Source organism: Williamsia muralis, assembly GCF_051487485.1.
Classification (GTDB): domain Bacteria; phylum Actinomycetota; class Actinomycetes; order Mycobacteriales; family Mycobacteriaceae; genus Williamsia; species Williamsia muralis_B.
On sequence record NZ_JAHVCV010000005.1, the window covers coordinates 1 to 229795 of the forward strand.

General features: G+C 65.1%; 222 protein-coding genes, 5 tRNA genes, 1 other RNA gene, 3 pseudogenes and 1 riboswitch (1 of these 232 cut by a window edge). Of the genes and pseudogenes, 141 read left to right on the forward strand and 90 right to left on the reverse strand.

The window, feature by feature from the left end:
* The 6 genes and pseudogenes from KXR83_RS14210 to KXR83_RS14235 all read left to right on the forward strand — a co-directional run.
* Positions 1-237, forward strand: a pseudogene (locus KXR83_RS14210) (cytochrome ubiquinol oxidase subunit I); the annotation flags it as partial.
* Positions 238-239: 2 nt separating this feature from the next.
* Positions 240-1496 (forward strand): phosphoserine phosphatase SerB, encoded by a 1257-nt coding sequence (gene serB, locus KXR83_RS14215; protein ID WP_437425382.1) that lies wholly within the window; start codon positions 240-242, stop codon positions 1494-1496.
* The gene (locus tag KXR83_RS14220) at positions 1496-2230 is read left to right on the forward strand and encodes an aminoacyl-tRNA hydrolase (RefSeq protein WP_437425383.1); all 735 of its coding nucleotides are present in this window, start codon (positions 1496-1498) and stop codon (positions 2228-2230) included. The genes serB and KXR83_RS14220 overlap by 1 nt, the downstream gene beginning before the upstream one ends.
* A gap of 33 nt (positions 2231-2263) precedes the next feature.
* Positions 2264-2707, forward strand: a complete 444-nt coding sequence (locus tag KXR83_RS14225; RefSeq protein WP_437425384.1) for a cupin domain-containing protein — start codon at positions 2264-2266, stop codon at positions 2705-2707.
* Between the two features lie 90 nt (positions 2708-2797).
* The gene (locus tag KXR83_RS14230) at positions 2798-3628 is read left to right on the forward strand and encodes an ABC transporter ATP-binding protein (protein WP_062801142.1); all 831 of its coding nucleotides are present in this window, start codon (positions 2798-2800) and stop codon (positions 3626-3628) included.
* Positions 3625-4434, forward strand: coding sequence for an NUDIX hydrolase (locus KXR83_RS14235; protein WP_437425385.1), 810 nt, complete (start codon positions 3625-3627; stop codon positions 4432-4434). Before KXR83_RS14230 ends, KXR83_RS14235 begins: the two co-directional genes overlap by 4 nt.
* A gap of 4 nt (positions 4435-4438) precedes the next feature.
* On the opposite strand, the gene ligD is transcribed toward KXR83_RS14235, so the two are convergent.
* Positions 4439-5404, reverse strand: coding sequence for a non-homologous end-joining DNA ligase (ligD, locus tag KXR83_RS14240; protein WP_437425386.1), 966 nt, complete (start codon positions 5402-5404; stop codon positions 4439-4441).
* Between the two features lie 46 nt (positions 5405-5450).
* On the opposite strand from ligD, the gene KXR83_RS14245 reads away from it, so the two are divergent.
* The 4 genes from KXR83_RS14245 (at position 5451) to KXR83_RS14260 (ending at position 8035) form a co-directional block, all read left to right on the forward strand.
* Positions 5451-6239 (forward strand): enoyl-CoA hydratase/isomerase family protein, encoded by a 789-nt coding sequence (locus KXR83_RS14245; RefSeq protein ID WP_437425387.1) that lies wholly within the window; start codon positions 5451-5453, stop codon positions 6237-6239.
* A gap of 29 nt (positions 6240-6268) precedes the next feature.
* The gene (locus tag KXR83_RS14250) at positions 6269-7234 is read left to right on the forward strand and encodes a class I SAM-dependent methyltransferase (protein ID WP_437425388.1); all 966 of its coding nucleotides are present in this window, start codon (positions 6269-6271) and stop codon (positions 7232-7234) included.
* Positions 7235-7307: 73 nt separating this feature from the next.
* Positions 7308-7631 carry an ArsR/SmtB family transcription factor gene (locus tag KXR83_RS14255; RefSeq protein WP_437425389.1) on the forward strand — a complete coding sequence of 108 codons (324 nt, stop codon included), beginning with the start codon at positions 7308-7310 and terminating at the stop codon, positions 7629-7631.
* Positions 7628-8035: an SRPBCC family protein gene (locus KXR83_RS14260; RefSeq protein ID WP_437425390.1), complete on the forward strand. Its 408-nt coding sequence runs from the start codon at positions 7628-7630 to the stop codon at positions 8033-8035. Before KXR83_RS14255 ends, KXR83_RS14260 begins: the two co-directional genes overlap by 4 nt.
* Before the next feature lie 7 nt (positions 8036-8042).
* On the opposite strand, the pseudogene KXR83_RS14265 reads toward KXR83_RS14260, so the two are convergent.
* Positions 8043-8726 (reverse strand): annotated as a pseudogene (locus KXR83_RS14265) (HNH endonuclease family protein); the annotation flags it as partial.
* A 63-nt stretch (positions 8727-8789) separates the two neighbouring features.
* Between KXR83_RS14265 and KXR83_RS14270 the strand changes: the two are divergent.
* On the forward strand, positions 8790-9980 hold the full coding sequence (locus KXR83_RS14270; RefSeq protein ID WP_437425391.1) for a THUMP-like domain-containing protein: 1191 nt from the start codon (positions 8790-8792) through the stop codon (positions 9978-9980).
* Positions 9981-10002: 22 nt separating this feature from the next.
* Here KXR83_RS14270 and KXR83_RS14275 read toward each other — a convergent pair whose 3' ends face one another.
* A complete protein-coding gene (locus KXR83_RS14275; RefSeq protein WP_437425392.1) occupies positions 10003-11304 on the reverse strand; it encodes an outer membrane protein assembly factor BamB family protein in 1302 nt (433 codons plus the stop codon).
* A gap of 93 nt (positions 11305-11397) precedes the next feature.
* On the opposite strand from KXR83_RS14275, the gene KXR83_RS14280 reads away from it, so the two are divergent.
* Positions 11398-12144, forward strand: a complete 747-nt coding sequence (locus tag KXR83_RS14280) for an acyltransferase (protein WP_437425393.1) — start codon at positions 11398-11400, stop codon at positions 12142-12144.
* A 68-nt stretch (positions 12145-12212) separates the two neighbouring features.
* Here the strand turns inward: KXR83_RS14280 and KXR83_RS14285 are convergent, their stop codons facing one another.
* The 3 genes from KXR83_RS14285 to KXR83_RS14295 are packed head-to-tail and all read right to left on the reverse strand — an operon-like array spanning position 12213 to position 15870.
* The gene (locus KXR83_RS14285) at positions 12213-13484 is read right to left on the reverse strand and encodes a glycosyltransferase family 4 protein (protein WP_437425394.1); all 1272 of its coding nucleotides are present in this window, start codon (positions 13482-13484) and stop codon (positions 12213-12215) included.
* On the reverse strand, positions 13481-15001 hold the full coding sequence (locus tag KXR83_RS14290) for a 1,4-alpha-glucan branching protein domain-containing protein (RefSeq protein ID WP_437425834.1): 1521 nt from the start codon (positions 14999-15001) through the stop codon (positions 13481-13483). Before KXR83_RS14290 ends, KXR83_RS14285 begins: the two co-directional genes overlap by 4 nt.
* 47 nt (positions 15002-15048) lie before the next feature.
* Positions 15049-15870: a class I SAM-dependent methyltransferase gene (locus KXR83_RS14295; RefSeq protein WP_437425395.1), complete on the reverse strand. Its 822-nt coding sequence runs from the start codon at positions 15868-15870 to the stop codon at positions 15049-15051.
* Positions 15871-16083: 213 nt separating this feature from the next.
* Between KXR83_RS14295 and KXR83_RS14300 the strand changes: the two genes are divergently transcribed.
* The 7 genes from KXR83_RS14300 (at position 16084) to KXR83_RS14330 (ending at position 23160) form a co-directional block, all read left to right on the forward strand.
* Entirely contained in the window at positions 16084-16869 is a 786-nt protein-coding gene (locus KXR83_RS14300; RefSeq protein ID WP_023963866.1) for an electron transfer flavoprotein subunit beta/FixA family protein, read from the forward strand.
* Between the two features lie 51 nt (positions 16870-16920).
* On the forward strand, positions 16921-17877 hold the full coding sequence (locus KXR83_RS14305) for an electron transfer flavoprotein subunit alpha/FixB family protein (protein ID WP_437425396.1): 957 nt from the start codon (positions 16921-16923) through the stop codon (positions 17875-17877).
* Positions 17878-18009: 132 nt separating this feature from the next.
* Positions 18010-18825: a GNAT family N-acetyltransferase gene (locus KXR83_RS14310; RefSeq protein ID WP_437425397.1), complete on the forward strand. Its 816-nt coding sequence runs from the start codon at positions 18010-18012 to the stop codon at positions 18823-18825.
* Between the two features lie 127 nt (positions 18826-18952).
* Positions 18953-19699, forward strand: coding sequence for a lysophospholipid acyltransferase family protein (locus KXR83_RS14315; protein WP_437425398.1), 747 nt, complete (start codon positions 18953-18955; stop codon positions 19697-19699).
* Positions 19700-19784: 85 nt separating this feature from the next.
* Positions 19785-21002 (forward strand): cysteine desulfurase family protein, encoded by a 1218-nt coding sequence (locus KXR83_RS14320; RefSeq protein ID WP_437425399.1) that lies wholly within the window; start codon positions 19785-19787, stop codon positions 21000-21002.
* Positions 21002-22150 (forward strand): tRNA 2-thiouridine(34) synthase MnmA, encoded by a 1149-nt coding sequence (gene mnmA / locus KXR83_RS14325; protein WP_437425400.1) that lies wholly within the window; start codon positions 21002-21004, stop codon positions 22148-22150. The genes KXR83_RS14320 and mnmA overlap by 1 nt, the downstream gene beginning before the upstream one ends.
* Complete coding sequence (locus tag KXR83_RS14330; protein ID WP_437425401.1) at positions 22147-23160, forward strand: vitamin-B12 independent methionine synthase; 1014 nt, start codon at positions 22147-22149, stop codon at positions 23158-23160. The genes mnmA and KXR83_RS14330 overlap by 4 nt, the downstream gene beginning before the upstream one ends.
* A 231-nt stretch (positions 23161-23391) precedes the next feature.
* Here the strand turns inward: KXR83_RS14330 and KXR83_RS14335 are convergent, their stop codons facing one another.
* Positions 23392-23796: an MmcQ/YjbR family DNA-binding protein gene (locus tag KXR83_RS14335; protein WP_437425402.1), complete on the reverse strand. Its 405-nt coding sequence runs from the start codon at positions 23794-23796 to the stop codon at positions 23392-23394.
* A gap of 44 nt (positions 23797-23840) precedes the next feature.
* A riboswitch (cobalamin riboswitch) is annotated at positions 23841-24055 on the forward strand.
* Positions 24056-24179: 124 nt separating this feature from the next.
* Between KXR83_RS14335 and KXR83_RS14340 the strand changes: the two genes are divergently transcribed.
* The 4 genes from KXR83_RS14340 to ligA all read left to right on the forward strand — a co-directional run bounded on the left by KXR83_RS14340 (position 24180) and on the right by ligA (position 29317).
* Positions 24180-25217: a FecCD family ABC transporter permease gene (locus KXR83_RS14340; RefSeq protein WP_437425403.1), complete on the forward strand. Its 1038-nt coding sequence runs from the start codon at positions 24180-24182 to the stop codon at positions 25215-25217.
* Positions 25217-26077 carry an ABC transporter ATP-binding protein gene (locus tag KXR83_RS14345; protein ID WP_437425404.1) on the forward strand — a complete coding sequence of 287 codons (861 nt, stop codon included), beginning with the start codon at positions 25217-25219 and terminating at the stop codon, positions 26075-26077. The genes KXR83_RS14340 and KXR83_RS14345 overlap by 1 nt, the downstream gene beginning before the upstream one ends.
* Positions 26078-27082: an ABC transporter substrate-binding protein gene (locus KXR83_RS14350; RefSeq protein ID WP_437425405.1), complete on the forward strand. Its 1005-nt coding sequence runs from the start codon at positions 26078-26080 to the stop codon at positions 27080-27082.
* A gap of 93 nt (positions 27083-27175) precedes the next feature.
* On the forward strand, positions 27176-29317 hold the full coding sequence (gene ligA / locus KXR83_RS14355; protein WP_437425406.1) for an NAD-dependent DNA ligase LigA: 2142 nt from the start codon (positions 27176-27178) through the stop codon (positions 29315-29317).
* A gap of 18 nt (positions 29318-29335) precedes the next feature.
* Here ligA and KXR83_RS14360 read toward each other — a convergent pair whose 3' ends face one another.
* Entirely contained in the window at positions 29336-30001 is a 666-nt protein-coding gene (locus KXR83_RS14360) for an amino acid-binding protein (protein ID WP_437425407.1), read from the reverse strand.
* Positions 30002-30068: 67 nt separating this feature from the next.
* The gene (locus KXR83_RS14365; RefSeq protein WP_437425408.1) at positions 30069-30410 is read right to left on the reverse strand and encodes a YbjQ family protein; all 342 of its coding nucleotides are present in this window, start codon (positions 30408-30410) and stop codon (positions 30069-30071) included.
* Positions 30411-30519: 109 nt separating this feature from the next.
* On the opposite strand from KXR83_RS14365, the gene KXR83_RS14370 reads away from it, so the two are divergent.
* From KXR83_RS14370 to gatA, 3 genes are all read left to right on the forward strand, one after another.
* Positions 30520-31086, forward strand: coding sequence for an antibiotic biosynthesis monooxygenase (locus KXR83_RS14370; RefSeq protein ID WP_437425409.1), 567 nt, complete (start codon positions 30520-30522; stop codon positions 31084-31086).
* Between the two features lie 107 nt (positions 31087-31193).
* Entirely contained in the window at positions 31194-31493 is a 300-nt protein-coding gene (gene gatC, locus KXR83_RS14375) for an Asp-tRNA(Asn)/Glu-tRNA(Gln) amidotransferase subunit GatC (RefSeq protein WP_030172075.1), read from the forward strand.
* Positions 31490-32983, forward strand: a complete 1494-nt coding sequence (gene gatA, locus KXR83_RS14380) for an Asp-tRNA(Asn)/Glu-tRNA(Gln) amidotransferase subunit GatA (protein ID WP_437425410.1) — start codon at positions 31490-31492, stop codon at positions 32981-32983. Before gatC ends, gatA begins: the two co-directional genes overlap by 4 nt.
* A 67-nt stretch (positions 32984-33050) precedes the next feature.
* On the opposite strand, the gene KXR83_RS14385 is transcribed toward gatA, so the two are convergent.
* Together KXR83_RS14385 and KXR83_RS14390 are read right to left on the reverse strand one after the other, a co-directional pair.
* Entirely contained in the window at positions 33051-34253 is a 1203-nt protein-coding gene (locus KXR83_RS14385) for an alpha/beta-hydrolase family protein (protein ID WP_437425411.1), read from the reverse strand.
* Positions 34250-34864, reverse strand: a complete 615-nt coding sequence (locus KXR83_RS14390) for a hypothetical protein (RefSeq protein ID WP_437425412.1) — start codon at positions 34862-34864, stop codon at positions 34250-34252. The genes KXR83_RS14385 and KXR83_RS14390 overlap by 4 nt, the downstream gene beginning before the upstream one ends.
* A 166-nt stretch (positions 34865-35030) precedes the next feature.
* On the opposite strand from KXR83_RS14390, the gene KXR83_RS14395 reads away from it, so the two are divergent.
* From KXR83_RS14395 to gatB, 4 genes are all read left to right on the forward strand, one after another.
* Complete coding sequence (locus KXR83_RS14395; RefSeq protein ID WP_062801107.1) at positions 35031-36308, forward strand: sensor histidine kinase; 1278 nt, start codon at positions 35031-35033, stop codon at positions 36306-36308.
* A gap of 9 nt (positions 36309-36317) precedes the next feature.
* Positions 36318-36971, forward strand: a complete 654-nt coding sequence (locus KXR83_RS14400) for a response regulator (RefSeq protein WP_062801105.1) — start codon at positions 36318-36320, stop codon at positions 36969-36971.
* A 113-nt stretch (positions 36972-37084) separates the two neighbouring features.
* The gene (locus KXR83_RS14405) at positions 37085-38119 is read left to right on the forward strand and encodes an ATP-dependent 6-phosphofructokinase (RefSeq protein WP_023963826.1); all 1035 of its coding nucleotides are present in this window, start codon (positions 37085-37087) and stop codon (positions 38117-38119) included.
* Between the two features lie 102 nt (positions 38120-38221).
* Positions 38222-39712, forward strand: a complete 1491-nt coding sequence (gene gatB, locus KXR83_RS14410) for an Asp-tRNA(Asn)/Glu-tRNA(Gln) amidotransferase subunit GatB (RefSeq protein ID WP_437425413.1) — start codon at positions 38222-38224, stop codon at positions 39710-39712.
* Positions 39713-39716: 4 nt separating this feature from the next.
* On the opposite strand, the gene KXR83_RS14415 is transcribed toward gatB, so the two are convergent.
* On the reverse strand, positions 39717-40853 hold the full coding sequence (locus KXR83_RS14415) for a PQQ-dependent sugar dehydrogenase (protein ID WP_437425835.1): 1137 nt from the start codon (positions 40851-40853) through the stop codon (positions 39717-39719).
* A gap of 82 nt (positions 40854-40935) precedes the next feature.
* On the opposite strand from KXR83_RS14415, the gene KXR83_RS14420 reads away from it, so the two are divergent.
* Positions 40936-42000, forward strand: coding sequence for a DoxX family protein (locus KXR83_RS14420; protein WP_437425414.1), 1065 nt, complete (start codon positions 40936-40938; stop codon positions 41998-42000).
* Between the two features lie 107 nt (positions 42001-42107).
* On the opposite strand, the gene ilvD is transcribed toward KXR83_RS14420, so the two are convergent.
* Positions 42108-43955 (reverse strand): dihydroxy-acid dehydratase, encoded by a 1848-nt coding sequence (gene ilvD / locus KXR83_RS14425; RefSeq protein ID WP_437425415.1) that lies wholly within the window; start codon positions 43953-43955, stop codon positions 42108-42110.
* Between the two features lie 189 nt (positions 43956-44144).
* The gene (locus KXR83_RS14430) at positions 44145-44669 is read right to left on the reverse strand and encodes a PH domain-containing protein (protein WP_437425416.1); all 525 of its coding nucleotides are present in this window, start codon (positions 44667-44669) and stop codon (positions 44145-44147) included.
* Between the two features lie 325 nt (positions 44670-44994).
* On the opposite strand from KXR83_RS14430, the gene KXR83_RS14435 reads away from it, so the two are divergent.
* The 3 genes from KXR83_RS14435 to ilvC all read left to right on the forward strand — a co-directional run bounded on the left by KXR83_RS14435 (position 44995) and on the right by ilvC (position 48661).
* On the forward strand, positions 44995-47016 hold the full coding sequence (locus KXR83_RS14435) for an acetolactate synthase large subunit (RefSeq protein WP_437425417.1): 2022 nt from the start codon (positions 44995-44997) through the stop codon (positions 47014-47016).
* Complete coding sequence (ilvN, locus tag KXR83_RS14440) at positions 47013-47516, forward strand: acetolactate synthase small subunit (protein ID WP_023963810.1); 504 nt, start codon at positions 47013-47015, stop codon at positions 47514-47516. Before KXR83_RS14435 ends, ilvN begins: the two co-directional genes overlap by 4 nt.
* 107 nt (positions 47517-47623) lie before the next feature.
* The gene (gene ilvC, locus KXR83_RS14445; protein WP_437425836.1) at positions 47624-48661 is read left to right on the forward strand and encodes a ketol-acid reductoisomerase; all 1038 of its coding nucleotides are present in this window, start codon (positions 47624-47626) and stop codon (positions 48659-48661) included.
* A 77-nt stretch (positions 48662-48738) separates the two neighbouring features.
* Here the strand turns inward: ilvC and KXR83_RS14450 are convergent, their stop codons facing one another.
* Positions 48739-49401: a S1 family peptidase gene (locus KXR83_RS14450; protein ID WP_030172037.1), complete on the reverse strand. Its 663-nt coding sequence runs from the start codon at positions 49399-49401 to the stop codon at positions 48739-48741.
* 257 nt (positions 49402-49658) lie between these two features.
* Between KXR83_RS14450 and serA the strand changes: the two genes are divergently transcribed.
* Together serA and KXR83_RS14460 are read left to right on the forward strand one after the other, a co-directional pair.
* Complete coding sequence (gene serA / locus KXR83_RS14455; RefSeq protein ID WP_437425418.1) at positions 49659-51254, forward strand: phosphoglycerate dehydrogenase; 1596 nt, start codon at positions 49659-49661, stop codon at positions 51252-51254.
* A complete protein-coding gene (locus tag KXR83_RS14460) occupies positions 51251-52264 on the forward strand; it encodes a 3-isopropylmalate dehydrogenase (protein ID WP_437425419.1) in 1014 nt (337 codons plus the stop codon). Before serA ends, KXR83_RS14460 begins: the two co-directional genes overlap by 4 nt.
* A gap of 28 nt (positions 52265-52292) precedes the next feature.
* On the opposite strand, the gene KXR83_RS14465 is transcribed toward KXR83_RS14460, so the two are convergent.
* A complete protein-coding gene (locus KXR83_RS14465) occupies positions 52293-53534 on the reverse strand; it encodes an MFS transporter (protein WP_437425420.1) in 1242 nt (413 codons plus the stop codon).
* A 120-nt stretch (positions 53535-53654) separates the two neighbouring features.
* Here KXR83_RS14465 and KXR83_RS14470 point away from each other — a divergent pair, with 120 nt between their 5' ends.
* The 5 genes from KXR83_RS14470 to KXR83_RS14490 all read left to right on the forward strand — a co-directional run bounded on the left by KXR83_RS14470 (position 53655) and on the right by KXR83_RS14490 (position 57054).
* Complete coding sequence (locus tag KXR83_RS14470) at positions 53655-54431, forward strand: fumarylacetoacetate hydrolase family protein (protein WP_437425421.1); 777 nt, start codon at positions 53655-53657, stop codon at positions 54429-54431.
* A gap of 1 nt (position 54432) precedes the next feature.
* Positions 54433-55260, forward strand: a complete 828-nt coding sequence (locus KXR83_RS14475; RefSeq protein WP_437425422.1) for an alpha/beta fold hydrolase — start codon at positions 54433-54435, stop codon at positions 55258-55260.
* 48 nt (positions 55261-55308) lie between these two features.
* The gene (gene gltX, locus KXR83_RS14480; protein WP_437425423.1) at positions 55309-56781 is read left to right on the forward strand and encodes a glutamate--tRNA ligase; all 1473 of its coding nucleotides are present in this window, start codon (positions 55309-55311) and stop codon (positions 56779-56781) included.
* 101 nt (positions 56782-56882) lie between these two features.
* A tRNA-Gln gene (locus tag KXR83_RS14485) sits at positions 56883-56954 on the forward strand.
* Between the two features lie 27 nt (positions 56955-56981).
* Positions 56982-57054, forward strand: a tRNA-Glu gene (locus tag KXR83_RS14490).
* A 99-nt stretch (positions 57055-57153) separates the two neighbouring features.
* Here KXR83_RS14490 and KXR83_RS14495 read toward each other — a convergent pair.
* Together KXR83_RS14495 and KXR83_RS14500 are read right to left on the reverse strand one after the other, a co-directional pair.
* Entirely contained in the window at positions 57154-58185 is a 1032-nt protein-coding gene (locus tag KXR83_RS14495; RefSeq protein WP_437425424.1) for an N-acetylmuramoyl-L-alanine amidase, read from the reverse strand.
* Between the two features lie 38 nt (positions 58186-58223).
* On the reverse strand, positions 58224-58454 hold the full coding sequence (locus KXR83_RS14500; protein ID WP_030172015.1) for a hypothetical protein: 231 nt from the start codon (positions 58452-58454) through the stop codon (positions 58224-58226).
* 143 nt (positions 58455-58597) lie between these two features.
* On the opposite strand from KXR83_RS14500, the gene KXR83_RS14505 reads away from it, so the two are divergent.
* Entirely contained in the window at positions 58598-58822 is a 225-nt protein-coding gene (locus tag KXR83_RS14505) for a hypothetical protein (protein ID WP_437425425.1), read from the forward strand.
* A gap of 28 nt (positions 58823-58850) precedes the next feature.
* On the opposite strand, the gene KXR83_RS14510 is transcribed toward KXR83_RS14505, so the two are convergent.
* A complete protein-coding gene (locus KXR83_RS14510) occupies positions 58851-59357 on the reverse strand; it encodes a pyridoxamine 5'-phosphate oxidase family protein (RefSeq protein WP_023963788.1) in 507 nt (168 codons plus the stop codon).
* An 89-nt stretch (positions 59358-59446) separates the two neighbouring features.
* Entirely contained in the window at positions 59447-60166 is a 720-nt protein-coding gene (locus KXR83_RS14515) for an IclR family transcriptional regulator (protein WP_437425426.1), read from the reverse strand.
* An 86-nt stretch (positions 60167-60252) separates the two neighbouring features.
* Between KXR83_RS14515 and leuC the strand changes: the two genes are divergently transcribed.
* From leuC to KXR83_RS14530, 3 genes are all read left to right on the forward strand, one after another.
* A complete protein-coding gene (leuC, locus tag KXR83_RS14520) occupies positions 60253-61674 on the forward strand; it encodes a 3-isopropylmalate dehydratase large subunit (protein WP_437425837.1) in 1422 nt (473 codons plus the stop codon).
* A 30-nt stretch (positions 61675-61704) separates the two neighbouring features.
* Positions 61705-62313 carry a 3-isopropylmalate dehydratase small subunit gene (gene leuD / locus KXR83_RS14525; RefSeq protein ID WP_437425427.1) on the forward strand — a complete coding sequence of 203 codons (609 nt, stop codon included), beginning with the start codon at positions 61705-61707 and terminating at the stop codon, positions 62311-62313.
* Between the two features lie 147 nt (positions 62314-62460).
* Positions 62461-63078, forward strand: coding sequence for an HU family DNA-binding protein (locus KXR83_RS14530; RefSeq protein ID WP_415668961.1), 618 nt, complete (start codon positions 62461-62463; stop codon positions 63076-63078).
* Between the two features lie 110 nt (positions 63079-63188).
* Here the strand turns inward: KXR83_RS14530 and KXR83_RS14535 are convergent, their stop codons facing one another.
* From KXR83_RS14535 to cofC, 3 genes are all read right to left on the reverse strand, one after another.
* Positions 63189-64112, reverse strand: coding sequence for an NUDIX hydrolase (locus tag KXR83_RS14535; RefSeq protein ID WP_437425428.1), 924 nt, complete (start codon positions 64110-64112; stop codon positions 63189-63191).
* Entirely contained in the window at positions 64109-66265 is a 2157-nt protein-coding gene (locus KXR83_RS14540) for an RNA degradosome polyphosphate kinase (protein ID WP_437425838.1), read from the reverse strand. The genes KXR83_RS14535 and KXR83_RS14540 overlap by 4 nt, the downstream gene beginning before the upstream one ends.
* A gap of 91 nt (positions 66266-66356) precedes the next feature.
* Entirely contained in the window at positions 66357-67031 is a 675-nt protein-coding gene (gene cofC / locus KXR83_RS14545) for a 2-phospho-L-lactate guanylyltransferase (RefSeq protein WP_437425429.1), read from the reverse strand.
* Between the two features lie 156 nt (positions 67032-67187).
* Between cofC and KXR83_RS14550 the strand changes: the two genes are divergently transcribed.
* On the forward strand, positions 67188-68183 hold the full coding sequence (locus tag KXR83_RS14550) for an NAD(P)H-dependent glycerol-3-phosphate dehydrogenase (RefSeq protein ID WP_437425430.1): 996 nt from the start codon (positions 67188-67190) through the stop codon (positions 68181-68183).
* 10 nt (positions 68184-68193) lie between these two features.
* Here KXR83_RS14550 and KXR83_RS14555 read toward each other — a convergent pair whose 3' ends face one another.
* Both KXR83_RS14555 and KXR83_RS14560 read right to left on the reverse strand, forming a co-directional pair.
* Positions 68194-68730 carry a DUF3515 domain-containing protein gene (locus tag KXR83_RS14555; RefSeq protein WP_437425431.1) on the reverse strand — a complete coding sequence of 179 codons (537 nt, stop codon included), beginning with the start codon at positions 68728-68730 and terminating at the stop codon, positions 68194-68196.
* Positions 68727-69035: an Lrp/AsnC ligand binding domain-containing protein gene (locus KXR83_RS14560; RefSeq protein WP_437425432.1), complete on the reverse strand. Its 309-nt coding sequence runs from the start codon at positions 69033-69035 to the stop codon at positions 68727-68729. Before KXR83_RS14560 ends, KXR83_RS14555 begins: the two co-directional genes overlap by 4 nt.
* A gap of 70 nt (positions 69036-69105) precedes the next feature.
* On the opposite strand from KXR83_RS14560, the gene KXR83_RS14565 reads away from it, so the two are divergent.
* From KXR83_RS14565 to KXR83_RS14575, 3 genes are read left to right on the forward strand one after another with little or no spacing between them, the layout of a single operon-like run.
* Complete coding sequence (locus tag KXR83_RS14565) at positions 69106-70071, forward strand: thiamine-phosphate kinase (RefSeq protein WP_437425839.1); 966 nt, start codon at positions 69106-69108, stop codon at positions 70069-70071.
* A 42-nt stretch (positions 70072-70113) separates the two neighbouring features.
* Positions 70114-70635 carry a gamma carbonic anhydrase family protein gene (locus KXR83_RS14570; protein ID WP_437425433.1) on the forward strand — a complete coding sequence of 174 codons (522 nt, stop codon included), beginning with the start codon at positions 70114-70116 and terminating at the stop codon, positions 70633-70635.
* Positions 70636-70667: 32 nt separating this feature from the next.
* Positions 70668-71348 (forward strand): uracil-DNA glycosylase, encoded by a 681-nt coding sequence (locus KXR83_RS14575; protein WP_437425434.1) that lies wholly within the window; start codon positions 70668-70670, stop codon positions 71346-71348.
* Positions 71349-71360: 12 nt separating this feature from the next.
* On the opposite strand, the gene KXR83_RS14580 is transcribed toward KXR83_RS14575, so the two are convergent.
* Both KXR83_RS14580 and rpmB read right to left on the reverse strand, forming a co-directional pair.
* A complete protein-coding gene (locus tag KXR83_RS14580; RefSeq protein WP_437425435.1) occupies positions 71361-72182 on the reverse strand; it encodes an enoyl-CoA hydratase/isomerase family protein in 822 nt (273 codons plus the stop codon).
* Positions 72183-72186: 4 nt separating this feature from the next.
* Positions 72187-72378 (reverse strand): 50S ribosomal protein L28, encoded by a 192-nt coding sequence (rpmB, locus tag KXR83_RS14585; RefSeq protein WP_023954059.1) that lies wholly within the window; start codon positions 72376-72378, stop codon positions 72187-72189.
* 237 nt (positions 72379-72615) lie between these two features.
* On the opposite strand from rpmB, the gene KXR83_RS14590 reads away from it, so the two are divergent.
* The 16 genes from KXR83_RS14590 (at position 72616) to holA (ending at position 89623) form a co-directional block, all read left to right on the forward strand.
* Positions 72616-74268 carry a DAK2 domain-containing protein gene (locus KXR83_RS14590; RefSeq protein ID WP_437425840.1) on the forward strand — a complete coding sequence of 551 codons (1653 nt, stop codon included), beginning with the start codon at positions 72616-72618 and terminating at the stop codon, positions 74266-74268.
* Between the two features lie 13 nt (positions 74269-74281).
* On the forward strand, positions 74282-76585 hold the full coding sequence (gene recG, locus KXR83_RS14595) for an ATP-dependent DNA helicase RecG (RefSeq protein WP_437425436.1): 2304 nt from the start codon (positions 74282-74284) through the stop codon (positions 76583-76585).
* 49 nt (positions 76586-76634) lie between these two features.
* Positions 76635-77276, forward strand: a complete 642-nt coding sequence (locus KXR83_RS14600) for an HNH endonuclease family protein (RefSeq protein ID WP_437425841.1) — start codon at positions 76635-76637, stop codon at positions 77274-77276.
* Between the two features lie 107 nt (positions 77277-77383).
* The gene (locus KXR83_RS14605; RefSeq protein WP_437425437.1) at positions 77384-78274 is read left to right on the forward strand and encodes a ribokinase; all 891 of its coding nucleotides are present in this window, start codon (positions 77384-77386) and stop codon (positions 78272-78274) included.
* A 74-nt stretch (positions 78275-78348) separates the two neighbouring features.
* Positions 78349-79158 carry a crotonase/enoyl-CoA hydratase family protein gene (locus KXR83_RS14610; protein WP_437425438.1) on the forward strand — a complete coding sequence of 270 codons (810 nt, stop codon included), beginning with the start codon at positions 78349-78351 and terminating at the stop codon, positions 79156-79158.
* The gene (locus KXR83_RS14615; protein WP_437425439.1) at positions 79155-80450 is read left to right on the forward strand and encodes a glutamate-5-semialdehyde dehydrogenase; all 1296 of its coding nucleotides are present in this window, start codon (positions 79155-79157) and stop codon (positions 80448-80450) included. Before KXR83_RS14610 ends, KXR83_RS14615 begins: the two co-directional genes overlap by 4 nt.
* Positions 80451-80501: 51 nt before the next feature.
* Positions 80502-81383: an AAA family ATPase gene (locus KXR83_RS14620; RefSeq protein WP_437425440.1), complete on the forward strand. Its 882-nt coding sequence runs from the start codon at positions 80502-80504 to the stop codon at positions 81381-81383.
* An 8-nt stretch (positions 81384-81391) separates the two neighbouring features.
* The gene (locus KXR83_RS14625) at positions 81392-82786 is read left to right on the forward strand and encodes a vWA domain-containing protein (protein ID WP_437425441.1); all 1395 of its coding nucleotides are present in this window, start codon (positions 81392-81394) and stop codon (positions 82784-82786) included.
* A gap of 39 nt (positions 82787-82825) precedes the next feature.
* The gene (gene nadD / locus KXR83_RS14630) at positions 82826-83482 is read left to right on the forward strand and encodes a nicotinate-nucleotide adenylyltransferase (protein WP_437425442.1); all 657 of its coding nucleotides are present in this window, start codon (positions 82826-82828) and stop codon (positions 83480-83482) included.
* Positions 83479-83886: a ribosome silencing factor gene (gene rsfS, locus KXR83_RS14635; RefSeq protein ID WP_437425443.1), complete on the forward strand. Its 408-nt coding sequence runs from the start codon at positions 83479-83481 to the stop codon at positions 83884-83886. The genes nadD and rsfS overlap by 4 nt, the downstream gene beginning before the upstream one ends.
* Positions 83887-83926: 40 nt before the next feature.
* Entirely contained in the window at positions 83927-84595 is a 669-nt protein-coding gene (locus tag KXR83_RS14640; RefSeq protein ID WP_437425444.1) for a histidine phosphatase family protein, read from the forward strand.
* Between the two features lie 7 nt (positions 84596-84602).
* Positions 84603-85364, forward strand: coding sequence for a diglucosylglycerate octanoyltransferase (gene octT / locus KXR83_RS14645; protein ID WP_437425445.1), 762 nt, complete (start codon positions 84603-84605; stop codon positions 85362-85364).
* The gene (locus KXR83_RS14650) at positions 85361-86209 is read left to right on the forward strand and encodes a DegV family protein (RefSeq protein WP_023954026.1); all 849 of its coding nucleotides are present in this window, start codon (positions 85361-85363) and stop codon (positions 86207-86209) included. Before octT ends, KXR83_RS14650 begins: the two co-directional genes overlap by 4 nt.
* A 91-nt stretch (positions 86210-86300) precedes the next feature.
* On the forward strand, positions 86301-87224 hold the full coding sequence (locus KXR83_RS14655; protein ID WP_437425446.1) for a helix-hairpin-helix domain-containing protein: 924 nt from the start codon (positions 86301-86303) through the stop codon (positions 87222-87224).
* Positions 87221-88630 (forward strand): ComEC/Rec2 family competence protein, encoded by a 1410-nt coding sequence (locus tag KXR83_RS14660; RefSeq protein WP_437425447.1) that lies wholly within the window; start codon positions 87221-87223, stop codon positions 88628-88630. Before KXR83_RS14655 ends, KXR83_RS14660 begins: the two co-directional genes overlap by 4 nt.
* A gap of 30 nt (positions 88631-88660) precedes the next feature.
* On the forward strand, positions 88661-89623 hold the full coding sequence (gene holA / locus KXR83_RS14665; RefSeq protein WP_437425448.1) for a DNA polymerase III subunit delta: 963 nt from the start codon (positions 88661-88663) through the stop codon (positions 89621-89623).
* Between the two features lie 159 nt (positions 89624-89782).
* Here holA and rpsT read toward each other — a convergent pair whose 3' ends face one another.
* Entirely contained in the window at positions 89783-90043 is a 261-nt protein-coding gene (gene rpsT, locus KXR83_RS14670) for a 30S ribosomal protein S20 (protein ID WP_437425449.1), read from the reverse strand.
* Positions 90044-90200: 157 nt separating this feature from the next.
* Between rpsT and KXR83_RS14675 the strand changes: the two genes are divergently transcribed.
* The 4 genes from KXR83_RS14675 to KXR83_RS14690 all read left to right on the forward strand — a co-directional run bounded on the left by KXR83_RS14675 (position 90201) and on the right by KXR83_RS14690 (position 94412).
* On the forward strand, positions 90201-92048 hold the full coding sequence (locus tag KXR83_RS14675; RefSeq protein ID WP_437425450.1) for a circularly permuted type 2 ATP-grasp protein: 1848 nt from the start codon (positions 90201-90203) through the stop codon (positions 92046-92048).
* On the forward strand, positions 92048-93028 hold the full coding sequence (locus KXR83_RS14680) for an alpha-E domain-containing protein (RefSeq protein ID WP_437425842.1): 981 nt from the start codon (positions 92048-92050) through the stop codon (positions 93026-93028). The genes KXR83_RS14675 and KXR83_RS14680 overlap by 1 nt, the downstream gene beginning before the upstream one ends.
* Positions 93025-93873 (forward strand): transglutaminase family protein, encoded by an 849-nt coding sequence (locus tag KXR83_RS14685; protein ID WP_030171934.1) that lies wholly within the window; start codon positions 93025-93027, stop codon positions 93871-93873. Before KXR83_RS14680 ends, KXR83_RS14685 begins: the two co-directional genes overlap by 4 nt.
* 68 nt (positions 93874-93941) lie before the next feature.
* Complete coding sequence (locus tag KXR83_RS14690; protein ID WP_437425451.1) at positions 93942-94412, forward strand: OsmC family protein; 471 nt, start codon at positions 93942-93944, stop codon at positions 94410-94412.
* 21 nt (positions 94413-94433) lie between these two features.
* Here KXR83_RS14690 and KXR83_RS14695 read toward each other — a convergent pair whose 3' ends face one another.
* A complete protein-coding gene (locus tag KXR83_RS14695) occupies positions 94434-94940 on the reverse strand; it encodes a type II toxin-antitoxin system PemK/MazF family toxin (RefSeq protein ID WP_437425843.1) in 507 nt (168 codons plus the stop codon).
* Positions 94941-94965: 25 nt separating this feature from the next.
* Positions 94966-95607 (reverse strand): alpha/beta hydrolase family protein, encoded by a 642-nt coding sequence (locus KXR83_RS14700; RefSeq protein ID WP_437425452.1) that lies wholly within the window; start codon positions 95605-95607, stop codon positions 94966-94968.
* 79 nt (positions 95608-95686) lie between these two features.
* Between KXR83_RS14700 and lepA the strand changes: the two genes are divergently transcribed.
* A complete protein-coding gene (gene lepA / locus KXR83_RS14705) occupies positions 95687-97549 on the forward strand; it encodes a translation elongation factor 4 (protein ID WP_033335880.1) in 1863 nt (620 codons plus the stop codon).
* 49 nt (positions 97550-97598) lie between these two features.
* On the forward strand, positions 97599-99626 hold the full coding sequence (locus tag KXR83_RS14710) for a M3 family metallopeptidase (protein WP_437425453.1): 2028 nt from the start codon (positions 97599-97601) through the stop codon (positions 99624-99626).
* Here KXR83_RS14710 and KXR83_RS14715 read toward each other — a convergent pair.
* Positions 99615-100220 (reverse strand): TetR/AcrR family transcriptional regulator C-terminal ligand-binding domain-containing protein, encoded by a 606-nt coding sequence (locus KXR83_RS14715; RefSeq protein ID WP_437425454.1) that lies wholly within the window; start codon positions 100218-100220, stop codon positions 99615-99617. The genes KXR83_RS14710 and KXR83_RS14715 overlap by 12 nt on opposite strands.
* Before the next feature lie 89 nt (positions 100221-100309).
* Between KXR83_RS14715 and KXR83_RS14720 the strand changes: the two genes are divergently transcribed.
* On the forward strand, positions 100310-101344 hold the full coding sequence (locus KXR83_RS14720) for an aldo/keto reductase (protein WP_437425455.1): 1035 nt from the start codon (positions 100310-100312) through the stop codon (positions 101342-101344).
* 81 nt (positions 101345-101425) lie between these two features.
* Here KXR83_RS14720 and KXR83_RS14725 read toward each other — a convergent pair whose 3' ends face one another.
* On the reverse strand, positions 101426-103438 hold the full coding sequence (locus KXR83_RS14725; RefSeq protein WP_437425456.1) for a glycoside hydrolase family 15 protein: 2013 nt from the start codon (positions 103436-103438) through the stop codon (positions 101426-101428).
* 147 nt (positions 103439-103585) lie between these two features.
* Between KXR83_RS14725 and KXR83_RS14730 the strand changes: the two genes are divergently transcribed.
* The 6 genes from KXR83_RS14730 to KXR83_RS14755 all read left to right on the forward strand — a co-directional run bounded on the left by KXR83_RS14730 (position 103586) and on the right by KXR83_RS14755 (position 107969).
* Complete coding sequence (locus KXR83_RS14730; RefSeq protein WP_197037973.1) at positions 103586-103786, forward strand: hypothetical protein; 201 nt, start codon at positions 103586-103588, stop codon at positions 103784-103786.
* Between the two features lie 143 nt (positions 103787-103929).
* A complete protein-coding gene (locus tag KXR83_RS14735) occupies positions 103930-104019 on the forward strand; it encodes an Ms4533A family Cys-rich leader peptide (RefSeq protein ID WP_317615613.1) in 90 nt (29 codons plus the stop codon).
* Between the two features lie 146 nt (positions 104020-104165).
* Entirely contained in the window at positions 104166-105233 is a 1068-nt protein-coding gene (locus KXR83_RS14740; protein WP_437425457.1) for a sulfate ABC transporter substrate-binding protein, read from the forward strand.
* On the forward strand, positions 105230-106078 hold the full coding sequence (gene cysT, locus KXR83_RS14745) for a sulfate ABC transporter permease subunit CysT (protein ID WP_437425458.1): 849 nt from the start codon (positions 105230-105232) through the stop codon (positions 106076-106078). The genes KXR83_RS14740 and cysT overlap by 4 nt, the downstream gene beginning before the upstream one ends.
* The gene (cysW, locus tag KXR83_RS14750) at positions 106078-106974 is read left to right on the forward strand and encodes a sulfate ABC transporter permease subunit CysW (RefSeq protein ID WP_437425459.1); all 897 of its coding nucleotides are present in this window, start codon (positions 106078-106080) and stop codon (positions 106972-106974) included. Before cysT ends, cysW begins: the two co-directional genes overlap by 1 nt.
* On the forward strand, positions 106971-107969 hold the full coding sequence (locus KXR83_RS14755) for a sulfate/molybdate ABC transporter ATP-binding protein (protein WP_062799742.1): 999 nt from the start codon (positions 106971-106973) through the stop codon (positions 107967-107969). The genes cysW and KXR83_RS14755 overlap by 4 nt, the downstream gene beginning before the upstream one ends.
* A gap of 79 nt (positions 107970-108048) precedes the next feature.
* On the opposite strand, the gene KXR83_RS14760 is transcribed toward KXR83_RS14755, so the two are convergent.
* Positions 108049-108888, reverse strand: coding sequence for an alpha/beta fold hydrolase (locus tag KXR83_RS14760; protein ID WP_437425460.1), 840 nt, complete (start codon positions 108886-108888; stop codon positions 108049-108051).
* 68 nt (positions 108889-108956) lie between these two features.
* Between KXR83_RS14760 and KXR83_RS14765 the strand changes: the two genes are divergently transcribed.
* Positions 108957-109559 carry a TetR/AcrR family transcriptional regulator gene (locus KXR83_RS14765; RefSeq protein ID WP_437425461.1) on the forward strand — a complete coding sequence of 201 codons (603 nt, stop codon included), beginning with the start codon at positions 108957-108959 and terminating at the stop codon, positions 109557-109559.
* On the opposite strand, the gene KXR83_RS14770 is transcribed toward KXR83_RS14765, so the two are convergent.
* From KXR83_RS14770 to KXR83_RS14795, 6 genes are all read right to left on the reverse strand, one after another.
* On the reverse strand, positions 109552-110295 hold the full coding sequence (locus KXR83_RS14770) for a sirohydrochlorin chelatase (protein WP_437425462.1): 744 nt from the start codon (positions 110293-110295) through the stop codon (positions 109552-109554). The genes KXR83_RS14765 and KXR83_RS14770 overlap by 8 nt on opposite strands.
* Positions 110292-111587 (reverse strand): sulfate adenylyltransferase subunit 1, encoded by a 1296-nt coding sequence (locus KXR83_RS14775; RefSeq protein WP_437425463.1) that lies wholly within the window; start codon positions 111585-111587, stop codon positions 110292-110294. Before KXR83_RS14775 ends, KXR83_RS14770 begins: the two co-directional genes overlap by 4 nt.
* Positions 111587-112525 carry a sulfate adenylyltransferase subunit CysD gene (gene cysD, locus KXR83_RS14780; protein ID WP_437425464.1) on the reverse strand — a complete coding sequence of 313 codons (939 nt, stop codon included), beginning with the start codon at positions 112523-112525 and terminating at the stop codon, positions 111587-111589. The genes KXR83_RS14775 and cysD overlap by 1 nt, the downstream gene beginning before the upstream one ends.
* Positions 112522-113253, reverse strand: coding sequence for a phosphoadenylyl-sulfate reductase (locus KXR83_RS14785; protein WP_437425465.1), 732 nt, complete (start codon positions 113251-113253; stop codon positions 112522-112524). Before KXR83_RS14785 ends, cysD begins: the two co-directional genes overlap by 4 nt.
* Positions 113250-114950, reverse strand: a complete 1701-nt coding sequence (locus KXR83_RS14790; RefSeq protein ID WP_437425466.1) for a nitrite/sulfite reductase — start codon at positions 114948-114950, stop codon at positions 113250-113252. Before KXR83_RS14790 ends, KXR83_RS14785 begins: the two co-directional genes overlap by 4 nt.
* Positions 114951-115307: 357 nt before the next feature.
* The gene (locus tag KXR83_RS14795; protein WP_437425467.1) at positions 115308-115859 is read right to left on the reverse strand and encodes an ion channel; all 552 of its coding nucleotides are present in this window, start codon (positions 115857-115859) and stop codon (positions 115308-115310) included.
* Positions 115860-115927: 68 nt separating this feature from the next.
* Between KXR83_RS14795 and hemW the strand changes: the two genes are divergently transcribed.
* A complete protein-coding gene (gene hemW / locus KXR83_RS14800; protein ID WP_437425468.1) occupies positions 115928-117100 on the forward strand; it encodes a radical SAM family heme chaperone HemW in 1173 nt (390 codons plus the stop codon).
* Here the strand turns inward: hemW and KXR83_RS14805 are convergent.
* A complete protein-coding gene (locus tag KXR83_RS14805) occupies positions 117012-117437 on the reverse strand; it encodes a type II toxin-antitoxin system VapB family antitoxin (RefSeq protein ID WP_437425469.1) in 426 nt (141 codons plus the stop codon). The genes hemW and KXR83_RS14805 overlap by 89 nt on opposite strands.
* Positions 117438-117529: 92 nt before the next feature.
* On the opposite strand from KXR83_RS14805, the gene hrcA reads away from it, so the two are divergent.
* From hrcA to KXR83_RS14880, 15 genes are all read left to right on the forward strand, one after another.
* Entirely contained in the window at positions 117530-118564 is a 1035-nt protein-coding gene (hrcA, locus tag KXR83_RS14810) for a heat-inducible transcriptional repressor HrcA (protein WP_030171876.1), read from the forward strand.
* A gap of 92 nt (positions 118565-118656) precedes the next feature.
* Positions 118657-119814 carry a molecular chaperone DnaJ gene (dnaJ, locus tag KXR83_RS14815; protein WP_023953972.1) on the forward strand — a complete coding sequence of 386 codons (1158 nt, stop codon included), beginning with the start codon at positions 118657-118659 and terminating at the stop codon, positions 119812-119814.
* Positions 119815-119840: 26 nt separating this feature from the next.
* On the forward strand, positions 119841-120608 hold the full coding sequence (locus KXR83_RS14820; protein ID WP_437425470.1) for a 16S rRNA (uracil(1498)-N(3))-methyltransferase: 768 nt from the start codon (positions 119841-119843) through the stop codon (positions 120606-120608).
* The gene (locus KXR83_RS14825) at positions 120599-121375 is read left to right on the forward strand and encodes an alpha/beta hydrolase family protein (protein ID WP_437425471.1); all 777 of its coding nucleotides are present in this window, start codon (positions 120599-120601) and stop codon (positions 121373-121375) included. Before KXR83_RS14820 ends, KXR83_RS14825 begins: the two co-directional genes overlap by 10 nt.
* 175 nt (positions 121376-121550) lie before the next feature.
* Positions 121551-122552: a PhoH family protein gene (locus KXR83_RS14830; protein ID WP_099384646.1), complete on the forward strand. Its 1002-nt coding sequence runs from the start codon at positions 121551-121553 to the stop codon at positions 122550-122552.
* A gap of 34 nt (positions 122553-122586) precedes the next feature.
* Positions 122587-123141 carry an rRNA maturation RNase YbeY gene (ybeY, locus tag KXR83_RS14835; RefSeq protein ID WP_031331071.1) on the forward strand — a complete coding sequence of 185 codons (555 nt, stop codon included), beginning with the start codon at positions 122587-122589 and terminating at the stop codon, positions 123139-123141.
* A gap of 6 nt (positions 123142-123147) precedes the next feature.
* Positions 123148-124548, forward strand: coding sequence for a hemolysin family protein (locus KXR83_RS14840; RefSeq protein WP_437425472.1), 1401 nt, complete (start codon positions 123148-123150; stop codon positions 124546-124548).
* Positions 124545-124901, forward strand: a complete 357-nt coding sequence (locus KXR83_RS14845; protein WP_437425473.1) for a cytidine deaminase — start codon at positions 124545-124547, stop codon at positions 124899-124901. The genes KXR83_RS14840 and KXR83_RS14845 overlap by 4 nt, the downstream gene beginning before the upstream one ends.
* The gene (gene era / locus KXR83_RS14850) at positions 124898-125824 is read left to right on the forward strand and encodes a GTPase Era (protein WP_437425474.1); all 927 of its coding nucleotides are present in this window, start codon (positions 124898-124900) and stop codon (positions 125822-125824) included. Before KXR83_RS14845 ends, era begins: the two co-directional genes overlap by 4 nt.
* 36 nt (positions 125825-125860) lie before the next feature.
* Positions 125861-127195: a YhgE/Pip domain-containing protein gene (locus tag KXR83_RS14855; protein ID WP_437425475.1), complete on the forward strand. Its 1335-nt coding sequence runs from the start codon at positions 125861-125863 to the stop codon at positions 127193-127195.
* Between the two features lie 199 nt (positions 127196-127394).
* Positions 127395-128285 (forward strand): cyclopropane mycolic acid synthase family methyltransferase, encoded by an 891-nt coding sequence (locus KXR83_RS14860; RefSeq protein WP_437425476.1) that lies wholly within the window; start codon positions 127395-127397, stop codon positions 128283-128285.
* On the forward strand, positions 128282-129325 hold the full coding sequence (locus KXR83_RS14865; RefSeq protein WP_437425477.1) for a fused (3R)-hydroxyacyl-ACP dehydratase subunits HadA/HadB: 1044 nt from the start codon (positions 128282-128284) through the stop codon (positions 129323-129325). Before KXR83_RS14860 ends, KXR83_RS14865 begins: the two co-directional genes overlap by 4 nt.
* 76 nt (positions 129326-129401) lie before the next feature.
* Positions 129402-130229, forward strand: coding sequence for a DNA repair protein RecO (gene recO, locus KXR83_RS14870; RefSeq protein WP_437425478.1), 828 nt, complete (start codon positions 129402-129404; stop codon positions 130227-130229).
* A gap of 31 nt (positions 130230-130260) precedes the next feature.
* The gene (locus KXR83_RS14875; RefSeq protein ID WP_437425844.1) at positions 130261-131034 is read left to right on the forward strand and encodes an isoprenyl transferase; all 774 of its coding nucleotides are present in this window, start codon (positions 130261-130263) and stop codon (positions 131032-131034) included.
* The gene (locus tag KXR83_RS14880; RefSeq protein ID WP_437425479.1) at positions 131027-131431 is read left to right on the forward strand and encodes a hypothetical protein; all 405 of its coding nucleotides are present in this window, start codon (positions 131027-131029) and stop codon (positions 131429-131431) included. Before KXR83_RS14875 ends, KXR83_RS14880 begins: the two co-directional genes overlap by 8 nt.
* Before the next feature lie 30 nt (positions 131432-131461).
* Here KXR83_RS14880 and KXR83_RS14885 read toward each other — a convergent pair whose 3' ends face one another.
* Entirely contained in the window at positions 131462-131875 is a 414-nt protein-coding gene (locus KXR83_RS14885; RefSeq protein ID WP_437425480.1) for a Fur family transcriptional regulator, read from the reverse strand.
* Positions 131872-132222, reverse strand: coding sequence for an ArsR/SmtB family transcription factor (locus KXR83_RS14890; protein WP_437425845.1), 351 nt, complete (start codon positions 132220-132222; stop codon positions 131872-131874). The genes KXR83_RS14885 and KXR83_RS14890 overlap by 4 nt, the downstream gene beginning before the upstream one ends.
* Positions 132223-132438: 216 nt before the next feature.
* On the opposite strand from KXR83_RS14890, the gene KXR83_RS14895 reads away from it, so the two are divergent.
* The 5 genes from KXR83_RS14895 (at position 132439) to dnaG (ending at position 138351) form a co-directional block, all read left to right on the forward strand.
* On the forward strand, positions 132439-133827 hold the full coding sequence (locus tag KXR83_RS14895; RefSeq protein ID WP_062799713.1) for a glycine--tRNA ligase: 1389 nt from the start codon (positions 132439-132441) through the stop codon (positions 133825-133827).
* 61 nt (positions 133828-133888) lie between these two features.
* Positions 133889-134389, forward strand: coding sequence for a hypothetical protein (locus KXR83_RS14900; protein ID WP_437425481.1), 501 nt, complete (start codon positions 133889-133891; stop codon positions 134387-134389).
* A gap of 142 nt (positions 134390-134531) precedes the next feature.
* Positions 134532-135002 (forward strand): cold-shock protein, encoded by a 471-nt coding sequence (locus tag KXR83_RS14905; RefSeq protein WP_437425482.1) that lies wholly within the window; start codon positions 134532-134534, stop codon positions 135000-135002.
* Positions 134995-136299: a deoxyguanosinetriphosphate triphosphohydrolase gene (locus KXR83_RS14910; RefSeq protein WP_437425483.1), complete on the forward strand. Its 1305-nt coding sequence runs from the start codon at positions 134995-134997 to the stop codon at positions 136297-136299. The genes KXR83_RS14905 and KXR83_RS14910 overlap by 8 nt, the downstream gene beginning before the upstream one ends.
* Positions 136300-136407: 108 nt before the next feature.
* Complete coding sequence (dnaG, locus tag KXR83_RS14915; RefSeq protein ID WP_437425484.1) at positions 136408-138351, forward strand: DNA primase; 1944 nt, start codon at positions 136408-136410, stop codon at positions 138349-138351.
* A gap of 8 nt (positions 138352-138359) precedes the next feature.
* Here the strand turns inward: dnaG and KXR83_RS14920 are convergent, their stop codons facing one another.
* Positions 138360-138605, reverse strand: a complete 246-nt coding sequence (locus tag KXR83_RS14920) for a hypothetical protein (RefSeq protein WP_023953933.1) — start codon at positions 138603-138605, stop codon at positions 138360-138362.
* 186 nt (positions 138606-138791) lie between these two features.
* Here KXR83_RS14920 and KXR83_RS14925 point away from each other — a divergent pair.
* The 3 genes from KXR83_RS14925 to KXR83_RS14935 all read left to right on the forward strand — a co-directional run bounded on the left by KXR83_RS14925 (position 138792) and on the right by KXR83_RS14935 (position 139427).
* Positions 138792-138864 (forward strand) — tRNA-Asn (locus KXR83_RS14925).
* A 151-nt stretch (positions 138865-139015) separates the two neighbouring features.
* Positions 139016-139092, forward strand: a tRNA-Ile gene (locus tag KXR83_RS14930).
* 200 nt (positions 139093-139292) lie between these two features.
* Complete coding sequence (locus KXR83_RS14935) at positions 139293-139427, forward strand: hypothetical protein (RefSeq protein WP_437425485.1); 135 nt, start codon at positions 139293-139295, stop codon at positions 139425-139427.
* A gap of 284 nt (positions 139428-139711) precedes the next feature.
* Here KXR83_RS14935 and KXR83_RS14940 read toward each other — a convergent pair whose 3' ends face one another.
* The 3 genes from KXR83_RS14940 to KXR83_RS14950 form a co-directional block, all read right to left on the reverse strand.
* Positions 139712-139921 (reverse strand): hypothetical protein, encoded by a 210-nt coding sequence (locus KXR83_RS14940; protein WP_437425486.1) that lies wholly within the window; start codon positions 139919-139921, stop codon positions 139712-139714.
* A 65-nt stretch (positions 139922-139986) separates the two neighbouring features.
* Entirely contained in the window at positions 139987-140199 is a 213-nt protein-coding gene (locus KXR83_RS14945; RefSeq protein WP_437425487.1) for a hypothetical protein, read from the reverse strand.
* 78 nt (positions 140200-140277) lie between these two features.
* Positions 140278-141156 (reverse strand): alpha/beta fold hydrolase, encoded by an 879-nt coding sequence (locus KXR83_RS14950; RefSeq protein WP_437425488.1) that lies wholly within the window; start codon positions 141154-141156, stop codon positions 140278-140280.
* A gap of 131 nt (positions 141157-141287) precedes the next feature.
* On the opposite strand from KXR83_RS14950, the gene KXR83_RS14955 reads away from it, so the two are divergent.
* A complete protein-coding gene (locus KXR83_RS14955) occupies positions 141288-143261 on the forward strand; it encodes an AfsR/SARP family transcriptional regulator (protein ID WP_437425489.1) in 1974 nt (657 codons plus the stop codon).
* 23 nt (positions 143262-143284) lie between these two features.
* On the opposite strand, the gene KXR83_RS14960 is transcribed toward KXR83_RS14955, so the two are convergent.
* The 4 genes from KXR83_RS14960 to KXR83_RS14975 all read right to left on the reverse strand — a co-directional run bounded on the left by KXR83_RS14960 (position 143285) and on the right by KXR83_RS14975 (position 149355).
* Positions 143285-144430, reverse strand: coding sequence for an FAD-dependent oxidoreductase (locus KXR83_RS14960; protein ID WP_437425490.1), 1146 nt, complete (start codon positions 144428-144430; stop codon positions 143285-143287).
* 159 nt (positions 144431-144589) lie between these two features.
* Positions 144590-147418: a BTAD domain-containing putative transcriptional regulator gene (locus KXR83_RS14965; RefSeq protein ID WP_437425491.1), complete on the reverse strand. Its 2829-nt coding sequence runs from the start codon at positions 147416-147418 to the stop codon at positions 144590-144592.
* Between the two features lie 85 nt (positions 147419-147503).
* On the reverse strand, positions 147504-148187 hold the full coding sequence (locus KXR83_RS14970) for a GntR family transcriptional regulator (protein ID WP_437425492.1): 684 nt from the start codon (positions 148185-148187) through the stop codon (positions 147504-147506).
* A 28-nt stretch (positions 148188-148215) separates the two neighbouring features.
* Positions 148216-149355, reverse strand: coding sequence for an acyl-CoA dehydrogenase family protein (locus tag KXR83_RS14975; protein WP_437425493.1), 1140 nt, complete (start codon positions 149353-149355; stop codon positions 148216-148218).
* A 142-nt stretch (positions 149356-149497) separates the two neighbouring features.
* Between KXR83_RS14975 and KXR83_RS14980 the strand changes: the two genes are divergently transcribed.
* On the forward strand, positions 149498-150337 hold the full coding sequence (locus KXR83_RS14980) for a hypothetical protein (RefSeq protein WP_437425494.1): 840 nt from the start codon (positions 149498-149500) through the stop codon (positions 150335-150337).
* 6 nt (positions 150338-150343) lie between these two features.
* Here the strand turns inward: KXR83_RS14980 and KXR83_RS14985 are convergent, their stop codons facing one another.
* Positions 150344-151624: a TetR/AcrR family transcriptional regulator gene (locus KXR83_RS14985; protein WP_437425495.1), complete on the reverse strand. Its 1281-nt coding sequence runs from the start codon at positions 151622-151624 to the stop codon at positions 150344-150346.
* 173 nt (positions 151625-151797) lie between these two features.
* Here KXR83_RS14985 and KXR83_RS14990 point away from each other — a divergent pair, with 173 nt between their 5' ends.
* The 5 genes from KXR83_RS14990 to KXR83_RS15010 all read left to right on the forward strand — a co-directional run bounded on the left by KXR83_RS14990 (position 151798) and on the right by KXR83_RS15010 (position 157308).
* Positions 151798-152619, forward strand: a complete 822-nt coding sequence (locus KXR83_RS14990; protein WP_437425496.1) for an enoyl-CoA hydratase-related protein — start codon at positions 151798-151800, stop codon at positions 152617-152619.
* Positions 152620-152674: 55 nt separating this feature from the next.
* Positions 152675-154279, forward strand: a complete 1605-nt coding sequence (gene fadD5, locus KXR83_RS14995; protein ID WP_437425497.1) for a fatty-acid--CoA ligase FadD5 — start codon at positions 152675-152677, stop codon at positions 154277-154279.
* Between the two features lie 261 nt (positions 154280-154540).
* Positions 154541-155677, forward strand: a complete 1137-nt coding sequence (locus tag KXR83_RS15000) for an NDMA-dependent alcohol dehydrogenase (RefSeq protein ID WP_062799661.1) — start codon at positions 154541-154543, stop codon at positions 155675-155677.
* Between the two features lie 184 nt (positions 155678-155861).
* Positions 155862-156668 carry a serine hydrolase domain-containing protein gene (locus KXR83_RS15005; RefSeq protein WP_437425498.1) on the forward strand — a complete coding sequence of 269 codons (807 nt, stop codon included), beginning with the start codon at positions 155862-155864 and terminating at the stop codon, positions 156666-156668.
* Between the two features lie 121 nt (positions 156669-156789).
* Positions 156790-157308, forward strand: coding sequence for a DUF3145 domain-containing protein (locus KXR83_RS15010; RefSeq protein ID WP_023953903.1), 519 nt, complete (start codon positions 156790-156792; stop codon positions 157306-157308).
* Positions 157309-157512: 204 nt separating this feature from the next.
* Here KXR83_RS15010 and KXR83_RS15015 read toward each other — a convergent pair whose 3' ends face one another.
* The 6 genes from KXR83_RS15015 to aceE all read right to left on the reverse strand — a co-directional run bounded on the left by KXR83_RS15015 (position 157513) and on the right by aceE (position 165961).
* Positions 157513-158964, reverse strand: a complete 1452-nt coding sequence (locus tag KXR83_RS15015; protein WP_437425499.1) for an acyl-CoA carboxylase subunit beta — start codon at positions 158962-158964, stop codon at positions 157513-157515.
* A 60-nt stretch (positions 158965-159024) separates the two neighbouring features.
* On the reverse strand, positions 159025-160290 hold the full coding sequence (locus KXR83_RS15020; protein WP_099384248.1) for a KasA/KasB family beta-ketoacyl-ACP synthase: 1266 nt from the start codon (positions 160288-160290) through the stop codon (positions 159025-159027).
* Positions 160291-160296: 6 nt separating this feature from the next.
* Positions 160297-160605 (reverse strand): meromycolate extension acyl carrier protein AcpM, encoded by a 309-nt coding sequence (gene acpM / locus KXR83_RS15025; protein ID WP_062799656.1) that lies wholly within the window; start codon positions 160603-160605, stop codon positions 160297-160299.
* A gap of 131 nt (positions 160606-160736) precedes the next feature.
* Positions 160737-161645: an ACP S-malonyltransferase gene (locus tag KXR83_RS15030; RefSeq protein WP_437425500.1), complete on the reverse strand. Its 909-nt coding sequence runs from the start codon at positions 161643-161645 to the stop codon at positions 160737-160739.
* 169 nt (positions 161646-161814) lie between these two features.
* Positions 161815-163107 (reverse strand): PucR family transcriptional regulator, encoded by a 1293-nt coding sequence (locus tag KXR83_RS15035; RefSeq protein WP_437425501.1) that lies wholly within the window; start codon positions 163105-163107, stop codon positions 161815-161817.
* A gap of 82 nt (positions 163108-163189) precedes the next feature.
* A complete protein-coding gene (gene aceE, locus KXR83_RS15040) occupies positions 163190-165961 on the reverse strand; it encodes a pyruvate dehydrogenase (acetyl-transferring), homodimeric type (protein ID WP_437425502.1) in 2772 nt (923 codons plus the stop codon).
* 197 nt (positions 165962-166158) lie between these two features.
* On the opposite strand from aceE, the gene KXR83_RS15045 reads away from it, so the two are divergent.
* From KXR83_RS15045 to KXR83_RS15075, 7 genes are all read left to right on the forward strand, one after another.
* A complete protein-coding gene (locus KXR83_RS15045) occupies positions 166159-166692 on the forward strand; it encodes a hypothetical protein (protein ID WP_437425503.1) in 534 nt (177 codons plus the stop codon).
* Between the two features lie 109 nt (positions 166693-166801).
* Positions 166802-167224, forward strand: a complete 423-nt coding sequence (locus tag KXR83_RS15050; protein WP_023953889.1) for a DUF3052 domain-containing protein — start codon at positions 166802-166804, stop codon at positions 167222-167224.
* Positions 167221-167703, forward strand: a complete 483-nt coding sequence (locus KXR83_RS15055) for a peroxiredoxin (protein WP_116914833.1) — start codon at positions 167221-167223, stop codon at positions 167701-167703. The genes KXR83_RS15050 and KXR83_RS15055 overlap by 4 nt, the downstream gene beginning before the upstream one ends.
* A gap of 94 nt (positions 167704-167797) precedes the next feature.
* A tRNA-Val gene (locus KXR83_RS15060) sits at positions 167798-167872 on the forward strand.
* 25 nt (positions 167873-167897) lie between these two features.
* The gene (locus tag KXR83_RS15065; protein WP_437425846.1) at positions 167898-168272 is read left to right on the forward strand and encodes a GIY-YIG nuclease family protein; all 375 of its coding nucleotides are present in this window, start codon (positions 167898-167900) and stop codon (positions 168270-168272) included.
* Between the two features lie 323 nt (positions 168273-168595).
* Entirely contained in the window at positions 168596-169816 is a 1221-nt protein-coding gene (locus tag KXR83_RS15070; protein WP_437425504.1) for a hypothetical protein, read from the forward strand.
* Between the two features lie 427 nt (positions 169817-170243).
* Positions 170244-170444 (forward strand): hypothetical protein, encoded by a 201-nt coding sequence (locus KXR83_RS15075; RefSeq protein ID WP_437425505.1) that lies wholly within the window; start codon positions 170244-170246, stop codon positions 170442-170444.
* Between the two features lie 428 nt (positions 170445-170872).
* Here the strand turns inward: KXR83_RS15075 and KXR83_RS15080 are convergent, their stop codons facing one another.
* From KXR83_RS15080 to KXR83_RS15100, 5 genes are read right to left on the reverse strand one after another with little or no spacing between them, the layout of a single operon-like run.
* A complete protein-coding gene (locus KXR83_RS15080; RefSeq protein WP_437425506.1) occupies positions 170873-171856 on the reverse strand; it encodes an ornithine cyclodeaminase family protein in 984 nt (327 codons plus the stop codon).
* A gap of 23 nt (positions 171857-171879) precedes the next feature.
* The gene (locus tag KXR83_RS15085; protein ID WP_437425507.1) at positions 171880-172806 is read right to left on the reverse strand and encodes an ABC transporter permease; all 927 of its coding nucleotides are present in this window, start codon (positions 172804-172806) and stop codon (positions 171880-171882) included.
* The gene (locus KXR83_RS15090; RefSeq protein ID WP_437425508.1) at positions 172803-173945 is read right to left on the reverse strand and encodes an ABC transporter permease; all 1143 of its coding nucleotides are present in this window, start codon (positions 173943-173945) and stop codon (positions 172803-172805) included. Before KXR83_RS15090 ends, KXR83_RS15085 begins: the two co-directional genes overlap by 4 nt.
* Positions 173942-175462, reverse strand: coding sequence for an ABC transporter ATP-binding protein (locus KXR83_RS15095; protein WP_437425509.1), 1521 nt, complete (start codon positions 175460-175462; stop codon positions 173942-173944). Before KXR83_RS15095 ends, KXR83_RS15090 begins: the two co-directional genes overlap by 4 nt.
* Positions 175463-175475: 13 nt before the next feature.
* Complete coding sequence (locus KXR83_RS15100; protein WP_437425510.1) at positions 175476-176471, reverse strand: BMP family protein; 996 nt, start codon at positions 176469-176471, stop codon at positions 175476-175478.
* 169 nt (positions 176472-176640) lie between these two features.
* Between KXR83_RS15100 and KXR83_RS15105 the strand changes: the two genes are divergently transcribed.
* Positions 176641-177378: a GntR family transcriptional regulator gene (locus tag KXR83_RS15105; RefSeq protein WP_437425511.1), complete on the forward strand. Its 738-nt coding sequence runs from the start codon at positions 176641-176643 to the stop codon at positions 177376-177378.
* 48 nt (positions 177379-177426) lie between these two features.
* Here KXR83_RS15105 and KXR83_RS15110 read toward each other — a convergent pair whose 3' ends face one another.
* Positions 177427-177906, reverse strand: a complete 480-nt coding sequence (locus tag KXR83_RS15110) for a nucleoside deaminase (protein WP_437425512.1) — start codon at positions 177904-177906, stop codon at positions 177427-177429.
* 579 nt (positions 177907-178485) lie between these two features.
* On the opposite strand from KXR83_RS15110, the gene KXR83_RS15115 reads away from it, so the two are divergent.
* Complete coding sequence (locus tag KXR83_RS15115) at positions 178486-178653, forward strand: hypothetical protein (RefSeq protein WP_157366799.1); 168 nt, start codon at positions 178486-178488, stop codon at positions 178651-178653.
* Between the two features lie 32 nt (positions 178654-178685).
* On the opposite strand, the gene KXR83_RS15120 is transcribed toward KXR83_RS15115, so the two are convergent.
* The 4 genes from KXR83_RS15120 to KXR83_RS15135 form a co-directional block, all read right to left on the reverse strand.
* Positions 178686-178919 (reverse strand): three-helix bundle dimerization domain-containing protein, encoded by a 234-nt coding sequence (locus KXR83_RS15120; RefSeq protein ID WP_023953870.1) that lies wholly within the window; start codon positions 178917-178919, stop codon positions 178686-178688.
* Positions 178920-179021: 102 nt separating this feature from the next.
* Positions 179022-179279, reverse strand: coding sequence for a hypothetical protein (locus tag KXR83_RS15125; protein ID WP_437425513.1), 258 nt, complete (start codon positions 179277-179279; stop codon positions 179022-179024).
* Between the two features lie 152 nt (positions 179280-179431).
* On the reverse strand, positions 179432-180124 hold the full coding sequence (locus KXR83_RS15130; RefSeq protein ID WP_437425514.1) for a response regulator: 693 nt from the start codon (positions 180122-180124) through the stop codon (positions 179432-179434).
* Positions 180121-181683 (reverse strand): sensor histidine kinase, encoded by a 1563-nt coding sequence (locus KXR83_RS15135; protein ID WP_437425515.1) that lies wholly within the window; start codon positions 181681-181683, stop codon positions 180121-180123. The genes KXR83_RS15130 and KXR83_RS15135 overlap by 4 nt, the downstream gene beginning before the upstream one ends.
* A 111-nt stretch (positions 181684-181794) precedes the next feature.
* On the opposite strand from KXR83_RS15135, the gene KXR83_RS15140 reads away from it, so the two are divergent.
* From KXR83_RS15140 to KXR83_RS15155, 4 genes are all read left to right on the forward strand, one after another.
* Positions 181795-183204, forward strand: a complete 1410-nt coding sequence (locus KXR83_RS15140; protein WP_437425516.1) for a cation:dicarboxylate symporter family transporter — start codon at positions 181795-181797, stop codon at positions 183202-183204.
* A 154-nt stretch (positions 183205-183358) separates the two neighbouring features.
* Positions 183359-184177: a potassium channel family protein gene (locus KXR83_RS15145; RefSeq protein ID WP_437425517.1), complete on the forward strand. Its 819-nt coding sequence runs from the start codon at positions 183359-183361 to the stop codon at positions 184175-184177.
* Between the two features lie 153 nt (positions 184178-184330).
* Complete coding sequence (locus KXR83_RS15150) at positions 184331-185848, forward strand: catalase (RefSeq protein ID WP_437425518.1); 1518 nt, start codon at positions 184331-184333, stop codon at positions 185846-185848.
* 3 nt (positions 185849-185851) lie between these two features.
* Positions 185852-186574: an HAD family hydrolase gene (locus tag KXR83_RS15155; RefSeq protein WP_023953857.1), complete on the forward strand. Its 723-nt coding sequence runs from the start codon at positions 185852-185854 to the stop codon at positions 186572-186574.
* On the opposite strand, the gene KXR83_RS15160 is transcribed toward KXR83_RS15155, so the two are convergent.
* A complete protein-coding gene (locus KXR83_RS15160; RefSeq protein WP_437425519.1) occupies positions 186571-187536 on the reverse strand; it encodes a helix-turn-helix transcriptional regulator in 966 nt (321 codons plus the stop codon). The two genes, KXR83_RS15155 and KXR83_RS15160, sit on opposite strands and share 4 nt — an antisense overlap.
* Positions 187537-187635: 99 nt before the next feature.
* Here KXR83_RS15160 and KXR83_RS15165 point away from each other — a divergent pair, with 99 nt between their 5' ends.
* A complete protein-coding gene (locus KXR83_RS15165) occupies positions 187636-188619 on the forward strand; it encodes an ABC transporter ATP-binding protein (protein ID WP_437425520.1) in 984 nt (327 codons plus the stop codon).
* 44 nt (positions 188620-188663) lie between these two features.
* Complete coding sequence (locus KXR83_RS15170; protein WP_437425521.1) at positions 188664-189431, forward strand: ABC transporter permease; 768 nt, start codon at positions 188664-188666, stop codon at positions 189429-189431.
* An 80-nt stretch (positions 189432-189511) separates the two neighbouring features.
* Here KXR83_RS15170 and KXR83_RS15175 read toward each other — a convergent pair whose 3' ends face one another.
* The 4 genes from KXR83_RS15175 to KXR83_RS15190 all read right to left on the reverse strand — a co-directional run bounded on the left by KXR83_RS15175 (position 189512) and on the right by KXR83_RS15190 (position 193085).
* Positions 189512-190768, reverse strand: coding sequence for a vWA domain-containing protein (locus KXR83_RS15175; RefSeq protein ID WP_437425522.1), 1257 nt, complete (start codon positions 190766-190768; stop codon positions 189512-189514).
* A gap of 66 nt (positions 190769-190834) precedes the next feature.
* Complete coding sequence (locus KXR83_RS15180) at positions 190835-191287, reverse strand: DUF4262 domain-containing protein (protein WP_437425523.1); 453 nt, start codon at positions 191285-191287, stop codon at positions 190835-190837.
* A 77-nt stretch (positions 191288-191364) separates the two neighbouring features.
* Positions 191365-192534, reverse strand: coding sequence for a zinc-dependent alcohol dehydrogenase (locus KXR83_RS15185; protein ID WP_437425524.1), 1170 nt, complete (start codon positions 192532-192534; stop codon positions 191365-191367).
* A gap of 11 nt (positions 192535-192545) precedes the next feature.
* Complete coding sequence (locus KXR83_RS15190; RefSeq protein ID WP_437425525.1) at positions 192546-193085, reverse strand: hypothetical protein; 540 nt, start codon at positions 193083-193085, stop codon at positions 192546-192548.
* Positions 193086-193205: 120 nt separating this feature from the next.
* On the opposite strand from KXR83_RS15190, the gene KXR83_RS15195 reads away from it, so the two are divergent.
* Together KXR83_RS15195 and KXR83_RS15200 are read left to right on the forward strand one after the other, a co-directional pair.
* On the forward strand, positions 193206-194063 hold the full coding sequence (locus KXR83_RS15195) for an SDR family NAD(P)-dependent oxidoreductase (protein ID WP_437425526.1): 858 nt from the start codon (positions 193206-193208) through the stop codon (positions 194061-194063).
* A 9-nt stretch (positions 194064-194072) separates the two neighbouring features.
* On the forward strand, positions 194073-194540 hold the full coding sequence (locus tag KXR83_RS15200) for a MerR family transcriptional regulator (RefSeq protein WP_437425527.1): 468 nt from the start codon (positions 194073-194075) through the stop codon (positions 194538-194540).
* Positions 194541-194562: 22 nt separating this feature from the next.
* Here the strand turns inward: KXR83_RS15200 and KXR83_RS15205 are convergent, their stop codons facing one another.
* Both KXR83_RS15205 and KXR83_RS15210 read right to left on the reverse strand, forming a co-directional pair.
* Positions 194563-195405 carry a spermidine synthase gene (locus KXR83_RS15205; RefSeq protein WP_437425528.1) on the reverse strand — a complete coding sequence of 281 codons (843 nt, stop codon included), beginning with the start codon at positions 195403-195405 and terminating at the stop codon, positions 194563-194565.
* A gap of 6 nt (positions 195406-195411) precedes the next feature.
* A complete protein-coding gene (locus tag KXR83_RS15210) occupies positions 195412-196773 on the reverse strand; it encodes a sulfite reductase subunit alpha (RefSeq protein ID WP_437425529.1) in 1362 nt (453 codons plus the stop codon).
* Between the two features lie 150 nt (positions 196774-196923).
* Here KXR83_RS15210 and KXR83_RS15215 point away from each other — a divergent pair, with 150 nt between their 5' ends.
* Positions 196924-197847 carry a cobalamin biosynthesis protein gene (locus KXR83_RS15215; RefSeq protein WP_437425530.1) on the forward strand — a complete coding sequence of 308 codons (924 nt, stop codon included), beginning with the start codon at positions 196924-196926 and terminating at the stop codon, positions 197845-197847.
* Here KXR83_RS15215 and KXR83_RS15220 read toward each other — a convergent pair.
* Positions 197794-198699 carry an SURF1 family cytochrome oxidase biogenesis protein gene (locus KXR83_RS15220; RefSeq protein WP_437425531.1) on the reverse strand — a complete coding sequence of 302 codons (906 nt, stop codon included), beginning with the start codon at positions 198697-198699 and terminating at the stop codon, positions 197794-197796. The two genes, KXR83_RS15215 and KXR83_RS15220, sit on opposite strands and share 54 nt — an antisense overlap.
* Before the next feature lie 187 nt (positions 198700-198886).
* Between KXR83_RS15220 and KXR83_RS15225 the strand changes: the two genes are divergently transcribed.
* Entirely contained in the window at positions 198887-199930 is a 1044-nt protein-coding gene (locus KXR83_RS15225; RefSeq protein ID WP_437425532.1) for a zinc-binding metallopeptidase family protein, read from the forward strand.
* 17 nt (positions 199931-199947) lie between these two features.
* Here the strand turns inward: KXR83_RS15225 and KXR83_RS15230 are convergent, their stop codons facing one another.
* Both KXR83_RS15230 and KXR83_RS15235 read right to left on the reverse strand, forming a co-directional pair.
* Positions 199948-200412, reverse strand: coding sequence for a low molecular weight protein-tyrosine-phosphatase (locus KXR83_RS15230; RefSeq protein WP_437425533.1), 465 nt, complete (start codon positions 200410-200412; stop codon positions 199948-199950).
* Entirely contained in the window at positions 200405-201109 is a 705-nt protein-coding gene (locus KXR83_RS15235; protein ID WP_437425534.1) for an HAD-IA family hydrolase, read from the reverse strand. Before KXR83_RS15235 ends, KXR83_RS15230 begins: the two co-directional genes overlap by 8 nt.
* 30 nt (positions 201110-201139) lie before the next feature.
* Here KXR83_RS15235 and cobC point away from each other — a divergent pair, with 30 nt between their 5' ends.
* The 4 genes from cobC to KXR83_RS15255 all read left to right on the forward strand — a co-directional run bounded on the left by cobC (position 201140) and on the right by KXR83_RS15255 (position 205363).
* A complete protein-coding gene (gene cobC / locus KXR83_RS15240; RefSeq protein WP_437425535.1) occupies positions 201140-202210 on the forward strand; it encodes an Rv2231c family pyridoxal phosphate-dependent protein CobC in 1071 nt (356 codons plus the stop codon).
* On the forward strand, positions 202207-203337 hold the full coding sequence (locus KXR83_RS15245) for a Nif3-like dinuclear metal center hexameric protein (RefSeq protein WP_437425536.1): 1131 nt from the start codon (positions 202207-202209) through the stop codon (positions 203335-203337). Before cobC ends, KXR83_RS15245 begins: the two co-directional genes overlap by 4 nt.
* Positions 203338-203416: 79 nt before the next feature.
* Positions 203417-204163 (forward strand): zinc ribbon domain-containing protein, encoded by a 747-nt coding sequence (locus KXR83_RS15250; RefSeq protein ID WP_062799600.1) that lies wholly within the window; start codon positions 203417-203419, stop codon positions 204161-204163.
* A 72-nt stretch (positions 204164-204235) separates the two neighbouring features.
* Positions 204236-205363, forward strand: coding sequence for a bifunctional RNase H/acid phosphatase (locus KXR83_RS15255; RefSeq protein WP_437425537.1), 1128 nt, complete (start codon positions 204236-204238; stop codon positions 205361-205363).
* Between the two features lies 1 nt (position 205364).
* On the opposite strand, the gene KXR83_RS15260 is transcribed toward KXR83_RS15255, so the two are convergent.
* Entirely contained in the window at positions 205365-206678 is a 1314-nt protein-coding gene (locus KXR83_RS15260) for an NAD(P)/FAD-dependent oxidoreductase (protein WP_437425538.1), read from the reverse strand.
* Positions 206679-206811: 133 nt separating this feature from the next.
* Between KXR83_RS15260 and KXR83_RS15265 the strand changes: the two genes are divergently transcribed.
* Entirely contained in the window at positions 206812-207696 is an 885-nt protein-coding gene (locus tag KXR83_RS15265; protein WP_437425539.1) for a LysR family transcriptional regulator, read from the forward strand.
* A 157-nt stretch (positions 207697-207853) separates the two neighbouring features.
* On the opposite strand, the gene KXR83_RS15270 is transcribed toward KXR83_RS15265, so the two are convergent.
* The gene (locus tag KXR83_RS15270; RefSeq protein ID WP_437425540.1) at positions 207854-209101 is read right to left on the reverse strand and encodes an SLC13 family permease; all 1248 of its coding nucleotides are present in this window, start codon (positions 209099-209101) and stop codon (positions 207854-207856) included.
* Positions 209102-209172: 71 nt separating this feature from the next.
* On the opposite strand from KXR83_RS15270, the gene rnpB reads away from it, so the two are divergent.
* Both rnpB and KXR83_RS15280 read left to right on the forward strand, forming a co-directional pair.
* Positions 209173-209584, forward strand: an RNA gene (rnpB, locus tag KXR83_RS15275) — RNase P RNA component class A.
* A gap of 63 nt (positions 209585-209647) precedes the next feature.
* Complete coding sequence (locus KXR83_RS15280) at positions 209648-211060, forward strand: RNB domain-containing ribonuclease (RefSeq protein WP_437425541.1); 1413 nt, start codon at positions 209648-209650, stop codon at positions 211058-211060.
* A 15-nt stretch (positions 211061-211075) separates the two neighbouring features.
* Here KXR83_RS15280 and KXR83_RS15285 read toward each other — a convergent pair whose 3' ends face one another.
* The 3 genes from KXR83_RS15285 to panB all read right to left on the reverse strand — a co-directional run bounded on the left by KXR83_RS15285 (position 211076) and on the right by panB (position 214515).
* The gene (locus KXR83_RS15285) at positions 211076-212599 is read right to left on the reverse strand and encodes a CYTH and CHAD domain-containing protein (protein WP_437425542.1); all 1524 of its coding nucleotides are present in this window, start codon (positions 212597-212599) and stop codon (positions 211076-211078) included.
* Positions 212596-213582, reverse strand: coding sequence for a prolyl aminopeptidase (gene pip / locus KXR83_RS15290; protein ID WP_437425543.1), 987 nt, complete (start codon positions 213580-213582; stop codon positions 212596-212598). The genes KXR83_RS15285 and pip overlap by 4 nt, the downstream gene beginning before the upstream one ends.
* A gap of 63 nt (positions 213583-213645) precedes the next feature.
* On the reverse strand, positions 213646-214515 hold the full coding sequence (gene panB / locus KXR83_RS15295) for a 3-methyl-2-oxobutanoate hydroxymethyltransferase (protein ID WP_437425544.1): 870 nt from the start codon (positions 214513-214515) through the stop codon (positions 213646-213648).
* Positions 214516-214818: 303 nt separating this feature from the next.
* Here panB and KXR83_RS15300 point away from each other — a divergent pair, with 303 nt between their 5' ends.
* The 4 genes from KXR83_RS15300 (at position 214819) to KXR83_RS15315 (ending at position 221832) form a co-directional block, all read left to right on the forward strand.
* Entirely contained in the window at positions 214819-216342 is a 1524-nt protein-coding gene (locus KXR83_RS15300; RefSeq protein ID WP_437425847.1) for an alpha/beta hydrolase, read from the forward strand.
* An 85-nt stretch (positions 216343-216427) separates the two neighbouring features.
* Complete coding sequence (gene glnA, locus KXR83_RS15305; protein WP_023953813.1) at positions 216428-217771, forward strand: type I glutamate--ammonia ligase; 1344 nt, start codon at positions 216428-216430, stop codon at positions 217769-217771.
* Between the two features lie 30 nt (positions 217772-217801).
* A complete protein-coding gene (locus KXR83_RS15310) occupies positions 217802-220852 on the forward strand; it encodes a bifunctional [glutamine synthetase] adenylyltransferase/[glutamine synthetase]-adenylyl-L-tyrosine phosphorylase (protein ID WP_437425545.1) in 3051 nt (1016 codons plus the stop codon).
* A complete protein-coding gene (locus KXR83_RS15315; RefSeq protein ID WP_437425546.1) occupies positions 220849-221832 on the forward strand; it encodes an endonuclease/exonuclease/phosphatase family protein in 984 nt (327 codons plus the stop codon). The genes KXR83_RS15310 and KXR83_RS15315 overlap by 4 nt, the downstream gene beginning before the upstream one ends.
* Positions 221833-221881: 49 nt before the next feature.
* Here the strand turns inward: KXR83_RS15315 and KXR83_RS15320 are convergent, their stop codons facing one another.
* From KXR83_RS15320 to glnA (KXR83_RS15330), 3 genes and pseudogenes are all read right to left on the reverse strand, one after another.
* Positions 221882-222472: an FKBP-type peptidyl-prolyl cis-trans isomerase gene (locus KXR83_RS15320; protein WP_437425547.1), complete on the reverse strand. Its 591-nt coding sequence runs from the start codon at positions 222470-222472 to the stop codon at positions 221882-221884.
* A 118-nt stretch (positions 222473-222590) separates the two neighbouring features.
* Positions 222591-223253 (reverse strand): annotated as a pseudogene (locus tag KXR83_RS15325) (NADPH-dependent F420 reductase); the annotation flags it as partial.
* A gap of 172 nt (positions 223254-223425) precedes the next feature.
* Positions 223426-224859, reverse strand: a complete 1434-nt coding sequence (gene glnA, locus KXR83_RS15330) for a type I glutamate--ammonia ligase (protein ID WP_023953803.1) — start codon at positions 224857-224859, stop codon at positions 223426-223428.
* A gap of 261 nt (positions 224860-225120) precedes the next feature.
* On the opposite strand from glnA (KXR83_RS15330), the gene KXR83_RS15335 reads away from it, so the two are divergent.
* The gene (locus KXR83_RS15335) at positions 225121-225588 is read left to right on the forward strand and encodes an RDD family protein (protein WP_437425548.1); all 468 of its coding nucleotides are present in this window, start codon (positions 225121-225123) and stop codon (positions 225586-225588) included.
* 160 nt (positions 225589-225748) lie between these two features.
* Here KXR83_RS15335 and KXR83_RS15340 read toward each other — a convergent pair whose 3' ends face one another.
* From KXR83_RS15340 to sucB, 5 genes are all read right to left on the reverse strand, one after another.
* The gene (locus tag KXR83_RS15340) at positions 225749-226489 is read right to left on the reverse strand and encodes a DUF4191 domain-containing protein (RefSeq protein ID WP_062799583.1); all 741 of its coding nucleotides are present in this window, start codon (positions 226487-226489) and stop codon (positions 225749-225751) included.
* 86 nt (positions 226490-226575) lie between these two features.
* Positions 226576-227628, reverse strand: a complete 1053-nt coding sequence (gene lipA / locus KXR83_RS15345; protein ID WP_437425549.1) for a lipoyl synthase — start codon at positions 227626-227628, stop codon at positions 226576-226578.
* Positions 227625-228368 (reverse strand): lipoyl(octanoyl) transferase LipB, encoded by a 744-nt coding sequence (gene lipB / locus KXR83_RS15350; RefSeq protein WP_437425550.1) that lies wholly within the window; start codon positions 228366-228368, stop codon positions 227625-227627. Before lipB ends, lipA begins: the two co-directional genes overlap by 4 nt.
* A gap of 7 nt (positions 228369-228375) precedes the next feature.
* Positions 228376-229287 carry a TIGR01777 family oxidoreductase gene (locus KXR83_RS15355; RefSeq protein ID WP_437425551.1) on the reverse strand — a complete coding sequence of 304 codons (912 nt, stop codon included), beginning with the start codon at positions 229285-229287 and terminating at the stop codon, positions 228376-228378.
* A gap of 3 nt (positions 229288-229290) precedes the next feature.
* Positions 229291-229795, reverse strand: the 3' portion of a protein-coding gene (gene sucB, locus KXR83_RS15360) for a 2-oxoglutarate dehydrogenase, E2 component, dihydrolipoamide succinyltransferase (RefSeq protein WP_437425552.1). Its footprint extends 1250 nt past the window's final position; 505 of the gene's 1755 nt are visible here — the last part of the coding sequence; the start codon falls outside the window, past its right edge — the gene reads right to left on this strand; it ends in the stop codon at positions 229291-229293.

Genomic DNA, 229795 nt, shown 5'->3' on the forward strand with positions numbered 1-229795 from the left:
GGCTTTGGTAACTCGCTGGAGTGGGCGACCAGTTGCCCGCCGCCGCGGCACAACTTCACCGAGCTGCCGCGGATCCGTTCGGAGCGTCCGGCGTTCGAGTTGCATTACCCGCACATGGTCGACCGGATGCGCGAAGAAGCACACGTCGGCCACGCCAGTGAAAAAGCGGAACAGACCAAGCGTGATCCTTTGACGGTCGGTGGCACCGAGTCATCCACCGAACCCAACTCGTTCTGACGGTGGGAAACAACATCAGCCAAAGCTCGGAAGAAGCAAGACCGATCGGCACCTCGGTGCTGATCACGGTCACCGGCCACGACAAACCAGGCGTCACGTCGGTATTGTTCGGAGCCCTGTCCACCCGCAACGTCAGCGTGCTGGACGTCGAGCAGGTGGTGATCCGCGGTCGCCTCACCCTCGGCGTGCTGGTGAGCTGCATCGGCGACAGCGAAGAGTTGCAAGAGGTCATCGAGCAGGCCATGGATTCCCTCGGAATCGATGTCACGGTCGAGGTGGGAGCAGCCAACGGCGACCGCAGGCTGTCCACGCACGCTGTGGTGATCCTCGGCAGCCCGGTCAGCGCCAAGGGGTTCAGCGCGCTCGCTGGTGAACTCGCCCGCCAGGGCGGCAACATCGACTCGATTCGCGGAATCGCCGATTACCCGGTCACCGGACTCGAACTACTCATCAGCGTCGACAAGGACAGCGTCGCCGCCGATGCCGCACTGCGCCAGGGACTTGCCGCCGTGGCCAGCAAGTACGGCATCGATGTGGCCGTCGAGCGAGGCGGCCTGGCCCGGCGGGCCAAGCGCCTCATCGTGTTCGACGTCGACTCCACCCTGATCCAGGGTGAGGTCATCGAGATGCTCGCCGCTCGGGCAGGCCGCGAACAAGAGGTCGCCGCAGTCACCGAGGCCGCCATGAGAGGTGAGCTCGACTTCGCGGAGTCTCTCCACCAGCGCGTGGCCGCACTCGCCGGCCTCGACGTATCGGTGCTCGACGAAGTGGCGATGGAACTGCAGCTCACGCCCGGTGCCCGGACAACCATCCGCACCCTCCACCGCATGGGTTACCACTGCGGCGTGGTGTCGGGTGGCTTCCGGCAGGTCATCGAACCGCTGGCCCATGAGCTCGAACTCGACTTCGTGAAGGCGAACACGCTGGAGATCTCCGAGGGCAAGCTCACCGGCCGCGTGAAGGGCGAAATCGTCGACCGGGCCGGGAAGGCGAAGGCCTTGCGTGCGTTTGCCGACAGCGTCGGTGTTCCGATGGAGCAGACCATCGCAGTCGGTGACGGGGCCAACGACATCGACATGCTGACAGTTGCCGGCCTCGGGATCGCCTTCAACGCGAAACCGGCGTTGCAGGAAGTCGCCGACGCCGCGCTGTCGCACCCGTTCCTGGACGCCGTCCTCTTCATCCTCGGTGTCACACGCGACGAGATCGAGGCCGCTGACGCCGTCGACGGTGTGTTGCGCCGGGTGCCGCTGAACTGATGGTCGCGCCCGACGCCGACAACACCTTTGGGCAGCGGTACCGGCGACTGACCGAGTACGTCGGTGGCGGTTCGGATCCGGTCGATCCGGGGCAGGTGCTGGCGATGCCGATGGTGCTGCACATCCCCAAGACCGAACCTCCGCCCAGGACCGAGCTACTCAACGCTGCGGCTTCCGCGGTCGCGGCATTGTGCCTCGATCCGCGCTCGGGCGGCGACGGCCCGTGGTCGGAACCGATGGACGCCTGGTGCGACGCGCGGATCCGTAAGATCGCACGCCGCGCACGTGGATCGCATTGGACTGCGGCACAAGAAGTCCCGGGGGTCACCGCACGATGCGGTTCGGCCGAGGCCCGGGCCATCGTCCCCGGTCCGGTCGGCGACATCGACCGGCGGATCGGACGCCTCCAGATCGGGGGCACCGACGTACCCGGCGACGATGCCGACGTGGGCACCGGACCGGTGTTGTGGGTCAATCCGACTCTCGAGATGACGGTCGGAAAGCTCGCCGCACAGGTCGGGCACGCTGCGATGCTGGTCGTCCGATTGATGTCCCTGGTGGACGCGGAGCGATGGTGGTCCGACGGATGCCCGGTACGGGTGCGCACCGCGTCGCCGACCGACTGGACGCGGCTGATCGACGCCGACCTCACCGGCCATGCGGTTGCGGTGCGCGATGCCGGATTCACCGAGATCGCGCCGGGCTCGGTGACCGTGATCGCCGAAATAGGGTAGGACGGCCCGGGCTCTGCCGATTAGTCTGGCGCCATGACCGAGCTCCCCGACTGGGCCGCCCAACTGCACCTGGAACCGCATCCTGAAGGCGGGTTCTACCGGCAGACCTGGGTGAGCGATCTGACCATCCCGAAAGATGTTCTGCCGCAGGAATATCCGGCTGAACGAGCGGCTGGTACGGCAATCTTGTTCCTGCTGTTGCCGGGACAGCAGTCCGCGTGGCACACCGTACGCAGCGCTGAGATCTGGCTGTATCACCGTGGGGCTCCGGTGGCGCTCGGTCTCGGTGGTGACGGACCTGAGCCTGCAAGGGAACGAACCGTGCTGGTCGGCGCCGACATCACCGCCGGTCATCGCCCGCAGTACATCGTCGCGCCCGGCGAATGGCAGCGCGCGCAGCCGCATGGAGACGAACCGTCGCTGGTCAGTTGTATTGTCGTGCCCGGCTTCGACTTTGCCGACTTCACCATGCACTGACCTCGGGGACCACAAACCCGGTCGGCAAAGTGCCGGACGTATTCGGCCCGCCTGCGTCGCCTTCGCGTCCCGGTGCGGCACGATAGGGGGGTGCGTGAAACGGATCCGGACCTGCTGATCGACTTCGAGGACGTCGCTTTGCGACGCTCCGGCAACACCTTGGTGGGGCCGATCACCTGGAAGGTGGAACTCGACGAACGATGGGTGATCCTCGGTCCCAACGGCGCTGGAAAGACCTCGCTGATGCGCATGGCCGCCGCCCAGACCCATCCGAGCAGTGGGAGCGCCTTCTTGCTGGGTGAGCAGGTCGGTCGCACCGAGATGAGAGAGCTCACCACTCGTATCGGCGTCACGTCAGCGTTGCTCGGCGAACGCATCCCCGATGACGAAAGGGTGAGTGACCTCGTCATCTCCGCCGGCTACTCGGTGCTCGGCCGGTGGAAAGAGGAGTACGACCAAGTCGACCGCGAACAGGCCCTGGAAACCCTCGAATCGATGGGTGCCGAACACCTGGCCGACCGCACCTTCGGCACGTTGTCCGAGGGCGAACGCAAACGGGTTCTGGTCGCGCGTGCCCTGATGATCAATCCCGAGCTGCTCCTTCTCGATGAACCGGCCGCGGGACTCGACCTGGGCGGCCGCGAAGAATTGGTTGCGCGACTCGAGGTCCTTGCCGCCGACCCCGACGCCCCGGCGATCGTTCTGGTGACACACCACGTAGAAGAGATCCCGAACGGGTTCACCCACGCGATGCTCCTGAAGGAGGGTGCGGTGGTCTCCCAGGGCCTGATCGAAGATGTGGTCACGTCGGAGAACCTGTCGAGCGCCTTCAGCCAGTCGATCGTGCTGACCAACACCGGCGGTCGTTTCTTCGCTCGGCGGGCACGTCGCGCGGGCGGCCATCGGCGGCGTGCCGAATGATCTTCGGGCAGGTTTCCGATCCCGAGTCCGTCCCTCTGCGCGATGCGGCAACGGTGGTCCTTGTCCGCGGCGGGGTGGATGGGCGGCCCATCGAGGTCTTCCTGATGCGGCGGGTGAAGCAGATGGCGTTTGCCGGGGGGATGACCGTATTCCCGGGTGGTGGGGTGGACCGCCGCGACGCCGAGGCTGATCTCGCGTGGATCGGGCCCGACGAGCATTGGTGGGCGGAGCGTTTCAACACCGATGCAGCCACTGCGCAGGCTCTGGTGTGCGCGGCCGTTCGTGAGCTGTTCGAGGAATGCGGTGTGCTGCTCGCCGCACGCCCGGATGGCACGTTCCCCGACACCTCTGCCCTCACCGCCGAGAGGGCGGCTCTCGTCGACAAATCGTTGTCGTTCGCCCAGTTCCTGCGTGAGCACGACCTGTCGTTGCGCGCGGACCTGTTGCGTCCGCTCGCGCACTGGATCACGCCGATCGGGGAGAGCCGTCGCTACGACACCAGGTTCTTCCTCGCTGCTCTGCCCGAAGGCCAACAGGCAGACGGTGAGACCACCGAGGCCGCGGAGACGGCGTGGGCGACGCCTCGTGCGGCGCTCGAGGCCTGGGACGACGGGAAACACTTCCTGTTGCCGCCCACCTGGACTCAACTCAAGGAGATCAGCGCCTACGACAGTCTTGCCGACCTCCTCGCGGCCGAACGCGAGATCGTGTCGATCCTCCCTGAGGTCGTGTCGACCGGCGAGCGGATGCGTGTCCGGTTCGACGGGGAGTCCGACTACCGCCGCTACCGGACGGATCTGGCCTGACGGGTCACTCGGGCTCGGGCGGCGGTGCGGCACCCTCACGCTCGTCGCGGTCGGCCCATTCGAGGAGTGTGTCCAGCCGGTAGGCGTGATCGTCGATCTCCGAATGCAGGTCACCGAGTTCGGCGAACCGAGCCGGAACGGTTGCGATCGTGAAGTCTTTCGGCTCCACATCGTCGATCTCGTCCCAGCGGATCGGGGTCGACACCGTTCCCTCCGGGTTGCCGCGAACCGAGTAGGCGCTCGCGATGGTGTGGTCGCGGGTGTTCTGGTTGTAGTCGACGAACACCGCGGCGGGGTCGCGGTCCTTGCGCCACCAGGTGGTGGTCACGTCGTCAGGGGCGCGGCGTTCCACCTCCCGGGCAAAGGCATGCGCCGCGCGGCGGACGTCGGCGAAACCCCACTCGGGCTCGATCCGAACGTAGATGTGCAGGCCCGAGCCGCCGGATGTCTTCGGATAGCCCGTCATGCCCAACTCATCGAGTACCTCATGGGCGACGTGTGCACTGCGGCGCACCCGGTCGAACGGGCAGTCGGGCATCGGGTCGAGGTCGATGCGCCACTCGTCGGGCTTCTCGGTGTCGAAACGACGCGAGTTCCACGGATGGAACTCGACGGTCGACATCTGCACCGCCCAGATGACACTGCCCAGTTCGGTGACACAGACCTCGTCGGCCGTCCGGCCGAATCTGGGGAAGTAGATGTTCACCGTCTCGAGCCATGGCGGCGCTCCGGACGGAATGCGCTTCTGGTGCACCTTCTGTCCGGCAACCCCCTTGGGATACCGGTGCAACATGCACGGCCTGTCGAGCAGGGCGCGGACGATTCCGTCACCGACGGCGAGGTAATAGTTGACCAGATCCAGCTTGGTCTCGCCCCGGGCAGGGAAGTACACCCGTTCGGGACTCGATACGCGCACGACGCGGTCGCCCACGGAGATCTCGATCGGCTCGCCGTGCGAGCTAGCTGCCATCCCCCGACAGTAGGGGATGGACCGGACACCCGGTAGCCTCCGATACATGCCTGAGTTCGTCACATTGCAGACGTCCGACGAGTTCCCCGGGGTCGGCACGATTCTTCTCAACCGCCCTCCGATGAATGCTCTGAGTCGGCAGGTGCAGAGTGAATTGGCCGAGGCCGCCCGCGAAGCCACCCGCCGTGACGACATCAAATCGGTTGTTGTCTATGGCGGACCGAAAGTGCTTGCCGCAGGGGCCGACATCAAAGAGATGAACGACATGACCTACGCCGAGATGCGTAAGGTCGCCGGCCAGTTGCAGGACGGTCTGAGTTCCATCGCCGCCATCCCCAAGCCGACCGTTGCGGCCATCACGGGGTACGCCCTCGGCGGCGGGCTGGAAGTTGCGCTCGGTGCCGATCGCCGGATCGCCGGTGACAATGCGAAGCTTGGCGTTCCGGAGATCCTTCTGGGCGTCATCCCGGGTGGTGGGGGCACCCAGCGCTTGGCACGGCTGATCGGGCCCGCCAAGGCCAAGGACATGGTGTTCACGGGCCGATTCGTCGGCGCCGCCGAGGCTCTGCAGATCGGACTCGTCGATGAGGTCGTCGCTCCGGACGAGGTCTACAACGCGGCGCTTCGGTGGGCGTCGAAGTTCTCCGGTGCGGCCAGCGTGGCGCTTGCCGCGGCCAAGGCGGCCATCGACCAGGGTCTCGACGTCGACCTGCGCACCGGCCTCAAGATCGAGGAGCATCTCTTCGCCGCGTTGTTCTCCACCGACGACCGGGCGATCGGCATGGCGTCGTTCGTCGAGAACGGCCCGGGCAAAGCAGAGTTCACGGGTAAATGAGTATCGATCCGAAAGCAGTTGTGGAACCAATGACTTCGCCTACCAGTGATCCCGCTCCCAACCCGCATGCCACAGCGGACGAGGTCGAGGCCGCACTCGCAGACACCAAGCTCGCGCAGGTTCTCTACCACGACTGGGAAGCCGAGACCTACGACGACAAGTGGTCGATCAGCTACGACGAGCGCTGCATCGACTACGCCAGGGGTCGCTTCGACGCCGTTGCGGCCGACGAGCCGTTGCCGTATGGGCACGCGCTCGAATTGGGTTGTGGCACGGGGTTTTTCCTGCTCAATCTCATGCAGGGTGGGATTGCGACCAAAGGTTCGGTGACCGACTTGTCGCCGGGCATGGTGAAGGTGGCGTTGCGCAACGCGGCGAACCTGGGTCTGGACGTCGATGGCCGGGTGGCCGACGCGGAGACGATTCCCTACGACGACAACACCTTCGACCTCGTGGTGGGTCATGCGGTGCTCCATCACATCCCCGATGTCGAGAAGTCGCTGCGTGAGGTGCTGCGAGTACTCAAGCCCGGGGGACGGTTCATCTTCGCCGGCGAACCGTCGACCATCGGTGACTTCTACGCACGGTGGCTCTCGCGTGCCACGTGGGCAGCGACGACAAAGGTCACCAAACTGGGGCCGCTACAGGACTGGCGCCGACCGCAGGCCGAACTCGACGAGTCGTCGCGCGCTGCGGCGCTCGAGGCCGTAGTCGACATCCACACCTTTGATCCCAGCGACCTCGAGCGGATGTCCACATCTGCCGGAGCTGTGAACGTGAAGACAGCAACCGAAGAGTTTGCCGCCGCCATGCTGGGCTGGCCGGTTCGGACCTTCGAGGCCGCCGTTCCGCCGGAGAAGCTCGGCTGGGGCTGGGCGCGGTTCGCGTTCGGCGGCTGGAAGCGGCTCACCTGGGTGGACGAGAACATCTTGCGAAAAGTGGTGCCGCCCAAGTTTTTCTACAACGTGATCATCACGGGCACCAAACCGGAGTAGTCCAACACCCGTGAGGACTCGGCCGACCGGAAGTGTCGGAGATTATTGACATGTCGGTAATCTCCGACATATTGTGGTTGTCGTGACCACAACAGATGACGTCTTCGCGGCGCTGGCGAGTCCGGTGCGCCGCAGGCTTCTGGAGATACTCGCCGAGCAGCCACAGTCCGCAGGTGCGCTCAGCGATCAGTTCGCGCTGAGCCGGCCTGCGGTGGCCGAGCACCTGAAGGTGTTGCGAGAAGCCGGACTTGTTGCCGACAAGGCTTCCGGCCGACGGCGCATCTACGAGTTGACGCCGGAGCCCCTGGCCGATCTCGGTGAGTGGTTGCATCCCTTCGAGAAGTACTGGCGGGGACGTCTGTCGTCCCTTGCCGACATTGCAAAGGATGTGGAATGACCGAAACGACCGCTGCCTCGATCAAGCTCGATCAGTTCGTGCAGGCCGAACCTCGCAAGGTGTGGCGCACGCTCACCGAACCAGAACTCCTGGAGAAGTGGTGGGTGCCCGGTGACATCTCGGCCGAGGTGGGTCACGAGTTCACCCTGGAGATGCCCGGGTTCGGTCGTCAGCCGTGCAAAATCCTTCGCTCAGAGCCGTTTTCGCTACTGAGCTACAGCTTCACCCCGCAGTGGACCCTGACATGGACGCTGGTGCCGGAGGGCAGAGGAACACGCCTACTCCTCGAGCATTCCGGTTTTGATCTGAACGACGCCAGGATGGCCGCCGCTTTCGATCGGATGGGGCCCGGATGGCAGGGCAGCATCCTGCCGCGACTCGCCGAGACGGCCCAAGCCCTCTAGCGGGTCAGCAGGTGGCCATGATCTGGGCCATGGCTTGCTTCTCGGCCTCGGTGACCCACAGGCTGTAGCGCGCCTTGACGTCGATCTGCCGGGACACGTAGGTGCAACGGTAGGACTTGTTGGGTGGAAGCCAGGTGGCCGCGTCTCCTGCGCCCTTGCTCTGGTTGGTCGGCCCGTCGGTGGCTTGCAGATTGGCCGGGTCGTTGGCGAAGTTGGTCCGTTTGGCGCGGTCCCATTGCGCTGCTCCCTTCTGCCAGGCGTCAGACAGCGCCACCACGTGGTCGATTTGTACTGCGGGAGAGGTCTTCTCGCCTCGGACGAAGTCGATGCGACGGCCGGTGTAGGGGTCATCGAGGACGCCGGTGAGGATGACACATTCGCGTGTACCGGGCTTCACCGTGACAACCGTCAGGTCGCGACGCAGGATGTCGTTGCGGGTGTCACATCCGTTGTGGCCCTGCGCGACATTCACGTCGTCGGTCCAGGCCTGCCCGAATTGCTCGCGGCTGTAGCCGGTCTTGGGTGCTCGGCCCTTGACCGTCAGCGAGTCGAGCTGCGCAAGCGCGGGGCTCTGGGCCGTCGGCGCGTCGGGTTGGGCAGGGCGGGCCGCGGTCTGACTACCGGGTGGGGCGGGCGCGTCCTGGATCTGACAGGAGGCGACTGCCAGCACACTCAGCAACGTGAGCGCCAGGTGGCGGCCCTGTTCGGGTCGGTTCACGTTCTCCTCGGTTTCGGCACGGATACTGTTATACCCGTGGGCTACGACTTCTCGACCGACGATGTGGCGTTCCTCCGTTCCGAAACCGGACGTGAGGCACTGAGGTTGGCGGATTCGCTTGCTCTGCAGCCACATTCGTTGATGACCGACATCGGACGTCTGACCGCTGCCTATCCCGGACGGCAGGCGGCGCTGGTGGAGACGGTCTCCTGTCGCCGTCGGGCAGCCGGGAAACTGCGTGACCCGCATCGCTGGCTGCTGACCTCCGACGCCCTTCAACAGGCCACGGCCTACCCGGTCGCCGATCACCGGGCAGCTGAACTCGCTGCCCGATATCCCGGTGCCACCGTCCACGACGTCACCTGTTCGATAGGCGCTGATCTCGCGTCGCTGACGCAGGCCGACGGGTTGGGCGGCGTGATCGGCAGCGACATCGACCAGACCAGGCTCGCGATGGCGGCGCACAACGTGCCCCAGGCCGCGCTGGCCCGCGCCGATGCACTCACGCCGACGAGTGCTGCCGACGTCTATGCGGCCGACCCCGCCCGCCGCAGCGGGGGCCGCCGGAGCTTCCGGATCGAGGACACCGCGCCGCCGCTCCTGGAACTGCTGACCGTCTACGCCGGCCGTTCACTGGTGGTCAAGTGCGCGCCCGGGCTCGACTACCGACTCTTGCGCGATCGTTACGGATTCGCAGGTGAAGTACAGATCATCTCGCTGAACGGCGCGGTGCGCGAAGCGTGCCTGTGGAACGACCCTCGCCCTGACGTCAAGCGCCGGGCAACCGTGATCCGCACGGACGGCACAGGTTTCGAGATCACCGACGCAGCCGACGACGATGCAGGCGTCGATGACGCAGGGGAGTGGATCATGGATCCGGACGGCGCCGTCGTCCGGGCCGGTTTGGTTCGCCACTTCGCAAAAGCCCACCGGCTGTGGCAACTCGACCCCCAGATCGCCTATCTCAGCGGCGATCACCTGCCGACGGGTGAACGCGGATGGCGGGTGATGGAACAGTTCAACTTCTCCGAGAAACACCTCAAGCGACGGCTGGCCGAGTTGGGCTGTGGCACCCTCGAAATCCTGGTCCGCGGTGTCGACATCGACCCCGACCGGCTGCGTAAGAGACTGAAGCTCAAGGGTTCTGCGGCCCACGCTGTGGTGATCACCAGGATCGGGCGGCGCGGGGTGATGTTCATCTGCGAAGAAGGGATGCGGCAACGCTGATGACCACCACGATGTGTGCGGTCTATTTGTCCTTCGGTGCGTCGTAGAAGTAGACCTCACCGAGGTTGGTCGCAGTCGCGACCTGGCCGGTGTTCGACACCGCCACACCCGTGGTGAAACCGACCGACCCGGGGATCGCAAACTTCCGCACCGTGGCGCCGTCGGCGGAATCGACTTCCATCAATGTCAGTTCGTCCGCGTTGTTCTCGCGCACGACCGTCCAAGCGGTCCCAGAGGTGGTGAGTGCCGACAGCCCCACCGATTGCACATCGGTGCGTTGCCACACTCGTTCGGCCTTGTCGCCCAGGTCTCGGTAGGCGCGCACCGGTGCGTTGAGCAGTCCGGTCGGGATGATCAGGCCATCGGGTGAGACGGTCATGGTCCCGAAACCGTAGTTGTCCACGAAGTAGTCCCATTTGGGCGTTCCGGTGAGGGCGTCGAGAGCGTAGATGCTGCCGAGGCGATTGAACACGTAGAGCGTGCGACCGTCCGCCGACAGCGTCGGCGTCCCGATGACGCCGCCGGGGATCTCCGCCTTCCACGACTCGCGAATCGAACGGGTGCCGTTCTCCTCGGAGTAGTCGTAGCCGCGGACCCCGGATGCGATGACACCCTCGGGCCAGTAGTTGAGATACAAACGCTCGCGATCGGAATCGACTGCGGGAGGCGCCTGAACGGGGCAACGGGGACCACCCGAGACGCAGTCGCCGAGCCCGTACAGCGGCTGTGCCGGATCGGCATCAGGACGCAACGCAACCCCGGGTGCGGCAAGTTTGCCGGTCTGCGAGTCGAACAGCAGGATCTGGCCGAGATGGCTCACCATCAGCACCAGCCCCGGCGCAGCGAACTTTGCCGAGAGCGGCACGCCGACGACGCCGAAACGCCACCGGAAATCTCCCGCTCCGTTGAGCCCGTAGAACATGCCGGCGTCACCGATGTAGATGTTCTCGTACTGGTCGAACAGCATCGAGTTGAGTTCGATGCCCGGTCCGTAGTACTTGCAGAAGTTTTTCCGTCCGGCACGCTGGTCGAACAGGAATGTGTTGCAGCCTCCGGGGGTGGCGGCCGTGACGCCTACGTTGGATCGGCCGGAGATCGTCAGGGGTGAGGAGATGGGCCCACCGACCGGCCGCGACCACGAGAGCTCGAGTTCGCCGGTCTTGGGGTACACGAAGTTCGAGTTGTGGGCGTTGCCCCCATAGCTGGACCAGCCTGCGCTGGCCACCGAACGCACGTCGTCGACACCGTCAGAGCACGAACTGAGCAGAACGGCCAGCAACATCACCAGGGCCGCGGCGGCTCGTGCGGTGGTCCGGCGCCCCATCGTGCTCCTCTTCGTTGCTTCGGCAGATCGGGCCTGAGCCTATCGCGAGTGACCCGCAGGATCGGGTATCGGCGTCCATTAGTGTTCGTATCCATGACGAGCATGTGGAACGCACCGCTGCATCGCCGGTGGCGTGCTGGGATGCGGCGGGAACCGGAGCAGGCCCGTTTCCTCACCCGGGAATCGCTGCGGTGGGTGCTGGAACATCGGGCGTACACGCCTTGGTACCTGGTGCGGTATGTGCGGCTCCTCCGGTTCAAACTCGCCAATCCACACGTGATCCTGCGCGGGATGGTGTTCCTCGGGAAGAACGTCGAGATCCACGCAACCCCTGAACTGTCTCGGCTCGAGATCGGCCGGTGGGTACACATCGGAGACGGCAACTCGATCAGGTGCCACGAGGGTTCGCTGCGCATCGGCGACAAGGTGGTCTTCGGTGAGAACAACGTCGTCAACACCTATCTGGACATCGAGATCGGCGCATCGACACTGGTCGCGGACTGGTGTTACATCTGCGACTTCGACCACCGGATGGACGACATCACCGTTGCCATCAAAGACCAGGGGATCGTCAAGGGGCCTGTACGGATCGGCCCGGACACCTGGATCGCGGCCAAGGTGTCGGTGCTCCGCAACACCCTGGTCGGCAGGGGTTGTGTGCTCGGATCTCACGCGGTGGTGAAGGGGACGATCCCGGACTACTCCATCGCGGTCGGTGCACCTGCACGAGTGGTGAAGAACCGGATGGACGACTGGGCGAGCAATGCTGCCGAGCGGGCCGAACTCGAGCGTGCGCTCGCCGACATCGAACGCAAGAAGGCTGCCGCCCAGAAGGATTGAACCCAGAAGGATTGAACCCAGGAGGATTGAACCCAGCGGATTGACCAGCGGTGGCTCACATCGACGGACTAGATCGGCCCCGCCGGGTCCCGCTCCGGCAGTGGCCTGTCCACGATGGTCGGCCGCCCCAGTGGACGCCGAGGGCGCCGTGTGGCCTTCTCGTAGACCGCCGCCGTGCGCGCCGCCACCTGGTCCCACGCGAATCCCTGTGACACCCGAACGCGTGCGGCAATGGCGCGCTGTTGAGCGGCCACGGGGTCGGCGAGAGCTGCGCGGATCGCAGCCGTGAGACCGCCGACGTCGGCCGGGGCGAAACTGAGCCCGGTGACCCGGTCGGTGACGGCCTCGCCGAGACCGCCGGCGGTCGAGGTGACCAGCGGGGCGCCGGTGGCCGCCGCCTCCAAGGCCACGATGCCGAACGGTTCGTATCTGCTGGGAAGCACCATCACGTCGCAGTCCTTCATCAGTTCGGCCAGTCCCGCCTTGTCGACGGCACCGACGAAACGGACCGCCCGCGACACCTTGTGGTCGCGGGCGACGTCCCGTAGCCACGACAACTGCGTGCCGTCACCGGCGACCGTCAGCACCGCTCCCCGGTGGGTGCGCCGAATGCGTGAGAGGGCCGCGATGGCGTCCTGGACACCTTTCTCGTATTCCAGGCGCCCCGCGAACAGCAGGCGCGGGGGGCCGTCGTGCGCGACGCGGCGCGCAAATGGCCACGCATCGATGTCGATGCCGTTGTGGATGGTGTGGATCTCGGCCAGTTCTGGGCCGAACAACCGTTGCACCTCGTCCCGCATCGACGCCGAACAGGTGATCACGGCGTCGGACTCGGCTGCCAGCCACCACTCCACCGAGTGGACCTGCTTGTTCACCCGTCCGCTGACCCATCCGCTGTGCCGGCCCGCCTCGGTGGCGTGGAAGGTACTCACCAACGGCACGTCGAAGTGTTCGGCCAGAGCTATCGCCGGATGGGCGACGAGCCAGTCGTGGGCGTGCACGACGTCGGGGACCCATGTGCCTTTGCCGTCAACACTTTTCGGATGCCCGAGCTCGAGACCGGCGCGGATCAGCGTGTGGCCGAGCGCCAGGACCCACGCCATCATGTCCTCACCGAACACAAAATGCGGGGGATCTTCGGCCGCAGCGATCACGCGAACCCCGTCGCACACCGTGTCGGTCCCCGGGTGTGTGTCTCCGTCACTGCCCGTGGGTTGTCGCGACAACACCACCACGTCGTGTCCCGCTCGGGCGAGCTCGGTTGCCAGGTGGTGGACGTGCCTGCCGAGGCCGCCGACCACCACCGGTGGATACTCCCAGGAGACGACCAGGATCTTCATGTGATCGCGTCGGCCGGCAAACGGCGGGCGTCGAGTCCGGGGAATACGTTGTCGGCGAGATTCCAACGCGCCGAGAGGGTTTCGGCCCATTGTTCGCGACCCCGGTCGGCGGCGTCGCAGATCTCCCTGGCAGCGTGCGCGTGGGTGTACAGGCGCCGGCGCGCATAGTCGGCTGCGGTGTTCTTCGACACCATGAAGGGCCAGTCGGACGACAGCATCATCAAGGTCTCGCGCAGGATTTGATCGCTGACCCGGTCACGTCCGGGGGATTGATCGTCCATGCGTTTGTCGACGGTGGCCAGGGCTGCGGTGACGACCTCAGCGTTGATCCGGACCAGATCGTCGACCTGCGGCCCGTTCCACACCCGCCAGTCTTTGCCTGAGCCCCAAGAGGTCTCGGGAAGGTCGACCGGATCGCCGACGAAGCCTGCGGCTTTGGCGCTCTGCAGGCTGCCCACACGGACGCCGGCGCGCGGGAGTGCACGCAACACTGCATCGAGCCACTGGGGGCCTTCATGCCACCAGTGGCCGAACAGTTCGGTGTCGAAGGCGGCGACAACCAGTGCCGGCCTTCCGATCCGGTCGGTCTCGGCGATCAACCGGGCTCGGACGTGGGTGACGAAGTCGTCGACGTGACGCTGCACAACTGCATGGGTGCGCTCCGGTTCGTACGGCTTCTTGTCGCCGGCGGCGACGGAGCGGCCGGTCACCCGCGATGCCTTGAGTCCGAAACGGTGGTCGTAACTGTGGAAGTCGCGGTAGGCACTGTGCCCGGGGTATCCCGAACGCGGTGACCACACCCGGTACGACACCGGTAGATCGCGGCCGAACGCGATCACATCGCTGCCGCTGACCGGGCGTCCGAGTGCCGTGTCCCCGTGCAGCGCAGGGCCGTCGACCATGAAGTGCTCGACGCCGGCTTCGTCGTAACCCTCTTCCATGCCGGGTGCGTAGGCGCACTCGGGTGCCCAGATCCCGCGCGGACGCACGCCGAAGCGTTGGCCCGCATCCGCCAGTCCCTCCCAGAGGGAGAACGCCCGGAGGCGCGGATCGAGCAGGGGGCCGAAGTGATGTGCCAGCGGACCGCCGAGCAACTCGACGATTCCTGCATCCACCAGCGACCGGATGAGCGGGGAACCGCCGTGGCGCCAATGGCTTTCGAAGTCATCGAGGGCTTCTGCCGCACTGCGGTATTCGCGGGCGCCGAGGTTGTTGATGTCCGAGGGTCCGCCGCCTGGGCTCTCGGCGACCGCGGCCTCACCCGCCCGCAGCTGCCAATCGGCGAGCCATTGATACATCGAATCCAGGCAATGCGGATCATCGAGCTGCGCCGCCAGCACCGGCGTCATCCCGAGACTCAGTTGGTCTGTGTATCCATCTGCTGCGAGTCCCCTCAGGACTGCGAACACACGTTGATAGGAGCCGGCCCACGACTGGTACAGCCACTCCTCGCCGACGGGCCATCGGCCGTGATTGGCGAGCCATGGGAGATGCGAGTGCAGGACCAGGGCGAACATGCCGGGGACGGCATCCGCGACCCCATCGTCGCGAAGACCCGCTCCCGTCACGGCTTCACCGCGACGAACAGCAGGTCGAGGCTGTTGTCGAGGTCGGTTCCGGAGATGTCGAAGTCGGCGGTGCTCACCCCCGCCACGTCAGCGGTCAAGTCGCTGGGCCAGGCCTGACCGGACAGCGCCCGATCGATCTGGGCGTTGATGAACGAGCCACCCCATCTGGTGTCGAGTTCGCGCAGTCCCCGGCCATGACGGACGCCCAGTTGCTCGGTGACGGAGAAGCCCGCTGCGCTGAGCAGTTCGTGGAGTTCGGCGGGATCGAGTTCCCGGGTGTGGAACGGGTTGAGTGGGGTGTCGCGGCCGGGGGAGAAGGTGATCCGGTTGGGCGTGGACATGAGCAACTCACCGCCGGGCCGGAGCACCCTCAGGCACTCGGCCACGAACGCGGGCTGATCCCACAGGTGTTCGATCACCTGGAAGTTGACAACGCTGTCCATGGAGGCGTCGGCAAGCGGCAGGTCGATCAGGTTGGCCTGATGAATGGTGAGGTGCGGGTAGCGGGCCCGGGTGTGCTCGACGGCGGACTGGTCGTAGTCGACGCACGTCACCGATCGGGCGACGGCGGAGAGCAGGTCGGCGCCATAACCCTCGCCTGATCCGGCTTCCAGGACATCGCGTCCGCGACAACGGTCGGCGATGTACTCATAGGCCACCTCGTGGCGGCGGAACCAGTAGTTCTCCTCGGGAATTCCGGGAACTGTCCGCTCCCCGGTGAGGGATAAACCCTGCTCGGGGGCTGTTGCGCCGTCCTCGGCGCCGATCGGGGCAGGCGATCCGACGGCGTTGTTGGATCCATGCGTGGGGCTGACCATCCAGCAGAGCCTAGTGGGCCGTGTGTGGAGCCGGAGGCGGACCTCGCGGTGACCCTCGCGATGCGCGGTTCGGCAAGGCAGTGTGACCGACTTCATTCCCCTGCAATCGGGTGTTCGACCTGCCCGAAGTGCGCGCTAAGGTGGTAAAGAAACAGGAGTACTTACCGACGGGTAAGTTGTCCAGAACCCTACGCAGGAGGTCGACGAAGACCCATGACAAACATTGTCGTTCTGATCAAGCAGGTCCCTGACACCTACTCCGAGCGCAAGCTCAGCGATGGTGATTACACCCTCGATCGCGAAGCCGCCGACGCCGTACTCGACGAGATCAACGAGAAGGCCGTCGAAGAGGCTCTGAAGATCAAAGAAGCGGACGGCGGTGAAGTCACCGTGCTGACGGTCGGACCGGATCGCGCGACCGACGCCATCCGCAAGGCACTGTCGATGGGGGCCGACAAGGCCATCCACGTCAAGGATGACCAGATGCACGGTAGCGACGCCATCCAGACCGCTTGGGTCATCGCCCGCGCGCTGGGCACCGTCGAGGGCGTCGAACTCGTCATCGCGGGCAACGAGGCCACCGACGGTCGCGTCGGCGCCGTGCCGGCCATCATCGCCGAGTACCTCGAGCTCCCGCACCTCACGCACATGCGCAAGCTCACCATCGAGGGCGACAAGATCACCGGCGAGCGCGAGACGGACGAGGGCATCTTCCATCTCGAGTCCACCCTGCCTGCCATCGTGAGCGTCGGCGAGAAGATCAACGAGCCTCGCTTCCCGTCCTTCAAGGGCATCATGGCGGCGAAAAAGAAAGAGGTTCAGGTTCTTTCGCTTGCCGACATCGGCGTCGAAGCCGAAGAGGTCGGACTGGCGAATGCCGGATCGACGGTCACCAGCGCGACCCCCAAGCCGCCGAAGAGCGCGGGCGAAAAGGTCGTCGATGAGGGTGACGGCGGCACGAAGGTCGCCGAGTTCCTGGTCGGTCAGAAGATCATCTGATCCCCGCCGATCACATCCCCCGACATCGACCACACCGCAAGGAGTTAACAAATGGCTGAAGTACTCGTCCTCGCCGAGTTTGACGCGGAAGGTGCCCTGAAGAAGGTCACTTCCGAACTCATCACCGCTGCCCGCGCACTGGGCACCCCGTCTGTTGTCGTCGCGGCCAAGCCCGGAACAACCGACGCCATCGCCGACGAGCTCAAGGAGTTCGGCGCCGAGAAGATCTACGTCGCCGAGTCCGACGACGTCGACGGCTACCTGATCACGCCGAAGGTCGACATCCTCGGCACCTTGGTGGAGCAAGTCTCCCCGGCGGGTGTACTCGTGACCGCCAACTTCGACGGCAAAGAGATCGCCGGACGCCTTGCCGCACGGCTCGGCTCGGGCGTTCACGCCGACGTGGTCGAGGTCAAAGAAGGCGGAGTGGGCGTCTACTCCATCTTCGGCGGCGCCTTCTCCGCTGAGGCACAGGCCGGCGGCGACGTCCCGGTGTACTCGGTGCGTCCCGGCGCGGTCGAGGCAGCCCCGCAGGCCGGCGCCGGTGAACGCGTCGACGTCGAGGTGCCCGAGGTTCCCGAGAACGCGGTCAAGATCACCAAGGTCGAGCCGAACGTCGGCGGTGACCGTCCGGAACTGACCGAGGCCACCATCGTCGTGTCGGGTGGACGCGGCGTCGGCAGTGCCGAGAAGTTCTCTGTCGTCGAGGAACTCGCCGATTCGCTCGGTGCCGCTGTCGGTGCCTCGCGTGCGGCTGTCGACTCCGGTTACTACCCCGGCCAGTTCCAGGTGGGCCAGACCGGTAAGACCGTGTCGCCGCAACTGTATGTCGCTCTGGGTATCTCAGGCGCCATCCAGCACCGTGCGGGTATGCAGACCTCCAAGACCATCGTGGCGGTCAACAAGGACGAAGAAGCTCCCATCTTCGAGATCGCCGACTACGGCATCGTCGGTGACCTCTTCAACGTGGCACCGCAGCTCACCGAAGCGGTCAAGAAGCGGAAGTAACACCGCTCGCAGCTGAACCACAGATGACCCCCTGGCACCCTGCCGGGGGGTCATCTGCTGTTCATGCACGTTGCACCGACACGACACGCCGCCGATTCCGACCGGTCCGACGCGCTCGATACACCTGTGCCCATGAGGACACCCGCAGTCATCAGCACGACCGCACTCGTCTCCGGGCGCGACTACAGCCTGTATCTGAGTACCGACCCTTCCGACATCGACGTCATCTCGCGTCTGCGATACCAGGTCTTCGCGAACGAGCCGGGTTTCGGCGGCGCGATGGCCGGAGTCACCGACGGACGCGATTGCGACCCCTTCGACGAGTTCTGTGACCACCTCATGGTGCGCCACAACATGACCGGTGTCGTGGTCGGCTGTTATCGCCTCCTGCCGCCGCCGGGTGCCATCGCCGCCAGAGGCCCTTACACCGCTACGGAATTCGACGTCCACGAACTGGATTCGATTGCGCCGCAAACGGTCGAGATGGGCCGGGCGTGTGTTGCCCTCGAACACCGGTCCGGATCGGTTCTGGCTCTCATGTGGGCGGGCATCCTGAGGTATCTGGATCTCAGTGGCTACCGGTATCTCATGGGTGCGACCTCGGTGCCGATCTGCAAGGACAGCGACCGCGACCGGCCCGGCGCACAGGTTCGCGGTATCCGGGACTTCGTGCGCGACCGGCACCGTGGTCCCTGGGAGGTGTACCCGCACAGGCCGGTGGTGCTCGACGGCCTGCGGCTCGACGACATCGCACCGCCCGAACGCCTGACGTTCCCACCGCTGCTCAGTGGATATCTCAGGATGGGGGCCTGGGTGTGCGGAGAACCGGCCTACGACCCCGACTTCGGGGTGGCCGACTTCTTCACGTTGATCGATCGCGAACGCGCTAACACCCGGTACCTGGACCGTCTCCGCCAGGCTGCCGAGCGGGTGCCCGATGACAGATGACCCGGTGGTCACAAACGCGCCCGCTCGGCACAGCTGGTTTCCGGCGAGTGCCTGTGACAGCAGTTGCCTGTCCACCTCGAGCTGCGAAGCGGGGCGGGTACGCAGGAGCTGGCGCGTCATCGCACTGATGACGACCGTGGCGTTCGCGGTCACCCTCGGGGTCCTGGTGCCTCTGCTGCCGCGGTCGGCGCGTGCCGGGTACGTGCGGTGGATGGCCGTCGTGTTGCTGGCTTCGATCGGCATCCGGGTACGCGTCCGGCACAGCGAATTGTCTGCGGGGGACACGCGGGTCTTAGGCGCAGGCTTGATCGTCGCCAACCACATCTCGTTCCTGGACATCCTCGCGATCGCGACCGTCAGCCCTGCCCGCTTCGTGGCCAAGGCAGAACTGACCCGATGGCCGGTGATCGGAACGCTCACCCGTCGCCTGGGTGTGATCCCGATCCGCCGCGAGTCGTTGCGCGACCTTCCGTCCGTCATCTCGGACGCCGTCGACGGACTCCGAGCGGGGGACAGCGTCGGGTTGTTTCCCGAGGGGACGACGCGATGCGGTCGCGGCGGCGGTCGTTTCCGTCCCGCGATCTTCCAGGCCGCGGTCGAAACAGGGGTCCCGGTCCAGCCACTGGTGGTGAGCTTTCACACACCGGACGGCGCGATCAGCCCGGTCGCGGCCTTCATCGGGACCGACAACATCGCCGACACGATGGGTCGGGTCCTGCGGGCCAAAGGGCTGACCGTGCACGTCCGCCTCTGCGAACCCCAACTGCCGGGATCGGACCGGCGTGAGCTCGCCGACCGCTGCGAGCGAATCGTGTTCGGAGAGCCTTCGTTGATCGGTCTCTCGTCGGGCATCCCCGCCGCGATGGTGAGCTGACCACCGGACGGTCCCGGTGGTCGGGGCGCTGCCCGGACGCCGGTGGAATAGAACCAGCTCTGCGAGCGGTTATCCTGGATTGGTTATGTTCTCCTCCGACCGGGCCCCGATCTACCTCGATCACGCAGCGGCAACCTCGATGGTGCCTGCAGCAGTCGTGGCGATGAGTCAGATCCTGGGCACCGCGGGCAACGCATCGTCGCTGCACGCGTCGGGACGGCGCGCCCGCCGGCACCTGGAGGAATCAAGGGAATCCATCGCGGCATCACTGGGTGGGCGACCGTCCGAGGTGGTTTTCACCGGGGGCGGAACCGAAAGCGACAACCTCGCGGTCAAGGGCATCTTCTGGGCGCGCAACAAGTCGGGTTCGCCGGCCGCCGGCCGCCGCCGCATCATTGCGTCCTCCATCGAACACCACGCCGTTCTCGACCCGGTGCTCTGGCTTGCCGACACTGCGGGAGCCGAGGTCACCTGGCTGCCCGTCGATCATCAGGGTCTTGTGGACCCGGCAGATCTGCGCGCCGCGCTCACCGCGCACGCAGAGGACACAGCACTGGTCAGTGTGATGTGGGCGAACAACGAGGTCGGCACCATCGAGCCGATCGCGGAGCTTGCCGCGATCTGCCGGGAGTACGGCGTTCCCATGCATTCCGATGCCGTGCAGGCGGCCGGACACCTTCCCCTCGACTTCGCCGCCAGCGGCCTCTCGGCGATGAGCATCGCCGGACACAAGTTCGGTGGGCCCCACGGGATCGGCGCGCTGTTGCTGGGCCGCGATGTGGACTGCGTACCGCTGCTTCACGGTGGTGGCCACGAACGGGATGTTCGCTCGGGCACCCCGGACGTAGCGGCCGCGGTGGGAATGGCTGTAGCGCTTGAACAATCGGTGCGAGAGCTACCGGCCACCGTCCCGGCAGTGACGAGCCTGCGCGAACATCTGTTCGCGGTGCTGACCGAGAACACCGACGACTGTGTGGTCAACGGACCCACCGGCTCGGCACGGCTTCCGGGCAACGTGCACGTGTCTTTTCCTGGCTGCGAGGGTGATTCGCTGTTGATGTTGCTCGACGCCAACGGCATCGAGTGTTCCACCGGCTCTGCCTGCACCGCAGGCGTGGCCCAGGCATCTCATGTGCTGACCGCGATGGGCGTATCCACTGCTCGGGCCCGCAGTTCGCTGCGGTTCTCGCTGGCGCCCTCGACAACCCGCGATGACATCGACGCCGTAGGCGCTGTCATCGGTGAAGTGGTCTCCCGCGCCCGCGCCGCCGGGATGGCCACGGCAATGGCAGGAGAGCGCTGATGCGAGTACTCGCAGCGATGAGTGGCGGTGTCGACTCGGCGGTGGCTGCCGCACGGGCGGTGGCCGCCGGACACGATGTGGTCGGGGTGCACCTGGCCCTGTCCACGGCGCCGGGTGCGCTGCGGACCGGGTCCCGCGGTTGCTGTTCGCGTGAGGATGCGTCTGATGCCCGGCGGGCCGCGGATGTTCTCGGAATCCCTTTCTACGTCTGGGATTTCGCTGATCGGTTCAAAGATGACGTCATCGACGAGTTCGTTGCGGCATATGCGGCCGGGCAGACCCCCAATCCTTGCCTGACGTGCAACGAGAAGATCAAGTTCTCGGCACTGGCCGAACGCGCTATTGCCCTGGGCTTCGACGCGGTTGCCACCGGCCACTACGCACGGCTCGAAGGCGGCCGGTTGCGTCGGGCGGTCGACCACGACAAAGACCAGTCGTACGTGCTCGCCGTGCTGACTCCGGCGCAGCTGTCGCGGGCGATGTTCCCGGTGGGCGACACACCCAAGGACCAGATCCGGGAAGAAGCCGCCGCTAGGGGCCTGTCCGTTGCCAACAAGCCTGATTCACACGACATCTGCTTCATCCCCACCGGTGACACCCGGGCGTTCCTCGGTGCCACGATCGGTGTCCGGCCCGGCAAGGTCGTCGACGCCGACTCCGGTGCCGAACTGGCCCAGCACGAAGGCGTCCACGGGTTCACCATCGGACAGCGCAAGGGGCTCGGTATCGATGCACCGGCTGTCGACGGCAAACCGCGATACGTGACCGAGATCGATCCCGACTCCGGAACCGTGACGGTGGGTTCCTCCGAGCATCTCCAGGTGTGGACGATCATCGCCCGCAAGGCCATCTGGACATCCGGAAACACTCCCACCGAACCGTTCGAGTGCATGGTCCAGGTCCGGGCCCACGGGGGCTTGGCGCCGGCCGTTGCCGAGGCCATCGAGCTGGAGCCTTCAGACGGTGTCGACGGGCAGGGCCCGGGTATCCGCATCACCCTGCGCAGCCCCCTCACCGGGGTGGCCCGCGGGCAGGCGGCAGTGCTGTACGAGCCGGATTCGGTGTCGGGTGACCTGGTCCTGGGCAGTGGACGAATCGCTGTCACCGGTTCGGTCCCGTCGGATCTCGTCAGCAGCGCCACCACGTGACCGTCCTGCCGGCCGGCACCGGAACCGGTGTCGGATCGATGCCGGGTACCGATCCGATCGAATCCGCGGGCATCAGCCTGGGCGAGTGCGAGTTGGCGTTTCTCCCCGAACTGCCGCAGCGCGGGCTCGGGGCCGACATGATCGGGCGGTCGGCTGCCCTGCTGGTTGACATGCCGATGGACACCGTGGCCTCCGGTTACCGCCTGTCCGCGCGCAAATCCGGATTGACCCGCCGCGCGCGTGACTTCTTGAACGCCGACCTCGACGCCTTCGAAGAGGCCTGGGAGCGGGCCGGGATGGCCGCGACCGACCGGTTCGTCAAACTGCAGGCGTGCGGCCCGTTCACGTTGGCCGCGTCGGTGGAACTGCGCAACGGTCACAAGATCCTGCACGATGTCGGGGCGTGGTCGGATCTCGTTGATTCGATGGCCGAGGGCCTGCGAGTGCATGCCGACGAGGTCCGTCGCCGCACCGGAGCTCACGTGATCGTCCAGATCGACGAGCCGATGATCGGGCGGGTGATCGAGGGCTCGGTGGAGCCGCTCACCCGTTTCGACACCATCAGGCCCGTACCCGTCGCTGTGCTCGCCGAGAAGTACGACGGCTTCATCGATGTCGTCGGCAGGCCGGTGGTGATGCACGACTGCTCGGCAAACTTTTCCTGGGAGCTGTTGGAGCGCACCAAATTTGCTGCAGTGAGTGTGGATCTCGCGCAGATCCGCACGGCGGATCTCGACGGCATCGGGCAGCTGCTCGACGAGGGTCGGGACGTCATCCTGGGCGCCGTGCCCACAGCTGCCCCCGCAACCGAACTCGCCGCGGAACAGGTGGCCGCGTCGTGCGCCGCTCTGACCGACCGAATCGGGCTCTCCCGGAAGGTCCTGGCGGAACAGGTGGTTATCAGTCCCGCGTGCGGTCTGGCCGGTGCCGATGCCGCCTGGGCGAAGACTGCGCTTTCGCTGTGCACCACAGCGGCGGCCGGCTTGCTCGCCGACCCGACCGCGGTATAGCGACCCGGCCCGGTCGATCGGGAACATTCATAGCCTGTGCAGCCTCTGATGAGGTATGGACAACTTCGCCTGCCGCGCACGGATATGCGCGAGACCGACGCGGTTTCGGACCGCGATGAAGGGCGGCACTTTCATCTCGCCGCTCCCGTGCCATGGCCGTGACGATGCGGGCCCTCAGCCCGCCGAGGACGGTGATGAGTTCGGCCCCGGCGCAGCAACCGAGCGATGACGTCAGGACAGTTCGTCGGGACGCTCGCCGGCGTCGAGCCGGGCGATCAGCTTCTTGGTCGCGACAGAGCGGTAGCTGGCATCGAGTAGTTCGGCCACCTCCGTCCAATCCGGCCGTGCCGACAGGTCGATCCCCATCCATCCGTACGGTCCCACGTACGCCGGGTAGAAGAATCGCGAGTCCTGTTCCAGTGCAACGCGTTCGGTCTGCTCGACCTTGAACAGCAGCGACTGCTCGAACTGTGGTCCGCCTTTGACCCCACCGCCGTACATGCCGAACATCTTTCCGCCACGGAACGTCGGGCGACCGTGTGCGATCTTCTCCGTCGCATCCGGGAACGCGAGTGCAATGGTGCGCAGTCGAATCAGGACGGGGTCGTCCTCGGAGTACATGATCGGGTGGGGCATGGCGACAGTCTAGAACCGGTGTCTGTTCGGGTGCCGGTGAAATGTTAGGTTGACCGGGCGTTGGTTTCCGCCGGTCAGTGATCGGCGGATCGTAAGAGGGAATCCGGTGAAGATCCGGAACTGCCCCGCAGCGGTGAGTGGAAACGAACGCGGTCACCAGCACTGGGTGTATGCCTGGGAAGCGACCGCCGGTAGGAGACACCGAACATTCGGTGCCATGTCCACGAGTCCGAAGACCTGCCAACGCGACCGCGCCGCCGGCGTGGTCGCCCGTCGACTCCGAGGGACACGGTTGACGCGGTGATGGTGTGCTCGCGCGCGCCTTCATTCGCTGACGCATGCGTACAGGTCGGCCGGCATCCGGTACAGCGGAAAGTGCGGCGATGCGCCCTCATTCGGTGACTGCGTTGGTGGTCGGGTTGTGTTTCGCGCTGGTCGCTGTGTCGGTGGTGGCGCTCATGTTCGGTACCGTTCACGTTCCGTGGCGTGACACCACCTCGTTCCTCTGGGCCGAGTTGGTCGGAGGCGCAATACCCGCGGACGACGTGCCCAATTACCGGATTGTGGTCGATTCCAGAATGCCGCGACTGATCGTGGCAATGTTTGTCGGCGCCGGACTCAGTGCTGTGGGTCTGCTCGTACAGGCGATGGTGCGCAACGCATTGGCAGACCCGTACGTCCTCGGGATCTCCTCGGGAGCATCCGTGGGCGCGACCGCGGTTGTCCTGTTCGGCACTTTCGGTGCGCTGGGTATCTACGCGCTGAGTACCGCCGCGTTCCTGGGCGCTCTCGGTGCCACCGCCCTCGTCTATCTGATGGCGAGATCCGCAGCCGGATTGGTGCCTTTGCGGCTCGTGCTGACGGGAACCGCGCTCGGATATGGTTTCTCGGCGGTCACCACCGTGCTGATCTTCATGGCACCGCAAGGCGACGGTGCGCGCAGCGTGATGTTCTGGCTCCTGGGGAGCCTGTCGGGCGTCAGCTGGCGCATGGTGCCACTGGTGGTGGTCGTCGCCGCGGTGGGGATGGTGTCCATCGCCCTGTGTGCGCGACGCCTGAACGCGTTGTCGATGGGCGACGAGGTCAGTGCCGCACTGGGACTCAACGCATCGCGGTTCAGGATCCTCCTGTTCGTCATCGCGGCCGCGATGACGGGTTGTTTCGTGTCGGTGTGTGGCGCGGTCGGATTCGTCGGTCTGGTCGTCCCACACGTGGCGCGACTGCTCGTCGGCGCCGATCACCGGCGACTCATCGTCGTGACGCCCTTGCTCGGCGCCGTCTTCCTCGTTTCTGCAGATCTGTTGTCACGCACGGTGGTTCCGCCACAGGAATTGCCGCTGGGGGCGATCACCGCGGCAGTCGGGGTACCGGTGTTCGTGTTCTTGATGAGACGCCGTGATGCATCGATGGTGCAGATCTGATGCGCGTGCAGTTCGATCACGTGGATGTCGAGATCGGCGGCCGCCTGGTGGTGGGCGACATGAACGTGACCGTCGAGGCGGGCCAGTTCGTCGGGATCGTCGGGCCCAACGGCAGCGGCAAATCCACGACGCTGCGCTGTCTGTATCGGGCCTTGAAACCGTCCGATGGTCGTATCGTGGTGGGTGAGCGCGACATTCGTGCCATCAGCATGCGCGAAAATGCCCGTCAAGTGGCCGCGTTGACCCAGGACAACACCTTGCACTTCGACTTCACAGCGCGCGAGGTGGTCGCCACCGGGCGATTGCCACACAGCGGGATCGTCGCCCGCGACCGTGCCGCCGAAGACGAGGCCATCGGGGAGGCGATGGACAAGGCCGATGCCGGCGACCTGCGCTCACGATTGTTCTCCTCTCTGTCCGGCGGCGAGAAACAGCGCGTCCTGATCGCTCGTGCTCTGGCCCAGGAACCACAGGTGCTCGTGCTCGACGAACCGACCAATCACCTCGACGTGCAACATCAACACGGCGTGCTCGGCGCGGCAAAAAGGCTGGGCATCACGGTGATAGCGGCATTGCACGACCTCAACCTGGCCGCGCAGTACTGCGACCGTGTCCTCGTGCTCGTCGACGGCGCGGTGGTGTGTGCCGGAACCCCTCATGAGGTCTTCACCGAAACCGTGATCAACCGGTGGTTCTCGATCGGCTGCCACATCGTCGCCCATCCCCGCCTAGGCGTTCCCCAGATCATCTTTGACGGTCTCCGCAGACCGGTCTCTGACGGTCTCAACGGGGCCGTCTCCGACGGGCACAAACCGGTGCCGAACCACGCACCCCATGCACTTCACCACGAGGAGAGCTGAATGTACCGAAATCGTTGTGCCCTTGCGATGATCGTGATGGCGGTGGCAGTCAGCGCGTGCGGCGCCGACGTGGAGCAGAAGGCCCCGTCCGGCGGGCCCACGGTGACGGTGACGAATTGCGGTGCGCCACTGACGGTATCGGGGACGCCCACCCGCGTGGTGACCAATGACACCGGCATCACCGAGATGATGTTCTCGCTCGGACTGGCCGACCGGCTCGTCGGGTACACCACCTATCCCGGCAAAGAACGTGACGTGCAGACCTCGCCTTGGAAGGCGGATTTTGAATCGACCCCCGAACTCGGCAAGGCATTCACCCGGGAGATCGTGCAGGCGGCCGACCCCGATTTCGTCTTCGCCGGATGGAATTACGGCTTCCGGGAGTCGACCGGTCTGACACCTGACTGGATCGAACAGATCGGCGCCGTCCCGTACCAACTCACCGAGGCATGTCGTCAGCCCGGAACAACGCGCCGGGGGATCATGGCGCCGTTCGATGCCCTGTATGCCGATCTGGAGAATCTCGGTGACATCTTCGGGGTCCGCGAGCGTGCGGACAACTTGGTGCAGGAGTACCGGAACCTGGTGCGCGGTGTGAACGCGGCTGTGCCTCGAGAGGGTGACCCGGCCAGGATCTTCCTCTTCGACAGTGCCGCCCCCGAACCCTTCACCTCGGGCAGAACCGCTGCACCTCAACAGATCATCACCGAGGCCGGTGGCCGCAACATCTTCGATGACCTGAACGACTCGTGGACCACCACCTCGTGGGAGGCTGCCGCCCAGCGTGATCCCGAGGTCATCATCGTCGTCGACTACGGGGCGGGACCGGCCGACTCCGTGGCCGCGAAGATCCGTCAGCTCGAATCGCACCCGTTGATGTCGGGCTCGGCCGCGGTCCGCGAGGGACACATCATGGCGCTGCCCTACGCCGCCCTGGTGGAGGGCCCCAGGAATCCGCAGGCTGTGGTCACGGTCGGGAACTACCTGCGATCCATCGGCCGCTAGAGCCCTGCGGGGTCTCCACCGCACGGTCCGTGCCGATGGATCGAACCCCGCGAGTCCGGTTTCGGTGTCAGCCCCCTGGACTATCTTCGAGGGGTGGCCAACAGTGCAGACATCAGTGAGCAGACGCCCGCGGAGCCGACTCCTTCTGCGGCCAGAGAGCGGTGGTCGCAGTTGGCCGAGGAGGTGCGTGACCACCAATTCCGCTACTACGTGAAAGATGCTCCCGTCATCACCGACGGTGAGTTCGACACGCTGTTGCGCCGCCTGCAGGCCCTCGAAGACCAGTACCCGGAGTTGGCTGTCGCCGATTCGCCCACCAAGTTGGTCGGCGGCGGTTTCGCCACCGAGTTCAAGGCCGTCGACCATCTCGAGCGAATGATGTCGCTGGACAATGTGTTCGACGCCGAGGAGATGCGCAGCTGGGTGTCGCGTGTGGAGGCTGACGCCGGTTCGGGCCTGGATTATCTGTGTGAGCTGAAGATCGACGGCGTCGCCCTTGCACTGGTCTACGAAAAGGGTGTCCTCGTTCGCGGCACCACACGCGGCGACGGGCGCACCGGCGAGGACGTCACTCTCAACGCAAAGACCATCAACGACGTACCGCACCGGCTCACCCCGTCCGACGACTACCCGATACCCGACCTGCTCGAGGTGCGCGGCGAGGTGTTCTTCCGAGTAGCGGACTTCGAGGCACTCAACGCGTCTCTCGTGGAGGCGGGCAAGGCGCCGTTCGCCAACCCACGCAACTCCGCAGCCGGGTCACTCCGCCAGAAGAACCCGCAGATCACCGCCAGACGACGACTGGGCATGATCTGTCACGGGCTCGGCCGGATGGACGGAACGCCGCCCAAGACACTCCACGACGCCTATCTGGCGTTGGGCGCCTGGGGCCTGCCGGTCTCCGAGCACACCACCAAACTCACCGGCGCCGACGCCATCCTGGAGAAGATCGCCTACTGGGGTGAACACCGCCACGACGTCGAACACGAGATCGACGGGATCGTCGTCAAGGTGGACGACATCTCGCTCCAGCGTCGGCTGGGGTCCACCTCGCGCGCGCCGCGGTGGGCCATCGCGTACAAATACGCCCCCGAAGAGGCGACCACAAAACTGCTGGACATCTTGGTCAATGTCGGACGTACCGGTCGGGTCACTCCTTTCGCATCGATGAAGCCCGTTCTGGTGGCTGGTTCGACGGTCGGCATGGCAACGCTCCACAACGCGTCCGAGGTCAAGCGCAAGGGCGTTCTGATCGGCGACACCGTCACCATCCGGAAGGCCGGAGACGTCATCCCCGAAGTGCTCGGACCTGTGGTCGACCTGCGAGACGGCACCGAACGTGAGTTCGTGATGCCCACGCACTGTCCCGAATGCGGCACTGAATTGGCGCCGCAGAAGGAGGGCGACGCCGACATCCGCTGTCCCAACAGCAGATCGTGCCCGGCCCAGCTGCGAGAGCGGCTGTTCCACATCGCCGGTCGCGGATCATTCGACATCGAGGCCCTCGGATACGAGGCTGCCACCGCGCTTCTGAGCTCCGGGGTGCTCGACAACGAGGGTGATCTGTTCAGTCTGACCGAGGACGATCTCCGCAAGACCACTTTGTTCACCACCAAATCGGGAGATCTCTCTGCGAACGGTAAGCGGTTGCTCGCGAACCTTTCTGCGGCCAAGAAGGTACCGCTGTGGCGGGTATTGGTCGGGTTGTCGATCCGGCACGTCGGCCCGAGCGCCGCACGCGCATTGGCCACCGAGTTCGGCAGCCTGGAGGCCATCGAATCGGCAACAGCCGAACAGCTCGCGAGCGTGGAGGGTATGGGGAACACGTTGGCGCAGAGCGTCGCTGACTGGTTCACGGTCGATTGGCATCGTGAGATCGTCCGCAAATGGCGTGAGGCGGGTGTGCAGCTCGAGGACGAGCGAGACGCTTCCATCCCGCGCACGCTGGAAGGCCTGAGCATCGTGGTCACCGGCTCGCTGCAGGACTTCTCCCGCGACGGCGCCAAAGAGGCCATCCTGGTGCGCGGGGGCAAGGCGTCAGGGTCGGTGTCGAAGAAGACGGCCTATGTCGTCGTCGGGGATTCGCCCGGTACCAAGGCGGACAAGGCCGAACAGCTCGGCGTACCCATTCTCGATGAAGACGGGTTCAAAAAGCTTCTCGCAGAAGGGCCTCCGCCGGCGAAGACCGACGAATCACCTGCCGACGTGGACGAAGGTGACGCGCCGCAGGAGTGATGATGCGGCCGACCCGGGTCACGGTTGTTTGAGGACCGTCGTCACGATCTTCGCGAGGTAACCGATCCGGGCAATCTCGGACGGACGGAAGTCCGGGCCACCGGGTCGACCGAGGAGTAACGCCTTGCCCGGTGAACCGATGGGCGCGGCGGCCAACCGAGTGTCCATGTCGCGCCAGGACTGCGGCACCCACGGCGATTCGGGATCCAGCTCGGCCTCATGGTTGATCGGCAGCCAACTCGCATCGGTGAGTTGGGTTTCCGGGGCACCAGAGCTCCCGAAGAGCTGAATCGCCCCGTTGGCGCCTGAGGTGATGATGGTGGCCCACGCAACCCGCAGAACCCGGGGCGCCGCTTCGACCAGGACCTGCAGCCGATCGCGGCCGGCGGCCGCGATCTCGTTGACCAACTCTAGTTCTCGGTGGGTCTCGAGGACGCCGGTGTACGGGCGGATCGAATCCACCCGCACACCATCAACCTTTTCCGCGGCAGTGATCAGGGTGTCGGGCAGCGAGCTGCGCGGAACCTCGACGACGATGTCATCGACTGCGTACCCTTCGCCGCGTTCGACAACGTCGAGCGACAGGATGTCGGCACCGATCGAACCCAGGGAAACGGCCAGGAGGCCCAAGGATCCGGGTCGGTCCTGGAGGTAGACGCGCAGCAGATAGGACACGGTCGACATTCTCCCACCGCCACGTCGGCCCTGCCGTGTGGCCCGCTCTCAGTGGCCGGTGCTCAGTGGCCGGTGCTCAGGCCGGAGGAGTGGTTCCGGGGAGCGATTCGACGCCTACTGCCGTGCCGTACGCGCACACCTCGATACCGGTTCCACCGAACTCGGTGGTCTCGAACCGGAACGCCACCACGGCGTTCGCGCCGCGTTGCTGCGCCTCGGTGGCCAAGCGCTGCAGCGCTTCCTGGCGACAATCGTGGAGTAGCTGTGTGACTCCCTTGAGTTCACCACCCGCCATCGCCTTGAAGCCGGCACCGAGGTTCGATCCGATGTTGCGTGACCGGACGGTCAGTCCGAAGCACTCGCCGAAGGTGTAGGTGATTCGGTAGCCGGGGATGTCGTTTGTTGTGACGATGATCATGAACGAGACGATACGTCGGCGACCCATCATCCGCCTGCCGGATATTCGCCTGATCACGACGCAGGCCCAGAGTTCGGGGCGGTTGCCGGTCGGGCTCGATAATGAGCGAATGGCAATCGACGATGCGCGCGATGATTCCGACGTGACCACGTCCGTGGCACGCCGGATCGAGCCTGATCGAGAACACGACTTCATCGCCTGGACCGACGCCGGAATCGCACTGGCCCGGACGTTCCCGGGCTTCCTCGGCGGAGGATGGTTGCGCTCCTCGAAGGTGCCCGGCGAGTACTACGTCATGTACCGGTTCGAGAACCACGCACAGGTCGACGATTGGGTGTCGTCGCCGGTGCGCAAGGCCTGGCTCTCGCGTGGGGAGGGGATCGCGGTGGAGTACGCCACCCATCGCCTGTCCGGCATCGAAGGATGGTTCGAGCCGCAGTCCACGCTGACGCAGGCGGTACGCGTGATGGGCGCTCCGCCACCACGCTGGAAGCAGGCGATCACCATCTGGCTCGGCTTCTTTCCGCTCAGTCTGGCGATCAACATCGGCATCATCGCCCACCTGGGGGACACGCCGCTGGTGATGAAGACGCTGATCGCCACAGTGGTGAGCACACCGCTGATGGTGTACCTGCTGCTGCCGTGGATCACCGCGCGACTCAAACGCTGGTTGTAGGGCTCGCGGCACCTGAGGCGATCGGGGGACCGGCGCCGACTAGTCTGGACCGGGGTTCGGGCCGACATCATCGTGGGCCGCCCTCGAACAGAAAGGGTGCATCTCTCGTGTCTGCCATCTCGCGTGATGAGGTTGCGCATCTCGCCCGGTTGTCGCGGCTGGCGCTGACCGACGACGAACTCGACCACTACGCCGGTCAGCTCGATTCGATTCTGTCCCACGTCGCCAACATCTCTGAAGTCGCCGCGGCCGACATCCCCGGCACCGCACATCCGGCAGACATCGCCAACGTCTTACGGCCCGACACCATCGTGCCCAGCCTCACCACCGAGGAAGCCCTCTCGGGTGCACCCGCGGTCGAGCAGGGACGGTTCGCAGTGCCGCAGATCCTTGGAGAAGAACAGTGACCGCACCCACCCGCCAGTCCGGCGAGATCACCGGCCTGTCCGCCGCCCAACTGGCGGAGAAGATCCATGCCGGTGAACTGTCTGCCGTGGAGGTCACCAGCGCGCACCTCGACCGGATCGCCGAGGTCGACGGCGAGCTGAACGCCTTCCTGCACGTCAATTCCGACGAAGCACTGCAGGCGTCCGCGGCCGTCGACAAGTCCATTGCTGCGGGCGAGTCCCCGGCATCGCCGCTTGCCGGTGTCCCGCTGGCCCTCAAGGACGTGTTCACCACCACCGACGCGCCCACCACCTGTGGTTCGAAGATCCTCGAGGGCTGGGTGCCTCCGTACGACGCCACCGTCACCTCACGGCTGCGCGCTGCGGGCATCCCGATCCTCGGCAAGACCAACATGGACGAGTTCGCGATGGGATCGTCCACCGAGAACTCGGCATACGGGGTCACCCGAAACCCTTGGGACACAACAAAAATCCCCGGCGGGTCGGGTGGCGGAAGTGCGGCGGCCCTGGCCTCGTTCCAGGCGCCGCTCGCCATCGGCACCGACACCGGCGGTTCTGTGCGTCAGCCGGCGTCGGTCACCGGGACCGTGGGCGTGAAACCGACATACGGCACCGTCTCGCGGTACGGACTGGTGGCATGTGCCTCGTCGCTCGATCAGGGCGGCCCATGTGCGCGCACCGTGCTGGACACCGCGCTCCTGCACCAGGTGATCGCCGGGCACGACCCGCGGGATTCGACGTCGATCGACCAGCCGGTTGGCGACATGGTCGCCGCCGCGAAAGCTGGTGCTTCGCAGGATCTTTCAGGTGTCAAGGTTGGTATCGTCGCCGAATTGCAGGGTGACGGTTACCAGGCCGGCGTGCTGTCCTCGTTCAATGCGGCCGTGGAGTCATTGCGTGAGCGTGGCGCCGAAGTGGTCGAGGTGTCGTGCCCGCACTTCACGTACGCACTCGGTGCCTACTACCTGATCCTGCCGTCCGAGGTGTCGAGCAACCTCGCACGCTTTGATGCGATGCGTTACGGATTGCGGGTCGGCGACGACGGCAGCCACAGCGCCGAACAGGTGATGGCGATGACCCGTGCGGCCGGCTTCGGTCCAGAGGTCAAGCGCCGCATCATGATCGGGACCTATGCGTTGTCGTCTGGATACTACGACGCGTATTACGGTCAGGCACAGAAGGTTCGCACGCTCATCGCCCGCGACTTCGCCAAGGCGTACGAGACCGTGGACGTTCTGGTGTCGCCGACCACTCCGACAACAGCGTTCGCGATCGGTGAGAAGGTCGACGACCCACTGGCCATGTATCTCTTCGACCTGTGCACCCTTCCGGTGAACCTGGCCGGGAACTGCGCCATGTCGGTGCCGTCGGGGTTGTCCGAGGACGATGGACTCCCGGTGGGACTGCAGATCATGGCTCCGTCGATGGCCGACGAGAGGCTGTACCGCGTCGGCGCCGCGTACGAGGCGGCCCGGGGCCCGATCGTCTGACCCCACACCCCGATGATGTGCCCTTCTGGCGACGAAAACCCCAGGTGGGGTGCGCCATAAGGCCACATCATCGGGGGCAGAGGGGGATCACGTGACCCTGTTCGGTTCCGTACTGATGACCGTGACCGGCAGGGAACGACAGTGCCCCGATCAGATCCGCACTGGCCTGGACGAACCCGGCCAACGGTAGCCACGGTGGTGTCGGCAAGTCGTGGGTGATGCCGGACGCCAGCTCCGGCGGCTGCCAGATCAACTGCGGGGACCAGCGCACCACGGGATCCGATCCGTTCGCCAACACGGTGGTCGACGGCGCCGACAGTGACGCCGTGCCCGCCGGGGCGCCCGCGAGCACCGTGTGGCACAGCGCGCCGGGACGATTGTCCTGTGCCCATTGCCGTGCCGCGTCGGCGCCGACCGCACCCAGACTCTGGCCGTAGAGGTAGATGTGCGGGCGGTTGGGCGAGGCCGACCGGTTGACGGCATCGATGAGCGCGGCCGTGACCGCGACAGCACTGTCACGGGCCGGTGCGGAACTGGACAGAAAAGCCTGCCAAGACGGAATGTCGCTGTACTGCAGGGCAATGACTCCCACATCTCCGGCCATCCTCGACTCGATCCCGACCAGAGCGTCCGGGTCCACCCACCCCGATCCGGTGGGTACTGCGACCACCACCGCACTGCGGTGCATCCCACCCGCTGCCTGCCAGCGTTTCACCAAATCCTGAGCGCGGTTGGTGACGTCGCGGGTGTCGAGTTCTCCGTAGACCCGTAGCGATGTGGACTGGGCGCCGACAGCGGTGAACTTGTGCGCCACAGACTCGCCTGACCCCGCAGCACCGGCAGGTGAAGGGGCGACCGACAGTGCGATGGCGGCTGCGAGCACCGCGCCGATGATGCGACTACGGGAAGGCAGGGCAACACCCACGGCCACCAACCCGGAAGGCGCGGCGGCCACGGCCACCCATCCGAGGTCGGGGGTCTCTGTGCCCAGAGCCCATCGCAACTCGAGTTGCCACCAGATCATCTGTACGAACATCCCGACGATGACCAGGCCCCCGGCGACGGCAGTGGCCTTCCTCGCGCGCGCAGCCGGCCACGGGACGAAGCGGGACGCCAGCATGCCGATGAGGGCACCGATGCCGGCGAACGCCGCGAGCAGCACGCCCTGGATCAGTGCTTCGCGGGGCAGCGAGCCAGGGGCCAAAGCGATTGCCGCGCCTGCTGTGGTGCCGGCCGTCACCAACGGGTGTGGCCACGTGCGTGCCTTCATGCCAGACCCACCAGAGATGCGAGCGACTCGCCACCGCGGACGAAGGTGGATGCAACGATCGCCGGGAAAGACTCCCGCGCGACCGGGGCGCCCGAGTGCTGACGCCAGGTGTTGAAGCTCAACCCCACCCGGGCGAGATCGGCGGCCCAGTCGCAGGCGGGATCGTCGCAGACCTCATGCATACGCTCGGCGAGCATGGTGTCGAGTGCAACCCGGGCCCAACCGGTCAGCGGAGCACCGTTCTTGTCGGCGAGACGCAACAGGTCGTATCCGAAATCGTGTGTCTTGCACAGCGGTTCGAACCGGTCGGGCAACGGGATGGGTGATGAGCAGGCACCCGCGGGATCGATCGGCATGCCGTCGACCACTTCGGGCCGATAGCCCATCTCGGCCTCGAAATCCGAGGGCAGTACAGCAATCGCATCGGCGGGCCTCGGCCCTGTCAATGCCACAATCGCCGCGCCGGCCGGGGTACGGATGTCGGCGGCCTCGGCGGGCGACATCCCCGGGGCGGAGGTGGCTGCGGCGGCGGTTGCCGGCCACAGACCCAACGCCACCACGAAGCAGATCACCAAGCTGGACAGGAAGATTCGGTTGTGTACGGCTCGCATGGATTGAACGTAGGAATCGGGAGCACCCGAGTGCATCGGTCGTCGGACGCGTTGTCCGGTGGCTACAACGAGGTGCACCGGGGGTGCGCGTGCTACCTGCGGGTCGGCGCAGATCTCACTCTCAGGTATGGGGTCGGACGAGGAACGGGTGGCTAATGTCGAACCAATGAAACTGTGGACTGCTGCCGCCGACTATGTGGTCGACGAGGCCAAGAAACTACCGATCACCGCCGACCCGGCGGTCATCGGATTCTTGAGTCGCAAGGTCAACATCTTCTTCACGCTCGTCGCGCTCATCATGTACGCCATCGCGTGGCCGACTCTTGCGGTGACGCACGACGTGCAGCCTGCGCTGATGCCCGTCGTCGCCGCGTTCGCGGCCCTCCCGATCATGCTGGGTTGGGCCAATCCCACACTGGGCTGGGCGATCTCGGTGGTGTCCTCACAGGTCATCGGGCTGACCATCGATCGGCTCGACACCTGGAACTACTCCATCCAGGTGGTGCACTTCATCGAACTGGTGGTGCTCACGGTTCTCGCCTACCTCAAGGCGCCGCTACGCCTTCTGCCGGTGATCTGGCTGGTGTCGGCATTGGTGATGTTCTCGGTTGCACCGAGTGAGGCCGAGGTCGGCTGGGTGATCGGACTGGCTGTCGCCGGCATCATGTGCGTGCTGATCCGCATCATCGTGCGATCCCGTGCTCAACTCGCCCAGCAGACCAAACTGAAGGACACCGAGAAGTCGAAGAATGCGGTGCTCTCGGAACGGACCCGCATCGCCCGCGACCTCCACGACGTTGTGGCTCACCGGATGTCGGTGGTGGTGGTGCAATCACAGACCGCGAAATACCGGATCGAAGGTGTCGGCGACGCGGCTGCGGCCGAGTTCGATGCCATCGCCAACGTCGCACGTGAGGCCCTAGACGAGGTACGCACCATGCTGGGTGTGCTTCGTCTCGAAGATGATTCGGCCGCCGATGCACTGGCACGCAACCCGAACCCAGGGTTGGCGCAGATCGACGGGCTGATCTCCGCGACGAGGGGCGCGGGGATCGACGTCACGTATTACCCGGCCGTCGGCGCGGACGAGGTGGGTGACGCGTGTGCGTTGGTGGCGTACCGGATCGTGCAGGAATCGCTGGCGAACGCCACCCGTTACGCGGCGGGGTCGCAGGTGCGTGTCGATGTGACGGTCAAGGGAACCGAACTCGCGGTGACCATTGCCAACACCGCTCCGACGGAACAACCCATCGGGCTCGATTCCGAAGGGGGACTGGGCATTCCGGGAATGATCGAGCGGGCCAAGGCTGTCGGTGGTGTGCTGTCCGCAGCACCGCAACCCGACGGTGGGTTTGTTGTGCAGGCACGCCTGCCGATCCGGGCGCCGGGTGTGGTCGACGATTCAGGACAGTCGGGTCTGCAAGCCGGGATGGTGGAAAAGTAGGCTGTCGACGTGTCGATCACGGTCTTCATTGCGGACGATCAAGCAATGGTTCGACAGGGCTTCGGTGCCCTGCTCGCCGCTCAGTCCGACATCTCGGTGGTCGGGGATGCGCCGGACGGCAAGGCAGCGGTGACGGCGGTCCGTCAGCTCCACCCGGACGTGGTGCTGATGGATGTGCGCATGCCCGTCCTCGACGGCCTCGCAGCAGCTGAACAACTGCTCTCCGGACCGGCCAAGGTGTCCAGCAAGATCCTGATGCTCACCACCTTCGACATCGACGACTACGTTTATCAGGCCCTGCGGATCGGCGCCTCGGGCTTCATGCTCAAAGATGCTCCGGCCGAAGAGCTTGTGCGTGCGGTCCGCGTGGTGGCAGCCGGTGACGCATTGCTCGCGCCGTCGGTGACCCGCCGGCTGATCGCCGAGGTGACCAGCAGGCAACGTCCTCGCCGCGCCCCGTCGAGCGAACTCTCGGGGTTGACCCCTCGCGAACGCGAGGTGCTCGAGCAGGTGGCCGAGGGCAAATCGAACGCCGAGATCGCGACCCATCTCTTTGTGGCCGAGCAGACGGTCAAGACCCATGTCAGCAATTTGCTGTCGAAGTTGCAGCTGCGCGACCGCGCGCAAGCGGTCGTCTATGCCTACGAAAACGGCGTGCGCTGAGCCAGGGCTTGCATTCGGTTGCACAATTGAACGTGAGTGGCGCCCGCAGAGCGCGTGCTGTCCGAGCAGAGATGACAGTCTGAGCATTGATGAAGAGGGAGCGGGAACACCAGATGCGCATTGGAGTGCTAACCGGTGGCGGTGACTGCCCAGGATTGAACGCGGTGATCCGGGCCGTGGTCCGGACCAGCGAGGTCCGATACGGGTCGGCGGTGGTCGGATTCCTCGACGGCTGGCGGGGATTGCTCGAGGACCGGCGGATCCATCTCGCCGCCGACGACCGGAACGATCGGCTGCTGGCGAAGGGCGGCACCATGCTGGGTACTGCCCGCACACATCCTGACAAGCTGCGTGCCGGCCTCGACCAGATCCGGCAGACATTGGACGACAACGGCATCGACGTCCTGATCCCGATCGGTGGCGAGGGCACATTGACCGCCGCATCCTGGCTGTCCGATGAAGGCGTCCCGGTGGTCGGGGTGCCCAAGACCATCGACAACGACATCAATTGCACCGACGTGACGTTCGGGTTCGACACCGCGCTGACCGTCGCGACCGACGCCATCGATCGTCTGCACAGCACCGCCGAGTCGCATCAGCGCGTGATGCTGGTGGAGGTCATGGGCCGCCACGCCGGCTGGATCGCGCTGCATTCGGGCATCGCGTCCGGTGCACACATGATCCTCATCCCCGAGCAACCGTTTGATGTCGAAGAAGTGTGCCGTCTGGTCAAACGCCGCTTCCAGCGCGGTGACTCGCACTTCATCTGCGTGGTAGCAGAGGGGGCGAAACCGGCCGAGGGCAGTAACTTCTCGGTGCTCAAGGGTGGGCTCGACGAGTTCGGACACGAGCGGTTCACCGGGGTCGCTCAACAGCTCGCCGTCGAGATCGAGCGCCGGATCAACAAGGAAGTACGGACGACCGTGCTCGGTCACGTGCAGCGCGGTGGCAAACCGACTCCCTACGACCGGGTGCTGGCCACCCGATTCGGGGTCAACGCCGCCGACGCCGCGCACAACGGGGACTACGGGATGATGGTCAGCCTCCAGGGGCCGAACATCGGATTGGTTCCCATCGGCGAGGCAACCAAAGAGCTCAAACTCGTTCCCCAGAACCGTTACGAAGACGCCGCGGCCTTCTTCGGCTGACTCCCCACCCCGATGATGTGCCCTTACGGCGAGTAAAAGCCCAGGTGAGCGCCGCCAAAAGGGCACATCATCGGGGGTGTGGGGGCCAGTTAAACTCGGTGCATGACCGAACTGCTCGACTACGACGATGTCATTTCCGAATTCGACCCCGTGATGGGCATGGAGGTGCATGTCGAGCTGGGCACCAACACCAAGATGTTCTGTGGCTGCCCGACCACCTTCGGCGCCGAACCGAACACCCAGGTGTGCCCAGTCTGCATCGGCCTGCCCGGCTCCCTGCCGGTGGCGAACGAGAAGGCCATCGAGTCGGCGATCCGTATAGGCCTGGCCCTCAATTGCTCGATCCGTCCGTCGAGCACCTTCGCCCGGAAGAACTACTTCTACCCGGATCAGCCGAAGAACTACCAGATCTCGCAATACGACGACCCCATCGCCTACGACGGCTACCTCGACGTCGCGCTCGACGACGGCACCACCTGGCGCGTCGAGATCGAACGGGCACACATGGAGGAGGACACCGGCAAGTCTCTGCACGTCGGATCCACCGGTCGTATCCACGGCGCGAGCCACTCGCTCCTCGACTACAACCGCGCGGGCGTGCCACTGATCGAGATCGTGTCCAAGCCGATCGAAGGAGCGGGGGAGCGGGCACCGGAGGTCGCCCGCGCATATGTCACCGCACTGCGTGATCTGCTGAAGTCGCTCGGTGTCTCCGACGTCCGTATGGACCAGGGCTCCATGCGCTGCGATGCCAACCTGTCGTTGATGCCCAAGGGCGTCACCGAGTTCGGTACACGCACCGAGACGAAGAACGTCAACTCACTCAAGAGTGTCGAGGTCGCGGTCCGGTACGAGATGCGGCGCCAGGGTGCGCTGCTCAAGTCCGGGGTCGACATCATCCAGGAGACCCGGCACTTCCAGGAGACCGACGGATCCACCTCGGCCGGTCGCCGTAAAGAAACCGCAGAAGACTACCGCTACTTCCCCGAACCGGATCTGCCTCCGGTGCAACCCGATTCGGCTTGGATCGAGGAACTTCGCGAGACCATCCCGGAACTGCCATGGCTGCGGCGCGCACGGATCCAGCAGGAGTGGGGTCTGTCCGACGAGGTGATGCGTGACCTGGTGAACCTCGGTGCCGTGGACCTGATCATCGCGACAGTGGAGTCCGGCGCGTCGGTGGACGCCGCGCGCGGCTGGTGGGTCTCGTTCCTGGCCCAGCAAGCGAATTCCCGGAGTACCGAGCTGGCGGATCTGCCGATCACCCCGAACCAGGTTGCGGCAGTTGTCGCTCTCGTCGACGAGGGCAAACTCACCAACAAGCTCGCGCAGCAGGTCGTGACGGCAGTGCTCGACGGTGAGGGCGAACCCGAACAGATCATCGCCGACCGGGGCCTGGAGGTCGTGCGCGACGACTCGGCACTGCAGAAGGCCGTCGACGAGGCGTTGATCAACAACCCCGACATCGCGGAGAAGATCCGCAGCGGCAAGGTGGCCGCCGCAGGAAAGATCGTCGGCGATGTCATGAAGGCCACACGGGGACAGGCAGATCCGGCCCGGGTCAAGGAACTGGTACTGGCCGCCTGCCAGTAGCGGTTCAGATGTTGGTGTCGGCGGGGCCCTGCGGCATCGGGATGATGATCACCCGATCGTCTGTGGGGCCGGCCGTACCGGTCTGCTTGTTCACCGTCGCGACCTGAAAGAGGCCACCGGGTACAGCCGTGAGGCGTCCGAGCGACCCGTATCGCTTCTCCAGGACGGTGACAGGCTCAGGTGTGGTGGGCTTCTCCTCGGTGGGTGCCGCCAGGGCCTGAAGTCGTTGAGTTTTGGTCTGCGACACCATGATCATGCCGTTGACCGCAGCACAGCCCGCGGTTTCGGGTTTGTCGGGCCAGGTCCACAACGTGCGTGCCACACCGGTGGCGCTGATCAGCTGGAGGCGGTCCTCGGCGGGGGCGCGGTCGGTGAGGTACAGCGCACCGGTGGCGACGTCGGGGCACAGAGCCGGGTTCGATCCCAGTCCCGACGTCAGTACCCGGGGTGGGGTGGTGCTACCCGAGGCCAGGTCCGTGACCGACAGAATCTTGCCCGCCAGCGATGACGGGTCAGACGCCGACTGGGGATCGCCAGCGTCGCCGGTGGCCACCAGCAATTCGGTCGGACTCTTGAAATGAATGGTTCCCATGTTCCCGACCGGGCCCTTGGGGATGCCGACGAGAATCGGCTTGGGCACGTCATTCGGGGCCAAGCGGACAACCCGGTTGTCGGTGGGGGTGGTGATGTACGCGTAGAGCAATTGATCCTGCGCGAAATCCGGGGAGAAGGCGAAGTCCAGCAGGCCTCCGTCGCCGGAGGCATCGACCTCGAACGAGGCCACGTCCTGAGTCGGCCCGCCGCGCTTGGTGCGCACGATCTTTCCCGTGGTGCGTTGCGCTACCACGGTCGCCGTCGCGTCGGCATTTCCAGGAAGCACGCCACTGGTGGTGTCGAGACATGTGGCGATGACGGTGGGGTCGGGGTCTGGGCACGGACCCGTCGGAGCACCCGGATCGGTCGGTGGCGGACTGCTCGGTGTCTGTTCCTGCTGCTGCATCGGCGGGTTGGGGTTGGTGGAGAACTGGCCGGCGTCGCGGTTGCGGTCCTGCTCGGCGAAGCCGTCGGCACATCCGGTCACCACGGTGGCTGCCGCCACCAGCATGATCACGATCCGTGCGATCGCAGACCCGTGGTGCATTGTCATGGCGTCCACCCTACTGATCGGGCGCGCCCGGCCCGGCGAACACTTGGGTTGCGCGGTGAGCCTCTAAGGTCGAACTGTGACCGAACGAGATCCTGACGGCCAGGGGTCGAGCCCCTACGACGAGCCCACCGAACAGATCGGAGTGCCGCAGAATGCGGCGCGCGACCCGCAGGCGACCCGGCCGGAGGGCGATACCGGCGCCTATGGCTACGCGCCCTACCGCTCACCTCGCTCCGGCGAAGGCGGTCAGTTCGCCCAGGACGAGGCGGAACTGGAAGAAACCGAGCAGATCCCGACCATGCGCAAGCAGCCTGCCGGCGCCACGCCGGCAGGTGCCCAGGCGGTCGATGACGATCTGTCCCGCCAGGACACCGATGTGGTGGCCAGGCCCGCTGCAGCGGCGCCCTCCACCGCGACAACCCGGATTCCGACAGCGGGTGTGGACCGGGACGACTTCCATCGTCAGCACGGTCCGCAGCCGCGATACGACGACGATGACGACTTCGCGACCCGCGGCCCGGCTGAGCCCGAACCCGTCGGTCCGGTGGTCACCGAGGCGCCCGTTCGGCGAGGGACCACCGATCTGGGATTGCTGATCCTGCGGGTGGGTGTCGGCCTGATCGCGATGGCCCATGGCAGCCAGAAACTGTTCGGGTGGTGGAACGGCCCCCGGCTCAGCGGCTTCGAGGACTACCTCGTCAACTCGGCCAACACCAACATCGGGTTCAACCCGGATGCCGCCAAGTGGCTTGCCGTGCTGGGCGCGCTATCGGAGACCATCGGCGGGTTGATGCTGGTGCTCGGACTGCTGACCCCCATCGCGGGCGCGGCGGTCCTGGGCGTCATGGTTGTCGCCGCGCTGTTCAAGTCGACCCTCGCGGGCGGCGTGTGGTTCTTCGCGGTCGACCCCGACTTCACCAACAAGGGCATCGAGTACGAACTGTTCCTCGGTCTGGCGGCCGCGGTGATCATCTTGACCGGGCCGGGCCGTATCTCTCTCGACTTCAACCGGGGCTGGGCCACCCGGCCGTTCATCGGGTCGGTCGCCTGGCTTGTTGTCGGCATCGCCGCACCGGTGGCGATCTGGTTCCTGTTCAACGGAACCAACCCGTTCGAATCGCCGGGTAACCCCGCCCAGTAGTCAGGCCCTCCTCAACTTCGCCAACTTCGTCGCCGTGGCGGGCCGCCGGGGGAGTATGTCCCTCAGCGGCCTCGCAACGGGCCGATCTCAGGGCCGATCGAGACCGGTCAATCGACCTGGCGGACCGCGCCCTTGTCGGCTGACGTGGCGAGCTTGGCGTAGGCGCGCAGCGCGGTGGTCACCTTACGATCGCGGGCTTGCCTCGGCTGCCACGGGCGTTCGGATGCGTCCATCTTCGCTCGACGATCGGCAAGGACCTCGTCGTCGACGAGCACTTCCAGCTTGCGGGTCTTCACGTCGATAAGCACCTGGTCGCCGTCCTCGATGAGTCCGATGACACCGCCCGCGGCGGCTTCCGGCGAGATGTGGCCGACCGACAGCCCCGAGGACCCACCCGAGAAACGTCCGTCGGTGATGAGCGCGCATTTCTTGCCCATGCCCGTGCCCTTCATGAAGGCGGTGGGGTGCAGCATCTCCTGCATGCCGGGCCCACCAGCAGGACCCTCGTACCGCACCACCAGCACTTCGCCGGCCTGGATCGTCTTGCTCAGGATGACCTGGACGGCTTCGTCCTGGGACTCGACCACGCGAGCCGGGCCCTGGAAGTGCCACAGGTCCTCGTCGATGCCGGCCGTCTTGAGCACCGCGCCGTCCTCGGCGAGATTGCCGCGCAGCACGCACAACCCACCTTCGACCGTGTAGGCGTGCTCGATGTCGCGGATGCATCCGCCGGCAGCATCGGTGTCGAGAGAGCTCCATCGATTGGCAGTCGAGAACGGTGTGGTGGTGCGAACGCCACCGGGGGCCGCGTGGAACAGCTCGAAGGCTTCGTCGGTTGCCTTGCCGCCGCGGATATCCCAGTCGTCAAGGAAGGTAGCCATGGTCGGCGAATGAACCGTGCTGGTGGTGTCGTCGAGCAGTCCTGCCCGCCGGAGCTCGCCCAGGATGGCGGCGATTCCGCCGGCCCTGTGCACGTCTTCCATGTGGTAGTCCGAGTTGGGCGACACCTTCGACAAGCAGGGCACGCGGCGGCTGATCTCATCGATGACCGTGAGGTCGAAGTCGCGGACCTCGCCTTCCTGGGCGGCAGCCAATACGTGTAGAACGGTGTTCGTCGAGCCGCCCATGGCCACGTCGAGCGCCATGGCATTGCGGAATGCACTGGGAGTGGCGATGTTCCGGGGGAGCACCGACTCGTCATCGTCTCGGTAGTACCGCAGTGCCGCCTCGACGATCACCTGTCCGGCCCTGCTGAACAGACTGCGGCGCGCTTCGTGGGTCGCGAGGGTGGAACCGTTGCCCGGCAGGGCCAGTCCCAGCGCCTCGGTGAGGCAGTTCATGGAGTTGGCCGTGAACATGCCCGAGCACGAACCGCAGGTCGGGCACGCGGCGAGTTCGACCTCCCGGAGCGCGGCATCGTCGACGGCGTCGTTGGCCGAGGCCGAGATCGACGTGATCAGGTCTGACGAGGGATGCACCGTGTCTCCGACGACAACGGCCTTGCCGGCCTCCATCGGGCCGCCCGAGACGAAGACGGTGGGGATGTCGAGCCGCATGGCCGCATTCAGCATTCCCGGGGTGATCTTGTCGCAGTTGGAGATACACACCAGCGCGTCGGCAGTGTGGGCGTTGACCATGTACTCCACCGAATCGGCGATGATCTCCCGGCTGGGCAGCGAGTAGAGCATGCCGTCGTGGCCCATCGCGATACCGTCGTCGACAGCGATGGTGTGGAACTCCCTCGGCACGCCTCCCGCAGCACGAACAGCTTCTGCGACGATCTCGCCCACGTCCTTGAGGTGCACATGGCCGGGTACGAACTGGGTATACGAATTGGCAATGGCCACAATCGGTTTGCCGAAATCGTCGTCGGTCATCCCGGTGGCGCGCCAGAGCGAGCGGGCGCCCGACGCATTACGTCCGACGGTGGTGGTGCGTGACCTCAAATTCGGCATGGCTGCTGATTCCTCGATTGCTCGACCAGATCCGGCCGGGCTGCGGCACGGAATAGTTGCGCGGTCAACCGTACTCCCGTGCGCGCGGCCGCTTTTGCGCGGCCGTACGGAGTCAGCAGTGCTCAGTGCGGGTTTCGGCCGGGGCGGATCATCTCGAGGCGGATTGGACCGGCGGGAGACCTTCAGGGCTCAGGTGGTCGTACCCTCGCCAGGTTTGGTGCCGGAGTCCCCATCGTTGTCGGAGATGATGTCATCGGTGGACGAGGCCGGCTCGGGTTTGGGCTCCTCGACCTCGGCTATCCGTTCCTGCTCGGGGCTGTCGATCGCGTAGGGATCGGGTATGCGTCCGCGGCTGGCCGCCGACAGGCGGGGTAGGTCACGGAAGGTGATGGCGGGCAGCACGAGTTTGGATTTGTCGGTCCGGACCGCACGCACGGCGCCCCACTTGGGGAATTGCAGCCCGGCGATCTGGTCCCACGTTGCCGACCGGCGACCCCGCAGGCTCACGGCGGTGACCCCCTCCTCGGTGACGATGGTGCGCAGCCGATGGATCCACAAGGCCAGCAGGATCGGGACCACCAGGGTCCAGCCGAGATAGCGCAACGATGCGCCCGCCAGGGCCAGCGACGTCACCGCCATCATGAACGCAGCAAAGTAGGCGACCGGAGTGATGCGGAACACCGCGGGCAGCTCGATTGATTCGGTCTCGGACACCGAGACATTGTGGCATCCCCGAAGACGCAGACGGAATCGGCGATGAACACAGCCCTGCGGCCTGGGCATTGACCTGATCCCACGATGTGGGATCGGATCTCAAGGAGTTTGACTCACTGCATCTGCAGTTCTAGCCTGGCTAACTGTGATGCAAAAACAGATTCTCGTACTCGGCCGGCGCGTCATCGCCTGACCGGGTATCTCCCACGAGTACTCACAAAGCATCGACGCGCCACCCTCGCACAGCAACGGCTGTCGGGGGTTTTTTGTTGTCCACCGACGCATGCGGCCCAGGGCCGTGGTGTCCGAACAGAGGGAAGGTGCAGTGAGCGCACCAGCAGCACGCACCCAGCCGGGGTCCCACCCCGGTGGTCAGACAACGCAGCAGGCCAAGGGGCCCGTCGCCCCGCGGCGTACGCCAGGGAATGGTTCGCCGGTAGCCCCGTCCGCAACCGGTCCCCGTCGAACGGTGGCACCGGAGCGGGTCAGTGGTGCCAAGGCAGTAGTGCGCGCCCTCGAGGAACTCGGCGTCGATGCGGTCTTCGGCATTCCCGGCGGAGCGGTCCTCCCGGTCTACGACCCCCTGTTCGACTCCAAGCAGGTCCGCCACATCCTGGTCCGCCACGAGCAGGGGGCCGGCCACGCCGCCACCGGTTACGCGCAGGCCACCGGACGCGTCGGGGTGTGCATGGCGACCTCTGGTCCCGGTGCCACCAACCTGGTCACGCCCCTGGCCGACGCGCAGATGGACTCTGTGCCCATCGTCGCGATCACCGGGCAGGTCGGCCGCGCGCTGATCGGTACCGACGCCTTCCAGGAAGCCGACATCTCCGGCATCACCATGCCGATCACGAAGCACAACTTCTTGGTCAACAGTGGTGCGGAGATCGCGAAGGTGATGGCCGAAGCGTTCCACATCGCCGAAAGTGGCCGTCCCGGAGCGGTTCTCGTCGACATCCCCAAAGATGTGCTGCAGGCCCAGACCACGTTCTCGTGGCCGCCGCAGCTCGATCTGCCCGGCTACCGTCCTGTCACCAAGCCTCACGGCAAACAGGTCCGGGAAGCCGCCAGGCTGATCGCGTCGTCGCGTTCACCCGTGCTCTACGTCGGTGGCGGGGTCATCAAATCCGACTCCTCCGCTGAGTTGCTCGAGCTGGCCGAACTGACCGGTATTCCCGTGGTCACCACCCTCATGGCCCGCGGCGCGTTCCCCGACAGCCACAAGCTGCACCTCGGAATGCCCGGAATGCACGGAACGGTTGCCGCGGTCGCGGCTCTTCAGCGCAGCGACCTGCTGATCACCCTCGGCGCTCGCTTCGACGACCGTGTCACCGGCGCGCTCGATTCGTTCGCTCCCGATGCCAAGGTCATCCACGCCGACATCGATCCTGCCGAGATCGGCAAGAACCGGCATGCGGACGTGCCGATCGTCGGGGATTGCCGTGCGGTGATCACCGAGCTGACCGAGGCGATCCGTGACGAGCGGGCGACCACCGCGGCTGCGCCGGACCTCAGCACATGGTGGAGCTACCTCGACGGGATCCGCCGTACCTACCCGTTGAGCTATGACCGCCCGGCCGACGGCTCGATGTCGCCGGAGTTCGTGATCTCGGCGATCGGCAAGACCGCCGGCCCGGACGCGATCTACTGCGCGGGCGTCGGACAGCACCAGATGTGGGCCGCACAGTTCATCTCGTATGAGAAGCCGCGTACATGGCTGAACTCGGGCGGGCTGGGCACCATGGGTTACGCCGTGCCGGCTGCCATGGGCGCCAAGCTCGGTATGCCCGACACCGAGGTGTGGGCCATCGACGGCGACGGCTGTTTCCAGATGACCAATCAGGAACTGGCCACCTGCGCCATCGAGGGCATCCCCATCAAGGTCGCCGTCATCAACAACGGCAATCTGGGCATGGTCCGGCAGTGGCAGACCCTCTTCTACGACGAGCGGTACTCCAACACCAACCTCTCGACTCACCATTCCGAGTCGTCGGTGCGGATCCCGGATTTCCTGAAGCTCGCCGAAGCGCTCGGCTGTGTCGGATTGCGTTGTGAGCGCGAGGAAGACGTCGATGCCGTGCTCGCCGAGGCGCGTGCGATCAACGATCGTCCGGTGGTCATCGACTTCGTCGTCGGTGCCGACGCCCAGGTGTGGCCCATGGTCGCCGCGGGAACCGGCAACGACGAGATCATGGCGGCCCGCGGAATCCGGCCCTTGTTCGACGACGACGAGGCCGCATCCACCGAACCCGCCGAGATCCACCGGACGATGGCCGGCGGAGACATCGCCGGCGTCGAATCGGTGCAGACCACCCGGATCAGTGACGAGAAAGACGAGACGAAATGACGACGCATCACACCCTCAGCGTGCTCGTCGAGGACCGTCCAGGTGTCCTGGCCCGTGTCTCGGCACTGTTCTCGCGCCGCGGGTTCAACATCGAGTCCCTCGCCGTGGGAGCCACCGAACTCAAGGGTGTCTCGCGGATGACCATCATGGTCGCGGTGGAGGATTTCCCTCTCGAGCAGGTCACCAAGCAGCTCAACAAGCTGATCAACGTGATCAAGATCGTCGAGCAGGACCCGGACACCTCCGTGGCCCGCGAGCTCATGATGATCAAGGTGCGCTCGGATGCGTCGGCGCGCGGAGAGGTGATCGAAGTGGTCAACCTGTTCCGGGCGAAGGTCATCGACGTGTCGCCGGAATCGATCACCGTCGAGGCGACCGGTACTCCCGACAAGCTCGAGGCACTGCTGAAAATGCTTGATCCGTACGGCATTCGCGAGATCGCCCAGTCGGGCATCGTTGCGCTCGGTCGAGGTCCGAAGAGTATGTCGGCGGCCCGCTGAGGCGTTCGCCGGAATGCGCTCGGCTCGTCTCTAGGGCCCGAGTTCGTCACCACACCAGAAGTTCGAGTCGAATAAAGAACTAGTCCCTGGCCAATGAGGGCCGGGAGATTCACCGAAGAAGGGAAAACCAAGTGGCAGTCGAGATGTTCTACGACGACGATGCCGACCTGTCGATCATCCAGGGCCGCAAAGTTGCGGTCATCGGATACGGCAGTCAGGGACACGCACACTCGCTGAGCCTGCGTGATTCGGGTGTCGAGGTCGTGATCGGCCTGCGCGAGGGCAGCGCTTCGCGCGCCAAGGCCGAGGAGCAGGGCCTCAAGGTCCTGACCGCGTCCGAGGCCGCCGCCTGGGCCGACGTCATCATGGTGCTCGCCCCCGACACCTCACAGGCGAAGATCTTCAAAGATGAGATCGAGCCCAACCTCAACGACGGCGACGCGCTGTTCTTCGGCCACGGCCTCAACATCCACTTCGACCTGATCGAGCCGGCTGACAACATCACCGTCGGCATGGTCGCCCCCAAGGGTCCGGGACACCTCGTGCGTCGTCAGTACGTCGACGGCAAGGGTGTGCCGTGCCTCATCGCGGTCGATCAGGATCCCAAGGGTAACGGCGAGGCCCTGGCCCTGAGCTACGCCGCTGCGATCGGTGGAGCCCGCGCGGGCGTCATCAAGACCACGTTCAAAGAAGAGACCGAAACCGACCTCTTCGGCGAGCAGGCCGTGCTCTGCGGCGGCACCGAGGAACTGGTCAAGATCGGTTTCGAGGTCATGGTCGAAGCCGGCTACGCGCCCGAGATGGCGTACTTCGAGGTGCTGCACGAGCTCAAGCTCATCGTCGACCTCATGTACGAAGGCGGCATCGCCCGCATGAACTACTCGGTCTCCGACACCGCCGAGTTCGGTGGCTACGTCTCCGGTCCCCGCGTCATCGACTCGGGCACCAAAGAGCGTATGCAGGGCATCCTCAAGGACATCCAGGACGGCACCTTCGTCAAGCGCCTGGTCGCCAACGTCGAAGGCGGCAACAAAGAGCTCGAAGGCCTGCGCAAGCAGAACGCCGAACACCCCATCGAGGTCACCGGCCAGAAGCTGCGCGACCTGATGAGCTGGGTTGATCGTCCGATCACCGAAACTGCCTGATACGCAGTAGTTTCACAACAAGCCCCGGTCCATATTGGACCGGGGCTTGTTTGTTGTTGTGGTCGGGCCTCGTGGTTTCAGAAGACCTTGAAGCCCTCGACGCCCCGCTTGGGCATGTCATCGAGGAGCGCCTTGATGTTGGTGCCGGTCTCCGGCCCGATGCATCCGACGAAGTAGTAGGCGTTGACCATGCCGATGAGCCTGTCGCCGACTACGACGGGACTTCCCGAGTCGCCTTCAACAACGCAGATCTGGCTGATGTGTTCGGTGCCGTTGGAGAACCAGGTGATGCCGCAGGTGTTGCCGGTGGTGCGGCCCTCTTTGCAGGCGATGCTGCCGACTGCCGGGGGAGTGGTCTGCACGCCGCGGATGGTCACACTGCCGACCGTGCGGGTGGGGGTCACCTTGGTGTTGTCGAACTTGATGATGGCGTAGTCGAGTTTGTGATTGGAGAAAGCGATGCGGCCGAGTAGGCCCCGGTTCTGGAACTGTTCGGAGATGACACGCTGGCCGCCTTCGCCGCAGTGCGCCGCCGTCAGCCCGTAGAGGTCGCCTCGGTTGTCGGTGCCGATGGTGGTGAGGGTGCACGCGGCTGCGGTGTTGCCCCCGGTGAGGATGAGGATTCCCGACCCGCCTCCGAGGGTGACCTTGGCGGGATCCGCGCTCGCCGTGCCTGCCCCCACCAGCACGAGTGCGGCCATCGCGATCGCAGCGCAGACGGCGAGCAGTTTCCTGAACATTTCGATTCCCCAATCGTGTGTGCGGGCCACCTGAGCGCCCCCCGCCCGGATGCAATATAACCGTAACGCAAGTCACAGGGGGCTAGATTGCCTGCACGCGAATGAAGATTCTTTAATCACGCAGGTCGGATGCTTGTCGCTCTACCCACCCGCGGGAAATCCGCAGGAGAGGGCCTCTAAGCTGATCGCTGGAGTTGCCAACTGAGTTTGCTCCCGGTAGAGCACCGGGCGCGGCCCGACACCAGGAGAAAATCACCGTGAGTCCCACCGGCCGCCCAGTCGTCCTGATCGCCGACAAATTGGCCCAGTCCACCGTTACTGCACTGGGTGAGGATGTCGAGGTGCGCTGGGTCGACGGCCCGGATCGTCCCAAGTTGCTCGAAGCCGTCAAGGATGCCGATGCGATCCTGGTCCGATCGGCCACTCAGGTTGATGCCGAGGTCCTGGCCGCCGGACCAAATCTGAAGATCGTCGCCCGCGCTGGAGTGGGCCTGGACAACGTGGACGTGCCGGCCGCCACCGAACGCGGTGTCATGGTCGTCAATGCGCCGACCTCGAACATCCACACCGCCGCAGAGCACGCCGTCAGCCTGTTGCTGTCCGCGGCCCGCCAGATCCCCGCAGCCGATGCGACGCTGCGTCAGCACGAATGGAAGCGGTCGAGCTTCAACGGGGTCGAGATCTTCGGCAAAACCGTCGGTGTTGTCGGGCTCGGCCGGATCGGGCAGCTGTTCGCGCAGCGCCTCGCGGCCTTCGAGACCAACATCATCGCGTACGACCCCTACGTGTCCCCGGCTCGCGCCGCGCAGCTCGGCATCGAACTCGTCAGCCTCGATGAACTCCTCGAGCGTGCCGACATGTTCTCGGTGCACCTGCCCAAGACTCCGGAAACCCTCGGGCTGATCGGCGCCGAGCAGCTCGCCCGTACCAAGAAGGGCGTCATCGTGGTCAACGCCGCCCGTGGCGGTCTGATCGACGAGCAGGCTCTCGCCGACGCCATCGCGTCCGGTCAGGTGTTCGCTGCCGGGCTCGACGTGTACGCCACCGAGCCGTGCACCGATTCGCCGCTGTTCGAGCTGCCGCAGGTCGTTGTCACCCCGCACCTCGGCGCCTCCACCTCGGAGGCCCAGGATCGCGCGGGCACCGACGTCGCCAAGAGTGTTCGGTTGGCCCTGGCCGGCCATTTCGTTCCCGACGCAGTCAACATCACGGGCGGGTCTGTCGACGACGAGGTCGCGCCGTGGCTCGAACTCGTCCGCAAGCTCGGCGTCCTCGTCGGAGCGCTGTCCGGTCAGGTTCCGGCCAACCTCACCGTCGACGTGCGCGGCGAGATCGCCGTCAAGAACGTGGACGTGCTCGGTCTGTCCGCGCTGCGCGGGTTGTTCTCGGCGGTCATCGAGGAGCCGGTCACGTTCGTGAACGCTCCGGCTCTGGCTGCAGAGCGTGGCGTGACCTCGGAGGTCACCACGGCGTCCGAGAGCCCGAACCACCGAAACCTGGTCGACCTGCGCGCTGTGTTCGGTGACGGCACCGTGCTGAACGTGGCCGGCACCCTCTCGGGTCCGGCCGAGGTCGAGAAGGTCGTGAACATCAACGGCCGCAACTTCGACCTGCGTGCCGAAGGCCGCAACCTTGTTGTCGCCTACGGCGACAAGCCCGGATCGCTCGGCAAGATCGGCACACTGCTGGGCAACGCCGGTATCGACATCCAGGCTGCCGGCCTCTCCCAGGACGCCGAGGGCGAAGGCGCAACCATCCTGCTCCGCGTCAGCCAGGAAGTTCCCGCAGCTGTCGTCGAGGCCATCGGCGAGGCTGTCGACGCCACCCTCATCGAGCAGGTGAACCTGTCGTGAAACTGGCTGTCATCGCGGGCGACGGCATCGGGCCCGAGGTCGTCGGGCAGGCGCTGGCCGTTCTCGATCAGGTGCTTCCGGGAGTCGAGAAAACAGAGTTCGACCTCGGCGCCCAGCGCTACCACCGCACGGGCGAACTGCTCACGGACAGCGACCTCGCCGCCATCCGCGAACACGACGCGATCCTGCTGGGTGCGATCGGGGACCCGTCGGTGACCCCGGGCATCCTCGAGCGCGGGCTGCTGCTGAAGATGCGATTTGCGCTCGATCACCACGTGAACCTGCGCCCCAGCAAGTTGTTCCCGGGCGTGCGTTCGCCGCTGGCCGGCAATCCTGACATCGACTTCGTGGTGGTACGGGAGGGCACCGAGGGTCCGTACACCGGAAATGGTGGCGCGATCCGTGTGGGCACCCCCAACGAGGTCGCCACAGAGGTCAGTGTCAACACTCGCTTCGGCGTCGAACGTGTTGTCCGAGATGCTTTCTCGCGTGCCCAGGCACGCCGCAAGCACCTCACCCTGATTCACAAGACGAACGTGCTGACCTTCGCCGGGTCGCTGTGGAAGCGCACCGTCGACGAGGTCGCGGCCGAGTTCCCGGAAGTGACGGTCGATTACAACCACATCGACGCGGCAACCATCTACATGGTCACCAACCCGTCGCGCTACGACGTCATCGTCACCGACAACTTGTTCGGCGACATCATCACCGACATCGCCGCGGCGGTCAGTGGCGGTATCGGTTTGGCGGCATCCGGCAACATCGATGCCACCGGTACCAACCCGTCGATGTTCGAGCCGGTTCACGGCAGCGCACCCGACATCGCCGGGCAGGGCAAGGCCGATCCGACGGCTGCCATCTTGTCGGTGGCACTGCTGCTGCGCCATCTCGGTCACGACGCCGAAGCCGACCGCATCGACCAAGCAGTTGCTGCGGACCTCGCGGGCCGCGGCGATCAGCCGGTGACCACCGACGAGGTCGGGACCCGGATCAAGGCTGCACTCGGCTGAATCGGATACCTCCGAGAATCCGCTCCACCTACTTCTGTTCGCTCCCGTCGCAACCGGTGCGAACGAAAGTAGGTGGAGCGGATTTGTTTGGTGGCTCTTCGTCGGCCGGGACCAAGCCGATCGCGATGGCCGGCGCGGCTGCGGAGATCAAGAAGGCCGCCGGATAGCCGAAGGCGCCGATCGCCATTCCGAACAGGGGAGTGGATCCAGCCATCCAGAGATACTGTCCGGTGTTCTGGATCGCGAGTCCGCGCCCGCTCCACCCTGGGCCCGCGAATTCGGCGATGGCGGTGAAGGCCAACCCGTTGTCCGCCACGGTGATCACGCTCGCGACCACCATGACGATGGCTGCGGTCGGGCTGTCGAGCCAGTCCGTGAACGCCAGCAAGCCGACCGAGGCAGCCGCGCCGACGGCGATCAGCCGAATGGGTTTGGTGCGCGACCCCCACGAGTCCGACCACCGCCCGGCGGCGATACGGCCGAATGCGCCGAGTACCTGGCTGATCGTCACCAGTATCCCGGCGCTGAGGGCTGACCATTCGTGCTGCACGATGAGCCACGCTGGGACGAAGGTCCACAACATCCCCTGCGGGATCGACAGCAGGACGCTGACGCCATGAACTCGCGGCAGGAAGCTGCTCCCGCGATAGGGATTCGGGGACTCGACCGCGGATCCGTCCGCCTTGGTCTCACGGGGTGGGTCGGCGATCACTGCTGCCACGAATACGGCCGCCAATGATGTGACCACCAGGGGAACAGCCAAACCCGCGGTGACGCCGAAGGTTTCGGCCAGCACCGGAATCGTCAATGCGCAGACCCCGATGCCCAACGGCTGCGCCATCTGCCGGACGCCCATCGCGGTGCCTCGGCGATCGGGAGGAAACCATCCGACGACGATGCGCCCGCCGGCGCCGTTGGTTGCCGCCGATGTGATTCCCGCGACCAGTAGGCACGCGCCGAGGACCAGGGTCGGCGCCTCCAAAGCGTCGGCCAGGCAGGCGGATCCGGTGGCCGCGACGGTCAACGTCAACGACAACAGCAAGATGCGACGCTCACCGAAGCGGTCCAGAGCGACCCCCCAGGCGATGGTCGCGAGCAGCAGGCCGACCATGGGAACCGCGGCAAGGGTTGAGGCGGCCGTCAGCGACATCCCCTCGGATCGGTGCAGCTCCGGGATCAGGAAGGCTATTCCACTGACCACGCAGGTAGTTGCCATGGCTGCCGTGAGGGAGGCGGCGAGCATCGCCCGACGTCGGGTTTCCGTGGGCACCACACACCTCCACTGATCTCAACATATGAAACTGAATGCCCACATTCTAAAACACTTAGGGAGTGCAACCAACCCGGCTCCCGCCCTGTGAGACGGCGCCGGTGCGATAGTGTGGCGACCATGCGTCTAGGTCGAATTGCGAGCCCCGACGGGGTTGCCTTTGTCAGTATCGAGGGAGAAGGCGGTGACGCCACAGCCCGCGAGATCGCCGAGCATCCCTTCGGCACACCCACGTTCACGGGCCGCAGCTGGCAACTGGCCGACACTAGGCTGTTGGCGCCCATCCTGGCCAGCAAGGTGATCTGCATCGGTAAGAACTACGCCGCGCACGCGGCGGAGATGGAGACGGACGTGCCGGCGAACCCGGTCATCTTCATCAAGCCGAACACGTCGATCATCGGTCCCCAGGTGCCCATTCTCCGACCCAAGTCGTCGGACCGGGTCGACTACGAGGGGGAGCTGGCCGTTGTCATCGGGCGCCCGTGCCGTGATGTGAAGGCCTCTGCCGCTAAAGACGTCATCCTCGGTTACACGGTCGGCAACGATGTGACAGCTCGCGATCAGCAGAAGGCCGATGGTCAGTGGACCCGCGGTAAGGGGCACGACACGTTCTGTCCTCTCGGCCCATGGATCGAAACCGAGCTCGACCCAAGCGATCTCGAGATCCGCACAGAACTCGACGGCGAGGTGAGGCAGCGCAGTCGGACCAGTCTGATGCTCCACGACGTGGGTGAGATCGTGGAGTGGATCAGCGCGGTGATGACACTTCTTCCGGGCGACGTCATCCTGACGGGCACCCCAGAAGGTATCGGCCCCATGAACGCCGGCCAGACGGTGAGCGTGACGGTCGAGGGCATCGGAACCCTCACCAATCCGATCGCCGATCGGGGCAAGTGACATGCGCCCACAACCCAAGACCGCTCAGGTCAACGGAATTCAGCTGAGTTATGAAGACGCGGGGACCGGTCCGCTGGTCGTGATGGTGATGGGGACGGGTAGCCCCGGCCGGGTGTGGAAAGCGCACCAGCAGCCGGCGTTGGTCAAGGCCGGCTACCGGGTCATCACATTCGACAATCGTGGGATCTCGCCGTCGAGCGAGTGTCCCGGCGGGTTCACCCTCGCCGACATGGTGGCCGACACCGCTGCGCTGATCGAGTTCATCGGTGCGGGTCCGGCCGCGGTGGTCGGCACCTCGCTGGGAGCGAAGATCACCCAGGAGTTGGCGCTGGCTCGTCCAGAACTCGTCAAGTGCGCGGCGATGATCGCCACGTACGGCCGCAGTGGGCCTCTCCAAGAGGCGATCTCAGAGGGTGAGCGTGCCCTGTATGACCAGGGCATCACGCTCCCGCCGCGTTATTACGCCGCGATCACCGCGCACCTGAACCTGTCGCGACACACACTCGACGACGACGTCGCCGTCCGGGATTGGCTGGACGTCATCGAATTCTCGGGTCAATCCAACACCGCGGGAGTACGTGCGCAGCTGGCGTTGCACGACGGCGAGAGCGACCGGCTGTCAGCCTATGCGGGCATCAACACGCCGTCTCTTGTGGTCGGCTTCGCAGACGATCGGACGTTGCCACCTCACCTTGCGCGCGAGGTCGCCGACGCGATCGGCAGCGCCGAGTACCGCGTTGTCGAGAAGGCCGGACACTACGGTTATCTCGAGCAGCCCGACGAGGTGAACTCGCTGCTGATCGGGTTCCTCGACCAGCACGCCCGCTGAGCCGCGACCGGGCGAGGGCCGGCCGGCGGTCAGCGATAGCCTGGGCACATGAGTGATTCGCAGGTCCGCGTCCGTTTCTGTCCATCACCGACCGGCACCCCCCACGTCGGTCTGGTGCGTACCGCGCTGTTCAACTTCGTCCACGCGCGGCACACCGGCGGCACTTTCGTGTTTCGCATCGAGGACACCGACGCGGCGCGAGACAGCGAGGAGTCGTACCAGTCCTTGCTCGACGCCCTTCGCTGGCTCGGGCTCGAGTGGGACGAGGGCCCCGAGGTCGGTGGCCCGTACGAGCCGTACCGTCAGTCGCTGCGCAAGGCACAGCATCTCGACGTGGTCGCCAAGCTGCTCGAGGCCGGCGAAGCGTATGAGGCCTTCTCGACGGCCGACGAGGTCGAGGCCCGCCACAAGGCGGCCGGCCGCGACCCCAAGTTGGGTTACGACAACTTCGACCGCACCCTGACCGATGAGCAGAAGCAGGCCTACCGTGACGAAGGCCGAACCTCGGTGGTGCGTTTGCCGATGCCCGACCGCGACATCGAGTGGGACGATCTGGTGCGTGGCCGCACGGTGATCCGGGCGGGCACGGTCCCCGACTTCGCCTTGACACGCGGCAACGGTGATCCGTTGTACACGTTGGTCAATCCGGTCGACGACGCCTTGATGAACATCACCCACGTACTGCGGGGTGAGGATCTGCTGTCGTCCACGCCTCGCCAGATCGCGCTGTACGAGGCGCTGGCCCGGATCGGAATCGCAAAGGGCACACCAGAATTCGGTCACCTTCCGTTTGTGATGGGCGAAGGTAACAAGAAGTTGTCGAAGCGCGACCCGGAATCGAGTCTGTTCCACCACCGCGACCGGGGATTCATCCCCGAGGGGCTGCTGAATTACCTGGCGCTACTCGGCTGGGGTATCGCCGACGATCACGACATCTTCACCCTCGACGAGATGATCGCGGCGTTCGACATCCGTCAGGTCAACTCCAACCCGGCCCGGTTCGACCAGAAGAAGGCCGACGCAATCAACGCCGAGCACATTCGACGCTTGGCTCCGGAGGACTTCGCCGACCGGCTGCGCACGTACCTGGTCTCCGTTGGGCTGCTGACCCAGCCTGTGGACGACAAACAGTTCACCGTGGTGGCCGATCTGGTGCAGACCCGCATCCAGGTTCTCGGTGACGCATGGGGTCTGATCGCGTTCCTCTATGTTCCCGACAGCGAGTTCGCCATCGACGAGACGGCTGCGCGCAAGAACCTGGGAGCTGACGCCGGGCCGGTGCTCGACGCCACCATCGCCGCTCTGAGCGCTCTGGACGAGTGGACCACCCCCGCGATCGAGGCGGCCCTCAAAGATTCGCTGGTGGACAAGCTGGAGCTCAAGCCGCGCAAGGCGTTCGGTCCGGTGCGGGTGGCGGTGACCGGATCCCACATCAGCCCGCCACTGTTCGAGTCGCTCGAGCTACTCGGCGAGGCGCGCAGTCTCGATCGTTTGCGGCAAGCCCGGGCAAACTTCTGCTGAAAACCCGTTCTGAGCTGGCGATTGTAGGTTCTGGCGGGGGGTTTGATACCCTTCTTTTCGGCGCTTTTCCGGCGGTCACAAGCGGCTTGGAAAGCAGCCATTGGGGTATGGTGTAATTGGCAACACAGCGGTTTCTGGTACCGCCATTCTAGGTTCGAGTCCTGGTACCCCAGCGTTCACAGCGCAGCTGTGACAGTTCTGGCCCCGTCGTCTAGCGGCCTAGGACGCCGCCCTCTCAAGGCGGTAGCGCGGGTTCGAATCCCGTCGGGGCTACAACAGAAAGACCCTCTCATCTGCAACGCAGGGGAGAGGGTCTTTTGTTTTGGGTCAGGGCAGCAGCGTCTCTAGGTCGGCAGAGTCTGTCTCCCCGATTCAATCGGTGGACGGTGTGGAGATACGAACGGCCCCGGTGGGATGCCAGGCCAGCGAGCCGTTTTCGAAGTCCTGTGCTCGGCCGCCGTTGTACTCGTACTCGTTGGACACCGGCCAACCCAGCTCACCGGTTTCGGCCCCTCGGCGGTAGTACGCGTCGCCGATCACGCCGTGCACGTGATGTCCGGGGTCGGCGCCCAATCTGCGGAACACCACGCCGCGTTCGAACGCCTGGATGTCGCCCACGCCCTCCACAAAGGTGTGCCCGCGCACGGGGTATCCCAGAGGACCGTTCTCCCAGTTCAATCCGGCCCAGTACTCGAAGATGCGCATGTTCACCGCATGTGCGCCGAACCGCGGGTGCCAGTAGATGTAGCCGGCGCGGAACTTCGCGTACCTGCCTGCGCCGTCTGATCCGCAGATCATCTCACCGGGCGTCTCACGTTCTCCCAGCCAGAAACCCGCGGCCTTCTGGACTTCATCGATCTGGTTGACCGCAGGCGGTGTCGGGCCTCGGTTGATCTGTTGCTGGATGTCTTGCCGGAACGCATCCATGTCGATGCCGCCCGGGTCCCACTTACCCTGCGAGCGGCCGGCCCATTCCTTGTGGCCGATGACCCGATCTGCGCCCAGTCCGAGCTGTCGGCAGATCGCTGCACACACCTTCACGTAAGCCCAGTACTGCGCCGCGGACCATCCTTCGGTGCCGCTGTTCTCCGCCTCGATCCCGATGGAGACCCGGTTGGCATCATCGGTGGGAATGCCGGGCCAGTCGCCAGGACCGGCATGCCAGGCGATGCCCGCGCCGACAACCGTCGCGACTCCATTGCGGGCAAGGTGTATCTGGGAACTCAGTCCCAAATCGGGGTGCTCAGCGATGGATCGAGGACTGGCGTTTCCACCGGTGTGGTGTGCCATGACATGGGTGATCTCCCCGAAGTCGCCGTGGCCGCGGTCGCGCCAGCCCGGATACTCCACGGTCTCCACACCCTCTGCGCGCAGAACGTCGGCGAGCCAGACGGGATTTGCCACGGCAGCGTCTCCTTGGTGTCTTGTCGGGTGCGGTCGCGTCAGAGAGGTTGGGCGACGTGGAACACCATCCAGGCCGCCCAGCGCCCCGGTTGCACGGCGAGCGTGGTGATCTCCACCTGGCCGTCCATCACGATCGGGACGTTGACGAAGGCTTGCGCTCGAACGCCTTCGGCGAGCCAGGTCTGGATCGAGTCGGGATCGGCATCGTGATGGAGCCGGTAGTTCAACTCGCGGCCAGAGTCCGAGACGAGGCGCAGATAGTGCACCATCGGTACCTCCTCGAGTACGGGGTCAACCCGATGAGCGTACAAAAGCCGTCGGACAGGGGAGTGGATCCATCGCTCGTGCGTCTGTGACGCGTCGTTCGGGCGGCGAGTTGAAGAAAGCCACGTGCCTGACGCAGGATTGGCCAATGACCAAGAAGATGACGAAGAACGAGCTGCTCACCGAACTCGACCTGAGGATCGGATCATCATCACCGGATATGCCGGGGACGTCATCGACAACCAGCGCCACCGAGAGTGCGGACGACATCCATGCGAGGGATGCGAAATTGTCGTCGTGGCGCGATCAGGTCCAGAAGGCCAACGACGGTGACCCGGTCCTGGACGAGATCGCCGCGCACCTGGCCGAGTGATCACACACTCGGCGGTCGGTGCACGCGATCACTGCTGGTTCAAGAACTCAGCTGTGCTGCCGGCCAACGGGATCTCGGGCATACCCAGCTTGCGGTGATCCCAGCTGCGGACGCGGTCGGGTGAGACCCGGACCGCCACGCGCTTGTTCATCATCTGGTCCACGAACGGTCGCATCTCTTCGGTGTACGGGCCGTTGTAGCGTTCCCACACACTGATCCCGACCTTCAGGATGGTGTCGGGATCGTCGTGGATCGATGCGGTGCCTTCGATTGCGACGCCGCGGAGTTTGTCGTAGGTCAGGCCGTCTTCGATCATCACGGTGCAGATCGGGTTGCGGCGCACGTTCACCGCCTTCTGTGATTTGGCCTTGGTCTCGAACCAGATCTCGCCGTCGATCACCGCGTACCACATCGCGACGAGGTGAGGCCTGCCCTGAGCGGACACCGTTGCCAGTGTCGCGGTTCGGCTCTGGACGATGAACGTCGAGATCTCGTCCTCGCTCATGACAATCTTGCCGCGCTCGTTCGTACCCACTCGGTGCCCTCTCGCCGCGGGAGAGTGATGGGTCGATCGCCCCTCAATCTCCGTCTCAGATGAACGTGTTCTCACACACTAATGCCGCGCTACAGCCGCTTGTTGATCGCATCGGCTGCAGCCAGCAGGTCAGCGGCCCATCGCGATCCCGGCCGCCGGCCCATCCGGTCGATCGGGCCGGATACCGAGATCGCCGCGATCACCTCGCCGCTGGGGCTGCGAACCGGGGCGGACACACTCGCGACGCCGGGCTCGCGTTCTCCGACGCTCTGCGCCCAGCCGCGTCGACGCACCTCGAGCAATGTCCGCTCGCTGAATCCGTTCTCTCCCAACAACAATCGCGCGGTCGCCGGATCAGACCAGGCAAGAAGAACCTTCGCTCCGGAACCGGCGTTCATCGGCAGACGCGCGCCAACCGGGACCGTGTCCCGAAGTCCCGACGGCGGTTCGATCGCCGCGACACAGATGCGGTCGGCACCCTCGCGGCGATAGAGCTGCACACTTTCCCCGGTGATCTCGCGCAGCCTCGGCAGCACCAGGGCTGCGGCCTCGCGGACCGTGTCGGTGGCTCCGGCAGCCAATTCGCCCAAGACCGGACCCGGGCACCACAAGCCGGATGTGTTGCGTGCCAGCAGTCGATGGGTCTCGAGGCCGACCGCCAATCGGTGCGCGGTGGCGCGGGGCAGGCCGGTGCGTGAACAGAGCTCTCCCAGATTGCACGGGCCCTCGGCGACGGCGTGCAGAACTGCAACGGATTTGTCCAGAACACCGATGCCACTGGAGGTGGCCGATGCGGTATCATTTCTCACAAGCCGATACTATGCTCTCGCATACTGAGATGCCAGCCCCAACTCGGTAAGACAGAAAAGTGGTGATTGTGGTGACCGACCGTCCGATGACCCTGGCCGAAAAGGTCTGGGAAGAGCATGTTGTGGTCCGCGGTGAGGGAGAAGGATCCTCACGCAACCCCGACTTGATCTACATCGATCTACATCTCGTGCACGAGGTGACCAGCCCGCAGGCATTCGATGGGCTCCGCCTCGCGAACCGTCCGGTGCGCAGGCCCGACCTCACGATCGCGACCGAGGACCACAACGTCCCGACGGTCGACATCGACAAGGTCATCGCCGACCCCATCTCGCGGTTGCAGGTGGACACCCTTCGCCGCAACTGTGAAGAGTTCGGTATCCGACTGCATTCGATGGGCGACGCCGAACAGGGCATCGTCCACATCATCGGGCCGCAGCTCGGACTCACCCTGCCGGGTATGACAGTGGTCTGCGGTGACAGCCACACCTCGACCCACGGCGCCTTCGGTGCGATCGCGATGGGCATCGGCACCTCCGAGGTCGAACACGTCATGGCAACTCAGACATTGTCGTTGCGCCCCTTCAAGACAATGGCGATCACCGTCGACGGCGAGCTGCCGCCCGGCGTGACGAGCAAGGACCTGATCTTGGCGATCATTGCCAAGATCGGCACCGGCGGGGGGCAGGGTTACGTTCTCGAGTACCGCGGGTCGGCGATCGAGAAGCTGTCGATGGAAGCACGGATGACCGTGTGCAACATGTCGATTGAGGCCGGCGCACGGGCGGGTCTTATCGCTCCCGACGACATCACCTTCGAGTTCATCAAGGGCCGTCCGCACGCCCCGCAGGGTGCCGATTGGGACGCGGCGGTGGAGAATTGGCGACAATTGCGTACCGATCCGGACGCTGTCTTCGATGCCGAGGTGCACATCGACGCCGCGTCGCTGACGCCGTTCGTCACCTGGGGGACCAACCCCGGTCAGGGCGCGCCCCTCGGTGCCACAGTGCCCGACCCGGCCGAGATGACCGACGAGGGACTGGCCGCCTCGGCGCAGAAGGCGCTCGAGTACATGGATTTGAAGCCCGGAACCCCACTGCGTGAGGTGGAGGTGGACACCGTCTTCGTCGGATCGTGCACCAACGGGCGCATCGAGGATCTGCGTGCGGTGGCCGAGATCCTCGACGGTCGCAAGATCGCCGACGGGATGCGCATGCTGATCGTCCCGGGGTCCACCCGTGTGCGGCTGCAGGCCGAACAGGAGGGCCTCGGTGAGATATTCGATGCCGCAGGCGCACAGTGGCGACAGGCGGGGTGCTCGATGTGTCTGGGGATGAACCCGGACCAGCTGGCGCCAGGGGAACGGTGTGCGTCCACATCGAACCGGAATTTCGAAGGGCGACAGGGCAAGGGCGGCCGAACCCATCTGGTCTCACCGGCCGTGGCGGCGGCCACCGCGATCCGCGGTCGGCTTTCTGCGCCCACGGATCTGCCCGATCCCGTCCGATAAACCTCACAGGCCGAATAGAAAGAACAGACGATGGAACCGATCACCACGCACACCGGCATCGGCGTCCCGATGCGCAGGGGCAACGTCGACACCGATCAGATCATCCCGGCGGTCTACCTGAAGCGGGTGACTCGCACGGGCTTTGAGGACGGTTTGTTCGCCGCGTGGCGCAACGACCCCGATTTTGTCCTCAACACCGAGCCGTACAACCGCGGCTCGGTGCTCGTGGCCGGGCCCGACTTCGGCACCGGGTCGTCGCGCGAGCACGCCGTCTGGGCGTTATCCGACTTCGGATTTCGGGTTGTCATCTCGTCGAGATTCGCCGATATCTTCCGCGGGAACGCCGGAAAAGCGGGTTTGGTGGCCGCCCAGGTGGAGCAGCCGGACGTCGAACTGCTCTGGAAACGGCTCGAAGAGCAGCCCGGACTGGAATTGACGGTGAGCCTTGAAGATCAGACCGTCACCGCAGGGGACCTAGTGGTGCGCTTTGCAATTGATGAGTACACAAGGTGGCGTCTGATGGAGGGTCTGGACGACATCGGACTGACATTGCGGCAGGTCGAAGCCATTTCTGCGTTTGAAAAGGTAAGGCCCGTATGGAAACCGAAAACCCTGCCGGTCCCTCCCTCGGGAGCCTGAAGCCGGCCTCTGACGTAACCTGTTAGAGGACAAACCTTTCGCCACGCCGGGTGAATTTGGCGTGGATCGTGGACGTTTTGCCATTTGACGTTTACCGTGTCCTGTAGCTGGCCCAAAGTGGGCCAACAGTTTGCGGAGGTTGAATCCATGAACAAGGCAGAGCTCATCGAGGAACTGACAAAGAAGTTGGGGACCGATCGCCGGACGGCTACAGATGCCGTTGAGCACATCGTCGATACGATCGTTCGCGCTGTGAACAAAGGCGAGAGCGTCACGATCACCGGCTTTGGTGTTTTCGAAAAGCGTCGCCGCGCTGCACGGGTTGCCCGCAACCCCCGCACCGGTGAAACAGTCAAGGTCCGTCCGACTTGGGTTCCGGCATTCCGTCCGGGCGCCCAGTTCAAGTTGGTGGTTTCCGGCAAGCAGAAGCTGAGCGCGTCGGGACCAGCAGTCAAGCGGGGCAGTGCAACTGCTTCGAGCAGTGCACCGGCCAAGAAGACCGCCGCAAAGAAGGCGGCTCCGGCCAAGAAGGCGGCCACTCCGGCCAAGAAGACCGCCGCGAAGAAGACCACGGCAGCTCCGGCCAAGAAGACTGCTGCCAAGAAGACCACGGCAGCTCCGGCCAAGAAGACTGCTGCCAAGAAGACCACGGCAGCTCCGGCCAAGAAGACTGCTGCCAAGAAGACCACGGCAGCTCCGGCCAAGAAGACCGCTGCCAAGAAGGCTCCGGCCAAGAAGACCGCTGCAAAGCGCACAAGCAAGTAGCCAGACCAGCACCAGACCGAACAAACCCCGGCGGACCTTCCCTCCGCCGGGGTTTGTTTTGTGTTGTGTGGCCACCCCTACGCGCTACGGCAACGCGGGACGCCCCGAGATCAGGTGCCGGGGCTGCCGGGCAGTGGGCTGTCGATGTGGTTGGCAGCAACCAATTTGCCGTCCAACAAAGAAAGCACCCACACGCTCGCCTTACGATTTCGTGCGGGCGGCAGCTTCACACCGTCGTGCGCCGACCACCACTTCATCAGCGGCGGGATGACCTTGCCCTGGCTGCACACGACATGGATCCCGCTCTCGCAACCGATCTCTCGGATCCGCCGCCGCCCCGGCTTGGGATCTTCGTTGAATGCTTCCTCGGCCAGGCTGGGTTCACTGATGATCGACACACCCAGCTCATCAGCAAGAGGTGCCACTGTCTGCTCGCACCGAACGCGGTCAGCGGAGTGCACGTGCGTGGGCCCGAACGCGAGCAACTGTCCGAGCAATGCCTCGGACTGGGTTCGGCCGACCTTCTCCAACGGCCGCAGACGGTCGTCGCCGTGGTACCGAGATTTGCGGCCCGCCTTGGCGTGACGTACCAGCAGCACCGTATCGAGTCGTGCGGGTAGCTGTTCGAAAGTTGCCAGGACCTTCTGGTCCAACCGGAAGGAAAGTTGCTCGGCGGCCGATTTGATTGGCAGCCAACGTATTTCGTCTACCTCGTGGTTGGGTGTAAAGCTGCCGTCGACCGCTTCGGCGGACCAGTAGTGCACGTGCTTGCGACCGGGTCCACGTAGGTCGTAGCTGATCATGCGTAGGTGCCGTACCAGCCGGACGTCGTAACCGGTCTCTTCTTTGATCTCCCGAACCGCGGTGCTGATCAACGTCTCGCCCGGCTCGACCTTGCCCTTGGGCAGCGTCCAGTCGTCGTACCGCGGGCGGTGGACGATCACGACTTCGACGTCACCGGCGGGGTTCTCGCGCCACACGACTCCGCCGGCCGCATAGACAACAGTGTTCTTGCCGCCTGCCGCTTTGCTCACTGGATCAGGTCGGCCCGGCTACGGTTGCGACGCATCATCTGGCGCTGATGATCACGTACCTCTTCACCCGCGGCAGGCGACGCCGTCCATCCGCCGTCCTCGCCGAGCACCCAACTGCGGGTGGTCGGGTCCATCGCCGAATTGAAGACGTCGTCGAGTTCGCGGGTCAGTCGTGGATCGCGTACCTGCGCCATCACTTCCACGCGGCGGTCGAGATTGCGGTGCATCATGTCGGCGCTGCCGATCCAGAACTCGTCGAGGGACTGGAAGTGCAGAACCCGTGAGTGCTCCAGGAATTGTCCGAGTATGGAGCGGACGGTGATGTTGTCGCTCATACCCGGAACGCCCGGCCGGAGCGCACAGATACCACGCACCACGACCTCGACAGGAACTCCGGCCTGCGACGCCCGGTACAGGGCGTCGATGACCTGTTCATCAACCAGAGCATTCATCTTCAACCGGATCCGGGCGTCGGTGTGGCCGGCCTGACGCCGTTCACACTCTCCGAGGATCCGGTCGATGATGCCCGCGCGGACTCCGTGTGGGGCGACCAACAGGTTGCGGTACGCCACCTTCCGTGAGTAGCCGGTGAGGGTGTTGAACAGATCGGTCAGGTCGGCACCGATGTCCGGAGCCGCGGTGAACAGGCCCACGTCTTCGTAGAGCCGCGCGGTTTTCGGGTTGTAGTTACCCGTTCCGATGTGGCAGTACCGGCGGATGGTGGATCCTTCACGACGCACGACGAGACATGTCTTGCAGTGCGTCTTGAGCCCGACGAGTCCGTAGACGACGTGCACGCCGGCTTGTTCGAGCTGTCGGGCCCACTTGATGTTGGCCTGCTCGTCGAAGCGGGCCTTGATCTCCACAAGCGCGACAACCTGTTTGCCGGCCTCGGCGGCGTCGATCAAAGCGTTCACGATCGGGGAGTCGCCCGAGGTGCGGTACAGCGTCTGCTTGATCGCCAGCACCTGGGGATCGGCGGCGGCTTGCTCGAGGAACCGCTGCACACTGGTGGAGAACGAGTCGTACGGGTGATGGACCAGGACGTCGCCGTCACGCAGGGTCGAGAAGATGCTCTTGGGTGTTTCGCGCTCACCGAAAGCTGGGTGGGTGGCCGGGACGAACGGCGGGTCCTTGAGAGCGGGACGGTCCACGGCGGCCACCTGGAACAGACTCGACAGGTCGAGCAGCCCGGGGACTTCGATGACGTCTGCGGGGTCGACGTCCAGCTCACGCAGCAACAGTTCGAGCATGTGCTCGGTCATGTCGTCGGCGACCTCGAGGCGGACCGGTGAACCGAAGCGTCGCCGCGCCAGTTCTCGTTCGAGTGCCTGCAGGAGATCCTCGTCGCGGTCTTCCTCCACCTCGAAATCCGCGTTGCGGGTGATGCGGAAAGCGTGGTGCTCGACGATCTCCATTCCGGGGAACAGCTGATCGAGGTGAGCTGCGATCAGATATTCCAGCGGCAGCAGAACCGTTTTCACGGGGGAGTCGGCGGTTTTCGCGTAGTTCTGCCGGAATTCCGGCGGCATGAACCGATCGACCTGAACGAAGCGGTCGACGTTGTCGGGCACCTTGACGCGCGCGAAATGTTCGCCACCTTCGGTGACGTCTTTGACGGTCACCGCAAGATTGAGGCTCAGGCCGGAGATGTACGGGAACGGGTGCGCCGGGTCGACCGCGAGCGGGGTCAGAACCGGGAAGACCTCTTCATGGAAGTACTCGGCCATCCGGCGGCGCTCGTCGTCAGTCAACTGGTCCCAGGTGATGACGTGAATGTTGTTGTCCGCCAGTGCCTTGCGGACCGAGTCGAGGAACACCCGGGCGTGACGTTCGGCCAGCACCTGTGTGCGCTGTGCGATGAGTGCGAGCTGCTCGCGCGGCGACAATCCGTCGGCGGACCGTACCGACAGGCCGGTTTCGTGTCTGCGCTTGAGCCCGGCGACACGCACCATGAAGAACTCATCGAGGTTCGAGGCGAAGATGGCCAAGAACTTTGCCCTTTCGAGCAAAGGCAGCGACGTGTCTTCTGCCAGCGCCAGAACCCGGGCGTTGAAGTCGAGCCAACTCAGTTCCCGGTTCAGGTAACGGTCTTCGGGAAGGTCCGCTGTGGCGGTGGGGGCGGCGGTGGCTGCCGGCGGGGCGGCCGGCATCGACGATCGCGGCCGGGGAGCGGGGGTCGTTGATTCGGCTGTGCTCACCAGACCATCATGGCCTATCTGTCGGAGCCCCGACACCGGGAGATCAGGTTTGTTCATCCAATTGCAAGCGTTCGAGAACGGCACTGGTGGAAGTTCCCAGGCCAAGGCGCCGTGCGGTCAGCAAATCCTCGACGGTGTCGACGTCGATCCTCAGGTCCGGCCAGCGACCGGAGTCCTCGGTGAGTTCGACTGCGCCCCGGCGACGATGTTCTCGGGCCGAATGAGCCCCGAACCGAAGGGTGTCCGCAGCGCTGAGATCGGCTGCGTTCAGGAACAGCGCGGTGGTACCGGTGCCCGAATGGTCGGCGATGAATGCCCGCTCCAGATCCGAGGACCGGTCGATGGCGGCCACGAGCGACTCGGGCCTCACCGCGGGGAGATCGGCCTGCAGCACCATGATTCGGCTGCCCGGCCACAACGACAGAGCGTGGTCGATGCCGATCGCGAAGGCGGCGTTGAGAACATCGCCGTTGAGCACGTCGCCGCGGTCCACCACAGTGCGAGCGCCACTCGCCTGCGCGGCCTCGGCCACCGATGTGTCGGGACTGACCACCACCACCTGATCGAGTCCCGCGGCTCGCACCGCTGCGAGGGTGTCGGTCAGCATGGCCAGCACCAGTTGGCGTCGGGCATTGCCGTCGACGCCCGGCGACAGCCGTGTCTTGGCTGCGCTCAGCTCTTTGACCGCGATGACGACTGCGATCGATCGCGTATCCATGACCTCCATCATGGTCGCCGGTGGTCGCGGGGGGAAAAGGCACCCCACCACCTCTGTGGCCTCTAGTCTTGGACCGTTCGAGAGAATCGGGTCGGTCCGGGCAGCGGATGTCGGCACAGTCGGACGGCTGAGAACGATGGAGAAGGTGGTGGCGTGATGCAGGCGGTCGTAATGGGCTCGGGTTCGTGGGGCACTGCGATGGCCAAGGTGTTGGTCGACGCGGGCACCCCGACGGTCTTGTGGTCGAGGAGACCCGAACTGGCGGACGCCATCAACCGCACCCACACCAACCCCGACTATCTGCCGCAGGTACCTCTGCCCGAGGGCCTGCGCGCCAGCGCCGACCTTGCCGAGGTTCTCGCGGGCGCCGACCTGGTGGTCTGTGCCGTCCCCTCCCAGTCGCTGCGCGCGAGTATGCAGACCTGGCTGCCGCACCTCGCTGACACCGCAACCCTGATGTCGTTGTCCAAGGGCGTGGAAACCGGGACGCTGCTGCGGATGAGCGAAGTGATCGCCGAGGTGACCGGTGCCGCCGCCGATCGCGTCGCGGTGCTGTCGGGGCCCAATCTCGCCGGTGAGATCGCAGTCGGCCAGCCCGCCGCGACCGTCGTCGCGTGTGAGGACGAGTCCCGGGCTCGCGACATCCAGAAGGCGTGCAGTACGAGATATTTTAGGCCGTACACCAATACGGATGTGGTCGGCTGCGAGATCGGGGGCGCGGTCAAGAACGTCATCGCGCTCGCATGTGGGATGGCGTCCGGTGTCGGACTCGGTGAGAACACCCTGGCATCCATCATCACTCGCGGTCTGGCCGAGACGATCCGCTTGGGCGTCGCGCTGGGGGCGAGACCCGAAACACTGGCCGGGCTGGCCGGGGTCGGTGACCTCGTCGCCACATGCTCCTCACCGCTGTCGCGCAATCGCACATTCGGCAGCAGGCTGGGGGAGGGCAAGACCCTGGCAGAGGCGCAAGAAGCCACCAACGGTCAGGTCGCCGAGGGTGTGAAGTCGTGCACGTCGGTACGTGCACTGGCCGAGAAACACGGTGTGGACATGCCTTTGACCGAAGCGGTTCACCAGGTCTGCCACGAAGGCCTCACGGTCACCGAGGCTATCTACTCACTGCTCGGCCGACGGACCAAGCCGGAGTAACGTGACGTCCTCAGCCGCCCAAATCGATGGGTGCGCTCGTGAGGTTCTGGTCGATCAGTTGCGAAACCTGTTGGATGGGGCCATTTCCGACGTTCTCGGGTAGCCAGATGGCCACATAGGGCCGATGGTCGACGGCGTACCAGAGGAAGCCCTTGGCCTCGGTTGTCGCCGACACCGAGAACCACTGCACCGGATCGACAACCTGCAAACCGGAGGTCGGCGAGAGCGATTCGGGCCGATCGACTCCGCAACGCACCTGTACGGGCCCGGCCACCTGGTCGCCTGGCGCCCAGGTCACCAGGCCGTCCGCAGCGGTCTCTTGCTTGCCGAATCCCTCAAAACTCTCGGGAAGGGCGGCAATGAGTTTCGCGCACTCCGGAGAGTCCCGTTCGGGCGCCGCCATCGTCTTCAGCGGGGTGTCGTCGGAGGTTGCGCCGTCTGTCCCGACCACCGCATAGGTGATGAACCCCACGATCACCATGACGGGGATCGCAACGATGCTGGCTATCACGGCCGGACTGAGCCGGCGCGTCGACGAGTCGCTCACCCCTGCCTCGTCGTACCGGTCACCACCGGGCAGGTCAACGTCCGGGTGATTCCTTCGACTTGCTGGATCTTCGGAACCACCGATTCGGTGAGGTGCGTCCCGTCGGTCGCATCCACGCGCACGATGACGTCATAAGGGCCGCTGACCTCCTCCGACGAGGCGACGCCGTCGATCTCCGAGATGGTGGCCGCTGCCACGGCGGCCTTTCCGACCTCGGTCTGGATCAGTATGTATGCCTGAACCACGGCGTTCCTTTCGCTGGCGACTGCGATCAACCGGTGGCTGACCCAAATACACTGGCACATATTCTCACCGACAACGGTGCTCAGAGGCCAATCAACAGACTCGAGATGAACAGAGGGGCGGTGAGGGGACCTGTCCAGCGATCCCGTCCGCACGGTCGGCGATGTCGGTGAGCACGAGCTGATCGCGTTGTTCACCGCACAGAACGACCCCGCTCCTGCAGATGGGGTGCTCGTGGGCCCGGGTGATGACGCCGCGGTTCTCGTCGGCAGCGGGCCGGTGGTGGTGAGCACCGATGCACTCGTCGACGGACAGCACTTCCGACTCGACTGGAGCACACCACGTCAGGTGGGCGCCAAAGCGGTGGTGGCCAATGCCGCCGACGTGATGTCGATGGGAGCCAGGGTCACCGGATTTGTGGTCTCGCTGACGTGCCCGGACCGGACACCCACGGCAACACTGGTCGGTGTGCGTGACGGAATGCGTGAGGCCGCAGCGCGGTACGGGGCGCAGGTCGTCGGTGGCGATCTCACCGCGGGCGACCAGCTGGTGATCGCGGTGACGGCGATCGGTGCGATGGACGACCGCGCACCGGTTCGTCTCTCCACGCCGGTAGCCGGCGACGTTCTCGCCGTATCGGGTCCGCTCGGTGGATCCGCCGCGGGCCTTGCCCTCCTGCAGGCGGGCGTCGACGGCTTCGCTGATCTTGTTGCCGCGCACTGCGTTCCGAAACCACACCTACAGCTGGCCCTGGCCGCAGCGGAGTCGGGCGTGCACGCGATGACCGACATCTCGGACGGCCTGTCGAGTGAACTGCGAACGATGGCAAGGATGTCCGGTCTGTCCCTTCGGGTGAACCCCGACGCCATTCCGGTGCCCGCCGACCTGATCACAGCAGCAGCAGAGCTGGGGGTCGACCCGATCCTCTGGGCGGTGGCCGGTGGAGAAGACCATGAACTACTCGCTGCCTTCGCGCCCGGTGAACTGCCGGCGGGGTGGACCGCCATCGGTTCGGTGCACGCCGCTGAAAGCGGCCCGTCCGTGGTGGTGTCGGGCTTGGATGTGTCCGACCTCGACGATGGCTGGCGGACATTCTGACCGCTGCGGTCGCGGCCGGGGGCCCGCGATACTGTGGCTGCCATGGCGATCTACGCACTCGATGACCGAGAGCCTCAATTGGGCGAAGGGGTCTACATCCATCCTGACGCGGTGGTGATCGGAGCCGTCACGCTCGAAGCGGGGGTATCGGTATGGCCCGGCGCCGTGCTCCGCGGCGACTACGGAACCATCTCCGTCGGCGAGCGGACAAACATCCAGGACGGCACCGTCATCCACTGCACACTCGTGGATGCGACGGTGATCGGGGCGCGGTGCACCATCGGGCACAACGCGCACATCGAGGGCGCCGTGATCGGCGACAACTGCCTGATCGCCTCAGGGTCGGTGGTACTCAACGGGTCTCGGATCGGAGCCGGTTCCATCGTCGGCGCCGGGGCGGTGGTGCCGTTCAAGTTCGAGGTACCCGAGCGTTCGATGGCGCTCGGTGTACCGGCGAAAATCCGTCAGAGTTACCAGGTTCCGGAAGGTCACATCGACCTGAACGTCGACCTCTATGCCAACAATGCCGCCTACTACCGAACCGCTTTGCGGCGACTCGACTAGGTGATCGGCACTTTCCCACGGTGAGGAGCGATATGTCCGACGGGCGACCACTGTCCGAACTCGTGGACGCGGGCTGGGCGAAAGCCCTCGAACCGGTGGCCGACGATGTCGCGCGGATGGGTGAGTTCCTGCGTGCCGAGCTGGCCGCAGGGCGAACGTATCTGCCGTCGGGGCCCAACGTCTTGCGCGCGTTCACCCGTCCCTTCGACGAGGTGAGAGTTCTCGTGGTGGGCCAAGACCCGTATCCGACACCCGGACATGCTGTGGGACTGAGCTTTTCGGTGGCACCGGAGGTGAGACCGGTTCCTCGCAGCCTCGGGAACATCTTCACCGAGTACGGTTCCGATCTCGGATTGCCGCGACCGTCGAACGGGGACCTGACACCCTGGGCGGATCAAGGGGTACTGCTGCTCAATCGGGTTCTCACGGTCGCGCCCGGGACCCCGGCGAGCCATCGCGGCAAGGGGTGGGAGGCAGTCACCGAGTGTGCCATCAAGGCCTTGGCGGCTCGAGATCGTCCGTTGGTGGCGATTCTGTGGGGGAAAGATGCGGCATCGCTTGCGCCCTGGTTGCCCGGGGTCGCGACGATCACGTCTCCGCATCCGTCGCCGCTGTCGGCAAGCCGCGGATTCTTCGGGTCGAAGCCGTTCTCGCGTGCCAATGCCGCGCTCGCCGAACAGGGTGCCGATGAGGTGGATTGGCGCCTGCCGTGACGGCGCCGGCGACTACTTGCCGTTGATGGAGGAGAAATCCGGCTTGCGTTTGCCGACGAATGCGTCGACGCCTTCGACTCCGTCGGGCTGGCCGGACAGTGCCGAGATCGATGCCGCCTCGGCGTCGAGCTGATCGCTGAGCGTGGACGTCGGGGAGTTCGTGAGAAGTGCCCGGGTGGCGGACAACGCTCGCCACGGGCCGGCCGCGATCGCCGATGCAGCGGCTTCTGCGGTCGCCAGAACCTCGTCGTCTTCGACGACGCGTGAGAGCAAACCGAGTTCGAGTGAACCGGCCGCGTCCACGATCCGGTTGGTCAAGATGATGTCGCGGGCACGGGCGGCTCCGACAACCCGGGGAAGCGACCACGTGAGGCCGCCGTCCGGACTGAGGCCGATCCCGATGTAGGCCGGACGCATCTTGGTGGATGTGCCACCGATGGCGACATCGCTGTGCGTCACCAAACTCATCCCGGCGCCGGCGGCCCAACCGTGCACTGCTGCGACGATCGGGAGATCGGCTCCGACGAGAGCTCGGATGAAGTGGTGGAAGTCACCGGCGAGACCACCGAGGAATTCAGGTCGGTCGTCGGCAGCCGCGAAGTCGCGAACGTTGCCGCCCGCGCAGAAGTTGGCGCCGGTACCGACGAGAAGAATGGCGCCGGCTTTGATCTCGCCACGCGCCACCTGAAGCAAGACCTCGGTGCCGCGGTTGAAGTAACCGCGGTCGAGGGAGTTGCCCGCTTTGTCAGACGCGACGGCGATCCGCAGAACGCCGTCGTCGCTGAGCTGGACGGAATCGGACTCGACGGTCGATTCCGGCCGTGTGTCGGTCACGGGGTCAGCCCCGGACGACCTTGCCGGCCTTCAAGCATGAGGTGCAAACATTCAGGCGCTTGCGGTTTCCGGGAGCGATCTGGGCCCGAACGGTCTGGATGTTCGGGTTCCAGCGCCGGTTGGTACGCCGGTGTGAGTGAGAGACCGACTTACCGAAGCCGGGGCCCTTGGCGCATACGTCGCAGACGGCAGCCATCGTCGAACTCCTTAATGAGAAACTGGTGGTCATGGCCCCTCGGTGTTCGGCGTGACGCCGGCGTCCGATAGGCAACCCTGCAAGGATAGCGGCTCGGTGGGCTGCGATCCAAATAGCCTCACGTCCCCGTCTCGCTGATACGGCCGGGTCCGGTTGGTCGTTCCCTCAGATTAGTCTGTGGAACAGACCACATGAGGGGAGGTGCGGACATTGACGGAGCAGGTTGGTGTTCCCGCCATGGATCCCGGGTTGTTGCGCGATTGGATCGAGGGCGCGGTGGCAGGGCTCGGCGCCGTCCGCGCCGAGATCAACGACCTCAACGTCTTCCCCATCCCGGATTCGGACACCGGCAGCAACATGCTGCACACGATGATGTCGGCAGCCGATGCGGTGGGTGAGGTGCAGGCCGACGCCGATACGGCGACGGTCGCCAGGGCGATGGCCGATGGTGCCGTGGGCAAGGCGCGGGGTAACTCGGGCATCATTCTCTCGCAGGTCCTCGTCGGACTGGCGGACGCTGCCGAGGTCAACTCCATCGGTGGCCGTGTCTCCTTCAACCAGTTGTGGGTCGCCGGCCTGCGTCTCGGATCGCTGGCCGCCACCCGCGCGGTGAGCCAGCCGCGTGAAGGCACCGTCCTCACGCTGCTGCGGCGCGCCGCGCAGAATGCCGCCGAACACATCGAGGCGACGCCTGCCGACCTCGCCAGGGCGATAGCCGACGGCTGCGCCGAGGATCTCGACCTCACCACCGGCCAACTCGACGTGCTGGCGCAGGCCGGGGTGGTCGACGCCGGCGGACGCGGTCTGCTCGTGATCTTCGACGAACTGGTCAAGGTACTCACCGGTGTATCTGCACGCCGCCGTCGTTATCAGGGTGCGCTTGCCGGTGGCGGGGACCGCATCGGACACCAGATCGGCGAGACGTGCGAGGGCGACGACGAGATGGACTTCGAGGTCATGTACCTCCTCGAAGGTGCTGCCGCAGAGCAGATCTCGACGTTGCGGCGCAATCTGGACGATCTCGGCGATGCGGTGGTGATCGTCGGCGACAGCGCCGATGACGAAGCAGGTGAACGATTCTCGATTCACGTGCACACCTGTGAACCGGGTGCAGCAGTCGAGGCGGGGCTGGCCCTGGGAAAGGTCTCCGACATCCGGATCAGCTGCTTTTTGCTCGATGCCCATCGAGGCCAGGACGACGATTCCGGACACCTTCCCAAACGTAAACGCGCGGTGGTCGCCGTCGTCACCGGCGACGAGGCTGCCGAGTTGTTCGAACAGGAGGGGGCCGTGGTGGTCCGGGCCGACACCGACGGCGCCGGTGAACTGGATGCGGATGCGTTGGCCAAGGCGATCATCGAGGTCGACAGTGCACATGTGGTGTTGATGGGCAACGGGGCATTGCCGGCTCAGGACCTCGTCGCTGTCGCTGCCGCTGCCCGCTCGCGGGAGCGCTCGGTGGTCATCCTCCCGGGCGGGTCGATGGTGCAGAGTCTGTCGGCGATGGCGGTCCACGACCCGACCGAACTGGCCGACGACGACGCCTACGCCATGGCAGAAGCAGCCGCCGCAACGCGTTTCGGCGCGGTGGTGGTGGCCACCGAGACGGCCCTGACCTTTGCCGGAACCTGCCGGCCGGGTGACCATCTCGGACTCATCGGCGACGGAGTCCTGGTGATCGACAGGGAGATCCTCGGCGCTGCGACAGGTCTGATCGATCTGCTGCTCAGCACAGGTGGCGAGATGGTCAGCGTGCTCGCGGGCCGCAACCTCGACCCAGGGGTTCTGAAGCAACTCGAGCACCACGTGAACACCAACCACCCCGGCGTCGAGTTCGTCAGCTACCCTGGCGGCCAGGTCGGCGAGCTCTTGCAGGTTGGGGTCGAATAGGCATGGCGCGCTAGTGGTTTCGCTATCCGACGCGCTCGAGACGGTGCTCGGCCCCAAGGCCGCCGACATGCTCGAAGAGCAGATCAAGGTGCAGACCGTCGGTGAGCTCCTTCGCTACGTTCCCGACCGCTACGTCAAACAGGGTGACCTCTCGGGCGAACGCAAACCCGAGCCCGGTGAGCGCCTCACCGTGGTGGCCAGGGTCGAGGAGAACAAGACGATCCCGATCCGCAATTCCCGCCGGAAGATGGTCAAACTCGTCGTCTTCGACGGGAACGTCCGGATCGCTGTCACGTTCTTCAACTCGCCGTGGATCGCCGCGAAGCTCCCCAAGGGGACACGGGTGATGATGGCTGGCGAGGTCAAGTACTTCCGCAACGAACTGCAGCTCACACACCCGAACTGGCTGCTGCTGCCAGAGGACGGCACGTCGATCGAGGCCGACGATGCGGTGGGGTCGGCGGTGATGGCGGGGATCGCCAAAGCGCTTGCGGTGGACGCAGGAGACGGCGGCGGGGAAAAAGATGGGTCGATCGACTTCTCCGAGTTCTTGCGCGATGTGATCCCCGTGTACCGAGGCACGGCCAAGCTGCAGGCGTGGACCATCTGGCAGTGCGTGCGTGCCGTTCTCGGCCAACTCGATCCGATCGACGACCCGTTGCCCGACACCGAGCGGCTCGCCCGCGGGTTGATCGGTGCCGACGAGGCGCTTCGCAAGATTCACGTGCCCGAGGGGCAGAACGACATCGACCAGGCGCGTGCCCGACTCAAGTTCGACGAGGCGCTCGCGTTGCAACTGGCGTTGGCGCAGCGACGGCACGTCGACCGCGGTGCGGCCGGCCCTGTCTGTCGGCACGTACCCGGTGGCCTCGAGGACAAGATGATCGCACGGCTGCCCTTCACTCTGACCGAAGGTCAGGCGACCGTGATCGACGAGATCAGCGCCGACCTCGCGGCCCCGATCACCGCGGCCAATCAGTCCAGCGTCGCGCCGATGAGCAGACTGCTGCAGGGTGAGGTCGGTTCCGGTAAAACATTGGTGGCGCTGCTGGTGATGCTGAGGGTGATCGACAACGGCTACCAGTGCGCGTTGCTGGCTCCGACGGAAGTCCTTGCCGCTCAGCATCTCCGGACGCTCGAGGCGATGCTCGGAGGACTCGCGCGCGAAGGTGAGCTCGACGGTGAGGAGGGCGCCACCCGGATCGCGCTGATCACCGGATCCATGAAGACGGCGGCCAAACGCACCGCGCTTCTGGAAACCGTCACCGGCCAGGTGGGCATCTTGATCGGCACCCACGCGCTTCTCCAGGAACACGTCGACTTCTTCAATCTGGGTTTTGTCGTGGTCGACGAGCAGCACAGATTCGGTGTGGAACAGCGCGATACGTTGCGGTCCCGTGGACGCGACGGAATCGTCCCGCATCTGCTGGTGATGACCGCGACCCCCATCCCGCGCACTGTGGCCATGACCGTGTTCGGAGACCTCGAGACCTCCACGCTCCGAGAACTGCCGCGTGGTCGTCAACCCATCACCACGAGTGTGGTCCCGCGTGGAAACCCGAAATGGGTCCAGCGTGTCTGGGAGCGGGTGAACGAGGAGGTCGAGGCCGGTCGACAGGTGTACGTGGTGTGCGCCCGGATCGGCGACGACGGGACTGCGGCCGGGCAGAAGTCGGAGCGCAAAGGCGCCGAGGCCGCAGCCGAACCGGCCACGTCCGCGGTGGACATGTTCACAACGCTGAGTGAAGGGCCGTTGGGTGTTCATCGCCTCGGCCTCCTGCACGGCCGACTGCCTGCGGACGAGAAGGCCCTGCTGATGGCCGACTTCACCGCAGGGGACATCGACATCCTGGTGTCCACAACGGTGATCGAGGTGGGAGTGGATGTGCCCAATGCGACCACCATGGTGATCGTCGACGCCGAGCGATTCGGGGTAAGCCAACTGCACCAATTGCGGGGCCGCGTCGGTCGTGGTGGTCTGCCCGGATTGTGTCTTCTGGTGACCGGTGCGTCGGAGATGTCGCCGGCGATGGAACGGTTACGGGCTGTCGCGGAGTCCAATGACGGATTCGCGTTGTCGATTGTCGACCTGGCGCAGCGGAGGGAAGGTGATCTGCTTGGCTCCCTCCAATCGGGACAGACGTCGTCGCTCAAGTTCCTCTCTCTCCTCACCGACGGCGACCTCATCGAGGACACTCGCGCCCTTGCCGATGAGGTGGTGGGCCGCGACCTCACGCTCGTCGACCACAAGCCGATGGCGGGTCTTGTCGACTCGATCCTCGGGCCCGTCCGATTGGCCTATCTGGACAAGTCGTGACGGCGGTACCGTTGCCCTGAAGTGGTGGGTGGCGCTGTTCGCCTTCGCGATGGCGGCGGTGTTCGCGGCGAGCGACGGGCTCACCGGTGTGGATTCGCACATCGCATCCACCGATGCCCGAGCCGTTCTGGCCGACTTGGCGTTGATCCCCGCACTTGCGGAGCGCCCGAAATCGACCGACTACGAACGCAGCTCGTTCGGCGAGGCGTGGACTGACGGCACCGATGCGCGCGGAGCCGGGAACGGATGCGACACCCGCAACGACATCCTCGATCGGGATCTGCGCGACAAGGTGTTCACCGCCATCGACACTTGTCCACGCGCAGTGGCCTCCGGTGAACTGCAGAGCCCGTACAGCGGACGCTGGATTGTCTTCCGACGGGGTAAAGGGTCCGGCGCCAAGGTGCAGATCGACCACATCGTGCCGCTCGCCTACGCCTGGTCGATGGGTGCACGTCGCTGGGATGCTGTTGTGAGACAACGGTTTGCGAACGATCCGTCGAACCTGGTGGCGGTCGACGGGGAAGCGAACCAGGACAAGAGCGACAAGCAGCCCTCGCGATGGATGCCCGCCAACGCGGCGTTCCACTGCCAGTACGCAACCCAGTTCGTCAGGGTTGTCCGAGCGTACGGGCTGTATCTCGACCGCGCGTCGTATCCCGTGCTCCGCAAGGCTTTGGCCACCTGTTGAATCCTGCCCGCCGATCGGGCCGAAATGCTGTCGAGCGCGCCGAGACTTCCGAATTGGGTCCGCGGCGGTGATGGGCACTGCCGACGAATTGGGGGACCATTGCAGACATGCGTAGTCCCGAGACAGCAGCTGCAACAGCATCGGACGTCGGCTCGCCACTGGTCGCAGTGGTCGGCACGTTGAACCTGGACCTCGTGGTCCGCACCGACCGCCGGCCACGGGTCGGTGAGACGGTGATGGGCACGAGCTACGTCGAACGGCCCGGCGGTAAAGGAGCGAATCAGGCACTGGCGGCCGCAGACATCGGCCCCACCGCCCTGATCGGTGCAGTGGGCGACGACGACGCGGGTACAACGATGCGCCGGCACCAGGACGCCGCCGGCGTGGACACCCGCCACGTCGTCGAGGTGGCCGGCGCCAGTGGCCGCGCCGTCATCGAGGTCGATGCCGATGGCGACAACAGCATCATTGTCATCTCCGGTGCCAATGATCAGGTCTCGGCGGACCATGTCACCGCTGCGCTCGACGCTCTTGCCCCGAAAGTGGTTCTGACGCAACTGGAATCGCCGCAATCGGTGACGTCGGCCGTGGTGGGATGGACCGAAGGCGGTGACTGCCGCTTCATCCTCAACCCCAGCCCGGTCGCGCCGCTGGACAACAACATCTTGAGCGCGGCCGACCCGTTGGTGGTGAACGCGGTGGAGGCCGAGTACTACTGCGACGACCGACGGCTGACCGATCCCGTAGACATGGCCCGGCGACTGCTGGAGGTGGCGCGGTCGGTGGTCATCACTCTCGGCGCCCGCGGCGTGGTGGTTGCCACGGGCGGCTCGGTTGAGACATTCGACGTCGAGAAGGTGCACGCACGAGACACAACGGGAGCCGGTGACCACTTCGTCGGCTCACTTGCTGCCTACCTTGCCGCGGGATCGGATCTGCAGTCGGCGGCACGCCGGTCCGCCGCCAGAGCGACGGACTACGTCGCTTCCCCCAGGTAGGTCCGGCTGCGCGAAGTGGAGTCGCCGCTACGGTTTCGGCGATACGTTCGGACCATCCGGCCAAGGGAGAGACCATGACAAACACAGTGGTGGTGCACCGCGAAGGATCGGTCACCACGATCGGCATCAACCGGCCCGAGGTGCGCAACGCCGTCGACGGCGAGACAGCCGCAGCGCTGGCGGACGCCTTTCGCGCGTTCGACGAAGACTCCGATGCGGCGGTCGCGGTACTGCACGGAGAGGGTGGAACCTTCTGCGCCGGTGCAGATCTCAAAGCGGTCGCGACAGGGGACAAGGTCAACCGCGTGGAGCCCGACGGCGACGGCCCGATGGGACCGACGCGAATGCGACTGTCCAAACCGGTGATCGCGGCCATCAGCGGACACGCGGTCGCCGGCGGACTCGAACTGGCCCTGTGGGCCGACATGCGGATAGCCGAGGACGATGCGGTACTCGGTGTGTTCTGTCGCCGGTGGGGTGTGCCGCTGATCGACGGCGGCACCGTGCGGTTGCCGCGCCTGATCGGCACCTCGCATGCGATGGACCTCATCCTGACCGGACGGGCGGTCTCGGCGTCAGAAGCCCATCACATCGGTTTGGTGAACCGGTTGGTGCCGCACGGCGAAGCGGTGCGCGCGGCGACGCATCTCGCGCGGGAGATCGCTGCCTTCCCGCAGACGTGTCTGCGGCAGGACCGGCTGTCGGTGATCGAGCAGGAAGGTATGACTGAGAGCGACGCGCTGCGCAGCGAGTTCACTCACGGACTGACGTCGTTGGCGAGCGACGCCGTGGCCGGTGCTTCTCGGTTCGCAGGGGGAGCGGGCCGCCACGGGTCGTTCGACAGCGCACAGGGTGGCCGCCAGGATGACGTCGATCAGGGTTGAACTCCCCGAACCCTTATCCTGGACCGATGAGTGCTTCCATCACCACTGCGGCTGATGTCGAACAGATCGTTCGCGCCCAGGCGACCGCGGCGAAAGCTGCGTCCAGGATGCTGGCCCGGCTGACGACCATCCAGAAGAACCAGGTGCTGCATGACGCAGCGGAGGCTCTTCTCGTGCAGACCGATGCCATTTTGGCGGCGAACGCCGGCGATGTCGCCCGGGCCGAGGCGGCGGGTGTGGAGTCCAGTCTCATCGACCGCCTGCGTCTGACCGCCGACCGCGTCGAGGGCATCGCCCAGGGCCTGCGGCAAGTCGCGGTTCTGCCCGATCCGATCGGCGACGTCATCCAGGGCAAGACGCTCCCCAACGGGATGCAGTTGCGTCAGGTCCGGGTGCCCCTCGGTGTTGTCGGAATGGTGTACGAGGCGCGGCCCAACGTCACCGTCGACGCATTCGGCATCGCGCTGAAATCGGGTAACGCAGCGCTGCTTCGTGGGTCGTCGTCCGCGGCGGGTTCGAATGCAGAGTTGGTACGCATCCTGCGCGAGACCCTGACCGCCGCTGGTGTACCGGCTGATGCCGTTCAACTGCTCCCGTCCGATGACCGGTCGAGTGTGACCCATCTGATCCGAGCTCGTGGACTGGTCGACGTGGTGATCCCACGTGGCGGGGCCGGGTTGATCAAGGCAGTGGTGGAGAACGCGACCGTGCCGACCATCGAGACCGGTACGGGCAACTGCCACATCTACATTCACGCAGCCGCCGACCTCGACATGGCCGAGGATCTGGTGATCAACTCCAAGACCCGCCGGCCGAGCGTGTGCAACACCGCCGAGACCGTCCTGGTCGACCGGGCCATCGCGGAGACCGCCCTGCCGCGACTGACCCAGGTTTTGCAGACCTCGGGGGTGACCATCCACGGGGACGAACCGGGCATGGTTCCGGCCACCGAGCAGGACTGGGCCGACGAATACCTCACCCTGGACATCGCTGTGAAGATCGTGGGTGGGATGGACGAGGCGATCGACCACATCGACCGCTACGGCACCAGCCACACCGAGGCCATCGTCACCACGGACCTCGCTGCCGCCGAGGAGTTCACCAATCGCGTCGATGCCGCCGCAGTGATGGTGAACGCGTCCACCGCATTCACCGACGGTGAACAGTTCGGCTTCGGCGCCGAGATCGGTATCTCCACACAGAAGTTGCACGCCCGTGGACCGATGGGACTCCCGGAACTCACGTCCACGAAGTGGATCGCGTGGGGGAACGGCCAGACGCGGCCTCGCTGACCCGGTGGACGAGCCGGCCGACACCTGATTTTCGATCCTGAGGAGTGACCTGTGGGCGTACAGCCTAGTTTCACCGATGTGCCCGGCGTCCGCGAAACGCTTGCCGGCGTCGGCTATCTCGCCGACGAGGCGACCTCCACGTCGGTGTTCCTCGCCGACCGGTTGGGCAAACCGCTCCTGGTCGAGGGACCGGCCGGTGTGGGTAAAACCGAACTCGCCCGCGCCATCTCGCAGTCGACGAACGCCGATCTGGTGCGACTGCAGTGTTACGAGGGCATCGACGAGGCCCGTGCACTGTATGAGTGGAATCACGCCAAGCAGATCCTCGCCATCCAGGCGACAGGGCAGCGCGGATGGGACGAGACGAAAGCCGACATCTTCTCGGACGAGTTCCTCCTGCCCCGGCCGCTGCTGAAAGCGATCTCGCAGCCCGGCCCGACGGTGCTGCTGATCGATGAGGTCGACAAGGCCGACGTCGACATCGAAGGCCTGCTGCTCGAGGTGCTCAGTGACTTCGCGATCACCATCCCGGAGATGGGCACCGTGACCGCCGACCGGCGGCCCATCGTGCTGCTCACCTCCAACGCGACGCGCGAACTGTCCGAAGCCCTCAAGCGACGCTGCCTGTACCTCTACATCGACTTCCCCGATGCGGCCCGCGAGCGCGAGATCCTCGCCAGTCGTGTCCCGCAGCTCGCCGAATCCGTCGCGAAGGAACTGGTGCGGATCATCGGTGTCCTCCGCACCCTCGACATCCGTAAGAAGCCATCGGTGGCCGAGACGATCGACTGGGCCAACACCTTGCTGGCCCTGGGAGTGGGGGAGAAGCCCGGGTCGCGGATCGACGAGGGGGTCATCGCGAAGACCCTTGGCGTGGTCCTCAAACATCGTCCCGACCTCGCCACCGCGCTCAAAGAGCTGAAGTTGAGCTGAGCGCGCCCGTGGATGCCCCGTTCATCAGCCAGCTCACCGGATTCGTGGATGATCTGCGGGCCCGGGGCATCGTCGTCGGACCGGCCAACCTGATCGATGCGGGCCAGGCGACGGCAGTGCTGGATCTGCTCGACCGGGACAGCTTCCGTGAAGGGATGGCGTGCACACTCCTGCACGACAACGGACACCGCCGGGTGTTCGATTCCGTCTTCGACCTCTGGTTCCCCTTGGGGATGGGCGAACGCAGCGGCGTCGACGACAGCGCCTTCACCCCTGACGTCGACGGGAAGATCGACGTGGACGCGGTGCGTGAACGGCTCGCCGAGTTGCTCGCGGACGACTCACCGCAGGCGCAGGCCGAACTGGCCGCATTCGCGGCGATGGCCGTGGCGCAGCTCGGCAGCTACCGATCCAATCGCGGTCCGGCGTTCTCCACCTATCAGGCGATGTCGACGATCAACCCGCAGACCCTCATCGCGCAGATCGCCGCCGCCATGGCTGCCGGCGCGGGAGATGAGACCGCCGGCACCGAACCGCTGTACCGGCGGGCAGCGGCCGACCGGGTACAGAAGTTCAGGTCGTTGATCGAAGCGGAGACCAGGCGCCGGATGGCGCAGCGAAACGGCCGCGAGCAGGTCTCGCAATACGCGGTCCCCAATCTCCCCGAACGCGTCAACTTTCTCTCCGCCGGCGCAGCCGATCTGGCGGAGGTCCGGCGCACGATCGCTCCACTCGCACGGTTGCTGGCGGCGCGCCTCGAGATCCGCAGGCGACGCGCCCACCGTGGGTCGATCGATGTACGCAAAACGCTGCGGGCGTCAATGTCCACCGGAGGCGTGCCCATCGACCTCGTGCGCCGCAAACCTCGGCCCGGCCGGCCCGAATTGGTTGTCCTGTGTGATGTCTCTGGCTCGGTGGCCGGGTTCTCGCAGTTCACCTTGCAACTCGTTTACGCCCTGCGCCAACAGTTCTCGAAGGTCAGGGTGTTCGCGTTCGTCGACACCGTGGACGAAGTCACCGAACATTTCGACGGGCCTGATCTCGACTTCGCGACAGCTGTGCGCGAGATGCTCGCCGGCGCCCGATTGATCACCCGCGACGGCCACTCGGATTATGGTCACGCGTTCGGCGGCTTCGCGGACGACCACCTCGATGCCCTCACGCGCCGCGGCGCCCTGCTGATCCTGGGCGACGGACGCAACAACTACCACGACCCCCAACTCGATGCGCTCACGCGCATGGTCGAGAGCACACGGCATGCCTACTGGCTCAATCCGGAAGCCGCTGTGAACTGGGATACCGGGGACTCGGTGGCCGGCACCTACTCCGGGGTCATCGAGATGCACGAATGTCGCAACGCAGGCCAACTCGCCAAGGTCATCGCCAACCTGCTGCCGGTCTGATCTGCTGTGGACCTCTCACGCTCAGTACACTCAGCGCCTATGCCCGACATCGCGCCAGACCGACAGCAGCCGCGCGGTCGACGGATCGGGGTGATGGGCGGCACGTTCGATCCGATCCACAATGGTCACCTGGTGGCGGCGAGTGAGGTCGCCGACCGGTTCGACCTGGATGAGGTCATCTTTGTCCCCACCGGCCGGCCGTGGCAGAAGAACCGGTCGGACCGGAACGTGAGCCCTCCGGAAGACCGATATCTGATGACGGTGATCGCCACCGCGGCCAATCCCCGGTTCTCGGTGAGTAGGGTTGACATCGATCGTCAAGGGGACACGTACACCGTCGACACCCTTCGCGACCTGCACACACTCAATCCGGACGCGGAGTTGTTCTTCATCACCGGCGCCGACGCGTTGGCGTCGATCCTGTCGTGGCAGAACTGGGAGGGTCTGTTCGAGTTCGCGAGCTTCGTCGGCGTGAGTCGGCCGGGGTACGAACTCGGCGCCGCGCATCTCGACCAGCACCTCGACAAGCTGCCGCCCGATACCCTTCATCTGATGGAGATACCGGCGCTGGCCATTTCTTCGACCGACTGCCGGATGCGTGCCGCGGCCGGCCGGCCGGTGTGGTACCTCGTCCCAGACGGGGTGGTGCAGTACATCAGCAAGCGAAAGTTATACCAATCGAAAGGCATTCAGTGACAGCGTCATCCGAGGCGGTTTCCATGGCAACCGTGGCCGCCCACGCGGCCGCCGACAAGTTGGCCGCCAACGTCATCGTGATCGACGTGTCCGAACAGCTCGTGATCACCGACTGTTTCGTGATCGCATCGGCCGACAACGAACGTCAGGTCGCGTCGATCGTCGACGAGATCGAAGAAAAGCTTCGCGAGGCCGGCAACAAGCCTGTCCGCCGGGAGGGGACCAGAGAAGGCCGTTGGACCCTCCTCGACTACATCGACGTGGTGATCCACGTGCTGCACAACGAGGAGCGCGAGTTCTACGCCCTCGAACGGCTGTGGAAAGACTGCCCGATCATCGAGATCCCCGGAATCGAATCCACTGTGGAAGCCGGTGACAGCGATCGGGGTGACCTTGGTGAATGAGTCGATTCGGCCGGATGGTCACGACTCGAGCGTCGAACGGATGACCCCGGTTGTACGACGACTTCTTCTCCTGCGGCACGGTCAGACCGACTACAACGCCGGCAGCCGCATGCAGGGGCAACTCGATACGGACCTGTCCGAACTCGGAGTTCGGCAGGCCGCCGCGGCGGCGAAGGTGTTGGCCTCCCGCGGCCCACGGTTGATCATCTCCTCCGATCTGCGGCGGGCCCGCGACACTGCGGCTGCCCTCGCTGATCAGGTGGGGATGGAGGTTGCCACAGATCGCCGTCTCCGTGAAACGCACCTCGGTGAGTGGCAGGGCCTGACCCACCATGAGGTGGATGACCAGATGCCCGGGGCACGCAAGGTGTGGCGCGACGATGCCTCATGGCGACCGCCCGGTGGCGAGAGTCGCACCGATGTGGCCCAGCGCAGCATGCCGGTGGTCGACGAACTCGTGGCCGAGTTGGGGGACTGGGGGCGCGGAGACGACGCGGATGCCCCCGTGGTCCTGGTGGCTCACGGCGGGGTCATTGCGGCGATGACGGCGGGCCTGCTGCGGTTGCCGGTGAGCCACTGGCCCGTCCTCGGGGGTCTCGCCAACACGAGCTGGGTCCAGCTGAGCGGTCACGGCGCCGACGACGAGACCACGTGGCGGCTCGATGTGTGGAACGCGTCGGCCGAGGTCGCCGACGACGCAGTGCAGTGACCTGTTGATGAGTTCAAGCGACGGCATCTCGCCGAGTCGACCGCCGGTCCGCGACAGCCTGCTGGTCTTGTCCGACTCGCTGTCCTACTACGGACCCACCGGTGGTCTACCTGCCGATGACCCCCGGATCTGGCCGGTCCTGGCGGCCGATCGCCTGGATCTGCGTCTGGAGTTGTTCGGGCGCATCGGCTGGACCAGCCGTGACGTGTGGTGGGCCCTCACCCAGGACCCGCGCATCTGGTCGGCGGTTCCGAGGGCCAAGGCCGTTGTGTTCGCCTTCGGTGGGATGGATTCGTTGCCGTCCCCACTGCCGACAGCCCTTCGTGAGCAGATTCGGTACATCCGTCCTCCTGCCCTGCGTCAGCAGGTGCGCAACGCATACGGGTGGCTGCAACCGCGACTCTCACCTCTCGGATGGCCGTTGGCGCTGCCGCCCGCGTTGACCACCGACTACCTGACGAAGATCCACGAGGCGCTGGTCGCGGTTCGCCCCGACCTGCCGGTGGTCGCCTGCCTGCCGTCCACCCATCGGAGTCCGTACTACGGGAACGTACATGCCGGGCGACCGAAAACCGTTGGCGCGATCACTGATTGGGCAACGCAGGCGCAGGTGCCCCTGGTCGACCTGCTGGAGCCGACGGCACGCCATTTTGATGACGGTGAAGGCAACCCGGACGGGATCCACTGGGGGTTCGGCTGTCATCGGGAGGTGGCCGACCTGGTGGGCGATGCCGTCGCCGCCGCGACCGCGACTAGCGTGGCACTGTGACCGTCACCATCGTCACCGACTCGTCGGCCCGCCTACCCGCGCCGATCCGCGAGCGGTACCGCATCGAGCAAGTACCCATGCATGTGCTGACCGCCGATCAGGATCTGCTCGAGGATGTCGACGACATCGGCCCGGACATCTTCAACGATCCGCAGACCACCACGTCCGGCGTCTCCCCGGCTGATCTCGAGGCCGCCTATGAGAAAGCGGTCGACCTCAGCGACGGCGATGGCGTGATCGCCGTGCATCTGTCGCGGCGGTTCAGCGGGACGTGGGGCTCGGCGAGACTGGCGGCCGAGAAATTCCAGGGCCGGATCCGAGTGGTCGATTCCCGCACCGTGGGCCTGGGGGTCGGGTTCGCGGCGATCGCCGCTGCGCAGACCGCGGAGACCGGTGCCGACATGGACCGGGCGTATGAAGCAGCGATCCGGGTGGGGTCCACCACGGAGTGTCTGCTGTGCGTACAACAACTCGAGAACCTGCGGTCGAGTGGTCGCATCGGTGCAACCACCCGCCTGTTCGCCTCGGCCCTCGCGATCAAGCCGATACTTCGGGTGGTCGACGGCACGCTGGCGCTCAAGGAAAAACAGCGCACCATGTCCAAGGCGATCGCCAAGATGATCGACACGGCCGTGGACGTCGCCGAACGCCGTCCCATCACGCTGGGTGTACAGCATTGCGACGCACCCGAATTGGCCGAGCAGATCATCGATTCCCTGCAGTCCAAGCTCACCATCACCTCGCTGGTGCAGTCCGACCTCGGGCCCGTGTTGTCGCGACATGTGGGGAGCGGCGCGGTGGGGATCGCTGTGACAACGTCGCTTGACCACATCGATGTCGACTGACTTTGTCAACACTCGCCGGGTTGTCCACAGCACCGCGTTGCCGGGTGACTTTCTGATCTGAACGCAGACGTCTGCCTCCTACCGTTCGGGTATGAGAAGCAACCTGGACCGGTTGACGGCGTCGCCGACCGCGTCGGACACGCCTGAAGCACCCGTCCCGGTGGCAGAACCGATGGCCCCTGCGTGGCTCGGTTCGGCGCAGTGGATGCACGACAACCCTGATTCGCCCGATGGCGGTGGCGATGTCCCGCCGGCGGGTGCGGCCGGCCGCGCACGTGGTCACTGGACCGATGACCCCGACGACGTCGATGCCGGACCACTGCGACGGCGTTGGCGTTCGACCCCGGCAGCGGCGATCGGGTTGGTGGCGGTCGGCATCGTGGCAACTCTGATCGCTCTGTACACCGCGTTCGCCGGGCCCGACGCCGGATCTGAGGTTCCCGTCAGCTTCCCGGAATCGGCAGGGGTTCCAGCCCCGCTGGACACTGCGCCGCCCGCCTCGAGCGCTGCGCCCCCGGCGGAACTGGTGGTGAGCGTGGTCGGTTTGGTGCACCGTCCCGGATTGGTGCGGTTACCTCCACAAGCTCGTGTCGCCGACGCCATCGACAAGGCAGGGGGAGCGAAGCAGAACGCAGATCTGTTGAGCCTCAACCTTGCTCAGCCGCTTCGCGACGGTGATCAGGTACTCGTCGGTTTCACCGACCCGGCGGGAGGCTTCCAGATGCGCAGTGCCGTCGTCGCGGTGGACGGTGCCGGGAGTCCGCCGGCCGCTGCCGGCACCGCAGAACCCGGGCCCGCTCCGGCAGGAACGGCCGATGGGTCGGGCAAGGTGAACCTGAACACGGCGACCGAAGCAGAGCTGGACACGCTGCCCGGGGTGGGCCCGGTCACCGCGGCCGCGATCATCGCGTGGCGTCAGGCCCACGGGAGCTTCACCTCGGTCGAGCAGCTGGCCGAAGTCGACGGAATCGGTCCCGCCCGCCTCGAGAAACTGAAGGACAAGGTCACGGTGTGAACGGCACCGACGTCCGAGCGCCCACGTCGGTGGGTCTCGACGTGCGGCTGGTGCCCGCGGCAGTCGGAGCGTGGACGATGACGGTCGTGGGTATCGTTGGCCCCCTTGGTATCACGGTTGCCGCGAGCTTATCGGCCAGCGTGGTCGCGCTCGTGGCGATCGCTTGGACGGCACACGGATCTCGGCTGCTGGTACTGCCTGTGGTGTTAGGGGTCGCCGGAACCATGGCCGGATTCGGGTGGGCGCTGGTGGTGCGTCAGCATCAACTGGGCGAGCACCCGCTGGCGGCCGAGTCGATACGCGGAAGCAAGACAACCATGACCCTTCGGGTGTCAGACGACCCGCGGATCATCGCCGGCACCGATCGGGTGGTGCTTGCGGTCGATGTGGTGTCCGTGCGGGGACGGGATGTCGCCGACGCGGCGGCGACCGTGCTGGGGCCGATGGACGGATGGTCCGGTCTTGTTCCGGGACAGACACTCTCGACTGTCGCCATGGTGTCGGCACCGCGGCGCCCGGACCTCACCGTGGCCACGCTGACCGTCTCCGCACCGCCGAGCCGGGTGCGTGCGCCGCCCTGGTATCAGCGCGCCGGAGCAGAGGTGCGTACCCGGTTCCAGGAGACGGCCTCACGCGCACTGGGTACCCCGGAATCGGGATTGGTGCCCGGAATGGTGCTGGGGGACATCTCGACTCTGGACGAAGACCTCAAGACCGCATTTCGAACGTGCGGGCTGTCCCACCTCACGGCTGTGTCGGGTGCCAATTTTGCAATAATCATCGGCGCTCTGCTGCTGGCCGTGCGAGCGGTGGGTGCCGGGCCTCGTCTGTCGGTGGCTGTGATCGCCTGCGCCATCGTGGTTTTTGTGCTGCTCGTCCGACCCAGTCCGAGTGTGGTGCGGGCAGCTGTGATGGGTGCGGTGGGATTGCTGGCACTGCTGGTCAGGCGACGTGCCCAGGCGATGCCTGCGTTGTGTACGGCCATCGTTGTGCTGTTGCTGATCTGGCCCGCCTTCGCCGTCCATCCGGGTTTCATGCTGTCGGTCGCGGCAACTGCGGGGCTGATCGTGATGGCACCGCCGATCGTGGATCGGCTTCGACGGCACCGCGTTCCGGGTGGTGTCGCCGAGGTGCTGGCCGTCGCGGTCGCGGCGCAGGTGGTCACCCTTCCGATCGTCGTGATGATCAGCGGTCAGATCAGCCTGGTGGCGATCGTCGCGAACATCGCGGTGACCCTTGCGGTCCCGCCCATCACGGTGCTGGGGACGGCCGCTGCGGCCCTGGTGGTGCTCTGCCCGCCGCTGGCAACGTTGCTGGTCCGGTTTGTCGGTCCGGCCCTGTGGTGGATGGTGGTGGTGGCCGAGCAGTTGAGTTCCCTTCCGATGGCCACGATCACTCTGTGGTGACCTGTCGTCGGTCTCTGGCACGATGGCCGGGTGAGCAGTGTGCATCTGGTGTTGGGCGACGACGAGTTCCTCTGTGAGCGGGCAACCGCAGGCATCGTTGCCGCCGTCAGGGGGTCGGTGGACAACCCCGGTGATATCCCGGTGACGCGGCTGCGCGCCGGAGATGCGACCGAACACGAACTCGCAGAACTGCTCAGTCCGTCGTTGTTCGCCGAAGATCGCATCGTGATCCTGGAGGCCGCCGGTGAAGCCGGGAAGGAACCGGCCAAGCTGGTCACCGAAGTGGCAGCGAGTCCACCTGACGGCGTCACGCTGGTGGTGGTCCATTCCGGGTCGGGGCGCGCGAAGTCCATGGTCACTGCCTTGCGGAAGTCGGGTGTCGAAGAACACGACTGTGCTGCGCTCAAACCGTCGGCACGAGCGGACTTCGTCCGCAACGAGTTACGCAGTCACGGAGTGAAGGCGGGCTCCGACGTCATCGAGAAGATCTTGGATTCGGTACGGGCAGATCTGCGCGAGCTGGCTGCAGCGTGCAGTCAGCTGGCCGCCGACACCGGGGGCAAGGTGGATGTGGCCGCCGTCGCCCGCTACTACTCGGGTCGCCCGGAGATCACCGGCTTCGAAGTCGCCGACAAGGCCGTCACCGGTGACCGGCCTGGAGCCCTGGAATCGTTGCAGTGGGCTCATCATCACGGTGTTCCGCACGTTCTGCTCGCCGATGCGTTGGCCGAAGCAGTACATGCGATCGCCCGGGTGCGCGGTATCGGCAGGATGGATCAGTATTCGGCTGCGTCGGAATTGGGCATGCCGCCGTGGCGGGTGAAGAAGGTTCAGGGCCAGGCGTCGGCATGGGACTCGGTGTCCATCGCCAAGGCGATGACCGTGGTGGCGACCTTGAACGGGGAGGTGAAAGGTCAAGCCGCCGACGCGGATTACAGTCTGCAACGCGCGGTGGCCGCGGTCGCCGATCTGCGTCCCTCTCGTCGCCGCTGACAGGGCCCACCCGGTCAGGCACTCGTTGGAGCAATCCGGGGCGCGGCATGCGGGATGGCGGGTGAACAGACGACGCTCACCCCGACGACCGCGTGGGGGATCGTCGGGGTGAGCGAGGTACAAAAAGTTCAGTTGTGCCCAGTTATCGGGCGGGCTCGATCAGAGCTTGTTGAGCGAGACAGCCATCGCAGACTTCTTGTTGGCTGCCTGGTTGGCGTGGATGACGCCCTTGCTCGCGGCCTTGTCGAGCTTCCTGCTGGTGCTGACCAGCAGCTCGGAAGCCTTGTCCTTCTCGCCGGCTGAGACGGCCTCGCGGAAGGAGCGAATCGCGGTCCGCAGCGACGACTTCACCGACTGGTTGCGCAGCCGTGCGCTGTCGTTGGTCTTGTTCCGCTTGATCTGCGACTTGATGTTTGCCACGCGTGTGTTTTCCTTAGCTCAGCGATACGGGTTTTGGTGTCAGCACCAGCGCACTACGTTACCAGTCGGCCCGGTATGCACCCAAATCGCAGCGGTGCAGGTAGCGGATACCGCAGGCAAGACTGCCAACACCAGCCACTTACGGCACGATGTTCACATGAGTGCGGCAACTGCAGCAGGGTCAAAGCGCGCCGTGGCCAATCGCGCCACCGGTACCAAGGTGTCAGCGGAGACCACGACGGGCAAGAAGAAGCCGGCAAAGGTGGCCGGGCCGAAAGCCAACGGTTCCAAGCCGCCGGCCAAGAAGACTGCGGCGAAAGGCGCTGCGAAGCCGAGTGGCATCTTCAACGGCTACGCCGCGGGCCCTTACGACGGCGCGTTCGACGAGATGTTCGACGACAACGGCGAGGTTCGCGGACCGTACCGGGGGATCCACAAGTCCCTGGGCAGCTACGACGGTGCCGACCTCGACACCCGCGTCGACGCTCTCGGTCGGGCCTTCATCGACCAGGGGATCACGTTCTCCCTGTCGGGGCAGGAGCGTCCCTTCCCGCTCGACGTGGTTCCCCGGGTCATCTCGGCAGGTGAGTGGGCGAAGCTCGAACGCGGGATCACCCAGCGGGTCAAAGCCCTGGAGATGTTCCTCGACGACATCTACGGCGAGCAGGAGATCCTTCGCGACGGGGTCGTTCCCAAGCGGCTGATCACCTCGTGTGAGCACTTCCATCGTCAGGCGGTGGGTATCAGGCCTCCCAACGGAGTTCGTATCCACGTCGCCGGTATCGACCTCATCCGCGACGAGCACGGTGACTTCCGGGTACTCGAGGACAACCTGCGCTCGCCGTCGGGTGTGTCATACGTGATGGAGAACCGTCGCACCATGGCCAGGGTGTTCCCGGATCTGTTTGCCTCACACCGGGTTCGGGCAGTCGGCGATTACTCGACCCACCTGCTCCGGGCCTTGCGGGCCTCGGCGGCGTTCAACGAGGCCGACCCGAACGTCGTTGTCCTCACCCCCGGAGTGGCGAACTCTGCGTACTTCGAGCACTCGCTGCTGGCCAGGCAGATGGGTGTGGAATTGGTGGAGGGTCGCGACCTCTTCTGCCGCGACAACGTGGTGTACATGCGAACCACGGAGGGGGAGCAGCGAGTAGACGTGATCTACCGCCGAATCGACGACGACTTCCTCGACCCGATGCAGTTCCGTCCCGACTCCATGCTGGGAGTAGCCGGACTGCTCAACGCGGCACGTGCGGGCAACGTGGTGATCTCCAGTGCCGTCGGCAACGGGGTCGGTGACGACAAACTCACGTACACCTACGTTCCCGAGATCATCGAGTACTACCTCGGCGAGAAGCCCAGCCTCGGCAACGTCGACACCTTGCGTTGCTGGCTCGACGACGAGCGCGAGGAGGTGCTCGACCGGATCGACGAACTCGTGGTGAAACCCGTTGAGGGATCGGGGGGTTACGGCATCGTCTTCGGTCCGGATGCGACATCGGAGGAACTGAACGTGTTGGCGCGGAAGGTCAGACTCGACCCTCGTGGCTGGATCGCGCAACCGGTGGTGCAGCTCTCGACGGTGCCCACCAAGATCGGCGGCAAGCTGGCGCCGCGTCACGTGGATCTACGCCCGTTCGCCGTCAACGATGGCGAGTCGGTGTGGGTGTTGCCCGGCGGGCTGACCCGGGTGGCGCTCCCGGAAGGCAGCCTGGTGGTCAACTCGAGCCAGGGTGGCGGCTCTAAGGACACCTGGGTTCTCGCGACCCGTACCTCGGGTGAGGAGCGCGAACTCTCGGGTGACGAACTCGTCCGGAGCCAAGACCTGCGAGCTCCGAGTACTCCCACCGAGCAAGGGCCGGACACCGCCGCCATGCAGGATCAGCAGCAGCAGCAGCAACAGCAGGCGGGTGTGACCGGTCGACACAGTCAGATCCAGGATCAGGGTCCGACCGGTCAGACGCAGAGTCAGTCGATGTCGCAGCAGGGTGGTGCCCGCCGATGATGCTCGCACGCAACGCCGAATCCCTGTACTGGATCGGACGCTACGTAGAACGCGCCGACGACACGGCCAGGATCCTCGATGTGGCGGTACACCAACTGCTCGAGGACGCCACGGTGGATCCCGACGGTCGGTGTCGACTGGTCTTGCAGGTGCTGGGCATGGAATTGCCTCCCAAGGATGTGGAGTTGGACGCCTGGTCGTTGACCGACCGGGTCGCCTACTCGAAGAAGGAACCCGGCTCCATCGTCGACAGCGTGGGCCAGGCTCGCGAAAATGCAAGGGGCGCTCGCGAAGTCACGTCCAGTGAGATGTGGGAATGTCTCAACACCACTTACAACGGCCTGGGTGACGCCGAGCGGGCGTCGCGCAAGCTGGGGCCGTACGAGTTCCTGTCCTTTGTCAAGAACCGGGCGGCGATGTTCGCCGGCCTGGCCGACGCCACCCTCAGCCACGACGACGGTTATCGCTACCTCCTGCTCGGCCGATCGGTCGAGCGTGTGGACATGACCATCCGGATGTTGTTGTCGCGCGCGGGTGACCGGTCGGGATCGCCGGCGTGGGTGACGGTGCTGCGGTCCGCGGGTGCACACGACACCTACCTACGGACTTATCGGGGCGCACTCGATGCGACCCGGGTGGTCGAGTTCCTGCTCCTCGACCGGTTGTTCCCACGATCGGTGTTTCACGCGATCAGCCTGGCCGAACAGCAATTGATCGAGCTCGACAACCGGCCGAGCCGGGTGGGCGCGCAGGCCGAGGCGCAACGTCTCTTGGGCCGGGCGCGAAGCGGGCTCGAGTTCATGCAGCCGGGAATGTTGTTGGACGACTTGCAGACCCGGTTGCTCGATCTGCAGGAGACGTGCCGAGAGGTCAGCGAGGCCGTCACGGCCCAGTACTTCCACGTGTCGCCGTATGTCGCCTGGGCGGATACGTCCGCAAGCGATTCCGTCGACCGATTCATCGAGGAGAGTGAACTGTGAGCTGGCGATTGCGGGTCGTGCATTCGACGGGATTTGCCTACAACGCGCCGGTCACCTCTTCGTACAACGAGGCCCGGCTGACGCCGCGGAGCGATACCCGGCAGAACGTGATCATCAACCGCGTGGAGACGATCCCCGCGACGAGGTCGTACCGGTACACCGACTACTGGGGGACCGCGGTCACCGCCTTCGACCTTCATGCTCCTCACGAGGAACTCGAGGTGTCGGGTCTGTCGGTGGTCGAAACCGAGCCCGACGCAATGCCTTCGGACGATGAATTGCTCGATTGGGAGTCGCTGCACCATGAATCGGTGATCGACCGATATGACGAGGTGCTGAGCAACACCGGGTATGTACCGGTGAGCAGGCAGCTCGGTCAGGTGGCCAAACGCCTCACCAAGGGGCTCACCCCTCAAGAGGCTGTGCTCGCCGTGTGCCAATGGGTGCACACCGAGATGGAGTACGTTCCCGGCACCACCGGCGTCCACACCTCCGCGGTCGAGGCTTGGAAAGAGAAGAAAGGCGTCTGCCAGGATTACGCGCATCTGTCATTGGTGATGTTGCGCAGCCTCGGCATTCCGTCGCGTTATGTGTCCGGCTACCTGCACCCGAGCAGGTCGGCAGTCATCGACCGCACGGTCGAGGGGCAGAGTCATGCATGGGTCGAGGCCTGGACCGGCGGCTGGTGGGGGTACGACCCCACCAACGACCTCGCGATCTCCGAGCAGCATGTGTCGGTCGGTGTGGGCCGCGACTACTCCGATGTGCCCCCGCTCAAGGGGATCTACACAGGCGCGGGCGCCAAGGACCTCGAGGTGAAGGTGGAGATCACCCGTTTGGCGTGATCGCCACCCATTCGCTCGCTGTGCGCCAAACCCTCGGTGGGTGGCCGCCCCGGTGTCACAGTCGTGCAATGACCACTGCAGCAAAGCAATCCGTTGTCCCGTTTGTTGTCAGCGCAACCGGTAGCGGAGTCGCCCAACGTCTTGTCACCGGCGGCTCGGCTCACGAGTTCCACACCGACGCGTACCCTGCGTTCGGCGGTGAGGACAAGGCCCCGAGCCCGTTGTTCTACGCTCTCGGCGCACTGACGTCGTGCAATCAGGTCACCGCGTCGCTGGTTGCCAAAGACCTCGGGATCACGCTGGGGGAGTTCACGTTCGAGGTGCAGGGTGATCTCGACACCGCGGTCCTCGTCCATGGCGCCGAAGGCAACGCCAACTTCGACAAGGTCACCGTGTCGGCCGTGGTCGAATCAGACGCAAGCGAGCAGCAATTCGCGGAGTTCGTCGCCGAAACCGAACGCCGGTGCCCGGTGTCGCAGCTATTCGTGCGCAGCGGTCTCGAGTTCGTCAACAACTGGACGCAGGCACCGCTGTCCTGAGTCTGAGGTGGGCGACCCGGTTCAACGCCACCCGTACCGGTCTCGCAAAACCGTTGCGATCCGGTCGAATTGGCCTCGATCGACGATTGCACCTTCACGGCGGATGTCGTTTTCGGGCACGGTGAGCACCCGATCGAGCCGGGCGAAGCTCTCACGGTGGGCACTGTCCCACTCGCCGGTCCCGATGCTCATCCAGTTCGCGTCGTCGCGCCGATGCTCCTGACTGGAGAGCATGAGCCCGAGGAGAGCTTGCCCCTCCCGTCCGACCACCACGACCGGACGGTCCTTACCTCGACCTGGATCATCTTCGAACTCGACCCAGGTCCACACCACCTCGCCGGGGTCGGCTGCGCCGTCGAGGCGGGGTGAGTATGCGATCTGCCGCGCGTGTGTGGCCGTCGGCGACGTGCGCGTCACCTGGTTCCCACGCGGTGGGGGTGGAGATTCCCGGCCGGAGCGGTTGGCCGCCGAGCGGGTCAGTTCGCGCACCACCCGCGGCCCGTGTCGACGGATCAACGACATCGCCATCTGTCCCAAGGTGCCTGCCACGCCGTCAGCCTATCGAGAAGAAGTCGAGCACCTCGGTGGCGATCAGCCGCGGGGCGCCTGACCGGTCGGGTTTGAGGTCGTGTCCGACCTTGGGGAGATCGAGGAATCGGGTCGGTGACGGAATCATCGCGATGGCGGCGGTCAGCTCATCCGTGGTGGCGAACGGGTCGGTGACGCCGTGGACCACCAGGACCGGTTTGGCGATGGAAGGCAGGTGATCGGTGCGCATCTTCTCCGGTCGTCCGGGTGGGTGCAGCGGGTACGACGTCAGCAACAGGCCATCGGCGATGTCTGGGTTCTCGGCAACCGCCATCGAGGCCTGGCGTCCTCCGTAAGAATGCCCGCCGACGATCAGGGGGCCGGCAGCCTGATCGCGGAAGGCGTCACACGCCGCGGATATCCCCGCGCGGTCGGCCGCCGCGCCGGACGGATGCGGTGGCCCCTTGGGTCGTTTCTGACGGTAGGGCAGGTCGATGCGGGCGACAGCGATCCGGCGGTCGCACAATTCCTCGGCGATACGGCGCAGGATGACCGCATTGTGGTCACCGCCCGCACCATGCGCGAGCACGACCACGGCGAGCGGGTCGCCATCGGGCCGATGCAATGCGCCGGCCACACCTTCGGACTGCCACTCCTCGACGCTCACGTCCTGAACATTAGCGTCGAGACCGCCGATGGATGGTCGATGTGCCTACGCATGAGAAACTGGACGGGTATTTCGGCCACTGCAAGGAGTGAGTTCAATTCCCAGGCTTTCCGACACCACGTTCACCGATCCCGCGAAGATCCGGAACTTCTGCATCATCGCTCACATCGACCACGGCAAGTCGACGTTGGCGGACCGGATGTTGCAGGTCACCGGTGTGGTCGAGGGGCGCGACATGCGGGCGCAGTATCTCGACCGGATGGACATCGAGCGTGAGCGCGGCATCACGATCAAGGCCCAGAACGTCCGGCTGCCCTGGAACGTGGACGGCACCGACTACGTTATGCACCTGATCGACACCCCCGGCCACGTGGACTTCACCTATGAGGTGTCACGTGCACTGGAAGCGTGTGAAGGCGCAGTGTTGCTCGTCGACGCGGCCCAGGGCATCGAGGCGCAGACGTTGGCCAACCTGTACCTGGCGCTGGACAAGGACCTGACGATCATCCCGGTCCTGAACAAGATTGACCTCCCGGCCGCCGACCCCGACCGGTACGCGGCCGAGATCGCCCACATCATCGGCTGTGAACCCGACGACGTCCTGAGGGTCTCGGGCAAGACCGGCGTCGGCGTCACGGAGTTGCTCGACGAGGTGGTGCGGCTGATCCCGGCTCCCGTCGGCGATTCCGACGCCCCGCCCCGCGCGATGATCTTCGACTCGGTCTACGACACCTACCGCGGCGTCGTCACGTACGTGCGTGTGGTGGACGGCAAGATCGTGCCCCGCGAGAAGATCAAGATGATGTCCACCGGCACCACCCACGAACTCCTCGAGGTCGGCATCGTCTCGCCGGACCCGAAGCCGTCCAAAGGGCTGGGCGTCGGTGAGGTGGGCTACCTGATCACCGGTGTGAAAGACGTCCGTCAGTCCAAGGTCGGTGACACCATCACCTCTGCACGTCACGGCGCGGAGACCCCGTTGACGGGCTATCGCGAGCCACGGCCGATGGTCTACTCCGGTCTCTACCCGGTGGACGGGTCCGATTACCCGGTCTTGCGAGAAGCTCTCGACAAGCTGCAGCTCAACGACGCCGCACTGGCGTACGAGCCAGAGACGTCGGTGGCGTTGGGGTTCGGTTTCCGTTGCGGGTTCCTCGGGTTGTTGCACATGGAGATCAGCCGCGAACGACTCGAACGGGAATTCGGCCTGAACCTGATCTCCACCGCACCGAACGTGGTGTACCGCGTGGAGATGGAGGACGGCACCGAGCACATCGTCACGAACCCGTCCGATTGGCCGGACGGTAAGGCACGCAACATCTTTGAGCCGATCGTCAAGACAACAGTGATCGCACCGAGCGAATTCGTCGGTTCGATCATGGAACTGTGCCAGTCTCGGCGTGGCGAACTCGGCGGGATGGATTATCTGTCCGAGACCCGCGTGGAACTGCGTTACACCCTGCCGATGGCCGAGATCATCTTCGACTTCTTCGATTCGCTCAAGTCGCGTACCCGCGGCTACGCCAGCCTCGACTACGAGGAGGCAGGCGAGCAGGTGTCGAGCCTGGTGAAGGTGGACATCCTCCTACAGGGTGAAGCCGTCGACGCCTTCAGTGCGATCGTCCACAAGGACGGCGCCGCCGCGTACGCCACGAAGATGACAACAAAGCTCAAGGAACTGATTCCCCGCCAGCAGTTCGAGGTCCCCATCCAGGCCGCGATCGGCGCCAAGATCATTGCGCGCGAAAACATTCGGGCGATCCGCAAAGACGTCTTGGCCAAGTGCTACGGCGGCGACATCAGCCGTAAGCGCAAGCTGCTCGAGAAGCAGAAAGAGGGCAAGAAGCGGATGAAGACGATCGGTCGGGTGGAGGTCCCGCAAGAGGCGTTCGTGGCTGCGCTGTCGTCGGATGCGTCGAGCGACAAACCCAAGGGCAAATAAGGCCAGGCGAATCAGGACGGAAAGTCAAGTACCGCAGTACCATCGGGCCATGCCCTCTAACCCGGTCCTGGCCCGAAGTCCTCATCTGCACGGCCTGCCCGACTTCCCGTCGTTCACCGACGACTTCGTGCCCGCCTTCGAAGAGGCGATGGCCGAGCACCTGCGCGAGGTGGAGAAGATCGCCGGCGCCCGCGCCGAACCGACCTTCGCCAACACCATCGAGGCACTCGAACGCAGCGGGCAGGCGCTGGCGCGCGCAGCAGGCATCTTCTTCAACCTCACCGGTGCCGACACCAATCCCAAGCGCAATGCGATCGCCACCGAACTCGCACCGAAGCTCACCGCGCATGGCAACGCCATCGCGCTGCACGCCGGTTTGTTCGCCAGGATCGACACGTTGTTCCAGAACCGCGACGGACTCGGTCTCGACGAGCCATCGCTGCGTCTGCTCGAGCGGCGCCATCGCGACGCTATCCGCGCCGGGGCCGGTCTCGACGCCGACGGCCAGGCCCGGATGCGGCAGATCTCCGAACGCCTTGCCACCCTCACGACCGAGTTCGGTCAGCGAATACTGAACGACAGCAACGACTCTGCGGTGCTCGTCGACGACGTGGGCAAGCTCGCCGGTTTGTCCGACGGCCAGATCGCGGCTGCGCGTCGCGCCGCGCAGGACGCAGGACACGACACCGGTTACCTCCTCACCTTGGAATTGCCGTCGAGCCAATCCGCTCTCGCCGTGCTGGACGATCGCGACACGCGGATCCGGCTGTACGAGGCGTCGGTGAACCGCTGCTCGCGTGGCAACAACAACGACACCCGGGCACTCATTCTCGACATCGTCCGTCTTCGTGCCGAACGGGCACGACTACTGGGTTACCGCGACCACGCCGAGTACGTGATCGCGGAAGAGACCGCTCCGAGTCCGGAGGCCGTCGAAGAACTGCTGAGAGACCTCATCGCGTCGGCCATGCGGGCAGGTGGGCGCGAGCTCACCAGCATCACCGAGACCGTCGGCACCGACATCGGTCCGGCGGATCTCACGTATTGGCTTGCGCGGCAGGAAGAACAGCGTGCTGCGGTCTCGTTGAGCGGGCTGTCGGACTACCTCGAACTCGACAGCGCGCTTGCCAACGGAGTGTTCTACGCCGCCGGCCGACTCTATGGTCTGCGGTTCGTCGAGTTGGACAACGTGCCCACGTATCACCCTGATGTCCGCGTCTGGCAGGTGTTCGACCGCACCAACACCTCGATCGGATTGTTCCTCGGCGACTTCTTCGCCCGTCCGAGCAAGCGGGGTGGCGCCTGGATGAACAACTTCATCGATCAGAGCCTGCTCCTCGAGTCCCGTCCGGTGATCGTGAACGTACTCAATCTGACAAAACCCGATGAAGGTGAGAAGTGCCTGCTCACCATAGACCAGCTGACCACACTCTTCCACGAGTTCGGACACGCACTGCACGGCCTGCTGTCCGCGGTGCGGTACCCGTCGCAATCGGGAACATCGGTCCCTCGGGACTTCGTCGAGTTCCCGTCCCAGGTGAACGAGATGTGGGCGCTGCACCCAGAGGTGTTGCGACAGTATGCAAAACACCACGAGACCGGTCAACCCATCCCTGATGATCTCGCCGAGGCCGCCAGGGCAAGCGCGGACGTCGAGTCGGCGCACGGCACCATCGAGTATCTGGCGGCCGCGATCCTCGACATGGCCTGGCATCGGGTGACCGTCGAGGATGACATCGACGACGTCGAGGCCTTCGAGAAGGCGGCACTCGCCAAAGCCGGTGCCGCGGCCGACCTCATCCCGCCGCGATACCGCAGCGCCTACTTCAATCACATCTTCGGCGGCGGATATTCGGCCGGCTACTACTCCTACATCTGGTCCGAGGTCCTCGACGCCGAGACCGAACAGTGGTTCCTCTCCGGCGGTGGCCTGTCCTCGGATCTGGGTGCCCGGTTCGCCGAGACGACCCTTTCTCGGGGCGACAGCGTGGATCCCATTGCCGCACATCAGGAACTCCTGGGCCGTCCCGCCGAGATCGAACCCCTGCTGCGTCGGCGCGGTCTGCTACCGGCCTGACACCAGCACGCCCGCCGCGATCGCGGCCAGTGCCGACTCGGCGGCGCGTTCGGCATCGACCTTTTTCAGCGGCCTGGTCGAGGTGAGGAACTGATAGTAGAGCGGTGCTGACACCTGCCGGATCGCAGCTGCCGCGTCGGTGTCGGCGGGCGCTTCTCCACGGGCGATCCCGTCGAGTACACACGGTGCCCATTCGGCGACGCGCGTGTCGTAGAAATGCGCCAGTGCGTCAGCGGTGCGCGCGTCGCAGGTCGCTGCGGCGATGATTGCCTTGAACAGCGGACCTTGACGCTTGTCCGACAGGGTCTTTCGCACCAGTGCCGCATTGGCGTGCAGGTCGGCGGACAGGGTGCCGGTGTCTGCACGCGGCACGGATTCGGCGGCCATCTCCCGCAACAGATCTGCGACCAGGCCGGGCGCCGACCCCCAGCGGCGATACACGGTGGTCTTGCCGACACCGGCGCGAGTGGCCACGTCGGTGAGGTCGAGGCCGGCCAGGCCGGATTCGGCGAGTACATCTCCGGTCGCACGGAGAACCGAAGTGCGGACCGCCGCCGTTCGGCCACCGGGTCTGACCATTCCTGACTCAGTCATGTCATGAGTGTAACGGGAACACCGTTTCATTAACGGCGTTGTCGTGCTACCTTCGCTAAAGGGACAGAAGTTCCGTTAAGGAGGAGATCGTGGAGTATCGGCGCGTGGGCAATTCAGGACTGGTGGTGTCCGAACTGAGTTTCGGCGCAGGCACATTCGGTGGCGCGGGCGAACTCTTCGGAGCCTGGGGCGACACCGATGTCACCCAGGCCCGGAGAATCGTCGACGTGTGTGTGGAGGCGGGTATCACCCTCTTCGACACAGCAGACGTCTACTCCGCCGGAGCCTCGGAGGAGGTTCTGGGCGCGGCGATCGAAGGACGCCGCGACGATGTGCTCATCTCGACGAAGGCGAGCTTGCCGATGGGAGACGGGCCGTCCGACCACGGGTCGTCGCGATCGCGGTTGATCGGTGCCGTCGAGCGCGCACTCACGCGGCTGCGGACCGACCGGATCGATCTGTTCCAGCTGCACGCCTACGACGCGAGTACGCCGATCGACGAGGTGCTCAGCACCCTCGACCTCCTTCAGCAGCAGGGGAAGATCCGGTACACGGGTGTCTCGAACTTCTCGGGGTGGCAGTTGATGAAGTCGCTCGACATTGCTGAGCGCCAACGATATTCGCGGTACGTCGCGCATCAGGTCTACTACTCGCTGGTCGGTCGCGACTACGAATGGGAGCTGATGCCGCTTGCTGCCGAAGAAGGCGTAGGCGCCATCGTGTGGAGCCCCCTCGGCTGGGGCAGACTGACCGGCCGTATCCGACGTGGCGAACCCCTACCGGAAGGAAGCCGGTTGCACGCGACCGCTGATGCGGGCCCGCCCGTCGACGATGAGCTGCTCTTCGACGTCGTCGATGCGCTCGCCGACATTGCGTCCGAGACCGGGCACACTGTCGCGCAGGTCGCTCTGAACTGGTTGTTGCGCCGACCCACCGTCTCCTCGGTGATCGTGGGCGCTCGTAACGAGCAGCAGCTTCGCGACAACCTCGGCGCCGTGGGTTGGCGCCTCGACGCCGAACAGATCGCCCGGCTCGACGCGGTCAGTGTTCGCGAGGCGCCCTACCCCTACTTTCCGTATCACCGGCAGGAGGGGTTTGCCCGGCTCAACCCACCGATGGTCTGATCGCCCCGAGCTCTCCGATGATGTGGGGTTCTGGCGGTGCCCACCTGGCAGTTTCGTCGCCAGAACCGCACATCATCGGGGTCAGTTGGCGGGGATGAACATCCCGTGGCCCTGAGCTTCCTCGGCCCTGATCACGTGCATCACCGCATTGATCAACGCGAGGTGAGTGAAGGCCTGCGGGAAGTTGCCGAGCTGGCGGCCGGTGGTGGGCTCGATCTCTTCGGCGTAGAGCTTCAGCGGGCTCGCGAACGACAACAGACGCTCGCACAAGGCTTTTGCCCGCGGCAGCTCACCGATCTCCACCAGGGCGGACACCAGCCAGAAGGAACAGATCGTGAACGAGCCCTCTTCGCCGGACAAGCCGTCGTCTGTCTCCTCCACCCGGTACCGGAGCACCAGACCGTTCTCACTCAGCTCGTCGGCGATCGCGAGCACGGTGTTGCGCACGCGCGGGTCCTCGGCGGGCAGGAACCTCAGCAGCGGCACGAGCAGGAGAGAGGCGTCCAGGGCGTCGCTGCCGTAGCGCTGGGTGAAGATCCCGCGATCGTTGACCCCGAACTCGAGGATGTCGGCCTTGATCTCCTGAGCCTTCTCGGCCCACGTCTTGGCGTACGACGTCTCCCCGTGGATGGCAGCCAGTTTGGCCCCCCGATCGAGTGCGATCCAGCACATCACCTTCGACGAGGTGAAGTGCTGCGGTTCGCCACGCACCTCCCAGATCCCTCGGTCGGGCTGGCGCCAATGTTTGATGGCTTCTTCGACCTGCGCCTTCAACACCGGCCACAATGTCTCCGAGACGGTTTCGGTGGTCTTGGTGTTCAAGTACACCGAGTCGAGCATCGTGCCCCAGATGTCGTGTTGTGACTGGTTGTAGGCGCCGTTGCCGATCCGCACCGGGCGGGCCCCGTCATAACCGGACAAGTGATTGAGCTCGGATTCCTCGAGAGTTCGCTCGCCGCCCACCCCGTACATGACCTGGAGGGGATGGTGCTCGCCGTTTGTTGCTCCCGACACGTCGGCGATGAACGAGAAGAAATCGCCGGCCTCGCGGTCCAGGCCCAAGGTGTACAGGCCCCACAGGGCGAAGGTGGAGTCGCGAACCCACGCGTAGCGGTAGTCCCAATTGCGTTCGCCCTTGGGGGTTTCCGGCAACGACGTGGTCGCGGCGGCCAAGAGCGCGCCGGTGGGCGAGTAGGTGAGTCCTTTGAGGGTCAGAGCGCTGCGCTGCAGATGATTTCGCCACGGGTGGTCGGGGAAGCTGCCGACGTTGATCCATTGCCGCCAGGATTCGGAGGTCTCCCACATCATCTGGGCCGCATCTTCCCAGGTCTGTGGGGCCGGCGGACTACCCCAGCTCAGGGCGACGAAGATCTCGCTTCCCTCGGTCATCCGGGTGCGAGCCCGGGCCTCACGACCTTCGAGGCCGATCTTGAGATTGGTGGTGAGTTTGAGTGCCGGGAAGTCGCCGGTCACACCGGTCGCGGTGGCGATCGCCTCTCCGTACGCGGGCCCGGAGTACTCCCACTTCGTGCCACCCTTGTGGTAATCGAATGCCGGCTCGCAGCTCATCGCCAATTCGACGGTGCCGTTCACGCACCGCACGGTCCGCAGCAAGATGTGTTCGGCATCCCAGTCGGTAGGGGTTCGCTTGTGGGTGCGGGAGCGGGCATCGTTGTCGTGCCACGGTCCCATCACCAGTGCATCACGCACGATCAGCCAACCCGTGTCGGTCTGCCAGGTGGTCTCCACCATCAGGCTGCCCGGAAGGTACCGCCGGTCGACGGGCACGTTCACCCCGTAGGGGGCCAGTTTGAAATGCCCGGCACTACGGTCGAGCACTGCGCCGAACACACTGGGGGAGTCCGGCCGCGGAACGCACATCCACTCCACTGATCCGTTCCGGGCGATCAGGCAATTGGTCTCGCAATCCGACAAGAAGGCGTAGTCACCGATGGGTGGGAACGCAGATTGCACCACTGGTGCGGACTGATGGGGGGCCGCGCCACTGAGGGCCGAATGGCTCACATGCGGACGGGGGACCGCTGTGTTGCCGGTGAGGTCAGAGATGCTGCTGCCCTCGGTTGGGGTTGTCATCGCTCTATCATGCGGTTGCACGATGCCCCATGCCACCGATGCAGCGATACTCGTAGGGGCGAGCCGCACAGCGTCCGACTCCACCGAACACAGGCCTGGCCGATTTTGAATCACGGTGAACAAAAGTCGTCGGGCTAGGCTGTTGTGGTGGATGCGATGACAACGTGGTGGGACGGCGTCGAGGAGTGGCTGACGTCGTTGTCGTTCGTCCCCCAGATCCTTGTCTGCGCCGCGGTGGTCGTACCGTTGGCCATCGGCCTGTCTTATCTGATGAATTTGCTGGTAGACACCTCATTTCGGGTTGTCGACCGGCGCGAGTCCACCGAATCCGATTCCGGAGAACACTGATGCCTCGCTCGAAGGTCACGATGGCCCTGATCGGTTTGATCCTGTTGGTAGTGGTGGCCTGGTTGTTGCTCGGCTGAGCAGGGGCTCATCCGACCGTCTTTTGGTGCGTCTGTCGACCAATTCATCCTGCTAGTCTTCGGCCTATGTCTGCAGCCGTCGGTTACCGCGTACGCCATACCCTGGCGTTGTTCGCGGTCGATTACCGCTGCGTATTCGACGCGCTCTGTCGCTGAACACGTTTTCCAGGGGCTTTGCCCTGCGCTGATTCGACTCGAACACATCCGACCTGAAACAAGGGGACACAACCGTGCTTTTCCGTCTCTCCCGCCGAACGAGCACGCGAAGGCGCGCTCGGAGATCTTCGGCCGGGATTCTCACCATGCTGACGGTGTCCGCGCTGGTGCTCTCGGCCTGCGGTGGCGGTTCCACCGATGAGCCCGGCGGCCAGGACATCTCCAGCGGCTCACGGCACCTCAACCTCTTCGCGTACGCGGTGCCGAAGATCGGCTACGACGCGATCATCCCGGCCTTCCGCGACACCGAAGAGGGCAAGGGCATCGGCTTCTCGCAGTCGTACGGCGCGTCCGGCGACCAGTCACGTAAGGTCGCCCGCCGCGTTCCGGCCGATGTCGTCAACTTCTCCGTCGCACCCGACATCACCCGCCTGGTGAAAGAAGGGGTGGTGGACAAGGACTGGGCCGAGCAGTACCCCAACGGCAGTACACCGTTCGGTTCGGTGGTCGCGCTCGTGGTCCGCGAGGGAAACCCGAAGAACATCCGTACCTGGGACGACCTCCTCAAGCCAGGAGTCCAGGTGGTCACGCCGAACCCCGGTAGTTCGGGATCGGCCAAATGGAATCTGTTGGCACCGTTTGCCGCGAAGAGCAACGGGGGTCTGAACGAGCAAGCCGGGCTGGACTACGTGGCCGAACTCGTCCGCGACCACACCCGGGTGCAACCCAAGTCCGGACGTGAGGCGACCACCGCCTTCGAGCAGGGCCAAGGCGACGTACTGATCAGCTACGAGAACGAGGCGATCTTCCTCAAGAACCAGAACCCCACCGCCAAGCCGGGGCAGCGCGTCGACTACGTCATCCCACCCGAGACGTTCAAGATCGAGAACCCGGTCGCCGTGGTGAACTTCAGCAAGGAGAAGGAGGCGGCCAACGACTTCGTCAGCTACCTCTTCACACCACCGGCGCAACGACTCTGGGCGCAGCAGGGTTTCCGTCCCGTCGACCCTGTCGTCGTCGAGGAGACCAAGGATCTGTTCCCCGGTGTGATCACCAAACTGTGGACGATCAGCGAATTGGGCAAGGTCCTCGGCGAGGGCACTGCCGAGAAGAACAAGGGCAAAGACCTCAAAGGCTGGCCGGCAGTGGACAAAGCGCTGTTCGGCACCTCCGGGGCGATCACCGAGATCTACGACGCGGGAGGCAAGGTATGACCGCCACAGTGACGCCGTTGAAGCCACCCGCTTCCTCAGGTCCACCCAAGCGAGGATGGGGCAGCGTCGGGCCGCTCAGCATCGGAATTGCCGGTTTGTGGTTGAGCATCATCGTGCTCCTGCCGCTGGCCGCGATCACCAGTGAGGCATTCGACGACGGGTGGAGCGGATTCTGGGCCGCCGTCAGCGACGAAGGTGCGGTCGACGCCCTGAAGGTGACCGTCCTCGTCTCGCTGGTCGTCGCACTGATCAACGTGGTGATGGGCACCATCGTGGCCTGGGTGCTGGTCCGTGACGAGTTCCCGGGCAAGCAGATCGTCAATTCGCTCATCGACCTACCGTTCGCGCTCCCGACCATCGTCGCCAGCCTCGTGCTGCTCTCCCTGTACGGGCCGAGCAGTCCGATCGACATCGAACTCAACGCGACCCGCACGGCACTGGTGATCGCGCTGACCTTCGTAACGTTGCCGTTTGTCGTCCGTCAGGTGCAGCCCGTGCTGATCGAGATCGACAAAGAGGTCGAAGAAGCAGCCGCGTCTCTGGGCGCAGGCAACTGGACCATCTGGTGGCGGATCATTTTCCCGTCACTGGCTCCCGCGGTGCTCTCGGGTGCAGGTCTGGCCTTCACCCGCGCCATCGGCGAGTTCGGTTCGGTTGTGCTGATCGGAGGCAACATCCCCGGCGACACCCAGGTGGCGTCGCAATACATCCAGCAGCAACTCGAGATCGACTCACCGGTTGATGCCGCCGCGGTATCGGTGGCCCTGCTGCTGATCGCCTTTGTGGTGCTGCTTGTCCTGCGAGTACTCGGTCGCTGGACCTCGCGCCGTGAGGAGGCGAACTGATGAAGATCTCCAGATTCCCGCGACTCACCCTGCGTGTGATCGCATTGCTGTATCTCTTTGTGCTGCTGGTGGTTCCGGTGGCACTCATCTTCTACCGGTCGTTCGAGCACGGCATCGCACAGTTCTGGGACTGGATCACCACACCCGCAGCGATCTCCGCTCTGCAGCTGAGCTTGCTGATCGTTCTCATCGTGGTCCCGTTAAACGTGGTCTTCGGTGTCTTCACCGCCATGGCTCTGGTGCGAGGACGTTTTCGCGGTCGAGGCGTCGTCGAGGCCATCGTCGATCTGCCGTTTGCCGTCTCGCCCATCGTGGTCGGTGTCGCGCTGATCCTGTTGTGGGGGTACGGAGGCTGGTTCGGCGGTGTCGAGAGCCTCGGCTTCCGGGTGATCTTCGGGCTGCCCGGCATGGTGCTCGCAACCATCTTCGTCACATTGCCGTTTGTGGTGCGTGAGGTGGAACCGGTGTTGCGCGAGATCGGAACCGAGCAGGAGGAGGCCGCTGCGACGCTGGGGGCCAACGGCTGGCAGACGTTCTGGCGCATCACGTTGCCCGCCATCCGGTGGGGACTCTCCTACGGTGTGGTCCTGACGATCGCGCGCTCCCTCGGCGAGTTCGGCGCGGTGATCATCGTGTCGTCGAACCTGCCGGGCATCTCTCAGACCCTCACACTGCTGGTGTCGTCGCGGTACACCGACGACTACAACGAATACGGCGCCTACGCGGCGGCAACGCTGCTGATGATCATCGCCATCGTCGTCTTGCTGCTGATGACACTCGTGCAGCGGCGAACAGGAACCAATCAAATCGAGCGCCGACAGGCGAGCAACGAGTCCGACGCTGCCGCAGACCCGGCCGAGACAGCCCCGAAAACGCAGGAGAGTGAATTGGTATGACGATCTCGGTTATCGACGCGAACAAGCGTTATGGCGACTTCGCCGCCCTCGACAACGTGTCCATCGACATCCCCGTCGGCTCGCTGACAGCACTGCTCGGACCGTCCGGGTCGGGCAAGTCGACGCTTCTGCGCGCCATTGCAGGACTCGATCAGCTCGACTCGGGGACCGTGCTCATCAACGGGGACGATGTCACGCGGATCTCCCCGCAGCGACGCGACATCGGATTCGTGTTCCAGCACTACGCGGCCTTCAAGCACATGACGGTGCGGGACAACGTGGCGTTCGGGCTCAAGATCCGTAAGCGGCCCAAGAACGAGATCAAGGCGAAGGTCGACGAGCTGCTCGAGGTGGTGGGCTTAGCAGGTTTCCAGACCCGTTATCCGGCACAGCTTTCCGGCGGACAGCGACAGCGGATGGCGCTGGCGCGGGCTCTGGCCGTGGACCCCAAGGTGTTGTTGCTCGACGAGCCGTTCGGCGCACTCGACGCCAAGGTCCGTGAGGATCTGCGGGCATGGCTGCGCAGGCTTCATGACGAGGTCCAGGTGACCACCGTGCTGGTGACCCACGATCAGCAGGAGGCGCTCGACGTCGCCGATCGCATCGCGGTGCTGAACAAGGGACGCATCGAGCAGATCGGCTCACCGGCAGATCTCTATGACCGGCCGGACAACAAGTTCGTGATGTCGTTCCTCGGCTCGGTGGCGAAGCTGAACGGGGTACTCGTCCGGCCACACGACATCCGCGTCGGCCGCACCCCCGACCTCGCACTGGCGTCCGCAGACAAGAACGCGGCGGAGACCGGGGTACTCAAGGCGCGGGTCAAGCGCGTGGTGTACCTGGGATTCGAGGTGCGTGTCGAACTCGAGAACGCCGCCACGAACGAGGATTTCCACGCCCAGATCACCCGTGGTGACGCCGCGGCGCTGGGCCTGCGGGACGGCGACGACGTCTACGTCAGGGCCACCCGGGTGCCCGACGCTGCGCTCGCCTAACTGCGCGAACCCTCTGACGTGAAGACGACCCAGCCGTCCGGCTGGGTCGTTTTCTCGTCTGTACGGCCCTGGGCGAAAGTCAGGTGCTCACCAGGAACTCACCGATGAGCTCGGCGGTGCGCTGGGGCTGATCGAGCATGATCAAGACGTAGGCATCGTCGACCTCGGCAAGGGTGCCCTTGGGGAACAGATCGGCGAGCTGTTGCCCGTGCTCGCGCCGCATCACGTTGGTCTCCGGCGCCCAGATGATCAGCACCGGCCCCGCGAAGTCGCGCAGCTTCTCGGTTGCTGCGATCAGAGCTGCCTTGTCGAATCTCGTTCGGCAGTACGCCAATACGTCTCGGCGGACGTCGGCTGACGCCACCCCGGGATCGGTCCATAACGCGATGATGTCGTCCGGGATACGTTTCTTGGCCATCAACCCGAGGACCATCGGAGTCCGGCGTAAGAAGCTGTTGCGAAACTGGTGCAGCGCGAACAGGATTCCGCCCGGTATTGAGGTCGCGACCTTCACCACCTTGCCGGGGAACCCTGGCGGGAAGTTGTCGTACGCTTCGGCTGGGCAGATCACCAGGCGGGTGATCCGTTCACCGGACGTGAGCTCGGGCAGGAACAACGGGCCGCCCCAGTCGCTCAGGATCAGCGTCACCTGCTGCAGGTGCAGGGCCGCCAAGAACCCGGACAGGATGCCGACCATTCCGGGCATCGTCAGGTCGGCATCGAGATCCATCGGGATGCGATGGCCGCCCAATGGTAGTACCGGCAACAGGTACCGGAAACCGTCGGGCAGGAGTGGCAGCACCAGATCCCACTGGTGGTCGTTCATCAGCAATCCGTGGGTGAGCACCACGGGAGGGCCTTCTGGATCTCCGACCTCGCGATACTCGATGGTTCCTGCGCTCAGCTCCACTGTCTGCATGATGACCTCCCCGGTACTAGAGCAATCGTTCTAGAACGATTGCTCTAGTATGGGACGCGGAGGTGCTGATGGCAAGAGGGACGCGAGAAACGATCTTGACCACGGCGGTCGAACTGATGCGGGTGCACGGGTATGCGGCGCTGAGCATGAAGCAGATCGTCGCCGGTTCAGGCGCGCCGATCGGATCCATCTACCATCACTTTCCCGAGGGCAAGGCTCAGATCGCCCGCGAGGCACTGGTGAACGCGGGTGTCGCCTACGCCGCGATCATCCCGGCGGTCTTCGCCGATCAGGCCGACCTCGGCGACGGCATCAAAGCCGCGTTCGCTTTGGCTGCCGAGGACATCGAGCAGACCGGTTTTGCGAACATGTGTCCTGTGTCGACCGTTGCCGGTGAGGTCGCAAATGCCGACGAATCGCTCCGGTTGGCCGCAGCGTCGGTGTTCGGTGACTGGATCACGTTGGGAACGGCGTACTTCGAGAGTCGAGGCGTCGATCCGGACACGGCGAGGGAGGTCATCATCGCCGTCATCTGCGCGTTGGAGGGGGCCTTTGTGATGACCCGGACCCTGCGCGACACCGCGCCACTTCTCGCGGCCGGGGCGGCCTTGGCAGGTACTTACCATGGGGTGCCGCTGACTGAGAAGGCGGCGACCAAGCGTTCTATCTGAACGCTGAGAACGAAACCGGGGTGGCCATGGTCGCGTCGCGGAAGCGATCGCACACCACGTCGATCAGGTCGGGATGAGCCCCGATCGGGCCGGCTATCAACGACCCCGGCGCCAAGTGGTCCACGGCAGCGTCGACGCGCTCGGTCAGCAAACCGGCGGACAGGAAATACGGGCTGACAACAACACGCCGTGCACCGCCGCGCCGCAGACTCCGTAGAGCCTGATGCAGATCGCTGTGATCCCGGCCCAGTCGGGTCGCGAAGACCGTCTGCACCAACGGTGTTCCGAGCCGGACGGCGAGTTCTCCGGCGCGGGCCCGAACGGCCTCGTCGGCGGTGGGATCGCTGGATCCGACTGCGGTCAACACGACGCCATCGGTGGCGCGGATGCCCGCCTGGTCCAGCCGGCCGATCAGCGCGCTCACGATCCGGGGATCGTCTCCGAGCGGCGGCAACTGCCGGGCCTCGATGTCGGGATTGGCGGCGCAGGCGTCGGAGACGATCGCCGGAAGATCGACCTTGCTGTGGAAAGCGTTGGACAGCAGCAGGGGAGCGACCATCACCCGGCCAGTGCAGCCCGCCAGGACTTCGGCGACGCTCGGGGAATTGAGGTCGAGGTAGCCGAGGCGCACGTCGACCCCGGGGAGCCGGGTGCGGACACCGTGAGTGATCCGTTCCATGGTGGCCGCGAACCGGGGGTCACGGCTGCCATGGGCGGCGAGCACAAGTGTTGTCACACAAGTTCTTTCAGGTGCAGCTGCGACAGGGCGTCGCCCACCAGTCCGGCGCCGAGGGTGTTGCCGCCCTGCGGATCGATCAACAGGAAACTGCCGGTCTCGCGGTTGGTGTTGTAGTCATCGGCGCTGATCGGCTGTGCGGTCTGCACGGAGATCCGGCCGATCTGGTTGAGCTCCAGCGATTCGGGCTGATCGCGCAATACCAGTTCCTGCTCGTCGAACAGCACCTCGAGTTCGCCGACGATGGCCTGGGTGGTGCGGGCGCCGTGCTTGAGCAGCAGTCGCGCACCGGGGCGCAGAGCCTTGTCGCCGAGCCAGCAGACCGTGGCACTGAACTGCGAAATGGGTTCTGGCGCATCGGCGACTGCGGCGATCACGTCACCGCGGGAGACGTCGACGTCGTCCGCGAGGAGCACGGTCACGCTGCGCCCGGTGTGTGCGGACTGCAGGGAACCGTCCGCGGTGTCGATGCGTTCGACGGTGGTGCGGGTGCCCGAAGGCAAGACAACCACCTCGTCGCCGACGGTGACTCGTCCGGCGGCGACCTGACCGGCGTAGCCCCGGTAGTCGGGGTACTCAGGTGTGCGCGGCCGGATCACGTACTGAACGGGGAAGCGGAATCCGACCGGCTTGCGGTCGTCTTCGACGGGCACGGACTCGAGGTGATCGATCAGTGTCGGGCCGTCGTAGAAGGGCGTGTTCTCCGAACGCACGGCGACGTTGTCGCCGTGTAGCGCCGACACCGGGATCGAGACGACCCGATCGGCACTCCATCCGAGCGAGGTTGTCATGTCGGTGAACTGGGTCCGGATCTCGCCGAACACCTTTTCCGGGTCGTCGACCAGGTCGATCTTGTTGACTGCCAACACAAGTCGGGGCACGCCCAGCAAGGCCATCACCGCGGCGTGCCGACGGGTCTGCGAGATGACACCCTTGCGAGCGTCAACGAGCAGGATGACCAGGCCGGCAGTGGACGCGCCGGACACCGTGTTGCGGGTGTACTGCACATGCCCTGGGGTGTCGGCCAGCACAAACGAACGCGTCGGTGTGGCGAAGTAGCGATAGGCGACATCGATGGTGATGCCCTGCTCGCGCTCGGCGCGCAGACCGTCGACGAGCAGCGACAGATCCGGTTGATCGAGGCCCTTGTCGACCGAGGCGCGGGTGACCGCGTCGATCTGGTCGGCCAGAACGGATTTGGTGTCGTACAGCAGCCGGCCGACGAGGGTCGACTTGCCGTCGTCCACACTGCCGGCAGTGGCCAGACGCAGCAGATCAGGTGAAGCACTCATCAGAAATATCCCTCGCGCTTACGGTCTTCCATCGCGGCCTCCGAGACCCGGTCGTCGCCGCGGGTGGCACCACGTTCGGTCAGGCGCGATGCCGCGACCTCGGCCAGGACGGCCTCGTTGTCGGAGGCGTCGGACAACACGGCCCCGGTGGTCGATCCGTCGCCCACGGTCCGGTACCGGACCGAGAGCTTCTGGATCTCCTCACCGTCGGCGGGTCCGCCCCAGGGTCCGGGCGTCATCCACATGCCGTCACGGGAGTAGACCTCGCGCTCGTGCGCGTAATAGATCGAGGGGAGGAGCACCTGCTCGCGGGCGATGTACCGCCACACGTCCAGTTCGGTCCAGTTCGACAACGGGAACACCCGAACGTGCTCACCGGGTGCGTGCTTGCCGTTGTAGAGGTTCCACAGTTCGGGCCGCTGACGTTTGGGGTCCCACTGCCCGAAAGCGTTGCGGAGCGAGAAGATCCGCTCCTTGGCGCGAGAACGCTCCTCATCCCGGCGGGCACCACCGAACACGGCATCGAACCGGTTCTCGGTGATCGCATCGAGAAGGGGAACGGTCTGCAGCGGATTCCGGATGCCGTCAGGGCGTTCGGTGAGCCTGCCATCGGCCAGGTAGTCCTCGACCTTGGCGACGTGCAGGCGCAGGCTGTGCCGCTCCACCACATCGTCACGGAACTGCAGCACCTCGGGCAGGTTGTGCCCGGTGTCGACGTGCAGCAGCGAAAACGGCAGCGGCGCAGGCCAGAACGCCTTGAGCGCGACGTGCAGCAAAACGGTCGAGTCCTTGCCTCCGGAGAACAGGATCACCGGACGTTCGAACTCGCCGGCCACCTCCCGGAAGATGTGGATGGCCTCGGACTCGAGGGCGTCGAGTGTGGTGAACTCATCCGCGGTCTCGACGGGTAGTACGTCGGTGTTCTGGTCGATTGTCATGACGCGTGCAACCCGCATTCTGTCTTGGCCAGTCCGGCCCATCGGCCACTTCGGGGATCGGCGCCGTTGATCGGCTTGGTGGTGCAGGGAGCGCATCCGATCGACGGATATCCCTCGTCCACAAGAGGATTGACCAGCACGCCCTTGCGTTCGATGTAGTCCTGGAACTCGTCGTCGGTCCAGGCGGCGATCGGATTGATCTTCACCAACCCGAACGCCTCGTCGAAGGAGATCAGAGGCGCGTTGGCGCGGGTGGGGGACTCCACTCGGCGAATGCCGGTGACCCAGGCCCGGTATCCCGACAGCTCACGTTTGAGCGGCACCACCTTGCGCAACCGGCAGCACTCGCCGGGATTCGAGGCGAACAGGTTGCGTCCCACGACCGCATCCTGCTGGGCGACGCTCTGCTCGGCTTTGGCGTTCACGATCTCTACGCCGTAGACCTGTTCGACAGCGTCGCGGGTGCCGAGGGTCTCGGCGAAGTGATAGCCGGTGTCGAGAAACAGCACCTTGAGTTTGCTGCCGTTCAACTGCTCGGGGCTGACGGCGGATGCCGCAACGTCCACGAGCACCGCATCCTGCATGTTGGATGCGACGATGAACTCGGTGCCGAAAGTGTCTGCGGTCCAGCGCATCAGGTCGTGCGCAGAGGCATCCGGGCCCAGCAGTCCTGCACCTTCCGCCGCCAGATCGCGCAACTCCGCCTCACTGCGAACTGCGGTACTCATCGCAAATCCTCCTCGTCGGCGCGAATCGCCCACTGGGCGAAACGCTCACCGTCACTGCGTTGCTTCACAAAATTGCGGACCACGCGGTCCATGTAGTCACCGATCTCGCCGGAGAGCACCTTGTGCTGACGGAGCTTGCGGCCGAATGCCGAATCCTGACCGAGGCTGCCGCCGAGGTGAACCTGGAAGCCTTCCACGGTGTTGCCGTCGGCGTCCTCGACGAGCATGCCCTTGAATCCGATGTCGGCGATCTGGGCGCGGGCGCACGAGTTGGGGCAGCCGTTGATGTTCACCGTGATCGGGACATCGAGCTGGTCGTTGATGTCGGCGAGCCGTGACTCCAACTCGGGCACCAGCACCTGCGACCGTTTACGCGTCTCGGTGAACGACAACTTGCAGAACTCGATGCCCGAACATGCCATCAGGTTGCGCCGCCAAGGCGACGGCCTGGCGATCAGCCCGAGAGGTGCGAGTTCGGAGATGAGCTGCTCGACCTTGTCGTCGGCGACGTCGAGGACAACCAGCTTCTGGTACGGGGTGAAGCGGATGCGGTCGGAGCCGACCCGGGCTGCGGCATCGGCGACAGCGGTGAGCTTGGAGCCCGAGACGCGTCCGGCGATCGCCGCGAACCCGACGGAGTTGAGGCCGTTCTTCAGCTTCTGCACGCCCACGTGGTCGCGCGGTGCGGTGAGCGGGGCAGGCGCCGGTCCGTCGATCAGCTTGCGGCCCAGGTATTCGTCCTCGAGCACCTGGCGGAACTTCTCGATGCCCCAGTCCTTGAGCAGGTACTTCAGCCGGGCCTTGGTGCGCAGACGCCGGTATCCGTAGTCGCGGAACAGCGAGACCACGCCCTCCCAGACGTCCGGGACGTCGTCGAGTGCGACCCACGCACCGACCCGCTGCGCCAGCATCGGGTTGGTGGAGAGACCGCCGCCGACCCACAGGTCGAGGCCGGGACCGTGCTCGGGATGGTTGACGCCGATGAAGGCGACGTCGTTGATCTCGTGAGCGACGTCCTGCAGCCCGGAGATCGCCGTCTTGAACTTGCGGGGGAGGTTCGAGTACTTCGGGTCGCCGATGTACCGGCGGACGATCTCATCGATCGCGGGTGTGGGGTCGAGAATCTCGTCCACGGCCTCACCGGCGAGCGGGGACCCGAGGACCACGCGGGGGCAATCCCCGCATGCCTCGGTGGTCTTGAGGCCGACGGCCTCGAGTCGTTGCCAGATCTCGGGGACGTTCTCGATCTCGATCCAGTGGTACTGGACGTTCTCACGATCGGAGAGATCGGCTGTATCGCGGGCGAACTCGGTGGAGATCTGACCTATCGTGCGCAATTGCTCGGCAGTGAGTGCGCCGGCGTCGCAGCGGACCCGCATCATGAAATGGCGGGCCTCGAGGATGTCGATGTTGTCGTCGCCGGTCCAGGTGCCGTCATAGCCTTCGGCGCGCTGGGTGTAGAGACCCCACCAACGCAACCGGCCGCGCAGATCCTGCTTGTCGATCGAATCGAAGCCCTGCTTGGAATAGATGTTTTCGACGCGGGCGCGGACGTTGAGCGGATTGTCGTCCTTCTTGGCCTGCTCGTTGGGGTTGAGCGGCTCCCGGTATCCGAGTTTCCATTGGCCCTCGGCGCGGCGCTTCGTCGGACGTGCCCGCCGCGCCGGTTTGCCGGGGGCGTCTGCGGTCGACGTCATTGATTCTCCTGTCTGGCGGACTCCGGGCAGCATGCAGATCGGGGCTCGAGGCACCCGGGAGTCCTGCAAAGGCTTGGTACAAGGGAAGAGCGTGGCGCGGGCTTGTCACCATCTGCGGTCCGGGCTGTGGACCGTGGGTTGTGCCGCTTGTCAGTTAAGACAGAAAGCGCTGCATACGCGCTTGAGATCGATGTGCCGTCGCATCGCGAGCCACACCCCTTGAGAAGTCACGTCGCCCATAGTGCCACGGCCTTCCTCGATGCGTCTACTTGGGCTTACTTTGGCTCACTCTGAGCCGAAGTCCGTCGGCGCGGTCGACACCGACGTATTCAGGTGTCAACACCGGTCGAGCCGTGGTCATTCCTCTCCGACAGATTCTTTCTTCTTCGTCCTGCTCCACTGGACGGCCGCGACGATGACCTTGATGCCCACGCCGACGACGATCAGGTTGAGGACCATCTGTATCGCCACGATCGCGCGGGACAGATCGACGGCCGCGGTGATGTCGCCGAAGCCCACGGTCGCGAACACCGACAAGGTGAAATAGAGCGAGCTCATCCGGGACAGCGGCTCGTTGAACTGGGCAGGGTCATTGGCCGAGAGCAGAAAATATCCGAGGGAGAAGCCGAGCAGGTAAAGCGGGGCGATGATGGCAAGAGCCTCGATCGCCTGGACCGCGGGCGCCGGAGCCCGCAGGATCCGCCCGATCTGCCAGACGGCTGTGAGCGCAGCGACCACCAGGAACGCCGCCACGACCACCACTTCGCCCCAGCCGTCGAGCACCGTCCACGGCACCATGAAGTACGCGGCCAGATAAGCGACCACGATGCCGAAAGATCGCACCATCGCCCAGACGATCAGGCTTCTGGGCAGTTGGATGAAGTCGCCCGACCTATCGGGTCGTGTCATGGGTCTCGCCCCTCGCCGGTTGCGCTGAATTCTGTTGTTGTCGCCGGTACTGGGATGATCGAACCACGATGCCGAACACCTTCATCCCGAAGTCGCGATCCGAGACCCCTCTGGGGTTGTACATCCACGTCCCGTTCTGCGCGACGCGCTGCGGTTACTGCGACTTCAACACCTACACGCCCGGTGAGCTGGGCAGCAGTTCGTCACCGGAGCAGTGGCTCTCCGCGCTCGACGGTGAACTGTCGATGGCGGCGACCCACCTCGATCCGTCCAGGCCCGTCTCGACGATCTTCGTCGGCGGTGGCACCCCGTCCCTGCTGGGCGCGGAGGGTTTGGGGCGCGTCATGGCATCGGTGCGGAGTCATTTCGACATCGCACCGGGTGCCGAGATCACCACCGAATCGAATCCCGAATCGACGTCGCCGGAGTTCTTCGAGGGCATCGTCGCGGCCGGGTTCACCCGTGTCTCACTGGGGATGCAATCGGCGGCGGGTCATGTTCTCGCAGTGCTGGACCGCACGCACACCCCCGGCCGGGCCGTCACCGCCGCGCGTGAGGCCAGGGCCGCCGGGCTCGGACACGTGAACCTCGATCTGATCTACGGCACCCCGGGAGAGCGCGACGAAGATCTCGCTTCGTCGCTCGATGCGGTGCTCGATGCCGGGGTGGACCACGTGTCGGCCTACGCGCTGATCGTCGAAGACGGCACCGCGCTGGCCCGACGGGTACGTCGGGGAGAGCTGCCGGCCCCCGATGACGACGTGCTCGCGAGCCGGTACGAGATGATCGACGAGCGACTCTCGGCCGCGGGGCTTCGGTGGTACGAGGTGTCCAACTGGGCGCGAACCGAGGTTCCCGACTCGTTCTGTCGGCACAATCTCGGCTATTGGGACAGCGCCGACTGGTGGGGTGCCGGGCCTGGGGCGCACTCGCACGTCGCGGGGGTGCGCTGGTGGAACCACAAACACCCGGCCAGGTATGCCGCCGCGGTGGCGGCCGCAGAACTACCGGTTGCCGGCCACGAACAGCTGAGTCCGGACGATCAGCACACCGAACGGGTGATGCTGGCGATCCGCCGTTCGGTCGGGCTCGCGTGGTCCGAACTCCGTCCCGACGAGCAACAGCGGGCCGCGCGAACGATCTCCGACGGGCTCACCGAACGGGTCGGATCGTCCCTGGTTCTGACCAGCCGTGGACGTCTGCTGGCTGATGGCGTGGTCCGTGACCTGTTGGCCGGCTGACACTCTCGACACCGGTACTCGGTTCGCGGGTGAGCTCGGACACGTTGTCCAGGTCGAGTAGTCGTGCATGGATGACGTGCCGGTTGCGCAACGCCGACCGGACTGCGCGATGTAGGCCGTCCTCGAGATAGATGTCGCCCTGCCAGCGCACGGCGTGTGCGAACAGGTCTCCGTAGAAGGTCGAGTCCTCGGAGAGCAGCTTGTCCAGCGCGAGCACCGTGGTGACGGTGATGAGCTGATCGAGCCGCAACTGGCGCGGCGGGATCTTGGCCCAATCGCGAATGGACAACTGATGGTCCGGGTACGGCTTCCCGTCGCGGACGCCCTTGAAAATCACCGGTTCACCGTATCGGTTCTCCGTCGCCGTAGACTTGATGAATGCTGTGAAGTGCCCATTGTCCAAAGCCGAGGGCTGGAGGTGAACTGCTCATGTCGAGCACCGATGAACGTCGTTTCGAAGTACTTCGCGCCATCGTCACCGACTATGTCGCGACGCAGGAGCCGATCGGCTCCAAGGCACTGGTCGATCGCCACCACCTCGGTGTGTCCAGCGCCACCGTCCGCAACGACATGGCCGTACTCGAGGCCGAGGGGTACATCACCCAGCCGCACACCAGCTCCGGCCGCGTTCCGACGGACAAGGGGTACCGCCTGTTCGTCGACCGCATCAGCGAGGTGAAGCCGCTGTCACCTGTGGAGCGGCGCACCATTCTGAGCTTCCTCGATTCCGGGGTCGACCTCGACGACGTTCTCCGGCGGTCGGTGCAGTTGCTGGCCCAACTCACCCGGCAGGTCGCGGTGATCCAGTACCCGGTGCTCTCGTCGTCCTCGGTCCGTCACCTCGAGGTGGTCGCATTGACCCCGGCCCGATTGCTGCTGGTGGTGATCACCGACACCGGCCGCGTCGAACAGCGCATCGTCGACCTCGGCTCCGACCTGAACGACGAAGACATCAGCCGGCTGCGCGACATGTTCGGTGCCGCGCTGAACGGCCAGCGGCTCGAGGTCGCCTCACATGCGGTCGCGGAGCTGGCCAACAAGGCACCCGAAGACCTGCGTCAGCCGTTCATCAGGGTCGCGACCGTGTTGGTGGAGACACTGGTGGAGCGATCGGCCGATCGGTTGCTGATGGGTGGCACCTCCAATCTGACCCGGGCCGCCGCCGATTTCGCGCCGATGGCCGGCGCCATGGGATCGGTCCTCGAAGCGCTCGAAGAGCAGGTGGTGGTCCTGAAATTGTTGGCCGCCACACAGAACACCGGCACCGTGACGGTGCAGATCGGCGAGGAGACCCGAGAAGAGAACCTGCGTGGCACCGCCGTGGTTTCCACCGGGTACGGTGCCTCGGGCACTGTGTTCGGTGGTCTCGGCGTGCTCGGACCGACCCGGATGGACTATCCGGGAACGATCGCGTCCGTCGCCGCCGTTGCCAGATACGTCGGCGAGGTACTCGCCGATCGATGACGTGCAACGCCGCACACTGACCTGAATAACCCATCCGGACGCGCCTGCTCGGTGCTCCCGGAGATGAATCAAAGAACGGAAAATGCATCGCCGTGGCACGTGACTACTACGGGATCCTTGGTGTGGACAGAGGCGCCAGCGACCAGGAAATCAAACGCGCATACCGCAAGTTGGCGCGTGAATTGCACCCCGACGTCAACCCCGACGAGTCGGCCCAGAACCGCTTCCAGGACGTGACCGCCGCCTACGAGGTGCTGACCGACCCCGAGAAGCGACGAATCGTGGATGCCGGCGGTGACCCGCTCGAATCGGCAGGCGCCGGTGGCTTCGGGGGCTTCGGCAACGGTGGGTTCACCGGTGGCCTCGGCGACGTCTTCGAGGCGTTCTTCGGTGGCGCGGGCGGCGGCGGCGGACGGGGTCCGCGTGGTCGCGTCCAAGCGGGTTCCGACGCGCTCCTGCGGATGCGACTGGACCTCGACGAGTGCGCGGCGGGTGTCAGCAAAGAGGTGACGGTCGATACGGCGATTCTCTGCGACGTGTGCACGGGGTCGGGTACAAACGGCAACAGCAAGCCGGTCGTGTGTGAAACCTGCCGTGGCGCAGGCGAAGTGCAGTCGGTGCAACGCTCGTTCCTCGGCCAGGTGATGACGTCGCGACCGTGTCCCACCTGTGGGGGCGCCGGTGAGACCATTCCCGATCCGTGCCACAAGTGCGGTGGTGACGGACGAGTGCGTTCGCGTCGCACCCTCACGGTGAAGATCCCCGCTGGTGTTGCCGACGGCATGCGGGTTCGTCTCGTCGGCCAGGGCGAGGTGGGACCCGGTGGCGGTCCTGCCGGCGACCTCTACGTGGAGGTCCAGGAAAAGCAACACAGCGTCTTCGTCCGCGACGGCGACGATCTGCACTGCACCGTGCGTGTCCCGATGGTCGACGCGGCCCTCGGTGGCGAGATCGACATCGACACGATCCTGGGCGGCTCCACCCGCGTGGTGATCGAACCCGGAACGCAACCAGGGCAGATCGCCAAGATCCGTGGTCAGGGAATGCCGCACCTGCACACCGGGGTGCGCGGCACCCTGCATGTGCACCTCGACGTGGTGGTGCCGACGCGCCTCGATTCGCAACAGACCAAGCGTCTCAAGGAGTTCCGGAAGCTGACTCTCGAGGACCAGATCGAACTGGTGCACGCCGGGTCATCGAACACCGGGGGACTGTTCTCCCGGCTGCGTAACGCCTTCGCCGGGCGCTGACGCAGGGCTGTGCCGAGAACGCCGTCATGAGTCCGCCGCTGTTCTGGGTCGCCAGCGTGCCGCCCACCGGGGAGATCGCGATCGTGGACGGCGACGAGGGTCGCCATGCCGTCACCGTCACCCGGGTTTCGCCGGGCGAACGCATCATCGTGGCCGACGGTCTGGGGACGTCCGGGCTGGCCGAGGTGATCACGACCGAGGGCAAGGCGTCGCTTCAGGCGCGGGTACTCGATCACGTCGGCAGGTCCGCACCCCGACCGCGGGTGACCGTGGTGCAGGCGCTGCCCAAATCCGAACGATCCGAACTCGCCGTCGACCTCGCCACCGAGGCTGGTGCCGACGCGATCGTGCCGTGGCAGAGTGCCCGCTGCGTTGCGAAATGGGTTGGGCCCAAGGCGGACAAGGGTGTGGCGAAGTGGCGGGCGGCCGCTCGGGCGGCAGCCAAGCAGAGCCGGCGGGCCTTCATCCCGGAGGTGGAAGACCTCGCTGCGACGCGGGACGTCGTGACGCGCGCACAACAGGTCGTCGTGGCCGGCGGCATCGTCGCGGTCCTGCACGAGAGTGCCCGGTCGGGCCTGGCCACGCTGGACCTGTCGAGCGCTGCGGAGATCATGCTGATCGTGGGACCAGAAGGCGGACTGGACGATTCGGAAGTCGCGGCTCTGGTGTCGGTCGGTGCGGTCGCGGTCCTGCTCGGCCCCGAGGTGCTGCGCACCTCCAGTGCCGCGGCGGTCGCACTCGGTGCCATCGGCGCGCTGACCCCGCGTTGGGCGGTGGGCACGCCATGGAGGTGAGGGTCAAAAGGGTGAAACTGGCCTACGGCGAGCGTAATTCGCAGTTCGGTCACGTTTACCTGCCGACATCGCCCACGGAGAACGGTGTGCCGGTCATCGTCCTCGTGCACGGCGGCTACTGGAGCACCGAGTTCGGGCTCACCATCGAGACCGCCATCGCCCGCGATCTCGCCGCCCGCGGAGCCGTGGTCTGGAACATCGAGTACCGCCGCGTCGGGGAAGAAGGCGGTGGATGGCCGCGCACGGGCAACGATGTCGTCGCCGCGATCTCCGCACTCGACGGCCCGGTCCGATACGCCTTGCCCGAACACATCGCGTCCGCGGCCGACTGGTCGCGGGTCACTGTCATCGGGCACTCGGCGGGCGGCCAGCTCGGGGTGTGGGCCGTGGCCCAGCTGGGCGCCGTCACCAAGAGAGCAGCGATCTCCACGGTGATCGCGCAAGCAGCCCCGCTCGATCTGCAGTCGGGTGGACGCGCCGGACGCCCGTCACTGCGTGCGTTGATGGGGGCTTCGATCAAGCAGGCGCCGCAGCTGTACCGCGACGCCTCACCGGTGGAGCAGGCACCTTTTCCCGCCCACGTCGTGGCGATCCACGGCGACCTCGATGAGTCGGTGCCGGTCGAGGTGAGTCGCGACTACGTGCACCGCGTGGTGCACGCCGGTCAGTCGGCGGAACTCATCGTGGTCCCCGGTGAGGGCCACGACGTGTTCGTCAATCCGCGCAGCAGGGGTCATCGAGAGACGGTCCGGGTACTCGGTATCTGACGGCGCGAGGTCCGGCTTCGACGAGCAGGCGAAATATTGACGTGAAACCGGGCGTTTCATCGACGTAGAATCAATCGAACCCAGCGGCAGAGCAGGAGAAAAGAACTTCGTGAGAGATGACAACAGCGCGACCCGAACCAGCGACAACGCGGACGGGACATCGGCGCGTGCGACGGTGACCACAACCCTCGAAGTGTCACCGGATGTCATCTTCGGACTGCTGGGCGCTGGTGACAAGAATCTGAAGCAGCTCGAGTCCGATCTGACCGCCGACATCCATGTACGCGGCAACGCCGTGAAGTTGACCGGTGAACCCGCCGACGTGGCGATCGCCGAGCGCGTTCTCGCCGAACTGTCCTCGGTGGTGCGGCGCGGAACCCCGTTGACGCCGGACCTCGTCCGCCACAGCGTCGGCATGCTGACCGACGGGTCGGGGGCTTCGCCTGCGGAGGTGCTGAGTCTGGACATCATCTCCAGGCGCGGCAAGACCATCCGGCCCAAGACGCTCAACCAGAAGCACTACGTCGACGCGATCGACAAGAACACCATCGTCTTCGGCATGGGTCCGGCCGGCACCGGCAAGACCTACCTCGCGATGGCCAAGGCAGTGCAGTCGTTGCAGGCCAAAGAGGTGAGCCGGATCATCCTGACCCGTCCTGCGGTCGAGGCCGGCGAACGTCTCGGGTTCCTGCCGGGCACCTTGCACGAGAAAATCGACCCGTATCTGCGGCCACTGCACGACGCCCTCCACGACATGATGGATCCCGAGGCGATCCCGAAACTGATGGAAGCGGGGGTCATCGAGGTGGCACCGCTGGCCTACATGCGTGGCCGCACCCTCAACGACGCGTTCATCATTCTGGACGAGGCGCAGAACACGACGGCCGAACAGATGAAGATGTTCCTCACCCGGCTCGGCTTCGGCTCGAAGATCGTGGTGACGGGCGACGTGACCCAGGTGGACCTGCCGGGCAACTCCGAGAGTGGGCTGCGTGCGGCAAGCCGCATCCTCGAGAACATCGACGACATCTTCTTCTCGCATCTCACCAGCGCCGACGTCGTACGCCATCGCCTGGTGTCCGACATCGTCGACGCCTATGGCCGAGATGAGGCGGCGGCAGAATTGCACGGCAATCGCGCACAGCGCCGTGCCGCGGCCGGCGGTCGGCACCGATGAACGCGGACTCACCCCGAACGACGGGTGGAGACCTGTGAGTATCGAGGTCTCCAACGAATCCGGCGTCGACGTGCCGGAAGAAATGCTCATCGACGTCGCCACCTTCGCGCTCGGCCGCATGGATGTACATCCGGCGGCCGAGTTGTCGATGGTGCTGGTCGACAGCGAGACGATGGCGGAGCTGCACATGCGCTGGATGGACCTGCCCGGTCCCACCGACGTGATGAGTTTCCCGATGGACGAACTGAGTCCGGGTGGACGCCCCGACACCGCAGGGCCGGGTCCTTCCATGCTCGGCGACATCGTGCTGTGTCCGGAGTTCGCGGCAGAGCAGGCCGCGACTGCCCGGCACTCCACCGACCACGAATTGTCCATCCTCACCGTGCACGGTGTGCTGCACCTACTCGGCTTCGACCACGCCGAGCCCGAGGAAGAGAAGGCGATGTTCGGTCTACAGGGCCAGATCATCGAAGACTGGTATGACGACCGGCGCGCCCGCGCCCGCGCCGCCCGGATGGCCCAGCGAGACGCGAAGCTGCTGCACAGCACCGGCTTCGACGACGACTCACCGACCTCCGAGGGAAGCTGATCACCAGTGCCCGCTGATATAGCCCCGCTGATCGCCGCAGTTGCGCTGGTATCGATCGGCGGCGTTTTCGCGGCCATCGACAACGCCCTCGTGACCGTGTCGCCCGCGCGGGTAGAGGATCTGGTCAAAGACGGCCGGCCCGGCGCTCGCCGGCTCCGCGACGTGCTCACCGATCGGGCCAAGTACGTTGCGCTGACCGTGCTGCTGCGCATCGTCTGCGAGACTGCCGCAACGGTTTTCGCTGCCGGGTACGCCGTCGAGGTGCTCGGTACCCCCTGGGGTGTCGTGGTGGCCATCGGCGTGATGGCAGTGGTCAGCTACGTGGTGATCGGAGTGGGCCCACGCACCCTCGGCAGCCAGAACGCCTACTCGTTCGCGGTGAATTCCGCGGCTGTCCTGCAGATCATCGGGGTGCTGCTCACCCCGCTGACCCGGCTGTTGATCGCTCTCGGTAACGCGATCACCCCAGGAAAAGGCTTTCGCAACGGACCGTTCGCCACCGAGGTCGAGTTGCGTGAGGTGGTCGACATGGCCGAGCTCACCGGTGTCGTGGCCGCGGGCGAACGACGCATGATCCAGTCGGTGTTCGACCTCGGTGACACCAGCGCACGCGAGGTGATGGTTCCCCGCGGCGAGATGGTATGGATCGAGGCGACGAAGACCGCGGCCCAGGCCACGTCGCTGGCCGTACGCTCGGGACATTCCCGTCTGCCGGTGATCGGCGAGAATCCTGACGACGTGCTCGGGGTGGTGTACCTCAAAGACCTGGTGCAGCGGGGACTTCCACCGGCCCAGCCGACTGCGGTGGAAGTACGCGAACTGATGCGCGAAGCCGAGTTCATCCCCGATTCCAAGCCCCTCGACAAGGTGCTCGCCGACATGCAGCGCAGCCGCAATCACATGGCGTTGCTGGTCGACGAGTACGGCGGTATCGCCGGTCTGGTGACCATCGAGGATGTGCTCGAGGAGATCGTGGGCGAGATCAACGACGAGTACGACACCGACGAGACCCCGCCCATCGAGGCTCTCGACGACGGGACGGACGGATACCGGGTGTCGTCGAGACTGCCGGTCCAGGACCTCGCGGAGCTGTTCGACGTGGAGTTCGACGAAGACGACGTGGAGACCGTCGGTGGATTGTTCGGCCTTGTCCTCGGCCGGGTTCCGCTGCCCGGAGCTGTCGTGGAACTGCATGGGCTCGAGTTGATCGCCGAGGGCGGGCCGAATCGGCAGGGACGCGTACGGATCACGTCGGTGGTGGTGCACCGGATGCCAGAGAAAGAACTCGAGAAGAAAAAGAAGCGGAAGAAGAAGCGGGACGTGTCGGAAGACGAGACCGTCGACACGGCCGACCATCAGCCGGACACCGCCGAACGCACCACCCAGCTACACGAGGAGGCGTCATGAGCCGACCAGCGGCTTCCGGACTCGATGACGAGGACAGCAAACTGTTGACGTTGGCGCGGGGTGCGATGGCTCGATCGGGCGGCGCCACTGGCGCGGCGGTACGGGACACCGATGGCAGGACGTATGCCGCCGGTTCTGTCGCTCTCACCTCGCTCCGGCTGTCAGCGCTGCAGGTGGCAGTGGCGATGGCCGTGGCCAGCGGTGCCGAGGGATTCGAGGCGGCGGTCATCGCGTCCGGCGCCGATGTGGGCGATGATCCGGGTCTGACACCGTTGACCGAGGTCAGCGCCGACGCGTACGCGCTGGCAGTGGACCCTGCGGGCGCCATCCGGCATCTGGCGGTACCAGCGTGAGCGCTCCAGAGAGCGACTCCGACTTCCGGTCCGGTTTCGTCTGTTTTGTCGGCCGGCCGAACACCGGTAAATCGACGTTGACCAACGCGCTGGTGGGGGAGAAGATCGCCATCACCTCCAGCCGGCCGCAGACCACCCGGCACACCATCCGGGGCATCGTGAACCGCGAGGACACCCAGCTCATCCTGGTGGACACCCCAGGTCTGCACCGGCCCCGCACTCTTCTCGGTAAACGTCTGAACGACCTTGTGCGCGACACGTATTCGGAAGTCGACGCGATCGGATTCTGTGTCCCCGCCGACGAGAAGATCGGGCCGGGGGATCGCTGGATCGCTCAGCAGCTCAAAGAGATGGCCCCGAAGACGCCCGTGGTCGGCCTGGTCACGAAGATCGACAAGGTAAAACCCGACCGTGTCGCTCAGCAGCTGATGGCGTTGTCCGAACTGCTCGGACCCGACAGCGAAGTGGTGCCCATCTCCGCTGCCAAGGGCAAACAATTGGACGTGCTCGTCAACGTCCTGCGCGGATTGATGGAGCCGGGCCCGGCGTATTACCCCGACGGCGAATTGACCGACGAACCCGAGACCACCCTGATGGCCGAGTTCATCCGAGAGGCCGCGCTCGAGGGAATCCACGACGAGCTGCCGCATTCCCTTGCCGTGGTGATCGAGGAGATCATCGAACGGGAGGCTCCGGAAGGGCAGATCCCGATGGTCGACGTGCACGCGAATCTGTACGTGGAGCGCGACAGCCAGAAGGGCATCATCATCGGGAAAAAGGGTGCTCGCCTCAAAGAGGTCGGCACGGTGGCCCGCGTTCAGATCGAGAAAGTACTGGGTGCCAAGGTGTACTTGGACCTTCATGTGAAGGTGGCCAAGGACTGGCAGCGCGACCCCAAGCAGTTGGGACGACTCGGCTTCTGACGGGCGCGCCATAACGACGATCGAGGGAGCAGCCCGATGGATCCGGACGTAGCGCGCAAAATCCGATCACCGTGGCTCTGGCTCATTCCCGTCGGCGCGGTGGTGGTGCTGATGTCCTTGCTGGCCGCGACGTACGTGGGTTCGGTTGCGGACCCGCAGAAGCACCTCGAGAAGTTCCCGGTGCTCCTGGTCAACGAGGACGACGGGGGTCGGTTGCCCGCGCCGGACGGCGGCGAGGGGCCTGAGCAGAATTTTGGCGCCCAGATCGTGTCCGGGCTCGAGAAAGGCTCGGACACAGAGAAATTCGATCTCGAGGTGGTCGACTCGGACACGGCGTTCCGCCGTCTGGACAACGCCGAGGCGTATGGGGCGATCGTCATCCCGCGGAACTTCACCTCGTCCTCCATCGAGTTCGCCGGATCGGCTGTGGGCTTCACTCAAGTCGATCGCCCGACGATCCAGGTCTGGACCAATCCGGGTGCCGGCGCACTCGCTTCCTCGATAGTCACCGCCTACGCGGACACTGCCCTCACCGAGGCCAACACCACGTTCGGCAAGCAGCTCGCGGCCGGGGTGGTCGACCAGGCCAAGCAGGCCGGATTGACCGTGAGTGGCGCGTCCCTGCTGGGGTTGGCCGCCCCGATCGACATCCGGATCGACCCTGCTGATCCACTGCCGGGCAACGCCGGCAACGGACTGACCGCGTTCTATTTCGCGTTGCTGCTGGTGCTTGCCGGGTTCACGGGGTCGGTGATCGTGCAGACCCTCGTCGACGGCATGCTCGGCTTCGGTCCGATGGAGGTCGGACCCCTGTATCGACTGATGGCTCCGCTGAAGATCTCGCGGTGGGGGACCCTGGTGATCAAGTGGTGGATCATGTTCGTGATCGCGCTGGTTCTCGCCTCGGTGTATCTACTGGTGTGCCGAGTGGTCGGGATGGACCTCTCCAATGCCTTCGCCCTCTGGATGTTCGGGGTTCTGGTGATCACGGCGGTGGGGGTGACATGTATGTCGGTGGTCGCGGCCCTCGGATCCTTCGGTCTGCTGGTGAACATGGTGGTGTTCGTGGTGCTGGGTCTGCCGTCCTCGGGTGGCACCGTGCCGTTGGAGGCCACCCCCTCGGTATTCCATTGGCTCGCGTGGTTCGAGCCGATGCATCAGGTGTATCTGGGCACCCGGGCGATCCTGTACTTCGACGTCAACTTCTCTGCCGGGCTCGGTCGGGCGCTGGTGATGACCGGCGTGGGCCTGATCATCGGATTGGTTCTGGGCGCCGTGGTGACCCAGGTGTACGACCGCAAGGGATGGCTACGTGCACCCGGGGGATTCGGCCCTCGGCACCTCGCGGATTCGTCGAAATCCGCCATCTGAACACGCGTGGTATCAAATATCGGCGATTAAATGACGTTTGATTCGTCGCTTGGTGGGGAATAACACGTTCAATCCGTGACGGCGGCGATGAGTCGGGGCATGCGTCGCAGCGGTAGGACATCGGCTGATGCCGGTGACGCGGTGTCCAATCAGCGGCACGGCAATTCCACGTGTTCGAACGCTGAAAGGCCATGCCGCGATGACGAATGACCTGACCCCTTTCTATGACGACGTGCAAGCTCATTACGACTTGTCCGACGAGTTCTTCGAACTCTTCCTCGACCCGTCGAGAACATATAGCTGCGCGTATTTCGAACGCGAGGACATGACCCTCGAGGAAGCGCAGCGTGCGAAGGTCGATCTTGCGCTGGGTAAATGCGATCTGCAGGCAGGCATGACGCTGCTCGATGTCGGTTGTGGCTGGGGTTCGACGATGCTGCGAGCACTGGACAAGTACGACGTCAACGTCATCGGCCTGACGCTGAGCCAGAATCAGCACGACCGCGTGGCATCGCTGCTCGACCAGCGGGGCAACACCGGACGCAGTGCCGAAGTGCGACTGCAGGGTTGGGAAGATTTCGACCAGCCGGTCGACCGGATCGTCAGCATCGGCGCGTTCGAGCATTTCCGGCGTGAGCGTTATGACGCATTCTTCGACAAGTGTCGCAATATTCTTCCCTCGGACGGTCGAATGTTGCTGCACACCATCACGCAATACAATCGTCACGACATCCGCGCGCGTGGCCTCCCGATCAACAGGGAAGTGCTGGAGTTCGCTCAATTCATCCAGAACGAGATCTTCCCCGGAGGCCAGTTGCCCGAACCCAAGTGGGTTGTCGACGGCGCCGAGGCCGCAGGCTTCGCTGTCGAGCGAATCCATCCTCTGCAGCAGCACTACGCGCGGACATTGGAGATCTGGTCGGCAACGCTGCAAGAGAAGAAAGACCAGGCGATCGCCATTGCTTCACCCGAGGTGTACAACACCTACGTCAAATACCTCAGTGGATGTGTGGACTATTTCCGGAAAGGCTATATCGACGTCATGCAGTTCAGTTTGTCCAAGCAGCAGTCTCAGTCCGCGCAGCAATGAGCGTGCAGCAGGAAGCGGTTTCGACCGCAGACGTGGCAACCTCCCTCCTGGGTCGGCCCTACCGCCTGTCCGACACCTACGAGGTCGGGCGGGAGAAGATCCGGGAGTTCGCAAGGGCAGTGCAGGACCACCACCTCGCCCACTACGACGTGCGGGTCGCGCGCGCTCTGGGGCACGAGGGGTTGGTCGCGCCGATCACCTTCACCGCGATCCTCGGCGGCATATCGCAGCGGTGTGTCTTCGATCAGTTCCTGCCCGGCTACGACCTGAGCCAGGTGTTGCAGACCGAACAGCGCATTCGCCAGCATCGGCCGTTGCGTGCGGGCGACGACATCACCTGCCGGATCACTCTCGATGCCTTCCGGGCCGGGCACGGCCAGGACTCGTTTGTCCTGAGAACCGACATGTCGGATCAAACCGGCGCCCTTGTCCAGACCGGGTGGACCACTGCGGTCGCCCGCTCAGGCGGGGTTGTCGACGAGAACATCGCCCAGGCCGTGGAGGGTATTTTGATGCGCGCCGCCACCGAGGCCGGCGGCGAGATCGGCTCGTCTATCGTGCATCTCGTGGAGGACAACTCGGGCGCGCTGGTAATTGCCGATTCCGTTGCGCCGCAACCCAAGCGGCGGTTCGCCGATGTTTCCGTCGGTGACGAGATCTCGGCTCGCACCGTGCAGGTCGCCCGCGGCGATTTGGTGAACTATGCGGGGGTGTCGGGTGATGAGAACCCGATCCACTGGAGCGAGCAGGTGGTCGATCTCGCCGGCCTCGACAACGTCGTTGCACACGGGATGCTCACCATGGCCTTCGGCGGCGGCTACCTGTCCGAGTGGGTGGGCGACCCCGGGGCTGTGATCGAGTACGGCGTGCGTTTCACCCGGCCGGTGTTCGTCGAGGCGAACACGCCGGCAGAAGTGACCTACACCGGAAAGATCAAAGAGCTCGACGAGTCGAACCGGACCGCCACGATCGTCCTCAACGCCACCGCTCGCGGAAGCCGCATCTTCGGTAAGGCGACGGCCATCGTGCAGCTGGCGTGATCGCCGGACCCGATCGGGTGCCTGGTGAGGCATGTCGGATCGGACGCCGGTCGGTGCCCGGTGGAACAATGTCCGGGTGAGGTTGTATCGAGATGAGGCGGTGGTCGTCCGCCAGCACAAGCTGGGCGAGGCCGACCGCATCATCACGCTGCTCACCAAGGAGCACGGGCTGGTCCGTGCCGTCGCCAAAGGGGTGCGGCGTACCCGCTCGAAGTTCGGTGCCCGGCTCGAACCGTTTGCGCACGTCGACGTGTTGCTCCACCCGGGCCGCAACCTCGACATCGTCACCCAAGTCTACAGTCTCGACACGTTCGCCTCGGCCATCGTCTCCGACTACGGCCGGTACACCACGGCCTGTGCGATCTTGGAGACCGCGGAGCGTCTGGCCGGCGAGGAACGAGCGCCGGCGGCCCGCCTCCAGAGGTTGACGGTGGGCGCGCTGCGAGCGGTCGCGGCGGCGGATCGGCCCAAGGAGCTCGTGCTCGACGCATTCCTGTTGCGTGCGATGGATTTCGCCGGCTGGATGCCGGCGCTGGAGAACTGTGCGCGCTGCGGTGATCCCGGGCCTCACCGTGCCTTTCACGTGGCGGCCGGCGGCGCGGTCTGTGTGCACTGCCGCCCACCCGGCTCGGCGACGCCTTCACCCGGGGTACTCGACCTGATGGATGCGCTCTACCGTGGCCAGTGGGAACACACAACCGAGATCAGCGAATCGGCTCGGCGGCAGGCCAGCGGTTTGACCGCGGCACATCTGCAATGGCATCTCGAACGCCAGCTGCGCACCCTGCCGCTGATCGAACGCGAGGCGCCACACCGGGGGCTCATCCCCGCCGGCGTGCCCATCGCCCCTGCCAGAAAGGACATCAGTGATCCAGCGACGACGCAGCGCGGCGCGGCGAGCTGAGGCACAAGCCGCAGCGGAGGCGACATCACGGGTGATCCGTCCGCCCGACCCGCACCCGTCGGGCGCGCGGCCTCCCGCGATACCGGCCGAGTTCGTCCCCAAACACGTCGCCCTCGTCATGGACGGGAACGGCCGCTGGGCCACCGACCGCGGGCTTCCGCGCACCGAAGGCCACAAGCGCGGCGAGGCGGTGCTCATGGACACGGTCTGCGGGTGCATCGAGATGGGTGTGGGGTGGCTGTCCGCGTACGCGTTCTCCACCGAGAATTGGAGCCGCAGTCCCGACGAGGTCCGATTTCTCATGGGCTTCAACCGCGACGTCATCAGGCGTCGGCGCGACGAGATGCACGAGATGGGTGTCCGAGTTCGCTGGGCCGGACGACGACCACGGCTGTGGCGCAGCGTCATTCGTGAGCTCGAGGTCGCCGAGGAGCTGACCAAGGACAACACCACCATGACCTTGACGATGTGCGTCAACTACGGCGGCCGGGCAGAGATCGCGGATGCCGCCCGCGAGATCGCCCGTCGCGCAGCCGCGGGAACGCTGGACCCCGAACGCATCACCGAGGCCTCCTTCGCGCGCTATCTCGATGAACCCGACATGCCGGACGTGGATCTGTTCCTGCGTCCCTCGGGGGAACAGCGCATCTCCAATTTCCTGCTCTGGCAATCGGCTTATGCCGAAATGGTGTATCAGCACAAGCTGTTCCCGGATTTTGATCGCCGGGATCTGTGGGACGCGTGCGTCGAATACGCAAGCCGCGACCGGCGTTTCGGTGGCGTGCCGGGGTCTTCCGGTGTCTGAGGCGCAGGGCGAAGCCGGACTCATCGCGCGAACCGCCGAGGTGCTCGCATCGGAGGTCTCGGTGCAACCGGGCGAGGACAATTCGCTCACCGTGTATTTCCAGGGCACCGTGGTCTCGATGCGTGCGTTGTCTCTCGCACCCGGACTCGACGTCCTGTCCCTGACTCAAGTGCTCGCGTGGGACCTACCGGTGACCGATCAACTGCGAGCCGACGTTGAGCAGGCGTCGGGATCGTCCAACTTCGGCACCGTCAAACTCGCGGTGCACGAAGTGACCGCAGATGTGTTGTTGCACTACACGTTTCCGGCTGGAACCTTGTCCGATGAAGCGTTGCGCACGATGCTGATGATGGTGCTCGGTGTAGGGGCCGAGGTGGGTGCCCGCATCCGGGGATGACCGGTGTTGCGGCTGTTTCGACGGGCCGGTTCAGGAGCAGGAACCGCAGCGGCCGAACACCTCGACCGTGTGACTGATGTCGACGAACCCGTGCTGGGCGGCGACCTCGGTGGCCCACTGCTCGACGACGTCGGCCTGCACCTCCACGGTGGTACCGCACTCGCGACAGACCAGGTGGTGATGGTGATCGCCCGACGAGCAATGCCGGTACACCGATTCGCCCGAATCGGTCCGCAGCACGTCGACCTGTCCGGCGTCGGCCAAGGCCTGCAGGTTGCGGTACACCGTTGTCAGTCCGATGGATTGTCCGGAGGCCTTGAGCTGATCATGGAGGTCCTGGGCGGACCGGAATTCTTCGCTGCCCGACAGCAATTCGGCGATTGCGCTGCGCTGCCTGGTGGATCGGACGCCGGTGACCGGACGTTGCTCGGTGCCTGAGCTCATGGCCGGGCCTCACCGTTCGTGGACTCCTCGGTCGCATGTGCGATCGCATCGGTGACGATGTGTGCGAGGTGGTCGTCGACGAGCGTGTACAGCACTTCCCGGCCTGAACGGCGGCCCTCGACGACGCCTGCCGACTTGAGCACCCGGAGATGCTGGCTGATCAGCGGCTGGGGGACCGACAACGCGCCCACGAGTTCGTGCACGCATCGTCCGCCGGAGAGCAGTTCGAGGACGATCGCGATCCGGACAGGAGCCGACAGCGCGCGGAGTAATTCGCCGGCAGCGTCGAGGATCTGTTTGTCGACGCGGTGCTCGCCGGATGGCCTCACTGTTCCCGAGGCGGCCATGTCTGATTGGCCGGTACCGGCGGAACGGCCGCTGAGGGGTTGGGTTGTCACGAATACTCCCGGGGTTCGAACGAACGAAAGCTCTTGACAACCATTTTCATATGCGTTGGACGCTATGTCAAACGTGGGCGCGCTCGGCAAGGACGTCCGCGGCCGTGTCCCGCTCGCGCGCTGCCGGGGGACAGAGGCCCCGCGCGCGACCGTTAGGCTAGTCGCGTGGCAGGCAAAACCAATCTCGTGGAAACCGTCGTCAACCTCTGTAAACGACGGGGGCTGGTGTATCCGTGTGGAGAAATCTACGGCGGCACCAAGTCGGCCTGGGACTATGGCCCACTCGGCGTGGAGCTCAAGGACAACATCAAGAAGCAGTGGTGGCGGAACATGGTCACCTCGCGCGATGACGTCGTCGGTCTCGATTCGTCCGTGATTCTGCCGCGCCAGGTGTGGGAAGCCTCCGGCCACGTGGAGACCTTCAGCGACCCACTGGTCGAGTCGCTGCACACGCACAAGCGCTACCGCGCCGACCATCTCATCGAGGCCTACGAGAACAAGCACGGCCACCTTCCGCCCAACGGACTGGCCGACATCAACGACCCGGAAACCGGCCAGCCCGGATCGTGGACCGAACCCCGGGCGTTCTCCGGTCTGATGAAGACCTACCTCGGCCCGGTCGACGACGAGGCCGGCCTCCACTACCTGCGGCCAGAAACCGCGCAGGGCATCTTCATCAACTTCAAGAACGTGATGACGACAACGCGCAAGAAGCCGCCGTTCGGCATCGGGCAGATCGGCAAGAGCTTCCGCAACGAGATCACGCCGGGAAACTTCATCTTCCGTACCCGTGAGTTCGAGCAGATGGAGATGGAGTTCTTCGTCAAGCCCGGCGAGGACGAGACCTGGCATCAGTACTGGATCGACTACCGGCTCAAGTGGTACACCGACCTCGGCATCGATCGGGACAACCTGCGTCTGTACGACCACCCCAAAGAGAAGCTGTCGCATTACTCCAAGGGAACGGTGGACGTGGAGTACCGCTTCGGATTCGCCGGGGGCGAATGGGGCGAGCTCGAGGGTGTGGCCAACCGCACGGACTTCGACCTCGGAACCCACATCAAGCATTCGGGCGAGGATTTGTCGTTCTTCGATCAGGCATCCGGTGAGCGCTACGTGCCGTACGTGATCGAGCCGGCCGCCGGCCTGACCCGCTCGCTGATGGCCTTCCTCTGTGACGCGTACACCGAAGAGCAGGTCCCGAATGCCAAGGGTGGCACCGACACCCGCACGGTTCTGAAGCTCGATCGGCGACTGGCCCCGGTGAAGGTGGCCGTGCTCCCGCTGTCGCGCAACGAGCAGTTGTCACCCAAGGCGAAAGACCTGGCCGCCGAATTGCGCCAGAACTGGAATGTCGACTTCGACGACGCCCAGGGCATCGGCAAGCGGTACCGCCGCCAGGACGAGATCGGCACACCGTTCTGCGTCACCATCGACTTCGACACCCTCGAGGACAACGCCGTGACAGTGCGCGAGCGCGACACCATGACCCAGGAGCGGGTCGCCCTAGACAAGGTCGTCGAGTATCTGGCCGTCCGCCTGATCGGCTGCTGACCGCAGGCGACGCTGCCTATGATCGCCGTAGGCAGCGTCGCCGATCAGTCAGGAGCGGGTCATGAAGAAGGTCTTGAAGTCTCTGTCCGAGGACGAGTACCGCTTGGTTCGCCAAACCAAGCGAAAGCAATTGACCGACTTGGACGAGGATTCTCTGATCGCGTTGCACGTGCGCACCCGCCGGGCCCGCAACAAACACGTGAAGAACTACCGGCAGGCAGCCGCACAATCCGTACGCGCGAAGGGCGGACGCGGTGCCGCCCGGCCGGCCACCAAGCACAATGCGGCCAAGGCGGAGGCCTTCGAGGCCGCTTTGGCGCGGGTGAGCAGGCAGCTGGGTGTTGTCGCGAAACGCAGCGCTGCCGAGCTCAAGAAGGAACGTCTGTCGAATGCGAAGGGCGAGGGCACTTCGTTCAGCGGCTCTGCCGACGGCAAGGGCACAGTGATCTCCGAGGGCACCACCCGCGCTGACAAGACGCGGAAGTCGCCTGGCCGCAAGAAGATTGCGGCATCGTCGAAGGCTGCGGGCAAACGTCGGCAGGCGAAGAAAGACAATCGCTGACGACCAGTGTGGTCGTGCCGTGGACGGATTCGGCGGCTGAACTGTCTGAAATCCGTCTGATCTGGGATACTCGGGTTCTGTAGCAAGCCGTCTGGGCGCGCATGGGGCGCGGCCGAAATCGACGGCAGGAGAGTGGGTAGTTGTGTCTGTAAGCGGGAAAATCGTTCATTTTGATCCCAACAAGGGATTTGGGTTCTTGGCACCCGACGCCGGTGGCTCGGATGTGTTCCTCCACATCAACGACATCGACATCGACGAGCATTCGCTCAAACCGGGTGCGGCCGTCGAGTTCGACATCGAAGAGACCGACCGGGGATCCAAAGCGATCAATCTGGTGGTGACCGGTGCGGCACCAGCCGGATCCGCTCCGGAGCGTCCGCGGCGTTCAGAGGGCGGGCGCGACAGCGGACGCCCCGACCGCAAGCACGACAGCCGCGACGACCGCCGCAAGCCGCGTCACAACGATGCGGCCACCCTGGATGCGGGCACCTTCTCGGAGGAGATCACCGAGCTCCTGCTCGACGCTTCGAGCACTCTGACCGCCGCGCAGATCCTGGCGATCCGGCAGCGGGTCACCGACTTCGCCATCGCCCGGGGCTGGGTGTTTGACTGACTCGTCCGCGGGAACGCCCCCGCCGGTCCTACGTGCCGAGTACGACGAGGCCGATGTAGAGCGGCTGGTCCCCGAAGGCTCGAAGGTGGCCGGACTCGCCGGCACCCGCAACGACTATCGCAGTGCCTTCGCCCGGGATCGGGCGCGGGTTCTGCACTGCGCTGCGCTGCGCCGGCTGGCCGACAAGACCCAGGTCGTCGGTCCGCACGAGGGTGACACCCCCCGTACCCGGCTCACCCATTCCCTCGAGGTCGGCCAGATCGGCCGCGGGATCGCGATCGGGGTGGGATGCGATCCCGACCTGGTGGACCTCGCGGGCCTGGCGCACGACATCGGACACCCGCCGTACGGACACAACGGTGAACGTGCGTTGGACGAGGTCAGCAGTGAGTACGGCGGATTCGAGGGCAACGCCCAGAACCTTCGCATCCTGACGCGGCTCGAACCGAAAATCCTTGACGCGGAAGGACGCAGCGCAGGGCTCAACCTCACGAGGGCGTCGCTTGATGCCACGTTGAAGTATCCCTGGACGCGGCCATCTCCCGGCGCGAAGTTCGGCGCATACGGTGACGATTCGGCGATGCTCGACTGGATCCGCAACGGCCGCACCGATACCCGGCAATCGCTCGAATGCCAGGTGATGGACTGGTCGGATGACGTGGCCTACTCGGTGCACGATGTCGAGGACGGAGTGATGGCCGGCCGCATCGACCTGCGGAGCCTCGGCAACCCCACCGATCAGCGCGACCTGGCCGCAGTCGGACTACGTGAGTTCCCCGGCCTCGAAGAGAACGTGCTGATCGAGGCGGCGGCCCGGCTGTGGGGGACGGACATCGTGAACGAGGTGGGGGAGTACGACGGGACACTGGCTCGCTCGGTCGCTCTCAAACGGCTCACCAGCGAACTGGTCGGCCGTTTCGCGTCCGCCGCGATCAGCATGACCCGTCGAGAGGCCCAGGAGCGCGGTGTCAGCCGCTATCAAGCGGATCTGGTCATCCCGCCTGCCGTGGCAGCCGAGGTCGCGGTGCTCAAGACCCTGGCGTTGCGGTTCATCTTCTCCGATCCACGCCATCGCGCCCATCAGGCCCGCCAGCGTGACCGGATCCACCGGGTCGCCAACTGGCTGGTGCACGCCGCCCCCGGTGGCCTGGACCCGTTGTTGGTTCCCGCGTGGCATCAGGCAGCCGACGACGCAGAACGTATGCGGGTGATCATCGACCAGATCGCGTCGATGACCGAGGGGCGTCTCGAGCGCATGGACAAGCAGAACCTCGGAGCGTCAGCCCACCTCGGCTAACCCGATCTTGGTGGGTTCTGGTGAGCGTTTGTGCAGGTCGGCTTCGCCGAAAGCCACCATTTTCGGGGGGCGGGTACCGACCGCTCGCAGCGGCCTAGACTTGCTGTCGTGGCAGGCCGAATTCCCGATCGCGACATCACCGCTATCCGCGAAAAGGCACACATCGAGGAAGTTGTCGGTGAGTATGTCGCCCTGCGCAAGGCCGGCGCCGATTCACTCAAGGGACTGTGCCCGTTCCACGACGAGAAGTCGCCGTCGTTCCATGTTCGGCCCAACCACGGTCACTTCCACTGCTTCGGATGTGGTGAAGGCGGCGACGTCTACACGTTCCTGCAGAAGGTGGAGCACGTCAGCTTCGTCGAGGCTGTCGAGCAGCTTGCCGACCGGGTTGGGTACCAGATCAGCTTCGAAGGTGGCGGCACCAGCGTCGCCCGTGATCGGGGAACCAGAGCACGACTGGTGGCGGCCAATGCGGCAGCCCAGAAGTACTACGCGGAGCAACTCAAGACACCTGAGGCCCAGACCGCCCGCGACTACCTCACCGAGCGGTCGTTCGACGGCGCAGTCGCGCTGAAGTTCGGTCTTGGCTACGCGCCGGCCGGCTGGGACAAGATGACCAAAGCCCTGCTGTCTCAGGGTTTCGAGTTCGCCGAACTCGAGGCCGCGGGGCTCTCGAAGCAGGGACAGCGCGGCCCCATCGACCGGTTCCATCGCCGACTGCTCTGGCCGATTCGCAATCTCGGCGGCGACGTCATCGGTTTCGGTGCCCGCAAGTTGTTCGACGACGACAACATGGGCAAGTACATGAACACACCAGAGACCATGTTGTACAAGAAATCTCAGGTGCTGTTCGGTCTCGACCACGCCAAGAAGTCGATTGCCAAGGGCCACCAAGCTGTTGTGGTCGAGGGTTACACCGACGTGATGGCGATGCATCAGGCCGGCGTCACCACGGCCATCGCCTCGTGTGGCACCGCGTTCGGCGAAGACCACCTCGCGTTGCTGCGGCGATTGATGATGGACGACAGCTACTTCCGCGGCGAGGTGATCTACACCTTCGACGGTGACGAGGCCGGGAAGGCCGCCGCGCTCAAGGCATTCGAGGGTGAACAGAGCATTGCCGGTCAGACGTTTGTCGCGGTGGCGCCCGGCGGGATGGATCCCTGCGAGCTGCGCCAGGAACACGGCGACGCCGCCGTCCGGGATCTCATCGCCAGGCGTATCCCGATGTTCGAGTTCGCGGTGAAGACTCTGCTGGGAAACTACGACCTGGATACGGCCGAGGGGCGGGTTCACGCTCTGCGGGAGGCGGTGCCCGTTGTCGCACGGATCCGCGACGTAGCGCTGCGGGACGAGTATGCGCGGCAACTGGCCGGATGGGTCGGCTGGGACGACACCTCGCAGGTGCTGCGGCGGGTGCGCGAAGAAGCGGGCAAGCAGGCCAAAGCGGCCCGCTCCGGCGCCGCGGACACGTCGAAGAACCGAGACCGTCGGGTTGATGCGGTGCAGGACGCAGATCGGCCGAAGGCCGACTCGAAGACGCCGACCGTGGTTCGCCCACGTCCGTCCGATCCACGGTTGTGGGCGCAACGTGAGGCGCTCAAGGCGGCGCTGCAGTATCCCGCCATCGCCGGGACGGTGTTCGATTCCCTGCCCCCCGAATGCTTCACCGAGCCCGCGTACCAGGTCATCCGCGAAGCCATCGCCTCCGCCGGGGGCACGGGGACGTCGCATGGGGGAGCGCAGTGGGTGGACAGCGTCAGTCAGTGCCTCGAAGGCGCTGTGCTGGAGTCGCTGGTGACCGAACTCGCCGTCGAGTCGATGCCGGTGTCGGAGTACATGATTCCGAAGTACGTCGGCAGCGTGCTGGCCCGGCTGCAAGAAGTGTGGGTCGGTGCCCAGATCGCCGACCTCAAGTCGAAGCTACGTCGCATGTCACCCGGCGACGACCCCGATGCCTACAACGCGCTGTTCGGCGATCTGGTGGCCTTGGAGGCCTATCGGCGCAGCCTGCTCGAGCAGGCCGTGGCGCCTACCCAGGACGCCGGCTGACCGGTTGGTCAGTTGTTGCGGACCTCGTCGGGGCCCAACACGGTGGTGGTGTCGTCGATCTCACGCAACTCAGTGAGCTTGGGCTGGGTGCTGAGCTTCTCCGACAACTTCTGCCTGCCCACGTCCACAGCCTTCTTGGTGGCGGGCGACGCGGCGACGGTGCGGTAGGCGCGATTGATCTGCTCGTAGCGCTTGCGACCGGCTTTCGCCCCGAGGACGTAGCCGACGCTGACAGCGGCGAGGAATCGAACCATAGGAAGTCTTGCCTCCAGTGCGGGTGACGGGCGAACACGGCGCCGTGTTCGCGATTGCTCGCCCCATCCTGCCTGATGTGGTCGGCGCACGCGGAACTTGCCTGGTCGGACGCCCCGCGAGCAGGCGATTTGGCATGTCCCCGCACCTGTAGGCTAAAGTCATTGTTCGGCGCTCGCGCCAGATATTCCCCCATAGCTCAATTGGCAGAGCTTCCGACTGTTAATCGGACGGTTACTGGTTCGAGTCCAGTTGGGGGAGCAGATAAGCCCAGGTAGACCGGTTTCGCCGGACCGCCTGGGCTCTTTTGTATCCAAGGGTCGTGCCGGCGGGACCCGCGGCGGGTCGAGTACGACGTGATCGACGCGGCTCGGTAGCATCAGCACGTTCGCTGCGTCGATGACGCGGCCTCGGGGCGGTAGCTCAGTTGGTTAGAGCCGTGGACTCATAATCCATTGGTCGCGGGTTCGAGCCCCGCCCGCCCCACCATGACGCGCTTACTCGAACCCCGGATCAAAACAAGATCCGAAAGGGAGTGTGTGAGTGCCGCAAGCGGTAAGCCGACCCGGAGTTTGGGCTCAAGCCGGAATGAGGTGGCGTTTCGCATTCATATTGCTCCAGCTAAGTGTCGCGAGATTGCCTCTGACGCCATATTGTGGCGGCATTAATCGCCCAGGTTGGGAGCTCCAATGTATGGACCCGCAATAGGTATCGGTCTCGCGGCCGGAACGGCCGTCGCGATCGGAATCGTCTGGTATTACACCCATCACGACACAGCCCCGCCACCACCACCTACGACGGTGGCTCCCGATGGCGGCGTCTGACCCATGCGCGTGGGCAGTTGGCGTCGCTAAGCACCGGCCGTCTTGCTATCCCTCGCGGGGGGTAACATTCTTGATGAGCTTTCCCTGTTCGGCGGAGTTGGAGTAGTGCCCCAGCAGCCCACCAACACCGCGAACACAGAAATGCCCCTTGGCGTGAGCCAAGGGGCATTTGTGCCGGAAGGGTCGGGGGATCTCCCAGCACCAGTGGTTCGACTCAACTATGTGACTGGATGGGTCGATTGCGAATCAATTTCGCAACTCACCGGGAGTCCAACTCCGACCGATCAAGCGCGCCGCGGAACCTCGAGTCCACGCTGCTCGGCGATTTTGTTTGCATTGTCCAATTGAGCGATTCTGTCGTCGTACGATGCGCGATCACCGTCTGCCTGAAGTGAATCGAACTCCATTTGCACAAGCTTTGTCTGGTCGTGGATGAATGCGATGAGCTCGTCGTCGTTCAGGTCGTCCGGTGCGCGGTTCGAGGTGTCGTCCATCGCACCATCATGGACCAAGGGGCAGCCCTCCGACGGTGGAATCGGCTGCGAGAAAGCCCGCGTACTCAGCCTTCTCGACGAATCCGAACCAACTGCAGTGCGCCCGAGATCGCAACGATCGGCCAGCAAACGATCCCGATCCACAAGCTGAGGTTGCGCTCGCCGTCGATGAGGTCGTAGACCGCAAGAGCGGTCAGCAGTACGCCGGCGAGGACGCAGAACCACGCGAGGGTGGAGCGTGCTGACGAGCCCAAGGGCGATTTGTTCGCAGAAGTCACCGAATGAAAGTACATCCGCGCACGCGGTAATGCAGGGTGTATCGAACTGTCAGCCGTGTGCGCGGATCTCTTGGCGAACTATCGCAACAGGAGTTCGCGAATTGCTGCGGAGATTTCGTCCGGTGATTCCTCCGCCATGAAATGCCCGCTGTCGATGATGCGGTGCTGCACATCGATTGCCCACTTCTGCCACAAGGCCTCGGCATCGAATCCCAGAGCTGAGCCCCAGTCTTGAGCAATGACGGTCACCGGCATCGACAACCGCTTGGATGAGTTCAGATCTTCGAGATCGTGCTGAACATCGATGCCGGCCGAGGCGCGATAGTCGGCAACGATCGAGGGCACCGCGTTCGCACTTGCGGCGAGGTACTCACCACGCACGTCCGCGGGAATGGCTTGTGGATCCCGCGTCCAGATGTCGAGAAAGTAGCCGAAGAAGACGTCGGCGCTCGCCGCGATCATGGTCTCGGCCAGGCCGGGCGGTTGTGCCATCAAGTAGAGGTGAAAGCCCACTGCCGCGGAAGTTCCGTGCATGACGTCCCACATGTCGAGCGTGGGAAGCACATCGAGCGACGCCAGATGGGACACGACGCCCGGATGATCGAGGGCGGCCCGGAACGCGACCAACGCGCCGCGGTCGTGCCCGACCAGGGCGAACCGCTCATGGCCGAGCGCCGCGGCGACCGCCACGATGTCCGCGGCCATGGCCCGCTTGGAATATGTGGAGGCATCGGTGTCGGACGGTTTGTCGCTGTCGCCGTATCCCCTCAGATCGGGACAGATCACGGTGTGGTCCGCAGCCAGATCCGCCGCAACGTGACGCCACATCAGGTGGGTCTGCGGGAATCCGTGCAGCAGCACGATCGGGCTGCCCGTACCTGCGGTCGCGACATTCAGTGCAACGCCGTCGGCGACGGGGATCTTCTGGTAGCGGAAGTCGGGAATGGACGGTTTCATGGGGGCCTCTCTGGCAAACGTGCATGTGCCTCGTCACCGTGCCGCGTCCCGATGAGCATCCAGTCAGCACCGAAGCCCTACCCGCGAAGCCCCTCGCCACGCCGAGCCGACTCGGCGGGGACAATGGTGAGGTGTCGATCGAGTTCAGCGTCTTGGGGTCGGTCGCAGCCCACGACGGCGAGGGCAACACGATCGCCCTCAAGGGACCCCGCCATCGAGCCGTACTCGCCAGGTTGCTCGTCGCCCGGGGTAGGAGCGTGCCTCTGGCAACGCTCATCGACGACCTCTGGGAGGACCCGCCGCCGGACGCCGTCGGCGCGATGAGGACATTCGTCAGCGCCTTGCGGCGAGCGATCGAACCCGAACGGGCACCACGGTCGCCGGCCCGACTGCTCGTGACCGAGGGACCCGGTTATGCGCTGCGTGCACACGCATCGGACGTGGACGCATGGCGATTCGGCCAGGCCGTCGAGTCGGTACGAGACCTCAGCCCGCAGGCCGCGCTGACCACATTGCTCGATGCGCTGGCACTCTGGCGTGGCCCTGCCTACGCGGACTTTCTCGACGAGCACTGGAGCCGCTCTGAACGATCTTGGCTCACGGAGGTCCGCCTGCACGCGGTGGAACTCCTGGCGAAGGCTCGCCTCGACTTGGGGCTCGACGCCGAGGCGATTCCCGATCTCGATTCCCATGTCGCAGAACATCCTTGGCGCGAGGAAGGCTGGCGGTTGCTGGCCCTCGCGTTGTATCGGACGGGCCGACAGGGGGATGCGCTCACCGTTCTCCGGCGGGCTCGTGGGCTGTTGGTCGATCAGTTGGGCGTCGAGCCGGGACCCGCCCTCACCGACTTGTACACCGACATCTTGCGGCAATCGCCGAACCTGGGGTCCACCTCGCCGAACCGGCAGAGCGCGCAGGGAGTGTGGTCGCAGACCACCGCGGCATACGACCGGGCTGTGGCGGCCGGCTCGCGAGCTCGGCTGCGTTCCACCGTCGACCTGCTGCGCAGTCTCGCCACGACCGGAGGCGAAGGGCTGCGTGTGGCGCAGCAACAGCGCATCGCCACGATTGCCGCTGCCGAGGAACTGGGTGATGTTGGTCTGACGGCCAAGGTGATCGGGGCCTACGACGTCCCGGCGATCTGGTCACGATCGGACGATCCGGAGAACGCGGCAGCAGTTGTCGCTGCCGCCGAGCGGGCGCTGGCGACGTTGCCTTCCGGGCCCGGGGCTTCGATCCGCGCCAGATTGCTGGCAACGATTGCTCTGGAGACGAGGGGATCATCGGATTCGCGGGCGGCGGCCGCTGCCCGCGAAGCCGAAGAGATCGCACGTAGCGTCGATGATCCGGGCCTGTTGGCCTTCGCGCTCAACGGAGCGTTCATGCAGTCCTTCTCGCGCGCGGGTCTGGCCGGTAGACGCGCCGCCATCGCCAGGGAACTGATCACCCTCTCCGCCCGGCACGACCTCGTCACCTACGAGGTGTTGGGTCATCTGATCGCGATGCAGAGTTGCTGTGCCATCGGTGATCTGACGGGCGCCGATGAACATGCCGCTGCGGCGGATCGGCTCGCCGAAGGCTACGAATCACCGCTGGTGGCCGTCTTCACGCAGTGGTTCCGAGCGCTGCGGCTCGCGTTGACCGACGCGCCGTTCGACGACGTCGCTGAGGCGTACCGCGCGGCAGCCTCCGGTTCGGAGAACGCGGGTATGCCCGGACTGCATCAAGGCCTGCTTTCTCTGGCACTCCTGTTGTTGCGCTTGCAGCGGGCACATCCGCCGCAGGCTGCAGACCGAGGCGATACGGACTGGGGGCCCTACGAACCCTGGGTGCGCCCGCTCCTGCTGGCCGCTCAGCAACGCGGAGACGAAGCGACAGGAGCCCTTCGACAGCTTGCCGATCCGCCGCCGGACCATCTGCAGGAGGCGCTGTGGTGTCTCACCGCGCGGGCCGCCATCGCTGTGAATGACCGCGGGATGATGGCTCGCGCCCATCGGGCGCTCTTACCGGCCGAAGGCGAGATTGCCGGAGCAGGAAGCGGATTGCTGACTCTTGGACCCGTATCGAACTACCTACAAGAACTCGTGGGTGCGCTGGCACGCTGATCACAGGCGCACCCGACGTGCGGTCAGGTGGGCGTCATCCCGGCGCCTCGATCCATCCGGAACCGAGGTGCCGGCTGTGCCTGGCCGGTCACCAGATCGGCGATCATGCTCCCGATCAGGGGCGCGAACTTTGCCCCGTGTCCCGAACAGGGTGAAGCGACCACAAGGGGACCACTGCGGTCGAGGATGAAGTCTTCATCGCTGGTCATCGTGAACAGGCAACTCGACTCGGCGATCGGTTCGGGATGCACGGCCGGCAGCCATTCACTGACGTAGTCGACGACGTCCTGTCTTTGCTCATCGGTGATGCGGCCGTCCCGACTGTCGGCAGTGGTGGTGACGCCGTCGTCGAATCGGGCCACCTTCATCGCCGGCACCGGAACGTCCTCGCCCGAGGCCAGTCCGTACATCTGACGGCCGTCCATATGGACAAAAGTGGGAAGGGTGGGGTGACCAGGTCGCATCGGGAAGTGGAAGACCTGTTGCTGACGAATGGTCAAGGGCGGCAACAACTTGTCATCTGGCCGCCCGAACTCGAGAAGTGCGCCGGCGAAGTCGGGTAACCAGGCGCCCGCGGTGAGAACCGTCACGTCGGCGATGATCTGATCACCGTCTGCCGTGCGCAGGGTGACCTCGCCCGTCGGTGTCGGATTCGCGTCGACGACTCGGGTCCGGGGCAGGATCTGCGCGCCCGCGGCTGCTGCGAGCGACGCGGCCGCGAACACAGTGCTCTCGGCATCGATCACACCCGAACACGGGTGGAACATCACATCGGTGTCGAACCGCATGCCCGGCCAGCGTCGGGTCGCCTCGATGGGGGAGAGCAACTCGTGCTCGACGCCGTGCAGAGCCATCTGCTCGGCGAGGTTCGCCGGCATGCGCTCGAGTCCGTGGTCGAGGCCACCGGTGCCGGTGATCAGGGTCTTGCCGGATTCCTGTTGCAGTGCCTGCCACTTCTCCAGTGCCAATCCGGTCATGGCGACGTACAGGGGATCGGGATACGCGCGGCGGAAAATCCGAGAACGTCCGTGCGAACTGCCATGGGCATGGCCGAGATCAAATGCTTCGATCAACGCGACCGACAGACCGCGCCCGGTCAGCTGCCACGCGGCGCATGCCCCCATCAGTCCTGCGCCGACGATGGCAACGTCTACCCGCTGCGCCGTCATGGCTCGCCGGTCGAACCAGGCAGGCGTCGACCGGTGATCGGAAGGGGTAGCCGAGGGTCGTGCTGGATGCTGAACCTCCTGGTGGAGACCATGGTTGACCAGTATGGAACCGGCTGCGGGGCCTGTCCACTCGAGCGGAGAATGGCCAGGAAGACCGCGTCACCTGACGTCGGGTACGCCGACCCACTGGTACACGAGGTCGCGGACGCCGGCCAGACCCAGGGTCCGTCCGACAGCGGATTCCACCGCGAACAGATCCGGGTCTATCTCGTCGCGCATGGTGGCCCCGAACGCCGCGAGCTCCACCACATCCATCCGCTCGGGGGAGAACCCGGTGAGTTCGGTCAGATCATCCACGGCCCCGATCAGCTGCGCGGCCGCAGCCGGCTCGGAGCGGCGGAACAGCACATAGGCGAGTGTGAAGAGGCCCACCATCGCCGAGGTGAGGTCGTCGGCCCGCTCGCAGTACGCAAGCATCTGTCCGAGCTTTCGTTCGGCGGGACCGTTCCAGTTCTCCTGTGCGATATCGCTTTTGGCATGGATCCAGAGGATCGAGGCAGCGCACCAGTCATAGCCGCAACCGTTGGCGGTTTCCAGCGCGGTGGTGAAATGCGCTGCAGCGGCGGCGTGATCGCCGGCACGGAAATCCGCGGTGCCCAGCGACATCAACGCTTCGGCTGCGGTCCAGGGGTAGTTGTATCGCCGCGCGATCTCGAGCGCGATGGCGGCATGCTTCCGGCCGGCATCCACCAGCCCCGAGCCGGATTCGAAGAAGGCGAGGGTGACCGCTGCGTCGCCGCGGGCAACCTGTTGGCCTGCGTCCGGGGATTCCACATCGAACGATGCAAACACATCGCCGAGAGTGCCGAGGGCCGCGAACAACGCCGGGAGGTCGGCAGCCAGGTAGCTCATGATGGTCCGGCCGGCGATGGCTCGGACCCTCGTGGCGATCGGGATGTCGGTGGGAGCGGTCAGAGCCGGTGCGAGCATCCGCATGCCCTCATCGGTGTGCCCACGGCGGTACCAGAACCAGTACACGTTCCCGACCACTTCGAGGTACGTCTCCAGCGAGGTGCTCTCCCGAGAGAGCGACGCGCGGATGTTGTCCATGTCGGCACCGAGCCTGCGCGTCCACGCCAGGCATTGCGGGCCGCGCAGTCCCAGGTAAGCGTCGGTGGCCACCGCAACCACCCACGCGGTGTGCGCCAGTTCGAGTTCCGTCGCTCGAATCGAATCTTGTTGCACGAGGGCGTAACTGCGCAGAGTCTCGAGCATGAGATAGCGCCGCGGATCTCCGCCGACGGCCTTGAGCATCGACTTGTCGATCAGGGCGTTGAGGTCGGTGAGCAGATGCCGGTGCCGGGTCACCTGTCTCGCCGCGTCCAGGTCGAATCCGCCACTGAACACAGCCAGATCGCAGAACAGTTGCTGCTGACTGTCGGTGAGGGAGAAGTACGAGCCGTCGATGGCTGCCTGCATGGTGGCGTGCCGCTTGTTGGTACGGGGTCCGCCGCGCAACACATCGAAGCGGTCGTCGAGCATGTCGATGATCTGGCGAACGGAGAGGGTCGAGGACTGGCCGGCGGCGAGCTCGATGGCGAGAGGCATGTGATCGAGTGCGGCACAGAGGTGTTCGATGTCAGCCGGTTCGGCATCGGCCGCGCCCGAGCCCGCCCGCTCGAGAAAGAGGTCCGCCGAATCGTCCAGCGGCGGCATCTCGTAGACGGTCTCACCCGCGACGCCGATCGCTTCGCGACTCGTGGCCAGGATCTGGATCTTCGGACACGTCTGCAGCACCGTGGTGGCGAGTGCGGCGACCTCATCGAGCAGGTGCTCGCAATTGTCGAGTACAAGAAGGAAATTGCGGTCGTGCAGGAGTGAGGTGAGTACGCCGATGCCTCCGGAGACGGTCAGTCCGAGTGTCGCGATGACCGTGTCGAGTGTGTCGCCGGGACGGGTGATCCCGGCGAGCTCGATCAGCCAGGGCCCATCGGCATCTTTGCGTTCGCGAGCCACTTCCAGTGCGGCGCGGGTCTTTCCCATTCCGCCAGGACCGGTGAGGGTGACCATTCGCTGTGAGTTCAAGAGGTCGCTGATCTGTTCGATCTGTTCTTCCCTGCCGACCAGGGAGGTCAATGCCAACGGGATGTTGCCGGTCGGACGTTCCGGATTACCGACTGGCCCGGGCGCGGCGATGGTTGCCGCATGTCGCTCGCGTGGCATCAAGGCCGGGTCCTGTCGGAGGATGGCGTCCTGCAGTTCGAGGAGGCTGTGCCGGGGATCGGCGCCCAGTTCCTCGGCGATCCGGCTGCGTGCCTCGCGCAGTGTCTGGAGGGCGTCGCCCTGGTTGCCGGCTCGATAGTGGGCCAGGGCGAGTAGCTCCCAGGCGCGTTCACGCAGGGGATCGGCCGCGATGATCGACTCGAGCTGCGCTGTGACGGCGGTGAACTCGCCGCAATCAGATCGCGCGGCAAGGAGGTCTTCGGTGGCATCTGCCCGCAGACGTTCGAGCCGCACCGTCTCGATGGCGGCGAAGTCCCAATTCGCCGCGTCCGCATACGCCGGGCCCCACCACAATTCGAGTGCCTCGGAGATGGTGCGCCGCGCGGATTCGCTGTCCCCGGCGGCCAACTGTTCACGGCCTGCGGTGGCGAGCGTCTCGAATCGGGCGGCGTCGACCTGGCCGGGGTCGACCACCAGCGCATACCCGGTGCCCCGCCGCACCAGGATCTCCGGTGCTGCGCGTCCGCGCTCGGGTTCGAGGGCTTTGCGCAGTGCTGCCACGTATGTCTGGAGCGTCAGCTGGGCCGAACGGGGCGGACTGTCGCGCCAGAGATCTTGGATCAGCGTGGAGTCAGGGACCATGTGGCCGCTCGACATGATCAATCTCGCCAGCAAGGCGCGGGGGAGTGGACCACCCAGGGTGACCGGTTCACCGTCGCGAATGACGGTGAGTGCGCCGAGAACTCGCACCGAGATGTCAGACATAGACACCGACGATAGAGACATCGGTGCACCTTCGACACCCGAGCGGGTAGATCACCCGGCGAACTCCACGGTCCTGTCGCGCGGCTCAGCCCGGGGCAGCCGCGTCATCCGCGTCGTCGGACCACAACCCGATGCTCTCGAGGTGGCGCATCAACCGCTCGGCACCGTCGGTGAACTGCCGGCGAGTCTGTTCGACGACCTCGTCGCGGTCGCCACGCCGGTACGCGTCGATGAGCTTGAGATGACTGTCGTAGGCGACCTGCCCCCACTGTGGGTCGTTCGCGTAGAGCTCCTGCGGGGTGTATCGGGTGGCGTTGAGCAGGAACCATGCCAACTTGTCGCCGTTGGCGATTCGGTTGTGCACCCGATGGAACTCGAACTCGGCCGACACGATCTCGGACACTCGGCCGGCGGCCAACGCGTCCTGCAGGGCCTCGTTCAATTCGGCGAGGCGGTCGAGTTCGGCAGAGGTGATGGTCGAAGCAGTCCGCACCGCCAGTTCCACGGCCAGCACACTCTGTAGCCAGAAGATGTCGGCCACGTCCTGGCGGGTGAGGTCGGCGACCACGTACCCCCGATGCGGAACGAGGTTGACCATGCCTTCGCCCCGCAACGTCAGCAGGGCTTCTCGCACGGGGGTGACGCTGACCTCCAGTTCCACCGCGGTCTCGTCCATCCTGATGAACTCGCCGGGCCGAATCGTCCCGGACATGATCAGGTGACGCAGATGACCGGCGACCTCCTCGGAGAGGCCAGGTCGCCGGCGCATCGTTGCTCGCGGTGGGGTCGTCAAGACGTCAGAGACCGTACGTCTTGCCGATGATGTCGCGCTGGATCTCGTTGGTTCCGCCATACACGGTCGATATGATCGCACCCCGCATCAGACGCTCTGCATCGAACTCCGTCGCGTAGCCGTAACCGCCCATCATCTGCATGCCGTCGATGGTCATCGCCTTCGACACCTCGGTGGCCTTGAGCTTGGCCATCGATGCCTCACGCGGCAGCATCTTCTGGGGGTTGGCGTCGGATTTCTGGGCCACGCTGTAGACGAGCAGTTTGGTGCACTCGATCTCGGTTGCATGGTCGGCCAGCCGATGACGCAGCGACTGGAATGTGCCGACCGGGCGGCCGAACTGCTTGCGCTCGGTGACGAACTCGAGAGTGTTGGCGAACGACCTTTCCGCGACGCCGAGCTGCATGGCAGCCAGGATCAGTCGTTCGGTGTTCAGGCCGCTCATGAGCTGCGTCCAGCCGCCACCCACCTCGCCGACGACTGCACTGTCGGGGACCCGGACGTTGGTGAAGTAGAGGTCGTTGACCTCCCGGCCGCCGAGCGTGTCGATGCCCTTGATCTCCAGGCCCTCGGTGCCGGCAGGGATGTGGAAGAAGGTCAGCCCCTCGTGCTTCTTGCCGGTGCGGTCGGTGCGTGCCACGAGGAGGATGCTCTTGGCGAAGTGCGCGTTGGAGCACCACGTCTTCTGCCCGTTGATGACCCAGCCGCCGTCGACCTTCTCGGCGCGGCAGGTCAGTGCGGCGACATCCGAACCGGCTTCCGGCTCCGACATCGAGATGGAAAGTGATTCGCCCGCAACGACATCGGCAAGAACTTCCTTCTTGAGCTGCTCGCCGGCGAACTTCTGGTAAGCACCTGCGGCGATCAAGGTGGGGCCGATGCCGCCGATGGGGGCGTTACCGCGCATGGCCTCTTCGAGGAGGATGCACATCTCGACATTGCCGGCTCCGGCTCCACCGAACTCCTCGGGGACGAGGATGCCTGCCCAGCCGAGGTCGGCCATCTTCTTGTACAGCGCCTCCGAGTGCAGTTCGGCACCGGCGGCGGTGAGGGCGTCGCGCTGCTCGCGGGTCCCGGCTTCGCGTTGACAGAAATCGGCGACCGACTTGGCGAAGTCGGCCTGCTCGGGGGTGAGAATCGACATGAAAGTGGCTCCTAGATCAGTTCGTGGCCTGCTGTCGCGAAGGTATCACATCAAATATATTTGATTGCTCAGCCGGAAATGCCGTCTCGACGGAATGTTCCGGAGTTGCTGTGTCAGGGGCCACAGGGCCTACATTGTCGGCATGAGCCCGAAAGCCAAGCTGGGGGGAACCGGCGACCGAGGTGCCGAATCGGCGCAGCCCGATGCTTCCGTCCCCGAGACCGACACGACTTCGTCGAACCCCGGCCGAGACGCCGCGGCCGGGGACGATCCCTCTCCGTTCGATTCTGCGGAGTTCCTCGAGGCCAACCGCCGAAACCGCGACAAGATGCGGGCCGCTGCCCAAGCGCGCCGTGCCAAGGAGGAGGCTCGGGCGCGCAGACGGTCGGGCCGGTGGTGGCGGCGATCGGCCGCCGCAGCGCCGGACACGGCCGTCGAATCGGAGGCAACCGATGTCGAAATCGAGCGATTCGGTGATGGCCGTTGGACGGTTCGGGTGCTGTCGGTACTGCTCGTTGTCGCACTGGCCGCCGCAGGTGTCTTCGCCTACCTCTACCGAGATGCGCACAGCCGCGCCGACTCGGCAGACCAGGTCAACCAGTTGCGCCCGGGCGCAGTCCAGCTCGCCGGCGAGTACGCAACCACGCTCCTGACCTATGACTCGGCAAACTTTGCCGCGCTCGACGAGCGCATCACCGAGATCTCCACGCCGGCATTCGCCCGAGACTTCATCGAAGGGTCGCGGCAGGCCCGCGAAGGGACGGCCAACGCGCAGGCGGTCGCCAACGCCGAGGTGGTCTCTGCCGGTGTGGTCTCGCTGTCGTCCACCGAGGCAGTAGTTCTTCTCGCCATCGATCAGAGCGTGACGGCGCCGGGCACCGCGGAGCAGTTCCCGGACGGCGTGCCCTACCAGTCGCGCGTCGAGGTGACACTCCAGTGGATGCCTGACGGTTGGAAGCTGGCCGACTTCAAGGTGATCTGACGCAGGTCAGGAGATGTTCTGCCCGTTGCCGAGAAGGATCGCCGACATGACGGCTTCGATGCGCCTGCGGGTGGAGGGACGTGCGTCGTAACGTTCCCAGTTGCCCAGGTCGAGAACGGTGTTGGTGGCGGCGTGCACGAGATACCGTGCCTCGACGGGGTTGAGACCCGGCCTGATCTGGACGACGAGTTGCGCCCATTCTTCGACATTGCGGCGTTGCTGATCGCGTAGCTCGGCGCGTAGCGGGTCGGGCACGCTACCGATTTCCGAGAGGTACAGGTTCAGCAGGTCACTGTTGACAAAAGACATCTCGACATACCGCGACACGAGGTTGTCGAGGGCCTCTCGCGGGGTGGCCGATTCCGCGAGGGCGTCGCTGATCCCTGCCGTGAGGCGCTCACTGGCACGTTGGAAAGCGGCGGTCAGCATCGCGACCTTGGTGTCGAAGTGCCGATACACGCCGGACTGATTCATGCCGACGGCTGCGCCGATCTCTTCCATCGTGACGTCGTGAAAGCCCCGCCCGCGCATCAGCCGAATGGCCTCGGTCAGAAGGGCTTCGCGTTTGGACGCCATCGCCATTCCGACCGGGCCGGCGGCGGCGTCCCCGACGGGGGCCTCCACGGGCGGGAGTTCGGTGCACGCCACCGTCATCGCCGCGGACATGATGATCGCTTCGATGCGCTTGCGCGGCAGCGACGCCCGGTGCGTGGTGATCGAACCGATAACGCTCAGCACCGATCCGCTGAGGTATCTGGCATCGGTGTTGAGCCGGCCGGCGACGGTCGGATTGGTCTCGGTCAGTTCTGGTCTCATCCTGCCGAGCGGCGTGGCGAAGCGGGTGTGCATGCGACCGACCATCTCGCCCAGCGCCTGCCGATCGGGCTGAGTCAGGTATCGCGCCTCCCACCGGTACAGCGCCCCCCGCGACCGGTTGTCGATCGTGGTCCGGGTCAATTCGGTGATCAACAGGCGCAGTTCCTGTTCGGGGTCTTCCGGTAACTCGGGCACAACTTCGACGGCACGTTCCAGATCGGCGCCGAGTGTCCGCACCGTCTCCGAGAAGAGCGCGTACTTGTTGGGGAAGTGGCGATACAGGGCGGGTCCACTGATCCCGACCTCGCCGGCGATCTGGTCCACGCCCGTCGCGAAATATCCTCGTTGGCTGAACGACTCGGCAGCGACGCGAATGATCTGATCGCGTCGATCCTTCGGTCGTTGCCGAGGTTTCGGCGTGTCGCCGGTGGTTGTCTGGGCCGTCTTCAACCGGCCGTTGGCAGATGCCATCCGATCATGCTAGCTGCAGGTACCGCGTGGGCGCAGCGGTGGTCCGCCTGTGTTGTGTGCCGCCAGGGGAGACGTGCGGCGTCACTTGACGCCCCCGACCGCGATCTGAGAAGTTAATGTGGATTCACGTGATCTGTGTCGCAGCTGCCAGATCTGAGCCGAGGGTGGCATACATGCAAGGGCAAGACGGCCTGACAACGTCGATCGACGAACGTGGAGTGGCTCGGCTGGTGATCAACAGGCCTGAGCGAAAGAACTCGATGGCCTCCGAGACCAGTGTGGCGTTCATCGAGGTGATGACCGCGTGGGCGAGGGACGACTCAGTGCGACTGGTTGTACTGGGCGCACCGGGTCGCGACTTCTGCACCGGGGCAGACATCGTGGCGATGGCGACGGCCGAGCCGCCGCAGTCGCCGGAAGAAGCCAGAGTCCGTGCCGAGCAGACCATCGACACCGGTTCAGACGTGGTCCGCGCCATTCGCGCGATCAAGGTTCCCGTGGTCGCCGTGGTCGGTGGGGCGGCTGTCGGTATCGGCGCGTCGATCGCGTTTGCCTCGGATCTCGTCTACGCCGCGTCCGACGCCTACTTCCTGCTCGCCTTCGTGAACATCGGGCTGATGCCGGACGGCGCCGCCACCGCCACCGTCGCTGCCGCGGTCGGCAGGGCCCGAGCCAACGCGATGGCGCTCCTCGGAGAAAAACTGCCGGCGGCGCAGGCCTGGGCAGACGGTCTGGTGACGGCGGTGGTGGAACCAGATGCGCTGCAGGCCACGGTCGACAAGGTCATCGACAAACTGCTGGCCGCATCGCCACGGGCGTTGGAGCTGACCAAGCAGGCCGTCGACGCTCAGACGCTGGCTGGGTTCGACCTCGCACTCGACCTCGAACGTGAGGGCCAGATCGAACTGCTGCAGTCGCCCGAGTTCGCGGCGCTCATCGAAGCATTCGCCTCCCGCGGCAAGGCACGCAAGCCCGTATCGGCGTCCAACCAGTAATTGACACCAATGCCCGTTCGACGCGAACGGGCGGTCCCACGACAGGAAGCAGAACATGACGAGCACCACGTTGGCCCAATCAGACCACTTGGTAGAAGAGCCTTTCCGGTCGCGCCGGAACAACTGGAACACCCACGTGCGGCGGCACGCGACGATGAAGCCGAACGACGTGGCGTTGCGTTTCCAGGGTCAGGACACCACGTGGAAAGAACTCAACGACCGCTCGGTCGCGTTCGCTGCAGCCCTGTACCGACGGGGTGTGCGTTTCGGCGACCGTGTGCTGATCCTGATGCTGAACCGCAGTGAGTACGTCGAGGCGATCTTCGGCGCCAACCTGATCGGCGCGATCGCGGTGCCGGTCAACATCCGGATGACGCCTCCCGAGGTCGGATTCCTCGTGGCCGACAGCGGTGCAAAGGTTGTCATCACCGAGTCGCTGCTGGCGCCGCTGGCCGATGCGGTCCGCAAGGGCACCGAGGGCATCGAGAACCTGATCATCGTCGGCCCGTCCGATGTCGCCGACGCGCTCGACTACGAGCACCTCCTTGCCGAGGACCCCTCCGATCTGCCTGCGATCGACGTGCCGGAGAACTCGATCGCAATGATCATGTACACCTCGGGAACCACCGGTAACCCCAAGGGCGCCATGCTTTCTCACGCGAACATGCAGGCGCAGGCGGTCACCTGTATCTCGGCTCTGCACATCCGCAATGACGACGTGGGCTCCTGTGTGGCTCCGATGTTCCACATCGCCGCGATGGGTGCGATGGCTCCGCTGTTCTACATGGGCATCCGCACGGTGATCCACCCCCTGGGGGCCTTCGACCCGGAATCGCTGCTCGACGTGCTGGAGAAGGAAGGGATCACGTCGATCTTCCTCGTCCCGGCTCAGTGGCAGGTGGTGTGCGCGGTGCAGCAGGCCAAGCCCCGCAACCTCAAGTTGCGTGTGATCTCGTGGGGCGCGGCTCCCGCATCGGACACGGTCTTGCAGGCCATGGCCGACACCTTCCCCGAAGCCATCAACGTCGCCGTGTTCGGTCAGACGGAGATGTCGCCGATCACCTGTGTGCTGGAGGGCAAGGACGCGCTCCGGAAGCTGGGCTCGGTGGGTCAGGTGATCCCGGCGGTTCAGGCCCGTGTGGTGGACGCCGAGATGAACGACGTGGCTCCGGGCGAAGTGGGCGAGATCGTCTACCGCGGTCCCACGATGATGGAGGGCTATTGGCAGAACCCCCAGGGCACCGCCGACGCATTCGCCGGCGGCTGGTTCCATTCCGGCGACCTGGTCCGCATGGACGACGAGGGTTTCATCTACGTCGTGGACCGCAAGAAGGACATGATCATCTCCGGCGGCGAGAACATCTACTGCGCCGAGGTGGAGAATGCGCTGTTCGCCCATCCGAAAATTCTCGAGGCAGCGGTGGTCGGCAAGGCCGATGACCGCTGGGGCGAGGTGCCGGTTGCGATCGTGGTGCTCAAGCCCGGCGAAGAACTGACCTTCGAGGAACTGATCGAGTTCTTGAACGAGCATCTCGCGCGCTTCAAGCAGCCCAAGGAAATGATCGTCATCGACGAATTGCCGCGCAACGCGTCGGGCAAGGTCGTCAAGCCGTCGCTGCGCAAGGAGTACGGCGGCAAGGACGCCGGTCTCAAGCACTGATAGACCCAGGAGACACCGCGGGACCCCCGATCGACTCTTCAAGGAGACGGTCGGGGGTCCTCGTAATTTCCCGCCGTTTGCCGGGTTTTCGGAAAGTCTTCTGACACAGGTCAAGACCCGTTCTGGCCCTGAAAACTGAAACACGTTACACTTCTTGGAGACCAGTGACCGTCGTCACTGCAGTGGTCGAACCGTGGTGACGTGGTCACCTTCAATGCAGAAGAGCGGTGCCGCGTCGGGCGCCGCGAGTGGAGGGTTTGAATGAAGACCAAAGGCGCTTTGCTCCGGAACTTCAACGAGAAGTGGGCGATCGAAGAGATCGAGATCGGTGACCCCCGCAAGGGCGAGGTCAAGATCCGGATGGAAGCCGCCGGGATGTGCCACTCCGATCACCACTTGGTGACCGGCGGCATCCCGATGGCTGGATTCCCGGTGCTCGGCGGCCATGAGGGCGCCGGAGTCGTGGACGAGATCGGCGAAGGCGTCACCGACTTCCAGGTCGGCGACCATGTGGTGCTCTCGTTCATTCCCTCCTGCGGCAAATGTCCGTCGTGCCGTTCCGGACAGAGCAACCTGTGTGACATGGGGGCCATGCTCCTGCAGGGAGAAGCGGTGTCCGACCACACCTTCCGCGTGCAGACCGCAGACGGCGAGAACGTCTACCCGATGACCCTGCTCGGTACGTTCGCTCCATACATGGTGGTCCACGAGACCTCGGTGGTGAAGATCGATCCGGAGATCCCGTTCGAGGTCGCCTGCCTGGTGGGCTGCGGTGTTCCCACCGGTTACGGCTCGGCCACCCACAGTGCGAACGTGCAGGCGGGTGAAGATGTCGCGATCGTCGGCATTGGTGGTGTCGGCATCTCCGCTCTCCAGGGAGCTGTGCTCTCGGGTGCACGCTATGTCTTCGCCATCGACCCGGTGGAGTGGAAGCGCGAGCAGGCCATGAAGTTCGGTGCCACGCACGCATTCGCCAGTGTCGAAGAAGCAGCCATGACCATCGCCGAGGTGACCGCCGGGCAGATGGCAAAGAAGGTGATCGTCACCGTCGGTGAGGTGCACGGCAAGGATGTCGACCTCTGGATGGGCATCACGGCCAAGGCCGGCACCTGCGTGCTCACCGGCATGGGCAGCATGATGGAGTCCGACGTCACCCTCAACCTCGCGATGCTGACCCTGCTCCAGAAGAACCTGCAGGGAACGATCTTCGGTGGCGCGAGCCCCAAGCTCGACATCCCGCAGCTGCTGTCGCTGTACAAGATGGGCAAGCTGAACCTCGACGACATGGTCACCCGCCAGTACCGCCTCGACCAGATCAACGAGGGCTACCAGGACATGCTGGACGGCAAGAACATTCGCGGAGTCATCCGGTTCACCGAAGAAGACCACGCGGTCTGATCAACCCGAACCCTCTCACCGGGGCCGGCGAGCGCACACTCGCCGGCCCCATTTTTTTTGTGTCTCCCGGGTGTGGTCGGGTACCTCGCACAGGAGGTGCCCAACCGCTGCCCCGCAACGATTTCCACGGGTGTGCAGTTGCGGCGTGTTGCCCGTGCCGCCTCGGTCGTGATGGCATGAACGCATGCTCAGACAACTCGAGAAATGGCCGGTCGACACGGTGGCGGCCGCGGTGGTCGCCGGCGGAGAGGTCATCGAAAGCCATGGCGACCAGCAGCAGGTGTTCCTGCTCGCGTCGGTCACCAAGCTGCTCACCGCACACGCGGCCCTGGTGGCGGTCGAAGAAGGGGCGATCGAGCTCGATCAGCCGGCCGGGCCGGAGGGCTCCGCCGTTCGCCATCTGTTGGCGCACGCATCGGGCCTGCCGTTCGAGGGCCGCACCCCGACGGCGGGTGTGGGGGAGCAGCGGATCTACTCCAGCGCGGGATTCGAGGTGCTCGCCGATCTGATCGGGGCGGAGACGGGTATCGAGTTCGCGGACTATCTGCACCAGGGCGTGTGCGAGCCACTCGGCATGGGGTCCACGTCATTGCAGGGGTCGGCGGGGCACATGGCGCACTCGTCGGTCGAGGACCTTGCGGCTTTTGCGGTCGAGCTGCTCAACCCGAAACTGGTGTCGTCCTCGTTGTTCGCCGATGCGACGTCGGTTCAGTTTCCCGGCCTCGACGGATTCGTGCCCGGGTACGGAAAGCACCGTCCGTGCGATTGGGGTCTGGGGTTCGAATTGCGCTCGAACAAGGATCCGCACTGGACGGGCGCGGCCAATAGTCCGGGAACCTTTGGGCACTTCGGTCAGTCGGGCACGTTCTTATGGGTGGACCCGGCGTTGTCGGCAGCGTGCGTTGTGTTGACCGACCGTGCTTTCGGGCCGTGGGCCAAGCCGTTGTGGAGCGAGTTCAACGATTCGGTTGTCGAGTCGCTGACACATTGAAATCACCGTGCACTAGCGCAACACGGGTCACTTAAGGCACAATAATCACCAAAGGTGTGATATCCGCCGCTGGAGCGACAGACGTTGGGGAAGACGTTCTCGTCGAAACCGGAGGTGGAAAGTGCGCAATCTGAATCAGTTTGCGGACGTGACATCGGGTGTTGTGTACATACACTCCGCACCCGTCGCGTTGTGCCCACATGTCGAGTGGGCTCTTTCGTCGACCCTAGACGCCCGCGCCAACCTGAAATGGTCGGCGCAGGACGCAGGGCCGGGGTTGCAGCGTGCCACGGTGGACTGGGTGGGGCCCGTGGGTACGGGTGCCCGACTGGCCAACGCTCTCCGTGAATGGACGGTCCTGCGGTTCGAGGTCACCGAGAACGCGAGTGAAGGTGTGGACGGTGAACGTTTCAGCCATGTACCCGGTCTGGGGTTGTGGCGCGGTTCGATGAGCGCCAACGGCGACGTGATCGTGGGCGAGATGCAATTGCGCGCACTCATCGAATCGCACACCGATGGAATGGAATTGGCCGGCGCGCTCGATGCCGCGCTCGGCACCGCTTGGGACGAGGCCCTCGAGTCGTTCCGCATGGGGGGCGATGGCGCAGAGGTCACCTGGCTGCATCAGCGCGTGGGTTGAACGCGTAAACAAGACAACAAAAACCGGCCCGGACTGAAAAGTCCGGGCCGGTGTCGTTGGTGCTCTTGAAGCCGCCCCTCACGTGAGCGCAGGGGAGGGCCGCGCGTGATGCAGTGAGGAACGAGGGAGCGCAGCGACTGAGTGACGAGCGAAGAACGCGCATTGAGGCCCGCGACGGAGCGAACCATCAAACACAGCGAACAGTTACAGCGGTATGTTCTTGTGGCGTCCGCGTCGTGCCGGCGCCGATGCGAGTGCTTCGGCGATGATGCTGCGGGTTTTGGCGGGATCGATGATCTCGTCGACCACGCCGATCGACTGTGCGCGACCCACGCCGCCGGCGATGGCTTCGTGCTCGACGGCAAGGCGCTCGTGGAGTGCTTCACGCTCGTCGTCGGGCGCTGCTGCCAGGGCCTTCTTGTGCAGGATGCCGACCGCGGCCTTGGCGCCCATGACGGCGACCTCGGATCCCGGCCATGCGTACACGGCGGTGGCACCGAGGGCACGCGAGTTCATCGCGATGTAGGCGCCGCCGTAGATCTTGCGGGTGACCAGGGTGACGCGGGGAACCGAGCATTCGGCGAATGCGTGGAGCAGTTTGGCTCCACGTCGGACGACGCCGTCCCATTCCTGGCCGACGCCGGGGAGATAGCCCGGGACGTCGGTCATCACGATCAGCGGGATGCCGAATGCGTCGCAGAGACGCACAAAGCGTGCGGCCTTCTCGGCGCTTTCGGAGTTGAGGCAGCCGCCCATGCGCAGCGGGTTGTTGGCGATGACGCCGACGCTTCGGCCGGACAGGCGGCCGAATCCGATGGTGATGTTCGGAGCCCACTTTGCTTGCAGCTCTTCGAAACTCGAGATCTCGGTTTCGCCGTCGGCTGCAATGTCGGTGTCGAGCAGGGCCCGCACGATCGGGTGGACGTCGTATGCGCGACGGTTCGACTCGGGCAGCAGGGCCCGCAGGTCGGTGTCGCCGGCTTCGGCCTTCTGGCGGCTGAAGTGTCCTTGCTGGCTGAAGGTGGCGACCAGCCGGCGTGCGCGCCAGTAGGCGTCGGGCTCGGAGTCTGCGGTGATGTGCGAGACGCCCGACTTCTTACCGTGGGTGAGTGGGCCGCCGAGCGACTCCATGTCCACGACCTCGCCGGTGACGCTCTTGACCACGTCGGGGCCGGTGACGAACACGCGTCCGGCCGGGGCCATGATCACGATGTCGGTGAGGGCCGGGCCGTATGCGGCGCCGCCGGCTGCGAAGCCGACGACCACGGAGATCTGCGGGACGTAGCCCGACGCGCGGACCATTGCCTCGAACACCTCGCCGACGGCGTGCAGTGCTTCGACGCCTTCGGCCAACCGTGCTCCGCCGGAATGCCAGATACCGATGACCGGTGCCTGCTCGGCGATGGCGGTGTCGATGGCGTTGACGATGTGCTTACATCCCACCACCCCCATGGCCCCACCCATCACGGTGCCGTCGGTGCAGTAGGCGACGGTGCGAACACCGTTGACTCGCCCGACTGCAGCCTGCACTCCCGACTTGTCGCGGGGGTGCAGCAACGACATCGACGCTTCGTCGAAGAAGTTGGTCAAGCGCAGCAATGGATCTCGCGGGTCGACCGACTCTTCGTGCTTGGTGATCGGGGCCATGGTGGTCATGGAATCTCCTTACAGGTAGATCTTCAAGCGCCCTGTCGTGAAGGAACAGGGGGCAACGGGTCAGTAGCGCCCAAAGGCGAGCGCGACATTGTGCCCACCGAATCCGAACGAGTTGTTGATGGCGTATTCGATCTGGCCGTAACGGGGTTCACCGTGAACCACGTCGAGGTTGATTTCCGGATCCTGATTGTCGAGGTTCAAGGTCGGAGGGATGACTCCCTCTTCGATGGACTTGATGGTCAGAACCGATTCGAGTGCCCCCACCGCACCGATGGAGTGCCCGAGGGCAGATTTCGGTGCGTAGACCGCGGCATGATCGCCGACGGCCGCGTTGATCGCGAACGCTTCGGCCGTATCGCCCACCGAGGTGGACGTGGCGTGGGCGTTGACGTGGGTGATGTCCGATGCACTCAGCCCAGCTGTCGACATCGCGCGTTTCATTGCCCGCGCGGCGCCGGTTCCCTCCGGGTCGGGTGCGACCAGGTGGTAGCCGTCGGACGTGATGCCCGCACCGAGCACGCGTGCGTGGATGTGCGCGCCACGAGCCCGAGCATGGTCCTCACGCTCGATGACCATGAGCGCAGCGGCTTCTCCGAAGACGAAGCCGTCGCGGTCCTTGTCGAACGGGCGCGAGGCTGCAGCCGGGTCTTCGTTGCGGGTGCTCATCGCACGCATCATCGCGAAGCTCGCGATGGGCACCGAGTCGATGTGACCCTCGACGCCACCGGTGACGACGATGTCGGCGTCACCCATGACGATCTGACGCCACGCGTGAGCGATGGCCTCAGATCCCGAGGAGCAGGCGGAGATCGGCGTGATGACGCCGGCCTTGGCCCCGATCTCGAGTCCGACGACGGCGGCGGGACCGTTGGGCATCGACATGGGTACTGCCAGCGGGGACACCTTGCGGTAGTTGCCCGTGGTCTTCATGACCCTGTCGGCCTCGATGAGAGCGTCGCCGCCACCGAGTCCGGTGCCGATGACAACGCCGAGACGATCTTTCTCGACGTCGGGCTCGCCTGCATGCACCCAGAGGCGCTTGCCCATCACATAGGCGATCCGCTCGACGTAGGCCATGCGGCGGGCCTGGACCCGCGAGACCTCGTCGGTCGGATCTTTGACAAGCCGCCCACCGAACCGGACCGGGAGGTCGTACTCCTCGACCCAGTCGTCGGTGAGCGTTTTGATGCCACTCTCTCCGGCGAGAAGACCCTTCCACGTGGAATCGAGGTCTTCGCCGACGGAAGTGGTGGCAACCATCGATGTCACGACGACGTTCGGGAAATTCCCGCCGAGGGTGGAGTAATCGCGAAGAGAGTTAGTCACTACTGGTCACTCACCGGTCTTGTCGGCGTCCAGCTTGGCGCGGATCGCGTCGGCGGCCTCGGAGTTCTCGGCTTCGAGCTTCTGGATGTAGGACACAGCGTCTCCGACGGTGCGCAATCCGGCGAGATCCTCATCGGGGATCTTCACGCCGTACTTGTCTTCGGTCTGCACTGCGATCTCGACCATCGACAGCGAGTCGATGTCAAGGTCGTCGACGAACGACTTCTCCACAGTCACCTCAGAGGGCTCAATGCCGGTGACCTCCTCGATGATCTCAGCGAGTCCGGCAATGATTTCTTCCTGTGCGGCGGCCACTATGTGGCTCCCTTCTTCTTCGTAATGCGGGTGTCTTCCGGACGGCGTGCGAACGCCGCGTTGGACTGTGACGACCTGCGTGCTTGGTCTGTCACTTTCCGGGGGTGGAGACGCGAGGTGCGTCGCCACCGCTATCCAAGATCGGTGAGTCCCTCGAGGTCATCGGGGGTCTTGAGGGCCCGGGTGGGAGTTCCCTTGAGTTCGCGCTTGGCGATTCCGGTGAGTGTGCCGGCGGGCGGCAACTCGACGAGCGCGGTGGTGGCTTTCTCGCGCATCGTGGCCGAGCACAGGTCCCACCGCACCGGGCTGGTGACCTGGGCGACCAGTTTGTCGAGCGCATCGCGCCCGGAGGTGACGGGCTGGCCGTCGGAATTGGAGAGCAGCGTCCTGTTCGGATCCTGCGGGACGATGTCCGCGGCAGCTTGGGCCACCGCTTCCTGCGCAGACTCCATGTATTTGGTGTGGAAGGCGCCGGCGACCGCGAGCTTACGGATGCGCGCCTTCTCCGGCGGGTTCGCGATCAACTCGTCGATGGCCGCGGCTGCGCCCGCAGCGACGATCTGTCCCGCCGCGTTGCGGTTGGCCGGAACCAGGTCGAGCTCCTCGAGACGGGCCAGGACGGCACTTTCGTCGCCACCGAGCACTGCGGCCATGGTGGTGGGTTCGAGCGCACATGCCTTTGCCATCGCGGCGCCGCGAACAGCAGCCAGGGCCACGGCCTCATCAGCGGTCAGCACACCGGCAATGGCGGCTGCGGCCAGCTCGCCCACAGAGTGGCCGGCGACGAGGGCGTCGGCCGGCAGGGGAGAGCGTTTGGAGAGTTCATCGAATGCGAGCAGTGCGGACACCACGACCAGCGGTTGAGTGATGGCGGTATCGGTGATCTCGTCAGCCGTCGCGGTGGTGCCGAGTCGTGCGATGTCGAGTTTCGTCATCTTCGACCAGGTCGAAACCTGGTCGCGGGCGCCGGGCAGCTCAAGCCAAGGGGTGAGCATACCGACGGTCTGGGAACCCTGTCCGGGCGCAAGCAAGGAGAGCACCTGACAAGAGAACACCCTATTGGCGTGTGGTGAGGGTGTTGGACGCGATGAACCTTGAGCAAGGCCTTTGTGGGGTTCCCACAAATGACCACATCAGCGTGCCTGCATCGTCACCACATCGATATGCGTTAGCCAAATGTGAAGTGATGCACAATTGTCACCTTGGTCCTCAGTGTCCTGTTGCGCGTGTGACTGAAGAGAAAACTGTGCGCATGTCGTGTCGAACTCGTGCCAATCTGCCGACAGTTGTGGCAACCCTAAGTACGTACGCATCTCGGGGGTTCATCGGATCGCGGCCAGTTATGTCCGAAATCCGCTTTAGTCGATATCTGACAGTATTTGGATGGACGAAGAGCTCGCGGGCACAGGACTCCACCGACCCTCCGGAGTCGAGGTAGGCATCCAGCGTGACGGTCAAAGTGTCGCCGCCTTTGGTCAGCGGGGTGATCAGGGAGTCGTTGAGGGTGGTCATCGCGGTCTGATCGCCGAGCAATGCCCGCTCCGGCAGCAGCTCCCAGGAATGCACCGGCCGCGGAGCGCTGGGCCAACCCGCCACCGCCTCGATACCGGCGAGGGCGTCGATGGCGCTGGTGTGCGCGGCCCCGAGGTTCGGTGTAGTCGGGCCGATCACCACCGGGCCCTCGGCGAAGAGGTTCAGCAGATCGGTGACAAACGGCTCGCTCACAGCCACCGGACCGCTGACGATGGCGACCAGCAGGCTGCCCTGGACGACGGACAACGCCGCGCGGTCGTGCTGGCGGGCGGTGTTGTGCACCGCCAGGGGAACCGACACGTTGCGCTCGGGAGGCGGCATGCCCACCAGCACCGTTGCGGTGGCCTCGGTGTCCCAGTTCAGTGCAGCCGCCCGCGACAACAAGGTGGGTCCGGAGTCGCCGCGGACCACGGCGTCGACGACCAGCGCTTCGAGTCGTGAATCCCAGGCGCCGCGCGATTCGGCTGCGGACGCGTAGATCGATGCCGCCGCGAACCCAATCTCGCGCCCGTAGCGCAGCACCGATTCGGTGAGTGCCCGCAATTGGGCGTCGTTTCGGGCAAGCAGAGGCAGCCACTTCTCGAAGAACTCCATGGCCACCCGGACCATCTCGACGGTCTGCAGCAAGCTGATCCGCCGGGCCAGATCCTGGGGCACCACCTGGAACGCCTGCACCGTGAACTTCACGTTGCCTTCGGGATCTTGAAGCCACTCGACGAAGTTGACCACCGCGGTCTGCACAACCAGCTGCACACTGGCTCGCTGCCCTGCCTCCAAGTCGGCGAAGTAGGGCAGCTGGTCCTGCATCGAGTGCACCGCCTCGGTGGCCAATCGACCGCTGTACTGCTTCACCCGGCGGAGCAGCGTGTCCGGCAGTGCGTCGTGCACGTTGGCCGGGGCGGGCACATGGGCACCCCTCGGCCCGAAGAGATCGCCGGCGGGCTGCTCGACCGCACGTGACTCGTCCATCTGACCAATCTATGTCAGCGGGACGGTTTCAGGTCGGACGCTGCCTGCAGGCGATCCCCTCGACGGGCGGGGTGGGACTCGGCTAGGCGCCGGGACCCGGGTCGCTTGTCTGCTTCGGCGCTGCGAGTACGTCGTCGATCTTGTACTTCGCGGCGGCCTCGGCAGCGACCTTGGCCTCGATGTGGCCGTCGCGGGCCAGCGCCGACAGCACGCCTACCGCGATCGACTCACCGTCGACGTTGAAGAACCGACGTGCGGCAGGCCGGGTGTCGGAGAAACCGAATCCGTCGGTACCGAGGGTGAGGTAGGTGCCCGGGACCCAGGCGCGGATCAGTTCGGGAACCCCACGCATGAAATCGCTGGCCGCGACGAACGGACCCGCGGCCTCGGTGAGCGCTTCGGTCACATACGGCTGCTGATGCTCACCGTCGGGATCACGGAGCGACGCCTTCTCGTACTCCACGCCATCGCGCGACAGCTCGTTCCACGACGTCACCGAGTAGACGTTTGCGCCCACCTTCCATTCCTCGGCCAACAACTCCTGTGCTTTGAGGGCACTGGGCATGGTGATGCCGGAGACCAGGATGTTCGCCGGGTACTCCTTGCCTTCCGGAGCGGCGGCGTAGCGGTAGATGCCCTTGAGCAGTCCGGCGACGTCGAGGTTGTCGGGCTGCGCCGGCTGACTGATCGGCTCGTTGTAGATGGTGATGTAGTAGTAGATGTTCTCGGGATCTTCCCCGTACATCCGGCGTAGGCCGTCGGCGATGATGTGCCCGAGCTCGTATCCGAACGCCGGGTCGTAGGCCACGACTGCCGGGTTCGACGCCGCGAGCAGCAGCGAATGCCCGTCTGCGTGCTGCAGACCTTCACCCGTGAGTGTGGTGCGGCCGGCGGTGGCTCCCAGGACAAATCCTCGCGCCATCTGGTCGGCCGCCGCCCACAGTCCATCGCCGGTGCGCTGGAAGCCGAACATCGAATAGAAGATGTACAGCGGGATCATCGGCTCGTCGTGCGTTGCATACGACGTACCGACAGCGGTGAACGATGCCGTGGAGCCGGCTTCGTTGATGCCCTCGTGCAGGATCTGCCCGACCGAGCTCTCCTTGTACGCGAGCATCAGCTCGGCGTCGACGGAGGTGTAGAGCTGGCCGTTGCGGTTGTAGATCTTGAGCGACGGGAACCAGGAGTCCATGCCGAAGGTGCGGGCTTCGTCGGGAATGATCGGCACGAGGCGCTTGCCGACTTCCTTGTCGCGCATCAGTTCCTTGAAGATGCGGACGACGGCCATGGTCGTGGCGACCTGCTGCTTGCCCGAACCTTTCGCGGCCAGTTTCAGCGCCGGCGCGGTATCCGGCTTGAGTACCTTGCTCTTGGTGCGCCGAGCGGGCAGGAAACCGCCGAGCGCCTTACGGCGATCGAGCATGTACTGGATCTCGGGTGCGTCGTTGCCGGGGTGGTAGTACGGCGGCAGGTAAGGATCTTTTTCGAGCTCGGCGTCGCTGATCGGGATGCGCGTGCTGTCGCGGAAGTCCTTGAGATCGTCGAGGGTCAGCTTCTTCATCTGGTGCGTGGCGTTACGGCCCTCGAAGTGCTTGCCGAGTGTGTAGCCCTTGATGGTGTGGGCCAGGATCACCGTCGGCTGGCCCTTGTGTGCCAGCGCCGAGGCATAGGCCGCGTGCACCTTCTTGTAGTCGTGGCCGCCGCGCTTGAGGTTCCAGATCTCGGCGTCGCTGAGGTCTTTGACGAGTTCCTTGGTCCGCGGGTCGCGGCCGAAGAAGTGGTCGCGAACGTAGGCACCGTCGTTGGCCTTGTAGGTCTGGAAGTCGCCGTCGGGGGTGCTGTTCATCAGGTTCACCAGAGCGCCGTCGCGGTCCTTGTGTAGCAATGAGTCCCACTCGCGGCCCCACACGACCTTGATGACGTTCCAGCCCGCGCCGCGGAAGAACGACTCGAGTTCCTGGATGATCTTGCCGTTACCGCGCACCGGGCCGTCGAGGCGCTGCAGGTTGCAGTTGACGACAAACGTCAGGTTGTCGAGGCCTTCGGTTGCGGCGACGTGCGCCAGGCCGCGTGACTCCGGCTCGTCCATCTCGCCGTCGCCGAGGAATGCCCAGACGTGCTGATCGCTGGTGTCTTTGATGCCGCGGTCGTTCAGGTAGTGGTTGAACCGCGCCTGATAGATCGCATTCATCGGGCCCAGGCCCATGGACACGGTCGGGAACTGCCAGAAGTCGGGCATCAGCCGGGGGTGGGGATACGACGGCAGGCCACCGCCCTCGCCGGCGTGGGAGTGTTCCTGACGGAACCCGTCCATCCGCTTCTCGTCGATGCGGCCCTCGAGGAATGCACGCGCGTAGATGCCGGGGGAGGCGTGGCCCTGGATGAAAATCTGGTCGCCGCCACCGGCATGGTCCTGGCCGCGGAAGAAGTGGTTGAAGCCGACTTCGTACAGGGCGGCCGACGAGGCGTAGGTGGAGATGTGGCCGCCGACGCCGACGCCGGGACGCTGTGCGCGGTGCACCATGATCGCTGCATTCCAGCGGATGAACGCGCGGAAGCGGCGTTCGACTTCTTCGTCACCGGGGAACCAGGGTTCGCTCTCGGTGGGAATGGTGTTGACGTAATCGGTGGAGGTGAGGGCGGGGATCGAGACCCGCTTCTCCCCGGCGCGCTCGAGTAGGCGAAGCATCAGGTACCGGGCCCGGCCGGGGCCGGCGTTCTCGAGTAGACCGTCGAAGGACTCCAGCCATTCAGTGGTCTCATCCGGATCGATGTCCGGGAGGTAGGACGCGACTCCTTCTCGGATGACGCGAACCCGCTGCTGGTTCTTCGGTGCTTTCGTGCTGTCAGTCACTACGCTGGTCTTCTCCTCGAGTCGTCCGGCAGGGTGACTGCCAGAAACCAAATGTGGCGCTGGACCCTGGTGAGGTCCTCGGCGTTCTCTCAATCGTGCCGCATGTGATGTTCGTTGGCATCGGAGGACGGCAAACTAGCCGAACCTACATGTGTTGGTCTGGCTGTTCGAGCGGTACATGGGGCAGTATCTGCTCTGTGAAGTCCAGGTGGGTGGCCGGCGTTGTGGTGGCCGGGGCACTTTTCACCGGATGCGCCACCACTGTCGGCGGTTCCAGTGGCGTGGACCCCAGCGACGTGCGCGCCTATCAGAGCGACGTGTCGGTCGCGGCGGAGCAATCGAAGATCGCAGAATCGTCGAGGGCTGCCGAGGCAGCGCGCACGCTGACGGTTGGCCTCTGCGCGCAATTCACCACCACCGTGGTGACCATGCTCAACGGCTACAACGAGTTCGTCACCAAACTCAATGACGTGCAGTCCTATTCGCAGATGGGCGACAGCAGTCGGGTGGTGATCGACCAGCTCACCGCCGGTGAGCAGGCAATTACCGCGAAACTGGTGGGCGGCGTCGAACAGCCCGTGCAGACCCTCGTGCGGAATTTTCTCGACCGCAACCGGGAGTTGGTGACCGCGGTGAGGAACGAATATCGGGCCGGCCTCAACGATCCGGCGGACAAGTGGATCGACGCCAGGAACAAGGCTGTGGACGCGTGCGGGAAAGTTGCCGGTTGAAAAAGGTGCCATTCGGCTTGCAACTTGGGGGTTTACCCTGTTCGCTTGAGTCATCGAAGCGGACACGGACAGTGTTCGCCTATTTTTCTACTGACAGGAGGTCGTCGCGTTGGTTGCCGCTTCAGATGGTGATCGCGCCCAGAAGCTGGGAGTGACAGCGGGCATGATCGTGCAGGAGCTGGGGTGGGACGAGGACACCGACGACGACCTGCGTGCCGACATCGAGGATGCCATCGACGCCGAGATGGTGGACGACGACTCCGACGAGGTTGTCGACATGGTGGTGCTGTGGTGGCGGGACGGTGACGGCGATCTGGTCGACGCCCTGATGGATGCCATCACGCCGCTCGCCGACGACGGGTTCGTGTGGGTGTTGTCGCCGAAAACCGGAAGCGACGGTTACGTCGACCCCAGTGAGGTCGCCGAAGCCGCGCCGACCGCGGGCCTCACCCAGACCAGTGCCGTGAGTTTCGGTGACTGGCTGGGATCTCGTCTCGTTCAACCGAAGACGCGAGCCGGCAAGAAGGCATGACCGACTCCGCTCATCAGGAGCTCGCGGTGGGAACCGCGGCTCCTGACTTCACGTTGCGTGATCAGAACAATCAGGACATCACCCTCTCCAACTATTTCGGCAAGAAGAACGTGCTGCTGGTGTTCTTCCCGATGGCGTTCACCGGCACCTGCGAAGGTGAGCTCAGCATGGTGCGCGACCGGCTGCCGGACTTCGAGAACGACAACTCGGCGTTCATCGCGGTGTCGGTGGGCACATCGCCCACCCACAAGGTGTGGTCGGCGGCCCAGGGGTATCTCTTCCCGATCCTCGCGGACTTCTGGCCCCACGGCCGCGTCGCTCAGATGTACGGCGTCTTCAACGAAGACAAGGGCTACGCCAACCGCGGCACCTTCGTCATCGACAAGACCGGACACATCGCATTCTCCGAGCAGATGGCCGCCGGGCAAGTCCGTGACCAGTCGCTTTGGGAGAAAGCCCTGGCCGCGCTAGATTCTTGAAGGTGTCTGACGCCTTCGGGTGTCGGACGGGCGGCGAGTCCATGTTTTCTCTCGCCGTCGCGGCCGGCGAACTCGCCTTCGTACCGGTCGCCCCGCGCGTATAGCTCAGCGGTAGAGCTCTGGTCTTACACACCAGCGGTCGGGGGTTCAAATCCCTCTGCGCGCACCATTCTTCGGGGTTCAGGCAGTCGAACATCCGCCAGCGGATCAGAAGCCATCATCTCGGGGGCAACGCGGCGGGATCGCCCCTACGTCTCACGCTGGGGTGCCTCCTGGCCGAAGAACTGGGAATCGAATTGCGACGAGTGGGGTCGGGGAAACGGCGCACCTTCCATACGGGCGAGCCGGTACTCACGGAGTGGATCAAAGAGAACGCGCTCGTGTCGTGGGTGGAGCACGACCAGCCGTGGGAACTTGAGCGTGAGCTAATCGAGAGCCTCGACGTGCCACTGAATTTGCAAGGCAACGTGCGTAACGCTTACCACCCCAAACTAACTGAGATACGGCTCCAGGCGGCTCTTCGGGCGCGGGAGCTGCCGATGCTGCCGAATCCTGGACGTCGCAACTAGGCACCAGTGGCTGGGCGGTGTTCAAATCGCTCTCTTTACACGCTGGCGGCGATTACCATGACGCCACCTGTCCATGCATACCTAGGGGAGATGGCCTGGCGAACGCAATCAACTCGCCCAGCCCATTTTCAGGGACAAACCGATCTGCTCGGAGGGTGGCGTCTCATTTTGAGAGCTGCGGCTGCTCTGACCCTAAGCAGACGAGACCGCTCCGAAAGGGTCGGTCCTTTCTTATCGACACAAATTACTAACTCCCCTCAATCCAACTTTGCTGAAGGGCCCAACGTAGTACGGTGCGCTAAGTCGCACCTGATGGGAAAACAATGGCAGACGCAGATGTGCCCAAGAACGCGCTCGACCGGCTTGCAGCGCAGTCGCGAGACGACGCGAAGTCGTATCAAGCGTCGGCCGACAAGCTACGTACTCGTGCGGACAACTGGGGTAATGCAGTTAAAGCGCTTGGCCTGGGTGCCATAGCTTGGGTGGGCTTTGACACTCTGACCGACGTTTTCCCGTGGCGGGGTGACGAAGGTAAGTGGCTCGCGATCTCTGCCATTGCCCTACTCAGTACGCTGGCGGTAACGACAATCTTTATTGGGTTTCGTCTAACACGCCAAAGTCGTCCTTTGGTCACCTTTCTAGATATAGTCCAGATGCGGGAGGAAAACCACCTTTCGTACCGCGATGTCAAATTGGTGAACGACATCTACGCTGACTTCCTCTTCTTGAATACGATAGAATCAAAAAGAGTTCGAGCTGCTCCACCCAAGTGGTGGTTTAAGCAACCTTGCACGCAATATCGGTGGTTGCGGGCTAGGAAGAAAATCCAAACAGCCGCGGTTACGGCGACAAGTCGGAAAATGGCCGACTTTTTTAAACGCGCAGTCGTTTATGAGCGGGAGCTCGAAAGATATTACGACCCAGAACGCCGAATCGACGTTATCGGAGAAACTGGGCCGCAACAGCAACAGCAACAACAGGTGCCCGCAGATCCGCAGGGTGATGCGACAAAGAGGCAGCTAGACCAGGACCGGATCAACGAGCTGAAGCTATCAAAGGCTTCGCAGATTAGGGCCGACCTCAGCTCAACGCAGTGGCGGGCTTGCATGTTGTTGGTCAGGCGTCGGGTGGTTCGTGCCATCTCTGGACCCTTGACAATTGCCGGTCTGTCGCTCTTTGCGGGAGCTCTTATCGCTCTTTGGTATGTCTCTGATGCGGCACACGCAAATCGAAGTGAGAACACGGATCAGATCGCCTACGCGAAGTCCTGTGGTGAAGCGCGGAAGGCACTCAGCGATGGGGGAGCGGCAGTCGAACTGCCGGACGGCTGCGATGGGGCGCCAGGGTCGGGCCTTGAGACCGGGTCGACGGAGAGTGATGTCGCTCTCGCGAATTTGGTCGCTCTATCCTCGGATTTTGCGACTTGCCAGGCGAATGCCAAGGTGAAGGACAATGAACCAGCCACGATTGCAAATCTTGAGGCGTGTAGATCAATACGCGCCTCTATCGACGACCAACTGACACGGATTAAGCCTCCTTTCTAGTTTACAGCGTCGGCGTTTGATGTTCTATTAATGTCAGATGCCTTTCATCACCACTGCACACCAAGCCGAACTAAATGCAGGGTTTCGATGGATCTGACATGCGGTTGGCCCATCGAAGTGTTCGCCGCTGACGCGACCAACCGGATGTTCGACCCGGTCGACGAATTGTATAAACTCCAAGGCACTCCCGAGTGTAATGAGAACCTCCAGCCCGGATTCTCCTCGCCGATGACCTACGTGTTCGAGGTACCTGAATCGGCGGATGTCGGGATCTTCGGCTTTGCGATACGAAGAGGGATTCCGAGGACCCCACTTTCGTTGTCATCAGCCCACAGACACCGGTCCGCTCGCACCTTCGGTCGAGACCGACGCGACACCAGGAGTAGCGGCTGAGCCAACTTTCGAGGCACCAATCGAGGCTCCCGGCGTGAGCGAGAAGCCGCCGATCGGATATACCGCAGCACCTACGGGTGAACTAAAGCCGCTCGCAGGCAAGGAGATTGACTACTGCATGAACGGGCCCACTTACCAGACCGGCACGACGATGTTCACCGACGGCGCCACAGGATGGGCCCAGGAATGCGCGGGTGAGCGAGCGCGCCACACACCTGAAGCTCGCACCGTTTGAACTAGCTTCACTTGCACTGAGACGACGCCTGAGCAATATGAAGACCTGGTCGAGTATGTCTGCCAGGACGCTGCCCGCGACGTGTTGAAGGGTCCGACCTCGGCCGACTCCGAGGCGTCACGCCCTGATGGTGATCTACGGCGACTGGTGGAAGAGACCGGCGATGTTGATGCGAACAACAGCTTTGGTGAGAAGGTCGGGTATCTAACCTCCACCTGCACGGCCGACTGCACCAAGATGACGACACGATGTGTGTTTCGCCCCCGCAGGAGAACTGCCGAGGTTTCCCTGTTGCCCCGGCCGGTAGGTCAGGTCGCCGAATATTCTGGCTGCGTCGAGAATGTCGCATTCATGCAGGTGTAAGACCTTTGTCTGGGTGGCCTAGAGGTTCGGACCCCTTTCACGCACCACCATCAGAACGAAACTTGTCACGCATTCAACCGCACACTCGCGCCAACACCCTGTTGCGTCGCCGCATCAACCAGCGTCTGGGCGGTCACCAGATCCTGTAGACCGATTCCGACGGAGTTGAACAGGGTGATGTCGTCGTCGCTTTGGCGGCCGAGGGCGGGGTTCACGATCACATCGCCGAGTTCGACCTCGACGTCCTGCGTCTGAAGGTGACCTTCGGCGATCGCCAACAGGACATCTCCCGATTTGGTGAGTGCGGTCGGGATGCTGTCGACGATCAGCCGGCTGCTGCCGATCCCGGGGCCGTCGATCTCACGGTGGTCTGCGCGAGGAGGAGCGCCGACGGCGTTGAGGTGCAGGCCCGGGCGGAACCAGGCGCCCTCGACGATCGGTTCGCGCGACGGCGTCAGTGTGCAGACGATGTCGGCGGAGGCGAGAATCGACCGAGGGGATTCCGCGTACTCGATCTGGATGTCGAGATCGGCTGTCCGATGGCGGAAACTGTCCACCGTCGACGCCGACCGCGACCACACCAGAACCTTCTCGATGTTCCGGATGCGGCAGATGGCGCGGGCGTGTTCCACTGCGAGTGTTCCGGCACCGATGAGCCCCAGGATCGAGCTCCGCTGCGTGGCAATGTGGGCCGTCGCCACCGCGCTCGCCGCAGCAGTACGGATGGCCGTGATGAGGCGGCCGTCGAGTACCGCTTCGCACTCGCCGGTCTGTGCAGACATCAGCAGGATGGTCGATCGCTGACTCGGGAGCCCGCGGCCGACATTGGCCGGCATGTCCGACAACATCTTGACGACGCTGGCGCCCAACGGTTCTGACGACGCCACCATCGGTAGCGCGGTGCCGCCGTCGGCGATCGGCAACTGAGGGGGAGCGGGGTTACTCGCAGCCCCTGATGTCATATCGGCGTGAGCTTGCTCCACGGCGCGGTAGACCGAGGTCCGGTCGATGAGCGCGTCGATGTCGGAGTGGGTGAGGATGAGTGTCATGTCGCCTTCCAGGGCAAAGAGGTTCAGGAACGGCCGGCGTACGGCACGGTGAGGCACGACGGGGCTCGGCGGCCACCGACCACGCCGCTGATCGCGACGATGGCGATGACGTACGGCAGCATCAGCAAGATCGCGTAAGGGATGTCGACTCCGACTGCAGGCAAGGCGAACTGAAGCGATCGGGCGATCCCGAAGAACAGGCACGCCCACACGATCCCGATCACTTTCCAGCGTCCCGCGATCACTGCGACCACGGCGAGGTAGCCGAGCCCGGCAGTCATGTTCTCGCTGAACGACTGCACTTCCGACAGGGCCAGTTGGGATCCGGCGAGGCCGCCTGTTGCGGCAGCCAGCAAGACGCACGCGGCTCGAATCTTGTTGACGGACAATCCTGTCCACCCGGCTGATGTGGCGTCCTCGCCGACGGCATCCACTCGGATACCCGCCATGGTCTTGCCGGAGAACAGCAGCGCCAGCGCGATCACCACGAGCACGCAGAGGTAGCCGAGGACCGACTGGCCGAACAGGGCCTGCCCGACGATCGGGATGTCGGTCAGCAGGGGGATGTCGACGCCGTTGAAGCCGGGCACACCCTGGCCCTTGCCGTCTTCGAGGAAGATGCGGGCACCGTAGGTGGTCAACCCCAGCGCCAAAGCGTTGCCAGCAATTCCGACAACAATTTGATCGGCGCGGAGCCGCACGGTGAGCAGCGCCTGGATGATGCCGAAGATGATCGCGGCGAGCACCCCGCTGACGAGGCCGAGCATCGCCGAATCAAGTGTGGCCGAGGCCAACACGCTCGCGAAAGCACCGGTGAGCATGATGCCCTCCATGCTGAGGTTCAGCACGCCCGCACGTTCGCTGATTGATTCACCTGCTGCGGCCACGATGAGCAGGATCGCGAAGGCCACCCCGCTGGTGAGGACCTGGGTGAGCATGTCGATGTTCATGACGTCGCCTTTGCGGGGGCTGTGATGGCGGGTGCCGAAGTGGCCTCGGGGGGCGCGACTGATCTCGACCGGGTGGTCCACAGGGCAGCGCCCGCGATCAAGATGATCAGCACGCTCTGCACCACGGTCACGGTGGACGACGGCACTCCCGCGGCCAACTGCAGATTGATACCGCCGGCAACCAGGAATCCGAGGAACAGCGACACCCCGGCAACTGCTGTCATCGACCCGCGCGCCAGCAAACCGACCACGAGCCCGGTGAAACCGAAGCCCGACGAGAACCCTTCGGCCAGGACGAACGGGGCGGACGTGACAAGGATCCCGCCGGCAAGCCCCGAGAACCCACCTGCGGTGGAGAGCCCCAGGAAACGGACGCGATCAACCGGGACACCTAGTCGAGCCGAGGCAGTCGGTGACAGTCCCACCGAGCGGAGCCGTAGTCCGATTGCACTGTGCCGCAGGACCACTCCGACTGCCGTGATGGCAAGGAGAGCAATGACGATGGCGACCGTGGCAGGCGATTTGGTCAACCCCAGTAGCGGGAGGTGGCTCGCTTCGCTCAGCGATTCCGACTGGGGGAGCGTCTCCGACGAGGTCATCGGCTGCCGGAGCAAGCTCGGCTCCTGGACCATCAACACAACCAACGCCAGGCCGACAAAGTTGAGCAGCAGGGTGGTGATGATCTCGCTGGTACCGCGCCGAACATAGAGCCACGCCGCGATGGCCGCCCAACATGCGCCGGCCAAGACGGCAGCCACCAGCGCCAGGGTGACTCCAAGGAAGAGAGGCATGGCGTCGGGGATGGTCACGCCCACCGCGGTGGCAGCAATGCCGCCGAGACAGATCTGGCCTTCGCCTCCGACGTTCACCAGACCGGCCCGATAAGCGACGGTGAAGCCGGCCGCGATGAACATGATGATGGCGGCGTTGTTCAGCGAGGTGCCGACGGCGAAGGGCGAGCCGAATGTTCCCTGGATGAGGGCGTCGATGACGTCGGCGGGTCTGGCCCCAGCGCCTGCGGCCAGCAGCAGTCCGACGCCTGCGGCGATCACCAGGGCCACGGCGGCGACCACGAGCGGACTGTGGGCCCAATCGCCTTGCCGCAGTTTGGTACGGAGCAGCCCAGTCGTCGGGATCATCCTGCCACCCCCATCATGAGCTCACCGATGTCGTTTGTGGCAGAGGAAGACTCGGAGTCGACCGACCCGCGGATGGTGCCGCGGTAGGCGACGACGATGCGCGAGCAGAGTGTGACGAGCTCGTCGATCTCGCTGGAGATCACCAACACTGCGGCTCCAGACGCCGCGGCGTCCCGAAGGCGGTCGAGCACAAAGGCGACGGCACCGACGTCGAGCCCGCGGGTGGGTTGAGCAGCGACGACAACACGCAGCCCCGGGGTCGACAATTCCCGGGCCAGCACGAGCTTCTGCTGGTTGCCGCCGGACAATGATCCGATGGGGATGTCGGGGCCGTCGGCGCGGATCGAGTACTCCGTGATGGCCTGCGTGGCATCAGCTCTCATGCGCCGGCGATCCAGGAGGCCCCAGCGTCGGTAGTCACTCAATCGGCCTAGTGCGTAGTTCTCGGCGAGTGATAGTTCGGCGATCATGCCCTCGGCATGCCGGTCTTCGGGAATGACACCGATGCCCGCACGGGTGCGCTGCGCCGGAGTGTGTTCGGTGATGTCGAGTCCGTCGACACTGACTGTTCCGCGATCAGCGGCGACGGACCCGGACAACACTGCCGCCAGCTCCGACTGGCCATTGCCTTCGACACCTGCGATGCCGACGATCTCTCCTGAGTGGACAGTCAAATCGACCTCTGACAGGGCAGTGCTGCCGTCTGGGCGGGACAGCGTGATGCCCCTGACCTCCAAGCAGGGTGCTGCGTGATGCGGTGGCGATGCCGGGCGTCGTTCGGACGCAACGGGTTGTGCGCCACCGAGCATCAGGTCGAGCAACGAGTCGAGCGGTGTCTGCGACAGCCGGCCTCCACCGACGACCGTCCCGCCTCGGAGCACAGTCGCCGCGTCGGCCACGCGGGCGACCTCCCCGAGTTTGTGGGTGATCAGGACAACCGACTTGCCATCGGCGGCAAGGGCATTGCAGGTCTCGATCAGCGAGTCGATCTCGCCGGGGTCGAGCACCGCAGTCGGTTCGTCGAGCAGGATGAGGTCTGGCCGGCGAAGCAGGGCTTTGACGATCTCCACCCGCTGTCGTGCACCGATCGGCAGGTCGCTGACGCGGGCGGTGCGGTCCACGGTCAATCCGTACGAATCGGCAATGCGCGCCAGCCCCTGCTTCACCTCGTCGTGTGGCTGGCGAAACCCTCGCCGGCCCAACAGCAGGTTGTCCTCCACTGTCATCGTGGGGATGAGTGAGAAGTGCTGATGCACCATGGCGACGCCGGACTCGAGTGCCGCTGCCGGTGTCGAAGGGCGATACGGGGTTCCGTCGATGGTCATACTGCCCTGGTCCGCAGACACCGTTCCGTACACAACGTTGCACAGTGTCGACTTGCCTGCACCGTTCTCTCCGAGGATGCAGTGCACCGTGCCCCGTTCGACGGCCATGGTGACGTTGTCGAGCGCGCGAACACCGCCATACGACTTACCGATTCGGTCGAGGGTCAACAGCGGGCTGGTTGCTGGGGTCATCGCGTCGGCCGGTTCAGTATGCCGTGACGGAGCCGGAGGTCAGCGCCGCCTTTGCGTCGGTCAGCGCTTTGGTGGCGGGGTCCTCCGAGCAGAGGATGAAGTCGCTGCCACCCTTGTCTGTTGTCAGACCGAAGGGAACCTGTGCGGCCTCCCACGAGCCGTCGAGCGTTGAAGAAACGGCGTATTCGATCTCGGTCCCGATGTCGGTGCGAACGAAACCTGCGTATACCGGGTTTGCGCAATCTCCTGGGATCGGTCCACCGACCATGCGATTGCCCGAGTCGCGTGCAGCTTGTTCGATGCCTTGTTTGCCGAGGTTGACGATCTGACCGAGGATGTTGGCACCTCCCGCGTATGCGGTGCCCGCAGCCTGTTTGGCTTTGGCGGGATCGTTGAAGTCGCCGACGTATTGGGGGCTGAGAACCTTGACGTCGGGCCGGACAAACGTTGCCCCGTTCGAGAACGCCTTGGCCGCATTGACGATGGCCGGCAACTCGACGCCTCCGACGAATCCGACCGTTCCGGTGGTCGATGAGGCCGCTGCCACTGCGCCGGAGAGGAATTCGGCCTCGGCCTGTTGCGGATCGTAGTAAGCGAGGTTGTCCATCGGTTCGGCGTCGGAAGGTCCACCGATTTCGACGAACTTCACGTCTGGGAACTGCGGGGCGATCTTACGCACGTCGGCGTCGGTCTGGCCGCCGACCGAGATGACCAATTCGTTCTCAGATGCGAAGCGCTGCAATGCCTGCTGGTAGTCGGCTGGTGCGACTTGCTCGACATAGCTGAGGTCAACCTGGTCGCCGAGTGCCTGCTCGACCCTCTGGTATCCGAGGTAGCCCGACTCCATGAACCCGGTGTCGGTGACCGAGCCGGGGAAGAAGACTCCGACGGACAGGCTCCCGTCGTTGGCGTCGGCGCCCGAAGTGCCGCACCCTGACATTCCTACCGCAATGGCTCCGGCCGCGAGCAGCGCCACCGGTACGCGGACGGTTGTGGATCGAAATCTCATCGTGTCTCCTGATCGTCGGCCGCTGTGTTTTAGCGGTATACCGTTACGAGAAGAGTGGGGGCTGTGTGTTTCCATCCGATTACGAGCCGGTTAGTTATTGGTATACCGCTAAGTGGGTCTGGCTAGACTCGGCTGAACGAGTCGAAATCCGCGAGAGGACTTGGTGGGCATGCCTCCGGTAGAAGAGCTGACGGGTTCGGCAAACGATCGAAAGTCTTTGCGCCAGCACGCGTATGAGGAGATTCGGCGCCAGATCGTAGATCTGCGGCTGGCTCCGGGGTCGAGGCTGGTGGAGCGCGATCTCGCCGCTGAACTCGATGTCTCGCGTATCCCGCTGCGCGAGGCATTGCAGTTGCTGCAGCAGGACGGACTGGTGGTTCTGGTGCCGAGACAGGGTGCAATCGTGTCGCCGTTCAGCGAGAACGATGTCCGAGATCTGTTCGACGTCCGCGAGAGCCTGGAGGTTCTCGCGGCCCGGCTCGCTGCTGAGCGTGCTGACGAGGAGGGTCTCGCGCGGCTGTCGGAGCAACTCGAAGCGGCTCGTACCGCGACGTTGAAGCGAGATCGCCCAGCGATCGCAGCCGCCAATGCGAAGTTTCACCAAATGATCGTCGATCTGTCCGCGAATCCTTTGCTGGAGTCGCTACTGCGTCCGCTGGAGGCACGCACGCAGTGGCTCTTTCATCTCACCAAAGACCGCGATCCGGGCCGTCAATGCCACGAACACGAAGAAATCCTTGCGGCCATCGCTGCACACGACGCCGACCGTGCGGCCGAATCAGCCTTCCATCACGTTCATTCGGGCCGGCAGGCAAGTATTGCGATGGCCGCCGAGTGGTCGGGCGGGTCGATCGATCCGGTGGAGGCCACGAAGGGACGTCGGCGGACGAGAGCTGAATCGATCTGAGCGGTAGGTGCCACACCCCGCCGGTCGGAGAGCGCGACAGAGTTTCGGCTAAACGCTGAATCGCTGTGCGTGCAAGGCCCGCATCTCATCGACCAGGACATCAGCTGGCCCGTCTACCGGCAACTGGGGCGCAACGGTGTTGATCGGCAGCCCGGCGACCGGCGAGGGAGGGGCATTCCATTCCGCGAGCCACGCCGACAATTGAGACGACGACACCGCATAGGCAATTCGGCCCAGCCCGACCCAGGCATGCGCGGCGGCGCACATCGGGCAGTGCTCTCCGGAGGTGTACACCGTGGCCGCGGCCCGCGCGGCCGGCTCCATGTTCTCCACTGCCCACAACGCGATCGTCAGCTCGGGATGCCTGGTGTTGTCGCCGTCTTTGACGCGGTTGCGGTCTTCGAAAAGTGTTCGGCCGTCTGCGCTCACGAGCACCGAACCGAAGGGTTCATCCCCGGCTGCCAGTGCTTCGCGTGCCAGATCCACGCATCGTCGTAGGTGCTGTACATCGTCGTTCGTTATGCCCACAGGTGCGAGCGTACGACACCCTGACTCGGTGAGCGGGTGTGTCCACGGTGGGGGTGTTGGACGGACCCGCGGTTGACACAGGCCTGTTTTGAATCGCCAGAATGATGAAACTGAATTGTTCAATCGGCTTTGTCGGTAAAGGTCGATTTGGGTCGGGGACTAATTCGTTCGCAGAACCAATTCAACCCGCTTAGCAAGGGTTCGCAATTGAATCGCTCGACGTGGTCAGTCTGGCGATGCGCGATGGCGAGACGAATGAACCGGCGGCTGCACCGCCACTCGGCGGCTTCAGGAGGCTACGGCGAGGTGGCCCCGCGGAGCGCACGCCGGCTGGTGCCGAACGCAAGACAGCACGCTGGTCTGCGGCTCACCAGCCAGGGGCAACGTTGCAGGAAGGCTGTCAGGGTGGGACGATCAGGGTGCGAACACGGCTCGACTCTGATTCGACATTGTTCGAATGGGCTTTGAAATCCATCGGATTTGATCGTCAGAATCATAAACTCTGATCGTAACGATCAATTCGAAATTACTTTTAAAAGAACAGTTTCCCAATTCGGGATAGTGGGCCATACTTTCGACGTGTTCTTATGGATAGGCGTCGCCGTAGCCGCTTGGGTATTGATCTCGATCTTTGTCGCCATCGTGATGGCGCGCGTGATCAGTCACGCAGATCTCGAAGCCGAGGCCGCAGACCTTCGCGCTCTGCAGTCTGCGGGTCGGCCGAAGGAGACCGCGGGAAGCGCGTGATGGCGCTTCCCGTTTCCTCGACGTAGTAGCCCTCAGCTCGATTCTTCGAGGGACTCAGGCGTGGCGACCGGGTTTCCGCCGAGCTCCTCTTCTGCCCGACGTTCGGTGAGAAGCGGGACGAAGTCGCGGATTGGTTGGCCATCGAACTTCCGGTACGCATCCTCGACGACCTCGGCGACAGCTTCCGTCGGCACATCCGCGTGCTTGTCCGCGAGTTTGTCGGCGATCTGCTCGATCTGCTGCTGCTCTTGATCCTCGGGGTTCATACCTTTGACCGTACGGCGCGCACGTCGGACCCTCTAGTTTGTTCACGGGCTGTTGGCTCGACCGCCATCCGCTATTCGAATGCGCCGTGACGCATCCGGCGACTAGGCGCCGAGCTTGGCGATCCGGTCGTCGAGGAGCGCGGCAATAGAGGTCAGTTCCTCGTCGTTGATGTGCTCGACGTCATGACTCTCGCGCAATTCGCGCGCGGTGGCGACCACCAGCGCCGACTCATCCTTCTCCGCACTGGCGCCGTCGATGACCGACAGCTGGCCCATCTCCAAGATCAGATGCGCATCCTCGAACGAACTCTCGAGAAGTTCCCGGACGTGTGTTTCCGACACCATCGGATGTCCTTTCATAGCTACGACCATGATCTGACTCGATCCGGCAGATACCCGTTGATTGCCGAGGGCAAACTCCGCGGCATTCCGGACACGAACACTGCGACTCAGGCGCCGCTGCCTGTCATGCCGCAGACGTCGACGCCGGTGTACGTGCCCGTTGCCCCGATTCAGCGCCGCCACTGGTAGCGGATCTTGGGCCGACCGGCATTGCCGTAATCCGTGTGGCGCGACAAGGTTCCCTCGTCGGCCAGGCGTTCGAGATAACGCCAGGCCGTCACCCGCGACACCCCGACCTGGGTGGCGGCCTCGGCGGCGGTGAGACCTTCGGGACTGTCGCGGATCCGGCGGGCTATCTCGTCGGTGGTGCCGGGTGCCGCGCCTTTCGGGGCCGCGGATTTGTCTGTGGTGCCCCGCAATTCGGCGATCGCCCGGTCGACCTCGATCTGACTGGCCGCGTCGGTGCCCGCGGGCAACGCCTGTCGATAACGCTGGTACCGCTCGAGTCGATCGCGGAAAGCGGCGAACGTGAACGGTTTGAGCAGGTACGCCAGCGCCCCGTGTGCCACGGCGGCGCGCACCATCTCCAGATCTCGTTCGGACGTGATGGCGATGATGTCGGGGGCCGGCCGTAACCCTGACAGTGCCGATGCCAGGTCGATCCCGCTGGCGTCGGGCAGGCCCAGATCGAGCAGTACGAGGTCGATGGGTGTTGTCGTCGTCGCGGCCTCTGCGGCCGATCGCATGGCGTCCTGCGCCGTATGCACCACGGCGACAACGGAAAAGCCGTCGATTCGACCCAGATACGTGCGGTGGGCCTCGGCGATCAGTGGTTCGTCTTCGACGATGAGAACGTTGATCATGCTCGCGGCCCGAAGGTGACGGTGACAACCGATCCGTAGGTCACCTCGGCGGTGAGGGTGCCTTCGTGGCGATCGACAACCTGGGACACGAGCGCCAAACCCAGTCCGCGCCTGCCTGCTTCGCCACCGGACTTGGTGGAGTACCCGCGCTGCCTCGCTTTGCCGAATTCCTCGGCGTCCATTCCCGGGCCGCTGTCGGCGACCTGGATCAGCAGATGTTCGCCATCTTGCCGTACGGTCACCTCCACCCAGGGGTCGGAACGGTCGCATGCATCCAAGGCGTTGTCGACGAGGTTGCCCACCACGGTGACGAGTTCTTGGCCCGACAAGACAGCGTGCTCGTTGTCCGAGGGGATCACTGTGTCGTCGGTGATCGTCAACTCGATACCCCGTTCATCGGCCTGAGCGCTCTTGCCCAGCAACAGGGCGGCCAGTGCGGGTTCACCGACCGATTCGGACAGCCGGTCGACCAATTGCTGCGACAACTCCAATTCGGTGGTGGCGAAGCGGATGGCCTCGTCGCCGCGTCCCATCTCCACCAGCGTCACGATGGTGTGCAGGCGATTCGCCGATTCGTGAGCCTGTGATCGCAGCGATTCGGTGAACACCTTCATCGAGTCGAGTTCGCCCAGAGCGCCCTGCAATTCGGTCCGATCACGAATGGTCACCACCTCGGTCTCCGGCGACCGATTGCCGGGAACGCGAGATCTGTTGACCACCAGTACCCGGTCGCCCGTCACATGGACTTCATCGCGTGCGCCGGGGGAGTATGACCTTAGAAATGCGGGCAGGCTGTCTTTGTCCACCTCGCCGGAAGGCAGTGCCAGCAGGCGACGAGCCTCGTCATTGGCCAGGGCCACGCCATGTCGATCCAGCACGATCAATCCTTCCGACACCGAGTGAAGGATGGCGTCGTGATGTTCATACATCACCTGCAGTTCGGTGGGAGCCAACCCATGTGTCTGCCGCAGCAGGCGACGGCGAATCGCCCAGATGCCGACGAGGGACACGAGTAGCGCGCCGGCGGCGATCAGCAGGATCTGCGGCAACTGCTGCTGCCAGCGCGAGAACAGCGTCTGCTGGGTGATCCCCGCCGACACCAGTCCGACGACCTCGCCGGACGACGAGCGCACCGGCGCGACGGCGCGGATCGACGGACCGAGAGTGCCGGTGTAGACCTCGGTGAAGGTGCGGCCCTGCAACGCCGGCTCGATGGTCCCGAGGTACGGCCGGCCGATGAGTTCGGGATTCGTGTGGGTGAATCGCGTCCGGTCGGGCGCCATGATCGTGATGAACGCGATCTGGGTATCTGCCCGAACCCGTTCGGTCACCGGTTGCAGCACCGCGGGCGCGGTCCCGGATTCGATGGCCGCCGCGGTTGCCGGCGATTCGGCCAGCGCGCTGGCGATGCCGGTCACCTGCAACCGCGCCGCAGCGTCACCGTCACGTCTCGCGTCGACGATCGCCAGCGCGCTGCCGCCCACGACCATCACCGCGATCACGACCAGTTGCAGCACAAACGTTTGGCCGGCAAGTGAACGGGGCACCAACCTGGCCATGAAACCTCTCCGTCGGTTGAACGTAATGAACTAAATAGTGACCTGGCTCACCCCCGTGGAACACCATCCTTGCAGACCTATTGTTGCCACCAGTCAGAAGGAAGTCCGATCATGACAACCACACACGATCGTCAGACCGACGGGGACGCCGCCGTTCCGAAACGACGCGATCGAACGCATTGGCTGTACATCGCGGTGATCGTGGCCGTGATCGCCGGTGTCCTGGTCGGCATCCTGGCCCCCGAAGTCGGCAAAGAGGTCGGGGTCCTCGGCACGATGTTCGTCAGCCTGATCAAGATGATGATCAGCCCGGTCATCTTCTGCACCATCGTCCTCGGCATCGGGTCGGTGCGCGCTGCCGCCACCGTCGGAAAGGTGGGAGGCCTGGCGTTCGCCTACTTCCTCGGAATGTCCACGGTCGCGCTGGCGATCGGACTCGTGGTCGGCAATCTGCTCAAGCCCGGTGATGGGCTGACCCTGGACCCTTCCGCGATGGGCAAGGGCACCGAACTCGCCGACAAGGCCCACGAATCGGGCGGCACGATCGACTTCATCCAGTCGATCATCCCGACCTCGATGCTCTCGGCACTGACCGAAGGCAGTGTGCTGCAGACCCTGTTCATCGCACTGCTGGTCGGCTTCGCCATCCAGAGTCTCGGCAAGTCGGGCGAATCCGCGCTGCGGGCCATCGAGACGCTGCAGAAGATCGTGTTCAAGGTGCTCGCCATGGTGCTGTGGCTCGCCCCGATCGGTGCTTTCGGCGCGATCGCGAACGTCGTCGGCCAAACCGGTTGGAGTGCGGTCACCGAACTACTGACGTTGATGCTCGGCTTCTATGTCACATGCGTGATCTTCGTCTTCGGGATCCTCGGCCTGCTCCTTCGCTTTGTCGCAGGCGTGTCGATCTTCAAGTTGGTGCGCTACCTCGCCCGTGAATATCTCTTGATCTTCGCCACCTCGTCGTCGGAGTCGGCGTTGCCGCGGCTGATCGCCAAGATGGAGCACCTCGGCGTCGAACGCACCACTGTCGGAGTTGTTGTCCCGACCGGCTATTCGTTCAACCTCGACGGCACGGCAATCTACCTGACCATGGCCTCGCTGTTCGTGGCCGATGCCATGGGTCAGCCGCTCTCGCTCGGGGAGCAGATCTCGCTGCTGGTCTTCATGATCGTTGCCTCCAAGGGAGCAGCCGGCGTCAGCGGCGCGGGCCTGGCCACTCTCGCCGGTGGTCTGCAGAGCCACCGTCCCGAACTCCTCGACGGCGTCGGGATCATCGTCGGAATCGACCGGTTCATGTCCGAAGCGCGTGCGGTGACCAACTTCTCCGGCAACGCCGTGGCAACCATGTTGGTCGGTTCATGGACAAAGACGATCGACAAGGAAAAGGTCGACACCGTGCTGCGCGGTGACGATCCGTTCGACGAACTGACGATGGTCGACGACGGTCACGACAGCTGGGACAAAGACGACGACGACTCCGGCACAAAGGTGGACACCACGAAGAAGCCGGTGACTGCCTGAGTCTCACCTCTGGCAACGCTGTGCCGCGGACCGCTGGTCCGCGGCACAGCTGTTTTCATGCGGTGACCGTCGACTGTTTGCTGAAATGGGCGAATCGAACAGCCCGCGTGGGGTCACACCCATCGGGAGGGCGTTCGCGACGTGAGGGGACCAGGTGGCCACAGAGGTCGACGATGGCACGCACAGCCCTGCGATCTCACAGCAGGACCGGTGGATCCATCTGACCGAGTGGCCGCTGGCCATCGCCGGAGTCTTGTTTGTGCTCTGCTACGCCGTCGAAGTACTCGCCCAACCGGGTGGAACGGCGGAGGACGTCCTCGAGGCCGTCATCTTCGTCACCTGGGCCAGCTTTGTCATCGACTACCTCGTTCGGCTCGGTCTTGCGGGTGAACGTCTCCGCTGGTTCGTCCGGCACCTCCCGGAGTTGCTGATCGTCGCGCTACCCGTCTTGCGTCCGCTACGTCTACTGCGCCTGCTCGCGGTACTTGCCGTACTCCATCGCGTTGCGGGTCAGGCAATCCGCGGACGGGTACTGGCGTACACGGTTGTTGCTTGCCTGATGCTGATCTTCGTCGCGTCGCTGGCCATCCTCGACACCGAGCGGGGAAGCGACGACGCCACGATCCGCAACTTCGAAGACGCGCTGTGGTGGTCCATCACCACGGTCACCACCATCGGCTACGGCGACTACGCGCCGACCACGCTCACCGGGAGGATGATCGCGGTCGGCCTGATGATCGGTGGTATCAGCCTGATCGGCGTCGTCACGGCCAGCATCGCCACCTGGATCGTCGAACGCGTCAACGAGACCGACGAAGCCAATCTCGCGGCAACCAAGCGTCAGATCGACGCGCTGCACGACGAGGTCCGCGACCTGCGGGCCGACATCGCCCGGCTCGCGCCACCGCCGCACCCGGCATCGGCGACCGATGCCGCGGTCGTCGGCACGGCCGACGCCGAACATCGGCCGTGACCCGCGCGAAGAAGCCGCTGGTCGTAGCGCGGATCGGCGGACCGGCGACCGTCGAAGCAGTGAAAAGCGGTTGGCCAGTCGCTAGGCTACGAAGAGTCGGCCTGTAGCCCCCGGGCCGACCGACCGATCGAACAGCAAGCCCTGGAGGCGCGCATGGCACACGAACGGTTCAATACGACAACGGATTCCGGTGCGCCGGTCACCAGCGATGAGCATTCGCTGACGGTAGGCGCCGGTGGTCCCATCGTGCTGCACGATCATTACCTGATCGAGCAGATGGCCCAGTTCAACCGCGAGCGAGTGCCCGAACGGCAGCCCCACGCGAAGGGCAGTGGCGCGTTCGGATCGTTCGAGGTCACCGCTGATGTGTCCGAATACACCTGCGCAGCGGTCTTCCAGCCGGGCACCGTCACCGAGATGGCCGCGAGATTCTCCACCGTGGCGGGCGAGCGTGGAAGCCCCGACACCTGGCGGGACCCCCGCGGCTTCGCGCTCAAGTTCTACACCAGCGAGGGTGTCTATGACATGGTCGGCAACAACACGCCGGTCTTCTTCATCAAGGACCCGCTGAAGTTCCAGCACTTCATCCGGTCACAGAAGCGCCGCGCGGACAACAACTTACGTGACCACGACATGCAATGGGACTTCTGGACCCTGTCCCCGGAGTCGGCGCATCAGGTCACCTGGCTGATGGGGGACCGCGGGATTCCGCGGACCTGGCGGCATATGAACGGTTACAGCTCCCACACCTATCTCTGGGTGAACAGCTCCGGTGCAAAGCACTGGGTGAAGTACCACTTCAAGACCGATCAGGGCATCGAGACGTTCACCCAGGACGAGGCCGACCAGATGGCCTCCGCCGACACCGATTACCACACCCGTGATCTGTACGAGGCCATTGATGGCGGCGACTTCCCGACGTGGACCATGAAGGTACAGCTGATGCCGTTCGACGACGCCACGTCGTATCGGTTCAATCCGTTCGATCTGACAAAGGTCTGGCCCCACGACGACTATCCGCTGATCGAGGTCGGCCGGATGAAGCTCGACCGCAACCCCACCGACCATCACACCGAGATCGAGCAGGCCGCATTCGAGCCCAACAACCTCGTCCCGGGGATCGGGCTGAGTCCGGACCGCATGTTGCTGGCGCGCTCGTTTGCCTACGCGGATGCACACCGCTACCGAATCGGCGTGAACTACAAGCAGATTCCGGTCAACGCCTCGAAGTATCCGGTGCACAGCTACTCCAAGGACGGCGCGATGCGGGTCACCAACGTGTCCGATCCCGTGTACGCACCCAACTCCAAAGGCGGACCTGCCGCGCGTAGCGACTTCCAGGGCGAGCCGGGCTGGGCGGCCGATGGTGACATCGTGCGCACCGCATACGTCGACCACCCGCAGGACGACGACTTCGGTCAGGCGGGCACGCTCATCCGAGAGGTGATGGATCAGGATGCCCGGGATCGGTTGGTGGACAACGTCGTCGGCCATCTGCTGAACGGAGTGGAGGAGCCGGTGCTCAGCCGGGCCTTCGAGTACTGGCAGCGCATCGACCCCGGTGTCGGCAAGGCGATCCGGGACGGTGTGGAGTCCAAGGCCGAGGAGTCCGATCCCAAGGCCGCGGACCAGGGCAATCCGGCTCGTTCCGGCATGCAACAGAAGGCGTAGGGCATGGCGGAGATCGATCACGGGAAACTGGCGGTCCTTTTCGACATCGACGGCACCCTCGTGGACTCGGTGTACGCCCACGTCGCGGCCTGGCATGAGGCGCTGGCCGAGGTGGATCTCACCGTTCCCCACTGGGAGATCCACCGCCGCATCGGGATGGACGGGTCGCTCCTGGTTGATGAGCTCCTGGACATCGCGGGAGTGGGAGCGGACGCGCCGGGGAGGTCGGATCTGGCCGATGCGGCGTCGAGCAAACACACCGAGGCCTATCTTCGTCGTTCCGATTCGTTGACCATCTTGCCCGGTGGGCGCGACGTCGTCAGACGCGCCAAAGAGCTCGGATACGTTGTGGTCCTTGCGACTTCGGCGCCGCAACAGGAGCTGGAGATCCTGCGTGATCTGCTCGAGGTGGAGGACCACATCGATGCGGTGACCTCCGGGGAAGACGTGGAGACCGCCAAACCCGACGCGACCGTGGTGAAGATCGCGGTGGAGCGCGCCGGGGTGAGTGCCTCGAACGCGGTCATGGTCGGTGACGCCACGTGGGATGCCATCGCGGCAACAAAGGTCGGCGTTCGTTCGGTGGCCGTGCTGACCGGCGGCATCGGCGGCGATGCGCTCCGGGGCGCCGGCGCCAAGCGGGTGTTCCAGGACGCGCGCCATCTCGCGGACGACCTCGCCAAGACCGTCGATGGGTTGTGCGCCTCACCCGGAAGCCGGCGTTAGGCGTTGCGGTAACGCTCGGCAACACGAAGGTGGTACTCGGCGAGTGACACACATTCGTCGCGCAGTTCGGTGGGCGACAGAACTGTGAAATCGGCGTCGAACGCGTACAGCCACCGTGCGATCGACGCGACGGACTGGCCGTAGAGCTGTACCTCGCAGCTGTCGGTGTCGCCGGATTCCACCACGCCCCACTCGGCGTCGACCATGTCGGCGACCTTTTCGACTGGACTGTGTATCTGCACCCGCGCATTGGCCTGGCGGTACACGGACCCCAGGCTGCGTGCGATGAACGCCGCGGCGCCGCCTTCGGGCAGCGGCCGGGGTGAAAAGCGCGGGCCCGTCGGTATTTTCGGGGTGAGCCGGTCGAGGCGAAACGAACGCCAGTCATCGCGGCCGAGGTCCCTCGCGAGCAGGTACCACCGTGCGCCACTGCGAACCAGGCGGTAGGGCTCCACTTCACGCCTGCTCTCTGCCCCGTCACGGGCCTTGTAGTCGAACCGTAGTCGCTCGTGCCGGTGACAGACCGCCGCGACGTCGGCGAGAACGCCGGCATCCACAGCCACTCGGGTTCGGGTGGGGGTGGCGTCGACCTGCAGCGAATCGAGCCGGTGCCGAAGCCGCGACGGCATCACCTGACGCAACTTCGACATCGCGCGCACCGACGCCTCATCGAGGCCGCTGACCGAGTTGGCTGCGCCGGCGCCGAGACTCAATGCCACCGCCAGCACCTCGTGATCGTCGAGAAGCAGCGGTGGCATCTCGGCTCCGGCGCCGAGTTGGTACCCGCCGCCGACACCCACACTGGCGTCCACCGGATACCCCAGTTCGCGTAGCCGGTCGATGTCGCGGCGCACTGTGCGGGTGGTGATGCCGAGCCGGTCCGCCAGGTCTGCTCCCGACCAGTCCTTGCGGGTCTGAAGCAGGCTCAGGAGCCGGAGTAGTCGCGCTGAGGTATCCAACATGTTTTCGACAATGCCAGATATTGCGGACCGTTACTGTCCGCAATGGGTCATAGGTTCTCCTCATCGCAGTTCGCGACTCATTCCGGGAGGACAACAGAGATGACTCAGACACACGACATACCGGCCATTGAGATGGTGGGCCTGACCAAGACCTTCAAACAGGGCAAGAGCACCGTCGAAGCAGTCAAGGGCATCGATCTGGCGGTGAAGGAGGGGGAACTCGTCGCATTCCTCGGGCCCAACGGGGCGGGCAAGTCCACCACGTTGCGGATGATCACCACACTGTTGCGGCCCACGTCCGGCGCGGCGTGGCTGGCCGGCCACAACATCGCCGACGAGCCCGATGCGGTCCGGCGCAAGATCGGCTACGTGGGCCAGGGCAACGGTGGTGGCAACAACCAGCGCGTGCGTGAAGAACTCATCACCCAGGGTCTGTGCTACGGGTTCGGAAAAGCCGAGAGTTCCCTTCGCGCAGACGAATTGATCGCGGCTCTCGACCTCACGGGGATGGAGAACCGAAAGGTGAGCACTCTCTCGGGTGGCCAGCGTCGCCGACTCGACATCGCGCTCGGCATCGTGCACCGGCCTCCGGTGATCTTCCTCGATGAACCGACCACAGGCATGGATCCACAGAGCCGGGCCAACCTGTGGACGCACATCCAGCGGTTGCGCGCGGAGACCGGTGCCACGATCGTGCTGACCACGCACTACCTCGACGAGGCCGACGCGATGGCCGAGCGAGTGGTGGTCATCGACAAGGGCACGGTCATCGCCGACGACTCTGCTGCGGCGCTCAAGGACACTCTGGCCGGCGACAGCATCAGCCTCACCGCCGACTCCTCCGACGGTGCCGCAGAACTGGCCCGGATCGCCACCTCGATCGATGCGGTACGCAGCGCCGAGGTGGCCGGCGAGTCCGTCGAACTGCAGGTTGTCGGTGCCGACAAGGTGCTTCCCCAGGTGATCACCGCAGCTGCAGCCAGATCTGTTGCGGTACGTAGTGCATCCTCGACGCGCCCTACCCTCGACGACGTCTTCCTCTCACTCACCGGACGAAGCCTGCGCGAAACCGCAGCCCTCTGAACACCTTTCCCTCAAACCCCTTGCCAAGTCCCCAGGAGAAACCGATGACAACATCAATCATCCGCGACAGTTCCATCGTTCTGACCCGTGAATTGCGGCCGACGGTCCGGGATCCGTTTACCGTGATCTTCAGTCTCGTGCAGCCACTGATCCTGCTTGCCCTGTTCGGCCCGCTTCTGAAAGATGTTCCGGGTGCCGGTGATTCGGGCAATGTATGGAACTGGTTCATCCCGGGTGTGCTGGCGATGATCGCGATCTTCGGCACGTCGATGACCGGCTCCAACCTGATGGACGAGATCCACTCGGGCAGTCATGAGCGGATGCTCGTCACGCCATTGAGCCGCAGCTCGTTGCTGATCGGACGCGCGCTGAAGGAAATGGTGCCGCTCGCAGCGCAGGCCGTCATCATCTTGCTCGTCGGTCTGCCGTTGGGTTTCGACATCAACCTCGGGGGCGCGGCCATCGGCATCCTCATCCTCGGTGTGTTCGGCGTCGGACTCGGGGCACTGTCCTACACGTTGGCTCTGGCTGTGCGCGAACAGGATTGGGTGTTCTGGACGGTGCAGCAGACGCTGATGTTCCCGATGCTGATCTTATCGGGCACGATGCTCCCGCTCGATGACGCGCCGGGATGGATGAAGGTGCTGGTGAACATCAACCCGTTGCACTATGTGGTGGAAGCAGAGCGCGCGCTGTTCGTCGGGGACTTCGACACCAAGACGGTGCTTTCCGGTGTGGTCGCGGCCTTCATCGTGGCCGTCGGTGGAATTGCCGCAGGTGTGCGGGCGATCAGTGCGGCGTCGCGCAGCTGATCCATCACGAGATGTGGCCTTGTCACGCGCAAACTCCCTGGCGGAGTGCGTGACAAGGCCACACCGTCGTTTCGGTCTTCCTAAGGGAGGATGGCTGCGGCCTTGGCTGCCCGCATCCAATCAGGGAACTCCGAGAGCAGGCGCTGGTACAAATCGTCGTCGGACACCTGGTCGATGTCGTCGAGTGCAAAGAAGCCCGCGTTGTCCACGACGCGGCCCTCCATGTCGTCGAGTCGTTCGAGGACTCCGTAGTTGGCCCTGCCGATCCCGACGAACTGCCAGAACACCGGAGCGCTCGACGCGGCACGCATCAGCTCGCTGATAGGTCCCTTTTTGCGGAAGCCGCCGTCGGTGAAGAAGAGGACAAGGACCGGCCGTCCGGGGACAACCGTGTTCAGGATCTCGTTCATGATCGGCAGTTCATCGTTGGAGGCTCCGATCGCGTCGTAGTCGATGCCTCCGTGAAGACCCGACAGGTGGAGGAACTCCTCGGTCCAGGATTCGACATTGGTCACGCTGATGTCGGGGACACGCGCGAAATCACGGGCGTACATGTACGGCTCCAACTGGCCGTCGTCGTCGATCTGGGTGGCTACCGCCAGCATCCGTTCGACCACGCGGTGCACCACCCGGCCGGAGTATTGCCTGGACATACTGCCGGTCTTGTCGATGACAAGGATCACCCGGGCTCGGACGCCGGTCGCATTCTTGCTGAGCAGTACCTTGTGCACCTCACGCTTGCGCATGTCGAGGCGCTGGCGCTTGTCGAGGGAGAGTTTCTCCTCGCCCGCAACAGATCTCATCGCCGCGACCTCCGGGGCGGGCGTTGTGGCCGCGGGTTCGTCATCGACCTCGACGCCGTGTTCCCGAACCAGATCGGCGAAGCCGCGATCCCATCCGGCGCTGACATTGCGGATCTTCCACTCACCGCCCCGCCGATAGATCTCGCCCAATACCGCGGCACGTTCGGTACTCAACCCGGCTGCGGGTAGCTCGATCTGGAAACCGGTGCCGCTCGCAGAGGCGGCCAGAGCGGGTAGCGCCGACAGGGGAGACGGATACCCGTCGTCGCAGGCGACCGCAACGGCCACGGTGTGGACGTCTGCAGGCACCCTCGCGAGGTCGACCGTCAGGGTGGTGCCACCCGACAGCACAACCGCACCATCGGTCGACTGCGGCTGGTTGAAGAAGATGAAATCGGAATCGATCCGCGTCTTGTGGTTGTCGCCGAGAAGAAACGCCATCACGTCAACCGTGCCGGGCGCGGCTCCGGTGACCGCGACAGTGAGAACACCGGAAGTGATGGTTGTGTTAGCGCCTCGCGACAGGGTGACCATGGCGATCAGTATCGGTGGTGGTGCGCCGAGGACGCATCCGATGTCGGCCCATCAGTCGATTCGAGGTCATGCAGCAGGCAGACCCGCCAGAGGCTGCACGGTCTTGGCGATGCCGTAGCCGGCACTCCACGGGTAGAGCCCTGCCGAATCCGGCCAGACCAGTTGCCAGGCCGACACACTGCCGTAGACGCGGTTCGCGACGCGCAGGTCTGATGTGGTGAGTGCTTCGATGGCCACCAGGTCCAGGTCGTGGTCGAAGAAACCCGACAGGCGTTCACCGGCGGTGAGGCTGCCTCCGGCTCGTGCGATCCGGTGTCCGACGGTGTTCAGGATGGATCCGGCGGTGCCCGGTTCGAGTCCGTAGATGATCAGCTCGGGGTGCGCCAGCGAGGTCAGCCCGGTGGTGTAGGCGAGCGACGGGAATCCGACCTGGACAGCCGCACGTACCGCGGTGACCGTCCAGTAGCGCTTGGCAATCGCGCGGTGTGCGAAATCGACCGGATCGGATTGCTGACGCATGGCGTCCTCCTTGGCTGTCTGGCTGGTGCAGATCGTTGTGCCGGGAGGTTAACGCCAGCCTCTGACAAAGCCTTTGCTCACGGACGGAAGATGGCCCGTACGCAGTTGTCCGACTTCTCTTTGAACTTCATGTAGCCATCGGCGGCATCCTCGAGTGGCATGTCGTGGGTGATGAGGAAGGTGGGGTCGAGGCGGCGTTGTTCGATGTGGTCGAGCAGTCGCGGGACGTAACGCTGGCCGTGCTGCTGCGCCGCCCTCATCGTCAGGCCCTTGTTGAGCATCATGCCCATCGGGAACTTGTCGGTGAGGCCGTAGACACCCAACACCGACACGGTGCCGCCCTTTCGCACCGCGTAGATCGCCTCACGCAGAGCGGTTGCCCGGTCGGTCTCGAGGCGCAGCGCCTGCTTGGCCTTGTCGTAGACCTGCTGCACGCCGGTCCCGTGACCTTCCATGCCCACGGCTTCGATGACGGCATCGGGTCCACGACCACCGGTCATCTCACGCAGGGTTTCCGGGACGCTGTCGACCTCGGTGTAGTCGATGGTCTCGGCCTGGACGAAGGTGCGAGCCATCTGCAGCCGTTCCGGTATCCGGTCGATGACGATGATGCGTTCCGCGCCGAGCAGTCGGGCGCTGGCCGCCGCCATCATGCCGACCCCGCCCGATCCCCACACCGCCACCGTGTCTCCTGGTGAGAGGTCGCAGAAGTCGGCGCCCATGTAGCCGGTGGGGATGGCGTCGGACACGAAGAGTGCTTGCTCGTCGGTGACGCCGTCGGGAACGGTGAAGCAGTTCTGGTCGGCGAACGGTACCCGGATGTATTGGGCGTGCGATCCCTGGTATCCGCCGAAAGGATGTGTGTAGCCGTAGATCCCGCCGGTGGGGTATCCCAGCAGTGGCCGCTGGAGATCCGCGTTGGGGTTGGTGGTGTCGCACAGCGAATACTGCTCGTGATTGCAGTACCAGCAATTGCTGCAGGCGATGAACGAGGGGACCACGACCCGCGTGCCGACAGTGGTGGCGGTGACGTCGGCGCCGACCTCGACAACCCGGCCCATGAACTCGTGACCGATGACATCGCCCTCGCGCATGCCGGGTAGATATCCGCTCAAGAAGTGCAGGTCCGACCCACACGTGGTGGTCACCGACACCTCGACGATCGCGTCGTGCGGATTGACCAGGGTGGGATCGTCGACGGTCTCCACGCTCAGCTGATTGACGCCGGTCCAACACAGAGCACGCATGATGCCTCCGTTCAGCGGTTGCCCGGCCGGGCAGCCGGGGTGGGTGTGAGGGTGGGGATCTCGCCCGTCTGCACCAAGGCGCGCAGTCGGTAGAGGATCTTGAAAGCGGCTGTCTTGGCAGCGAAATCGGGTGCTGGAAGCGTCAATCGGAGGGTCACCTCGGTGCCCAGGTCGTTCGGCGCGTCGGTGAGGCGGACAACAACGATCTCGGTGTCGGGGGAGCTGGACGACGAGTCCACGAACCGGATGCCGTCAGCGTCGTCGATGACCGTTGTGTTCAGCGTGATGTCGCCCTGCGGCGTGGTCACCGTGAATGTTGCTCGTGCGTCGGCGATCTCGCCCACCGACGCCACGTCACCGAACACCTGGGACAGTCGGGCACTGTCACGCCACACCGCCCTCACCGCATCCTGGCCCGCGGCCACTGTGACCGTCACCGGGCCCGCGGGTTCACTGTGCGATGCAGCCTCGCCGAGCAACTCCTTGCCCCGCTGCGTCGCTTCCTCTGCCAAGGTCTGCACAGCCTGTCTGGCCGAATCGATGAAGTTCATCGCATCTCCTCCTGCCCCTGCCCCGGATGACGCGCGACGATTACCCCCTATCGTGTCGAGGAAACCAGTCGGTGCCGACGGCTTGCGTTCGAGTGCGCTCGAAGACCTAGCGTCCTAACCATGACAAAGAACTGGATCATCACGGGCGCATCCTCGGGCATCGGACGGGCCCTCACCGAAGCCACGTTGGCGGCAGGGGACCGCGTGGTGGCCGCGATGCGACGACCCGAGCGGATCGCCGTTCTGCTCACCACCTACCCCGACGCGCTGCTGGCGGTTCGCCACGACGTGCGCGACATCGCGTCTGCAGCTGACCTCGTCGCCACCGCCGCGGAGCGCTTCGGCGCGGTGGACGTCTTGGTCAACAACGGCGGAGTGGGGCAGATCGGAGCAGCCGAGGAGATCGACGACCGGCAAATGCGAGACATGCTCGACCAGCACCTGTTTGGTCCTGCAGCCCTGGTGCGGGCGGTACTGCCCGGTATGCGAGAGCAGGGTAAAGGGACAATCGTGCAGGTCAGCAGCCAAGGCGGACGCGTGTCATTCCCGGGTGCCGGGTCCTACTCCGCGGGCAAGTTCGCCCTCGAAGGGTGGTCTGAAGCGTTGGCGGGGGAGGTGGAACCATTCGGCATCAGAGTTCTCATCATCGAGCCGAGCCGCTTCCGAACGGGCTTCAACGCACCCGACGTACTCAAGCTCGCATCGCCGTCAGAAACGTACGGCAGTCTGTTGGCTGCGGTGCGCGCCGACATGCTGGCCGTAGACGGGAAGCAGGAGGGCGATCCCGCTCGCGCGGCGGACATCATCCGGTCGTTGGTCGACGCCGAGAGCGCGCCGTTGAGGGTCCCACTCGGACGTGAAGCGGTACGTCGGCTCGCCGCCGCCCACCGACGTGGACTCGAGGAACTCGACACGATCGCCGCACTGTCCGAGAGCGCGGACTTTCCGGGCGTCCCAGAATCGGTTCGACCGGTCTAGCGTTGGATCATGGCGACCCGAGATCTGATGAGTCGAGCGCTCGAGGCGCTGCAGGGCGGTGACGAGTCGACGACCGTCGAGGTGGTCCACGGCCTGGTCGACACCGGCGACGTGGACGGCCCGCTGGGCATCGCCGACGTGGCCGAACTGCTCGGCGTGTCTGCGCACACACTTCGCTACTACGAGCGAGCCGGCCTGGTCACGGTGCCACGAGATCTCGCCGGCCGCCGTGCCTACGACGGCGCCGCCAATCGGCGGCTGGTCTTCATCTCCCGAATGCGCTTGTCGGGCATGCCGATGCGGGACCTGCAGCACTATGTGGAACTGGTCGACCAAGGGGAGCAGACGGTTGCCGAGCGTCTCGCCATCATGGTGGAGCAACGCAACACGATCGCCCGGCGCATCCGCGAACTGGAGCTGTCGCTGGCGGCCACCGAGTACAAGATCGCGACCTACGGCGGCAACATCGGGCCGTGATCACACCCTTGTGCCTGCGGGGTCATCCGGTCGAATCGTGCAGAACGCGGCCACCCGTGGCGAAGGAGCGCACCTTCGGGTCGAGCCAGATGTGCGCCGGAACGCCGCCGCCGAGAAGTGTCCGGGCAACTGCGGGTGACTCGCCGAGCGGGGTGTCGGCGGCAGCGATCACGATGTTGCCGTAACGACGGCCCTTGAGCATCGCAGGGTCGGCGATGATGGCGAGGTGCTCGAACAAGGTCCCCATGGTGGCAGCCTCTGATCGGGCGAGTGAAAGGTCGCGGGTGTCACCACAATTGACCATGTAGACACCGCCAGGGGCCAGCACCCGACGGACCTGAGCGGCGAACTCGGCGGTGGTCAGTGCCGGTGGGGTGACGGCGGCGGAGAACACGTCGCGAATGATCAGATCACGGCTGTTGTCGGTGAGTGATTCGGTGACCTCGCGGGCGTCACCCACCCGCAGTCGGAGCAGGGGAGCACGCGGCAGATCGAACCATTCCCGCACCAGCCGAGCCAGTGTGTCGTCGATGTCGACCGCGACCTGCCGCGCCTGCGGATAGTTGGCAGCGAGATGGCGAGCCATCGAGCACGCGCCGGCGCCGAGGTGGAGAACACGCAGTCGGCTCGAGGCCGGCCAGCGGTCAGCGATGAGCGCGGCCATCCACTGCATGTACTCGAAGTCCAGCTGGGTGGGGTCGGAGAGGTTGATGTGAGAACTCTGCACGCCGTTGACGTTCAGTATCCAGCCGTCGGTGAGGTGGTCACGAACCAGCTCGCAACTGCCGGTGTCGATCGGGTACACGCCGGGCTGCGGCCCGCCGGAATCGTTGCGGGCCTTGGGTTGTCGCGATGCGCGGCCCATCAGAGGTCAGTACACATCTCGCAGATACCGCTTTTCCCGCTTGAGGGTGTTGACGTAGTCCTCCGCGGTCTCGGCATCGAATCCGCCGTGCTCGGCGACCACGTCATGAAGGGCCGAGTCCACATCTTTCGCCATCTGCGAGGCGTCGCCGCACACGTAGAAGTGCGCACCGTCCTCCAGCCAGGTGTACAGGTCTGCGCCGTTCTCCCGCATCCGGTCCTGCACGTACACCTTCTGCTCCTGGTCCCGTGAGAACGCCAGTTCAAGTCGGTCGAGGACGCCGTCGCGGCGGAATTGCACGATCTCGTCTTCGTACATGAAGTCCGTTGCCCGGAACTGGTCCCCGAAGAAGAGCCAGTTGCGTCCCCGAGCGCCGCGGGCCTTGCGTTCGTAGAGGAAGGAGCGGAACGGGGCAACGCCTGTACCCGGGCCTACCATGATCACCGGTACCGAGTCGTCGTCGGGCAGGCGGAACGAGCGGTTCTTCGACAAGAAGACACCGGCCGTGTCGCCTGCCTTGAGCCGGTCGGCGAGGTAGGTCGAGCACTGCCCTCGGCGGTCGCGCTGCGCCGAGCGATACCGAACCGCGGACACGGTCAGATGAACCATGCCCTTGTGGGTCAGTGGGCTCGACGAGATCGAGTACACCCGATGGGTCAGGGGTCTGAGGAGTTCGAGTAACTCGGTCGCGGATATCTCGAGCGCGGGTTCGAGGTCGAGCAGGTCGAGGACGTCCTTGCCCCACAACCATCCTTCGAGGGCCTCACGTTCCTCGGTGGACAGAACGTGATCGAGTTCGGCATCGCGCGACCGTTCGGCCATGAAGTCGATCAGGTCGCGGGTGGGCAGCGAGATCTCGTACTCGTGTGTCAACGCGTCCACCAGGGTGAACTCGCCTGCGCGGGTGGAGATCGGTTGGTGCGGATCTGCCCCGATCCGGGTGATCAACGCCGACACCAGGTGCGGGTCGTTGACCGGCCGGATGCCGAGGCCGTCGCCCGCTTCGTAATCGATGTCGCTGTCGCCGAGATCGAAGACCACGTGACGGACGTCCTTCGCCGAGTCCGAGCCGCGCAGTGGCCGATTGGCGACAAGCGTGGCGGCATAGGGGTTCTTGCGGGTCCACGGCGACCTTTTCGGCTTGGCCGGCCGGTCTGCGATCTCCTCGGCGCCGGGTATCTCCGGGGCCGACACCCCGCTGTCGAGCTCGGCGAGTGCCGCTCGGGCGGCGGCCAGAACTGCGTCGCGGTCGGCCGCGACGGCGCCATCGGTCGTCGAGCCGGCGTCGAAACCGGCCAGGAAGCCCGACAACCACAGTCGCTGGTCGCCGGCGTAGTCAAGGTCGTCTGGCAGGTTTGTAGTTCTCATTAGCTCACCATTGTTCGTGATGTCGGAACCAGTGCCCCGGGGTGGGCCGGGCACCGCTGCGTCGTTGAAGCGGCACCAAGCAGGAATGAGGGTACCCTCACTTGCTGTGATCGCCGGGCGCGCCTCACCAAGTCCTAGGATGAGCACACCATGGTGACTGCTGGCTGGGACCGCGCCCTCGGGCTGACCGCGGGGTATCTCCTCGACCGCATCTTCGGCGACCCGACGCGCTATCACCCCGTGGCCGGCATGGGTATCGCCGCGGGAAGGCTCGAAAGCATCCTGTATCGCGATTCACGTTGGGCCGGAACCATGTTCACCGTCACGTGCGTGGGAGTGGTCACCGGTGCGGGCGTGATGGGCCGCCGTGCCGGGGTGCTGCCGACGGCGCTGATCACCTGGGCGACCTTGGGCGGTACCTCCCTGACGTCGGTGGGCGAGCGTCTGGCCGACTCGCTGGCCGCCGATGACCTCGAAGGCGCCCGCGCGTTGATACCCAGTCTGTGCGGGCGCGACCCGAACAGTCTCGACGCAGAGGGGATGGCCCGCGCCGCGCTTGAGTCCGTCGCCGAGAACACCTCGGATGCAACAGTGGGTCCGCTCGTCTGGGGAGCGATCGCCGGGATCCCGGGACTGCTGGCGTACCGGATGATCAACACGCTCGATGCGATGGTCGGATACCGCAACAGCAGGTATTCCAACTTCGGCTGGGCAAGCGCTCGGCTCGACGACGTGGCGAACTTCTTGCCCGCCCGCCTGACCGCACTGCTGGTGGTGGCGCTCGGCGACGACCGGGCCGGGGCGGCCACCGCGGTGCGTCGGGACGCATCGGCACACCCCAGTCCCAATGCGGGTGTGGTCGAGGCCTCGTTCGCGGGAGCACTCGGCGTGGAGCTCGGCGGTGTCACGGTCTACCGGCACCGGACCGAGATTCGCCCGACGCTCGGCGACGGTCGTGCGCCCACCGGCCGCGACCTGTACCGCGCCGCGGCGTTGTCCCGCCGGGTACAGATCGGCGCCTTAGCGACCGTAGCGGTCGGACAGCTTGTCGTCCGGCGCGCTCGTCGGCCCTGAGCCGATCGACCCACGCGCCTCCGAATGGACCACTGCGCCGGTGGACGACGCCGCCAGTGCCTCCCGCGTCCGGCGGCCCCGCTCGCGTGGCTTCTTGGGTATCGGGGCGCCGGTCTTCGCGGCTTTCCGCTGCTTGACCTCCGACCACACGAAGTAGCCCAGCCCCAACGGCGCCATCACACCGAAGGCAAGCCACTGCAGCCCATAGGAGAGGTACGGGCCTGAATCGAGCTGGGGGAGACCGATGACGCCGAGTCCACCGGGCTGGTCGTCGGTCAGCTGGAGGTATCCGGCGGCCAAAGGCACGTCGACGGCACGGCCGAGGACCACCGGGTCGATGGAATAGACCTGTGTGGCGCCGGCCTCGGTGCGCGGCTCACGACCCGGACTGGTTCCCTCCGCCGCACGGATCCGGGCGATCAGCGTGACCTGCTCGGTCGGCGGCGAGATGATCGGAGGCAAGGCCGTGCCCTGGACAGGCTTCACGTATCCGCGATTGACCAGGTAGGTGTCGCCGGAATCGGCCGCGAACGGGGTGAGCACCTCATAGGCGGGCGACCCTTCGATGGAGCGCAGCCGTACCACCGCCTGCTTGTCCGGCAGGTACCTGCCGGTGACCGAGACACGGCTCCATTCGGCGTCCTCGACCGGACGACCATCTTGATAGAGGTCGCCGATCGGAACGGGCTGGGACGACTCGGCTCGTTTGATGAGGTCGTTCTGATGCTCGGTGCGTGAGTTCTTACCCAGCTGCCACGGGGCCAGCACCCAGAAGCACGCGACGGCGAACGCGATCACCACGATGGCAACCGCGATCCATCCGGGACGCAGGAAGTTTCGCAGGACACGCACATCACCACGGTACCGAGTCCACCCACCAGGTCCGACAAGGTGTCGCGTCCGATTCCCGGATCGGCCGTGTCCGACGCGGTCGAGCCAGCGACTACGCTCAACGCAGTGGGACGGTGCAAAAACTGCGGTCCGCCCGGCGACGGGCCGGCATCACGCCGTCATCATCACCACGAGGGGAGCGTCACCCATGCGCGATCTTGTCTGCCGTAAGTGTGGTCAGCGACTGTCGTTCGAGAACACGTTGTGCCTGAACTGCAAGAGCCCGCTCGGATTCCATATGCCGACGCGCACCATGTATGTCCTCGACGACGAGGCGACCACCGAACTCGACGGACAGAAGCTGGTGCGATGCACCAATTTCGCGCTCATCTCCTGCAACTGGATCATCCAAGAAGTCGAACCCGGCGCGAAAACACCTGCAGGCGAACCAGATCCGTCGACTCTGTGTGAGTCATGCCGGCTCACCCGAACGCGGCCCGCCGACACCGACACCACCGCGATGGAGGCGTTCGGGGTTGCCGAGACCAACAAGCGTCGGGTGATCCTCGAACTGGACGAATTGGGGCTTCCCATCCGGGGGCGCGACGTTGACCCAGACACTGGCCTCGCGTTCGATCTGCTGTCCAGCGCAAAGAACCCGGTCATCACCGGACACGCCAGCGGGGTGGTGACGCTCGACCTCGCAGAGGGCGACGATGTGCACCGCGAGCAGTTGCGGGTGTCGATGGACGAGCCCTATCGCACCCTGATCGGACATTTCCGCCACGAGATCGGGCACTACTACCAAATGGTCCTGGTCGGCTCAGGTGACCACCGGGAACGCTTCGAGGAGCTGTTCGGAGACCCGGACGAGGACTACCAGGCGGCACTCGACCGCCACTACGGCGATGGGCCCCCGGCGGACTGGCGGCGCAACTACGTCTCCTCCTACGCCACGATGCACCCCGCCGAGGACTGGGCCGAGACGTTCGCGCACTACCTCCACATCCGCGACACCCTCGATACCGCTGCGGCATTCGCGATGGCGCCGGCGGGAGCCACCCTCGACAGCGTGTTGCTCGGCGACGTGGGGTTCGACCAGATCATCGACCTGTGGCTACCACTGACGTGGGCGCTCAACCAGATCAACCGATCGATGGGGCATCAGGATCTGTACCCGTTTGTGCTCCCGCAGCAGGTGCTGTCGAAGATGCGCTTCATCCACGGACTGATCGCACCGGCCGTGCTCTGACTGCGGGAGTCCCGGGGTCAGCGGCGTTCGCGCACCCACGCCAGGAGCCCTGGGACGGCGGCCTCGATCTGCTGACGAACAGTGGCGAAACCGTCGTCCGATCCGTAGTACGGGTCGGCGACATCCGGTCCGTCGGCGTCGGGGTCGAAGCTGCGCAGCAGCCGTGCGCGGTCGCCGACACCCAGTTCCTGCAGCGCACGCAGATGCCCGCTGTCCATCGCCAGCAACAAGTCGGCTCCGAGGTGCTCGGGTCCGATCTGGGCTGCGGTGTGGTCGTCGTCGTACCCGGCCGACGTCAACTCGGTACGGGCCCTGAGGTCGGCGGGATCCCCGACATGCCAGTGGCCCGTGCCGCAGCTGGTCACGCGGACCTGCTCGGCGAGCCCGGCCTCGTCGAGGGCATGCCGGAAGATGTTCTGCCCCATGGGTGAACGACAGATGTTCCCGGTGCAGACGAAGGTGACGTGCAGGCGTTCAGGCATGGAGCAACTCGCGGAGCTGATCCACCGATTCCACAGCCCACGCCGCGTCGGTGTGCTCGTCGGACACCGCATACCCCCACCGCACGAACACCGCGGGAATGCCGTACTCGGCCGACCCGTGGACGTCATGCGATCGGTCGCCGATCATCACCACGGCGTGATCGGTGACGTCGGCGATCCCCAGCGAGGTCAGTGCGTGGCCGATCACATCGGATTTGCTGCGCCGTGAGCCGTCGTCGGATGCCCCCGCGATGTACTCGAAGTGCTTGTCGAGCCCGAAGTGCTCGAGGATCCGCCGGGCGGTGGACTGATTCTTGGAGGTCGCCACCGCGAGCCTGCGGCCGGACGCCGACAGGTCGGCGAGGAGTCCGTCCATGCCGTCGAACACAGAGTTCTCCAGCCAGCCGACGCTGACATACCGCTCGCGGTACGCCTTCATCGCAGCATCGACGGTTGGTTCATCGAGGTCGAGCCGCCGGAGGCTGTCGATCATCGGTGGCCCCGCGATCCCCGCCACCACCGACTCGTCAGGCTGCGGTGCGCCCACGGTGTCGAGGGCATGACGAAAACTTTTCTCGATGCCTGCGAACGAATCGGTGATGGTGCCGTCGAGGTCGAACAGGAGCACCGTCGACGCGGCGGCCGGGTCGGGCAGATCGGCGGGGTCGGGGAGGCTGGTGTCGATGCGCGAACTCACCAGTCCATCCTGCCCGTAGGCTCGACAACTGTGAAATCGCCGAGCGCACCGACCGGGGGAGAACACCGAGTTCCTGCGGGGCAGCTGCTCACGGACCTTGCTCGTCACGGCGACCGTGACGTGGAGCCTGGACTCGTCGACTTCGCGGTCAACGTGCGCGGCACCACCCCCGACTTCCTACTGCGAGCGCTGAACGCCCGCATCGGCGACCTCGCCCGCTATCCCGGGGTCGACGATGAGCGACGGGCTGTGGAGGCCATCGCCAGACACCATCGCCGTGACCCGTCCGAGGTGTTGTTGCTGGCCGGGGCCGCCGAGGGTTTCGCGCTGCTGCCGCAGTTGCAGCCCCGGCTGGCGGCGCTTCTGCAACCCTCGTTCACCGAACCCGAACGCGCCTTGCGTGCAGCGGACGTCGCGATCGAGCAGGTGGTGCTCCCGCCGCCGTGGAACCTCGACCCCGACCTCGTGCCGGAGTCTGCCGACCTGGTGGTGCTGGGCAACCCCACCAATCCCACGTCCGTGCTCCACCCGCGCGCCGCGATCGACGCCCTGCGGCGTCCCGGTCGCGTCGTGGTGGTGGATGAGGCGTTCGCCGACATCGTGCCCGGGGAGCCGGAGAGCCTCGCGGGCGATCGTCTCGACGGTGTGCTGGTCCTGCGGAGCATCACAAAGACATTCGCACTCGCCGGCCTGCGCGCCGGCTACCTGCTGGGCGACCCCCTGTTGCTGCGCCGGCTGGCCAGGGCGCGCCCCCACTGGCCACTGGGGACTTTGCAGCTGGTCGCGCTGGAAGTGTGTGCGGGCTCCGAGGGGGCTGAGTACGCGGCGGCGCAGGCTGCCGAGGTACAGGCGGATCGCGCCTCGATGATCGCGGCGCTGCAGGGAGTAGGTGTCGAGGTGATGGGACGGCCTTCGGCGTCGTTTGTCACGATCGCCGTCCCGAACGGCACTGCGTTCAAAGAACGGCTGCGCGATCATGGTTATGCGGTGCGCAGCTGCGCCAACTTCGTCGGGATGGGGCCGGACACGCTCCGGCTCGCGGTCCGCGACGAGAGCACTGTCTCCGGGTTGATCGATGCGATCGGAAAGGTGGGCCGATGACCGCCCTTGCAGACGTGATCAAAGTACTCGAACAGGCATACCCGGTACGGCTCGCCGAGGAGTGGGACTCGGTGGGGCTGGTGTGTGGTGACCCCGCAGAGACAGTCGGTTCGGTGCTCTGCTGCGTGGATGTGACCGACGCGGTGGTCGACCTCGCCGTGGCCGGAGGGGTCGACCTCATCGTGGCCCACCACCCACTGCTCCTCCGTGGCGTCGACACCGTGGGCGCCCATACCCCCAAGGGCCGGCTGATCCACCGGTTGATCCGGAACGGGTGCGCGCTCTACACCGCACACACCAACGCGGACTCGGCATCCCCGGGGGTCTCGGACGCATTGGCCGGCGCGCTCGGATTGACCGACCTGCGACCGCTGGACCCGAAACCTGCTGCGGCCATGGACAAGTGGTCGGTGTTCGTTCCCGCCGCCGACGCCGCCTCTGTGCGGGAGGCGATGTTCGCTGCGGGGGCCGGTCAGATCGGGGAGTACAGCCACTGCTGCTGGAGTACGTCCGGAACAGGGCAGTTCCTTCCCGGCGCAGATGCGGACCCGGCGGTCGGTGCGCGCGGTGAGTTGACCCAGGTAGGCGAAGATCGTGTCGAGATGGTTGCACGCACATCGGTGCGCGCAGCGGTTCTCGGCGCGCTGCGAGCAGCCCATCCCTACGAGGAACCGGCCTTCGATCTCATCGAGCTGGCCGCGGGGGTCAGTGGGGAGGGACTCGGCCGGGTCGGTGAGCTCGCCGGACCGCTGACGCTGGGCGCGTTCACCAAGCTTGTCGCCGACGCCCTGCCCGTGTCGACGTCGGGGGTACGCGCCGCCGGTGATCCCGAACAGGTGGTCCGGACCGTTGCGGTCTGCGGTGGAGCGGGCGATTCGCTGCTCAGGGCCGCGCGGGCCGCCGGAGCGGACGTCTACGTGACGGGTGATCTACGCCATCACCCGGTCGACGAACATCTGCGCGGGGGTGGTCCGGCGCTCATCGACGCCGGTCACTGGAGCACCGAGTTCCCTTGGTGTGAGCAGGTTGTCGATCTCCTGGGTGCCGAGCTGCCCGGGCTCTCGGCCACCGTGTTCGCCGACCCGACTGATCCGTGGACCGTCCATCGAGGGGGTCACGGCGGATGAGGGCGGCGGGAGCTGAACCGAGTGGGTCGTCGCAGACCGCGTACGGTTGCACATCCATGCATAAAACGAAAGGGCACTGGTGAAAGCAGACCCGGCCAGCCAACGACTCATGTTGGACATCGCCGACATCGATGCCGAATTGCACCGCATCGCGCATCGGCGGGCAGTCCTTCCAGAGAACGCCGAGTTGAGCAGGCTTGCCGAACAGCTGCAGACCCAGCGCGACGAGGCAATTCGCGCACAGATCGCCGCCGAAGACCTGCTGCGTGAATCGCGTCGGCTCGACAACGAGATCAACTCGATGTCGATGCGCGAGGCGAAGGACAACCAGCAGTTGGCGGCAGGCAATCTGCCCGCCAAGGCATTGACCGAACTCGAGCATGAGGTCGCCGGGCTGATCCGTCGCCGGTCCAATCTCGAGGACGAGATGCTCGAGGTGATGGAGCAGCAGGAAGCGGTCAGCGCGGACGAGCAGCGCGCATCGGCGATGACGGCCCACACCCAACGGCTGATCGACGACGCCACGGCCCGCCGCGAGGTCGCGTTGGCCGAGATCGCGGAGGCAGAAGCTGCGGCGCAGACCAAGCGTGACGCGATGCTCGAACACGCCGACGCCGATCTCATGGCGATCTACGATCGTCAGACGAAAGCGGGACGGGTCGGAGCCGGATTGCTCCGGGCCGGCCGTTGCGGCGGATGCCGCATGGAGTTCGACCGCGGACTACTCGGGCGCATCGCTGCCACCCCGGCCGACGAGGTCGTCCGGTGCGACGAGTGTGGCGCAATCCTGGTACGTACCAACGAATCCGGTCTGACCCGGCAATGACCGCGGCGCCTGTGCGCTCGACGACATCGCACGCGACGGCAGTGCGCAGACGGCACGAAGGGTGAGGTACCGGTGAAGGTGATAGCCGAGGCGGACGGGGGCTCACGCGGCAACCCCGGACCTGCCGGTTACGGGGCGGTCGTATTCGACGCCGACCACTCTGCGGTACTCGCGGAACGCAAAGAGGCGCTCGGGGTGACGACCAACAATGTGGCCGAATACCGGGGTCTCATCGCAGCGCTCACCGCGGCTGCCGAGCTCGGGGCCGCTGCGGTCACGATGCGGATGGATTCGAAACTCGTTGTCGAGCAGATGTCGGGCCGCTGGAAGATCAAGCATCCGGACATGATCCCGCTGGCTCGCGAGGCCAAGAGCCTGACCGAACGGTTCGACAACGTCGAGTTCGTCTGGATACCGCGCAACCAGAACGGGCACGCAGATCGACTGGCGAACGAAGCGATGGACGTCGCTGCAGGTGTGAAGCCTGCCGCGTCAACCGAATCCCGCACCGGCACAACGAAAACGACGCCGGTCCCGGCGCCGGCGACGTCGCCGGGGTGGACGGGCGCGCGCGGCGCTCCCACGCGTCTGTTGCTGTTACGGCACGGGCAGACAGCGCTGTCGGTCGAACGCCGCTACTCGGGTAGGGGTAACCCCGAACTGACCGAACTGGGCCGCGAACAAGCAGCACTGGCCGCCAAGCGGCTGGCCTCACGGACCCCCTCGGACGTCAGCGCTGTGATCAGCTCTCCGTTGGGCCGGGCCAGGGAGACCGCCGAATCAGCCGCCACCGCATTGGGTTTGCCGGTCACGGTGCACGACGGTCTGATCGAGACCGACTTCGGGGCGTGGGAGGGTCTGACGTTTCGAGAGGCCGCGGAGCGCGATCCAGAGCTCTTCAAGACCTGGCTCGGTGACACCAGCGTCGCTCCGCCCGGGGGCGAGAGCTTCGACACCGTCACCGAACGAGTGCTGCAGGCACGGTCAGAGATCGTCGCAGGCAACGAGTCGTCGACTGTTCTGGTGGTATCCCACGTGACACCCATCAAGGTGTTGCTGCGTTCAGCCCTCGATGTGGGTCCGTCGATTCTCTATCGACTGCACCTGGATCTGGCGTCGCTGAGCCTCGCCGAGTTCTACCCCGACGGCGGTGCGTCGGTGCGACTGGTGAACGACACCAATCACCTCGGCGAGATCTGACTCAACTGGCCTTGCGGCGACGTTGCTTGTCCGCCGGCATCCGGTCGGCCTGGTCGAATCCGGGACGGTTGCTGCCCACGAAGGCGAAGAGCCACGAGGCGATGGCAGCGAACCGGTTGCGGAACCCCACGAGGTAGAACAGGTGCACTGCCAACCAGGTCAGCCAGGCGATGAAGCCGCCGAACCGGATTCGCTCGTTGATGGCCACCACCGCGCTGAAGCGGTTGATCACCGACATGCTGCCCTTGTCGAGGTACTGGAACGGGGTGCCCGGTTGCTTCTTCCGGCTGATGATGTCTGCAGCGTGACGTGCCTCCTGCATGGCAACCGGGCTCTGACCGGGGTAGCCGTTCAGCGACGTCATGTCGCCGATGGCGAACACGTTCGCGTAGCCACCGACCGTCAGGTCGGGGTTGATCAACAGCCTGCCGGCGCGGTCGGTCGCGCTTCCGGTGACCTCGGCGAGCACGCTCGCGAAGGCGCTTGCCTGTACTCCGGCCGACCACACGATGGTGTCGGCTGCGATGCGGCGCGTTGCCGCCCCGTCGCCGATCTTGACGGTGACGCCTTCTGAATCCATCTCGGTGACAAAGGCGTTGAGTACCACCTCGACACCGCCACGTTCCAGGGCCCTCTGCGCATAGGCGGACAGCGAACCCCCGTACACGGGGAGCGCCGCCCCCGCGCCCTCGACGAGGTAGACCGAGACGTCATCGAGTTTGTAATACCGCGTAGCCAATTCGCGAATCTGGCCGGCGACCTCCACGCCGGTGGGGCCGGCCCCCACCACCACGAAGCTGAGCAACCGCCGACGTAGGTCCGGATCGTCCGTGCGTGCGGCTTCCTCGAAGCAGCGTCGGATCTGTGCGCGAAGACGGGTGGCGTCGTCGATCGTCTTGAGCGCAAAGGAATACCGTGAGAACTCGTCACGGCCGAAGTACGACTGTGTGGCACCCGTGGCCGCGATCAGATAGCGGAACCGGACGGTCTGGGCTGCGCCCTCACCGCGGAATGTGAGGAGCCCGGCATCGGGATCCACCGCGGTCACCGTTCCCAGCCGCACCTCGATGTTCTTGTGGCGGCGGAGGATGCCGGCCACGTCCGGGGCGATCTCCTCGCTGTTCAGGACGCCGGTGGCGACCTGGTAGAGCAACGGCTGGAACAGGTGCTCGGGAGTGCTCGAGACGAGGACCACCCGCAGACCCGACTTGGCGAGCCGCTGCGCTGCGGTGAGCCCACCGAAACCCGACCCGACGATGGCGACATCGGCGTCGAGTTGCTGATTCGTGCTGGTCGTTGCGAAAGGTGCGTCCATGATCCTTTTATCTCCTGGGTGCGACATCTGCCAAGTACAGCGTCGACTCATCAAGGAGTAATCCCTCATCAGCCGCTGATCAAACGAATTCTAAAGATAGGACTTATCGCGATTCGGCATATATGCTGCTGACATGGAGCTTCGCCAGTTGACGTATTTCGTGGCTGTCGCCGAGGAGCTGAGCTTCAGCCGGGCGGCGCAGCGCTGCTTCATCTCGCAGTCGGCGATCAGTCATCAGGTCGCCCGCCTCGAGCACGAACTCGGGTCCAAGTTGATCGAACGGTCCACCCGAGCCGTGCGGCTGACCGAGCTGGGCGCGCAGGTGCTCCCGCTTGCCCGGCAGATGCTGGGCATCGAATCGATGATCACGGCCGCGGCTCGGGCACCTGGTGGCCGGGTACGGATGGCGGCGAACATGTCGTTTGCTCAGCAATCGCTGGCCGCGATCGCGCAACTGCGCACCGAGCATCTCGACGTCGAGATCGAGTTCATCATCAAGAGTTTCGATCAGCGCATCGACGCGGTACTCGGTGGTGACGTCGACCTCGCGTTGATCCGAGGCGATATCGAACGCCCGGGCCTGGCCGTGCAGCGACTGTGGGTGGACGATCTGGTGGTGGCGATGTCGGATCGGCATCCGCTCGCGGGCACCGGCGACGTTCCGTTGGCCGAACTGGGTGCCTACCCGCTGTTGTTGCCGCCGGCGCGAGATCAGGTGTTGTTGCACAACGTGATCCGGGATGCGTTCGATCGGCATGGACTGGAGCGCCCTCGTCAGGCGCCGCCGTTGCCGGTGGATCACACGGCCACCATGGAGTTGCTGAACCACCCCGACGAATGGACGGTGCTGTACGAACGCATGCCGCTGGCGGGTATCGCCTTCACGCGGGATCGCGAACGCGCACTGAGGGTTCCGGTGTCTGCCGTTGTCCGTTCGCCGGGCGCGCATTCGGAGATCGTGGATGATCTGATCGCGACGCTGCAGGCCGTACACAGGCGGACCGGAGACGAAGCGTAGCGGAGCTCGACCCAAGAGACCGGAGACGAAGCGCAGCGGAGCTCGACCCAACAGACCGGAGACGAAGCGCAGCGGAGCTCGACCCAACAGACCGGAGACGAAGCGCAGCGGAGCTCGACCCAACAGACCGGAGACGAAGCGTAGCGGAGGTGGGTTTCTAGGTAACCAGCCAGAGTGCCACCACGGAGGCGACGAGGGCGGCGGGAACGGTGAGCAGGCCGACTGCGGTGTATTCCTTGACGGTCACGGTTTGACCGCCGACCCGGACGAGCTTGAGCCACAACATGTTCGCCAACGATCCGAGATAGGTGAGCGTCGGGCCGATGTTGACGCCGAGCAACATGGCGAGCACCAGCGGAGTCGGGCACCCGGCACCGAGCGCGGCGAGCATCAGCAGGGTCGCGGGAATGTTGTTGATCACGTTGGCGATCACTGCTGACACGACTGCGACGAGCAGTAGGTCGAGCAAGCCGGTTCCATCGGGCAGGAACTCGGCGAGCCGGGAGCCCAGTGCGCCGTCGGCGATCCCGACGACAAGCACTCCGAGGGCGAACACGAACGCGAGAAACCCTGCGTTTGCCGACCGCGCGATCTCGGCCACGGAGGTGTGGCGTGCGCGAATTGCCAACGCCGCCATCACCGTGGCGCCGAGGACGGCAAACCACACCGGTTCGACACCGATCACCGAGCTCAGTCCGAACAGCAGCAGCGTGGCGGTGAGTACGGCCAGGGCCGCCGTGGGGGCAGGGCCGGGTTCCTCGGTGTGTTCTGGTCGCGGGAGGGTCTTCAGGTCGCCGCGGAAGTACCAACAGAACAGTATGTACTCGACGGTCACGGTCACCAGCCACGGCAGCGCCATCAGCAAGGTGAATTCGACGAAACCCAGGCCCGTCGCGGCAAATGCCAGCAGGTTGGTCAGGTTCGACACGGGCATCAGCGTCGATGCCGAGTTCGCCAGGGTGAGAGAGGCGTAGCTGTACGGACGTGCGGCCACTCGTAGCGTCCGGGTCATCGACAGGAGGACGGGCGTCAGCAGCAGCACGGTTGCGTCGAGGCTCAGGGCGGCAGTGGTGAGGGCGCCGGCCACGAAGACGAAACCGAGGAGCCGGTACTTCGGCGCATGCGTGCCTGCGGCCGGAACCGATCGGCGCGCGATGGTCCTGGCGAGCCAGGTGAAGACCCCCAGTGCGGCACACGCGTGCGACAACACGAGCAGGGCCGCCAAGAACAGGACTGTCGGCGACAGGGTTCGGATCTCGGTCCAGGCCTGATCGGGGGACACCGCGCCGATCGCGATTGCGAGCCCGGCTGCCGGAACCGCGGCTGCGGCCTCGGGAAGCCCACGCGGCCGCCAGACAGCAATCCCCAGCGTCGCGACCAACAGCACCAGAGCCGCAACATCCACGCGCTGATTGTTCCCTGCGCCCGGTCGGGTGGACCAATCGGACAGGAGGGAACGTACAGTGATGGAGCGAACGAGTCGGCCGGGCGGCCGCGATCGCGGGAACAGTTGCCTCAGCGACCTGCCCGTGGTCGAGGAAAGTCCGGACTCCACAGAGCAGGGTGGTTGCCAACAGCAACCCGAGGTGACTCGCGGGACAGTGCCACAGAAAACAGACCGCCGGCGAAAGCCGGTGAGGGTGAAACGGTGCGGTAAGAGCGCACCAGCATCACGGGTGACCGTGATGGCTCGGTAAACCCCACCCGGAGCAAGGTCGAAGGTCGCATCAGGTAACTGGTGCGGCTGCGCAGGTGTTCGAGGGCGGCTCGCCCGAGCCTGCGGGTGGACCGCTCGAGGTACCCGGCGACGGTGTACCCAGATGGATGGCCGCCACCGGCAACCGCAAGGTCGCCGGTACAGGATCCGGCTTATAGGCCGGCTCGTTCGCCCACATCCGAATGTTTGTCCCGTCAAGCCGTTGCCGGGGGAGCCCGCCGTTAGTCTTGGGCGGTGCAACGCAGACTCCGCGCAGCGGACATAGACTTCGGCGCCATCCGGACCGACCTGGGCTTGTCCGAGGACTTCGGCGCCGCCGCACAGGAACAGGCGCAGAACGCAACCGATCGGTTCGCCAATTCCCGCACCGACCGCACCGACCTCCCGCTGGTCACCATCGACCCGCCCGGTTCGGTTGATCTCGATCAGGCGGTCCACATCGTTTCCGACGGTGACGGCTTCGTGGTGCACTACGCCATCGCAGACGTCGCCGCGCTCGTCCCTCCCGAGGGGCCATTGGACCAGGAGACGCGCCGGCGAGGGCAGACCGTCTACTTCCCCGACGGGAACGTGCCGTTGCATCCTCGGGCGCTCTCGGAGAACATCGGGTCGTTGCTGCCCGATCAGACGCGGCCCGCGGTGCTGTGGCGGATCACTGTGGACTCCGCAGGGGAACCGACGTCGGTGGACGTGCACCGGGCGTCAGTGCGTTCGGTGGCTCGTCTGGACTACGCAACGGTGCAGCGCGACGCGGACACAGGTCGCCTGCACCCGTCGATCGCAGCGCTGCCCGCCTTCGGCGAACTTCGCAGCAGACTGTCGATCAGCCGCGGCGCCATCGAATTGGGGTTGCCCGAACAAGAGGTCGTCCGCGAGCCCGGGGGCGACTGGCAGCTGGTGGTGCAACCCCGCACCCGCGCCGACATGTGGAACTCGCAGGTGTCGCTACTCACCGGGATGTGCGCCGGCCGGATGATGCTCGAGGCCAAGACCGGGCTCCTGCGGACCCTGCCCGACGCTCGTCCGGAAGACGTGGACAAACTGCGTGCATCCGCCTCTGCCCTGTATGTGCCTTGGACGCAAGGCGTTTCGGCTGGCGCTTTCTTGGCCGGGCTCGATCCGGCCGCTCCGAGCACCCTCGCGTTGATGTCGGATGCGACCACTCTTCTGCGCGGCAGTGATTATCTGGCGATGTTGGGGGAGATCCCGCCGGACACGGTCACCGGGCACGGCGGTATCGCCGGTGTGTACGCGCATGTGACGGCACCGCTGCGCCGGCTCGCCGATCGTTTCGCGACCGAGGTGTGTCTGGCGCTCGCCTCGGGGGAGTCGATTCCTCCATGGGTTCGCACGGCGCTGCCAACTCTTCCCGATGTGATGCGGAGTTCGAGTTCGATTGCCGGCAAGGCCGACCGGGCCGGCCTCGACCTCGCCGAGGCGATCCTGTTGTCGAGCCGGGTGGGCGAGAGCTTCACTGCCACAGTCCTGCACGGGAAGCGGGCCAACCGTCACGCCCAGGTCTTCATCTCTGACCCGGCGGTGTTCGGCAGCTGTCTCGGCGACCCACCGGAGGGCACTCGGATCCAGGTGAGGCTGACCGAGGCCGACCCTCACAAACCGACGGTGGTCTTCACCGCCGTGCCGTGATGGTCGGCCACGCGATCACCGAGCCGAGCGGATCTTGTCGTACTCGGCGAGCGCAGCCTTGGCCGCGAACTCCTCACGTGCGTCGAGGCGCCCGTAGACAAAGGCATCAACCGGGGTGATGCCGGATGCGGATGCCAGTGATGCGAGGTGCTCGCGACTGACTTCTGCATCGTGGAAATCGCCCAGCACGCTCTGTTCACCCTTGGCGACCTTCGCGATCTTGCGGTGTTTGTTGCTCTGCAGCTGCTCACCCGATTCGGCGCTGTACCGCAACTGCTTTGCGCGTTTGCGGATGGTGTGGAGTTGCTCCACCCATTCATGAGTACCGTCGGTGAGTTCCTCGAGTTTGCGCTGAGCCTTCTCGACACGCTTGGCGCTGCGTTTGACCGCGTGGTCGAGCGCGTCGGCGGCGGTGAGTTCTGCATCCTCGCCTGCTTCGGGCTCGGCGATGGTGCGGTCGAGTTCTTCGAGCAGCTCGAAATACCGCTTCGAGCGCAGGAAGTCGATGGCCAGTTCGAGTGCGATGCGGTGCGTTTCGCGTTGGTCGTCGATCAGTGCGGTGACGATCGACTCCGACGCCTTTTCGCTCTCGAGGAGGTGTTCGTTGCGTTCGAGTTGTACCTCGGCGTCCCGGGCTTCGCCTAGAACTGCTGCGAGATGCTTCAGCTCGCCGCCCAGATGTTCGGCCGTGTCAGCGGACAGCACATGCGGGAACGACTGCAGCACGCTACGCGCTCGTCTGGTTGCCACCCGCATCTGATGCACAGAATCCGGCGCATTCTCGCGGACGAGGGGATCCTGAGCGATCAGGTGGTCGCGGTGCTCGGCCAGCTCCGAGATGACGAGCTCGAGAGCGCTGGGCTTTTTGCCGATGGAGTGGGCTTTGCCCGTGGGGGTCGGCCCGATCGTCCTGGCCAATTTCGATGCACTCGACGCGGTGCGGGCTCCGCTGGCACGCAACAACTTGTCGGCCTTTTTGAGCAGCTTCTCGTTGCCGTTCACCAGTTCGAGTTCCCACTCGTTCCAGCTCTGGGCGTGTCCGCCGGGAAGCAGTGACTGGGCGGTCACGTTGTCGTCGCACAGGACGGCCAGCACGTTGTCGTCCCCGTCGCGCAGTTCGGTGATGTGCCGCACGGTGGCGATCGTGGCGATGGGGATCAGGCGCCGACCGCGGACGTGAACACCGACCTGATCGGCCAATGCGTGGGGCACCACGGCCGCGAAATGGTCCGTCTGTGTTTCGGTGCTGGCGTCGACCACCGAGTCCAGCGGGGCGTGTAGCTCGCGGCGGGCATTGCTGTTCGCGGGGGCGGGACGCTTGAGATGCCAGCCTTCGTCGTGCCCTCCGGCCCGTCGGCGCAAGGTGATCTTGTTGCTGGCCAGATCGAGCGCTTCGGTGTCGTAATAGGTTGCGTCCAAATGCTCGACCACCGGTCCGGACACCGAATGCACCACGTCGAGAGTGGTCAGATCGGGTACGGACGCTCCGGCATTCAGGTCGTACTTGAGTTCGACTTCCAGAACCTCGTCGGCGCTCACCGGGTACTTCCCTTCTGTTGGTCGAGACCGGCAAAGCGGTCGGTTGCTTCGATCAAGTGGTGGCGGATACCCGTTTCGAACGAGGCATGCCCGGCATCGTCCACCATATGCAACTCGGCCGCAGGCCATGCGCGGTGAAGGTCCCAGGCGCTTCGCGCGGGGCAGACCACGTCATAGCGACCTTGGACGATCACACCCGGGATGTGTGCGATCCGATGTGCGTCGCGCAGCAGTTGCCCCTCGTCGAGGAAACCGCGGTGTGTGAAGTAGTGGTTCTCGATGCCGGCGAAGGCGAGTGCATAGCGTTCGGAGTCGCCGTCCTCGTCTGCGTTGGCGTGCTGAGGAAGTAGGTAGCTGGTCGATTTCTCCCAGGTTGTCCACGCCACTGCGGCCCGCACCGCGGCGGCGCGATCGTCGCCTGTCAACAGCCGGTGGTAGGCCTCGACGAGGTCGCCGTTGCGGTCCGACTCGGGAATCGGTTCGAGATACGACTCCCACAGATCCGGGTAGATGTTGGCGGCACCGCCGTTGTAGTACCAGTCGATCTCGCTGCGGCGCAGCAGGAAGATCCCACGGAGCACCAGCTCGGTGACCCGCTCTGGATGCCGCTGTGCGTAGGCGAGTCCCAGCGTCGACCCCCAGGAACCGCCGAACACCTGCCACCGATCGATCGCCAACTCCGTGCGCAACTTCTCCATGTCGGCGATGAGGTGGCCGGTGGTGTTCACGGACAAGTCGGCGCCGTCGGCGATGTGGGGCCGTGACTGTCCACATCCCCGTTGATCGAACAAGACGATCCGATAGGCCTCGGGGTGGAAGAACTGTCGCTGATTCGGTGACGTACCGCCGCCCGGACCGCCGTGCACGAACACCACGGGTTTGCCGCTCGGGTTGCCGCTCTGCTCCCAGTAGATCTGTTGGCCGTCACCGACATCGAGATGTCCGGAGGCGTACGGCTCGATGGCCGGATAGAAATCGCGCATCCGACCACTATGCCGGTCCGCCCGCGGACGGGCCCGCATTTGCGGCCGACCGAGCTGAAAGCCCTAGTAGCTGTGCTCGGGTCCGGGGAACTGTCCGCGACGCACCTCGTCCGCGTACTGCTCTGCGGCACGGCGCAATTCGCCACCCACGTCGGCGTAGCGCTTGACGAACCTGGCGGTCTTGCCGTGAGTGAAGCCGGCCATGTCCTGCCACACGAGTACCTGTGCGTCGGTTTCGTTGCCGGCCCCGATGCCCACGGTGGGGATGGTGAGTTTGCGGCTGATCTGTCCCGCGAGGTCGGCAGGGACCATCTCCATCACCACAGCGAATGCGCCGGCCTCCTGGACGGCGATGGCGTCGGCGATCAGTTGGTCGCCGGCATCACCACGGCCCTGAACACGGAAACCGCCGAGGCCGTTGACGCTTTGGGGCGTGAAGCCGATGTGTGCCATCACCGGGATGCCTGCCGCGGTCAGTGTGGCGATCTGGTCGGCGACGCGTTCGCCGCCCTCCAGTTTGACGGCGTGGGCGCCGCCTTCTTTGAAGAATCGGATCGAGGACTCCAGGGCCTGCTGCGACCCGGCCTCGTAGCTGCCGAAGGGGAGATCGGCGACCACCAGCGCGTGCGGTGCACCCTTGACGACCCCGCGGACCAGGGGGAGCAGTTCGTCGATGCTGACGGGGATGGTGGTGTCGTAGCCGTAGACGACGTTTGCCGCTGAATCACCGACGAGGAGAACCGGGATCTGGGCATCGTCGAAGATCCGGGCGCTGGAGTAGTCGTACGCGGTGAGCATCGACCACTTCTCGCCTTCAGATTTCATCTGGGCCAGGTGATGCACGCGGGTGATGCGGCGACGGGGGGAGGAAGTGGCTGCTTCGCCAGAAACTGGTGCGGAGGGAGCAGCGCCATAAACCGAATTTTCGGACATCGTTGTCTCTTTCGTGCCTCGAGTCCCGCATCCGCGGGTACCCGGGTGGGTGGATGACCCCACCAGTGTGGCACTCCGCAGCGCGAGGAGAAATGGTGTCGGCAGTGGAACTTGTCACACGGACGTGATCTCGGCGGAACCTCACCGACTTCGCAGACGGCTGTGCGGCGTCGTTCGCGTGGCACGATGATGACGGTGAGCATGGATGTGAGGCCGACCCGGCTCGTGGATGGAGTGCCGGCCCAACTCGTGAACCAGGAGCCGAGCCGGCCGCGACGACGTATCGCGGTGGTGACGATCCTGATGGCTCTGTTGCTGACGGCCGCATGCACCGAAGGTGTGTCGGGCACACCGACCAACGCAACGTTCACTACCGGGGTGGCCCCGACTCCGGACCTCGACCGGTTCTACGGGCAAGAGATCCGCTGGGGTCCGTGCACCGACTTTGCCGACCAGGAGCTGAACGGCTATCCGGCCGACCGCAGCGACTGCGCGACCGTGTCGGTTCCGGTGGACTACGCCGACCCCGAGGGGCAGGTGGCACAGATCGCGATGTTCCGGTTGCGGGCGTCCGGCGACAAGATCGGCTCACTGCTGGTGAACCCGGGCGGGCCGGGAGCCTCCGCGGTCGAGTTCATCGCAGCGCAGGCCGACTTCCTCGGCGGTCTCGACATCTCCGAACGTTTTGACCTGATCGGGTTCGACCCGCGGGGCATCGGCAAGTCGACGCCGGAGATCCGTTGCCTGACCGACGAGGAACGCGACGCAGAACGGGCCGAGACCCTCGTCGACATGACGCCCGACGGCATCGCCGCAATCGAGGACCGTGCGCGGGCGTTTGCCCAGAAGTGCGCCGAACGCCTGGGTACGCAATACCTCGCGCATGTCGGTACCGACGACGTGGTCAAGGACATGGACGTCCTCCGTGCGGTACTCGGGGACGAGCAGTTGAACTACCTGGGCTATTCCTACGGCACCCGCATCGGCGCGACGTACGCCGAGCAGTTCCCGACCAAGGTCCGGGCCATGGTCAACGACGGGGCAGTGGATCCGTCGGCCGACCCGGTCGAGGACGCCGTGGCGCAGCGAGAAGGTTTCCAGTCGGCGTTTGATGCGTTCTCAGCCGACTGCGCCCGGTACTCCGACTGTGCACTGGGCCCGGACCCGTCGAAGGCCACGTCACGGTTTCAGCAGTTGACCCGGCCGCTGATCGACGCGCCGGTCCCGACGACGCAGGACCGTCGACTCACCTACGGCGACGCGATGACAGGGGTGAGTCAGGCGTTGTATTCGGACACGCTCTGGGAACCGCTGCGTGAGGGCTTGGCGCAGTTGACCGAGGGCACCGGGAGTACGTTGCTGCGGCTGGCGGACCTGTACGAGGGCCGCGACTCCTCAGGCGCCTACACGAACACCTTGGACACCTTCACGGTGGTGCGTTGTGTGGACGACCCGCCACTGACCGATCAGGCCCAGATCGATCGTCTCGATGTCGAATCCCGCAGGGTGGCGCCGTTCGCCGACGACGGTCGCGGAACCGGCCGCGGCGCTCGTGACGCCTGCGCGTTCTGGCCGGTGCCACCGACGAGCACGCCCCATGAACTCGATGTCCCCGACTTGCCCACCACGGTCGTCGTCTCCACCACCAACGACCCGGCGACTCCCTACCAGGCGGGTGTGGAACTCGCGAGGCAACTACGGGCCCGGCTGATCACGTTCGAAGGCGATCAGCACACGGCATCATTGCAGGGAGATGACTGTGTGGATGACGCGATCACCGCATACTTCGTCGATCTCACACTTCCGGAAGAAAACCTCAAATGTTGAGATTCCAGGGTGAAATCCGCTGGATATTCTGGTTGATGCGCGCTTGTAACATCGATTTAACACCGCGCTCCTAGGCTCCGATGTCATGGATCGCCAAAAAGAATTCGTGCTCCGGACCCTTGAAGAGCGCGACATTCGTTTTGTTCGCCTCTGGTTCACCGACGTTCTCGGATATCTGAAGTCGGTCGCGATCGCGCCTGCCGAGCTCGAAGGCGCTTTTGCCGAGGGTATCGGGTTCGACGGCTCGGCCATCGAGGGCTTTTCGCGGGTGTCCGAGGCCGACACGATCGCGAAGCCCGATCCGTCCACGTTCCAGATCCTTCCCTGGACCACCAGCACCGGGCGGCACCACTCCGCGCGCATGTTCTGCGACATCGTGATGCCCGACGGTGAACCGTCCTGGGCAGATTCGCGCCACGTCCTCCGTCGGCAGCTGAACAAGGCCGCCGATCAAGGTTTCAGCTGCTACGTGCACCCCGAGATCGAGTTTTTCCTCCTCAAGAACCCGCCCAGTGTCGACGGGTCGATCCCGATCCCCGCCGACAGCGGTGGCTATTTCGATCAGGCAGTACATGATTCGGCGCCCAACTTCAGGCGCCACGCCATCGAAGCCCTCGAGTCGATGGGCATCTCGGTGGAGTTCTCCCACCATGAGGGCGCACCCGGACAGCAGGAGATCGACCTGCGATACGCGGACGCCCTGTCCATGGCCGACAACGTGATGACGTTCCGTTACGTCGTCAAAGAGGTCGCGATCGGTGAGAACGTCTGGGCGACGTTCATGCCCAAGCCGTTCAGCGAGTACGCCGGCTCGGCGATGCACACCCACATGAGCCTGTTCGAGGGTGACACCAATGCCTTCCACAATCCCGACGACCCGATGCAACTGTCGGACACCGGAAAACAGTTCATCGCCGGCATCCTGCACCACGCCGACGAGATCAGTGCCATCACGAACCAGTGGGTGAACAGCTACAAGCGCCTGATCCACGGTGGTGAGGCCCCGACCGCCGCCAGCTGGGGCGCGGCCAACCGCTCGGCGCTCATCCGCCTGCCGCTGTACACGCCCAACAAGGCCTCCTCACGCCGGATCGAGGTCCGCAGCCCCGACTCCGCATGCAACCCTTACCTCACCTTCGCGGTACTGCTTGCCGCGGGGCTCAAGGGAATCAAGGAAGGCTACGAGCTACCCGAACACGCCGAAGACGACGTGTTCGCGCTGACCCCGGCCGAGCGACGCGCCATGGGCTATCGCGAGTTGCCGGGAAGTCTCGCCGAGGCTCTCACGAAGATGGAGAAGTCCGAATTGGTCGCCGAGGCCGTCGGTGAACACGTCTTCGAGTACTTCCTGCGCAACAAGTGGGCGGAGTGGACCGAGTACCGCAGCCACGTCACGCCGTTCGAACTGAAGAACTACCTGGCCCTGTAATTCTCCGGTGGCGCCGGCCCGTGTGGGCTGATGGTGCCGCCGACAGCTCGACCAGTACCGTTGTGTGTTGTGAACCCACCTGCCTCGCGATCTCGAGTGCCCAGTGTCGGCCGACTCGGACTGCTGGAAGCAACAGCGGCTGCGGATCTGGCGACGCTCGGCTGGGATGCAGAAGAGAGCGTCGATCTGTTGTGGGCGCTCTCGCGCGCACCGAGTGCGGACATCGCGCTCAGAGCACTTGTCCGGCTGCACGCGGCCGTCGGCCCGGAATGGGCGGACATCGACGGGCTCTTACGCACCGACCGCGGTTTCCGGGGACGTCTGTTCGCCGTACTGGGTTCGTCGACGGCGTTGGGAGACCACCTCGTCGCCGAAAACCATGCCTGGCGATTGCTGACCCGTAAGGACCTGCCGGAACCGGCAGAGGTCCTGCGGTCGATGCTCGATTCCGTTGACGCACAACCTGAGTCGGGGCACGAAGACAACGGGAACCTGCTGTTTCGGGCACGCGAGACAGGCCCGAAAGCGGTGGTTGCGCTACGGCTCGCCTATCGCGACCTGCTGCTGCAGGTGGCCGCCCGCGACCTCGCGCCCACCGTCGAGGACGAACCGGTCCTGTGGTTCAGCGATGTGAGCAACTTCTTGGCCGATCTCGCCGACGCGGCTCTCACGGCGGCCTTGGCGGTCGCCATCGCCGAGATCTGCGGTGACGATCCGCTGACCTGCCGCATCGGTGTGATCGCCATGGGCAAATGCGGTGCGCGCGAACTGAATTACGTCAGCGATGTCGATGTCATCTTCGTCAGCGAGCCCGCCGATGCGCAGACCAGCCGCATCGCCGGCGAGATGATGCGTGTGGGATCGCTTGCCTTCTTCGAGGTGGATGCCGCGCTACGGCCGGAAGGCAAGGCGGGTGCTCTCACCCGAACCCTCGATGCGCATGTCACCTACTACAAGCGCTGGGCCAAGACGTGGGAGTTCCAGGCCCTGCTCAAGGCGCGGCCGATGACCGGCGACATGGAACTGTGCCGCCAGTACGTGGACGCGCTGAGCCCGATGGTGTGGGAGGCCTCTGAGCGCGAAGACTTTGTCATCGACGTGCAGGCGATGCGCCGCCGGGTCGAGTCGATGCTGCCCGAGGACATGCGCGAGCGCGAGATCAAACTCGGTCGCGGTGGGCTGCGCGATGTCGAGTTCGCCGTTCAGCTCTTGCAGATGGTGCACGGCCGGGTCGACGAAACGCTTCGGGTCAAGGGAACTGTCGAGGCCCTCACGGTGTTGCGGGACGGCGGATACATCGGCCGCGACGACGGCGCCAATCTCATTGCCTCCTACGAGTTCCTGCGTTTGCTCGAACACTGCCTGCAGCTCCAACGGCTCAAGCGCACGCATACGCTTCCCGAGTTCACCGATGTGGAGGCCATGCGGTGGCTGGCCCGTGCCGCCCACATCAGACCCACCGGCGACCTCGACGCGGGGGGCGTGCTGCGCGAAGAGATCCGACGACAGTCGCACCGGGTCCGCCGCCTGCACGAGAAGATCTTCTACCGTCCGTTGCTCGAAGCGGTCACACGTTTCGACAAGGACGAGCTGAGACTGTCGGACGAATCGGCGATCCGGCGTCTGGGCGCACTCGGCTACAGCAAACCGCAGAACGCGCTGGGGCATCTGAAAGCGCTGGTCTCCGAGACCGGACGCCGCGGCCAGATCCAGGAATTGCTTCTACCGACGTTGCTCGAATGGCTCAGTCGCACACCAGATCCGGATGCGGGCCTTCTCAACTACCGGCGACTCTGCGACGCAGCAGCCGATCGCGACTGGTTCCTGCGCTTGATCCGCGACGAGGGTGTGGTCGCCGAACGGTTGATGACGGTGCTGGGCACCTCGGCCTACGCAGCCGAGCTTTTGATGCGGTCCCCGGATGTGATCCGGTTGTATGCCGACGGCGCGTTGGGTCCCAAGCTCATCGAGGTCGATCCCAAGGACGTGGTCGGCGGCATGGTCGCCTCGGCCATCCGGCAGCGTGACCTCAAATCAGCCATCGCAGTGGCGCGCTCACACCGGCGCGCCGAACTGGCCAGGGTTGCTTCGGCCGACATCCTGGGCATGCTCGACGTCCCGCAGGTGTGCCGAGCGCTGTCGCTGGTATGGGCCGGTGTGCTGAATGCCGCGCTGACGGTGGTCACCAAAGCCTCGGTCGCCGAACGGAAATCACCCGCTCCCGCCCGGATGGCCGTGATCGGCATGGGCCGGCTCGGTGGCGGTGAACTGGGTTACGGGTCGGACGCCGACGTGCTCTTCGTCTGCGACCCCGTCGAGGGCGTGGACGAGTCCGAGGCGGTCCGGTGGGCCAACTCGATCGCCGACCGGGTGCGTCAACTCCTCGGGACCCCGAGTGCCGACCCGCCGCTCGAGGTCGACACCGGACTACGCCCGGAGGGCCGTAACGGCCCGGTGGTTCGCACCCTCGCCGCCTACGCGACGTACTACCAGCAGTGGGCGCAGGCCTGGGAGATCCAGGCGTTGCTCCGAGCGCACCAGGTCGCCGGCGATGAGGACCTCGGAGTCGCGTTCCTGCACATGGCCGACCAGATCCGGTACCCGGAGGGTGGCGTGTCCTCGGACGCGGTCCGTGAGATCCGGCGGATCAAAGCCCGGGTTGATGCCGAACGTCTCCCTCGCGGGGCCGACCCGGCAACGCATACAAAACTGGGACGAGGTGGCCTCGCCGACGTCGAGTGGACGGTCCAGCTGTTGCAGTTACGGCACGGGCACCGGATCCCGGCCCTGCACAACACATCCACCTTGCAATGTCTCGACGCCATCGGCTCGGCGGAACTGCTCGGGGAAAATGACGTCCACCTCCTCAAGGAGGCGTGGCTGACGGCGACAAAGGCACGCAATGCGCTGGTGCTGGTGCGCGGCAAGGCAGTGGACCAGTTGCCGGCGCCGGGAAAGACGTTGCGCGCGGTGGCTTTTGCGGCCGGATGGCACGATGACGACTCGGGGGAGTTCTTGGACAACTATCTGCGCGTGACCAGGCGGGCAAAAGCCGTGGTACTGAAGGTATTCGGCGGGTGAGGCGGCGCTCGCAGCGTCTGGCAGACCGGGGAGCCGCGTTCAAGGTCCTCTACTTCTTTGCCGTGGTCATCGGCTGGGCGCTGTTCGCGGTTGCCCTGGCGGCGGTGTGGCTGCATTACTTCCCAGGCCGTGGGCAGGTGGCGATCGCCGCTGCCAGTGCCGTACCGCTGATGTTGCTCGCCATCGTTCCTGCCATCCTCATCCTCGCCGTGACACGACGGTGGATCTCCACCGTGCTCGCCGTTGTCGTCCTGGGGGTGGGCATCTGGACCCAGGCGCCCCTGTTCAAAGCGGCCGATGCACCCACTCGCGGGTCGGTGACAGTGGTGCAGGCGAACCTCAAGCTCGGCAAGGCCGATGCCGGGGAAGTGGTGTCGCGAGTACGGGCCACCGGGGCGGCGTTGCTCACCGTCGAGGAGCTCACGCCCGAGTCGCTCGCTGCACTCGAGGGCACAGATCTGCGCGGCATGATGCCGTACGAGTTCGTGGTACCCGGCGAAGGCGGCACCGGCACAGGCATATTCAGCCGTTACCCACTCCGCAACACGGCTGAACTGAACGGGTTCGCGCTCGGAAATCTGCGCGCGGACGTCGACCTTCCCGGCGCGCCCGGCACCACCGTCTTCGCCGTGCATCCGATCCCGCCCTACCCCTATGACCCGGATCGATGGGTGGACGAGATGAAACGTCTGCGTGAAACGGTGCACGGGGTCACCGGAGATCGGGTGATCGTCAGCGGAGACTTCAACGCGACATGGGACCACGCGCAGTACCGGTCGCTACTGGAGCGCGGATTCCGGGATGCGACCGAACAGGCGGGCGAGGGTGTGCAGTTGACCTACCCCGCCGACCGCAGCTACCCGCCGCTGATCGCCATCGACCACGTGGTGACGCGCGGATTCACCGCGACGTCGTTGTCCACCTTCTCGGTGACGAGGTCCGACCATCGCGCGCTGGTTGTCGCATTGGTGCCGAGCTGACGTCTCTTCGGTATCCGAGCCGGCTGCGACCTCAGTTCTTGAGCTCTGATCAGCTCTCAGCGGAGATGATCTTGATGGCGAAAACCAACGTGTCGCCGGCTTCGATACCGGCCTGGGGATTGCCGTCCGCGTAGCCATCGGCAGACGTCATCGCGACGGCCACGGTGGATCCGACCTTCTGGCCGGCGATGGCCTTCTGGAAGCCCGGCACGACGCGGTCGAGCGGGAAGTCGACGGGCACGCCGCGCTCGTAGCTGCTGTCGAACACGGTGCCGTCGCGGCCGTTCACGCCCATGTAGCAGACCGTCACCTCGGCGGTGTCGGGCACGAGTGCGCCGTCACCCTCGGTCAGAGTCTGAACAGTCGTCTGGTTGACGGAGAAGGGTGTGGTGACCTCGATGGCGGGCGCGGTGGTGTCGGTGGAGCCGGTGACAGCGACCTCACCGGTGTTGCCTGACAACGTCCACTCCGGTGCCACATCGGACTCCGGGGCCACGGTCGGGCAACCCGCGGGTGCCGCGGTGGTGGTGATCCCCGCTGCGGTTGATTCAGAGGTGGCAGAGTCGGCGTCGGAGCCGCATGCGGCCAGCATCAGCGTCGAGGACACGATGAGGGCCGGGAGCAAACGCTTGAAGGTCATCCAGGCAACGTAGCAGTTGCCGATCGCTGACCGATCACTGCCATCGGCGAATGTGCTGGGACGCAAACACATCCGCCCGCGACGAATCATTCGGCGCGGGCGGACGTCACTCGTGGGGTCAGGCGCGCCATTCGGCGGTGCGTTCCGGCGTCGCCTGCGCAAGCGCTTCGATGGTGCCGTCGATCCCATAGTCCTTGCCGTACACCGGGGTGCCCGGTTGCTGACGCCACGACTCCTCGAGGCTTCCGGCGTCGACCGGATCGAAGCCCAGGTCGTCGACGAGCTGGGAGACGACTTTCTTGCCCTCGTCATCCGGTCCCGCGATCGGGAGTGCGATGCGGCCCTGTGTTCCGGCCGGGACACCCTTTTCGAGCAGGTGCTTCCAGAAGATGCCGTTGAACACCTTGTAGACCGGCTCGCCGAGGAGCTGCGACACCCACACGCTCTCGGGTGTGCCGTCTTCGATGGCGTCGATCTTGCCGTCGCGCTGCTGTGGGTAGTAGTTGTTCGTCTCGATGATGGGCGCGCCGGGTTTGCGCGCCGACACGATGCCCGGCGCCAGGTCGGGAGTGTTCTTCTGCGGGATGCTGACGATCACGAGATCGGCGTCCTCGGCTGCTTCCGACGCCCACACCGCAGTGGCCCCGGTCTCCGATGCCAGGTCGGCGAGCGTCTGGGGGTCCCGCGAGTTGGCGACCCGAACCTCATGTCCGAGTTGGGTGAGGCGGCGCGTGAGGCTTCCGCCGATTTTGCCTGCTCCGATGATGCCGATCTTCACGAATGACTCCCTGCGATGTTGTGACGGGTGAACCTCTTCACGCCAACCGGTGCGGTCGACGGTTCATTCCGTGGGCAGGGTGTGGGCCTGGATACGCCGAACCGGCCCGGTGAACTGCGTGACAGTTCACCGGGCCGGCCGGGTTTGTACTCAGGCGCTGATCGCCAGAGGCGGATCAGACGTCGTAGTAGAGAGAGAACTCGTAGGGGTGCGGACGGATCTGCACCGGCTCGATTTCGTTCTCACGCTTGAACGAGATCCAGGTCTCGATCAGGTCCTCGGTGAACACGCCGCCCTCGGTGAGGTATTCGTGATCCTCTTCGAGGCGGTCGATGACCGCGCCGAGAGACGTCGGGGCCTGGGGGATGCCCTTGGCCTCCTCGGGCGGGAGCTCGTAGAGGTCCTTGTCGACGGGCTCGTGCGGCTCGATCTTGTTCTTGATGCCGTCCAGGCCGGCCATCATCATCGCCGCGAACGCCAGGTACGGGTTGCCCGAGCTGTCCGGGCAACGGAACTCGAGGCGCTTGGCCTTCGGGTTGTTGCCGGTGATCGGGATACGCACGCAGGCGCTGCGGTTGCGCTGGCTGTAGACCAGGTTGATGGGGGCTTCGTAGCCCGGCACGAGCCGCTTGTAGGAGTTGACCGTGGGGTTGGTGAACGCCAGCAGCGACGGCGCGTGGTGCAGGATGCCGCCGATGTAGTGGCGGGCCAGATCCGACAGTCCCGCGTAGCCGGCCTCGTCGTGGAACAGAGGCTTGCCGTCTTTCCACAGCGACTGGTGGGCGTGCATGCCCGACCCGTTGTCGCCGAAGAGCGGCTTGGGCATGAAGGTGACGGTCTTGCCGTTCTGCCATGCGGTGTTCTTCACGATGTACTTGAACAGCTGGACGTCGTCCGCTGCGTGCAACAAGGTGTTGAACTTGTAGTTGATCTCGGCCTGACCGGCGGTGCCGACCTCGTGGTGGCCGCGCTCGAGGATGAATCCGGCCTTCTGGAGGTTGGTCGAGATCTCATCGCGCAGATCGACGTAGTGGTCGTACGGGGCGACCGGGAAGTACCCGCCCTTCTGGCGGACCTTGTATCCGAGGTTGGGTGAACCGTCGGGGTCGGTCTGCGAAACCGTGTTCCACCAGCCTGATTCGGACTCCACCTGGTAGTGGGTGCCGTTGATCTCGGAGCTGAAGGACACCGAGTCGAAGATGTAGAACTCGGCCTCGGCGCCGAAGAAGCAGGTATCGGCGATGCCGGTGCTGGCCAGGTAGTCCTCGGCCTTGCGGGCGATGTTTCGCGGGTCGCGGCTGTAGGCCTCGCGCGTGAACGGGTCGTGCACGAAGAAGGTGACGTTCATCGTCTTCGCCTTGCGGAACGGGTCGATCCGCGCAGTCGCCGGGTCGGGGAGGAGCATCATGTCCGACTCGTCGATCGACTGGAAGCCGCGCACCGACGATCCGTCGAATGCCAGGCCGTCCTCGAAGACGCTCTCATCGAAAGCCGATGCCGGGATGGAGAAGTGCTGCATCACCCCGGGGAGATCGCAGAACCGGATGTCGACATATTCGACGCCCTCGGACTTGATGCCCTCGAGCAGTTCTTCTTTTGTGTTGTACACCTGTGGGTGACTCCTTCACTCGTACCCGTTGTAGTCAGACCGATTCTTGGGTTCTACCTGGGTCTGACGACTGTCCTTGCCACTCTAGAGCGGCGGATCATCACCGCTGACCGTATTGACACCAGGTTGCTTGGCAGATACCTCGGTGTTTCGCCTGTGTTACGTAGGGAAGTCCGCGACGCAACGACGGTACCGATCACGGCGTGTCGGGGCGAGTCGCGTCCGATCCGAGGGATTCGGCAGCACATCTATGATTGAGCAATGGGACGAATCACCGGATCGTGGCTCTCGGGCCCTCAATCGGCTCTGCACGATGGTGTCGACGACGGCACCTACCGCGGTGAACTGCTCGGACTGCCCGAATCGGGGCCCGGGGCGCTCGCGTCGTCGTGGCACCGCTGCGTGGGTCTGCTCGTGGATTGGCTGATGTGCGGCGGTATCTCGCTGTTGTTCGTCCAGGACCTGCAGTCGTCGTCGCTGTCGACAATCGTCCTGCTCGTCTGGTTCGTGGTCGGAGCCGTGACCTTGACCGCCTTCGGCTTCACCCCGGGCCAGTTCATCACCGGCTTGCGGGTGGCCAGGGTGGACGGGGGCGAGCGGGTAGGACTTCTGCGAGCACTGGGCCGGCAGATCCTCATCGTCTTCCTGGTTCCGCCTCTGATCAACGACGCCGACGGTCGGGGACTACACGATCGGGCGACCGGCACCGCGTTGGTCCGCACCCGCTAGCCTCCCGCCACACATACCGACGACAGCGCCACCCGTTTCGGCCCATTTACCATCTGCAGGGTGGATGTGACCAGAACGGGTGGCGCTGTGCTGTTCGGACTGTGCGGAGAATCCGACGTGCTGGGAAGTGCGGAGTGGGGGAAGTGCGAAGTGCCGAGGACTAGCGGCGGCGGGCGGCGCGCTGAACGTTGCGCATCTTCGCACCCTGCGGCATCGGGCCCTTGGGCATTCCCGGTCCGGGCTGCTTCCCGCCCAACGCCGCAAGACGTGATTCCAGGGCGTCGATCCGAGCCTTGTTGATGTTGTTCGGCAGTTTGTTCAGGTGGCGTTCGAGGCTTTTCAGAGGTACCTGGCCCTCCTCGTTGCCGACGGTCACGTCGTAGATCGGTGTATCGCCGACCAGCCGGGAAATCCGCTTCTTTTCCTGTGCCAGCAACGATTTGGTGCGATGGGGCGCGCCTTCGGCAACGAGGATGACCCCGGGCTTGCCGATGACCCGGTGGATCGCGTCGAGATGTGCGGTGCCCGTGACGGCCTGCTTGACCCGCCACTGTCCACGCATGTTGTCCAGCGCCCACGCTGCGGCGCCGGCCTGGCCCTCCGCTTTGGTGAACACCGTCTTCTGCACACGACGACCGAAGATGATGAATGCGATCAGCACACCCAGAACGATGCCCAGCGGCAGAACGAACACCAGCGAGCCGGTGAGTACACCAATGAGCACGGCCAGGCCGACCAGGAGGACAACCGCGCCGATCATGTAGGGCAGCAGCAGCTTGTCTTCTTTGCGCTGCATCTGGAACGCCTGCCAGAGCTGCTTGCGGCGGGCCCGCGACGCTTCCTTACGGGCAGCCTTCGCTGCTGCCTTCGCCTCTTTTGTCGCCTTTGGTGCCTTAGCCATGTGGTCCAGGATACTGAACCATCCAAATCAGTTGACCAGGCCGTCCCAACCCGCCGGTCAACGTCCGGCGGCGGCGGAGTGCCGGGTCAGCGGGCGAGGCGAGCGAGCAACGATGTGGCTTCCTGGGTGGCGCTACCGCCGTCGGTCAGGTGGGCCATCTCGGCGGGCAGCTCCCGGCCGTGATGGGCCATCGCCTGGGCGTACAGACGCCCGGCCCGGTACGACGAGCGCACCAGCGGCCCCGCCATCACACCGGCGAACCCCAGGTTGTCGGCGAACGTGGAGTGCTCGACGAACTCTTCGGGCTTGACCCACCGATCGACCGGGTGATGCCGCGGTGACGGACGCAGATACTGCGTGATGGTCAGGATGTCGCAGCCGGCATTGTGCAGATCGGCCATGGCCTCGCGGACCTCGTCCGGTGTCTCGCCCATCCCGAGGATGAGGTTGGACTTGGTGACCAGGCCGGCGTCGCGCGCAGCCGTGATCACGTCGAGGCTGCGCTGATAGCGGAACGCGGGACGGATGCGCTTGAAGATGCGCGGCACCGTCTCGACGTTGTGGGCCAGCACCTCGGGCCGTGAGGCGAACACCTCGGCGAGTTGGTCGGGATCGGCATTGAAGTCGGGGATCAGCAACTCGACGCCGGTGGTCGAGTTGAGCTGCTTGATGTAACGCACGGTCTCGGCGTACAGCCAGGCGCCGCCGTCAGGCAGGTCGTCGCGCGCCACACCGGTCACGGTGGAGTAGCGCAGCCCCATCGTCGCAACCGACTCCGCCACCCGGCGTGGCTCGTCACGGTCGAGGTCGCTGGGCTTACCGGTGTCGATCTGGCAGAAGTCGCACCGACGGGTGCACTGTTCGCCACCGATCAGGAAGGTGGCCTCACGGTCTTCCCAGCATTCATAGATGTTGGGACATCCCGCTTCTTCGCAGACCGTGTGCAGGCCTTCGCTCTTCACCAGGGCTTTGAGTTCGGTGAACTCCGGGCCCATGGTGGCGCGGGTCTTGATCCACGACGGCTTGCGCTCGATCGGCGTCTCGGCGTTACGCGCCTCGAGCCGGAGCAACTTGCGGCCATTGGGACCAACGGACCCGGGGGCGCTGGATTGAGATGGTTTGTCCTGCGAAACGGTCACTGGATCGATGCTACGCCGGTGCGGGCAGGTGCGAAGACCTGCGGGGAGGGCTCGGTCGGTGCTGGGTGGCCGCTCACCGGAAGGGTGCCGTCGAGCGCGTCGACCACGGCCTTCTCCAGCAGGGGGAGCACCTCGTCGACTGTGACCGTGCGACCCAATTCGCCTGTCAGAGAACCTGCCCCGGCGTCCGGGATACCGCACGGAATGATCGAACCGAACGCGTCGAGATCCGGATTGCAGTTGATGGCGATCCCGTGCAGGGCCACAGCGCGAGCGACCCTGATGCCGATGGCACCGATCTTCCGATCCGCGCTTCCGCCTCCTGCTCCGAGCACCCAGACGCCCGAACGTCCGTCGACCCGGTAGGTCGGAAGGCCGAGCTGAGTGCACACGGCGATCATTGCTTCTTCCAGCCGGCGTACGTAGTCCACGACATCAACCGGTTGGGCGAGGGCCACGATCGGGTAGGCGACAAGCTGGCCAGGGCCGTGCCAGGTGATCTTCCCGCCGCGGTCCACGTCGATGACGGGTGAACCGTCCGTCGGTCGGTCGGCGTCCTCGGTACGCCTGCCGGCGGTGTAGACGGGCGGGTGTTCCAGCAACAACAGGACGTCGTGGTCCAGGACCCCGTCGGCACGGTCAGACGCGAGCCGGTGCTGCAGGTCGAACGTCTCCTGGTAGTCCACCCGGCCCAGCCGGCGAACCTCGATGGCGTCTCGGGACAGTCGTGAACTGGTCATCGTTTCTTCATCCTGCCGCTCCTCGGCCGTCGCGGCCGGTGGCATACGCCAGCGCCGAGGCGATGGTCGGATGCCGATAGTCGAAGTCGTTGCCGGTCAGCACACCAGGTACAACGTTCTGGCCCCCCAACAACATTTCCTCGGCCATCTCACCGGCACCCCTCTTGAGTGCAAAACCGGGAACCGTCCACGGAGCCGGGCGCCCCAGAGTGCGACCGAATGTCTTGGTGAACTCGTTGTTCGTCACCGACGCCGGGCCACAGACGTTTACCGGCCCGGCAATCGACCGATCCAGCACGAACTCGATAGCGCGGACAGCGTCCACGAGGCTGATCCAGGGGAGATACTGACGGCCGTCACCGAGCTTCGCGCCCAGTCCCAGCCGGAACAGAGGTCGGAGCTTGCCGAGGATTCCGCCCGTCGGCGACATCACGGGCGAGATCCTGAGCAGCGTGACGCGGTGCTCGCCGGGCACCGATGCCGACATCGCGGCGGCTTCCCAGTCGGTGGTTAGGTCGGCCAAGAAACCCGTGCCAGACGGGCTCTCCTCAGTGACCGCTGTCGACCCGGTGTCGCCGTAGTAGCCGGTGGCGCTGGCATTCACCAGTACCGGTATCCGCGCGGCCCGCACGGCATCGGCGAGCACCTGTGTGGGGATGATCCGGCTGTCTCGCAGTTGCTGCTTGACATGCCCGGACCAGCGCCGGTCGCCGATACCCCGGCCACACAGGTTGACCACGGCATCGGTGCCGCGCAGTGAACTCGGGTCTATACCGAAAGATTCAGGCTGCCAATGGATCTCGTTGTGCGCGGTCGTCGGTCTGCGGACGAGACGGACCACCTGGTGGCCGGCCCCGGTGAGACTGTCCACCAGGGCCGTGCCGATCAAACCAGATGATCCCGCAACGGCGATGCGCATCGGCTAGAGGCCGAGATCTGCCTCAAACGCCGCTTCTTCCAGACGATGCTTCACCGTGGTGAGGAAGCGTCCGGCGTCGGCACCGTCGATCAACCGGTGGTCGTAGGTCAGCGGCAGGTACGACATCGACCGCACCGCGATCGATTCCGAACCGTCAGCTCCGGTGAGCACCACCGGGCGTTTGACGATCGCGCCGGTGCCCAGCATCGCGGCCTGCGGCGGAACCAGGATCGGCGTGTCGAACAAAGCGCCCTGGCTACCGATGTTGGTGATGGTGAACGTGCCACCGGTCAGGTCGTCGAGCTTGAGCTTGTTGCTCCGCGCCCTGCTCGCGATGTCGGCGATCGCCCGGGCCAGACCGGCGATCGAGAGGTCGTCGGCGTTGTGGATCACCGGCGAGAGCAGGCCCTGCTCGGTGTCCACAGCGATACCGAGATGCACCTTCGAGTAGTAGGTGATCTCCTTCGCTTCCTCGTCGATCGACGCGTTAACGTTGGGATGAGCCTTG

Bases quoted from the DNA above. Each gene is read 5' to 3' on its own strand.
- KXR83_RS14985 (WP_437425495.1), bottom strand. From the start codon at position 151,624: ATGGCATCTGCCAACGGCCGGTTGAAGACGGCCCAGACAACCACCGGC.
- KXR83_RS14470 (WP_437425421.1), top strand. From the start codon at position 53,655: ATGCGTCTAGGTCGAATTGCGAGCCCCGACGGGGTTGCCTTTGTCAGT.
- KXR83_RS14725 (WP_437425456.1), bottom strand. From the start codon at position 103,438: ATGACAACCCCAACCGAGGGCAGCAGCATCTCTGACCTCACCGGCAAC.
- KXR83_RS15150 (WP_437425518.1), top strand. From the start codon at position 184,331: ATGGCACACGAACGGTTCAATACGACAACGGATTCCGGTGCGCCGGTC.
- KXR83_RS14795 (WP_437425467.1), bottom strand. From the start codon at position 115,859: ATGACACGACCCGATAGGTCGGGCGACTTCATCCAACTGCCCAGAAGC.
- KXR83_RS14590 (WP_437425840.1), top strand. From the start codon at position 72,616: ATGGATCCCGGGTTGTTGCGCGATTGGATCGAGGGCGCGGTGGCAGGG.
- panB (WP_437425544.1), bottom strand. From the start codon at position 214,515: ATGTCCGAAAATTCGGTTTATGGCGCTGCTCCCTCCGCACCAGTTTCT.
- KXR83_RS14765 (WP_437425461.1), top strand. From the start codon at position 108,957: ATGGCAAGAGGGACGCGAGAAACGATCTTGACCACGGCGGTCGAACTG.
- cysW (WP_437425459.1), top strand. From the start codon at position 106,078: ATGAAGATCTCCAGATTCCCGCGACTCACCCTGCGTGTGATCGCATTG.
- KXR83_RS15125 (WP_437425513.1), bottom strand. From the start codon at position 179,279: ATGAAAGGACATCCGATGGTGTCGGAAACACACGTCCGGGAACTTCTC.
- KXR83_RS15120 (WP_023953870.1), bottom strand. From the start codon at position 178,919: ATGAACCCCGAGGATCAAGAGCAGCAGCAGATCGAGCAGATCGCCGAC.
- KXR83_RS14975 (WP_437425493.1), bottom strand. From the start codon at position 149,355: ATGTCGATTCTCACCCCCGAGCAGGCCGACTTCGCCAAGTCGGTCGCC.
- KXR83_RS14395 (WP_062801107.1), top strand. From the start codon at position 35,031: ATGAAACTGTGGACTGCTGCCGCCGACTATGTGGTCGACGAGGCCAAG.
- KXR83_RS15055 (WP_116914833.1), top strand. From the start codon at position 167,221: ATGACCGACTCCGCTCATCAGGAGCTCGCGGTGGGAACCGCGGCTCCT.
- KXR83_RS15140 (WP_437425516.1), top strand. From the start codon at position 181,795: ATGACAACCACACACGATCGTCAGACCGACGGGGACGCCGCCGTTCCG.
- KXR83_RS14570 (WP_437425433.1), top strand. From the start codon at position 70,114: ATGGCGATCTACGCACTCGATGACCGAGAGCCTCAATTGGGCGAAGGG.
- KXR83_RS14775 (WP_437425463.1), bottom strand. From the start codon at position 111,587: ATGAGTGCTTCACCTGATCTGCTGCGTCTGGCCACTGCCGGCAGTGTG.
- hemW (WP_437425468.1), top strand. From the start codon at position 115,928: ATGCCGAACACCTTCATCCCGAAGTCGCGATCCGAGACCCCTCTGGGG.
- KXR83_RS14345 (WP_437425404.1), top strand. From the start codon at position 25,217: ATGCGCGTGCAGTTCGATCACGTGGATGTCGAGATCGGCGGCCGCCTG.
- KXR83_RS15245 (WP_437425536.1), top strand. From the start codon at position 202,207: ATGACCGCCCTTGCAGACGTGATCAAAGTACTCGAACAGGCATACCCG.
- KXR83_RS14935 (WP_437425485.1), top strand. From the start codon at position 139,293: ATGTATGGACCCGCAATAGGTATCGGTCTCGCGGCCGGAACGGCCGTC.
- KXR83_RS15135 (WP_437425515.1), bottom strand. From the start codon at position 181,683: ATGGCCAGGTTGGTGCCCCGTTCACTTGCCGGCCAAACGTTTGTGCTG.
- KXR83_RS14540 (WP_437425838.1), bottom strand. From the start codon at position 66,265: ATGCCGGCCGCCCCGCCGGCAGCCACCGCCGCCCCCACCGCCACAGCG.
- KXR83_RS14735 (WP_317615613.1), top strand. From the start codon at position 103,930: ATGTCTGCAGCCGTCGGTTACCGCGTACGCCATACCCTGGCGTTGTTC.
- KXR83_RS15130 (WP_437425514.1), bottom strand. From the start codon at position 180,124: ATGATCAACGTTCTCATCGTCGAAGACGAACCACTGATCGCCGAGGCC.
- KXR83_RS14295 (WP_437425395.1), bottom strand. From the start codon at position 15,870: ATGGTCAGCCCCACGCATGGATCCAACAACGCCGTCGGATCGCCTGCC.
- KXR83_RS14305 (WP_437425396.1), top strand. From the start codon at position 16,921: ATGGCTGAAGTACTCGTCCTCGCCGAGTTTGACGCGGAAGGTGCCCTG.
- KXR83_RS14600 (WP_437425841.1), top strand. From the start codon at position 76,635: ATGGCGGCGGTGTTCGCGGCGAGCGACGGGCTCACCGGTGTGGATTCG.
- KXR83_RS14350 (WP_437425405.1), top strand. From the start codon at position 26,078: ATGTACCGAAATCGTTGTGCCCTTGCGATGATCGTGATGGCGGTGGCA.
- KXR83_RS14710 (WP_437425453.1), top strand. From the start codon at position 97,599: ATGCCCTCTAACCCGGTCCTGGCCCGAAGTCCTCATCTGCACGGCCTG.
- KXR83_RS15160 (WP_437425519.1), bottom strand. From the start codon at position 187,536: ATGTTGGATACCTCAGCGCGACTACTCCGGCTCCTGAGCCTGCTTCAG.
- KXR83_RS15195 (WP_437425526.1), top strand. From the start codon at position 193,206: ATGACAAAGAACTGGATCATCACGGGCGCATCCTCGGGCATCGGACGG.
- KXR83_RS15165 (WP_437425520.1), top strand. From the start codon at position 187,636: ATGACTCAGACACACGACATACCGGCCATTGAGATGGTGGGCCTGACC.
- KXR83_RS15080 (WP_437425506.1), bottom strand. From the start codon at position 171,856: ATGACACTCATCCTCACCCACTCCGACATCGACGCGCTCATCGACCGG.
- KXR83_RS14225 (WP_437425384.1), top strand. From the start codon at position 2,264: ATGACCGAGCTCCCCGACTGGGCCGCCCAACTGCACCTGGAACCGCAT.
- octT (WP_437425445.1), top strand. From the start codon at position 84,603: ATGAGTTCAAGCGACGGCATCTCGCCGAGTCGACCGCCGGTCCGCGAC.
- KXR83_RS15230 (WP_437425533.1), bottom strand. From the start codon at position 200,412: ATGCCTGAACGCCTGCACGTCACCTTCGTCTGCACCGGGAACATCTGT.
- KXR83_RS15175 (WP_437425522.1), bottom strand. From the start codon at position 190,768: ATGGTCACCCTGTCGCGAGGCGCTAACACAACCATCACTTCCGGTGTT.
- KXR83_RS14845 (WP_437425473.1), top strand. From the start codon at position 124,545: ATGAGCCGACCAGCGGCTTCCGGACTCGATGACGAGGACAGCAAACTG.
- KXR83_RS15205 (WP_437425528.1), bottom strand. From the start codon at position 195,405: ATGGGCCGCGCATCGCGACAACCCAAGGCCCGCAACGATTCCGGCGGG.
- KXR83_RS14760 (WP_437425460.1), bottom strand. From the start codon at position 108,888: ATGCAGACAGTGGAGCTGAGCGCAGGAACCATCGAGTATCGCGAGGTC.
- nadD (WP_437425442.1), top strand. From the start codon at position 82,826: ATGCCCGACATCGCGCCAGACCGACAGCAGCCGCGCGGTCGACGGATC.
- KXR83_RS14405 (WP_023963826.1), top strand. From the start codon at position 37,085: ATGCGCATTGGAGTGCTAACCGGTGGCGGTGACTGCCCAGGATTGAAC.
- KXR83_RS14640 (WP_437425444.1), top strand. From the start codon at position 83,927: ATGACCCCGGTTGTACGACGACTTCTTCTCCTGCGGCACGGTCAGACC.
- KXR83_RS15310 (WP_437425545.1), top strand. From the start codon at position 217,802: ATGGTGCCGCCGACAGCTCGACCAGTACCGTTGTGTGTTGTGAACCCA.
- KXR83_RS14605 (WP_437425437.1), top strand. From the start codon at position 77,384: ATGCGTAGTCCCGAGACAGCAGCTGCAACAGCATCGGACGTCGGCTCG.
- KXR83_RS15100 (WP_437425510.1), bottom strand. From the start codon at position 176,471: ATGAGATTTCGATCCACAACCGTCCGCGTACCGGTGGCGCTGCTCGCG.
- KXR83_RS14610 (WP_437425438.1), top strand. From the start codon at position 78,349: ATGACAAACACAGTGGTGGTGCACCGCGAAGGATCGGTCACCACGATC.
- KXR83_RS15190 (WP_437425525.1), bottom strand. From the start codon at position 193,085: ATGAACTTCATCGATTCGGCCAGACAGGCTGTGCAGACCTTGGCAGAG.
- leuC (WP_437425837.1), top strand. From the start codon at position 60,253: ATGACCCTGGCCGAAAAGGTCTGGGAAGAGCATGTTGTGGTCCGCGGT.
- KXR83_RS14825 (WP_437425471.1), top strand. From the start codon at position 120,599: ATGGAGGTGAGGGTCAAAAGGGTGAAACTGGCCTACGGCGAGCGTAAT.
- KXR83_RS14680 (WP_437425842.1), top strand. From the start codon at position 92,048: ATGCTCGCACGCAACGCCGAATCCCTGTACTGGATCGGACGCTACGTA.
- KXR83_RS14390 (WP_437425412.1), bottom strand. From the start codon at position 34,864: ATGCGAGCCGTACACAACCGAATCTTCCTGTCCAGCTTGGTGATCTGC.
- KXR83_RS14220 (WP_437425383.1), top strand. From the start codon at position 1,496: ATGGTCGCGCCCGACGCCGACAACACCTTTGGGCAGCGGTACCGGCGA.
- KXR83_RS14755 (WP_062799742.1), top strand. From the start codon at position 106,971: ATGACGATCTCGGTTATCGACGCGAACAAGCGTTATGGCGACTTCGCC.
- KXR83_RS14335 (WP_437425402.1), bottom strand. From the start codon at position 23,796: ATGCCCCACCCGATCATGTACTCCGAGGACGACCCCGTCCTGATTCGA.
- KXR83_RS14550 (WP_437425430.1), top strand. From the start codon at position 67,188: ATGCAGGCGGTCGTAATGGGCTCGGGTTCGTGGGGCACTGCGATGGCC.
- KXR83_RS14320 (WP_437425399.1), top strand. From the start codon at position 19,785: ATGTTCTCCTCCGACCGGGCCCCGATCTACCTCGATCACGCAGCGGCA.
- KXR83_RS14740 (WP_437425457.1), top strand. From the start codon at position 104,166: ATGCTGACGGTGTCCGCGCTGGTGCTCTCGGCCTGCGGTGGCGGTTCC.
- KXR83_RS14370 (WP_437425409.1), top strand. From the start codon at position 30,520: ATGGCAATCGACGATGCGCGCGATGATTCCGACGTGACCACGTCCGTG.
- KXR83_RS14315 (WP_437425398.1), top strand. From the start codon at position 18,953: ATGACGACCGTGGCGTTCGCGGTCACCCTCGGGGTCCTGGTGCCTCTG.
- KXR83_RS14965 (WP_437425491.1), bottom strand. From the start codon at position 147,418: ATGTCTGACATCTCGGTGCGAGTTCTCGGCGCACTCACCGTCATTCGC.
- KXR83_RS14340 (WP_437425403.1), top strand. From the start codon at position 24,180: ATGCGCCCTCATTCGGTGACTGCGTTGGTGGTCGGGTTGTGTTTCGCG.
- KXR83_RS15000 (WP_062799661.1), top strand. From the start codon at position 154,541: ATGAAGACCAAAGGCGCTTTGCTCCGGAACTTCAACGAGAAGTGGGCG.
- KXR83_RS14280 (WP_437425393.1), top strand. From the start codon at position 11,398: ATGACGAGCATGTGGAACGCACCGCTGCATCGCCGGTGGCGTGCTGGG.
- KXR83_RS15200 (WP_437425527.1), top strand. From the start codon at position 194,073: ATGGCGACCCGAGATCTGATGAGTCGAGCGCTCGAGGCGCTGCAGGGC.
- mnmA (WP_437425400.1), top strand. From the start codon at position 21,002: ATGCGAGTACTCGCAGCGATGAGTGGCGGTGTCGACTCGGCGGTGGCT.
- KXR83_RS14890 (WP_437425845.1), bottom strand. From the start codon at position 132,222: ATGGCCGCCTCGGGAACAGTGAGGCCATCCGGCGAGCACCGCGTCGAC.
- KXR83_RS15015 (WP_437425499.1), bottom strand. From the start codon at position 158,964: ATGACCACCATGGCCCCGATCACCAAGCACGAAGAGTCGGTCGACCCG.
- lipB (WP_437425550.1), bottom strand. From the start codon at position 228,368: ATGACCAGTTCACGACTGTCCCGAGACGCCATCGAGGTTCGCCGGCTG.
- rpmB (WP_023954059.1), bottom strand. From the start codon at position 72,378: ATGGCTGCCGTCTGCGACGTATGCGCCAAGGGCCCCGGCTTCGGTAAG.
- KXR83_RS15090 (WP_437425508.1), bottom strand. From the start codon at position 173,945: ATGATCCCGACGACTGGGCTGCTCCGTACCAAACTGCGGCAAGGCGAT.
- KXR83_RS15215 (WP_437425530.1), top strand. From the start codon at position 196,924: ATGGTGACTGCTGGCTGGGACCGCGCCCTCGGGCTGACCGCGGGGTAT.
- KXR83_RS15185 (WP_437425524.1), bottom strand. From the start codon at position 192,534: ATGCGTGCTCTGTGTTGGACCGGCGTCAATCAGCTGAGCGTGGAGACC.
- KXR83_RS15095 (WP_437425509.1), bottom strand. From the start codon at position 175,462: ATGACCCCAGCAACCAGCCCGCTGTTGACCCTCGACCGAATCGGTAAG.
- KXR83_RS15170 (WP_437425521.1), top strand. From the start codon at position 188,664: ATGACAACATCAATCATCCGCGACAGTTCCATCGTTCTGACCCGTGAA.
- KXR83_RS15320 (WP_437425547.1), bottom strand. From the start codon at position 222,472: ATGACCTTCAAGCGTTTGCTCCCGGCCCTCATCGTGTCCTCGACGCTG.
- KXR83_RS14970 (WP_437425492.1), bottom strand. From the start codon at position 148,187: ATGCGCCGGCGACCTGGCCTCTCCGAGGAGGTCGCCGGTCATCTGCGT.
- KXR83_RS15260 (WP_437425538.1), bottom strand. From the start codon at position 206,678: ATGGACGCACCTTTCGCAACGACCAGCACGAATCAGCAACTCGACGCC.
- cysT (WP_437425458.1), top strand. From the start codon at position 105,230: ATGACCGCCACAGTGACGCCGTTGAAGCCACCCGCTTCCTCAGGTCCA.
- leuD (WP_437425427.1), top strand. From the start codon at position 61,705: ATGGAACCGATCACCACGCACACCGGCATCGGCGTCCCGATGCGCAGG.
- KXR83_RS15105 (WP_437425511.1), top strand. From the start codon at position 176,641: ATGCCTCCGGTAGAAGAGCTGACGGGTTCGGCAAACGATCGAAAGTCT.
- ligD (WP_437425386.1), bottom strand. From the start codon at position 5,404: ATGGCAGCTAGCTCGCACGGCGAGCCGATCGAGATCTCCGTGGGCGAC.
- KXR83_RS14365 (WP_437425408.1), bottom strand. From the start codon at position 30,410: ATGATCATCGTCACAACAAACGACATCCCCGGCTACCGAATCACCTAC.
- KXR83_RS15085 (WP_437425507.1), bottom strand. From the start codon at position 172,806: ATGAACATCGACATGCTCACCCAGGTCCTCACCAGCGGGGTGGCCTTC.
- hrcA (WP_030171876.1), top strand. From the start codon at position 117,530: ATGTCGAGCACCGATGAACGTCGTTTCGAAGTACTTCGCGCCATCGTC.
- KXR83_RS14900 (WP_437425481.1), top strand. From the start codon at position 133,889: ATGAAGAAGGTCTTGAAGTCTCTGTCCGAGGACGAGTACCGCTTGGTT.
- KXR83_RS14820 (WP_437425470.1), top strand. From the start codon at position 119,841: ATGAGTCCGCCGCTGTTCTGGGTCGCCAGCGTGCCGCCCACCGGGGAG.
- KXR83_RS14310 (WP_437425397.1), top strand. From the start codon at position 18,010: ATGAGGACACCCGCAGTCATCAGCACGACCGCACTCGTCTCCGGGCGC.
- KXR83_RS15035 (WP_437425501.1), bottom strand. From the start codon at position 163,107: ATGGACGAGTCACGTGCGGTCGAGCAGCCCGCCGGCGATCTCTTCGGG.
- cysD (WP_437425464.1), bottom strand. From the start codon at position 112,525: ATGACAATCGACCAGAACACCGACGTACTACCCGTCGAGACCGCGGAT.
- KXR83_RS14500 (WP_030172015.1), bottom strand. From the start codon at position 58,454: ATGGTGCACTATCTGCGCCTCGTCTCGGACTCTGGCCGCGAGTTGAAC.
- KXR83_RS14415 (WP_437425835.1), bottom strand. From the start codon at position 40,853: ATGCACCACGGGTCTGCGATCGCACGGATCGTGATCATGCTGGTGGCG.
- KXR83_RS14885 (WP_437425480.1), bottom strand. From the start codon at position 131,875: ATGAGCTCAGGCACCGAGCAACGTCCGGTCACCGGCGTCCGATCCACC.
- KXR83_RS15300 (WP_437425847.1), top strand. From the start codon at position 214,819: ATGGCTCTGTTGCTGACGGCCGCATGCACCGAAGGTGTGTCGGGCACA.
- KXR83_RS15155 (WP_023953857.1), top strand. From the start codon at position 185,852: ATGGCGGAGATCGATCACGGGAAACTGGCGGTCCTTTTCGACATCGAC.
- KXR83_RS14475 (WP_437425422.1), top strand. From the start codon at position 54,433: ATGCGCCCACAACCCAAGACCGCTCAGGTCAACGGAATTCAGCTGAGT.
- KXR83_RS14505 (WP_437425425.1), top strand. From the start codon at position 58,598: ATGACCAAGAAGATGACGAAGAACGAGCTGCTCACCGAACTCGACCTG.
- KXR83_RS14300 (WP_023963866.1), top strand. From the start codon at position 16,084: ATGACAAACATTGTCGTTCTGATCAAGCAGGTCCCTGACACCTACTCC.
- pip (WP_437425543.1), bottom strand. From the start codon at position 213,582: ATGCGCGATTTCTATCCGGCCATCGAGCCGTACGCCTCCGGACATCTC.
- KXR83_RS15340 (WP_062799583.1), bottom strand. From the start codon at position 226,489: ATGGCTAAGGCACCAAAGGCGACAAAAGAGGCGAAGGCAGCAGCGAAG.
- KXR83_RS14385 (WP_437425411.1), bottom strand. From the start codon at position 34,253: ATGAAGGCACGCACGTGGCCACACCCGTTGGTGACGGCCGGCACCACA.
- fadD5 (WP_437425497.1), top strand. From the start codon at position 152,675: ATGACGAGCACCACGTTGGCCCAATCAGACCACTTGGTAGAAGAGCCT.
- KXR83_RS15265 (WP_437425539.1), top strand. From the start codon at position 206,812: ATGGAGCTTCGCCAGTTGACGTATTTCGTGGCTGTCGCCGAGGAGCTG.
- glnA (WP_023953813.1), top strand. From the start codon at position 216,428: ATGGATCGCCAAAAAGAATTCGTGCTCCGGACCCTTGAAGAGCGCGAC.
- KXR83_RS14855 (WP_437425475.1), top strand. From the start codon at position 125,861: ATGGATCCGGACGTAGCGCGCAAAATCCGATCACCGTGGCTCTGGCTC.
- KXR83_RS15355 (WP_437425551.1), bottom strand. From the start codon at position 229,287: ATGCGCATCGCCGTTGCGGGATCATCTGGTTTGATCGGCACGGCCCTG.
- KXR83_RS14960 (WP_437425490.1), bottom strand. From the start codon at position 144,430: ATGACGGCGCAGCGGGTAGACGTTGCCATCGTCGGCGCAGGACTGATG.
- KXR83_RS14860 (WP_437425476.1), top strand. From the start codon at position 127,395: ATGACGAATGACCTGACCCCTTTCTATGACGACGTGCAAGCTCATTAC.
- KXR83_RS14690 (WP_437425451.1), top strand. From the start codon at position 93,942: ATGACCACTGCAGCAAAGCAATCCGTTGTCCCGTTTGTTGTCAGCGCA.
- KXR83_RS14950 (WP_437425488.1), bottom strand. From the start codon at position 141,156: ATGAAACCGTCCATTCCCGACTTCCGCTACCAGAAGATCCCCGTCGCC.
- gatB (WP_437425413.1), top strand. From the start codon at position 38,222: ATGACCGAACTGCTCGACTACGACGATGTCATTTCCGAATTCGACCCC.
- KXR83_RS14940 (WP_437425486.1), bottom strand. From the start codon at position 139,921: ATGGACGACACCTCGAACCGCGCACCGGACGACCTGAACGACGACGAG.
- gltX (WP_437425423.1), top strand. From the start codon at position 55,309: ATGAGTGATTCGCAGGTCCGCGTCCGTTTCTGTCCATCACCGACCGGC.
- KXR83_RS14655 (WP_437425446.1), top strand. From the start codon at position 86,301: ATGAGAAGCAACCTGGACCGGTTGACGGCGTCGCCGACCGCGTCGGAC.
- KXR83_RS14285 (WP_437425394.1), bottom strand. From the start codon at position 13,484: ATGAAGATCCTGGTCGTCTCCTGGGAGTATCCACCGGTGGTGGTCGGC.
- KXR83_RS14235 (WP_437425385.1), top strand. From the start codon at position 3,625: ATGATCTTCGGGCAGGTTTCCGATCCCGAGTCCGTCCCTCTGCGCGAT.
- KXR83_RS14450 (WP_030172037.1), bottom strand. From the start codon at position 49,401: ATGTTCAGGAAACTGCTCGCCGTCTGCGCTGCGATCGCGATGGCCGCA.
- KXR83_RS14575 (WP_437425434.1), top strand. From the start codon at position 70,668: ATGTCCGACGGGCGACCACTGTCCGAACTCGTGGACGCGGGCTGGGCG.
- KXR83_RS14715 (WP_437425454.1), bottom strand. From the start codon at position 100,220: ATGACTGAGTCAGGAATGGTCAGACCCGGTGGCCGAACGGCGGCGGTC.
- KXR83_RS14560 (WP_437425432.1), bottom strand. From the start codon at position 69,035: ATGTGCCAGTGTATTTGGGTCAGCCACCGGTTGATCGCAGTCGCCAGC.
- KXR83_RS14785 (WP_437425465.1), bottom strand. From the start codon at position 113,253: ATGAGTACCGCAGTTCGCAGTGAGGCGGAGTTGCGCGATCTGGCGGCG.
- cofC (WP_437425429.1), bottom strand. From the start codon at position 67,031: ATGGATACGCGATCGATCGCAGTCGTCATCGCGGTCAAAGAGCTGAGC.
- KXR83_RS14980 (WP_437425494.1), top strand. From the start codon at position 149,498: ATGAGCCCGAAAGCCAAGCTGGGGGGAACCGGCGACCGAGGTGCCGAA.
- KXR83_RS15225 (WP_437425532.1), top strand. From the start codon at position 198,887: ATGCGCGATCTTGTCTGCCGTAAGTGTGGTCAGCGACTGTCGTTCGAG.
- ilvN (WP_023963810.1), top strand. From the start codon at position 47,013: ATGACGACGCATCACACCCTCAGCGTGCTCGTCGAGGACCGTCCAGGT.
- ilvD (WP_437425415.1), bottom strand. From the start codon at position 43,955: ATGCCGAATTTGAGGTCACGCACCACCACCGTCGGACGTAATGCGTCG.
- KXR83_RS14250 (WP_437425388.1), top strand. From the start codon at position 6,269: ATGACTTCGCCTACCAGTGATCCCGCTCCCAACCCGCATGCCACAGCG.
- KXR83_RS14530 (WP_415668961.1), top strand. From the start codon at position 62,461: ATGAACAAGGCAGAGCTCATCGAGGAACTGACAAAGAAGTTGGGGACC.
- KXR83_RS14360 (WP_437425407.1), bottom strand. From the start codon at position 30,001: ATGTCGACCGTGTCCTATCTGCTGCGCGTCTACCTCCAGGACCGACCC.
- KXR83_RS15070 (WP_437425504.1), top strand. From the start codon at position 168,596: ATGGCAGACGCAGATGTGCCCAAGAACGCGCTCGACCGGCTTGCAGCG.
- KXR83_RS15335 (WP_437425548.1), top strand. From the start codon at position 225,121: ATGGGACGAATCACCGGATCGTGGCTCTCGGGCCCTCAATCGGCTCTG.
- KXR83_RS14275 (WP_437425392.1), bottom strand. From the start codon at position 11,304: ATGGGGCGCCGGACCACCGCACGAGCCGCCGCGGCCCTGGTGATGTTG.
- KXR83_RS15005 (WP_437425498.1), top strand. From the start codon at position 155,862: ATGCTCAGACAACTCGAGAAATGGCCGGTCGACACGGTGGCGGCCGCG.
- KXR83_RS14920 (WP_023953933.1), bottom strand. From the start codon at position 138,605: ATGGTTCGATTCCTCGCCGCTGTCAGCGTCGGCTACGTCCTCGGGGCG.
- KXR83_RS14260 (WP_437425390.1), top strand. From the start codon at position 7,628: ATGACCGAAACGACCGCTGCCTCGATCAAGCTCGATCAGTTCGTGCAG.
- KXR83_RS14695 (WP_437425843.1), bottom strand. From the start codon at position 94,940: ATGGCGATGTCGTTGATCCGTCGACACGGGCCGCGGGTGGTGCGCGAA.
- KXR83_RS14675 (WP_437425450.1), top strand. From the start codon at position 90,201: ATGAGTGCGGCAACTGCAGCAGGGTCAAAGCGCGCCGTGGCCAATCGC.
- KXR83_RS14790 (WP_437425466.1), bottom strand. From the start codon at position 114,950: ATGACGTCGACCGCAGACGCCCCCGGCAAACCGGCGCGGCGGGCACGT.
- KXR83_RS14990 (WP_437425496.1), top strand. From the start codon at position 151,798: ATGCAAGGGCAAGACGGCCTGACAACGTCGATCGACGAACGTGGAGTG.
- KXR83_RS14290 (WP_437425834.1), bottom strand. From the start codon at position 15,001: ATGTTCGCCCTGGTCCTGCACTCGCATCTCCCATGGCTCGCCAATCAC.
- KXR83_RS14865 (WP_437425477.1), top strand. From the start codon at position 128,282: ATGAGCGTGCAGCAGGAAGCGGTTTCGACCGCAGACGTGGCAACCTCC.
- KXR83_RS15180 (WP_437425523.1), bottom strand. From the start codon at position 191,287: ATGCGTCAGCAATCCGATCCGGTCGATTTCGCACACCGCGCGATTGCC.
- KXR83_RS14245 (WP_437425387.1), top strand. From the start codon at position 5,451: ATGCCTGAGTTCGTCACATTGCAGACGTCCGACGAGTTCCCCGGGGTC.
- KXR83_RS15210 (WP_437425529.1), bottom strand. From the start codon at position 196,773: ATGAGAACTACAAACCTGCCAGACGACCTTGACTACGCCGGCGACCAG.